Source organism: Actinoplanes sp. NPDC004185, from assembly GCF_053603475.1.
On sequence record NZ_JBSGFR010000015.1, the window covers coordinates 1 to 185,178 of the forward strand.

Annotated in this window: 149 protein-coding genes and 2 pseudogenes; 69 read left to right on the forward strand and 82 right to left on the reverse strand. The window is 72.9% G+C overall.

From position 1 onward, the window contains the following. Nucleotides 1-234, forward strand: a 234-nt coding sequence (locus tag ACWEOZ_RS17150) for a hypothetical protein (RefSeq protein ID WP_451911654.1), incomplete at its 5' end; no start/stop codon positions are given. Beyond that, nucleotides 231-431 (forward strand): DUF6186 family protein, encoded by a 201-nt coding sequence (locus tag ACWEOZ_RS17155; RefSeq protein ID WP_451911655.1) that lies wholly within the window; start codon nt 231-233, stop codon nt 429-431. The genes ACWEOZ_RS17150 and ACWEOZ_RS17155, both read left to right, overlap by 4 nt. A 9-nt stretch (nt 432-440) precedes the next feature. On the opposite strand, the gene ACWEOZ_RS17160 is transcribed toward ACWEOZ_RS17155, so the two are convergent. Beyond that, nucleotides 441-1,559 (reverse strand): glycoside hydrolase family 53 protein, encoded by a 1,119-nt coding sequence (locus tag ACWEOZ_RS17160; protein WP_451911656.1) that lies wholly within the window; start codon nt 1,557-1,559, stop codon nt 441-443. Nucleotides 1,560-1,736: 177 nt separating this feature from the next. On the opposite strand from ACWEOZ_RS17160, the gene ACWEOZ_RS17165 reads away from it, so the two are divergent. After that, nucleotides 1,737-2,438, forward strand: coding sequence for a GH12 family glycosyl hydrolase domain-containing protein (locus ACWEOZ_RS17165; RefSeq protein WP_451911657.1), 702 nt, complete (start codon nt 1,737-1,739; stop codon nt 2,436-2,438). A 4-nt stretch (nt 2,439-2,442) separates the two neighbouring features. Here the strand turns inward: ACWEOZ_RS17165 and ACWEOZ_RS17170 are convergent, their stop codons facing one another. Then, nucleotides 2,443-4,443, reverse strand: a complete 2,001-nt coding sequence (locus tag ACWEOZ_RS17170; RefSeq protein ID WP_451911658.1) for a beta-galactosidase — start codon at nt 4,441-4,443, stop codon at nt 2,443-2,445. A gap of 48 nt (nt 4,444-4,491) precedes the next feature. On the opposite strand from ACWEOZ_RS17170, the gene ACWEOZ_RS17175 reads away from it, so the two are divergent. After that, complete coding sequence (locus ACWEOZ_RS17175; protein ID WP_451911659.1) at nt 4,492-6,657, forward strand: glycosyl hydrolase family 95 catalytic domain-containing protein; 2,166 nt, start codon at nt 4,492-4,494, stop codon at nt 6,655-6,657. Here the strand turns inward: ACWEOZ_RS17175 and ACWEOZ_RS17180 are convergent. Genes ACWEOZ_RS17180 through ACWEOZ_RS17190 form a run of 3 tightly spaced genes read right to left on the reverse strand, consistent with a single transcriptional unit; the run spans nt 6,647 to nt 10,265 of the window. Next, nucleotides 6,647-7,570, reverse strand: coding sequence for a carbohydrate ABC transporter permease (locus ACWEOZ_RS17180; protein ID WP_451911660.1), 924 nt, complete (start codon nt 7,568-7,570; stop codon nt 6,647-6,649). The genes ACWEOZ_RS17175 and ACWEOZ_RS17180 overlap by 11 nt on opposite strands. After that, nucleotides 7,567-8,595, reverse strand: coding sequence for an ABC transporter permease (locus tag ACWEOZ_RS17185; RefSeq protein ID WP_451911661.1), 1,029 nt, complete (start codon nt 8,593-8,595; stop codon nt 7,567-7,569). The genes ACWEOZ_RS17180 and ACWEOZ_RS17185 overlap by 4 nt, the downstream gene beginning before the upstream one ends. Continuing rightward, a complete protein-coding gene (locus ACWEOZ_RS17190; RefSeq protein ID WP_451911662.1) occupies nt 8,592-10,265 on the reverse strand; it encodes an extracellular solute-binding protein in 1,674 nt (557 codons plus the stop codon). Before ACWEOZ_RS17190 ends, ACWEOZ_RS17185 begins: the two co-directional genes overlap by 4 nt. Before the next feature lie 230 nt (nt 10,266-10,495). On the opposite strand from ACWEOZ_RS17190, the gene ACWEOZ_RS17195 reads away from it, so the two are divergent. After that, on the forward strand, nt 10,496-11,671 hold the full coding sequence (locus tag ACWEOZ_RS17195; protein ID WP_451911663.1) for an ROK family transcriptional regulator: 1,176 nt from the start codon (nt 10,496-10,498) through the stop codon (nt 11,669-11,671). Nucleotides 11,672-11,933: 262 nt separating this feature from the next. Further along, nucleotides 11,934-14,789 (forward strand): glycoside hydrolase family 3 C-terminal domain-containing protein, encoded by a 2,856-nt coding sequence (locus ACWEOZ_RS17200; protein WP_451911664.1) that lies wholly within the window; start codon nt 11,934-11,936, stop codon nt 14,787-14,789. On the opposite strand, the gene ACWEOZ_RS17205 is transcribed toward ACWEOZ_RS17200, so the two are convergent. The 5 genes from ACWEOZ_RS17205 to ACWEOZ_RS17225 are packed head-to-tail and all read right to left on the reverse strand — an operon-like array spanning nt 14,773 to nt 21,180. Beyond that, the gene (locus ACWEOZ_RS17205; RefSeq protein WP_451911665.1) at nt 14,773-15,393 is read right to left on the reverse strand and encodes an isochorismatase family protein; all 621 of its coding nucleotides are present in this window, start codon (nt 15,391-15,393) and stop codon (nt 14,773-14,775) included. The genes ACWEOZ_RS17200 and ACWEOZ_RS17205 overlap by 17 nt on opposite strands. Nucleotide 15,394: 1 nt before the next feature. Next, nucleotides 15,395-17,266: a hydantoinase B/oxoprolinase family protein gene (locus ACWEOZ_RS17210; protein WP_451911666.1), complete on the reverse strand. Its 1,872-nt coding sequence runs from the start codon at nt 17,264-17,266 to the stop codon at nt 15,395-15,397. 1 nt (nt 17,267) lies between these two features. After that, a complete protein-coding gene (locus tag ACWEOZ_RS17215) occupies nt 17,268-19,334 on the reverse strand; it encodes a hydantoinase/oxoprolinase family protein (protein WP_451911667.1) in 2,067 nt (688 codons plus the stop codon). Nucleotides 19,335-19,345: 11 nt separating this feature from the next. Then, a complete protein-coding gene (locus ACWEOZ_RS17220; RefSeq protein ID WP_451911668.1) occupies nt 19,346-20,539 on the reverse strand; it encodes a CaiB/BaiF CoA transferase family protein in 1,194 nt (397 codons plus the stop codon). After that, nucleotides 20,536-21,180: a GntR family transcriptional regulator gene (locus ACWEOZ_RS17225; protein WP_360553442.1), complete on the reverse strand. Its 645-nt coding sequence runs from the start codon at nt 21,178-21,180 to the stop codon at nt 20,536-20,538. Before ACWEOZ_RS17225 ends, ACWEOZ_RS17220 begins: the two co-directional genes overlap by 4 nt. Nucleotides 21,181-21,273: 93 nt before the next feature. On the opposite strand from ACWEOZ_RS17225, the gene ACWEOZ_RS17230 reads away from it, so the two are divergent. Beyond that, complete coding sequence (locus ACWEOZ_RS17230) at nt 21,274-22,179, forward strand: hydroxymethylglutaryl-CoA lyase (protein WP_451911669.1); 906 nt, start codon at nt 21,274-21,276, stop codon at nt 22,177-22,179. A gap of 16 nt (nt 22,180-22,195) precedes the next feature. Here ACWEOZ_RS17230 and ACWEOZ_RS17235 read toward each other — a convergent pair whose 3' ends face one another. The 3 genes from ACWEOZ_RS17235 to ACWEOZ_RS17245 form a co-directional block, all read right to left on the reverse strand. Continuing rightward, nucleotides 22,196-22,561 carry a hypothetical protein gene (locus ACWEOZ_RS17235; protein WP_451911670.1) on the reverse strand — a complete coding sequence of 122 codons (366 nt, stop codon included), beginning with the start codon at nt 22,559-22,561 and terminating at the stop codon, nt 22,196-22,198. Nucleotides 22,562-22,619: 58 nt separating this feature from the next. Next, nucleotides 22,620-23,678 (reverse strand): pectinesterase family protein, encoded by a 1,059-nt coding sequence (locus ACWEOZ_RS17240; protein ID WP_451911671.1) that lies wholly within the window; start codon nt 23,676-23,678, stop codon nt 22,620-22,622. 147 nt (nt 23,679-23,825) lie between these two features. Continuing rightward, nucleotides 23,826-24,983 (reverse strand): FG-GAP repeat domain-containing protein, encoded by a 1,158-nt coding sequence (locus ACWEOZ_RS17245; RefSeq protein WP_451911672.1) that lies wholly within the window; start codon nt 24,981-24,983, stop codon nt 23,826-23,828. Nucleotides 24,984-25,167: 184 nt separating this feature from the next. Between ACWEOZ_RS17245 and ACWEOZ_RS17250 the strand changes: the two genes are divergently transcribed. Beyond that, on the forward strand, nt 25,168-26,772 hold the full coding sequence (locus ACWEOZ_RS17250) for an alpha/beta hydrolase (protein ID WP_451911673.1): 1,605 nt from the start codon (nt 25,168-25,170) through the stop codon (nt 26,770-26,772). Nucleotides 26,773-26,821: 49 nt separating this feature from the next. On the opposite strand, the gene ACWEOZ_RS17255 is transcribed toward ACWEOZ_RS17250, so the two are convergent. Next, entirely contained in the window at nt 26,822-27,370 is a 549-nt protein-coding gene (locus tag ACWEOZ_RS17255) for an RICIN domain-containing protein (RefSeq protein ID WP_451911674.1), read from the reverse strand. Nucleotides 27,371-27,597: 227 nt separating this feature from the next. On the opposite strand from ACWEOZ_RS17255, the gene ACWEOZ_RS17260 reads away from it, so the two are divergent. Then, nucleotides 27,598-28,299, forward strand: coding sequence for a TetR/AcrR family transcriptional regulator (locus tag ACWEOZ_RS17260; protein WP_451911675.1), 702 nt, complete (start codon nt 27,598-27,600; stop codon nt 28,297-28,299). 7 nt (nt 28,300-28,306) lie between these two features. On the opposite strand, the gene ACWEOZ_RS17265 is transcribed toward ACWEOZ_RS17260, so the two are convergent. The 3 genes from ACWEOZ_RS17265 to ACWEOZ_RS17275 all read right to left on the reverse strand — a co-directional run bounded on the left by ACWEOZ_RS17265 (nt 28,307) and on the right by ACWEOZ_RS17275 (nt 31,056). Further along, nucleotides 28,307-29,086: a hypothetical protein gene (locus ACWEOZ_RS17265; RefSeq protein ID WP_451911676.1), complete on the reverse strand. Its 780-nt coding sequence runs from the start codon at nt 29,084-29,086 to the stop codon at nt 28,307-28,309. Between the two features lie 35 nt (nt 29,087-29,121). After that, nucleotides 29,122-29,781, reverse strand: coding sequence for a DUF6230 family protein (locus ACWEOZ_RS17270; protein WP_451911677.1), 660 nt, complete (start codon nt 29,779-29,781; stop codon nt 29,122-29,124). A 78-nt stretch (nt 29,782-29,859) separates the two neighbouring features. After that, entirely contained in the window at nt 29,860-31,056 is a 1,197-nt protein-coding gene (locus ACWEOZ_RS17275; RefSeq protein ID WP_451911678.1) for a PucR family transcriptional regulator, read from the reverse strand. A gap of 151 nt (nt 31,057-31,207) precedes the next feature. Here ACWEOZ_RS17275 and ACWEOZ_RS17280 point away from each other — a divergent pair, with 151 nt between their 5' ends. Both ACWEOZ_RS17280 and ACWEOZ_RS17285 read left to right on the forward strand, forming a co-directional pair. Then, the gene (locus ACWEOZ_RS17280; RefSeq protein ID WP_451911793.1) at nt 31,208-32,431 is read left to right on the forward strand and encodes a YncE family protein; all 1,224 of its coding nucleotides are present in this window, start codon (nt 31,208-31,210) and stop codon (nt 32,429-32,431) included. Between the two features lie 4 nt (nt 32,432-32,435). Then, on the forward strand, nt 32,436-33,755 hold the full coding sequence (locus ACWEOZ_RS17285; RefSeq protein WP_451911679.1) for a jacalin-like lectin: 1,320 nt from the start codon (nt 32,436-32,438) through the stop codon (nt 33,753-33,755). Here ACWEOZ_RS17285 and ACWEOZ_RS17290 read toward each other — a convergent pair. After that, complete coding sequence (locus ACWEOZ_RS17290) at nt 33,742-36,537, reverse strand: AfsR/SARP family transcriptional regulator (RefSeq protein WP_451911680.1); 2,796 nt, start codon at nt 36,535-36,537, stop codon at nt 33,742-33,744. The two genes, ACWEOZ_RS17285 and ACWEOZ_RS17290, sit on opposite strands and share 14 nt — an antisense overlap. 173 nt (nt 36,538-36,710) lie before the next feature. Between ACWEOZ_RS17290 and ACWEOZ_RS17295 the strand changes: the two genes are divergently transcribed. Next, a complete protein-coding gene (locus ACWEOZ_RS17295; RefSeq protein WP_451911681.1) occupies nt 36,711-37,100 on the forward strand; it encodes a hypothetical protein in 390 nt (129 codons plus the stop codon). Nucleotides 37,101-37,153: 53 nt separating this feature from the next. On the opposite strand, the gene ACWEOZ_RS17300 is transcribed toward ACWEOZ_RS17295, so the two are convergent. Both ACWEOZ_RS17300 and ACWEOZ_RS17305 read right to left on the reverse strand, forming a co-directional pair. Further along, complete coding sequence (locus ACWEOZ_RS17300) at nt 37,154-38,002, reverse strand: alpha/beta fold hydrolase (protein ID WP_451911682.1); 849 nt, start codon at nt 38,000-38,002, stop codon at nt 37,154-37,156. 42 nt (nt 38,003-38,044) lie between these two features. Further along, the gene (locus ACWEOZ_RS17305; protein WP_451911683.1) at nt 38,045-40,003 is read right to left on the reverse strand and encodes an SGNH/GDSL hydrolase family protein; all 1,959 of its coding nucleotides are present in this window, start codon (nt 40,001-40,003) and stop codon (nt 38,045-38,047) included. A gap of 217 nt (nt 40,004-40,220) precedes the next feature. Between ACWEOZ_RS17305 and ACWEOZ_RS17310 the strand changes: the two genes are divergently transcribed. From ACWEOZ_RS17310 to ACWEOZ_RS17320, 3 genes are all read left to right on the forward strand, one after another. Further along, on the forward strand, nt 40,221-42,119 hold the full coding sequence (locus ACWEOZ_RS17310) for an adenylyl cyclase (RefSeq protein ID WP_451911684.1): 1,899 nt from the start codon (nt 40,221-40,223) through the stop codon (nt 42,117-42,119). A gap of 127 nt (nt 42,120-42,246) precedes the next feature. Further along, nucleotides 42,247-43,209 carry a CPBP family intramembrane glutamic endopeptidase gene (locus ACWEOZ_RS17315; RefSeq protein WP_451911685.1) on the forward strand — a complete coding sequence of 321 codons (963 nt, stop codon included), beginning with the start codon at nt 42,247-42,249 and terminating at the stop codon, nt 43,207-43,209. Then, nucleotides 43,206-43,418, forward strand: a complete 213-nt coding sequence (locus ACWEOZ_RS17320; protein WP_451911686.1) for a hypothetical protein — start codon at nt 43,206-43,208, stop codon at nt 43,416-43,418. The genes ACWEOZ_RS17315 and ACWEOZ_RS17320 overlap by 4 nt, the downstream gene beginning before the upstream one ends. A 38-nt stretch (nt 43,419-43,456) precedes the next feature. Here ACWEOZ_RS17320 and ACWEOZ_RS17325 read toward each other — a convergent pair whose 3' ends face one another. The 3 genes and pseudogenes from ACWEOZ_RS17325 to ACWEOZ_RS17335 all read right to left on the reverse strand — a co-directional run bounded on the left by ACWEOZ_RS17325 (nt 43,457) and on the right by ACWEOZ_RS17335 (nt 45,515). After that, nucleotides 43,457-44,176, reverse strand: coding sequence for a SigB/SigF/SigG family RNA polymerase sigma factor (locus tag ACWEOZ_RS17325; protein ID WP_451911794.1), 720 nt, complete (start codon nt 44,174-44,176; stop codon nt 43,457-43,459). Nucleotides 44,177-44,362: 186 nt separating this feature from the next. Then, nucleotides 44,363-45,036 (reverse strand): annotated as a pseudogene (locus tag ACWEOZ_RS17330) (DUF6766 family protein). Between the two features lie 83 nt (nt 45,037-45,119). Then, entirely contained in the window at nt 45,120-45,515 is a 396-nt protein-coding gene (locus tag ACWEOZ_RS17335) for a hypothetical protein (RefSeq protein WP_451911687.1), read from the reverse strand. Nucleotides 45,516-45,624: 109 nt separating this feature from the next. Between ACWEOZ_RS17335 and ACWEOZ_RS17340 the strand changes: the two genes are divergently transcribed. Then, nucleotides 45,625-46,599: a sigma-70 family RNA polymerase sigma factor gene (locus ACWEOZ_RS17340; protein WP_451911688.1), complete on the forward strand. Its 975-nt coding sequence runs from the start codon at nt 45,625-45,627 to the stop codon at nt 46,597-46,599. 13 nt (nt 46,600-46,612) lie between these two features. After that, nucleotides 46,613-47,188, forward strand: coding sequence for a DUF2087 domain-containing protein (locus ACWEOZ_RS17345; protein WP_451911689.1), 576 nt, complete (start codon nt 46,613-46,615; stop codon nt 47,186-47,188). On the opposite strand, the gene ACWEOZ_RS17350 is transcribed toward ACWEOZ_RS17345, so the two are convergent. Together ACWEOZ_RS17350 and ACWEOZ_RS17355 are read right to left on the reverse strand one after the other, a co-directional pair. Further along, nucleotides 47,185-49,077, reverse strand: coding sequence for an SMI1/KNR4 family protein (locus tag ACWEOZ_RS17350; RefSeq protein ID WP_451911795.1), 1,893 nt, complete (start codon nt 49,075-49,077; stop codon nt 47,185-47,187). The genes ACWEOZ_RS17345 and ACWEOZ_RS17350 overlap by 4 nt on opposite strands. A gap of 70 nt (nt 49,078-49,147) precedes the next feature. Next, the gene (locus ACWEOZ_RS17355) at nt 49,148-49,594 is read right to left on the reverse strand and encodes an SRPBCC family protein (protein WP_451911690.1); all 447 of its coding nucleotides are present in this window, start codon (nt 49,592-49,594) and stop codon (nt 49,148-49,150) included. 73 nt (nt 49,595-49,667) lie between these two features. On the opposite strand from ACWEOZ_RS17355, the gene ACWEOZ_RS17360 reads away from it, so the two are divergent. Then, on the forward strand, nt 49,668-50,273 hold the full coding sequence (locus ACWEOZ_RS17360; RefSeq protein WP_451911691.1) for a TetR/AcrR family transcriptional regulator: 606 nt from the start codon (nt 49,668-49,670) through the stop codon (nt 50,271-50,273). 3 nt (nt 50,274-50,276) lie between these two features. On the opposite strand, the gene ACWEOZ_RS17365 is transcribed toward ACWEOZ_RS17360, so the two are convergent. Continuing rightward, a complete protein-coding gene (locus ACWEOZ_RS17365) occupies nt 50,277-50,642 on the reverse strand; it encodes a hypothetical protein (protein ID WP_451911692.1) in 366 nt (121 codons plus the stop codon). 83 nt (nt 50,643-50,725) lie between these two features. Between ACWEOZ_RS17365 and ACWEOZ_RS17370 the strand changes: the two genes are divergently transcribed. Both ACWEOZ_RS17370 and ACWEOZ_RS17375 read left to right on the forward strand, forming a co-directional pair. Then, nucleotides 50,726-51,457, forward strand: coding sequence for a class I SAM-dependent methyltransferase (locus tag ACWEOZ_RS17370; protein ID WP_451911693.1), 732 nt, complete (start codon nt 50,726-50,728; stop codon nt 51,455-51,457). Between the two features lie 17 nt (nt 51,458-51,474). Then, a complete protein-coding gene (locus ACWEOZ_RS17375) occupies nt 51,475-51,846 on the forward strand; it encodes a nitroreductase/quinone reductase family protein (RefSeq protein ID WP_451911694.1) in 372 nt (123 codons plus the stop codon). On the opposite strand, the gene ACWEOZ_RS17380 is transcribed toward ACWEOZ_RS17375, so the two are convergent. Beyond that, a complete protein-coding gene (locus tag ACWEOZ_RS17380) occupies nt 51,818-53,500 on the reverse strand; it encodes an aminotransferase class V-fold PLP-dependent enzyme (RefSeq protein ID WP_451911695.1) in 1,683 nt (560 codons plus the stop codon). The genes ACWEOZ_RS17375 and ACWEOZ_RS17380 overlap by 29 nt on opposite strands. 125 nt (nt 53,501-53,625) lie before the next feature. Further along, nucleotides 53,626-56,655 (reverse strand): PAS domain S-box protein, encoded by a 3,030-nt coding sequence (locus ACWEOZ_RS17385; RefSeq protein WP_451911696.1) that lies wholly within the window; start codon nt 56,653-56,655, stop codon nt 53,626-53,628. 300 nt (nt 56,656-56,955) lie between these two features. Here ACWEOZ_RS17385 and ACWEOZ_RS17390 point away from each other — a divergent pair, with 300 nt between their 5' ends. Then, nucleotides 56,956-57,414: a hypothetical protein gene (locus ACWEOZ_RS17390; RefSeq protein WP_451911697.1), complete on the forward strand. Its 459-nt coding sequence runs from the start codon at nt 56,956-56,958 to the stop codon at nt 57,412-57,414. A gap of 15 nt (nt 57,415-57,429) precedes the next feature. On the opposite strand, the gene ACWEOZ_RS17395 is transcribed toward ACWEOZ_RS17390, so the two are convergent. The 3 genes from ACWEOZ_RS17395 to ACWEOZ_RS17405 are packed head-to-tail and all read right to left on the reverse strand — an operon-like array spanning nt 57,430 to nt 60,783. Continuing rightward, nucleotides 57,430-58,317: a class I SAM-dependent methyltransferase gene (locus ACWEOZ_RS17395; RefSeq protein ID WP_451911698.1), complete on the reverse strand. Its 888-nt coding sequence runs from the start codon at nt 58,315-58,317 to the stop codon at nt 57,430-57,432. A gap of 40 nt (nt 58,318-58,357) precedes the next feature. Next, on the reverse strand, nt 58,358-59,371 hold the full coding sequence (locus tag ACWEOZ_RS17400; protein ID WP_451911699.1) for an acetamidase/formamidase family protein: 1,014 nt from the start codon (nt 59,369-59,371) through the stop codon (nt 58,358-58,360). Continuing rightward, nucleotides 59,368-60,783, reverse strand: coding sequence for an APC family permease (locus tag ACWEOZ_RS17405; protein ID WP_451911700.1), 1,416 nt, complete (start codon nt 60,781-60,783; stop codon nt 59,368-59,370). Before ACWEOZ_RS17405 ends, ACWEOZ_RS17400 begins: the two co-directional genes overlap by 4 nt. A 230-nt stretch (nt 60,784-61,013) precedes the next feature. Here ACWEOZ_RS17405 and ACWEOZ_RS17410 point away from each other — a divergent pair, with 230 nt between their 5' ends. Next, a complete protein-coding gene (locus ACWEOZ_RS17410; RefSeq protein ID WP_451911701.1) occupies nt 61,014-61,361 on the forward strand; it encodes an STAS domain-containing protein in 348 nt (115 codons plus the stop codon). A 61-nt stretch (nt 61,362-61,422) separates the two neighbouring features. On the opposite strand, the gene ACWEOZ_RS17415 is transcribed toward ACWEOZ_RS17410, so the two are convergent. From ACWEOZ_RS17415 to ACWEOZ_RS17425, 3 genes are all read right to left on the reverse strand, one after another. Further along, on the reverse strand, nt 61,423-61,863 hold the full coding sequence (locus tag ACWEOZ_RS17415) for an ATP-binding protein (protein ID WP_451911702.1): 441 nt from the start codon (nt 61,861-61,863) through the stop codon (nt 61,423-61,425). 72 nt (nt 61,864-61,935) lie between these two features. Then, nucleotides 61,936-63,492 carry a PP2C family protein-serine/threonine phosphatase gene (locus ACWEOZ_RS17420; RefSeq protein WP_451911703.1) on the reverse strand — a complete coding sequence of 519 codons (1,557 nt, stop codon included), beginning with the start codon at nt 63,490-63,492 and terminating at the stop codon, nt 61,936-61,938. A gap of 101 nt (nt 63,493-63,593) precedes the next feature. Then, on the reverse strand, nt 63,594-64,439 hold the full coding sequence (locus ACWEOZ_RS17425; protein WP_451911704.1) for an amidohydrolase family protein: 846 nt from the start codon (nt 64,437-64,439) through the stop codon (nt 63,594-63,596). A gap of 95 nt (nt 64,440-64,534) precedes the next feature. Here ACWEOZ_RS17425 and ACWEOZ_RS17430 point away from each other — a divergent pair, with 95 nt between their 5' ends. Next, nucleotides 64,535-65,092 carry a FadR/GntR family transcriptional regulator gene (locus ACWEOZ_RS17430; RefSeq protein ID WP_451911705.1) on the forward strand — a complete coding sequence of 186 codons (558 nt, stop codon included), beginning with the start codon at nt 64,535-64,537 and terminating at the stop codon, nt 65,090-65,092. On the opposite strand, the gene ACWEOZ_RS17435 is transcribed toward ACWEOZ_RS17430, so the two are convergent. Then, the gene (locus ACWEOZ_RS17435) at nt 65,083-68,079 is read right to left on the reverse strand and encodes a beta-galactosidase (protein WP_451911706.1); all 2,997 of its coding nucleotides are present in this window, start codon (nt 68,077-68,079) and stop codon (nt 65,083-65,085) included. The two genes, ACWEOZ_RS17430 and ACWEOZ_RS17435, sit on opposite strands and share 10 nt — an antisense overlap. A gap of 123 nt (nt 68,080-68,202) precedes the next feature. Here ACWEOZ_RS17435 and ACWEOZ_RS17440 point away from each other — a divergent pair, with 123 nt between their 5' ends. The 4 genes from ACWEOZ_RS17440 to ACWEOZ_RS17455 all read left to right on the forward strand — a co-directional run bounded on the left by ACWEOZ_RS17440 (nt 68,203) and on the right by ACWEOZ_RS17455 (nt 72,455). Further along, nucleotides 68,203-69,024 (forward strand): class I SAM-dependent methyltransferase, encoded by an 822-nt coding sequence (locus ACWEOZ_RS17440; protein ID WP_451911707.1) that lies wholly within the window; start codon nt 68,203-68,205, stop codon nt 69,022-69,024. Between the two features lie 429 nt (nt 69,025-69,453). Continuing rightward, complete coding sequence (locus ACWEOZ_RS17445; protein ID WP_451911708.1) at nt 69,454-70,215, forward strand: AbfB domain-containing protein; 762 nt, start codon at nt 69,454-69,456, stop codon at nt 70,213-70,215. A gap of 43 nt (nt 70,216-70,258) precedes the next feature. Further along, nucleotides 70,259-70,780 carry a hypothetical protein gene (locus tag ACWEOZ_RS17450; RefSeq protein ID WP_451911709.1) on the forward strand — a complete coding sequence of 174 codons (522 nt, stop codon included), beginning with the start codon at nt 70,259-70,261 and terminating at the stop codon, nt 70,778-70,780. 61 nt (nt 70,781-70,841) lie between these two features. Next, nucleotides 70,842-72,455: a diguanylate cyclase gene (locus ACWEOZ_RS17455; RefSeq protein WP_451911710.1), complete on the forward strand. Its 1,614-nt coding sequence runs from the start codon at nt 70,842-70,844 to the stop codon at nt 72,453-72,455. A gap of 27 nt (nt 72,456-72,482) precedes the next feature. Here the strand turns inward: ACWEOZ_RS17455 and ACWEOZ_RS17460 are convergent, their stop codons facing one another. The 5 genes from ACWEOZ_RS17460 to ACWEOZ_RS17480 all read right to left on the reverse strand — a co-directional run bounded on the left by ACWEOZ_RS17460 (nt 72,483) and on the right by ACWEOZ_RS17480 (nt 76,682). After that, on the reverse strand, nt 72,483-73,064 hold the full coding sequence (locus tag ACWEOZ_RS17460) for a dihydrofolate reductase family protein (RefSeq protein ID WP_451911711.1): 582 nt from the start codon (nt 73,062-73,064) through the stop codon (nt 72,483-72,485). Between the two features lie 43 nt (nt 73,065-73,107). Next, on the reverse strand, nt 73,108-73,947 hold the full coding sequence (locus ACWEOZ_RS17465; RefSeq protein WP_451911712.1) for a helix-turn-helix domain-containing protein: 840 nt from the start codon (nt 73,945-73,947) through the stop codon (nt 73,108-73,110). A 51-nt stretch (nt 73,948-73,998) separates the two neighbouring features. Continuing rightward, entirely contained in the window at nt 73,999-75,174 is a 1,176-nt protein-coding gene (locus tag ACWEOZ_RS17470) for a zinc-dependent alcohol dehydrogenase (RefSeq protein ID WP_451911713.1), read from the reverse strand. Next, complete coding sequence (locus ACWEOZ_RS17475; RefSeq protein ID WP_451911714.1) at nt 75,171-75,713, reverse strand: SRPBCC family protein; 543 nt, start codon at nt 75,711-75,713, stop codon at nt 75,171-75,173. The genes ACWEOZ_RS17470 and ACWEOZ_RS17475 overlap by 4 nt, the downstream gene beginning before the upstream one ends. 510 nt (nt 75,714-76,223) lie before the next feature. After that, on the reverse strand, nt 76,224-76,682 hold the full coding sequence (locus tag ACWEOZ_RS17480; RefSeq protein WP_451911715.1) for a hypothetical protein: 459 nt from the start codon (nt 76,680-76,682) through the stop codon (nt 76,224-76,226). On the opposite strand from ACWEOZ_RS17480, the gene ACWEOZ_RS17485 reads away from it, so the two are divergent. The 4 genes from ACWEOZ_RS17485 (at nt 76,675) to ACWEOZ_RS17500 (ending at nt 79,525) form a co-directional block, all read left to right on the forward strand. Next, entirely contained in the window at nt 76,675-76,986 is a 312-nt protein-coding gene (locus ACWEOZ_RS17485) for a hypothetical protein (RefSeq protein ID WP_451911716.1), read from the forward strand. The genes ACWEOZ_RS17480 and ACWEOZ_RS17485 overlap by 8 nt on opposite strands. A gap of 71 nt (nt 76,987-77,057) precedes the next feature. Further along, complete coding sequence (locus tag ACWEOZ_RS17490) at nt 77,058-77,693, forward strand: TetR/AcrR family transcriptional regulator (RefSeq protein WP_451911717.1); 636 nt, start codon at nt 77,058-77,060, stop codon at nt 77,691-77,693. A 126-nt stretch (nt 77,694-77,819) separates the two neighbouring features. After that, nucleotides 77,820-78,602: a phosphatase PAP2 family protein gene (locus tag ACWEOZ_RS17495; protein WP_451911718.1), complete on the forward strand. Its 783-nt coding sequence runs from the start codon at nt 77,820-77,822 to the stop codon at nt 78,600-78,602. After that, the gene (locus ACWEOZ_RS17500; RefSeq protein ID WP_451911719.1) at nt 78,599-79,525 is read left to right on the forward strand and encodes a hypothetical protein; all 927 of its coding nucleotides are present in this window, start codon (nt 78,599-78,601) and stop codon (nt 79,523-79,525) included. The genes ACWEOZ_RS17495 and ACWEOZ_RS17500 overlap by 4 nt, the downstream gene beginning before the upstream one ends. A gap of 212 nt (nt 79,526-79,737) precedes the next feature. Here the strand turns inward: ACWEOZ_RS17500 and ACWEOZ_RS17505 are convergent, their stop codons facing one another. The 5 genes from ACWEOZ_RS17505 to ACWEOZ_RS17525 all read right to left on the reverse strand — a co-directional run bounded on the left by ACWEOZ_RS17505 (nt 79,738) and on the right by ACWEOZ_RS17525 (nt 84,119). Further along, on the reverse strand, nt 79,738-80,220 hold the full coding sequence (locus tag ACWEOZ_RS17505) for an ATP-binding protein (RefSeq protein WP_451911720.1): 483 nt from the start codon (nt 80,218-80,220) through the stop codon (nt 79,738-79,740). Between the two features lie 243 nt (nt 80,221-80,463). Further along, nucleotides 80,464-81,141 (reverse strand): enoyl-CoA hydratase-related protein, encoded by a 678-nt coding sequence (locus ACWEOZ_RS17510; protein ID WP_451911721.1) that lies wholly within the window; start codon nt 81,139-81,141, stop codon nt 80,464-80,466. 1 nt (nt 81,142) lies between these two features. Further along, on the reverse strand, nt 81,143-81,784 hold the full coding sequence (locus ACWEOZ_RS17515) for a TetR family transcriptional regulator (RefSeq protein WP_451911722.1): 642 nt from the start codon (nt 81,782-81,784) through the stop codon (nt 81,143-81,145). 34 nt (nt 81,785-81,818) lie between these two features. Next, entirely contained in the window at nt 81,819-83,057 is a 1,239-nt protein-coding gene (locus ACWEOZ_RS17520) for an MFS transporter (RefSeq protein ID WP_451911723.1), read from the reverse strand. A 114-nt stretch (nt 83,058-83,171) separates the two neighbouring features. Next, the gene (locus tag ACWEOZ_RS17525; RefSeq protein WP_451911724.1) at nt 83,172-84,119 is read right to left on the reverse strand and encodes a LysR family transcriptional regulator; all 948 of its coding nucleotides are present in this window, start codon (nt 84,117-84,119) and stop codon (nt 83,172-83,174) included. A 114-nt stretch (nt 84,120-84,233) separates the two neighbouring features. Between ACWEOZ_RS17525 and ACWEOZ_RS17530 the strand changes: the two genes are divergently transcribed. Genes ACWEOZ_RS17530 through ACWEOZ_RS17550 form a run of 5 tightly spaced genes read left to right on the forward strand, consistent with a single transcriptional unit; the run spans nt 84,234 to nt 89,430 of the window. Continuing rightward, nucleotides 84,234-85,364 carry an FAD-dependent monooxygenase gene (locus tag ACWEOZ_RS17530; protein ID WP_451911725.1) on the forward strand — a complete coding sequence of 377 codons (1,131 nt, stop codon included), beginning with the start codon at nt 84,234-84,236 and terminating at the stop codon, nt 85,362-85,364. Nucleotides 85,365-85,381: 17 nt separating this feature from the next. After that, the gene (locus tag ACWEOZ_RS17535; RefSeq protein ID WP_451911726.1) at nt 85,382-86,320 is read left to right on the forward strand and encodes a VOC family protein; all 939 of its coding nucleotides are present in this window, start codon (nt 85,382-85,384) and stop codon (nt 86,318-86,320) included. Next, nucleotides 86,320-87,321 (forward strand): fumarylacetoacetate hydrolase family protein, encoded by a 1,002-nt coding sequence (locus ACWEOZ_RS17540; protein ID WP_451911727.1) that lies wholly within the window; start codon nt 86,320-86,322, stop codon nt 87,319-87,321. The genes ACWEOZ_RS17535 and ACWEOZ_RS17540 overlap by 1 nt, the downstream gene beginning before the upstream one ends. Nucleotides 87,322-87,331: 10 nt before the next feature. Beyond that, entirely contained in the window at nt 87,332-88,468 is a 1,137-nt protein-coding gene (locus ACWEOZ_RS17545; RefSeq protein WP_451911728.1) for an alpha/beta hydrolase family protein, read from the forward strand. Then, on the forward strand, nt 88,465-89,430 hold the full coding sequence (locus ACWEOZ_RS17550) for a cyclase family protein (RefSeq protein WP_451911729.1): 966 nt from the start codon (nt 88,465-88,467) through the stop codon (nt 89,428-89,430). Before ACWEOZ_RS17545 ends, ACWEOZ_RS17550 begins: the two co-directional genes overlap by 4 nt. 7 nt (nt 89,431-89,437) lie before the next feature. Here the strand turns inward: ACWEOZ_RS17550 and ACWEOZ_RS17555 are convergent, their stop codons facing one another. The 4 genes from ACWEOZ_RS17555 to ACWEOZ_RS17570 form a co-directional block, all read right to left on the reverse strand. After that, on the reverse strand, nt 89,438-90,373 hold the full coding sequence (locus tag ACWEOZ_RS17555; RefSeq protein ID WP_451911730.1) for a DUF2332 domain-containing protein: 936 nt from the start codon (nt 90,371-90,373) through the stop codon (nt 89,438-89,440). A 10-nt stretch (nt 90,374-90,383) separates the two neighbouring features. Then, nucleotides 90,384-90,794, reverse strand: coding sequence for a tRNA (N6-threonylcarbamoyladenosine(37)-N6)-methyltransferase TrmO (gene tsaA, locus ACWEOZ_RS17560; protein ID WP_451911731.1), 411 nt, complete (start codon nt 90,792-90,794; stop codon nt 90,384-90,386). Between the two features lie 60 nt (nt 90,795-90,854). Further along, the gene (locus ACWEOZ_RS17565) at nt 90,855-92,054 is read right to left on the reverse strand and encodes an amidohydrolase family protein (protein ID WP_451911732.1); all 1,200 of its coding nucleotides are present in this window, start codon (nt 92,052-92,054) and stop codon (nt 90,855-90,857) included. A 414-nt stretch (nt 92,055-92,468) separates the two neighbouring features. After that, the gene (locus tag ACWEOZ_RS17570; RefSeq protein WP_451911733.1) at nt 92,469-92,924 is read right to left on the reverse strand and encodes a hypothetical protein; all 456 of its coding nucleotides are present in this window, start codon (nt 92,922-92,924) and stop codon (nt 92,469-92,471) included. On the opposite strand from ACWEOZ_RS17570, the gene ACWEOZ_RS17575 reads away from it, so the two are divergent. Together ACWEOZ_RS17575 and ACWEOZ_RS17580 are read left to right on the forward strand one after the other, a co-directional pair. Further along, entirely contained in the window at nt 92,923-93,138 is a 216-nt protein-coding gene (locus ACWEOZ_RS17575; protein ID WP_451911734.1) for a hypothetical protein, read from the forward strand. The two genes, ACWEOZ_RS17570 and ACWEOZ_RS17575, sit on opposite strands and share 2 nt — an antisense overlap. Continuing rightward, nucleotides 93,135-93,440, forward strand: coding sequence for an immunity protein TriTu family protein (locus ACWEOZ_RS17580; protein WP_451911735.1), 306 nt, complete (start codon nt 93,135-93,137; stop codon nt 93,438-93,440). The genes ACWEOZ_RS17575 and ACWEOZ_RS17580 overlap by 4 nt, the downstream gene beginning before the upstream one ends. 25 nt (nt 93,441-93,465) lie before the next feature. On the opposite strand, the gene ACWEOZ_RS17585 is transcribed toward ACWEOZ_RS17580, so the two are convergent. From ACWEOZ_RS17585 to ACWEOZ_RS17595, 3 genes are all read right to left on the reverse strand, one after another. Then, nucleotides 93,466-93,933, reverse strand: coding sequence for a hypothetical protein (locus ACWEOZ_RS17585; RefSeq protein WP_451911736.1), 468 nt, complete (start codon nt 93,931-93,933; stop codon nt 93,466-93,468). Between the two features lie 80 nt (nt 93,934-94,013). Next, on the reverse strand, nt 94,014-95,486 hold the full coding sequence (locus ACWEOZ_RS17590) for a family 43 glycosylhydrolase (protein ID WP_451911737.1): 1,473 nt from the start codon (nt 95,484-95,486) through the stop codon (nt 94,014-94,016). Nucleotides 95,487-95,555: 69 nt separating this feature from the next. Next, nucleotides 95,556-96,392, reverse strand: coding sequence for an ATP-grasp domain-containing protein (locus ACWEOZ_RS17595; protein ID WP_451911738.1), 837 nt, complete (start codon nt 96,390-96,392; stop codon nt 95,556-95,558). Between the two features lie 154 nt (nt 96,393-96,546). Here ACWEOZ_RS17595 and ACWEOZ_RS17600 point away from each other — a divergent pair, with 154 nt between their 5' ends. Continuing rightward, nucleotides 96,547-97,647 (forward strand): phospholipase D-like domain-containing protein, encoded by a 1,101-nt coding sequence (locus ACWEOZ_RS17600; protein WP_451911739.1) that lies wholly within the window; start codon nt 96,547-96,549, stop codon nt 97,645-97,647. A 13-nt stretch (nt 97,648-97,660) separates the two neighbouring features. On the opposite strand, the gene ACWEOZ_RS17605 is transcribed toward ACWEOZ_RS17600, so the two are convergent. Next, nucleotides 97,661-101,404 carry a SpoIIE family protein phosphatase gene (locus ACWEOZ_RS17605; protein ID WP_451911740.1) on the reverse strand — a complete coding sequence of 1,248 codons (3,744 nt, stop codon included), beginning with the start codon at nt 101,402-101,404 and terminating at the stop codon, nt 97,661-97,663. A 189-nt stretch (nt 101,405-101,593) separates the two neighbouring features. On the opposite strand from ACWEOZ_RS17605, the gene ACWEOZ_RS17610 reads away from it, so the two are divergent. Further along, nucleotides 101,594-102,970: a serine hydrolase domain-containing protein gene (locus ACWEOZ_RS17610; RefSeq protein WP_451911741.1), complete on the forward strand. Its 1,377-nt coding sequence runs from the start codon at nt 101,594-101,596 to the stop codon at nt 102,968-102,970. On the opposite strand, the gene ACWEOZ_RS17615 is transcribed toward ACWEOZ_RS17610, so the two are convergent. Continuing rightward, nucleotides 102,953-103,468 (reverse strand): HAD domain-containing protein, encoded by a 516-nt coding sequence (locus ACWEOZ_RS17615; protein ID WP_451911742.1) that lies wholly within the window; start codon nt 103,466-103,468, stop codon nt 102,953-102,955. The genes ACWEOZ_RS17610 and ACWEOZ_RS17615 overlap by 18 nt on opposite strands. 72 nt (nt 103,469-103,540) lie before the next feature. Here ACWEOZ_RS17615 and ACWEOZ_RS17620 point away from each other — a divergent pair, with 72 nt between their 5' ends. The 3 genes from ACWEOZ_RS17620 (at nt 103,541) to ACWEOZ_RS17630 (ending at nt 106,055) form a co-directional block, all read left to right on the forward strand. Beyond that, nucleotides 103,541-104,284, forward strand: coding sequence for an SDR family NAD(P)-dependent oxidoreductase (locus ACWEOZ_RS17620; RefSeq protein WP_451911743.1), 744 nt, complete (start codon nt 103,541-103,543; stop codon nt 104,282-104,284). Between the two features lie 40 nt (nt 104,285-104,324). Beyond that, nucleotides 104,325-105,023, forward strand: a complete 699-nt coding sequence (locus ACWEOZ_RS17625; RefSeq protein ID WP_451911744.1) for a hypothetical protein — start codon at nt 104,325-104,327, stop codon at nt 105,021-105,023. Nucleotides 105,024-105,113: 90 nt separating this feature from the next. Further along, entirely contained in the window at nt 105,114-106,055 is a 942-nt protein-coding gene (locus ACWEOZ_RS17630; protein ID WP_451911745.1) for a hypothetical protein, read from the forward strand. 2 nt (nt 106,056-106,057) lie between these two features. On the opposite strand, the gene ACWEOZ_RS17635 is transcribed toward ACWEOZ_RS17630, so the two are convergent. Then, on the reverse strand, nt 106,058-111,067 hold the full coding sequence (locus ACWEOZ_RS17635) for a family 43 glycosylhydrolase (protein ID WP_451911746.1): 5,010 nt from the start codon (nt 111,065-111,067) through the stop codon (nt 106,058-106,060). Nucleotides 111,068-111,437: 370 nt separating this feature from the next. Between ACWEOZ_RS17635 and ACWEOZ_RS17640 the strand changes: the two genes are divergently transcribed. The 3 genes from ACWEOZ_RS17640 (at nt 111,438) to ACWEOZ_RS17650 (ending at nt 112,849) form a co-directional block, all read left to right on the forward strand. Next, on the forward strand, nt 111,438-111,782 hold the full coding sequence (locus tag ACWEOZ_RS17640; protein WP_360834125.1) for a histone-like nucleoid-structuring protein Lsr2: 345 nt from the start codon (nt 111,438-111,440) through the stop codon (nt 111,780-111,782). A gap of 184 nt (nt 111,783-111,966) precedes the next feature. Then, nucleotides 111,967-112,644: a hypothetical protein gene (locus ACWEOZ_RS17645; RefSeq protein ID WP_451911797.1), complete on the forward strand. Its 678-nt coding sequence runs from the start codon at nt 111,967-111,969 to the stop codon at nt 112,642-112,644. After that, entirely contained in the window at nt 112,553-112,849 is a 297-nt protein-coding gene (locus tag ACWEOZ_RS17650) for a S41 family peptidase (protein WP_451911796.1), read from the forward strand. The genes ACWEOZ_RS17645 and ACWEOZ_RS17650 overlap by 92 nt, the downstream gene beginning before the upstream one ends. Before the next feature lie 74 nt (nt 112,850-112,923). Here the strand turns inward: ACWEOZ_RS17650 and ACWEOZ_RS17655 are convergent, their stop codons facing one another. Next, a complete protein-coding gene (locus ACWEOZ_RS17655) occupies nt 112,924-113,049 on the reverse strand; it encodes a hypothetical protein (protein ID WP_451911747.1) in 126 nt (41 codons plus the stop codon). A 208-nt stretch (nt 113,050-113,257) separates the two neighbouring features. Here ACWEOZ_RS17655 and ACWEOZ_RS17660 point away from each other — a divergent pair, with 208 nt between their 5' ends. Together ACWEOZ_RS17660 and ACWEOZ_RS17665 are read left to right on the forward strand one after the other, a co-directional pair. After that, the gene (locus tag ACWEOZ_RS17660) at nt 113,258-113,968 is read left to right on the forward strand and encodes a GAF and ANTAR domain-containing protein (RefSeq protein ID WP_451911748.1); all 711 of its coding nucleotides are present in this window, start codon (nt 113,258-113,260) and stop codon (nt 113,966-113,968) included. Nucleotides 113,969-114,015: 47 nt separating this feature from the next. Beyond that, nucleotides 114,016-115,110 (forward strand): DICT sensory domain-containing protein, encoded by a 1,095-nt coding sequence (locus ACWEOZ_RS17665; RefSeq protein WP_451911749.1) that lies wholly within the window; start codon nt 114,016-114,018, stop codon nt 115,108-115,110. A gap of 13 nt (nt 115,111-115,123) precedes the next feature. Here the strand turns inward: ACWEOZ_RS17665 and ACWEOZ_RS17670 are convergent, their stop codons facing one another. The 4 genes from ACWEOZ_RS17670 to ACWEOZ_RS17685 are packed head-to-tail and all read right to left on the reverse strand — an operon-like array spanning nt 115,124 to nt 118,427. Further along, the gene (locus ACWEOZ_RS17670) at nt 115,124-115,876 is read right to left on the reverse strand and encodes a ZIP family metal transporter (protein ID WP_451911750.1); all 753 of its coding nucleotides are present in this window, start codon (nt 115,874-115,876) and stop codon (nt 115,124-115,126) included. 41 nt (nt 115,877-115,917) lie between these two features. Next, nucleotides 115,918-116,094 carry a hypothetical protein gene (locus ACWEOZ_RS17675; RefSeq protein WP_451911751.1) on the reverse strand — a complete coding sequence of 59 codons (177 nt, stop codon included), beginning with the start codon at nt 116,092-116,094 and terminating at the stop codon, nt 115,918-115,920. A 4-nt stretch (nt 116,095-116,098) separates the two neighbouring features. After that, nucleotides 116,099-116,821, reverse strand: coding sequence for a hypothetical protein (locus ACWEOZ_RS17680; RefSeq protein ID WP_451911752.1), 723 nt, complete (start codon nt 116,819-116,821; stop codon nt 116,099-116,101). 52 nt (nt 116,822-116,873) lie between these two features. After that, nucleotides 116,874-118,427 carry a GGDEF domain-containing protein gene (locus ACWEOZ_RS17685; RefSeq protein ID WP_451911753.1) on the reverse strand — a complete coding sequence of 518 codons (1,554 nt, stop codon included), beginning with the start codon at nt 118,425-118,427 and terminating at the stop codon, nt 116,874-116,876. A gap of 170 nt (nt 118,428-118,597) precedes the next feature. Here ACWEOZ_RS17685 and ACWEOZ_RS17690 point away from each other — a divergent pair, with 170 nt between their 5' ends. Further along, the gene (locus ACWEOZ_RS17690; RefSeq protein ID WP_451911754.1) at nt 118,598-119,335 is read left to right on the forward strand and encodes a VOC family protein; all 738 of its coding nucleotides are present in this window, start codon (nt 118,598-118,600) and stop codon (nt 119,333-119,335) included. A gap of 43 nt (nt 119,336-119,378) precedes the next feature. Here ACWEOZ_RS17690 and ACWEOZ_RS17695 read toward each other — a convergent pair whose 3' ends face one another. From ACWEOZ_RS17695 to ACWEOZ_RS17715, 5 genes are all read right to left on the reverse strand, one after another. Beyond that, the gene (locus ACWEOZ_RS17695; RefSeq protein WP_451911755.1) at nt 119,379-119,585 is read right to left on the reverse strand and encodes an MbtH family protein; all 207 of its coding nucleotides are present in this window, start codon (nt 119,583-119,585) and stop codon (nt 119,379-119,381) included. 31 nt (nt 119,586-119,616) lie between these two features. Further along, nucleotides 119,617-120,837: an MFS transporter gene (locus ACWEOZ_RS17700; protein ID WP_451911756.1), complete on the reverse strand. Its 1,221-nt coding sequence runs from the start codon at nt 120,835-120,837 to the stop codon at nt 119,617-119,619. Continuing rightward, nucleotides 120,834-140,945: a non-ribosomal peptide synthase/polyketide synthase gene (locus ACWEOZ_RS17705; RefSeq protein ID WP_451911757.1), complete on the reverse strand. Its 20,112-nt coding sequence runs from the start codon at nt 140,943-140,945 to the stop codon at nt 120,834-120,836. The genes ACWEOZ_RS17700 and ACWEOZ_RS17705 overlap by 4 nt, the downstream gene beginning before the upstream one ends. After that, a complete protein-coding gene (locus tag ACWEOZ_RS17710; protein ID WP_451911758.1) occupies nt 140,942-151,573 on the reverse strand; it encodes an amino acid adenylation domain-containing protein in 10,632 nt (3,543 codons plus the stop codon). The genes ACWEOZ_RS17705 and ACWEOZ_RS17710 overlap by 4 nt, the downstream gene beginning before the upstream one ends. Before the next feature lie 89 nt (nt 151,574-151,662). After that, entirely contained in the window at nt 151,663-153,000 is a 1,338-nt protein-coding gene (locus ACWEOZ_RS17715; protein ID WP_451911759.1) for a serine hydrolase domain-containing protein, read from the reverse strand. A gap of 550 nt (nt 153,001-153,550) precedes the next feature. Between ACWEOZ_RS17715 and ACWEOZ_RS17720 the strand changes: the two genes are divergently transcribed. Continuing rightward, nucleotides 153,551-154,744: a right-handed parallel beta-helix repeat-containing protein gene (locus ACWEOZ_RS17720; protein WP_451911760.1), complete on the forward strand. Its 1,194-nt coding sequence runs from the start codon at nt 153,551-153,553 to the stop codon at nt 154,742-154,744. 125 nt (nt 154,745-154,869) lie between these two features. Here the strand turns inward: ACWEOZ_RS17720 and ACWEOZ_RS17725 are convergent, their stop codons facing one another. Further along, nucleotides 154,870-155,283 (reverse strand): rhodanese-like domain-containing protein, encoded by a 414-nt coding sequence (locus tag ACWEOZ_RS17725; protein ID WP_451911761.1) that lies wholly within the window; start codon nt 155,281-155,283, stop codon nt 154,870-154,872. 141 nt (nt 155,284-155,424) lie between these two features. On the opposite strand from ACWEOZ_RS17725, the gene ACWEOZ_RS17730 reads away from it, so the two are divergent. From ACWEOZ_RS17730 to ACWEOZ_RS17740, 3 genes are read left to right on the forward strand one after another with little or no spacing between them, the layout of a single operon-like run. Then, nucleotides 155,425-155,820, forward strand: coding sequence for an ArsR/SmtB family transcription factor (locus ACWEOZ_RS17730; protein ID WP_451911762.1), 396 nt, complete (start codon nt 155,425-155,427; stop codon nt 155,818-155,820). After that, nucleotides 155,753-156,235 carry an SRPBCC family protein gene (locus ACWEOZ_RS17735; RefSeq protein ID WP_451911763.1) on the forward strand — a complete coding sequence of 161 codons (483 nt, stop codon included), beginning with the start codon at nt 155,753-155,755 and terminating at the stop codon, nt 156,233-156,235. Before ACWEOZ_RS17730 ends, ACWEOZ_RS17735 begins: the two co-directional genes overlap by 68 nt. After that, entirely contained in the window at nt 156,222-156,806 is a 585-nt protein-coding gene (locus tag ACWEOZ_RS17740; RefSeq protein WP_451911764.1) for a TIGR03086 family metal-binding protein, read from the forward strand. Before ACWEOZ_RS17735 ends, ACWEOZ_RS17740 begins: the two co-directional genes overlap by 14 nt. On the opposite strand, the gene ACWEOZ_RS17745 is transcribed toward ACWEOZ_RS17740, so the two are convergent. Together ACWEOZ_RS17745 and ACWEOZ_RS17750 are read right to left on the reverse strand one after the other, a co-directional pair. Then, complete coding sequence (locus ACWEOZ_RS17745; protein WP_451911765.1) at nt 156,803-157,732, reverse strand: diacylglycerol/lipid kinase family protein; 930 nt, start codon at nt 157,730-157,732, stop codon at nt 156,803-156,805. The two genes, ACWEOZ_RS17740 and ACWEOZ_RS17745, sit on opposite strands and share 4 nt — an antisense overlap. A gap of 155 nt (nt 157,733-157,887) precedes the next feature. Continuing rightward, nucleotides 157,888-158,574, reverse strand: a complete 687-nt coding sequence (locus ACWEOZ_RS17750) for an alpha/beta fold hydrolase (protein WP_451911766.1) — start codon at nt 158,572-158,574, stop codon at nt 157,888-157,890. A 62-nt stretch (nt 158,575-158,636) separates the two neighbouring features. On the opposite strand from ACWEOZ_RS17750, the gene ACWEOZ_RS17755 reads away from it, so the two are divergent. Then, nucleotides 158,637-159,287, forward strand: coding sequence for a winged helix-turn-helix transcriptional regulator (locus ACWEOZ_RS17755; protein ID WP_451911767.1), 651 nt, complete (start codon nt 158,637-158,639; stop codon nt 159,285-159,287). A gap of 9 nt (nt 159,288-159,296) precedes the next feature. Here ACWEOZ_RS17755 and ACWEOZ_RS17760 read toward each other — a convergent pair whose 3' ends face one another. Then, the gene (locus tag ACWEOZ_RS17760) at nt 159,297-159,422 is read right to left on the reverse strand and encodes a hypothetical protein (protein ID WP_360553525.1); all 126 of its coding nucleotides are present in this window, start codon (nt 159,420-159,422) and stop codon (nt 159,297-159,299) included. 236 nt (nt 159,423-159,658) lie between these two features. On the opposite strand from ACWEOZ_RS17760, the gene ACWEOZ_RS17765 reads away from it, so the two are divergent. From ACWEOZ_RS17765 to ACWEOZ_RS17775, 3 genes are read left to right on the forward strand one after another with little or no spacing between them, the layout of a single operon-like run. Next, nucleotides 159,659-160,177 (forward strand): SigE family RNA polymerase sigma factor, encoded by a 519-nt coding sequence (locus tag ACWEOZ_RS17765; protein ID WP_360553526.1) that lies wholly within the window; start codon nt 159,659-159,661, stop codon nt 160,175-160,177. Beyond that, the gene (locus ACWEOZ_RS17770) at nt 160,174-160,998 is read left to right on the forward strand and encodes a hypothetical protein (RefSeq protein WP_451911768.1); all 825 of its coding nucleotides are present in this window, start codon (nt 160,174-160,176) and stop codon (nt 160,996-160,998) included. The genes ACWEOZ_RS17765 and ACWEOZ_RS17770 overlap by 4 nt, the downstream gene beginning before the upstream one ends. Further along, nucleotides 160,995-162,071, forward strand: a complete 1,077-nt coding sequence (locus tag ACWEOZ_RS17775; protein ID WP_451911769.1) for an amidoligase family protein — start codon at nt 160,995-160,997, stop codon at nt 162,069-162,071. Before ACWEOZ_RS17770 ends, ACWEOZ_RS17775 begins: the two co-directional genes overlap by 4 nt. Nucleotides 162,072-162,078: 7 nt before the next feature. On the opposite strand, the gene ACWEOZ_RS17780 is transcribed toward ACWEOZ_RS17775, so the two are convergent. Continuing rightward, nucleotides 162,079-163,116, reverse strand: a complete 1,038-nt coding sequence (locus ACWEOZ_RS17780; protein ID WP_451911770.1) for a Gfo/Idh/MocA family protein — start codon at nt 163,114-163,116, stop codon at nt 162,079-162,081. A gap of 46 nt (nt 163,117-163,162) precedes the next feature. Between ACWEOZ_RS17780 and ACWEOZ_RS17785 the strand changes: the two genes are divergently transcribed. Together ACWEOZ_RS17785 and ACWEOZ_RS17790 are read left to right on the forward strand one after the other, a co-directional pair. Next, nucleotides 163,163-163,930 carry an esterase/lipase family protein gene (locus ACWEOZ_RS17785; protein WP_451911771.1) on the forward strand — a complete coding sequence of 256 codons (768 nt, stop codon included), beginning with the start codon at nt 163,163-163,165 and terminating at the stop codon, nt 163,928-163,930. A gap of 122 nt (nt 163,931-164,052) precedes the next feature. After that, nucleotides 164,053-164,274, forward strand: a pseudogene (locus ACWEOZ_RS17790) (IS5/IS1182 family transposase); the annotation flags it as partial. On the opposite strand, the gene ACWEOZ_RS17795 reads toward ACWEOZ_RS17790, so the two are convergent. The 6 genes from ACWEOZ_RS17795 to ACWEOZ_RS17820 all read right to left on the reverse strand — a co-directional run bounded on the left by ACWEOZ_RS17795 (nt 164,233) and on the right by ACWEOZ_RS17820 (nt 169,204). Further along, nucleotides 164,233-164,490, reverse strand: a complete 258-nt coding sequence (locus tag ACWEOZ_RS17795; RefSeq protein WP_451911772.1) for a hypothetical protein — start codon at nt 164,488-164,490, stop codon at nt 164,233-164,235. The pseudogene ACWEOZ_RS17790 and the gene ACWEOZ_RS17795 overlap by 42 nt on opposite strands. A 62-nt stretch (nt 164,491-164,552) precedes the next feature. Continuing rightward, nucleotides 164,553-165,386, reverse strand: coding sequence for an ABC transporter permease (locus ACWEOZ_RS17800; protein ID WP_451911773.1), 834 nt, complete (start codon nt 165,384-165,386; stop codon nt 164,553-164,555). Then, nucleotides 165,383-166,297 carry an ABC transporter ATP-binding protein gene (locus tag ACWEOZ_RS17805; protein WP_451911774.1) on the reverse strand — a complete coding sequence of 305 codons (915 nt, stop codon included), beginning with the start codon at nt 166,295-166,297 and terminating at the stop codon, nt 165,383-165,385. Before ACWEOZ_RS17805 ends, ACWEOZ_RS17800 begins: the two co-directional genes overlap by 4 nt. Further along, nucleotides 166,294-167,424, reverse strand: a complete 1,131-nt coding sequence (locus tag ACWEOZ_RS17810) for a hypothetical protein (RefSeq protein ID WP_451911775.1) — start codon at nt 167,422-167,424, stop codon at nt 166,294-166,296. The genes ACWEOZ_RS17805 and ACWEOZ_RS17810 overlap by 4 nt, the downstream gene beginning before the upstream one ends. After that, on the reverse strand, nt 167,424-168,518 hold the full coding sequence (locus ACWEOZ_RS17815; RefSeq protein ID WP_451911776.1) for a Gfo/Idh/MocA family protein: 1,095 nt from the start codon (nt 168,516-168,518) through the stop codon (nt 167,424-167,426). Before ACWEOZ_RS17815 ends, ACWEOZ_RS17810 begins: the two co-directional genes overlap by 1 nt. Next, nucleotides 168,503-169,204 (reverse strand): ThuA domain-containing protein, encoded by a 702-nt coding sequence (locus ACWEOZ_RS17820; RefSeq protein WP_451911777.1) that lies wholly within the window; start codon nt 169,202-169,204, stop codon nt 168,503-168,505. Before ACWEOZ_RS17820 ends, ACWEOZ_RS17815 begins: the two co-directional genes overlap by 16 nt. A 204-nt stretch (nt 169,205-169,408) precedes the next feature. Here ACWEOZ_RS17820 and ACWEOZ_RS17825 point away from each other — a divergent pair, with 204 nt between their 5' ends. Next, entirely contained in the window at nt 169,409-170,794 is a 1,386-nt protein-coding gene (locus ACWEOZ_RS17825; protein WP_451911778.1) for an AI-2E family transporter, read from the forward strand. Between the two features lie 109 nt (nt 170,795-170,903). Next, nucleotides 170,904-171,587: a DivIVA domain-containing protein gene (locus ACWEOZ_RS17830; RefSeq protein WP_360553538.1), complete on the forward strand. Its 684-nt coding sequence runs from the start codon at nt 170,904-170,906 to the stop codon at nt 171,585-171,587. Between the two features lie 41 nt (nt 171,588-171,628). Here ACWEOZ_RS17830 and ACWEOZ_RS17835 read toward each other — a convergent pair whose 3' ends face one another. Next, entirely contained in the window at nt 171,629-173,023 is a 1,395-nt protein-coding gene (locus ACWEOZ_RS17835; protein WP_451911779.1) for a PepSY-associated TM helix domain-containing protein, read from the reverse strand. Between the two features lie 281 nt (nt 173,024-173,304). Between ACWEOZ_RS17835 and ACWEOZ_RS17840 the strand changes: the two genes are divergently transcribed. The 4 genes from ACWEOZ_RS17840 to ACWEOZ_RS17855 all read left to right on the forward strand — a co-directional run bounded on the left by ACWEOZ_RS17840 (nt 173,305) and on the right by ACWEOZ_RS17855 (nt 177,284). Beyond that, a complete protein-coding gene (locus tag ACWEOZ_RS17840) occupies nt 173,305-174,813 on the forward strand; it encodes an FAD-dependent oxidoreductase (protein WP_451911780.1) in 1,509 nt (502 codons plus the stop codon). 125 nt (nt 174,814-174,938) lie between these two features. Further along, nucleotides 174,939-175,184 carry a PspC domain-containing protein gene (locus ACWEOZ_RS17845; protein ID WP_451911781.1) on the forward strand — a complete coding sequence of 82 codons (246 nt, stop codon included), beginning with the start codon at nt 174,939-174,941 and terminating at the stop codon, nt 175,182-175,184. A gap of 182 nt (nt 175,185-175,366) precedes the next feature. Next, complete coding sequence (locus ACWEOZ_RS17850; RefSeq protein ID WP_451911782.1) at nt 175,367-176,485, forward strand: DedA family protein; 1,119 nt, start codon at nt 175,367-175,369, stop codon at nt 176,483-176,485. 205 nt (nt 176,486-176,690) lie between these two features. Next, on the forward strand, nt 176,691-177,284 hold the full coding sequence (locus ACWEOZ_RS17855; RefSeq protein ID WP_451911783.1) for a hypothetical protein: 594 nt from the start codon (nt 176,691-176,693) through the stop codon (nt 177,282-177,284). Nucleotides 177,285-177,360: 76 nt separating this feature from the next. On the opposite strand, the gene ACWEOZ_RS17860 is transcribed toward ACWEOZ_RS17855, so the two are convergent. The 4 genes from ACWEOZ_RS17860 to ACWEOZ_RS17875 all read right to left on the reverse strand — a co-directional run bounded on the left by ACWEOZ_RS17860 (nt 177,361) and on the right by ACWEOZ_RS17875 (nt 180,818). Continuing rightward, the gene (locus ACWEOZ_RS17860) at nt 177,361-177,540 is read right to left on the reverse strand and encodes a hypothetical protein (RefSeq protein ID WP_451911784.1); all 180 of its coding nucleotides are present in this window, start codon (nt 177,538-177,540) and stop codon (nt 177,361-177,363) included. Between the two features lie 155 nt (nt 177,541-177,695). After that, nucleotides 177,696-178,457, reverse strand: coding sequence for an alpha/beta hydrolase (locus tag ACWEOZ_RS17865; protein WP_451911785.1), 762 nt, complete (start codon nt 178,455-178,457; stop codon nt 177,696-177,698). A gap of 1 nt (nt 178,458) precedes the next feature. Continuing rightward, complete coding sequence (locus ACWEOZ_RS17870) at nt 178,459-179,463, reverse strand: LLM class flavin-dependent oxidoreductase (protein WP_451911786.1); 1,005 nt, start codon at nt 179,461-179,463, stop codon at nt 178,459-178,461. Continuing rightward, entirely contained in the window at nt 179,460-180,818 is a 1,359-nt protein-coding gene (locus tag ACWEOZ_RS17875) for an NtaA/DmoA family FMN-dependent monooxygenase (RefSeq protein ID WP_451911787.1), read from the reverse strand. The genes ACWEOZ_RS17870 and ACWEOZ_RS17875 overlap by 4 nt, the downstream gene beginning before the upstream one ends. A 98-nt stretch (nt 180,819-180,916) precedes the next feature. On the opposite strand from ACWEOZ_RS17875, the gene ACWEOZ_RS17880 reads away from it, so the two are divergent. The 4 genes from ACWEOZ_RS17880 to ACWEOZ_RS17895 are packed head-to-tail and all read left to right on the forward strand — an operon-like array spanning nt 180,917 to nt 184,414. Then, on the forward strand, nt 180,917-181,789 hold the full coding sequence (locus ACWEOZ_RS17880) for a LysR substrate-binding domain-containing protein (protein ID WP_451911788.1): 873 nt from the start codon (nt 180,917-180,919) through the stop codon (nt 181,787-181,789). A gap of 9 nt (nt 181,790-181,798) precedes the next feature. Further along, entirely contained in the window at nt 181,799-182,020 is a 222-nt protein-coding gene (locus tag ACWEOZ_RS17885; protein WP_451911789.1) for a hypothetical protein, read from the forward strand. A gap of 33 nt (nt 182,021-182,053) precedes the next feature. Further along, entirely contained in the window at nt 182,054-182,929 is an 876-nt protein-coding gene (locus ACWEOZ_RS17890; protein ID WP_451911790.1) for a bifunctional helix-turn-helix transcriptional regulator/GNAT family N-acetyltransferase, read from the forward strand. Between the two features lie 21 nt (nt 182,930-182,950). After that, entirely contained in the window at nt 182,951-184,414 is a 1,464-nt protein-coding gene (locus ACWEOZ_RS17895) for a protein adenylyltransferase SelO (RefSeq protein WP_451911791.1), read from the forward strand. A 7-nt stretch (nt 184,415-184,421) separates the two neighbouring features. On the opposite strand, the gene ACWEOZ_RS17900 is transcribed toward ACWEOZ_RS17895, so the two are convergent. Further along, nucleotides 184,422-185,178: hypothetical protein (locus tag ACWEOZ_RS17900; protein ID WP_451911792.1), on the reverse strand; the 757-nt coding region annotated here is incomplete at its 5' end.

Sequence of the window (185,178 nt, forward strand, 5' to 3'; positions counted from 1 at the left end):
GGAGTGCGGCGCCGGCCGCGGCCGGCGCCGCCGCTCGGGGTGCGCTCGGCGGCCGTGTGGCTGGGCCTGCTCGCGCTGGGGGTGGCCTTCGAGCTCGGCCTGTGGCTGGGGCCGGACGACCTCGCGCATCCCACGCTCAGCACGCTCGCCGATCCGGTGCTGGGCACGTATCCCGGCCGGGTGCTCGGCTACGGCCTGTGGGTCGGTTCCGGACTGTGGCTGGTGAACCGGTGACGCCACGCGCCGCCGTCATCGCCGGCTTCGCCGCCGTGCTGGCGGTGGCCGTCGCGGTCGACCTGGCCGCGCGGCGGCAGGATTCCGGCGTACGGCCGTTGTCCGCCGCGCTGACCGCGGTGATGCGGTCACGCAGCGGACGGGTCGTCGTGTTCGGGGCGTGGCTCTGGCTGGGATGGCACTTCCTGGCCCGGTAGCGCGACCGGTCAGCTGATCCACTTCACGGAGCCGTTGAAGACGTTGGTCCAGTTGAAGACGGCCATGTTGTCCCAGCCGTCGCCGGAGGTCGCGATGTTCGCCGGGTTCCAGCCGTTGCCGGGCACCGCCGTCCACGTCGGCTCCCAGTAGAAGACGCCGATCGCCCCGCCGGCCTTGGCCGCGTTCTGCACCGCCGTGAACGCCGCGGCCTGGCCCGTCCAGGTTGCTGGGTAGCCCGAGCAGGCGGTGGTGATGCTGTTGCCCGTGCTGTCGGCGTTGTTGGTCGTGAACGGGGCCGCGGTCTCGGCCAGGATCGCCGGCTTGCCGTACCGGGAGATCACGTCGGCGATGACGCCGGTCATGTTGGCCATCGTGCCGTGCCAGTTGCAGTAGTACGACAGGGCCGTGATGTCCCAGGTGACGCCCTTGGCCCGGATGCCGTCGTAGAACCAGCGGGCGTGCGCGTCGCTGTCCGAGTTGGCGGTGTGGATGATCACCTGGGTCGAGGAGTTGCAGGCCTTGGTCGCGTTGTAGCCCGACTTCAGCAGCAGGCTCAGGTTGGTGAAGTCGTTGTTGACCACCTTGCCGTCGTTCCACAGCATGCCGACGTTGATCTCGTTGCCGATCTGCACGCTGTCCGGGGTGGTGCCCTGCGCCTTGAGACTGGTGCACAGCCCGTACGTGTAGTCGTAGACGTCCTTGGTCAGCGTGCTGATGCCGTGGCTCGACCAGGCTCCCGGCTTGGTCTGCACCCCGGGGTCGGCCCAGGTGTCGGAGTAGTGGAAGTCGACCAGCAGTTTGAACCCCTTGGCCTTGACCGTCCGCGCGTACGCCAGCACCTTGGCGGCGTTGTTGTAGCCGCTGGCCGGGTTGTTCCACACCCGGAGCCGGATGTAGTTGACGCCCGCGCCCTTGAGGATGTCGAGCGGGTCGGCCTGCGCGCCGGCCGCCGTGTAGTACTTCGCGCCCAGGTCGACGGCGCGCTGCAGGGTGGAGACGTCGGCGCCGCGCATCGACAGCGTCGCGGCCTGGGCCTCGGCCGGTGCTCCGAGGGCCGCGGCAGTCAGGGTGACGGCGAGGAAGGCGCCGAGGACGCCGATCCGCTTCCGGACCTCACGGAGAACCATGCCAGACCGCCCGTCGATCGATGCCGTTCAATGCTGGGAGCGCTCACAGTAATCCGGTTACCGACATGTTGTAAACACATTGCCAGTTGCTTGGGAGCGCTCACAGTACCGTCGTCTCATTCAATCGACATGTATCGTTCTACTTAGTTGTGTTTCCATACTAAGGAAGGGTTGACCATGAGACGTACGCTGCGCCTGCTCATCGGCGTGCTCGTCGCCGGGCTGCTGACCGCGGCCGCCGCCCTGGTCGCGACGCCGGCCCAGGCGGCCGTGTGGTCGTCGACGGACCGGTGGGGCACCTGGTCGAGCAACGGCTATACGCTCTACAACAACGTCTGGGGATCCGGCTACGGCCCGCAGACGATCTGGGCCAACTCGGCGTCGAACTGGGGCGTATGGGCCGACCACCCCAACACCGGCGGCATCAAGGCGTACCCGAACGCCACCCGCTATCTCGGCAAACGGGTCAGCGCGCTGGGCACCACCACCAGCAGCTTCAACGTCACCGTGCCGACCAGCGGCGTCGCGTTCACCACGGCGTACGACATCTGGTCCTCGGACAACGCGCACGAGATCATGCTGTGGATGAACAAGTACGGCGCGGTCGGCCCGCTGGGCAGCCTGCAGACCACCACGTCGGTCGGCGGCCACACCTGGGCCGTCTACCGCGGCTCGAACGGGGCGAACCAGGTCTACTCGTTCGTGCGTACCAGTAACACCAGCGCCGGCACCGTGGACATCCGGGCGATCGCCCAATGGATCCGGGCCCGCGGCTGGTTCGGCGACGTGACGATCGGCAACGTGCAGCTGGGCTACGAGATCACCTCGGCCGCCGGCGGCAAGAACTTCGTCACCAACTCGTTCTCGGTCACCGGATAGCGGATCAGGTCCGGCGGATGACCGCGGCCCCACCGGCCGGCAGCCGGATCCCGTCGGTCACCGCCGTGCCGGTCAGCAGATCGACGCCGGTGGCGGGCACCTCGTGCTCGTCGCCGGTGTGATTCAGCAGGAACAGCCACGACCGGTCACCGGCCTGCCGGCGCACCGCCTCCACCCCGGACGGCAGACCGGACTGCTCGGGCCCCGCACCGGCCGACGCGGCCACCGTGGCCAGCAGGTGCCCGTGCGCCTCCGCATCGAGGCGGGTGGACACGTAGTACGCCATGCCGTCCCCGGCCGTGTGCCGCGTGACGGCGGGCCGGCCGTCGAGGACACCACCGGCGTACCGGAGGAGGGCGTGCGCCCCGGCCAGGTGCACAGTCTCGCTCCACAGATCCCCGGTCGCCGCCGGCCACAGGTCACCGGAAGTCGCCGGGGTGAGCGTGACGCGGTCGTCCGGCCCGAGCGGATGGAACTCCTCCACCCGGACGCCGAGCAGCTCCCGCAGCGCCCCCGGGTAACCGCCGGTCCGCACCCGCGCATGCTCGTCGGCGATCCCGGTCAGGTAAGTCACCACGAGGTGCCCGCCCGCCTCGGCCCAGGCCCGCAGCTGCCCAGCCTGGGCGTCGGTCATCAGGTAGTGCCCGGGCAGGACCAGCATCCGGTACGCCGACAGCCCCTCCAGCGCACCGATCACGTCGCAGACGATCCCCCGCCGCCACAGCACCCGGTGCGCCCGCTGCGCCTCCTCGGCGTGGTCCAGCCGGTCGGACGGCAGCCCCGCCCCCTGCAGCGCCCAGGCGGACGGTTCGTCGTACCCGATCGCCACCCGCGCCTCCACCGTCCCCTCGGCCGCCTCGCCGATGCGATCCAGCGCCTCACCCAGCGCGACCGCCTCGCGGTACACCCGGCTGTCCGGGCCCGCGTGCGGCACCAGCGCGGAATGGAACAGCTCGGCCCCGCCGCGCGGCGCCCGCCACTGGAAGAACAGCGCCCCCTTCGATCCCCGGGCCACGGCGGCCAGGCTCTGCCGGGCCATCCGTCCCGGTTCCTTGGTGTGCATCCGGCCGGCGGTGTAGATGAGGTTCGGGGCTGTCTCCATCAGCAACCAGTGCGGTCCGCCCGGGCTGCGCCGGGCCCAGCCGCGGGCGAGGTCGGCCGCGAACGCCGCCTGTTCCTCCGCGGCGATCCCGGGCTCCGACGGGTAATGGTCGATGGCGACCAGGTCCACCTCGCGGGCCCAGCGGGCGTGGTCGACCGGCACCCAGCCGCCGAGCACGAAATTCGTCGTCACCGGCACGCCGGGCGTCGCGGCGCGCAGCACGTCGCGCTGCTCGGTGTACGCGGCCAGCAGCTCGTCGGAGGTGAAGCGGCGAAAGTCCAGCACCTGGGCCGGGTTGGGCAGGTACTGGGTGCGCCGCGGTGGCCGGATCTGCGCCCAGTCGGTGTAGTGCTGGCCCCAGAACGCCGTGGTCCAGGCGGCGTTGAGCTGGTCCAGGCCTTCGTAGCGCCGCCGTAGCCAGGCCCGGAACGCCTCGGCGGTCAGCTCGCAGTGGCAGGTGGTGCCGTACTCGTTGTGCACGTGCCACATCGTCAGCCCGGGGTGGCCACGGTAGTGCTCGCCCAGCGCGGCGGCGAGGCGGCGGGCGGCCGTGCGGTACGCCGGTGCGCTCGCGCAGTACGTGTCGCGGCTGCCGTGGCTGAGCCGCACCCCGTCGGCATCGACCGGCAGCGCCTCGGGGTGGGCCAGGCTGAACCACGGCGGCGGGGACGCGGTGGGCGTGGCCAGCGCCACGCCGACGCCGTGGGCGGCCAGGCGGTCGAGCACCTCGTCGAGCCAGCCGAAATCGTAGCGGCCCGGGGCCGGTTCCATTCTCGACCACGCGAAGACGCCCACGGTCGCGGTGGTCACCCGGGCTCGCCGCATCAGCTCGGCGTCCTCCGCCTGCACCTCGGGCGGCCATTGCTCGGGGTTGTAGTCCCCGCCGTACAGCAACCCCGGCATGCCGCTCCCCGCTTGTTGTTTGTTGGGAATCCCGCCAAACTAGGGCCGGTGCGGGACGCTGTCAATTGGGAGCACGCCCTGGTGACCGGCAACGGGCGGCAGGGCGCGCTCTGCTGGGGCACCCCGGCCGAGATCCGGCTGACCGTCTCGCACGAACGGCTGTTCCTGCCGCTGCGGGCGCCCCTGCCGGCGCCCGACACCGCGACGATCCTGCCGCGCCTGCGGGATCTGCTCGACCAGGGGCAGTACGCGCGAGCCGCCCAGGAGGTGTGCGACCGCGCGGTCGAAGGCGAACCCGCGTACGCGGAGACGGTCTGGATCGATCCGCTGGTCGGCGCCGGGACGCTCACCGTGCGCCCCGGCCGCCCGGCCGCGGCCGTCGAGCGCAGCGTCGATCCGGCCACCGGCATGGTCGTCCTGCGCTTCCGCGACGAGCTCGGCGAGACGCGGGTGGAGGTCTTCGCCTCGCGCCCGGCGGACGCGATCGTGGTGCGGCTGTCGGCGACCGGCGGCTTCTCCGGCCGGCTGGCGCTGGGCCTGATCGACGGCATGCCACCGCGCCCGGTCCGGGCCCGCACCGGCTCCGGGGAGGACGGCATCCTGCTGACGGCCGAGTTCGACGCGAGGTGGCCCGGTGCGCTGACCGGCTACCGGGTGCGCTGCCGGGCCCTGGCGGGCGACGTCGACGGCCCGGTGGTGCGCTCGGACGCCACCCTGGTCATCCGGACGCTGCTGCCCGGCGAGCCCGACCCGGACGTGCCGGGTGACTTCGCCACGCTGCTCGACGCGCACCGCGCCGTGCACGGCGAGCTGATGGGCCGCGTACACCTGGATCTGGGCGGGGATCCGGCCGACCGGGCCGCCCCGGCCGCCGGGCTGCTGACCCGGCCGGTGGGCCCGGCCCTGGTGGAGCGGCTGTTCGAGGCCGGTCGGTACGCCGTGGTCAGCAGCACCGGCGAGCTGCCCCCGACGCTGCAGGGCGTGTGGAGCGGCAGCTGGACGCCACCGTGGTCCAGCGGGTACACGCTGGACGGCAATCTGCCCGCCGCGGTAGCCGCGCTGCTGCCGACCGCCACCCCCGAGCTGCTGCTCCCGGTCTTCGACCTGCTCGACGCCCACCGCGACGACCTGCGCCACAACGCCCGCCGGCTGTACGGCGCCCGCGGCCTGCTGACCCCGGTCCACCTGTCGACCCACGGCCGGCAGAACCATTTCGGCCCGGTGTGGTGCCAGACGTTCTGGACCGCCGGCGCGGCCTGGATGAGCCGGCTCTACGTCGACTACTGGCGGTACACCGGGGACCGGGAGTTCCTGCGGGACCGGGCGCTGCCGTTCCTGCGCGAGGCTGCGGACTTCTACCTCGACTTCGTGCCGCTGCGCGACGGCACGGCCCGGTTCAGCCCGTCGTACTCGCCGGAGAACGCGCCCGCCTCGACCGGCTCGCAGGCCTGCGTCAACGCCACCATGGACGTCGCGGTGGTCCGCGACCTGCTGGGCAACCTGCTGCGGTACGCCGCCGACGACCCGGCCGCACCGGCGTGGCGATCGCTGCTCGCGGCACTGCCCGGCTACCGCGTCGCTGACGGTCTGCTGGCCGAGTGGTGCCACAACGGGCTCGACGATCAGCCCGCGCACCGGCACGCGTCGCACCTGTGGCCGCTCTGGTACGAGCCGGATCCGCTGATCACCGAGGATCCCGTGCTGCGCGCGGCCGCGGTGGCCACCGTGCGGAGCCGGCTGGCCTGGTGGGCGGGCGCGGAGTCCGACGAGATGGGCTACGGGCTGGCCCAGCTGGGGCTGGCGGCGGCCGCGCTGGGAATGGCCGAGGAGGCGTACGGCACGGTCGTCACGATGGCGAGCCGCTACTGGCGGGAGAACCTCGTGCCCACCCACAACCGGGACGCCCTGTTCAACGTGGACCTCGCCGGCGGCCTGCCCGCGGTGATCGCCGCGATGCTCGTCCGCTCGGCGCACGGCCGGCTGGACCTGCTCCCCGCGCTGCCCGGGGCCTGGCCGCGAGGGCGGGTCACCGGGCTCGCCGCCCGCGACGCCGTCCGTGTCCTCGAGCTGAGCTGGGCGCCGGGCCGGGTGGCGGCGGTGCTCCGCGCCCGGCACGAGACCAGGATCGAGGTGGGCGCCCCGGCGGCCGGGGCGGCGTACCGGAAGGTGACGCTGCCGGCCGGCCGGCCGGTGCCGATCGTCCTCAGCCCTTGACCGCCCCGACGATGACCCCCCGGGTGAAGTGCCGCTGCACGAACGGGTAGACCAGGGCGATCGGGGCCACCGTCACGACCACCACGGCCATCTTGATCGCCAGGGTGGGCGGCAGGGTGACGCCCACCGCGCCCGAGGTCTGCGGGGCCTGGCCGGCCAGGATGTAGCTCTGCAGGATCCGCTGGATCGGGAACTTCTCGTTGTCGTCGATGTAGAGCAGCGCGTTGAACCAGATGTTCCAGTAGCCGACCGCGTAGAACAGGCCCACCACCGCGACCACCGCCCGCGACAGCGGCAGCACGATCCGGAGCAGGATGCGGAACTCCCCCGCCCCGTCGATCCGGGCGCTGTCGAGCAGCTCACCCGGGATGTTCTGGAAGAACGCCCGGACCACCACGAGATTGAACACGCTCACCGCGCCCGGCAGGATCAGCGACCACAGGCTGTCCTTGAGACCGAGCCCGGTCACCACGAGATAGCTCGGCACCAGCCCGGGATAGATCAGGAAGGTCAGCAGGAAGTAGAAGAGCAGGCCGCGGTGCAGCACCGAGCCGGGCCGGGACAGGCCGTAGGCGGCCAGCACGGTCAGGACCAGGCTGAACGCCGTGCCGACCACGGTGACCAGGGTGCTGATCAGCAGCGCCTTGCTGATCTGCCCACCGGAGAAGATGATCCGGTACGCCGAGAAGTCGAGCTCGCGCGGCACCACCACCAGGCCACCGGTGGCGTTGATGGTCTCCCGCGACGACAGGCTGGTCACCAGCACCACCCACAGCGGCACCAGCACGGCCAGCACGACGGCCGTCAGCACCACCCCCTTGGCGGTCTGGCCGGCGATCCCGGGGTCCTCCTCCCAGGCCGGCCGCTCGGGATGCCGGCGGCGCGACGCGCGCAGATTCGTGGTCGCGGTCATGATCGCGAGTACACCCCCCGTTCGCCGAGCATGTGGGCGACCTTGTTGGCCGCCAGGATCAGCACCAGCCCGACCATCGCCTTGAACAGACCGGCGGCGGCGCCGAAACCGTAGTCGCCGGTGGCGATCGACTGGTGGTAGACGAACGTGTCGAGCACCTCGGCGGCCTGCCGGCCGACCGCGTCGCGCTGCAGCAGGAACTGCTCGAAGCCGACCGACAGGGCGTCACCCAGCCGCAGGATCAGCAGCAGCACGATCACCGGGCGCAGGCTGGGCAGGGTGATGTGCCACAGCCGGCGCCAGCGGCCGGCGCCGTCCACGGCCGACGCCTCGTACAGGTTGGGGTCGACCGCGGCCAGCGCGGCCAGGAAGACGATCGTGCCCCAGCCCAGGTCCTTCCAGACCGACTCGGCGGTCACCAGCACGATGAAGGTGTCGGGGTTCGACATGATCTCGGGCGGGTTGACGCCCGCGTCGCGCAGCTCCTGCGACAGCACCCCGGCGCCGCCGAGCATCTGCACGAAGAAGGTCACCACCAGCACCCAGCTGAAGAAGTGCGGCAGGTAGACCACGGTCTGCACGAAGCCGCGCAGCCGCCGCGACAGGATGCCGTTGAGCAGGATCGCCAGGGCGATCGGCAGCGGGAAGAAGAAGACCAGCTGGAACGCGGTGATGGACAGCGTGTTCCACAGCGCGTCCCAGAACGCCGGGTCGGCGAACAGGTCCCGGAAGTTGTCCAGCCCGACGAACGGGCTCGAGGTCAGCGCCTGCAGCGCACCGTCACCCAGGTACGGGTTGTAGTCCTGGAACGCCACGATGTTGCCCAGCACGGGCAGGTAGTGGAAGAGCAGCAGGATTACGGCGCCCGGGGCGACCATGGCCAGCAGCGGCCAGTCGCGGCGCAGCCGGGCCCGCAGGGGTGAGCGTCGCGGCCGGGCCGCCGGACGATCGCGCGGTGGCCGGGGTGACCCGGCCGGCTCCGGTGGCAGGGCGGGAGCCGGCCGGCTGGCCTGATCGGCGCTCATTTACCGGCGTCGGCCAGCGCCGTGCCGAGCATCTGCCGGGCCTCGTCCCCGCCGGCCGCGCGCCACTCCTTGACCACCGTGTCGAGGTCGCTCAGCGGGCGCCGGCCCCGGACGATGTCGGTGATCTTGTCCTGGGTGGGCACGTTGGCCGCCTTGAACTTGGCCGGCATCTCGAACTTGAGCCCGTCCCACGGGTCCTTCTCCAGGTACTTGACCGTCTCGTTGGAGTAGGCCAGTACCTCGGGCACGAACCGCGGGGTCTGCGGGTACGGCGGCAGCACCGGGCTGCGGCCGCTGATGAAGAAGTACTGGTTCTGGATCTCCTTGAAGCCCAGCTCGGTCTTCACCGGCCCGGCCGCGTCGCGGGTGTGGTGCTTGCCGGCGACGCCGAACTCCCGCAGGTCGAACTCCTTGGTGCCGAACGGGGCGGAGCACCAGTTGATGATGCGCAGCAGCTCCTCGACCCGGGCCTTGCCGAGGCCCTTCTTGATGAACAGGTACGAGATCGGCTCGTCGTCGCCCCACGCCAGCGGGTCGCCGCCGGTGGCCGAGAAGAGCGGGACCGGCTGGATGTTGAAGCCCGGCGTGATCTTCTGCTGCTCGGCCTGCATCGGCTGCCACATGCCCGGGCCGTCCTGGTGGAACAGGATCTTGCCGCTCTGCAGCAGCTGCTTGGCGTCGGCGCCCTTGCTGGCCACGATGTCGGGGTGCACGTAGCCGGCCTTGTAGAGCCGGGCCATGACCTCGGCGGCCTGCCGGAACTCGGCCGTCTCGTACTTGAACTCGGGCGTGCCGTCGGCCTTGAGCCGCCAGCCCTCCTCGGTGCCCGGGGCTTTGTGGAACATCTGCACCATGGCGAAGATGTCGGAGTACGCCCAGACGCCCTTGCCGGGGTTGGTCACCTCCTTGCCGACGGCGAACAGGTCGTCGATGCTCTTCGGCGCGGTCACCCCGGCCTTGTCCAGCAGATCCTTGCGCTGGAAGAGGGCCCACGGGAACGGGCCGTCGGTCGGGTTCGGCACGGCCATCAGCCGCCCGTTCCAGCACGACTCGCGCCAGGCCCCGGCCGGGAAGGTGGCCAGCATGGGATACGCCTGCACCGCGCTGCCCTGCAGGTACGGCGTGAGGTCCTCGAAGAGCGCGCCGACCGCGTCGCTGAACCGGGCCAGCTTCTCGACCTCCCAGTTGGGCACGCAGAGCAGGTCGGGGACGTCACGGGCGCCCAGGATCGCGCCGAGCTTGTCGGCGTAGGCCAGGCCGTCCTGCGCGCTGAAGTCGACGGTGGCGCCGAGCTCGGCGTTGATCGCGGTCAGGTAGGAGTTGCTCCTGCCCGACGGCGGCGCCGGACCCCACACCGGCACCATCGCCCGGATCGCCGCTCCCCCGGTGCCGGGCTTCTCGGCGATGGCGTCGACCAGCTCGGCCGGGTACTTGGTGTAGCCGTCCGGGACCGGCCGGGTGCCCTTGATGTCGGGCTGGGGCATCCCGGGGAACGCCTTCTGCTCCGGGATCACGGCGGAGAGCTTGTCCAGGTTCTGCGTGGCGCCACCGCGGGTGGCTTTGTCGCCGCAGCCGGCCAGCGCGCCCCCGCTCGCGACGGCGACGGCGCCGAGGCCGAGCAGGCTCAGGAAGCCCCGGCGGTCGGCGGAGGGACCCGTGGGTGGTGTCACGACGTGCTCCTCGATAAACGGTCGACGGGAGCGACGGCCTCCCGCTAGAGTTTGTTTAGCTTGTAGCCAAACAAATTAGCCGACCGTCGATGGACCCACAAGAGCTGCCCGCGCCCGGTGCCGGGGCGGTGCGGCATGATGAACGGGCCGGCCGGGGAAGGCCGGCGGCGAGAGGCAGGACTGACGTGATCAGTACGCACGGCATGACGCGGCCGGCGGACTTGTCCGACGTGAGAACGACGAACCTGGCCGTCGTGCTGCGGTTCGTTCGGACCCATGCGCCCTGTTCGCGGGCGGACATCGCCGCGTCCACGGGCCTCAACAAGGCGACCGTCTCCAGCCTGGTCACCGACCTGCTGGAACGGCGCCTGCTGCGCGAGACGGGCCTGACCGAGAACAGGATCGGCCGGCCGGCGTCGATGCTGACCCTGCAGAGCCGTCCGTACGCGGCCATCGGCATCGAGGTGGCCGCCGACCACCTGGTGGCGATCGCCGTCGATCTCACCGGCGAGCGGTTGCTGACGTGGCGGCGGGCGTACCCGGGGCTGGACGGCACACCCGGGCGGGCCGAGGCCGCCGTCGCGGCGCTGGCCGGCCGGGTGGTGGCGAAGATGGCCGCCCAGGAGCGCCGGGTGCTGGGGCTGACCGTCGCCGCGCCCGGGATGGTCGCGCCGGGCGGCGGGGTCCGGTTCGCGGCGCATCTCGGCCGCGCGGAGCTGGACCTGGGCGCGGCCCTCGAACGCGGCCTGCGCCACCCCGAGTTCGAGGTGGTCGTCGACAGCGCGGCCAACCTGGCGGCGCTGGCGGAGTATCGGGGCGGTGCCGACGCCGACACCCCGAACCTGCTGGCCCTGATCGGCGGCGTCGAGATCGGCGCCGGCATCGTGGCCGACGGCCGCCCGCTGCGGGGCTCGCGCGGTTTCGCCGGGCAGGCCGGTCACCTGCAGGTCGACTGCACCGGCCCGGCGTGCCGGTGCGGGCGGCAAGGGTGCCTGGAGACCGTCGCGGGACTGCCGGCACTGGTCCGCCGCACGCTGCCGGACACCGCGCAGGACGGCCCGATCGTCGACTTCACCCCGGAGCTGGACCGGATCACGGCACTGGCCGCGAACGGCGACGCCCACGTCGTCAAGGCCCTCACCGAGATCGGCACGCTGCTCGGCCGCGGTGTGGCGATGCTGGCCGAGCTGCTGGACCCGCAGGTCGTGGTGCTCGGCGGCAGCTTCGCCTCGCTCGCGCCCTGGCTGCTGCCGGCGGTGGAGACCGAGCTGGCGTCGCGCGCGCCGGGAGAGATCGGCTGCCGGGTCACCGCGTCCACACTGCACCCGGACGGGGCGGCGCTGGGCGGCGCGATGCTCGCCCTGGACCGGCTCGAGGCAGGGAAGCTACCGGCCCCGGCAGCGTGAGCCCCCGCCGGGCATCGACGGATCTCGCCGTACCTCTTGACCGGCGTCGATGCCTGGTGCCAACCTCAGAAGGCTCCGCCGTAACACGGATGTAATCCCTGGCCCCGGCGGAGCCTTTTCCGCATCCTCATCGAAGCGCTTCGACGACCCGGCCGCAGCCACGGCCTGGCCGGCACCGCCTCGATCCCACGCCGAGGAGAACCGCCATGACCGACTGCACCGAGCGGCGCCCAGCCGCACCACACCGCGGCCAGGCTCAGCCATGACCGACCCGGTCCGCGGGACCTTCCGGGACCCCGGTGCAGCACTGTCCGACCGGGTCACCGACCTGCTCAGCCGGCTGACCCGGCCGGAGAAGGTGGCGCTGCTGCACCAGCACCAGGCCCCGGTCCCGCGACTCGGCGTCGGCCCGTTCCGCACCGGCACCGAGGCCCTGCACGGGGTCGCCTGGCTCGGCGAGGCCACCGTCTTCCCGCAGCCGGTCGGGCTGGGCAGCAGCTGGGATCCGGAGCTGGTGCGCCGGGTCGGCGCGGCGGTCGGCGACGAGGTGCGCGGACTGCACCACAAGGACCCGGCGGGCGTCGGCCTCAACGTCTGGGCCCCGGTGGTCAACCCGCTGCGCGACCCGCGCTGGGGCCGCAACGAGGAGGGGTACGCCGAGGACCCGTGGCTCACCGGCGTGCTGGGCGGCGCGTACGCCCGGGGACTGCGGGGCGACGACCCGCGTCACCTGCGGACGGCACCGACGCTCAAGCACTTCCTGGGTTACAACAACGAGACCGAGCGGCACCTCACGTCGAGCGACCTGCCACCGCGGGTGCTGCACGAGTACGAGCTGCCGGCCTTCCGCGAGCCCATCGCCACCGGCGCGGCGGTCGCCGTGATGGCGTCGTACAACCTGGTCAACGGGCGGCCGGCGCATCTGAGCCCGTTGCTGGCCGACGAGCTGCGCACCTGGACCACCGACGACGTGCTGGTCGTGGGTGACGCGTACGCCTGCAGCAACCTGGCCGGTGAGCAGGGCTATCTGAGCGACCACGCGGCCGCGTTCGCCGCCGCCCTGCGCGCCGGGGTCGATTGCTTCACCGAGGACGCCACGGCCACCCGGCAACGGCTGCACGAGGCACTGGAGCGGGGTCTGCTCACCGACTCCGACGTGGACGCGGCCGCCGGGCACATCCTGGCGGTCCGGTTCCGGCTGGGCGAGTTCGACCCGGAGGGGCCCGACCCGTACGCGGCCACGACCGCCGAAGTGGTCAACTGTGTCGAGCACCAGCAGCTGGCCCGGGAGGCCGCCCGGAGCAGTGTCGTGCTGCTCAAGAACAGCGACGCGGTGCTGCCGCTGGCCCCGGACCGGACCGTCGCGGTGCTCGGGCCGCTGGCCGGCACCGTGCTGGCGGACTGGTACAGCGGCACCCTGCCGTACGCGGTGACGGCCCACGCCGGCCTGGCCGAGCGCCTCGGCCGGCAGAACGTGCGCACCGCGGAAGGCGTCGACCAGGTCCGGCTGCGGACCCCGGCCGGGACGGTGCTCGCGGGCGACGGTCCGGACGGCGCCCCGCTGCGGGTCGGTGAGCCGGGCACCGGCTCGACGGCCGGGTTCGACCTGCTCGACTGGGGCGGCGGCACCATCACGCTGCGCGCCGCCGCCAACCGGCGGTACGTGCGCGCCGACGAGAGCGGCGTGCTGGTCAACGACCGGCCCGAGCCGGGCGAGTGGGTGGTGCGGGAGACCTTCGAACCGATCCGGCACCAGGACGCGGTGGTGCTGCGGCACCTGGCGAGCAACCGGTACGTCGCGACCGGCCCCGACGGCGTGCTGCGCGCGGACGCCGCCACCGAGGACACGGCGGCCGCCTTCACGCTGGAGCTGGCCGAGGACGGGGTGGCGGCCGCCGCCGCGCTGGCCCGGGACGCGGACGTGGCGCTGGTGCTGCTGGGCAACCATCCGATGGTGGCCGGGCGCGAGACCGAGGACCGTGCCGACCTCGCGCTGCCCCCGCGACAGGAGGCGTTGCTGCGGGCCGTACGGGCGGCCAACCCACGGACCGTGCTGGTGCTGACGAGCAGTTACCCGTACGCGGTGGGCTGGGCACAGGAGCACCTGCCGGCGCTGGTGTGGTCGGCGCACGGCGGCCAGGAGTTCGGGAACGCGCTGGCCGACGTACTGCTGGGCGGGACGCCGGACGGTGAGCCCGTGGAGCCGACCGGCCGGCTGCCGCAGACCTGGTACCGCGGCGCCGACGAACTGCCGGACCTGCTCGACTACGACATCATCGGCAGCGACGCGACGTACCTCTACTTCCGGGGCCGGCCGCTGTACCCGTTCGGGCACGGGCTGGGCTACACCCGCTTCGAGCACCACGACCTGCGACTGAGCACCGAGCAGGCGGCGCCGGGCGAACAGGTGGAGATCAGCGTCGACGTCGTCAACGTGGGCGACCGGCCCGGCACCGAGGTCGTGCAGTTCTACACCCGGCAACGCCGGTCCCGGGACAAGCAGCCGCTGCGGCAGCTGCGAGGCTTCCGGCGGGTCCGGCTGGCGCCCGGTGAGCGCACCACCGTGACGATGCCGCTGCGGGTGGACGACCTGGCGTTCTACGACGTGGTCGGGGAACGGCCGGTCGTCGAGGCGGCCCGGCACTCGATCCTCGCCGGCCGGTCCTGCACCGACATCACGGCGACCGCGACGCTGACCGTGCACGGCGAGGTCCTGCCCCACCGGCGGGCCGGCGGCGACCCGCTGCGGGCGGCGAACCGCGACGGCGAGTTCGGCACGGCGTTGACCGACGAGGGCCCGCACCGCGGCGACGCGGTGGTGGCCCTGCGCGACGGCGCCTGGCTGGCCTTCGACCGCGTCGACTTCGGCACGGGCGGGCACCGGATCACCGCGGCGACGGCGGCGGCCGGCCCGGGCGCCCGGATCGAGGTGCGGCTCGACGAACCGCTGTCCGGCCCGGTCGCCGCCGTCCTGGACGTGCCCGCCACGGCCGGCCGGCACGACTGGATCGAGGTGGCCGCGCCGCTGGCCGGGGCGACCGGGCGACGCGACCTCTACCTCGTCTTCCCGAGCGCCGGGGCCCGGCTGAGCGGGGTGCGGTTCAGCCCGGTGGGGTGAACGGCCCGGCCGCCAGGTGGGCGCGGACCGCCGCGACGGTGGTGACGTCGGCGTACTTGGCGGCCAGGTCGTGGAGGTTGGCGTCGTGCACCTCCGGGCTGCGGTCACCGCAGGCGTCGGCGGCCACGATCGGACGGAAGCCGTGCTGCATCGCGTCGGTGGCGCTGGCCCGGACACAGCCGGAGGTCGAGACCCCGGCGATCACCGTGGTGTCGACCCCGGCGGCGGTGAGGGTCGCCGCCAGCGAGGTGCCGAAGAAGGCGGACGCGTACTGCTTGGCCACGACGACCTCGCCGGGGCGGGGCTCGAGGCCGGGAACGACATCGCCGAGGTCTCCCGCGCCCTCGGCCAGCACCGCCAGCCCGGGCACTTTGCGGACGAACAGGCCACCGTCGGCCAGCCCGGCGGTGTACCGCACGCGGGTGTGCACCACCAGCAGCCCGGCGTCGCGGGCCGCGGCCAGCAGCGCCGCGCACCCGTCGACCGCGGCCCGGGAGCCCAGGTCGAACGGGCTCCCGGCGGTGAAGTAGGCCCGCATCATGTCGATCACGAGCAGGGCGGGGCGCCGGCCCCAGCCCAGCTCGCCACCGAACGCGGCGCTCACGTCAGGCCCACACGGGACGGGTCGGCGCGGGCAGGCCGGTCTCCTCCTGGCACCGGGCCAGGATCTCGTCCAGGCCGGGGCCCATGTCGAACACCGGCAGCTCGCGCGGGCGCTCGGCGCGCAGCCGGATCCGCAGGGCCTCGGTGGCCGGCCCGTCCGGCGTACCGGTGTCGTCGACGACCACGCCGTAGCGCCGCGCCCCCTCGCTCGTGACCAGGCCGCGGCGGACCTCGAGGGCGACCAGGTCCGCGTCGCGGGCCAGCGGGTCGCCCCAGCCGCCGCCACCCCAGGTGACGAAGTGCAGGACGTCGCCGGGTCCGACCGGCACGTCGTGACACTTGCTGGGCAGGATCTCCCGGGTGCCGCCGGCCCGGTCGATCCACTTGCGGCCGCGGGCGCCCGGCTCGCCGCCGTTGACGCCCCACGGGTACATGAGCCAGCGGTCGTCGTGGATGGCGATGGTCCCGGGCTCCAGGAAGTGGTACGCGACGTCGACGCCGTTGCCGCCGCGGTGCAGCCCCGCGCCGCCGGTGTCGGCGATGGTCTCCCACTTCTCGATCCGCAGCGGGTAGTACGACTCCAGGAACTCGCACGGGATGTTGACGAAGCTGGGCCACAGCGAGTGCCCGTCCGGGCCGTCACCCAGCGGGCGGCCGGGGATCCCGCCGAAGCCGATCGAGTACAGCTGGAACCACTCCCCCTTGCGGTCGCCGCCGGAGTAGTTCCCGGAGTACATGAAGTGCGGCGACGACGAGAAGCCGGCCGCGTTGAGCAGCGCCGGGTTGGTCTGCCCGAGCAGGCCGCCGAACAGGTCGAAGACCCGGCCGATGCCGTGGTTGCGGGCGTTGAGCGCGGCCGGGTGCTTCGGCTTCCAGTACGAGCCGTCCGGGATGGTCACGTCGACCAGCGGGTAGAAGCCGTCGTTCCAGAGGATCTGCGGATCGGCCACGGTGATCATGTAGATGCCGAAGAACATCCGGGCCAGGTTCTCGTTCAGGTAGTAGTTGATCGGGCCCCGGGCCTGCGGCGACGAGCCCGTGAAGTCCAGGTGCACCTTGTCGCCGGTGCGGGTCAGCGACAGCTTCAGCTCGTACGGGCCGTAGCCCACGCCGTCGTCGCAGATGTAGTCGGTGAACGACAGCGTCCGGCCCTCCTCGAAGACGAGGTGCAGCAGGGCTTTCATCGCGTCGTGGTTGCGCTGGAGCAGGGCGTCCAGCGCCGACAGGTACGTGTCCACCCCGAACCGGGCGCACATCTCCTGCACCCGGCGCGCGGCCGTGCGGCAGGCGGCGACCAGCCCGTTGAGGTCGGCCCGGTTCCAGTCCGGCACCCGGACCTGGTTGAGGATGATCCGCAGCGCGTCCTCGTTGACCCGGCCGGCGTCGTACAGCTTGAACGGCGGGATCACCACGCCTTCCTCGTAGATGGTCCGGGCGTCGGTGGGCATGGACGACGGGGTCTTGCCGCCGACATCCGACATGTGCCCGAACATCGAGGCCCAGCCGACCACCCGGCCCGAGACGAAGATCGGCAGCACCACCAGCCAGTCGTTGGCGTGGCTGATCGCGGCGCCGCACGCGTACGGGTCGGAGGTGAGCAGGATGTCGCCCTCGCCGATGTCACCGTCGAAGCCGGCCAGGAAGTCCGGGATGGACAGGCCGAACTGGCCCACCACCATCTTCCCGGCCGGGTCGGCGATCAGCGGGAATTCGTCGTGCTGCTCCCGGATGCCGGGCGAGAGCGCGGTGCGGAACAGCACCTCGTCCATCTCGTACCGGGCGTTGCGCAGCCCGTTCTCGACCAGGTCGAGGGTGACCGGGTCGACCTCGACCCGCGGGACCGCGGTGCTGTTCGGTTCGACGATGCGCGCCATCTCAGGCCTCCGTAACGCTGGGACGGATGAGCAGACTGCCGGCGGCGTCGGCGGTGGCGGTGTGCCCGGGAAGCACGAGGGTGGTGGAGTCCATCTCGACCACGATCGCCGGGCCGGGGACCACGTCGCCGGCCCGCAGTTTGAGCCGGTCGTAGAGCCCGGCGTCGACGTACGCGCCGTCGACGTAGATCCGGGTGTCGCCGCTGCGGGCGGCCGAGACGTCCCCGTCGCCGGGCTCGAGCCGGATCGGGGCCACCCGCGGCCGCGGGCCGGTGACGGTGGCGCGCGCGTTCACCAGCTCGTGCCCGGCGGGCAGGGTGAAGGAGAAGAGCCGCTCGTGCTCGGCGTCGAAGCGCCGGGCCAGCTGCTCGGCACCGTCGGCCGCGGCCAGCAGGTCCGCGTCGAAGGTGACCGCCAGCTCGTTGCCCTGCCCGACGAAGCGCAGATCGGCCGAGTACGTCGTGGTGTGCCCGGCCACCGGGACGCCCTGCTCGGCCAGCCGCTGCGAGGCGGCCGCGGCCAGCTCACCGAAGACGGTCCGCAGCTCGGCGGCGTCCAGCTCGTCGAGCTTGCGCAGCACCGTACGGGCCGATTCGTCGCGCGCGGAGGTGGTGGCGTCGCCGAGCGCGCACAGCACGCCGGGTGACGGCGGCACGATCACCGGCCAGGCCCCGGTGAGCCGGCCCAGGGCGTTGGCGTGCAGCGGCCCGGCCCCGCCGAAGGCGACCAGGGCGAAGTCGCGCGGGTCGAAGCCCTGCTGCACGCTGACCAGGCGCAGGCCGCCGAGCATGTTCTCGTTGACGATGTCGATGATCCCGGCCGCCGCGGCCTCGGCGCTGGCCAGCCCCATCGCGTCGGCGACGGTCTGCACCGCCGCGCGGGCGGCCTGACGGTCCAGGGTGATCTCGCCGCCGGCCAGCGAGGCGGGCAGGTAGCCGAGCACCACGTTGGCGTCGGTCACCGTGGGCTCGGTGCCGCCCTTGCCGTACGCGGCCGGGCCCGGCTCGGCCCCGGCGGACTGCGGACCCACCCGCAGCGCCCTGGTGAGCTGCGGGACGTGGGCGATCGAGCCACCGCCCGCACCGACCGTGCGCACGTCGACGGCGGAGGCCCGTACCGTCAGGTCACCGACCTTGGTCTCGCGGCCGATCCGGGCCGTGCCGCCGCGCACCAGCGCCACGTCGGTCGAGGTGCCGCCCATGTCGAAGGTGATCAGCTCGGTGTGCCCGGACTGCTCGGCCACCCAGACCGCGCCGGTGACCCCGCCCGCCGGGCCGGAGAGCAGCATGGTCACCGGCGCCGAGATGGCCGCGCCGGCCGACGACAGGCCACCGTCGCTGCGCAGGATCGACAGCTCCCCGGGTACGCCCTGCCCGGCCAGCTGCGCGGACAGGTTGGCGACGTACCGGGCGACCTGGGGCTGCACGTAGCCGTTGGCCACGGTGGTCAGGGCGCGCTCGTACTCGCGCATCTCCGGCAGGACCACGCTGGACAGCGAGACCTCGATGCCGGGCAGCTCCTCGGCGGCGAGCTCGGCGATGCGCCGCTCGTGCCGGTCGTCGGCGAAGGCGTTGATGAGCGACACCGCCAGCGCCTCGACCCCGTTGGCCCGCAGGGCCCGCAGTGCCTGCCGGACCGCCTCCTCGTCGAGCTCCTGCACCACGGTGCCGTCGCTGCCGATCCGCTCGGGCGCCTCCACGGTGTTCTCCAGCGCGGCCAGGGGTTCCGGCTTGGGCCAGATGATCCACCCGGCCAGCCCGCCGGGCACGAAGGACCGGGCGATCTGCAGCACCTGCCGGAAGCCCCGGGTCGTCACCAGCCCGACCGTGGCACCCTTGCCCTCCAGGATCGCGTTGGTCGCGACGGTGGTGCCGTGCAGCACGTGCGCGATGTCGCCGCGGGCGACCCCGGCCTCCGCGCACACCTTGTCGATGCCGTGCAGCACCCCGATCGACTGGTCGCTCGGCGTCGAGGCGGTCTTGGCCCGCCAGGTCGACCCGGACTCCTCGTCGACCAGCAGTACGTCGGTGAAGGTTCCGCCCACATCCACGCCGAGTCGATATGACATGCCGCTCTCCCTCAGATGATTCCGGCTGTGCGCAGGCGTACCTGCTCCTCGTCGTCCAGTCCGATCAGTCCGCCGTAGATCTCGTCGTTGTGCTCCCCGAGGGCCGGCCCGGCGGTACGGACGGCACCGGGGGTCGCGGACAGCCGCGGGGTGGCGTTCTGCATGGGCAGTTCGCCGAAGTCGGGGTGCGGCACCCGGACGATGGCCTCCCGGGCCGCGAAGTGCGGGTCGGAGAACATGTCCTTGGCCCGGAAGATCCGGCCGGCCGGTACGCCGTTCGCGTGCAGGATCCCCAGCAGCTGCTCGGCGCCCAGGGTCGAGGTCCAGCGGGCGATGTGGTCGTCGAGCTCGGCCATCGCGGCGCCGCGGGCGGAGTGGGTGGCGTAGCGGGGGTCGCGGGCCAGCTCCGGCTCGCCCATCGCGGTGGCGAGCCGGCCGAAGACCGTGTCCTGGTTGGCGGCGATCAGGATCAGGTCGCCGTCACCGGTCGGGTAGACGTTGCTCGGCGAGACGTTGGGCAGCGTGGCTCCGGTGCGTTCACGCTGGTAGCCGGCGACCGACCATTCCGGCAGCAGCGACTCCATCATGGCCAGCACGGCCTCGTAGATGGCCGAGTCGACCACCTGGCCGCGGCCGGTACGGGTACGGCTGTGCACCGCGACCAGCGTGCCGAGGCAGGCGTAGACCGCGGCCAGGGAGTCGCCCAGCGAGATGCCGGCGCGCACCGGCGGGCCGCCGGGCTCGCCCATCACGTACCGGATGCCGCCCATCGCCTCGCCGATCGAGCCGAAGCCGGCCCGGCCGGCGTAGGGCCCGGTCTGGCCGTAGCCGGTCACCCGGGTGACGATCAGTCCGGGGTTGGTCCGCCACAGGGTCTCCGGGCTCATCCCCCAGCGCTCCAGCGTGCCGGGCCGGAAGTTCTCCACCACGATGTCGGCGGTGTCGATCAGCCGGCGGATCAGCGCCTGGCCCTCGGGCTCGCGCAGGTTGCAGGTGATCGACTTCTTGTTGCGGGCGACGACGGGCCACCACAGCGACTTGCCGTGCGGCTTCTCGCGTCCCCACTCGCGCATCGGATCGCCCTTGGCGGGATCCTCGACCTTGATCACCTCGGCGCCGAAGTCACCGAGCAGCTGCCCGCAGAACGGACCGGCCAGCAACTGACCGAACTCCACGACCCGCAGATCGTCCAGCGGAAGACTCATGAGCGCGGCACCCCGATCATCGTGGCGCGGGCGTTGTAGAGGTGGGCCCGCATGATCGCCTCGGCCCAGTCGCCGTCGCCGGCCCGCGCGGCCGCGACCATCTCGACATGGTGGTGCAGGCTGCGCAGCAGCGCCTCCGGCGTGTAGTCGTGGAAGTTCTGGTGCACGACGGCGGCGTGGGTCACCCCGCGCAGCGCGGCGGCCAGCGGTGCCGTGCCGGCGACCTCGATGAACAGGCCGTGGAAACGCCGGTTGGCCTCGACGATCGGGCCGAGATCCTGCCGCCGGCCGGGCTTTCCGGTGCGCAGCATGGACTCGGCCAGCTCCTGCAGCTCGTCCAGCTGCTCCGGGCCGAGCTTCGGGACGGCCAGGCGGACCGCGTACGGCTCCAGCCGCAACCGCAGCTCGAAGATCTCCCGCAGCTCGGCGGTGGACCAGGTCGCCACCCGGGCCCCGCGGTGGGGCTGCAGTTCGACCAGTCCCTCGGCGGCGAGCCGGGTCAGCGCCTCCCGGATCGGCGTGCGGCTCACCTGGAGCCGGGTGGCCAGCTCCGCCTCGCCGAGCCGGGCTCCGGACGCGATCACCCCGGAGAGGATCTCCTCTCGCAAGGACTGCGCCGCCTGTTCCGCTGCTGGTCGCACCGGGCCTCCCGTTCCGCTCGATTGCATGCAATCCTGGTCACCGGCACAGCGTTTCCGCAAGAGGGTGTCCATGATGAGGGCAGGTTGTATGCAATGAGCGTTTCGATCGTGGAGGTCTCCCCGCGCGACGGGCTGCAGAACGAGACGGTGCCGGTGCCCACCGCCGACAAGGTGGCGCTGATCGACACGCTGGTGGCCGGGGGCCTGCGCCGCATCGAATGCACGAGCTTCGTCAATCCCCGCCGGGTGCCGCAGCTGGCCGACGCCGAGGAGGTCGCCGCACGGCTGCCCCGCGGCACGGTGTCGTGGATCGGGCTGGTGCTCAACGAACGCGGCCTCGACCGGGCCGTCGCCGCCGGCATGGACGAGGTCAACGTGGTGGTGGTCGCCACGGACACGTTCAGCCGGCGCAACCAGGGCGTCGACACGGCGGGGGGCGTCGCCGCCTGGCAGCGGATCGCCGAGCAGGCCCGGACGGCCGGCCTGCGCACGACGATCACGATCGCGGCGGCGTTCGGCTGCCCGTTCTCCGGTGCGGTGTCCGTGGACCGGGTCCGCGGGGTCACCGCGGACTGCCTGGCCGCCGCGCGGCCCGACGAGCTCGCCTTCGCGGACACGATCGGGGTCGGAGTGCCGGCGCAGGTGCGGGCACTGGCCGGGGTGGCGGCGGCCGAGGCCTCCGGTGTGGCGCTGCGATGGCATTTCCACAACACCCGCAACACCGGCTACGCCAACGCGATCACGGCAGCCGACCTGGCCGGCGACCACCCGGTGGCGCTGGACAGCAGCGCCGGGGGCATCGGCGGATGCCCGTTCGCACCGGACGCCACCGGCAACATCGCGACGGAGGACCTGGTGTATCTGCTGGACCGGAGCGGCTACGACACCGGGGTGGACGTCCGGCCGCTGCTGCCGCTGGCGGCCCGGCTGGGTGGGCTGCTCGGCCACGAGGTCCCGGGCCAGCTGGCCCGGGCCGGCGTGTTCCCTCCTGAGGCGTGAGCGCGCCGGGGCGGGCTCACCCGGAGGGCCGGATGAGGTCGAACCGTTCGCGCAGGCGTGCGGGCAGTTCCCCGATCAGCCCGTGGCCCGGCCGGCGCGGCCCGGGCAGCCCCCACAGGAAGTCCGTGACCAGGACCTCGTCGATCCCCCGGTCGCCCCGGTCGAAGTGGGCGTCGAGGAACTCCAGCACACCGCGCCAGTCCAGGCCGGCGTCCTCGCCCTGCCGGTACGCGTCCACGATCTGGTCGGTGAGGCCCGCACCGATGCCGAAGACCACGTGCGGCAGCAGCTCGCCGAGGTCCCGCAGATGCTCGTCGTACCACGGCCGGAACGCCGGGAATCTCGTCACCAGGGCCTCGATGAACTCCTCGACCGCTGTCACAGCTGTCATCTCCCAGGTTTCGGCGCCGGCGTGATCGTCGCAGGCCCGCCGGTGCCGGTCAGCAGTGCGGGGACCAGCCGTCGGTGCCGGCGAGGAACGCCGTGATGGTGAGGCCGGCCGCCTCGGCCCGTGTCAGCTGCGGGCGGTCCGGCGTGACGAGCGCGCCCGGGCCGCGGTTGTGGTACTCGGCGAAGCGGGCGTCGCGCCACGGCCAGGTGCCGAAGTCGCTCCACGGGGTCGCGCCGATGTGCGCGCCCAGCCACGAGTCGCGGATGACGGTCTGGCCGATGGCGTTCGGGTCCTGGCTCGGGTGCCACGGCCGGCCCAGGTAGACGCTGGCCGGCGGGGCGTCGGAGGTGAACGCGCAGGCCGCGAAGAGCAGGCCGTACGGGTTGGCCACGCTGGTGCTCGGCGCGGTCACGTAGCCGTTGTTGGTGGCCGACCCACGGTCCAGCGAGTGGATCCGGCACCGGTCGAAGGCGGCCGTCCCTCGGCCGAAGATGAAGTCCACGTCGCCCTCGACGTAGCAGCGCCGCAGGTAGATCCGGGCGGGCACGTCGGCGGCCGGGCTGTTCAGGTAGAGCGTGTCCTGGTTGCCGAGGAAGCGGACGGTGTCGAACTCGAGGCGGTCGGCCCGGGTCAGCACGGCCACCGCCTGGCGTCCGGTGATCTCCGGGTGGGCGGCCTCGTCGAAGGAGTTCGAGAAGGTCAGGTTGCGGGCGGCGAAGCCGGCTCCGTCCACCGTGACGGAGGCGCTGCCCGAGGTGCCCCAGGTGCCACCCTCGGGGCGCGGCGTGCCGTTGGCCCGGTCGTCGGTGATCACCACCTGCTCCGGGTGCCGGCCGCGGCCGCGCAGCAGGATGTTCGGCCGGTCGGCGGGGATGATCACCTGGCCGTGGTAGGTGCCCGGGGCGACGTCGATGGTGAAGCGGGTCGCGTTGCCCGCCGGCACGGCGTCCACGGCCGCCTGGATCGTGGTGAAGTCACCGCTGCCGTCCGCGGCCACTGTGCTCCGCGGACCCGGGCGGGCCTGGGCAGGGTACGCACCGGCGGTGGAACCGGCGGCGATCGCCGCGCCGGAGGTGGCGGCGAGCCTGATCAGGGTGCGGCGATCCATGGGGACTCCTGGCGGGAGGAGCGCTCTAGGTAAGCGCTTTCCCGCCGACCGTAGAAGCCGCAGCCACGTCCGTCAATGCCTGGGACGGGCGAGAGCCGGACCAGGAGACTCCCGGCCCGGCCCCTGCCCGCTACCGGGTGGGACGGCTCACCACAGGATGCCCGGCTGCGGGATCTCCGCGCCGACGGCGAAGAAGTCGTGCCACTTCACGCCCGTACCGGTGAAGGTGCGGCCGGTGGAGCGGGCGACATAGACGTCGGCCGCCGGGCCCCGGGTGAAGGTCACGATGTCGTCGCGGCCGTCTCCGGTGAAGTCACCCGTACCGGGGATCTCGCTGCCGACGGCGAAGAAGTCGTGCCACTTCACGCCGGTGCCGACGAACGACGAGCCGCGGGAGAGCGCGACGTACACGTCGGCCGCCGCACCGCGGGTGAAGGTCACGATGTCGTCGCGGCCGTCGCGGTTGAAGTCGCCGACCGAGGGCAGCTCGGAGCCCACGGCGAAGAAGTCGTGCCACTTCCAGCCCGTACCGGAGAACGACGAGCCCGTCGACAACGCCACGTACACGTCAGCCGCCGCGCCCCGGGTGAACGTGACGATGTCGTCCTTGCCGTCACCATTGAAGTCGCCGACCGCCGGGATCTCGGAGCCGGCCGCGAAAAAGTCATGCCATTTCACGCCCGTACCCGAGAATGACGAGCCGGTCGACAATGCGACGTACACGTCAGCCGCCGCGCCCCGGGTGAACGTCGCGATGTCGTCCTTGCCGTCGCCGTTGAAGTCGCCGACCGCCGGAGTCTCCGAACCGGCCGCGAAAAAGTCATGCCATTTCACGCCCGTACCCGTGAACGACGAGCCGGTCGACAATGCGACGTACACATCCGCCGCCGCACCCCGGGTGAACGTCGCGATGTCGTCCTTGCCGTCACCGTTGAAATCGCCCACCAACGGCGTCTCGGTGCCCACCGCGAAGAAGTCGTGCCATTTCACACCCGTACCGGAGAAGGACGATCCCGTCGACAACGCCACGTAGACGTCGGCGGCCGGGCCGCGGGTGAAGGTGACGATGTCGTCGCGGCCGTCGCCGTTGAAATCGCCGGCCACGCCGCTGAAGCCGCCGCCGGCGGGCGGCGCCGCGGCCGCCGGAAAGGCCGGGATCTGCGCGGTCATGGTGATGGCGGTGACCGCTGCGAGCGCCAAAAGACGCCGGTTGATGTGCATGGTTCTCCCCGTTCTGACGGAACTGACTGGATGGGTGGTGCTGCCGCAGAAAAAACTAGCTTCAAAAGCGGCCCATGCCGCCATTCAGTCCGCTTCCCGTCCAGCTCGGGCAAAGGCCACGAACTGCCGTTCCGAGGTGTACGATTTCCGCCTTCGGTGTCTCGCGGCCCGGCCGGATCGGGCCTAGGCTCTCGTTCGCCCGGCTCATACGTGTCGATCGCGATCCGATCGCCACGCCCCGCCGGGCACGTCGGACGAGAGGCACGACATGAGAAGACTTCTGACGGCCGCTGTCGTCATCGGCCTGGCCGCCGGTGGCGCGGTGGCGTCGGCGCCCGCGCAGGCGACGCCCGCGCGCGGCGAAACCGGTTACACACCCGCGCCGATCGCGTGGGGCACGTGCGAAAGCCCCGGGCTGCAGCGCCGCGGCGCGCAGTGCGGCATGCTCACGGTGCCGCTGGACTACCGGCGCCCGCGCGGCACCAAGATCAAACTGGCCGTCTCCCGCATCCTGCACAAGTCACCGGCGGCGGACTACCAGGGCATCATGCTGACCAACCCGGGCGGTCCCGGCGGATCCGGGCTGACCCTGTCGGTGCTCGGCGAGTACGTGCCGGACAACGTGGGCAGCGACTACGACTGGATCGGGTTCGACCCGCGCGGTGTCGGCTCCAGCGAGCCGTCCCTGACCTGCGACGGCAACCTGACCACCCAGTACAACCGGCCGTACTACGTGCCGGTCACCCGGTCGCTGGAGAAGCAGTGGCTGGCCCGCTCGAAGCAGTACGCGCAGGCCTGCGCCAAGGCCGGCGGCGAGCTGCTCGACCACGTCAAGACCACGGACACGATCGCCGACATGGAGAGCATCCGTAAGGCGCTGGGCGCGAAGCAGCTCAACTTCTACGGCTTCTCGTACGGCACGTACCTCGGCCAGGTCTACAGCACTCTGCACCCGGAGCGGGTCCGCCGGATGGTCCTCGACGGCAACGTCGACCCGCGCGACGTCTGGTACAAGGCGAACCTGGCGCAGGACGTGGCGTTCGACAAGAACATCAACACGTACTTCGCCTGGGTCGCCAAGTACGACTCGGTCTACCACCTGGGCGCCACCGGCAACGCGGTGAGGAAGAAGTACTACGCGACGCTGCAGCAGCTGCGCAAGGCACCGGCCGGCGGCGTCATCGGCCCGGACGAGTGGACCGACATCTTCACCTCCGCGGCGTACTACATCTTCGACTGGACGACCATCGCCGAGGCGTTCGCGGCGTACGTCAACGACGGCGACTACGCCCCGGCCAAGGCGCTGTACGACGGTGGCTACCCGCAGGGGCCGGGCACCGACAACGGCTACGCGATGTACCTGGCCACCCAGTGCACCGACGTGAAGTGGCCGAAGAACTGGAACAAGTGGCAGCGCGACAACTGGCGGATCTACTCCCAGCACCCGTTCCTGACGTGGAGCAACGCCTGGTTCAACGCGCCCTGCGTGTTCTGGAAGGGTGACGTCGGCACGCCGGTGAACGTCAACGGCAAGAAGGCGCCGCCGATCCTGCTGATCAACGAGACGAACGACGCGGCGACGCCGTACGCGGGAGCACTCGAGGTCCGCAAGCGCTTCCCGCGGTCGGTGCTGATCGAGGGCGTCGGGGGCACCACGCACTCCGGCTCGCTCAACGGCATCGCGTGCACCGACAACGCGATCGCGGCGTACCTGTCCGACGGCACGCTGCCGGCCCGGGTGCGCGGCAACCGTTCCGACAAGCAGTGCGACCCGCTGCCGCAGCCGGACCCGACGGCCGCGGCGGCCAAGAGCGCGTCCGCTTCCGGCGGCGGCTCCAACCGCGTGCTGCCGGACCTGAGCGTCCTGCGCTGACGTGGTGCTGACGAAGGGGGCGCGGGCCGGTGTGGCCCGCGCCCCCTTCTCATGCCCGCTCCGTGCTGCCCAGCAGGCGCGCGTCCCAGCGCCGGGAGCGGGCGGGGCCACAGGTCGACAGCACCGCGGCGGCGTTCTCGGCCCGGCCGCCGCCGGCGACGGTCAAGCACCGGGCGCTGATGGCGCTGCGGATGTAGAAGCCCTTCCCCTTGGCGTCCCACAGGCGCCAGCTGCGGGCCAGGTCGTCGTCGCACCGGTGCTGCACCGCGCGGCCGTCGCCGCCGGCGGCACTCAGGCACCGGCCACTGCGGACGTTCTGCACCTGGAACAGGCCGGTCAGCGACACGAGCCGCATCCGCCACAGGTGCGCGCTCTCCTCGCGGCAGGCGCTCTGCACGACGGCGTCGTTCGCGGCCGGCGCGAGGCACTTCCCGCTGTGCACGTTGAACAGCTGGAAGCCGGTGAGGAACGGGATCGCGGGTGCCGCCTGGGCCGGGCTCGCCGGCGTCAGCGCCACGGCCGCCACGGTCCCGGCGGTCAGCGTCGCGGCAGCCAGCGCACGGGAACCGGCGGACAGAATACGGCGGCGAACAGACATGACGCACCTTTCATATAAGAATTCACCATTCATTCCACAGCCGACACGAAGGTATCCGGCGGACCCGTGCCGATCGGGGATATCCGCCCGAATCGCCCATCGCGTCGCGGCGTCCCACCACCGCCGCGCCGTCGTCTAGGCTGGCCGCAGCGGCGCCGCGACCATTCCGGCCCGCCGGCCGGCAGTCCCGCCCAGACGGCGCAGTCACACGGCGAAGGAAGGTGACGGTGTCCCAGACGGCGCAATCCGACGAGCGCATTCCGGGCTCGCGATCGGCCACCGAGCCGGACCGGCTGCTGCCGCGCGGACGCCACGATCTCACCCGGGAATTCGTCAGCCGCACCCAGCGCGACCGCCTCATCGACGCGATGGCCCGTACGGTGGCCGAGCGCGGCTACGCCAACGCGTCCCTGGGTGAGGTGTGCACCGCGGCCGGGGTCTCCACCCGCGCGTTCTACCAGCACTTCGCGGACAAGGAGGCGTGCTTCCTGGCCACCTTCGAGCGCGGGGTCACCCTGCTGCAGAAATCGGTCGCCGCCGCGTACGCCCGGCCGGCCCGCTGGCCGCAGCGGATGCACAGCGGTCTGGACACGCTGTTGCGGATCCTGGCGGCCGAGCCGGCCTTCGCCTCGCTCGCGGTGGTGGAGGTGCTCGCCGCCGGGCCACGGGCCCGGGCCTGCCGGCGGCAACTGCTGGACGCCTACGCCGTCTTCTTCACCGAGGCGCCGCGCCGGACCGGGTCGCCGCCGGTGCCGGGTGGCGTGATCGACGCGGTGATCGCCGGCGTCTACGGCGTCATCTACGACTTCGTGTCGACCGGGCGGGCGGCGGAGTTGCCGCAGCGCCTGGGCGACCTGACCTACCTGGTGCTCGTGCCGTTCCTGGGCCCGGCGGCCGCGGCTCGGGCGGCCGCCGGGAGCCCGGGATGAGCCGGTCCTACTCGGTCAGGGCCGAGCCGGAGGGGGTCGGCTCCGCGGGGGCCGACTCGGAGGGAGTCGGCTCGGTGGGTGCCGGTCCCGCCGTGACGGTGATCTGCTGGGCCGGGTCCGTGGTGTCGCTGACCGCGTAGCGCGCCCGGAACGTCGCCGTGGTGGCGCCGGTCGGGCAGGTCAGGCCGCCGGTCACCCGGATCGGCAGGGACACGCCCGCGGAGAAGTCGAGCTGCGGGACGCTGGTGCCGGTGCCGGGCACCCACGGGCCGCTGAAGGACGCCGGACCGTCCGGGGCCACGGTCACCACACAGGACGCGAGGCCGGAGATGGTGGTGACCACACCGGCCTGCGGGATGGTCATGGTGCCGACCGAGCCGGCCTCGTCGTACTGCAGCGCGATGGTCCAGTCGCCGTTGGTCGAGTTGGAGACCGTGCGCGCGGTCGTGAACAGCACGTTGGTCGGGCAGGCCCCGCCGTTGTTGGTGAAGGTCGCCGGGGTCAGCGTCGACACGACCGGGCCGTCGGCGCTGGTGTTGGCCGGCTCGGCCGGCACCGCGCCGTTGTTGGCCGACTGGTTGCAGGTGACCGTGGTCGAGCCGACCAGGAACGTCGCGGTGGTGCCGGGCACCAGTGCGGCGGTGTAGCTGTGCCCGGCCGGGCCGACGGTGGTCGAGGCGGCGGCCTGGGCCGGCCCTCCGGGGAAGGCCACCAGCGCGGTCGCGGCGACCACGGCCGTCGCGATCAGCGCCGGGTGGCGGGCGATGCGGGAACGGGTACGAACCATCTCGATCTCCTTCGATCGTGGGATGCGGCGCACGCTCAGAAGCACTCGTCCTTGCCCCACTTCAGGCGCAGGGAGAGCCCGGTGAGGTTGAACTCGCCCGCGGTCGTCGCCCAGGCCACCTGCTTGAGGTTGGTGATGGTCACCTTGTCGGCCTGCTGGCTGAAGAAGCCCTCGCGGCGCTGGGCGATCTCGGCGGGGTCGTTGGTCGGTCCCTTGTCGAGGGTGGCGGCGTCGCGGCCGATCTCCATGTCCTGGAACTTGGCGTCGCCGTCGAGGTTGCTCATGTCGACGACCATGTTCTTGGCCGTCACCGGGTCCTTGCCGGTGCCCGCGTTGATCTTCAAGGTGACCGAGCCGAAATCGCCGAGATCGGTGACGACGGACTGGCACAGGTTGTTCAGGGTCGCCGTCTTCATCGCCGACACCGCCACCGGCTCGGGCCGCTGGGAGCCGGCGCCCGGCTCGGTACGGGCGTCGACCGTGCCGTACTGCACGAAGCCGTTCGCCTCGAGCTTGTCGGCGCTGACCTTGAACTGCTGGCCGGACACCGAGAACGAGGCGGCCAGCGCGCCGTTGGACATCAGCGTGAGCAGGCCACCGACGGTCGCCGCGCTGAGCCCGAAGAGGATGCCGAAGCGGCGCCAGCGGGTGCGGCCGTACCGGACCTGGTGGGCATGACAGTCGCAGGTGTGCATGGGAATCTCCCCCACTTTGATCCAGAAAAGGCAGTTGTTCTGGATGGGAGGCACGCTAACCCCGGCCGCGACGCATCGTCAAGCATCGAAGTCTTTGGGCGCCGGTCCCGCGCCGGCCGGCGACTCGCGCCAGGTCCGCAGCGCCCACCACAGGCCCACGGTCGCCAGCACGGTCAGCCCCTCCCCCGGCTCGCCGGGCACCAGCGGCACCCCGGTGAGCTCGTGCAGCCGGCGCAGCCGGTACCGGACCGTGTTCGGGTGCACGTGCAACGCCGCGGCCGTGTGGTCCAGCCGCTGACCGTGGTCCAGATAGGCCAGCGCGGTCGACACCAGCTCCCGGTGGAAGTCGTCCCCGGCCCGCAGTTCGCCCAGCACGGCCGAGGAGACCAGGCCGGCGAGCACCGGCTGGGCCCTCAGGGCGAGATCGCCGGCGTGCTCGACCAGCAGGTGCGGGCCGGGCCGCCCGGAGCGGGCGGCGATCGGCAGGGCAGCCAGGCAGAGGTCGAACACCGCACGGATGCCCGGCAACGGCCACGCGGGGGCCGCGACCATCAGCACACCCGGGTCGAGGGCGTCCCCCGCCGGCATCCGCGGCGTGAGCACGGCGAGCCGGCCCCGCACCGTACCGGCGACGCCCCCGCCGGCCGCCAGCCGGCGGCCCACCGCCCGCAGCCGGCCCGGATCGGTCACCTCGCCGACCAGGCAGTGGTAGCGGCCGTCGGTGCGCAGCCCGGCCCGGGTCAGCTCGGCCGGTGACGGCCCCGGCTCGTCGCCGAGCAGCAGGGCGCGCAGCACCCGGTCGCCGGCCTCCACGCCGGCGCCGGCCAGCGCCTGCTCGGCGGCGCGGTGGCCGGCGATCACGTGCCGTTCCATGATGCCGAGGTAGCGGTCCAGGTCGAGCAGGACCTCGAGCAGGACCCCGTCGGGGATGGCGGCGTCGCGGGCCCGCTGCACGGCGATCTCCAGAGCCCGGTTGCGCCCTGCCTGCACCGCGCAGAGCAGACCACCGATCGAGATGCCCTGCGCCGCCCGGTCGGCGCCGAGCCGGGCCGCCTCGGCGAAGTCGCTCGCACCGGGATCGCCGGCCCGCTCGAAGGACGCCAGCCCGGCGGAGAACAGCAGGGCGACGTGCCGGCGGGTCTCCGCCGCGGGCAGCCGCGCGACCTCCGGCGCCTCGGCCCGGGCCGCCCGGACCAGGTCGTCCACGATGCGCTCGTCGGCCGCCATGGCCCACAGCACCTTGACGAACACGTCCCCACGCGTGGTCGGTGCCATGGCTGCTCCCGGGCGGTTGTGGCCGCCGCACAACGACGGGTCCGGACGTTGGTCCCCGGCACCTATCGACGGGCGACGATCCGCTGTTTCCTGTTCGTTACCGCAAAGTAACATCACTCCCCGCGTGCAGGAGAGTCCCGTGGCCCGAAAAATGTTCGCGTTAACCGCCCTAGCCGCCACCCTGTTCGCCACCGCACCGCTGCCGGCCGCGGCCGCACCGCCCGCGGGCCTGCAGGAGGTGATGTTCGTCGGCAACAACTGGGCCGGCACGGTCGACGTCATCCGCCCGGGCGGTGGCTACACCAAGCTGGGCGGCCTCAGTGTGATCCCGGATCTGGACACCCGGCTCCTGGACATCTACCTCAACCCGATCAAGCTGGCCTACTTCCTCGGCATCCGCTCCGGTCCCGGCGAGGGTCACGACCAGCTCGTCGACGACATGTACACCACCCCGGACGGCACCGCGCTGGTCGCCTCGCGGCCCAGCCTGGCCGACGTGATCTCGATCGACCTGCGCACCGGGCTGCCCCGGTGGCGGTTCCCGGTCTCCGGCTTCCGCGCCGACCACATGGCGGTCTCCCCGGACGGCACACAGGTCGCGGTCTCGGCGTCCACCTCGAACACGGTGCACGTGCTGGACATCGCGACCGGCCGGCAGCTGGGCTCGTTCGCCACCGGGGACAAGCCGCACGAGAACGTCTACACCGACGGCGGGCGCTACCTGTGGAACATGTCGATCGGTGAGGTCAACACCGACCTCGACGACCCCGGCTGGGACTGGACCAAGGGCAACCGGCGGATCACGGTCGTGGACACCACGACCTTCCGGACGGTACGCACGATCGACATGCGCGCCCGGCTGGACGCCTTCGGCCGCAAGGACCTGTCCAACGCGATCCGGCCCGCCGTGTTCAGCCCGGACGGCGCGAAGCTGTACTTCCAGGTCTCGTACTTCAACGGGCTCGTCGAGTACGACGTCGCCACCGACAAGGTGACCCGGGTGAAGACGCTGCCGAAGAACCCGGCCACCAGCGACGACCGCACCACCTTCGTCAACGACTCCCGGCACCACGGCCTGGCCATGAGCCCGGACGGCAGCAAGCTCTGCGTCGCCGGGACCATGGACGACTACGTGACCGTCGTCGACCGCGGCTCGCTGCAGGAGGCGACCCTGGTCCCGGCGAGCAAGCCGTACTGGGCCACGGTCAGCGGTGACGGCCGGGACTGCGTGATCTCGGAGTCCGGCGCCGACCAGGTCTCGGCGATCAGCTTCGCCACCGGCAAGCGGGTGGCCACCATTGCCGTCGGCGACCATCCGCAGCGGGTCCGAATCGGCCACGTGGCCACCGGCTGGACCAGCCCCGTGGCGCGCTGACCCGGTGCGGCTGCTGCTGAGCTGCCTCGTCGCCGCGGCCGCGGTCGTCGTCCCGGCCGGGCCCGCCCTCGCGGACCCGGCCGCCGCCGGCACCGTCGACGTGCTCATCTACAACATCGCCGGACTGCCGGAGGGCCTGTCCAGCGCCCCGGCACCCCGGGGGCCGAGCACGACCGCGATCGGGCAACGGCTCTCCGGGTACGGCATCGTCAACGTCCAGGAGGACTTCAACCACCACGCGGCCCTGTACGCGGCGGACAGCCACCCGTACCGGACGGCGACCAGCGGCGGGGCCGGCCTCGGCAGTGGGCTGAACACGCTGTCGGCGTACCCGTACGACGATGCCGAGCGGGGCCGGTGGACCTCCTGCCAGCTGGACTCCGGCGACTGCCTCACGCCGAAGGGCTTCACGTTCCTGCGGACCCGGCTGGCGGACGGCGTCTTCGTCGACGTCTACAACCTGCACACCAACGCCGGCACGAACGCGGGCGACCAGCAGTCCCGGGCGGCCAACCTCAGCCAGCTCACGGCGTTCATCGGCACCCACTCCGCGGGCAACGCGGTGCTGGTCATGGGTGACACCAACACGCGCTGGACCCGGGCGGCGGACACGATCCGGGACTTCACCTCGGCCAACGGGCTGACCGACGCCTGGGTGCAGCTCGTCCGCGGCGGCGACGCCCCGGCGGCCGGCAGCCCGGCGCTGGTCTGCGACGAGGCCGTGGTGAGCGACACCTGCGAGGTCGTGGACAAGGTGCTCTACCGCGGCAGCCGGGCCGTGACGTTGCGGGCGACCGCCTACCACAACGAGAGCGCCGCCTTCCGTACCGCTGACGGGGTCCGGCTGTCCGACCACGATCCCGTCTCGGTGCGGCTGGCCTGGACGGCCGACCCGGACTATCAGCTGGGCGACCAGTTCGGCGGGCCGCACGGCGACCACTTCACCGACGTGCCGGCCGTGGCGCCGGACGCCCGCGTCACCGCGATCGGGTTGCGCGCCGGCAACCGCCTCGATCAGCTCGGTCTTACCCTGGCCGACGGCACGACGCTGCGGCACGGCGGCGCGGGCGGCACCGCACGGTCGCTGACGCTGGCCCCCGGCGAGTACGTGGCCTCGGCGACCGTGTGCCGGGGCGTGCGCGACGGCCGTACCCGGATCTTCTGGGCCGGCCTGACCACCAACCTCGGCGCCACCGTCAGCGGTGGCACGGCCACCGCGGACTGTGTGACCTGGACCGCGCCCGCGGGCCGGCAGCTGACCGGCTTCCACGGGCGGGCCGGGGCGGAGATCGACAAGCTGGGACCGGTCTTCACGAAGCGCTGAGGGCACCCGCCGGCACGGGGGCGCGGGTGATCTCGCCGAGCTGCCGCCGGACCACGTCGGCGTCGGGGTGGCCGAGCTCGCCGAGGATCACCGCCGCCCGGCGCCAGGCGGCGCAACCCTCCTGGACCGCTCCGGTCTCCAGCAGGACCGCGCCGATCCGGCGCAGGGTATCGGCCTCCTGGTACCGGTCGCCGCAGGACCGGAACGCCGCCACCGCGTGCCGGAAATAGGTCAGCGCGTCACCGTGATCCGCTCGCACGTGGTGCGCCATGCCGAGGGTGTCCAGGGTGAGCGCCCGGCCGAAGCTGTTGCCGAGCTGCTCGTGGATGGCCAGGGCCTGCCGGCAGTTCTCGATCGCGGCCTCCGGCCGGCCGAGGTGGGCGTGATGCCAGCCGATGGCGTTGAGGACGGTGGCCTGCCCGACAAGGTGGTGCCCGGCCCGGAACAGAGTCAGGGCGTGCTCGTCGTGCACGAGGGCGTCCGCGTGCCTGTCCTGCCGGCCCAGCATCCGGGCCGTCGTCCGGTGTGCCGCGGCCAGGCCGATCGGATCGCCGGCCGCGTGGAACAGCTCGCGGGCGATGGCCAGCTCGGCGGCCGCCCGGTCGTAGGCGTTGAGCCAGATGTGGGCCATGGCCAGCCCCCGGCGCGCGTCCGCCTCGGCGCGCAGGTCACCGAGCCGCACCGCCGCGAGAACAGCGGTCTGCTGGAGCGCCGCCCGGTCGTGCCACCGGCCGCGCCGTTCCAGATAGGTGGTCATGCCCCAGACCAGCGCCAGGACCTGCGGGTCGGCGCCGCACTCGGCCGCCTGCGCGACGCAGGACAGCAGCACCTGGTGCTCGTGCTCGAACCAGACCACCGCGTCGAGCGGGTCGGTCACCGTCCCGGGCGGCCCGGCGGCCGGGCCGGCCCCGGCGTGGCCCAGCTGGTCGCGGGTCGGGTCGAGCGCCCGGTCCGCCGCCAGGGCGGTGCGGGCGTAGTAGCCGAGCATCCGGTCGCGGACCGGCGCCGGATCGCCGCCGGCCTCCACGGCGTACAGGCGGACCAGGTCGTGCATGCGATACCGGCCCGGCTGGTGCTCCTGGACCAGGTGCGCGTCGATCAGCTCGCGCAGCGACGGCATGAGCTCCGCCCGAGCCAGCCCGATCAGGCTGCGCACGGCGGCCAGCGCGATGTCCGGCCCCGGGGCGGCGCCGAGCCGGCCGAACAACTCGGCCGCCTCCGGCCGCACCGCCGCGACCGAGGCGGCGAGCACGGCCCGCAGGTTGCCGCGCAGATCGCCGGTGTCGAGCCCGTCCAGCCGGGCCGAGGACTCCCGCAGGTCGTCGGCCAGCGCGGACAGCGGCAGCTCGGGGGCGAGCGCCGCCCGGCCGGCCACGATCCCGAGCGCCAGCGGCAGTCCGGCGCAGTGGCGGATCAGCTCGGCGGCCGCGTCCGGCTCGGCGGCGAGCCGGGCGGCGCCGAGATGGCCGGCGAGGACCTGCGCCGACTCCGCGTCGTCGATCACCGCGAGCGGTACGGGACGAGCACTGTGCCCCGCCACCAGGTCGGCGAGCCCGGTGCGGCCGGTGATCACGGTCGCGCAGCTCGCCGCGCCGGGCAGCAACGGCTCCACCTGGGCCGACGTACGGGCGTTGTCCAGCACCAGCAGGATCCGGCGCCCGGCCACCAGGCTGCGGTAGAGGACGACCTGGCTGTCCGGGTCCGGGGGCACGGCCACCGCGGTGACGCCGAGCCCGTACAGCAGGCCCCGCACCGCGGACTCCGAGGTCAGCGGGTCACGGCCGGGATCGAAGCCGCGCAGGTTCACATAGAGCTGGCCGTCCGGGAAGTGCTGGGCGTTGTCGTGGGCCCAGCGCAGCGCGAGCCAGGTCTTGCCCACGCCGCCCGGTCCGTGGATCACCGCCACGCGGCCCGCCCGGCCGGTCTCCCCGGGCAGCAGCACGGAGTCCAGACGCGACAGCACGGCGGAACGACCGGTGAAGGCCGCCGGCAGCGACGGCAGCTGCTGAGGCGTCGACCGTTGCCGTACAGCGCCGGTCCGGGGCGCCCCCAGCGACGTGTCGGTGCGCAGGATCCGCCCGTGCAGCCGCTGCAGTGACGGGCCCGGGTCGATGCCGAGCTCGTCGGCGAGCTGCCGGCGCACCCGCTCGTAGTGGGCCAGGGCGTCGGCCCGCCGGTCACTGCGGTACAGGGCCAGGATGAGCTGGCCGGCCAGCCGCTCGTCGAACGGGTCGGCCGCCGCCTGCGCGCTGAGCGGGGCGAGCAGCTCCGCGTGCCCGCCCCCGGCCAGCTGCAGGTCGATGTGGTCCCGCTCGGCGGCCTGCCGCTCCCGGGCCAGCTCCGCGCGCACCTGCGCCGCCCAGGGCGAGTCGAGCGGACCGAGCGGCTGACCGCGCCACAACCGCAGCGCCGCCGCGTACGCCTCCTGGGCGGTCGCCTCCGCACCGCAGCGGGCCGTCGCCACGAGATGCCGGAACCGGTGCACGTCGACCGACAGCGGATCAACCGCGAGCAGGTAACCGGCCGCCTGCCGGATGATCATCGCGTCCCAGGGCTCGAGGGCCTGCCGGAGCTTGCACAGGTAGGCCCGGGTGGTGTCCCTGGCCCGGCGCGGCGGGTCGGCTCCCCACACCCGCTCGATCAGGCTGTCGGCCGGGACGCACCGGCCGGCGTCGACGGCCAGCGCGGCCAGCACATACCTCTGCTTGGTGTGGCCGATGTCGACCGGCCGGCCACCGACGGACACGTCGATCCCGCCGAGCAACCGGAAGTCCGCTGGCACTGTGATCGGCTCCTCCCCCCCGTCCCGCTCAGTCTCCGCCGCCCGCGGCGCGACCGCTGTCGCCCACCGGACCTGCGGTTCAACGGAAATCCAACAGCCGCCCCACGGGTCCGGCCCACCGTGGCAAGCGAGGGCAGGCAGCAGGTGCCGGCCCCCACCCACCAGGAGGACCCATGAAGGGCAACGCGGGAAACAGCACCGCCGCGAGCACGGCATCCACCCTGACCAGCACGGCGGGGCGGTACCGGCTGCAGCTGACGGCGCTGACCTGTAAGCGCAAGCAGGACACCATCGGCCGGGACGAGCCGCAGCTGTTCGTCAACGGCGTCTCCGTCTACGGCCCCGGTGACATCGGCAAGGGCGAGACCGTGGACCTGCGTCCGCGATCCACGGTCTTCACCTCGGTCGCCCACATCGCCCTGGTCGAGGTGGACCCCGGCTCGGACGACCAGTTCGGCGTGGTCACCGCGATCGGCGGCCAGGCCGGCCGGGGCGCGCAGCGCGGCGAGTTCCACCTGCCGAACGCCGACTACGAGATCACCTTCCAGGTGGTGAAGGCCTGATCAGCGGGCCGGCGCGACCACCGGTGCGTCCCGCCCGCGACCGCGGGCGGGGCTCAGCCGGCGACCGCGGCCACCAGGGACACCATGCCGTCGAGCTGGTCCGTGGTCGTCAGATGCCCGGCGCCGGGGACCACCCGCACGTCGAGGCCCATCGAGCGGCGCACCACCGGGACCAGCCGGCGGGGCGGCAGGAACCGGTCATGGGCACCCACCGAGACGACACACGGCCGCTCGGCGCGCCGGGCCAGCAGCTCCGCCGGCAGCGGCGCGGGAGCCAGCGTCGTGCGGCACGACCGGGCCATCAGCGCCATCCACTCCACCTCGGTCCCGGGCGGCTCCGTCCCGGGCGCGACGAACAACCGCAGCATCCGCCGGGTGTGCTCGACGGTGGGACTCAGCAGCCACCTGGTCGAGGCCAGCGCCGGCCGCGGATCCACCGTGAGACGGATGAAGCCGGCCGGTGAGACCAGTGCCCGGGCGGCGATCCGGGAGGAGCCGGCGGCCAGGGCCACGGCAGCGCCCAGGGAGTTGCCGACCACCACGACGTCGTCGGCGTCCATCGCGGCCAGGATCTCGTCGAGCGTGCGGCCGTACCAGGCCAAGCGGTCCCGGGCGGGCCGGCGTGGGTCGCTGAGCCCGGGCTGACCCGGCAGGTCCACCACCGTGGTCGCCCAGCGGCCCGACAATGCCCGCAGCCACGGCAGCGCCACCGCGGCGTTGAAGCCGGTCCCGGGCACCAGCACGATCCGGGTCCGTCCGGTGCCGGCCGAGGTGAGCGCCACCGGGCCGGCGCCGGTGTCCACGGTCGTGGTGCTGAGCGAGAAGCCAGCCCGCGCCAGGGCCCGGGCACACCACTGCCGGACCGCCTCCTGACCACGGGGGTTCTTGTAGACGGTCGGCATCGCGACAGTGTGTCCGACGGCCGGTGGCGCGTCCAGCACCGGTCATTCCCGCTGGTCGGCGAGGCGACGGCGCTGGGCGCCGAAGAAGGCGACCGCCGCGAGCCAGATGCCGGCCAGCGGCAGCAGGCCCATCCAGCCCTGGGTGAGCAGCAGCACCCGGACGCGGCCCTTGGCCCACTGCATCCCCTGGGTCCGGCAGCCGTCGGTGCTGGCGCTGAGCACGTCGCACTGCGGCTCGGCCTGACCCGTCGAGACCGTACGCAGGCCCGCGTCCCGGGTGTCGGCCGTCGCCTTGGTGATCGGGCCCCGGACGGGCAGGGCCGACAGGTCGGGCAGCCAGGTCTGGAACGTGCGCAGCATCGCCGCGTGGCCGCGCTCGTTCGGGTGCAGGCTGCTGTGCGAGAAGTTCTTGGGGTTGAAGCGCTGCTCCGCGACCCCGCCGACGGACCGCAGGCCGATGAAGTTGAGGCCGGGGCGGCCCTCGTTCCGCGGGTCGCACAGCTGGAGGTTGGCCACCCGCAGGGAGGACTCCATGGCCGCCAGGTAGTGGAAGCCGAACTCCGCGGAGGTCTCGGCGATCACCCGGTTGAGGCCGCGGGTCACGAACTCGTGCAGGAAGCGGCGTTCGCGGGGCGCCAGCGCCAGGTCGTCACAGCGGCCGGTGAGGTCGATCGGGTCCGGGTAGCCGACGGTGACGACCGGGGTGTCCGGGAAGACCTTGTCGAGCTGCTGGTAGGTGTCGCGCAGGTTCTGGCGTACCTGCTCGAGCGCGCCGGTCCAGAGCTTGCCCTGGCTGCTGCAGGTGCCGGGGGCCAGGCACATCAGCCCGATGGTGGAGAATCCCGCGTCGTTGCCGCCGACCCCGGCGACCACCATGGCCGGGGTGAACCCGTCGCCGTAGTCGTGCAGGTAGGCGTCGAGCTGGGTGCGCTCCTCGCCGGCCTGCGGCTCCGGCGGCGGCACGCCGGGGCGGGTCGGCGGGGCCACCGCGGACTCGACGTTCCAGGTGCGCGCGCCGGAGCAGGCGAGGAACTCGAACTGGTCGAACGGGCGCTGCTGGCCCGCCATGGCGGCCCAGGCGGTGGGCGAGCGGCGGCACTGGTTGCCGCCGCCGACGTCCGTCCCCTCGTAGTACGTGGACGCACCCTCACCGGACATGTAGGAATCGCCGAACGCGACCAGCAGGGACCGGGCGGTGCGGTCCGGCACCAGGTCCGCCGGTACGTCGGCGGGCAGCGGCGTGACACCCAGCAGCGCGATCACGCTCATGACGAACGCGATGTCGGCCTGCGTGCTGGACACCACCGCGATCACCAGCAGCGCCAGCACGACGACGGCCCCGAGCAGCCACGGCGAACGGGTCAGCGCGTAGAGCAGGACGGTGGAGAGCACGAACAGCGCCGCACCGGCGAGCCCGAGCCACAGCCGCAGCGGCCGCGGCCCGGACAGGCCGCACATCCAGCGGATGACGACCTCGGAGAGCAGGGCCACGCCGAGCGGCAGCAGCACCAGCAGGGCCGCGCCGAGCAGGACGTACTCCAGGATCACCGCGGCCGTGCCGGAACCGCGGCCGAGCAGCACGATGCCCAGCAGGGCGCAGCCGGTCCCGGCGGTGGTCAGGGTGAGCGCGAGGGTGCGCCGGATCCGGTCGGAGCGCAGCTCCTGCCGCAGCCAGGTGATGGCCGAACCGGCCACGAAGTAGGCCAGCAGGACACCGGCGAGGGCGGCCCCGGCGCGCGGCCGGAACTCGTACGAGGCGACCAGGGCGACCGCCACCACCAGCAGGACCGCCCCGGCGCGCCGGGAGATCAGCCACTGCCGGTCGTCGAGGCTGTCCATGTACTGGCCGCGGACCCAGAGCGTCGCCGCGATCACGAACAGCGTGAACCACATCTGGATGGTCAGCGACGACGCCCCCGACCGCGCGAAGAACAACAGCAGGATCAGGGCCACGGCGAACACACAGGTACGCCGTACCGCCGCATAGTCGATTCCCGTCATGCCAAGCAGAGGCGCGAGGGCGTCCCGGAGATACCGGTACGCGCAGTCCGCCCCGATGGCCCGTTCGGCCGCCACCGGTTCCGGAACTCCGGCGAGTTGTCCGGATGCCGACGGGATTGCGGCGTCATCACCGAGAGCGCTCTCTTGACAGTTGGGCTCGTCTATCGCTTGCTGTGATCAGCTTCATTGCGACCCTGTTACGAAAGGACCTTTCCGCATGACGACACGCCCCACCGGCGGTGGCCGTCTCCTCGGGCGCCGGCACCTCGCCGGGGCCCTGGCCCTCGTTCTCGCCGTCACGGCGACCGGCACGCTGACCGGTTCGGCCGCCTCGGCCGCACCGGCACGGCCGGGCAACTCCGCGCCGAATCTGGGGACCAACGTCACCGTTTTCGACCCGGCGACGCCGGTCGAGCAGATCCAGGCCACGCTGGACGCCACCTACGCCCAGCAGGTCGACAACGAGATGGGCACCCAGCGGTACGCCTTCCTCTTCAAGCCCGGCACGTACGGCACGGCGGACAAGCCGCTGCAGATCAAGGTCGGTTACTACACCGAGATCTCCGGCCTGGGCGCGTCCCCGGCCGACGTCGTGATCAACGGCAAGGTGGAGGTGTACAACCGCTGCCTCGAAGGTGGCGGCACCAGCAACTGCCTGGCGCTGGTCAACTTCTGGCGGACGCTGTCCAACCTGTCCATCAACGTCAACGGCAAGGGCCAGGACGGTTGCCGCGCGACGGCGAACTTCTGGGCCGTGTCGCAGGCGGTGTCGCTGCGCCGGCTCAACGTCAGCGGCGGCACCTTCTCGCTGATGGACTACTGCACCGCCGGACCGCAGTACGCCAGCGGCGGCTTCATCGCCGACTCGAACTTCCCCGACGTGGTGAACGGCTCCCAGCAGCAGTGGATCACCCGCAACAGCAAGGTGACGAGCTGGTCCAACGGGGTCTGGAACCAGGTCTTCTCCGGCGTGCAGGGTGCGCCGGCGGAGACGGCGTTCCCGAACCCGCCGTACACGACGCTGGAGAAGACCCCGGTGAGCCGGGAGAAGCCGTACCTGTTCACCGACGCGGACGGTCGCTACAGCGTCCGCGTGCCCGCCGCCCAGCGCAACACCAGCGGCACGTCCTGGTCCGCCGGTCTCACCCCCGGCCGGACCATCGCGCTGCGTGACTTCTTCGTGGCCAAGCCCTCCGACCCGGTCTGGCTGATCAACGCCAACCTGGCCCTGGGCAAGAACCTGCTGCTCACCCCGGGCGTCTACAACGTCGCGCAGAGCATCAAGGTGTGGCGTCCCAACCAGGTGGTGCTCGGCATCGGCCACGCCACCCTGACCGCGGTCAACGGCGCGACGCCGCTGACGGTTGCGGACGTGCCCGGTGTGGTGGTCGCGGGTGTGACCATCGACGCCGGCACCAAGGAGTCGAAGAACCTGCTCAAGGTCGGCAACAAGCACGGCCACGGTTTCAGCTCGGCGAGCAACCCGACCACGCTGTCCGACGTGTACTTCCGCGTCGGCGGCCCGCACATCGGCAAGGTCGACGTCGCGCTCGAGGTCAACAGCGACAACGTGCTCGTCGACCACACCTGGGTGTGGCGCGGTGACCACGGCGTCGAGGGCTTCACCGAGGGCGTCAACGGTGACACCCAGCGCTGGCGTACCAACATCGGCCGCAACGGTGCCGTCATCAACGGCGACAACGTGACGGCCACCGGTCTGTTCGTCGAGCACTTCCAGCAGTACAACACCGTCTGGAACGGCGAGAACGGCACGACCGTGCTCTACCAGAACGAGCTGCCGTACGACCCGCCGACGCAGGCGGACTGGACGCAGCGGGACGGCACGCTGGGCTACGCCGGCTACAAGGTCGGTGCCAAGGTCCGCAACCACAAGCTGTACGGGGCCGGCGTGTACGTCTTCAACCAGAACAACCCGGCGATCCACACCGAGAACGGCTTCGAGGTGCCGAACCGTCCGGGCGTCAAGCTGCACCACATCATGACCGTCAACCTCAGCGCCGGCGTCATCGACCACGTGGTCAACGGCGAGGGCGCTGCGGCGGACACCACCAAGGTCGGCGTGCCGGTCTACGTGACGGACTACCCCGCGTCATAGCTGCTCCGCACCACCTTCAGGGCCGGATCCGCACACGGGTCCGGCCCTGTCTATATCCAGCGGTGGAGGCGGGAATCCGGCTGCGGCCAGATCCGCCGGCACCCCCGCTCCCGCGACACTTTCTGCCATGTCGACCATCGCGCCGCTGAGCCCGTACCACCGTCTCGGACGGACCGCCGCCCACCGCTGGTGGCGTCCCCTCGCCGGCACCGCCCTCGTGCTCGCCGGCACTGTCGTGCTGATCCTGCTGGGCCTCGGGCTGACCTCGGTGGCCGCGGCGCTGGCGGGCCGGCCGGAGAACGCCGACGGCCTGCCGTCGTTCGGCCCGCTGGCCGACCTGGCCTTCGAGTTCCTGCTGATCGCCGCGCTGCTGCCGCCGATCTTCGCGGCCGCCCGATGGGTGCAGCGGCGCCCGGCCGGCACGCTCTCCTCGGTCACCGGGCGGCTGCGGCTGCGCTGGCTGCTCACGTGCCTGCCGGTCGCTGCCGTCGCCGTCGCGGTGCTGCTCGGCGGGGGCATCGCGCTGGCCGCGGCGACCGGCGAGGACGCCGGGCTGGGCGACGACCTGGCCGGCTGGGGACCGTTCCTCGCCGGCAGCCTGGTGCTGGTGGCGGTGGTCCCGCTGCAGGCGGCCGCCGAGGAGTACCTGACCCGGGGCTGGCTGCTGCAGGCGGTCGGCTCGGTCTGCCGAGGGCCGTGGGTGCCGATCGCGGTGCAGGCGGTGGTGTTCGCGGCCCTGCACGGGTGGGGCACTCCGTGGGGCTTCGCCGACCTGATCCTGTTCAGCGTGGTCACCGGGTGGCTGACCGTCCGCACCGGCGGGCTGGAGGCCGCGATCGCCCTGCACGTGATGAACAACCTGATCGCCGGGGTGCTGAGCGCGGCGACCGGCACGCTCTTCTCGGACGAGACCGCGGCGGACATGCCGTGGCAGCTCGCGGTGATCGACGTGCCGGTGCTGCTCGCGTACGCGGCGGTGATCCTCCTGCTGGCGCGCCGCCGGCGCCTGGCCACCGTCCTCGCTCCCCCGGCCACCACCCCGGCGCCGGTGCTGGAGCGCCCGCTGGTCAGCCTCGGTCGTGCGGCATGAGCGAGCAGGAGGGCAGCCGGTGGTGGATCGGCGCCGCGCTGGTGCCGTTCAGCCTGCTCATGGTGCTGCGGGGGCTGCGCTGGGCCGAACTGATCACCGACGGGCCACTGGCCCGGTGGTACACGCAGGCCGGGATCGTCGTGCTGGGGCTCGGCTGTTACGCGGCGGTGCATCTGCTGCTGCGCCGGGCGTACCGCCGCCGGTCGTGAACGGGGAGGCGCGCCCGGCCGGGCGCGCCTCCGCCGCGTCAGATGGTGTCGTCGCCGAGCTTGCCGCGCAGCTTGACCAGCGCCCGGGTGATCAGGCGGGAGACGTGCATCTGCGAGATGCCGACCTGCTCGGCGATCTCGGTCTGGGTGAGGTTGCCGTAGAAGCGCAGCGTCAGGATCCGGCGCTCCCGCTCGTCGAGCGAGGCCAGGGCCGGGCCGAGCGCGAGCCGGGCCTCGGTCAGCGCGTACTCGTTGTCCTCGCCGCCGAGGGTCTCCCCCAGCTCGGTCGTCCCGTCGGTGCCCACCGGGGTCGACAGCGACGTGGCGTTGTACGCCCGCGCGCCCTCGAGACCCTCCAGCACCTCCTCCTCGGTGATCTCCAGGTGCTCGGCGATGTCGGCCACTGTCGGCGACCGGCCCAGCATGTGGGTGAGGTTGTTGTTGGCGGCCGTGATGGCCAGGCGCAGCTCCTGCAGGCGCCGGGGCACCCGGATCGCCCAGGTGCGGTCCCGGAAGTGCCGCTTGATCTCGCCGATGACGGTGGGGATCGCGTATCCGGCGAAGTCGGTGCCCAGGCCGGGATCGAACTTGTCGACAGCCTTGATCAGCCCGACCGTGGCGGTCTGCAGCAGATCGTCCGCGGGCTCACCGCGGCCGGCGTACCGGTTGGCCAGGTGGCGGGCCAGCGGCAGCCAGGCCTCGATGGCCCGTTCACGCAGCGCCGGCCGGGACGGGTGGGCCGCCGGCATCGCCGCCATCGCGCGCAGCAGCTCGTCGGCGTTGCCGGCGGTGCGCGCACTGGTCAGCGGGTTGTCCTCGGTCGCACGCCGAGCGGACTTCGTGATCACGAGATCTCCCTGCAATAGTTGCCGTACCGCAAACGACTTTACCGGCGACGAAGCCTCTCAAACCGGGTCAGGCGGGGAAATACCCGATGGTGGGGCTCAGCCCTCGACCCCGGTGTCGGTGTGCGCGGCGCCCACCGGCTTGGACTGCGGGGAGCCGCGCTGGCGCAGATAGATGGCCAGGATCGCGATCGACGCGACCGCCAGCAGCTCGGACTGCCAGTTCTGCAGGGTGCGGTTCCAGAAGTCCGGCTCCCGCACATACTGCCCCCAGGAGACCGGATCCTGCAGGTCACCGAGCTGTTCCTCGTTGTAGGCGGCCACCCCGGCGATCGACTGGGCCAGCCAGGACCCCAGGAAGATGAGCCCCATCACCAGGCCCAGCGAGTTCGACAGCAGCGTGCGCCGCCAGCCATCCGCCCGGCCCACTTGGGCGAGGCGTCGGTGGCGTACCGGCCGACCTTCTGGTCCCGGTCGGACTCCAGACCCGCCTCGTCCAGGGACTTGGACTCGGGCGAGCCCTTCTGCAGCAGCCAGACAGTGAGGAAGGTGTAGAGGAAGAACTGCAGGTACTCCGACTGCCAGTTCTCCGCCACGTCGGTGGCGAAGCTGGCCGAGGTCAGGTACCGCCCCAGCGACACCTCTCCCAGTCCCTCGCGGAGCTGCATCTGATTGAAGTCGGCGAGCCCGGCGAAGGCCTGCCCGACCAGCACCACGAGGAACAGCAGCCCGAAGACCAGACCGAGGGAGTTCTCCCGGACGAAACGCTTCACCGGTGCAGCACCCCCAGCGTGATGAAGTACGCCAGCCCGACGCCGACCACCACGAGCAGCAGCACGAACAGGAATCGCATCGCTCAGCTCCCCTTCAGCGCACAGTCGTACGGGCGCTCGGGTCGCGGCGTGCAGCCGGCCGCGACGACCCGCCAGCCGCCGGGGAACACCGCCAGGAAAACCGTGTCACCGGCGAACCGGACCTGGGCCCACTGGCCGTACACGTCGGTGCCGGTGACCGCGCCCGGCTCGGACAGCTCCTCCTCGAGGACGGCCTCGGCGCACGGCTTCTCCGCGTCGGCGGTCAGCTCAGCGGCGGTGTCCGGCGCGAGCAACGCGCACGCGGCCGGGCCGTCACGGTCGGCGACCGCGGTCAGCAGCCGAACGGCCACGTCATCGGCGGCGCGGCCACGGTCGTCGACCGAGCCGCAACCGCTCAGGACCAGGCCGGCCAGCCCCAGCAGAGCGGGCCACAGCACGGTCGACGAAGATCGTCTACGGAGCACAGGCGCACGTATGCCCCCTCCGCCGAGTCTCAATCCTGCGCCGGTGGAAAGTCGCCCACGAGCGCACTAACGTCGGTGCCGGATGCTCAGCTCCGACCATGACGATCAATGCGACCTGGACGCGGCCGCGAGGGCCTACGCCGAGGACCGGACCCGGGCCGGCCCGGCGGGGCGCCGAGCGCTGCGCGACGACCTGATCCGCCGGTGCCTGCCGCTGGCCGGCCGGCTGGCCCGCCGGCACCAGGACCGCCCCGAGCCGCTCGACGACCTCGAGCAGGTCGCCCGGCTCGGCCTCATCAAGGCCGTCGACCAGTACGACCCGGCGCGCGGCTCGTTCACGGCGTTCGCGGTGATCACCGTCTGCGGCGAGCTCAAGCGGCATCTCCCGGCCCGCACCCGGGTCCCGGCCACGGCGGGGGCCGCCGAGCCTCCGGGCGCCCGGGCACGCACGCTCGCCGACCTCCTCGGTGGCAGCGACGAGACGATGGACGAGCTCCCGGACCGGCTCGCGGTCACCGAACTGGTCCGGATGCTGCCGCACCGCATCCAGCGGATCATCGCGTGGCGCTTCCACGGCAACCAGAGCCAGGCCCGGATCGCCGAGCAGCTGGGCATCTCCCAGATGCAGGTCTCGCGCCTGCTGCAGCAGGCGCTGACCTGGCTGCGGACGGCCATGCTGAGCGACGTCCCGCCGCCCTGGACGGGCCAGGACGACACCCACGGCCCGGACAGCCTGCGGATCGACATCCGGCACGGCGACACGGCGCTGATGGTCCGGGTACGCGGTGAGATCGACCGGGACACCGCCGACCGGCTGCGGCACCGCCTGCACGCCGCTGTCTCCCTGGCCACACCCGGCCCGCTGGTCGTCGACCTGACCGGAGTTCCACTGGTGGACGCGGCCGGAGCCGCGGTGCTGCGCGACGCGTTCATGGCCGGTGCGTTGTCCGGGGTGGAGGTCACCTTCACCGGTCTGCAGCCGCATGTGGCCACGGTGCTGACGGTGCTGGGCCTGACCCGTACAGGAAATGCGGGTGCGCCCGCCGAGCCGCGGTGACTACGTTGGCGGGATGTCCGTCGAAGCTGCCCGCGCCGCCGAGGTCCTCGCCCAGCTGTCCGTGCCGATCCGGCTGCTCGCCCTGGCCGAGCTGGCCCGCCGCGGCAAGGAGGGCGCCTCCCTCGGGGAGCTGTCCTACGCCCTCGAGCGGCCGCTGCCGGAGGTCGGTGACGCCTGCGCCCGGCTGGTCGGCCTGGGCGTGGCGGTCGGCTCCGGCAACGGCTTCTACCGCGCGAAGCTGGAAGGGCTGCGCGACGCGGCCGACGCCGTGGACCGGTTGCAGCCGATCACCGCGCTGCTGCGGGACTATCCGCAACTGCGCGCGAACTTCTCGCACGGCCGGCTGACCGGGCTGCCGCCGACCCTCAGCGACCGGTACGCGCTGATGGGTGAACTGCTGGCCCGGCACCTGGCGCTGGACGGCCTGTACGCCGAGGACGAGATCAACCGGCGGCTGGCCGAGGTCACCGACGAGGTGGCCGGGACGCGCCGGATGCTGGTCGACACAGGCTGGCTGGAACGGGACCGGGCCGGCACCACGTACGGTCCGGGACGGCCACTGCCCGAGCCGGCCCGCTCCGCTCCCTAATGGACATCCCACTCCAGCACGCCCTGCCGGGTCACCCTGGGCCGGTAGCTGTTGCCGAACGGACGTCCGGACTCCAGTGAATCAGCGGTCTTCTCCAGGAGCTCGGTGACCGAGGCGGGCCAGTCCTCGAAGGAAACTCCGTCCTCGTTGTAGAACTCACCGACCCGGCTGTGACTGCCCGGGCGCTGGTCCACGAACAGGTTGCCACCGTCACCGGAGGACGCGAACGGCACGAATGCCTTGTCCCACCAGGTGCTGTCCTGCTGGCCGAAGACCTCGACCAGCACACCGCAGAGCGTCAGCCACTCGCCGGGAATGTCGCGCACGGGCATCGGGCCGTAGAAGAACGGCAGGGTGAAAGCGGCGCCCTTGTCGTGGATCACGCCGTCATGCCGTCTCAGGGAGGCGACCAGATCGGCCGGGAAGGCGACCGACATCCGGCGCTGGGCGGCGTCGATCCGCTTGGTGTCGGCGGGCGGCTGCAGGGAACGGCGGGTGGCCGGGGCGTGGGCGGCCAGCCAGGTCTCGATGCGCTTCCAGGCGGCGTTGACCCGCTTGGTGGTGGCCCGGTCCGGGGCGGTGGGGGTGACGCGGGCCTGGTTCTGCGGGCAGACGTCACTGACCGGCCGGGTGGGCGGGGCCGGAACCGGTCTCTCCGTATCCAGCTCCGGCTCCGGCTCCCGCTCGGTCGCTTTTGTGCGCGGCGCCGGTTGGATGGTGACCTGTTCCAGGGTGGCCTCGGTGCGGAGGGTCGGCTGGCAGAAGGCCAGGCCACAGACCACGAGGGACATGGAGACGAAGACGCCGGCGAGGAGGAGGACGACACGTTTGCCGCTGGCGGTGGCCGGGGGTGGGAGGGGCTGGGGTGGTGGGGGTGGGTTTTCGGCCTTCGGCCGGCCGGCCGAGGCGTGCAGCAGGGGGTGGAGCCATTGCCTGGCGGCGGTGGGGAAATCTTCGGTGTGGTCGGTGGGCTCGGCGGGGATTCGGCCGGCCGGCGTGACCGGCATCCCGGCCTCGTGATCCGGTACGGGCGGAGTGTCGGCGGTCTCTGGATCTGATGCTTCCGGTCGCGCGGCACTGCCAGCTGCAGTGGCGTCGCCGGCGCTGGGGGCGCCCGTAGCGCCCTCGGCGCTTTCGCCGCTCTGGTCGATCTGGTCGCTCTCGGACCTTTCGGCCTGGGCGGTGCCGGCTTCTTGCTCTAACTCGGATCGTTCCCCAGGCCCAGCTTCCTGCCCCGGCCCGGCTCGTTCGCCGGGCCCGGCTTCCTGCCTGGTCTCGGCTTCCTGGTCTGGCTCGGCTCGTTGCCCGAGCCCGGCATCCTGCTCCGGCCCAGCTTCCCGCCCCGGCCCGGCTCGTTCCCCGGGCCCAGCCTCCCGCCCAGGCCCAGCTTCCTGCCCGGCGTTATCGCTCTGCGCGGTGGCGCCCGAGGGTTCGTCGCCGACCGTGATGACTGCGGCGGTGAGGCCGTGGCCGGCCAGCGCGCCCAGGGCGAGGGTTGTGTGGTTCGCCGCGTCCGGTCCTGTTCCGGTGACCACGACGACCGGGGCGGACACTGCCACGGCGAGGTCCATCAGCGTCCAGCCGGCTCGTCCGGCCGGCACGAGCAGGCCCGGCACGCCCACCACGAGAACCAGGCCGTGGGTGCGGGCCAGCGTGCGTACCAGGGCGACAGCCTCGTCCACGCTCAGCGGGTCGGCCGCGCTGTCACCGGCTTGCAGGAAGGTGGCGAGCTCCCCCAGCAGCAGCTGCCCGGGTGGGGTCGCGGCCCCGAAGACCAGCGCGGCCGCGCGAACCGTTGACGCCGCAGCCAGAGCCGCCGCGGCGGGTTGCCAGTCGACGGACGCTGAGGTGGTGGCCAGGACCCAGGGGCCACCGTCCGGCCACGGCACGGGCAAGGTCGACTCCGGTGTTTCGCGGGATGCGGGACGCCGACATGGTAGCGACGGAGGGTGACATTTCTCAGCCCGTCGCGTGGTAGGCGGCCAGGATCGGTGGTACGCCCTCGGTGAGCATCTTGCGGCGCACGTTGCCGAGGAGCTTGGACATCGCGAAGCCGCCCGGCCCGGTGAAACCGGTGTGCGTCCACGTGAAGCGCGTGCCGCCGGCGGTCGGTTCGAGCAAGTAGGTGACGTCGGTGACGGCCTTGCTGTCCTCGTCGCCCTGCCACGTGTAGCGCAGCGTCCGGGGCGCGTCCACTTCCGTGACCTGGCAATAGACCACGCCGGCCCAGCCCATGGTCGGCTTACCCACGAAACGGAACCTGGTGCCGACCACCGCGGCGTAGCCCTCAGGGCGTCCGCCGCGTCCGGTGGTTGTCCACTGGGCGACGTACTCGGGATCGGTGAGGACGTGCCACACCTCTTCGATCGGATAGCGGTACTCGCGGACGACCGTGTACTGACTCATCGCTTCCTCCCTGATGGAACGGCTCAGGGCCCGACTCTAGCCTACCTACCGGTAGGTAGGCTAGAGTGAGGGCATGTCCACGACACCCGCCCTCAGCCCGTCGCGCCGCTCCGGGCCGGAAACCCGGGCGGCGATCCTCCGGGTGGCGCTGAAGCTCTTCACCGAGCAGGGGTACGACGCGACGTCGATGCGCCAGATCGCCGATGCACTGGGCATCAGGAAGGCGTCGCTCTACTACCACTTCGCCGGCAAGGAGGAGATCGTCCGGTCCTTGTTCGCGCAACGCGGCGACGAGGCGGAGCAGCTGCTCGCGTGGGTGACCGCGCAGCCGCAGACCATTGACCTGGTCAAGGCGGCGGTGCTGCGCTGGGTGGACTCGTTCTCGGCGGACAAGCTGCACGGGCTCCGCTTCCTGTCCGCCAATCCCCTGCTCGTGCGGTCGCTGGCCGCGCAGGGCGACAACCGGATCGGCTCAGCCCTCGCCGCTCTCATCGACACCCTCGCGGCGGTGCTGCCTCACCGCACCGCGGTCGACGCGCTTCAGCTGCGTATGGCCCTGCTGAGCATCAACGCTGCCGTAGAGGCTTCCACGCAGGGCGACTTCACCGATGAGCAGATCCTCGCTGCTGCCCACCGAAGCGCCACCGTTCTGGTCGACGCCCTGGTGGAGCGCAACTGAGGATCAGGGTCCGGTTACCACCCTGCTGTGCCGGTGGAACTGGTCTTGGCCCAGCTCCCGGACCAGGAATTCCCGGTACAGGTACTCGATGAAGGTGTTTTCGAGCAGCTGGGGAGCGCTCGCCGTCAGGACGTCCAAGGTCTCCCTCATATAGCTGAGGACCGAGCACAGCAGGTCGAGGTAGGAGCAGTCGGCCGCGCCCTCTGCATAGTTGGCGCGGACTTCGACCCGACCCTCGGTCAGGGTGAATCGGATCCGGTCGTTCGTGCCCTGGAAGCTCAGCTCAGCGCGACCGTTCAGAGCAAGCTGGTCCAGCATGCTTCGTAGTGACAGGCCGAAGTCGAGGACGGGCTCGCGGGGGCGGCTCATCGTGTTTGAGCACCGCGAACAGTTCGATCATCGGGTGAGCTCCTGTCTGTGTCGGGTGCGACGCCGGCGGGTACCCTCGGCCCGTGTTCTCGCCTCAAGGTCCATCCCTGCGCGAGCTTTGCGTACAAGCCCTCTCCTCCGTCGAGCGGGGATATGACCTGCTGGCGCCGAAGTTCGACCACACGCCGTTCCGGACGCCGGACAGCATTCTCGAGGCGACCGTGGAGGCACTGCAGGACAGCGGGCCGTTCGGGAGGGGTTTGGACGTCTGCTGCGGCACCGGCGCCGGACTGATGACCCTTCAGCGCTTGTGTCAGGGCGGGATCACCGGCGTCGACTTCAGCGCAGGCATGCTCGGGCAGGCGCGGGCCGCTTATCCCGATGCCTCGTTCGTGCGGGCCGATGTTCGCGCCCTGCCCTTCGCCGGTGAGTTCGATCTCGCGGTGACCTTCGGGGCGCTCGGGCATTTCCTGCCCGCGGAACGGCCGGCGCTTTTCGAGGGCGTTCACCGGGCGTTGCGGCCCGGCGGGCTCTTCGCCGTTCCGATGGGTGTGCTGCCGCCGGCGACGTCGGTCTCGCATTGGGCGCTGACCGGCTTCGACCTGGTCATGCGGGTCCGCAATGCCGTGCTGCGGCCTCCGTTCGTCATGTACTACCGCACCACCGCGCTGCCCGCCATGGAGCACGACCTGACGGCGGCCGGCTTCACCGTCGAGTCCAGTCCCCTGCTCAGCCTGGGCAGGTACCGGGACGGCAGTCCGCGGTGCTGGATCCTGCTCGCCCGGAAGCACCCTGTTGACCTGAACCCGGCTTGAGGTCGGAGGATCGCCTCATGACGGTGACGGACCAGGCCCGGCAGGCGCTCGAGCGGCAGCAGACGGTGGAGATCACGACGATCGGGCGGCGCAGCGGGCGCCCCCGCCGCATCGAGACGTGGCGCTACCGGGCGAACGGCCGTTTCTGGCTGACCGGCAGCCCGGGGTCCCGCGACTGGTACGCCAACATGCTCGCGCATCCCGATTTCACGCTGCATCTGCACGGTCTGGACCTTCCGGTACGCGCCCGCGCGGTGACCGATCCGGACGAGCGGGCCAGGGTCCTCGGCGAGATCGTGCCGACCCTGGACTGGGCCGAGAGCTTGGAGAGCTGGCTGGCCGGCAGTCCGCTGGTGGAGATCATCTTTGCTCGTCCAGGCACTCCGTAGGCAGCAGGAACCAGCGCAGCTTCTCGAACGCCGGGGGCAGGTCCAGTCCCACCCCGTCGATCGGCTCCGGCCGCTCGCGCATGATCCGGCGGGCCTCGTCGAGGTAGCCCGCGAGCACCTCCTCCCCCAGCGTCGGCCGCGGCCCGGGCGTCGAGACGTCGCCGTCCGGGCCGAGCCGCAGGTCCGACAGGCGGACCGGCTGCCCGGCCGCTTCGACGTGGCGCCACCGGCCCGTACGCGGGTCGAAGCGGTAGTCGCCCAGCAGCCGGCCGCCGTACCGGGCGATCAGCGCCACCGCCTCGGCCAGATAGTCGGCCACCTCGTCGGAGATGAAGTAGTTGAGGTTGATCCGGGCCCAGCCCGGCTTGATGCCCTCCCACCCGTCGACGATCTCGGCGTGGAACTCGCGGGAGTGCGCCTCGTCGATGCCGAGCAACCGGTGGCCGTACGGGCCCGCGCACGAGCACCCACCGCGGGCCTGGATGCCGAACAGGTCGTTGAGCAGCGCCACCACGAAGTTGTGGTGCAGGTGGCGCTGGCCGGCCCGGATCTGGAACGAGACGATCGACAGCCGCTCGGCCGCCAGGTCGCCGAGCACCTCGATGCGGCTCTCCCCCGCCCAGCGGTCCAGCGTCCGCCGCCACAGGGCGTGTTCGCGGGCGCCGATGGTGTCGGTGCCGACCGCTTCCTTGACCGCGAAGACCAGGCCCGCGCGGACCGATTCCACGATCGCCGGGGTGCCGCCCTCCTCCCGGGCGACCGGGTCGTCCAGGTAGCGGTGGGTGACCGGGTTGACGAAGGCCACCGTCCCACCGCCCGGCACGGTCGGCACGCGGTTGGTCAGCAGCCCGTGGCGCAGGACGAGGACACCGGGGGTCTGCGGGCCGCCGACGAACTTGTGCGGGGAGAGGAACACCGCGTCCAGGTGGTCGGCACGGCCGGGTGCGGACTCGCGCATCCGGATCGGCACGTACGGGCCCGCCGCCGCGTAGTCCCACACCGACAGCGCGTCGTGCTCGTGCAGCAGCCGGGTCACCGCGGTGGTGTCGGTCAGCAGGCCGGTGACGTTCGAGGCGGCGGAGAAGCTGCCGATCCGCAGCGGACGGTCCGCGTACGCGACCAGCTGCCGGCGCAGGTCGTCGAGGTCGACGTGGCCCTCGGGGGTGGCGCCGATGGTGACCACGTCGGCGATCGTCTCGCGCCACGGCAGTTCGTTGGAATGGTGCTCGTAGGGTCCCACGAACACCACCGGCCGCTCGTAGCCCGGGATCACCGCCGTCAGGCCGTACCGGTCGGCGAGGGTTTCCGGCAGGCGCAGGCCGAGGATCGCGACCAGCTTGTTGACCGCTGCCGTGGCCCCCGAACCGCAGAACAGCACCACGTGCTCCGGGCCGGCGCCCACGCTGCGGTGGATGATCCCGCGGGCCTCCTCGCGCAGGGCGCCGGTCTGCAGCCCGGTCGCGGAGGCCTCGGTGTGGGTGTTGGCGTAGCGGGTCAGCACCTGCCGCCGGATGAAGTCCTCGACGAAGTCCAGCGCCTGGCCGGACGCCGTGTAGTCGGCGTAGGTGAGCCGCCGGGGACCGTACGGCCCGTCGAGCACCTCCCCCGCGCCGAGCAGCCCGGTGCGGATCCGGTCCAGCAGTGATTTCTCCACGGCGGCCTCCCCCGGCCGGGCCGGCGTCGGTGGCGGCCCTGATCAACCCCGTTCTACTGCATGGACGCCACCGTGGTCTGCACCCGGGTTCGTACGGTCGTGCCCGACGCCGCACCCCGCGCCGTTCACCCGGGCGGGGCGCCGGCCGCGGCCTGCTGGAGCCGGGCGTGCACGCAGTCGAGCAGGTCACGCCGGGTGAACGGCTTCTCGATGATGAGCACGCCCGGCTGGAGCGTGCCGTTCTCGGTGAGGACCGGCTGGGCGTAGCCGGACATGTAGAGCACCGGCAGGCCGGGCCGGAGCGCCTGCACCCGGGCGGCCACCTCGTTGCCCATCATCTTCGGCATGATCACGTCGGTGAGCAGCAGGTGGATCGGCGCCGGGTGCTGCTGCGCGATCCGCAGGGCGGCGGCACCGCCGTCGGCGACCAGCACCTCGTAGCCGGCCCTGGTCAGGATCCGGCTCGTCGCGACGCGTAGCGCCTCCTCGTCCTCCACCAGCAGGATCGTCGCCTCGGGCGCGGACCGGACGGCCGGTGCGCCGTCCGGCTCCGGTGCCTCGGCGACGGTCATGGCGTCGTCGGAGGCCGGCAGGACGATGGTGACCGTCGTACCGATGCCGGGCTCGGAGTAGAGCCGGACGTGACCGCCGGCCGCCGTGGCGATGCCGTACACCGTGGCCAGGCCCAGCCCGGTGCCCGCGCCCGGCGGCTTGGTGGTGAAGAACGGCTCGAAGGCCCGCTCGGCCACCTCGGCCGGCATCCCGTTGCCGGTGTCGCTGACCCGGAACCGGACGTACCGGCCCGGGGCGAGGTCGGTGCAGTCCGCGACGTCGTCCTCGTCCAGCTCGGTGTTGCCGGTGTCGATGGACAGCGTGCCGCCGCCCGGCATCGCGTCCCGGGCGTTCACCGCCAGGTTGAGCAGGATCTGCTCGAACTGGCTGGGGTCGGCGCAGACCGGCCACAGGTCCCGGTCCAGGTGGGTGATCAGGTGGATGTGCTCGCCGAGGGTACGGCGCAGCATCTGCTCGACGTCGCCGACCACGTGGTTGAGGCTGAGCACCTGGGTCTGGGTGATCTCCCGCCGGCCGAACGCGAGCAGCTGCTTGGTCAGCCGGGTGGCGCGTTCGGTGGCCCGGCTGATCTGGCCCAGGTCGGCGCGGGCGGCGGTCAGCTCGGCCGGCTCCGGTACGGGGTCGGCCAGGGTCTCGGTGAGCAGCTCGGTGTAGCTGGCGATGACCGCGAGGATGTTGTTGAAGTCGTGCGCCACCCCGCCGGCGAGCTGGCCGAGGCTCTCCAGCCGGCGGGTGTGCTGCAGCCGGCGCTCGGCGGCGTCCCGCTCGGCCTGGGCGGCCAGCCGTTCCCGTTCGGCCTGGGCCTGCAGCCGCTCGGTGACGTCACGGATGGCGGCCGAGACGATGACGCCCTGGTCGGTCTCCAGGGCGGACAGGCTGATCTCCGCCGGGAACTCGGTGCCGTCCTTGCGCACCGCGGCCAGCGCCGTCCCGGCACCCATCGGCCGACGCTGCGGGTCGGTGAAGTAGTTGAGGCGGTGCTCCGGATGGACTGCGCGGTTCCGCTCCGGGACCAGGATCTCCACAGGCTGACCGAGCAACTCGTCGCGCCGGTAGCCGAACAGCCGCTCGGTCTGCGCGTTGAGCAGCGCGATCCGGCCGTCGGCGGTGATCCCGACGATCGCGTCGGGAGCGGCCTCCAGCAGCCCGCGGAACATCGCCTCGGCCCGCCGGCGCTCGCTGGTGTCGCGCGCGATGCAGGCCACCCCGGTCGGCTGCCCGCTCGCGTCGGTGATCAGCGACGAGGTGAGCGACACCGTCACCGGTACGCCGTCCTTGGTGAGGTTCTGCACCTCCACCTGGTCGACGCACTCGCCGCGGACCGCCCGGGCCAGCAGTTCCGCCTCCTGGTGCTGCTCCCCGGGCGGGAACAGCAGGGCCGCGTCCCGGCCGACCACCTCGGCGACGGTGTAGCCGTAGAGCCGTTCGGCCCCGGCGTTCCAGCTGGTGATGACGCCCTCGAGGTCCTTGCTCATGATGGCGTCGGCGGATGACTCCACGATCACCGCGAGCCGGTGCCGGTCGTCCAGCACCGCGGCCCGCTCGGCCAGGGCCGCGGCCTGGCTCGCCAGCTCGGCGAACAGCTCGACGTCGTCGTCGGCGAACAGAGTCCGGTAGCGGTGCAGCAACACCAGCGCGCCGCCGGTGCCCGGCAGGGGTGTGGCGTTGACGAACCGGGTGCCGCTGATCCGGGCCAGGTCGGCGGCGGCCGGCGGCGGATCGGTCCAGCCGGCCAGGGCGTCGATGGTCACCGGACCGGTGGACAGGCGGCTCACGTCCTGCGGCCGGTAGCGCCGGGCGTCCAGGTCGAGCTCCGGATCGCTGATCAGCTGCACCGTTTCCCCGGGCCCGGGCAACAGGATGACGAGGGCGTCCGCGCCCAGCACGTGCCGGGCGCTGCGGCAGTAGCGCTGCCAGATCCGGGCCGCGGGTTCGGCCGGCGGGGCCGCCAGCAGGCTGCGCATGAGGCTGTAGGCCGCACCCCACGACCAGATCCGGCGCAGCCAGTGCGGTGGCACGAAGGCCAGCAGATACATCAGCGCCGACACCACCGCGACCGAGCGGGCCAGCACCGTGACCTCCGCCCCGGCGAACAGCAGCACCACCCCGAACAGCATGGTGCCCACGGCGGCACACCAGAGCCGGATCCGGGCCGCGCCGCCCCGGCGCCGGGCGTCCGCCGCCAGCAGCGCCGCCGCGACCGCCTCCACCAGGAAGAACAGCAGCACCGCGGGCCACACCACTCGAGCGGGCAGAGGCGGCTGCGCGACCAGGACCGGCACCGCGGACACGATCCACGCGGCGAGCGCCGCCCATTGGACCCACAGCGGCACCGGGCGCATCCGGCTCACCAGCCGCAACGTGCACAGCGGCTGTCCCAGCAGCACCGCGGTGATCAGCGCGACGGCCGCGCGCGGCGGCTCTCCCATGGTCAGCCGGAGCACGCCCAGGACGAACAGCATGGCCACCGACGCGAAGATCAGCATGACGTCGCGCAGCAGCGGGTCCCGCCGGCGCGCGTAGCTCACTGCCGCCCGAACGAAGATCAGCACGAACACGGCCGTGACCGCGAGAGCCGCCATCAGATCCCCAGTGCCGCTTCCACCTGCTGGTGCATCACCTCATCCTTGATGACGGCGGGCCCGGCCGAGGCCGGATCGCACGATGCATCGGCCGCGGCGGCTCAGCGGTGGCCGTCTCGGTGCCGGCGGCCAGCGCGGTGAGCTCCGGCCACGCGCCGGCGGCGTCCGAACCCACCGGCGCGGCGGCCGCGCGTGACGAGCAGCACTCCCGGCGCCCGGCCGGCCGGCGGGTGCATCCATCCGGGCGCCGGCCGCCGAAGTTCCTGCGACTGGCAATCCGACGAGGAGACGAGGTCCCACGTGTCGGCCACCCCGGAAACCGAGCACCAGCAGCGGCGGACCGCGCCGGACATCACCGCGTATCTGCAGACGGCGGTCTGGGACCTGGCGTACAACGGTGCGCTGCCGCCGGAGGAGGCCCTGCGGCTGCACCACGCCGCCCAGATGCTGCTGTCCGCGAGTGAGCAGCTCGTCCACGCCAGCCTCGGCGCCGGCACGGCACCTCCGGCAGACGCCGACGGGCTGGCGGACGCCCCGGGTATGACCCGGCTGCTGCTCGCCCTGGTCGCCTTCACCCGGCTCGACGCCGTGGAACGCGGCCGGCTGGCTCCGGACCTGGCCCGCTCGGCCCGCTCGACCCTGCGCCGGGAACGGGCCGAGGCGATCCGCCTGACCGGCTGGTCGGTGGCCGACCTGGCCCGGGAGTACGGCATCTCCCCCGGCGCCGTCCGCGCCGCCCTGATGGAGGATCAGGCGTAGGAGCGCGCCGGCCGATCAGGCCGGCTGGAAATGCCAGACCATCAGAGCGGGCGTGTCCCGCCAGGCTGCCGCCGCAGCCGCCGGGACGATACCGAGCAGCGACCACGGCCAGTCGTCCCACGGGCCGGGGTCGATCGTCTCCGGTACGGTCCCGGTCGCCTCGCCGGTCCCGCGGCCGGGCTCCTCACACCGGCGCACCTGCAGGCCCAGCGGCAGGGCGGCCGCGAGGTAGTCCGCGGCCCGGTGCCGGTACGCCGGCAGGAACCCCGGTTCGCCGCCGGCCGACCGCACCCGGGGCACCGAGCCCAGCGCGACCAGCTCCTGGTGCACGTCCGTGATCACCAGGTGACCGCCCGGGCGCAGCACCCGGGCGAACTCGCCGAAGGCCGGCCGCAGGTCCTCGAGGTGGACCAGCGCCAGCGCGCACACGATGACGTCGGCGTGGTCGTCCGGCAGCGGCAGGCTGTGCAGATCGCCCTGCCGGAACTCCGCCGCCGGCACCCGGGCGCGGGCCTGCTCCAGCATGTCGGGTGAGCTGTCCACGCCGATGACGCGGTGACCGCTCCGGGCCAGGTGCTCCGCGTGCCGGCCGGTGCCGCAGGCCGCGTCCAGGGCGACGCCGGCCGGCAGCCCGTCGAGGATCTCGTGCACGAGGGCCTCCTCGGCGGGGAACAGGCCGTTGCCCGGCTCGTCGTAGGTGCGCGACCACACCCGGTATCCGGCTACTGTGTCCAGCCGACGGGCCGTGACGCCCTCGCCGTGCAGCTCGGCGCTGTCCAGCAGCCGGCGGATCTCGGCGATGCGCGCCTCGGCGAACGCCCGGTCGTGGTCGCCGCCGAAGGCGCGCAGCAGGGCGACACCCTCGAGACCGAGCAGGTACGCCAGCGGGTGCTGATAGATCATGGCGGGACGCTAGCCGACCACCGGCCGGGCACCCACCGATTTACCGGGTGGCCAGATACCCCCCGGACGCCGCCCGGAGGCGGGCGTGCACACCGTCGTAGGCCGTCGCCGGACCCAGGTAGCGCTTGTCGACCTTGGCCAGCATCGTGTAGTTCGGGTCGCAGACATTGCCCACCGGGGCCTCGCCGGCCTGGCTGAGCAACTGGTACGCGTCCAGCGGATCCAGTCCCACCAGCCCGGCCGTCCAGGTCACCAGGTCGTGCTGACTGATCCGGTACGCGTCCTCCAACGGTCGCGCCGAGCCGGTGGACATCAGCGCCGTGTCGCTCTCCAGCCGTGGTGTCGGCGTCTCCGTCCCTTTGATCACGTCGACGATCACCGTGGTGTTCATCGCCGACTCCACCCCCGTGCCGCAGACCTCGCCGTGGCCCTGCCGGCAGTGCCCGTCGCCGAGGGCGAACAGCGCGCCGCTCACGTTCACCCCGAAGTACGCCGTCACGCCCGCGCGCAGTTCGGGACTGTCCATGTTGCCGCCGTGCACGTCGGGCACGATCGTCATCCGGCTCTCGAAGGCGGCGGGGGCGACTCCGGCCGTACCGTGCATGGGGTCCAGGGGAAGCTCGACGCTGTAGTCGCCGCGCCGGGCTCGGTAGCGCACCGTGCCCGCGGCGACGTCGACGTCGTAGCGCCAGACCAGCTCCTCCAGCGGCGGGTGCAGCATGGCCGTGGTGTGCGTGGCGGTCAGCGCGCCGAAGTGCGGGAACGTCGTGGACACGGCCCAGTCGCGGGCCGGCACGATCTCCACGAAGTGCACCGCCAGGGTGTCGCCGGGCTCCGCGCCCTCGACGAAGAACGGCCCGGTGACCGGGTTGAGGTAGGGGAACTCGCACACCCGCGACGGCAGGTCGCCGACCTCGCGCACCCGGCCGCCGAAGCAGTCCTCGGTGTAGAGCTCGAGGACCGTGCCCGGCCGCACCCGCCGCACCGGCTCGCGCCCGCCGAAGGTGTAGGCGAGCTCCTCGGGGCGGGGACGGTAGCTGAGCACCTCGGTCATGGATTCTCCCTTTCCGGCGGATCGGCCAGGCCGGCCAGCACCGGGCGCCGGCCGGTGGCGTAGAAGACGGCGAGCACCACCAGCCCGAGGCCGAGCCAGACGAACCCGAGCACCTGGGCCGCCACCTTGGCGTTGATCACCACGTACAGCAGGATCAGGAAGCCGATCACCGGCACCACGAGGTGGCGCAGCCAGTCGCGGCTGCCGTGGCGCACCACATAGTGGATCACCACGGCCACGTGCAGCGCCAGGAAAGCGGTCATCGCACCGAAGTTGACCAGCGTGGACAGCAGCGAGATGCCGTCGTCGCGGGCGGCCATGGCCAGGCCGAGGGCGAGCGACACGGCGGCGACCAGCAGGGTGGCGTTGGCCGGCACCTTGTGGCGTTCGTTGATCCGGGCCAGGAAGGCCGGCATCTGCCGGTCGCGGGCCATCGCGTACAGCAGGCGGCTGGTCGCCGCCTGCGCGACCAGCGAGTTGGCGAAACCCCAGGCGATCGCGGTGGCCAGCGCGGTGAGGCCGGCCAGCCAGCCGCCGCCGGCGGCCCGGGCCGCGTCGTAGAAGGCGGTCCCCTCCGGGTCACCCTCGGCCAGCAGACCGGGCGCATCCGGTACGAGCAGCGACGCCACCCAGGTCTGCACGATGAACAGGGCGCCGGCCAGCACCAGCGCGCCCACCATGGCCCGGCCGATCCGGCGCGCCTCGACCCGGCTCTCCTCGGCGAGCATGGAGATGCCGTCGAAGCCCAGGAACGACAGCACCGCGATCGACACCGCACCGAAGACCACCGACCAGGAGAAGGTGTCGGCGTTGAAGAACGGGCTGAACGAGAAGCCGGCACCCTTGCCCCGCAGCAGCGCCGCCACGCCCACCACCAGGAAGATCACCAGGACGACCAGCTCGGCCACCAGCATCACCCGGTTGACCTTGGCCGTCATCTGGATGCCCAGGTAGTTGACCACCGTGTTGACGACCACGAACACGACCAGCCAGAGCCACACCGGCACGGCCGGGACCAGCGAGTTCATCGCGACCCCGGCGATCAGGTAGAGCAGCCCGGGCACCAGGACGTAGTCGAGCAGGATGACCCAGCCGGCCAGGAAACCGACCGGGGCGGCGATACCCCGGCCGGCGTAGCTGTAGACGGAACCGGCCATCGGGAAGGCGCGCACCATCTGGGCGTACGACAGGGCGGTGAACGTCATCGCCACCATGCCCACCACGTAGGCCAGCGCCACCATGCCGCCGGAGCCGCTGTACACGCTGCCGAAGATGCCGAACGGCGCGATCGGCACCATGAAGATGAGCCCGTAGATCAGCAGGTCGGTGAAGGACAGCGACCGGCTGAGCTCCTGGCGGTATCCGAACTTCTCGAGCCCGGCGGTGGCCGGTCCCTCCGGTGGCTGCGTCACGGCCTGCCTCCTCGACCCGGGGCCTGCTCGCCCTGTCCGGGCCGGAGGCTACCCACATCCACTGGCACCTATGCCTCGGACCGGTCCCATCCAGAAATCGGTACAGCCGGCCGTCCGGGCCGATCGGTGCCCGATTTCCTGGGCCACGTGCACCGGGGAACAAGCGCACCCGGGCGTGACCGGATCGTGCTGTGCACGGCGGGCCGGGATGTCATACCTGCGTGCTAGACATGCTGGTTGTGACTACTCCCACCCATGAGATCAGCGCGCGGACCACGCCCGACGGCGTCCGGCACGTGTGCCTGGCCGGCGACTTCGACATGAGCGTGGCCGCCGAGCTGTCCGATGCCCTGGTGCGCGCGGCCCGGGCCCCGGGCGTCCGGGAGGTCATGGTCGACCTGCGGCGCACCGAGTTCCTGGACTCGCACGGGATCGCCGGGCTGCTGGCCGGCTACGAGGCGGCGCGGCGGGCCGGGCGGCGGTTCGGCGTGGTGAACGCCGAGGGCATGGTGCGGGAGGTCCTGCAGATCACCGGCCTGGCCGAGGTGCTGTGCGTCGACGACCGCCTGGCGGGCTGACCCGGGGCGGGCCGGCTCAGGGCGGGCCGGCTCAGGGCGGGCCGGCTCAGGGCGGGCCGGCTCAGAACTCCGCGTCGGTCACCGGGAAGGACGCCCAGATGTGCTTGGTCGTCGTGGTGGCGTACCAGCAGAGGTCCAGCGCCAGGGTCCGGACGATGTGCAGCCCCCGCCCGCCCACCCCGGCCAGGTGGATGCCGGCCAGCTGGGGCACGCCCGCAACGTCCTGATCCGCGACGTCGACGAGAAACCGGCCGTCGCAGCGCAGCAGGCGCACGACAGCCGGTGGGCGCCCGTGGCGCAGGGCGTTGCTGGCGAGCTCGGTGGCCACCAGCACGACCCGGTCGGCGACCTCGTCGGTGGCGGCCGGATCGACCAGCCGGTACGCGGACAGGGCATCGCGCAGACCGAGGCGCAGGGGCCGCAGTTCGTCGCCGTGCGAAAGTGACCACTGCTCCAGCTCCACGGCCTGCGCGGGCGGCGGCGACGTCCGCAACAGACTCATGGGCTGCCTGATTGCCCCAGGGGATCTTGTGGAAACATCCCTGCCGATCTGCCGGGGTCGATCGCCGGCGGGTCAGGGCAGGACGCGGACGGCCAGCGTGCAGGTGTCGTCGTCCGGGCCGGCCGCCGGCAGCAGGTCCCGCAGGCGTTTGAGGGTCAGCTCGCCCGGCTCGGCCGACACCTCGGCCAGCGTGCGCATCACCTGCTCGAGCAGGTCCCCGCCGTCGGGGTTGCGCCGCTCGACCAGCCCGTCGGTGTAGAACAGCACCAGGTCGTCCGGCCGGAGCTGGACGCTGACCACCGGATACCGGGCGTTGTCGGTCGCGCCGAGCAGCACGCCGCGGGGCAGGGGCAGCTCCCCGGTGTCCGCGGCACGGGCCAGCAGCGGGGCCATGTGCCCGGCCCGGGCCCAGGACAGCACCCGGGTCGCCGGGTCGTAGGTGGCGATCGCGGCCGTTCCGGTGATGCCGAGCTGCCGGCTCAGCCCGTTGAGGTGCCGCAGCAGCACGCCCGGGTCGCAGATGCCGATGGACAGCCAGGCCACCAGGGCGAACCGCAGGTGGGCCATGCCGCTGGCCGCCTCCAGGCCGTGCCCGGCGACGTCACCGATGGCCAGCAGCGTGTGCCCGTCCGGCAGGGCCTGCGCGTGGTACCAGTCACCGCCGACCTGCACGGCCTTCTCCGCCGGCAGGTAGCCGACCGCGGCCTCCAGGCCCGGCAGCGGGACCGGGTCGCGCGGCACCGGCTGGATCAGCTTCTGCAGCTGCCCGGCCAGGCGGTGCTCGGCGATCGCGGTGATCTCCCGGGTGCGCAGCTGGTCGCCGAGCCGTTCGATCTCGGTCCGGGAGTCGACCCGGGCCGTGACGTCCTGCACCACGGCGTAGATCTTCAGCGGGGTCCCGTCCGCGTCCCGAGCGACGTCGGAGAGGATGCGCAGATACTTCACCGTCCCGCCCGGCTGGAAGCGGACCGTCACGTCGGAGGCGGCCCCGCTGTCCAGGGTCTGCCAGGCCGCCTCGGCCTGCCCGGCGTCCGCCGGCACCAGGATCGCCGCCTGCTCCGTGCGCGACAGCGGGCCCAGGGCGGGGTCCCGGTCGAAGATCCGGAACATGCCCGGGGACCACTTGCTGCGCGCGGTGCGCAGGTCGTACTCGGCCCAGCCGAGGTTGCCGAGCAGCTCGGTCCGCTCCAGGCGGCGCTGGTCCTCGTCGAGCCGCTGCCAGCCGACGAGCAGCCCGCCGTGCATCGGATGCACGCCGACGTCGAACAGCGCCTCGGTGACGACGCCGGCCTGCTGCTCCCGATAGCGGAAGCCGGGCAGCTCGGCGGGCTCACCGGTGGCCAGCACCCGCAGATACAGCTGCCACAGCGGGCCGCCGACCATGCTCGGATACAGCTCGCTGAGCAGCTCACCGATGCGGGAGGCGCCGCGCCCGAGGACGTCGCCGTCGTTGCCGCTGACGGCCGCGATCCGGAAGTCGGTGACCGGCCCGGCGCCGTCGGTCACGGGCAGCATCCAGGTGCAGCCGGCCGGGATCACCGCCAGGATGTCCCGCACCACGGCGACCAGGCCGGCCGGCGGACCCGGTGAACCGGTCACCGGGCCGGGGAGGCCGCCGTCAGTCGCCATGTCCAGCAGCCTAACGGTCGGCGCGGGCCGCGGAACCCACCGAACGCGGGACGCCTGACGAGGGACCTGACAGCTCAGGTCCACTGTGCCGGGCGGGCGGGTCAGGCGGCGGGCAGACGGTAGACGCTGGTGGCCGTGCCGGCGAGCACCTGTGCGCGCTGCGCCGGTGAGTGCCCGGCGAGCGCTTCGAGGACCACGTCGACCCACCGGGCGTACGGGGTGGCCAGGGTGGCGACGGGCCAGTCCCCGCCGAACAGGCAGCGCTCCGGGCCGAACTCGGCCAGCGCGTCCCGCAGGTACGGCAGCACGTCACCCGGCCCCCAGCGGGCCAGGTCGGCCTCGGTGGTCAGGCCGGACAGCTTGCAGACCACGTTGGGTAGCCCGGCGAGCCGGCGCAGCTGGTCCCGCCACGGGTCGCGCTCACCGGAGCGGACCGGCGGTTTGCCCAGGTGGTCCAGGACGAAGGTCACCTGGGGCACCAGCGCCACGAGTTCGGTGACCTCGGGCAGCTGGGAGTGCCGGACACACAGGTCCGCGGTGAAGCCGGACCCGGCCAGCGCCCGGACGCCGTCGACGTGATCGGCGCTCGTGGCGAAGCCGGGCGGCTCGTCCTGCAGGTTGCGCCGCACCCCGCGTACCAGAGGCAGCGCGGCCAGCCGGCGCAGGTCCGCCGAGATCTCCCGGCCGCGTTCGAGATCGGCGTGCGCGACCGCGCCGAGCAGCACGGGCCAGCCGGCGGCGACCTCCTCGACCCAGCGGATCTCGTCGCCGGCCTGGCCCGCGGCCCGGCCCGCCTCGACGAAGACCGCCCCGGTGAGCCGGTGGCCGCCGGTGTCGAGCGCCGCCGGCCCGAACGGGCGGTTCAGGGCCGGCTCGTCCGCCAGCCAGGGGTAGCTGAACCGGCGTGGATCCCACAGGTGCAGGTGGGAGTCGATGAGAGCGGTCATCCGAGCTCGCTGTTCTCCGGGTGGCCGCTGGGCCACGTGTGGTTGCGCACCGGCGCCAGGAGACGGCCGGCACCGGCCCGGGCCTTATCCTCCCGGTGGCCCGCGTCGTGGACGTGCGCCGCGGCGACGGCACCTACGTGACCAGTCTGGCGCCCCGGCTGCTGCTGGAGGGCTTCGGCCTGGCTGTCGACCTGCTGCGCGACGACAGCCTGCCGCAGATCATGGAGGTCCGCCGGCTGCTGGAGCCGGCCGCGCCCGGGCTGGCGGCGAGCCGGATCACGCCGGCGCAGCTCGACGAGCTGGCCGGGCTGCTGACCCGGATGCGCGCCGCGAGCGCCGACGCCGAGCTGCTCATCGGCTACGACGCCGCCTTCCACCACGCCATCGCGGCGGCCACCGGCAACGAGTCGCTGATGTCGCTGCTCGACGGGCTCAACGGCCGCACGTTGCGGGCCCGGCTGTGGCGCGGGATGACCGACAGCCACGTCTCGGTGCAGACGATCGCCGAGCACGAGCGCATCTACCAGGCCCTGCGGGCCGGCGACGCGGTGCTGGCCCGGGCGACCGCGCTGGTGCACGTCGACACCTCCGAGTCGTGGCTGCTCTCGCTGCTGCCGGACCGCGCGGACGCCGTCCACGACGCTCAGCGGTAGCCCGGGGCCCGGACCGGCGCCACCGGGACACCGCCGCGGACCGTGCCCAGGTCGGTGAGCCGGACGGCCTCCACCGCGTCCCCGGCGCCGCCGTCGCTGGTCACGGCGAGGGCCAGGGTGTTGTGGCCGCGCGGGTTCAGCAGGCCCTCCGGCAGCACGAAGGTGTGCTGCGGCCCGACGTCGGCGACGTACTGGCCGACGTTCCAGCCGTTGAGGAAGATCAGCGCGCGGTAGTGCCCGCCGGAGCGCGGGACGGCCGGATCGCCGATGGTCAGGCCCAGCGAGGCGTCGTGCCCGCGCGGGACGGCGAGGCGGAACGACGTGCGGTACCAGGACGTGCCGGGCGTCGCCGTGGTGTCCGGCACCGTCCGGGTGCCCCAGGCCCGGTCGGGGAAGCCGGGCAGGTGCCAGCCCGTACGCTCGCCGTAGAGGCCGCCGGCGTTGAGCGGGCCGCGTACCGGGTCGGCCGGCGCCTCCCCGCCCGCGTTGCCCTGGATTCGCCAGGTCGTCGGCAGGCCCGTGGCCGCGGCGATCAGCCCGCGGCCCTCCTTGTGCGCGTCGTTGACGCCGCCGTCCTGGTTGTGGCCGTTGTTGCGGACCATCACCGACAACACGTGCTCACCGTCGGTGCGCTGCGCCTCGGGCACGGTGAACGTCGCGGTGCCGGTGGTCGGCGGGGCGGCCAGCGCGCTGGGCAGCACGTGCCGGCCCAGGTAGGTGCCGTCGAGCCAGGCCTGCACCATCCCGGCGCCGCCACCGCCGTAGGTCAGGGCCACACTCGCGGGCGCGGAGCCGGTGAAACGCCCCCGGTACCAGACGTCGCCGTGGTGGAAGCCGTAGTCGTCGGCGGTGAGCACCGGCTGCCCGGCCGGTGGCCTGGTGGTGCTGTTGGTGGTGGTCCGGTCGGCGACCGTCCACAGCGCGTCGTCGAAGCCGGGGGCCTTCTCCGGTGACTCGCTCGCGTAGTGCCAGGGCCGGGCGGACAGGTCGGGCAGCGTGACGGGCTCCGGCCCGGGCAGGGCGGTGCGGCTGCGCAAACTGCCGGTGCCGGTCGGGCGGACGCGGACACCGGTGCCGTTCCAGGTCGCGGCGCGCACGCCGGCCGGCGCCCAGATCTCGAGGTCGGTCGCGGCGGCGGTGTCGCCGGTCAGGTGCACGGTGCGGCCGCGGACCACAGCGGTACGGGCCAGCGCCGGCCCGCGTACGAGCACCGGCCCGGCCGCGGTGTCGAGCCGCCACATGGTGTCGGCGACGCTGTCCGCGGCGAGCAGGAGCAGCAGGGGCGGGCGGCCACCGCCGGTGACGCGTACCCGGGCCAGGCCGGTGTGGGTGTAGTTGAGCCGCAGGTCGCCGGTGGTGGCGTCGAAGGTGCTCGTGACGGCGGTGTCGCCCGTTACCGTGACGGTCGGCGCGGACGCGTACCGCAGCACGGTCTCGCCGTCCTCGCCGTCGCGGCCGTGCAGGGCCAGCAGCCCGTGGGAACCGTGCGCGGCGTGGGTGGTGATCTCGGAGGTGGAGTAGACCAGGTGCTGGCCCTCGACGTCGTACCCGGCGACGAGGATCTTGGCGTCCTGCCCGTTGAGCCGCAGCTGACCGGACTGCGGCACGGTGTACGAGCCGTCGCCGGTCTCGACGGGGAACTGGAAGGTGTCGTTCGTCGTGCCGTTCGAGGGGTTGTGCACGGCGTGGTAGAAGTGCGTACCCGTGTCGGGGTTGACGTTGTGGTACAGCTTCACCGCCGCCGACGACGGAGAGACCGGCGGCCCGGCGTCCACCTTGGTCAGTGGTGCGACGCTCTGCACGAAGGAGCCGAGCTGTTTCATGGCCAGCGCCTTGGGCCGCAGCTGCCGGGCCTCGCTGATCGCCGCGCCGTAGTCGTAGGAGCTGTAGACGACCGGCGCCGGCAGCCAGCCCCAGCTGGTGCCGCCGAAGGTCATGTAGAAGTTCTGGATGCTCAGCCGGTTGGCGATGGTGGTGCCGTAGAACACCCGCTCGTAGCCGGGCCCCTGCCGCACCGCCGTGCACGGGTACGTCCCGTTGCTGCCCCAGTAGTCGAACCAGCCGCCGCCGAACTCGGCGGTGAAGCCGGGTGTGTCCGGCGAGGCCGAAGCGCCGCCCCGGGCGCCGCCCGGGCCGTGGATGCCCCAGTCCGGCGCGGTGTTGGGGCTGCCCGGGGTGGCATCGGTACGGCAGGTGCCACCCGGATACCCGTCGAAGGCGTACAGGTCGACCGGCCCCTCCACCGTGCCGGCGACGCCCGATCCGGCGGGCACCCAGCGCCCCTCGCGGCCCTTGTCGTTGTGGAAGATCGGCACGGTGATGCCGTCGGCGCGGACTTTGTCCCGCAGGTGGGTCATGTAGGCGCGCTGCGTCGTCGCGGTGTTGGCCAGCTCGTTCTCGATCTGGTACAGGATCACCGTGCCGGTGCCGTCGGTGAGCTGGTGCCGCTTGATGACGGCGTCGACGGCGGTGAGCCACTCGTCGGCCGCGGCGAGATGGTCCGGGGCGTCGGTGCGGGCCTTGCCGGCCTGGGTAGTCAGCCAGCCCGGATAGCCGCCCGCGTCGACTTCCGCGTTGATGTACGGCCCCGGCCGCGCGATGACGTAGAGCCCGGTCTCGGCGGCGATGGTCAGCAGCCGGTCCATGTCCCGGACGCCGGTGAAGTCGTAGACCCCGGGCGCGGGCGAGTGGTAACCCCAGTCGAAGTAGACGGAGACCGCGTTGTAGCCGGTCGCCTTCATCTTCTGCAGCACGTCACGCCACAGGCCCGGGCTCGGCAGCCGGAACGGATGGAACTCCCCCGACCACACGAAGGTGCGCCGCCCGTCGAGGGTCAGCGAGTACCGGTCGTAGCCGATGGTGTGCGCGGCGGCCGCCCGGGCCGGGGCAGCCGGCGCGGCCGAGGCGTGGACCAGGCCGGTGCCGGCGGCGAGCAGGGCGGCGACGGCGAGCGACAGGCGGCGCCGGAAGCGGCGTGGGTTGGTCATCTCATCCCCGGTGAACGTCAGATGTCTGGGGTGTCCCGCCGAAGCTATCGACCAAACCCGATGTCCACAAGCCAGGATGATCCGATGTCTGCCGGCGGGGCGCGCCCGCCCGGAGGGAGAACCATGAGCGAGTCGTACGACCGGTACCGGCGGGACCAGTGGCGGGACAAGGCCGAGGCCTACCGGCGCAGCTTCGCGAGCCTGTGCGCGTACCCCGTCCCGCTGCTGCTCGACGCGGTCCGGGCCGCGGCCGGGGTTCGCCTCGCCGACGTGGGTTGCGGCACGGGTTCGGTGAGCGGGGCCGCGTCGGCCCGCGGCGCGACGGTGACGGCGGTCGACGCCGAGCCCGGCATGGTCCGCGCGACGGCTGCCCGGCTTCCGGGCGTGCGACCGGTGATCGGCGCCCTTCCGGAGCTGCCGCTGCGGACGGCGGGCTTCGACGCGGTGGTGGCGAACTTCGTGGTCAACCATGTCGCCCGGCCCGCGGCGGCCGTCGCCGAGCTGCGCCGGGTGACCCGCCCGGGCGGCCGGATCGGCGTCACGGTGTGGCCGCAGCCCGCGCCGCCGCTGCAGGGCCTGTGGGACGAGGTCATCGCGGCGGCCGGCGTGACCCGTCCGGCCACGCCGGGAGCGGCCCCGGCGGACGACTTCCCCCGGACCCGCGACGGTCTCGCCGGTCTGCTGCGGCGGGCCGGTCTGACCGACGTGGACTGCCGGGCCGTCGTCTGGGAGCACCGCGTCGACCCGGAGCTGTGGTGGTCGGGGGCGGCCGCGGGGCTGGCGAGCATCGGGCACGTGGTCGCCCGGCAGGACGCGGCGACCGTCGCGCGGATGAAGGCCGCCTACGACCGGCTGACCGGCGCACACCTGGACAGCGCGGGCCGGCTGTGCCGGCCCACGTCGGCATTGCTGGCCACCGGAACGGTCCCGGCGCGGGGCCGGTGACCGATCCCCCTTCCCCGGAATCGCCGCGACATTCACCGGAATGGGTGGTCGTCGATATCGGCAGCCGATGGACAACGGCTCGGACCGCCGGTCGGAGGCGGTACGGACGGCGTCCGCGGGCACCATTCCTCGATGTCCGGCGATGTAAGGGTTGCGAAGTTGGCGCAGAGGCCGGAGCATATCCGCGTCGGCCGTCGCGGTTTCCCGTGGTCCGGCCTGATTCTCGGCGAACGGAAACGCATGACCTCTGAGGACGACGCCCGGACCCGGTTGCGGGTCGGCGGGTGGCTACCCCCGTACCAGGCATTTCCGCCCGACCCCGGCCCGCTTACTCCACCGGTTGTTTACCGTTCACATCCATCGGCGAATGTCGCTGCATCTGATGAATTAAGTGCACCGACAAAGGGTGAGCGGCACCGTTCCCTGGCGATGTTCTGCGCCGCGCTGGCGGGCCTGCTGCTGATCGGTGTCGCGCTCACCCAGTTCGGCGGAAAACCCGCGGCGCCCGCGCATCGGGGACTGCCGTTGCCGGCCGCACCGGCCTTCCCGCCACCGGCGGGCCTGCCCGTGCCGGCCGCGGGCAGCCGGTCCAGTGAGCCCGCGCCGGCCCGGTCAGCGTCGCGGCCACCCACCACGAGCGCCACGACCAGGGCCACCACCGCACGGCAGCAACGCCCGCCGGTCGCGGCGACGGCGGCCACCACCCACCGGTCCACATCGCGGCCCACGAGGACCCAGCCAGCGACGGCACCGGTCACGGCGCTGAAGGCCGGGTCCGCGGTCAGCCTCGAGCTCGCCGACGCCCCCGGCTACCGGGTCCGCCACCGCGACTTCCGCGGCCGGACCGACCGGATCGGAACGGACAGCTCCGCTCTGGAACGGGCCGACGCCCGGTTCGTCGTCCGGCCCGGCCTGGCCGACGGTTCCTGCGTGTCCTTCGAGTCGAGCAACTATCCCGGCTCGTACCTGCGGCACCGCGACTTCAGGATCCGGCTGGACCGTGCGGACCGCACCCGGCTGTTCGCCCGGGATGCCACTTTCTGCCCGGAGACCCGCGGCCGCGCCGGCGTCGTCGCGCTGCGTTCGCACAACTACCCGGACCGGTTCCTCACCGAGGACCGTTCGCTGCTCGGCCTGACGCCCGCGACGACCGGCACGGCGACGCAGTTCGTCGTCCGCCCCCCGCTCTGATCACCCGTTCGCACGGCACGGCGAACGGGAGAGGAATGAGGCAATGCCCCCACCCACCGACGGCCCACCGTCGAGCAGTCTGCAGGCCATCGCGATGTGGGCGGAGAAGGTCCACGGCGCCCGGGACATCCGCGAGCTGTGGGTGCCGCTCGACAACGACCTGCGCACGACCATCGCCCAGAGTTTCCTGCTCGGCATGAACCAGCCGCCCGACGACGACCGGGCCGCGGCCCTGGCGGCCCGCGAGTCCGCCGACCCCTGGTTCGCCGACATGCTCCAGGTGTGCGCCCGCCACTGGCGGCGGTTCTACGCGTTCCTCGCCGCCGGCGTGCCCACGGCCAGCCGCTCACAGCCCGTCGGCGCCGACATGGAGCTGACCGTGGTGCCCACGCTGGCCCACTCCGGCGCACCCGACCGCGGCCCGTCGGCCACGAGCCAGGCGTTCATCACCCGGCTGAGCCCGGACCGCGGCTGGCTGATCGCGGCCCTGAGCCACAAGCTGCCCGTGCCGGGCTGGCCGCCGACCGAGTGGACCGTCCCGCACCTGCGCAAGCGCCGGCTCTAGCGGGGGGGGGGGGCCGGCCGGATCGCTCAGGTACGTCCGTCAGCCGCCGAAGGGGTCAGCCATGAGCGCGATGCTTTCCGCGGTGCACGGGCCGGACACCGGCGCGCCGTCGCGGGGCCCGGCCGGGGTGAGCCGGGAGTCTTTGGCCGCGCTGCTGCTCGACCTGGAACTGCGCACCGCCGACGACTTCCGGTCGGTGGCCGGACCGGCCCGTCGCGCCGAGCGGACCGCCCACCGGCACGGCTGGGCCGACCTGGAGAAACGCGCCGAGCTGGTGACCGGCGACGTGCTCGGCCGGCTGGGCCGGGTGGCCGAGCAGGGCCGGATCGCCAAGTCCGTCAACATGTGGGCCGAGGAACACGCCGACCGGTACCTGCTGGCCCGCAGCCACCGCCTGCTGGCCATCTTCCACCGGTGCCTGGGCGACGCCGCGGAAGCGCTGACCCACGCGGCCCCGGGTGCCGAGTACGCCGACGCCGCGCCCCCGCTGATCCGCGCGAGCCACCTGATCACGCTGGCCCTCGTGCTCGACGTGAACGGCCTATACGCACCGGCCCACGAGCAGTTCGCCGCCGCGCTGGAGATCGCCACCGCGCACGACGCGGCCCCCATGGAGATCACCATCCTGAACAACCTGGCGTTCACCGCGTACGAGAACGACGACCTGGCCGAGGCCGATGCGCTGGTGGCCCGGATCCGGGGCATCGCGGCCCGGCACGCCCTCGTGCTCGACGGGCTGTACCTGGACACCATGGCCCGGATCAGCCTGCGGCACGGCCGGCCCGCCGAGGCGCTGGAGGTGCTGCGGCCGGTGCTCGACGACCCGGCCGGCCCGCTGGTGACCGAGGGTGACGCGCTGCCGGAGTGCCTGCTCACGGCGGCCGAGGCGTACCGGTCCGGCGGGCAGCCCGAGCAGGCCCGCGCGGCGCTGGACGAGGCCGCCCGGCTGGCCGGCGAACGCGCGCTGGCCGGCATCGCGGCCCGGGTCCACGAGGCCCGGGCCGAGCTGTTCGCGACGACCGGCGACTTCCCGGCCGCGTACGCGGAGTACCGCCTGTTCCATGCCGCGACCGAACAGCTGCACAGCGCGCAGCGGGAGATGCGGGCGCACGCGGCGCAGGCCGTCTTCGAGACCGCCGAGGCACGCCGGGCCACCGAGCAGTTCCGCCAGCTCGCCCTGCGCGACCCGCTGACCGGCCTGTACAACCGCCGGCACGTCGACGAGCAGCTCGAACGGCTGGTGGAGACGGCCGTGCGCGACGAGACCACGCTGTCGGTGGCCCTGCTCGACCTGGACTTCTTCAAGCGGGTCAACGACACGTTCTCGCACGGGGTCGGCGACCAGGTGCTGCAGCAGGTGGCCGCCCTGCTCGGCACCGCCGTCGCCGAGCCGGCCCTCGCGGCCCGGCTCGGCGGCGAGGAGTTCGTGCTGGTGCTGCCGGGTGCGGATCCGGCCACCGCGGCGGCCTTCTGCGAGCAACTGCGCCGGAAGCTGCGCGGGCATCCGTGGGCGGAGCTCACCGGCAGCCTGCCGGTGACGGCCAGCATCGGGGTGACGACCTACACCGGCGGCACGACCAGCGCGTCGACCCTGCTCTCGCTGGCCGACCGCAACCTGTACGCCGCGAAGCACGCGGGCCGCGACCGGGTCGTGCACGACGCGTCGCGCCGCTGACCCGCCGGCCCCGAGGCGCTCACCCGGTCACCGGCGCACCTGGTAGCGCAGGTGAAGCACCCTGTTGCCCGGAATCACGACGTCCGGATCCGCCAGCAGGTGCTGCGCGTCGACCGACCCGAAGTAGCGCTTGCCGGACCCGAACACCACCGGCACGACGTCCATGCGCACCTCGTCGACCAGGCCCGCGGCGAGCACCTGGCCACCGACGTCGCCGGCGGCGACCTCGACCAGGCGGTCACCGGCCAGCTCCCGGGCTTTGGCCACGGCCGCCTCGACGTCGTCGACGAAGTGGAACGGCGCCTCCGGGTCCCAGCCCTCGGGCTCCGGCCGGTGCGTCACGACGACCACGTGGTCGATCCCGGCCGGGGGCTTGCCGTCCCAGCCGTCCGTCAGGTCGAAGACGTGGCGCCCGGCGATCGTCACCCCGATCTGGTCCCAGTACGACCGGGTGTGGTCGTAAGAGGTCTGCGACACCTTCAGCATGCCGCTGTCGTCCAGCGGGACGTCACCGCTGGTCAACCAGTCGAACAGCGGTCCGGGCTGGTCCTTCTCGTCCGCGATGAAGCCGTCCACCGACACCGAGGCGTACATGACTACTTTGCCCATGCCCACAAATTAGCGTGCCGTGAGCCGGCGCTCTTGTAAGAAATCAATCGGCCGGCAGCGGCCAGCTGTCCAGCACGTGGCCGGGATGTTCGCGCAGGAACCGCCGCCGGACCTCGACGTACCGGGTCGGCGTGAGCCCGGTGAACGCCCGGAACTCGTGGCCGAAGTGGGCCTGGTCGAAGTAGCCGGCGCCACCGGCGAGGTCGCCCCAGTCGATCGGCCCGCCGACGTCGATCGCGAGCATGGTGGCGGCGAAGCGGTAGCTGCGGGCCAGCCGCTTCGGCGTGACGCCGACGACCTCCTTGAACCGGCGCGCCAGATGGGTGCTGCTGACCCCGGCTGCCTCGCTCAGGTCGCCGATCGCCACCGCCCCGCTGGTCGCCGCGATGACGCTGCTCAGCTGGCGGACCAGTCCCAGGCCGGTGGTCTCGCGCAGCCGTCGCATCAGCTCGTCCTCGAGCAGGGACAGCATCTCGTGGGGTCCGGCCGCCGTGGCCAGCCGGTCCCGCAGCGCGGCAACGGCGGGCCGGCCCCAGACCTGCTCCACCGTCACCGGCCGGTCACACAGCTCGGCCACGGGCATCGGCAGGAACGGCGCCGGCCCCCACGGCTTGAAATGCACGCCGACGGACCGGGTCCGGGGTGGGTAGCCGAACTCGTACGCGCGGGTGGGCGTGGTGACCACGCAACCGTCGGCGTACTCGGCCGCCGCGAGGTCGGCGGCGGCCCGGATGCGGAACGGCGCACCGAGGTTGACGATGAGCAACGCCGCCGGACTGGCCGGCAGGGTCAGCCGGGCGTACGGCGGCGTGCCCTCCAGGTAGTAGAGGTCGTCGATCAGCCCGTCCAGCGGCGGTCGCGGCGATCTGGACACGTACTGCATCTGCCCAGCATCGCCGACGCCCGGCCGGTCTCGCGCGCCGGTGTCACCCGGTCAGGACTTGAGGACGATCTTCTCGCAGTTGTCCTGCTTGTTCTTGAAGATGTCGTAGCCGTGTTCGGCTTCGTCGAGCGGCAGGGTGTGGGTGATGATCCGGGTCGGATCGAGCTCGCCGGGTTCGATGCGCTGCAGCAGCGGCTTCATGTACCGCTGGACGTGGCACTGCCCGGTGCGCAGGGTCAGTGACCGGTTCATCCAGGCGCCCGCGGGGAACTTGTCCAGCAGGCCACCGTAGACGCCAATGACCGAGACCACGCCGCCGCTGCGGCACGACAGGATCGCCTGGCGCAGCGCATGCGGTCGTTCGGTCTCCGAGCGCACGGCCTGCTTGACCCGGTCGTACGCGGCGATGTGCGCGCTGCCGTGGGTGGCCTCCATACCGACCGCGTCGATGCACTTGTCCGGCCCTCGACCGCCGGTCAGTTCCAGCAGCGTCGATCGCACGTCGACCTCGTCGAAGTTCACCGGGATGTGACCGGCCTCTTCGGCCATCCGCAGCCGGTAGGGCTCCTTGTCGATGGCGATGACTTTCGCTGCGCCGAGCACGCGGGCGCTGTCCATGGCGAACTGGCCGACCGGGCCGGCGCCCCACACCGCCACCACGTCGCTGGGCTGGATGTCGCACATCTCGGCGCCCATGTATCCGGTGGGCAGGATGTCGGACAGGAACAGCACCTGCTCGTCGGTCAGATCGGATTCGATCTTCAGTGGGCCGACGTCGGCGAACGGCACCCGCGCGTACTGGGCCTGGCCACCGGCGAAACCGCCCGTCAGATGCGAATAGCCGAAGATCCCCGCGGTCGGGTGGCCGAACATCTTCTCCGCTATCCCGGCGTTGGGGTTGCTGTTCTCGCAGCACGAGTACAGCTCGGCGGCACAGGCGGCGCACGCGCCGCAGGCGATCGGGAACGGCACGACGACCCGGTCACCGACCCGGAGCTTGTCCGCGGAGACGCCGGACCCGACCTCGATGACCTCGCCCATGAACTCGTGACCCAGGATGTCACCGTCCTGCATGGTGGGGATGTAGCCGTCGACCAGGTGCAGGTCGGAGCCGCAGATCGCGGTGGAGGTGATCCGGACGATGGCATCGCGCCGGTTCAGGATCTTCGGGTCCGGCACGTCACGGACCTCGACCTTGTTGCGGCCCGCCCAGGTGTTCGCCCTCATGCCTCTGCTCCCTTCTCCAGTTCGGCGTCCGACAAGGGCTGGGCCGGACGTTGCGGGAATTCCTTGCGGGCGCGTTTGCCCCACGGGGCGCCGTCGGAGCGGACCACCTCGCCGGTCTCCAGCACCTGCTTGAGCCGGCGCAGGTCGTCGTCGAGCTGCTGGTGCGGTTCCTCACCGAAGTACTTCGCGACCGCTTTGCCGACCGCGCCGCCCGGGATGTCGTACACCAGCACGACGTGGACCTCGGTGCTCACCCCGTCCGGAGCGGGCACGAACCGGACCGTACCGGCGTTGGGCACGTCGGCGTGGCCGGTCGAGCGCCACGCGATCTTCTCGCCCGGAGCCTGGTCGATGATCTCCGCGTCCCACTCGACGTCCTTGCCGAACGGGGCAGCGGCGGACCAGTGACTCGTCCGCTCACCGGTGGCGCGAACCTCCTCCAGATGCGCCATGAACGTCGGGAGATGCTCCAGGTCGCGCCAGAACTCGTACACCTCTGACGCGGGTTTACGGATGGTGGTCGTGGCCGTCAGTTCCATGGATCCTCCTTTGCCGATTCGGGCCCGGCTACCCGTCCGAAATCGACTCAAACCGCCGATCCACCCATCGGAGGTGGAGCCGCGCATGAAACGCCCGAACCGAGGAATGCCGGTGCGGAGAGCGAGCCCGGCAACCGGCGAGGAGATCTGATGACCCGAAGTGACCAGCGCCCGGAAATCATCGTCGGTCTGGTGGCCACTCCCCCGGACCACCCGGCCCGGGTCGCCGGGCAGCTCAGCACGGAGCTGGCCGACTGGCTCGCCGGGCGGGTGGACGCCGGCGTGCGCTGGACCGTCCGGGAAGGCTGGGGTGAGGTCGCGCCGCGCCGGGACGGCGGCGCGGAGGCGCTGCTCGACGATCTTGCCCGCCGGCGTGCCGACGAGAGCTGGGACATCGCGGTCTGTCTGACCGACCTGCCGCTGCACTCCGACCGGCAGCCGCTGGTGGCGCAGACCTCGGCAGAGCGCCGGGTCGCGGTGGTGTCGCTGCCCGCACTGGGACTGCGCCAGCTACCCGCCGTCCGCGCGGCCGTCCCTGATCTCGTCGGCCGGTTGCTCACCGACGGTTCCGACCGGCGGTTTCCGCGCGCCGGCCAGGAACCGGCCGAGCCGGCGGACCGGGTCGCCGCCGTGCACCGGGTGGTGGGCGACGGCCACGGCGGGGACCTGCGCTACGTCGCCTCGCGGCTGACCGGCCGGGCGCGGCTGCTGGCCGGCATGGTCCACGCCAACCGCCCGGGGCGCGCCCTGCTGGGCCTGTCCAAGCTGCTGGTCGGCGCGTTCGGCACGGCTGCGTTCGCGCTCACCACCGAGACCATCTGGCAGATGGGCGACGCCCTCGGCGAACTCCGGCTCACGGTCGTGATGCTGCTCGGACTGATCGCGCTGGTGGCCTGGCTGATCATCGCGCACGACCTGTGGGGAGAAGCCCGACCGGGAGACCCCGCCCGAACTGGCCCGGATGTTCAATCTGGGCACCGTCCTGACCCTGGCCCTGGCCCTGGCGGTGTCCTACGTCGTGCTGTTCGCCGGAACCCTGCTCGCCGCGGCGCTGCTGATCGACACCTCCGTGCTGGAGCAGACCCTGCAACGGCCGGCCCGTGTCGTGGACTACCTGACACTCGCCTGGATCATCAGCTCCCTGGCCACCGTCGGCGGAGCGATCGGCTCCGGGCTGGAGGACGAGGAGACGGTCCGGGCCGCCGCCTACGGCTACCCCCCCGAACCCGGCGGCCGGCACGACGAGAAAGATCGCTCCGAGCGCCAGGGCTGAGTGATCCACAGCACTAAAGTTTCCGGTTTGGAAAACTTGCTGGTCCGGAAAAAAGACGTAGCGTCAAGGTCATGACGGACGAGCCGGGGCTGCGCGAGCGCAAGAAGCTGGCCACCCGCCGGGCTCTCTGCGACGCCGCGCTCAAGCTCGCCCTCGACGAGGGGGTCGCCACCCTCACCCCCGAGCGGATCGCCGAGGAAGTGCACGTCTCGCCGCGGACGTTCCGCAACTACTTCTCCAGCAAGGAGGAGGCGATCGTCGCCGGGCTGCGGGACCGGGCCCACGAGGTCGCCGACAATCTGCGCCGCCGGCCCGCCGACGAGTCCATCTGGGATTCGCTGCGGGCCGTGCTGCTGCCGTCGGTCGAGACCGGGATGCCCGGGCACGACCTGATGAACCTGCTCGGGCTCATCCGCTGCCACCACGCGCTGCTGGCCGAGCACCTCACCGGCTTCGAGGACCTGAGCCGGCGGATGGCCGAGGTCATCGCCGAGCGCACCGGCACGGACGTGCAGCGTGATGTCTACCCGCGGCTGCTGGCCGACGCCTCGGGCATCGCGCTCAAGACCAGCCTGGGCCTGTGGGCCACCGGCACCACCGGGCGCAGTCTCGCCGACATCTTCGGCGAGGCGCTCGACCTCCTCAGCCGGGGCCTGCCGATCCCCGCGCCGGCCCACTCGGCGGACACTGGGCCGCCGCCCGGCTGAGTCATCCCGTTCCGCACCCCGCCCACCGGCCGCCCCGGCCGGCGGAGGGCACCGCACGCCCCGCCGACGACCGCGCCGACGGTAAGTACCTGCCGATCACCGGCGTGAACCATCGGAGGGACCGGCATGAGCCTGGTCAGGAGAACGCCGGTCGCCGATCCGGCCGCGCGGCCCCGGGCACTGCCGGAGCTGGCCCTGGTGGTGGGGCTGTTCCTCGCGTACAAGCTGGCCCGCCTGCTGATCCAGGGCCGCGACGACGTCGCCGTCGGCAACGCCTGGCGGATCTGGGACCTGGAACGCTTCCTGCGACTGCCCGGCGAGGTGGCCGTGCAGCACGCGGTGGCCGGGCAGCCGGCCCTGCTCGAGGCGGCGAACACCTTCTACGCGTACGTGCACTTCCCGGCGACCGCCGCGTTCCTGCTCTGGATGTTCCTGCGCCGACCGGAGTACTACCGCTGGGCCCGGCGCAGCCTCGCCGGCCTGACCGCCGCCGCGATGGTCGTCCACGTGCTGCTGCCGCTGGCGCCGCCCCGGATGCTCACCGCCACCGGGATGCTCGACACCGGCCGGCTGTTCGGGCCGATGGTCTACGGCGACCCGGCGACCGACACGCTAACCAACCAGTACGCCGCGATGCCGTCGCTGCACGTCGGGTGGGCCCTGGCGGTCGCGGTGACCCTGATCGCGGTGACCCGCGGGCCGTGGCGCTGGGCCTGGCTGGCTCATCCGGCGCTGACGCTGCTGGTCGTCGTGGTGACCGGCAACCACTACTGGATGGACGGGATCGTCGCCGGGGCGCTGTTCGTCGCCGTCCTGCTGGTGTGCCCGTGGCCGGGCCGGCAGACCCACGCCGTCTTCGGGCGCGTGGCCCCCCAGCCGACGGCTGTCGCCGTGGAGCAGCCGGCATGAGCGCGGCCCTGATCGCCACCGTGCTGCTGTCGCTGCTGTCGGCCGTCGCGTACGCGCTCGCGGCGGTGGTGCAGGAGCGCCTCGCCGCGGCGCCGCGCTGGTGGATGATCATCAGCCTGAACGGCGGCGGGGCGCTGCTGCACGTGGGCGCGCTCGCGTACGGGTCGCTCGCGGTGGTGCAGCCGCTGGGTGCGCTGACCCTCGTGGTGGCGTTGCCGGTGGGGGCGGCGGTCGCCGGACGACGGGTGCGCGGCCGCGAGTGGCGCGGCGCACTGGCCACGATGGCCGGCCTGGTGGCGCTGCTGCTCGCCGTCGGGACGGCCGCTCCGACGCAGGCCCTCACCGACGCCCAGGTGCTGGCGCTGGTGCTGCTGGCGGTGACGCTGATCGTGGGGCTGGCCGGGCGGGCGTACCGGGCGGTTCCGGGTCCGGCCCGGCTGCCGGGGCTGCGGCTGGCCACCGCAGGCGGGATCGCTTTCGCCGCGGCGTCGGCGCTGACCCAGACCGCGCTGCTGCGGATCGGCGCCGACGGGCTCGCCGCGCTGGAACAGCCGGCGGTGGTCGGCACGGTCCTGACGCTGGTCGCGCTCTCCGCGGCCGGACTGCTGCTCTCGCAGGCGGCCTACCGGTACGGGCTGGGTGGGCCGCTGGCCGCCCTGACCATCGTCAATCCGGTGGCCGCCGCGGGCATCGGGGTCGCGCTGCTCGGGCTGGGTGCCGGGTTGACGCTGCCGGCGGTGCTCGCGGCTGCTTCGGCCGCTGTCGTGGCGGCCGGCGGCGTGGTGCTGCTGGCGACGCCCGGCCGGGCCACACCGAGACCGGCCTGCCGCAAGGCGCTCCGGCCGGCGCGGCGACGTCCCCGGCACCGTCCGGTGGCGCAGCGCAACCGGCGCCCGGCGTCCCGCACGCCGTCCCTGCGCTGATCAACCGCCCGGCGTCGCGGACCGCCGGGCGTCCCGCACGCCGTCCCTGCGCTGATCAACCGCCGGGCGTCGTGGGCCGCCGGGCGTCGCGGGACCCCGGGACCGCCCACCGCCCCGGACCACCCGGCGTTCCTAACCGCCCGGCGTCGCGATCCGGGCAGTCCGGTCCCACGGCCGACAGATGTGGCCGGTGGCGGCCGGCTCCCGCCCGGTCAGGCGCTGGGTGGTGTGATCATCGGCGCGGTCAGGCACCGGGTCACCGTCACCGTGACGCCTTCCGGGCCGTCGCTGATCAGCAGGGTGTCGGTCAGCAGGCGGGCCAGCAGGATGCCGCGACCGCCAGGGACGTCGGCTGCGGGCGGCCCCGCGGTCACCGGCAGCTCCCCCGCGAAGCCCGAGCCCTGGTCGCTGACGTCCGCGATCAGGGTGTCGGCGTCCAGGGTCAGCCGCAGCGAGCCGTGCCCGCCGCCGTGCCGCACGGCGTTGGTGACCAGCTCGTTCACCGCCGCCACGAAGTCGTCGAGGGCGTCGTCGTGCAGGCCTGCGGCCGCCGCGTGACGGCGCAGATCGTGCCGGAGGTCCGTGATCTCGTCGGTGGTGAAGTCACGCCTGAACACCTCGCCCGCCGAGGTCACCGGCCCCGTGCCCGCGCTTGCCCCGCTGTTCTGGGCGAGCGGGGATTCCGGGGTGGCCATCCAGGAACCATAGCCCTGCCGCGCCGGGCGCCGAGATCGGCAAAAGCATCGTTGCCCTGGGACAACGGTTTGCCGGGGGCCGACCGGCACCCGGAAAGGCCGGCGCCCCGCTCACCCGCCGGTGACCGTATCGACCGCTGCGAGGACGTCGGCCCGCTGCTCGATCAGCGTCCGGAGCGGGCCGGAGTCCCGGGTGACCGCCTACTCGCCGCGCCCGGCGGCGGTGTGGTGGTCGTCCCCAGCTCAGCTCGCGGGGACGGCCGGGGCCGCGGCGAGCAGTGCGGCCGCCACCGTGGCGAACATCGTGGATTTGATGCTGCCCAGGGTGCCGCGGTCCTTGCCGGCGAGCGGGCGCACCGCCTCCGTGGCCGCGGCCACCAGGCCGGCTTCGTCGGCCGCCCGGTCGACCAGCCCGGTCGCGACCGCTGCGGGCGCGTCGAAGCGACGGCCGGTGGTCATCGCGGCGATCGCGGCGGCCGGCGTCACCTTGGCCTGGACCAGGGCGGCCATCCCGGGCGTGAACGGAATGGTGATGTCGACCTCCGGGAAGCAGAAGTAGCCGCGGTCGGCCCGCATGATCCGGAAGTCGTGGGCCATCGCCAGCATCGCCCCGGCGCCGAAGGCGTGCCCGTTGATCGCCGCGATGGTCGGCACCGGCAGGGTGAGCAGCCGGGCCAGCAGGCGCTGCACGTCGGAGAGGTACTGCGGCGCCTGGTCCGCGTTCTCGCCGAGCCAGGCCAGGTCCAGGCCGTTGGAGAAGAACTTGCCCTGGCCGGTGGTGACCAGCGCCGCCGCTTCGGAGCCCTGCACGACCACGTCGAGCAGGTCGTTGACGCCGGTGATCCAGGACGGTGAGAAGCGGTTCTCGTCGTCGCCGAGGTCGAGGACGTGGACGGGGTGGTCCTGGTGCAGGGTCGGCATGTCAGCCCTTCCGGGTCGGTGGTGCGGGCGGCGGGAGGTCGAGCACGGCGCGGACGGCCGCGGCGAGGCGCCGGCGGTGGCCGGCGTCGATGAGCACGGTGCCGTCGACGGACGGGCCGGTCAGGGCACGGCGGAACAGGGCTGTGGGCAGGTCGACCACGCACGTGGTGACGACCTCCACCGCGTACCGGTCGCGGCGGTCCCAGAGCAGCTCGGCCAGCCGGATCAGGATCTGCACCAGCCGGGCGTCGAGCCCGTGCAGGGCGTCGGCGTCGGCGTCCGGCAGGCCCGGGCCGAGCAGCTGCTCGCGCCGGACGGTGAAGAGCATGCGGGCCGCGGCCGGGCGCCGCTCGGCGAAGATCGCCGGCGCGGTCGCGGCGGCGACCACCGCCTCGCGGGCGCCGCCCGGCCGGGCCTCGTCGATGAGTTCGGTCTGCAGCCGCAGGAAGGCATCCGCCGCCCGCAGCCAGGCCCGGGCGAGCAGCGAGTTGAGCGAGCCGAAGGCGTGGTAGATGGTGCCGTTGGGCATGTCCGCCGCGGCGGCCAGGCCGCGCACCGTGACACCGCCGGCGCCCAGCTCGGCGGCGAGGCGTTCGGCGGTGTCGAGCAGGTGGTCCAGGTCGTGGACGCGGCGGCGGGGCACCCGCCAGTTATATCAGAGCAACCGCTCCAATAACTCAGCCGTGGGTGACGTCGAGCGGTTCGGCGTCGCGCGGCACGACGATCAGCGTCACGACGGCCAGGATCCCGGCCAGGGCGGCCAGCACCGCGAGCGCGGGCCGGAGCCCGCCCGCCGCCGCGCCGATGCCGGCGATCAGCAGGGGGCAGAAGAACTCGCCGATGAACAGGGCACCGGTCCACAGCCCGGTGCCCCGGCCGCGCTGCTCGAAGCTCAGCCGGTTGATCGCCCAGGTGAGCAGCGTGGGCAGCAGCAGGCCGGTGCCGGCCCCGGTGAGCACCGCGCCCAGCGTGATCAGGGCGACCGAACCGGTGGCCGCGACGACCAGCAGCCCGGCGGCGGAGACGGCGAAAGCGACCGGCAGCAGCCGCCGCGGGCTCTGCCCGGACAGCCGGGCGAAGGCCAGCGATCCGGCCGCGGTCGCCACGGACATCAGCGCGCTGAGCGCCCCGATGGTGGCGGTGGAAGCGACGCCGGCCTCGTCGAGCACGAAGGACAGTTGCACAATCAGGGCGTAGAAGGTGATCCCGCCGACCAGCGTGACCAGGCACGGCACCAGCAGCTCGCGCCACGGCACGCCGGGCAGCCGCCGGCCTGGGGTGGCCGCGCCCGCCGGCGCGCGCTCGGGCTGCCACAGCAGCCGGGCCATCGGGTACGCGAGCAGCACGGCGACCAGGTACAGCCAGAACGGGGTACGCCAGCCCGCCGTCCCGAGCGCACCGCCGACGCCCAGGAACACCGCAGCGGACACCGACGCCGTCAGGGTCTGCAGGCCGAGGTAGCGGCTGCGGCGTGAGCCGGACCAGTAATCGGCGATCAGGGTGGTGCAGCATGTCATGATCGCCGCTTCGCACAGTCCGACGAGGACCCGGCTGCCGATGATCGCACCCAGCGAATCCAGGTACAGCGGGGCCGTCCCGAAGACCGAGTAGAGGACCATCGCGACGATGAGCAGCCGCTTGCGGTCGACGGCGTCGGCCACGAATCCGGCGAACGGCGCGGCGAGACCGATGAACAGCGCCGGCACGGTCAGTACGACCGGCACGAGCACCTCGGAGCCCGCGACCCCGGCGAAGTGGTCGGTCATCTGCGGCAGCACGGGCGCGATGAGCACGGCACCCAGCACCGACAGGCAGCTGCCCGCGAGCAGCAGGGCGAGCTGGGCCGGACCGGCCCGGCGGGGGCCGGCCTGCGAGGTGCCCGCCCCCGTCGGTGCGGGCAGGATGGTCTCGGACATGCGGATGCCTCTCCCTGTGACGACGACGGCGGATGTGCCGCGGGTCACATCCAGTGCGCTGACTATGGGCGGGCAGCCGTCACCGGGGGAAGAGCGAACCGTGGATGGCGACCATCAGTCCCGTGGATGGTCCGGAGCTCCGGCCGCGAGCAGCCGGCCCGCCTCGGCGAGCACGTCGCGCAGCCAGGCGTGGGCCGGGTCGGCGCGGTACATCGGGTGCCACCAGAACGCCTCGGCCAGCGGCACCACCTCGAACGGGCAGGGCAGGACGCGGACGGCGGCGAGCCCGGCCATGCGCCGGGCCAGGTGCTCCTGCAGCAGCGCGACCCGGTCGGTGCCGGCGACCAGGAACGGCATCGGCAGGAAGCCGTCGACGACGACCGCCACCCGCGGCTCGACGCCGATCATGCGGAGCTGCTGGGCCGCGGGCGCGAACGCGGTCGGCAGGTTGTAGAGCACCACCCAGGGCAGCTCGCCGAGCTGGGCCAGGGTCAGCCCGGCACCGACAGTGTCGTTGTCCCGGGCCACGATGCAGACCCAGCGGTCCTCGTACAGGTCGGTGCACGGGGTGTCGGCCAGGAAGCCGTGCGGCAGGACGATGCCGTCCACCGCGCGCAGGGTGTCGACCGCGTGGTCCACCGCGTACGGGGAGGTCTGCTGCAACCGCAGGCGGACGCCGGGCGCCCGCTCGGCCAGCAGCCGGGTCACGATCGGGCCCAGCACGGCCGCGGCGTAGTCCGAGGTGACCACGGTGAACTCGCGCTCGACGACGGAGGGGTCGAACTCGGCGCTGACGTCGAAGACCCGCCGGACGCCCGCCAGCGCCGGGGCGGTACGGGAGACGAGCTGGGTGGCCAGCGGGGTGAGCTCGTACCGGTTGCCGACCCGGTGCAGCAGGTCGTCGCCGAAGTGCCGGCGCAGGCGGCCCAGGGCGGCACTGACCGCGGGCTGGCTCGAGCCCAGATGCTCGGCCGCCCGGGTCACGTTCCGCTCGCGCAGCAGCACGTCCAGCGTGACCAGCAGGTTCAGGTCCAGATTGACCAGCACACGGTCGACCGCCATCGGGTCACCATAAACGCGGTGGATGGCGGGCATCAACGAATCGGTCTTCCTGATATCTCGGCCGCCCGCGACAGTGGTGTGAGTCACAAGCCGCGAGACCCGGGAGAAACCGCCATGGCCGCAGTCCGCACCGTGCTCGTCGTAGGCGGCGGTGCCGCCGGTACGGCGATCGCCATCCTGCTCGCCGAGGGCGGGGTCTCGGTCGACCTCATCGACGCCAAGCCGGCCCCCGACACCGCCGGCTCCGGCATCACGTTGCAGGGCAACGCCTTGCGGGTGCTGCGCCGGCTCGGTGTCTGGGCGGACGTGTCGGCCCACGGCTACTCGTTCGACACTCTCGGGCTGCGCGCCCCGGACCCGCACGGCTCGCTCGTCGCCGAGCTGGACGACATCCGTACCGGTGGCCCCGACCTGCCCGCCACCACCGGCATGTACCGGCCGGAGCTGGCCCGGATCCTGCTCGGCCGGGCGGCGGCGGTGGGCGCCAAGATCCGGTTCGGGGCCACCTGCACGACGTTCACCCAGGACGCGGACGGCGTCGAGGTGACCTTCGCCGACGGCGGCACCGCCCGCTACGACCTGGTCGTGGGGGCCGACGGGATCCGCTCGCAGACGCGCCGGATGCTCGGCATCGACCTGACGACCACCCCCACGGGTATGGGCATCTGGCGGGCGTTCACCCCGCGGCCGGCGAGCGTGACGCGCACCGACCTCTACTACGGCGGCCCCTGCTACATCGCCGGCTACTGCCCCACCGGACCGGCTTCGCTGTACGCGTACCTGGTCGAGGACGCCCGCGATCGCAGTGAGCTCAGCCCGCCGGAGTCGCTGGCGGTGATGCGGGAGCTGTCGCAGGCCTACCACGGGCCGTGGGACGAGATCCGGGAACAGCTCACCGACCCCGCCACCGTCAACTACACGTGGTTCTCCAGCCACGTGCTGAGCGCGCCGTGGCACCGCGGCCGGGTGGTGCTCATCGGCGACGCCGCCCACGCCTGCCCGCCGACCCTGGCCCAGGGCGCCGCCCAGGCCCTCGAGGACGCCGAGGTCCTCGCGGGGCTGCTGCTGGCCGCCGACGCCCCGACCGACGCGATGTGGCAGGCCTTCACCGACCGGCGGGTACCGCGCGCCACCGCCGTCGTCGACGCCTCGCTGCAGCTGAGCCGGTGGCTGCTGGGCCGGGAGCGCGGCGACGTCCCCGGCCTGATGGCCCGCATCTCCCACCTCGTCAGCGCACCGGCGTGAGCCCGAAGGAGCCTGCCATGGACGAACGACTCATCACCCACCTGCGGCACGTCGACCTGGCCGTGCCCGACTACGACCGCCAGCTCGGCTTCTACACCGGCACGTGGGGCCTGAGCCCGCAGACCACCGACGACGGCATCGCGTTCCTGGCCGCCGAGGGCTCCCCCGAGCAGTACTCGGTGCGGCTGCGCCGGGCGGCCGAGAAGCGCCTCGACCTGATCGCCTTCGGCGCCGCCTCGGACGCCGACGTCGACGCCCTCGCCGAACGGCTGGGCCGGGCCGGGGTGACCCTCGTGCACGAGCCGGACAAGCTGCGCACGCCCGGCGGCGGCTACGGCTTCCGCTTCTTCGATGTGGACGGCCGTACGGTCGAGGTGTCCTGCGACGTCGAGGTCCGCCGGCACCGCCGGGTCGAGGCCGGTGAGTCCATCCCGGTCAAGCTGTCGCACGTGGTGATCAACTCACCCGACCCGGAGGCGACCGTCGCGTTCTACCAGCGGCACCTGGGCTTCGCGCTCTCCGACACCCTGCACTCCCCGCACCTGGGCGAGGTCATGTGGTTCCTGCGCACCAACCGCTACCACCACAGCCTGGCCGTCGCGCGCGGACCGCACACGTCGCTGCACCACGCGTCGTTCGAGCTGCGCGGGATCGACGAGTACATGCGCGGCACCGGCCGGCTGCTGCGCGCCGGGGTGGAGAAGGTCTGGGGCCCGGGCCGGCACATGGCCGGCAACAACACCTTCAGCTACTTCCTCGACCCGCACGGCAACACCGTCGAGTACACCACCGAGCTGGAACAACTCGACGAGGACACCTGGCACCCGCACCTGTACGACTTCTCCGACCCGATGGTCAGCGACCAGTGGGGCACGGCCAACCCGATGAGCGAGTTCGTCGCCCGGCAGTCGTTCAACGACCCCGACCGCGGCGTCTTCGTCGCTCCCCCGGTCTGATGCGGATCGCGACCTTCCGGTACGCCGGTGAGCAGCGCACCGGCGTCGTGGCCGGCGAACGGGTCCACCCGTTCGCCCCGGCGCTGTCCATGCGGGACGTCGTCGGGCAGGGGCTGGAGGCGGCTCTCGCCCTCGGCCACGAAGCGGCCGGCACCTCGGCCGGCATCCCGCTCGACCAGGTACGGCTGCTGGCGCCCCTGACCCCGGCCAGCCTGCGCGACTTCGTCGGCTTCGAGGAACACGTCGAGGGCGTACGGCGCAGCGTGGACGGCGCCGGCGGGGTCCCCGAGGCCTGGTACGACGCCCCGGCCTTCTACTTCACCAACCCGCACACGATCATCGGCCCCGGCGACGACGTGCCGTTCCCGGCCGCCTCGACGGCCCGCGACTTCGAGCTGGAGGTGGCGGTCGTGCTGGGCCGCGGCGGCACGGACCTGACCGTCGAGCAGGCGGCCGGCACCGTCTTCGGCTACACCGTCTTCAACGACTGGTCGGCCCGCGACCTGCAGAGCCGCGAGATGCGGGTCAACCTGGGACCGGCCAAGGGCAAGGACTTCGCCGGCGCCCTGGGCCCGTGGATCGTCACCGCGGACGAGCTGGCACCGTACCGGGACAGCCAGGGCTTCCTCGAACTGTGGTGCACCGCCACGGTCAACGGCGTCCAGGTGGGCCGCGATCTGCTGGCCAACATGGGCTGGACGTTCGAGACGATGATCGCCTACGCCTCCCGTGACAGCCGGGTGGTGGCCGGCGACGTGCTCGGCTCCGGCACCGTGGGCAACGGCGGCTGCCTGGCCGAGCTATGGGGCCGCCGCGGGGACCGGACACCACCACCGCTGCGCGACGGTGACGTGGTGACGCTGACCGTGGACCGCATCGGCAGCCTGGTCAACCGGGTCGCCACCGGGCGCCGGGCCGCCGCGCTGCCGGCCGTACGCCGCCGCGACCCGGCCCGGGCCCGCCTGTCCGGCACGCTTGCCGACCTGTCCCCCGACTTCTGAAGGATCCGCGATGTTCGAATACTTCCCGGGCAACTACGTCTGGAACCTCGGCGTGGTCGCCACGCTGAACAGCGGCGGGCTCATCGACGAGGTGGACCGCGCCTGCCGGCCGATCCGGGACGCCGCCACCCGGGGCTCCGACGTGGGCACCGAGGACTTCATGGCGGCCTGGACCGCTGTCGTGGACGACCTGCAGGCGCAGGCGATCGACGACGAGAAGGCCGGGCACCGGCGCGCGGCCGGGCAGAAGTACCACCGGGCGACCAACTATCTGGTGCAGGCCGAGCGGATGCAGAACGCCCGCTCGCCGCACCGCCGGGCGGTCTATCAGCGCTGTCTCGACCTCATGCAGAAGACCTTCGACCTGCTGGACCCGGCGACCACGCGGGTCGCCGTACCGTTCGAGGGCACCCACCTGCCGGCGTACTTCACCTCGGCCGGCGCCGGCGCGCCCTGCGTGATCATGTGGAACGGGCTGGACTCCACCAAGGAGCACATGTACGTCTCCGGCTTTCCCCGGGAGCTGGCCGCCCGCGGCATCTCCACGCTGATGGTCGACTGCCCGGGCAGCGGCGAGGCCCTGCGCTTCGGTGGCCTGACCGCCCGGGTCGAGAGCGAGGACTGGGCCGCCGCCTGCGTCGACCATCTCCTGGCCGCCGGTGCGGTGGACCCGGCCCGGATCGGGCTGGTCGGCTGGTCACTGGGCGGCTACTTCGCCCCGCGGGCCGCCGCCTTCGAGAAGCGCCTGGCGCTGTGCGTGGCCTGGGGGGCCAACCACAACTGGGGCGCGGTGCAGAAGCGGCGCCTGGACCGCGAGGGTGAGAACCCGGTCCCGCACTACTGGGACCACGTCCTCTGGGTGTGGGGCGAGACCGACGTACGGACGTTCATCAAGAAGGCCGAGGCCGTACACCTCGACGGGGTGGTCGAGCGGATCACCGTGCCGTTCCTGATCGCGCACGGGGAGAACGACCGGCAGATCCCCCTCGCATACGCCCACCGGTCGTACGAGCAGGCCGTCAACAGTCCCCGCCGGGAGCTGCGCGTCTTCACGCCCGCCGAGGGCGGCGCCGAGCACATCGGCCTGGACCACCTGCCGCACGTCAGCGTGTTCATCGCCGACTGGATCGCCGGGGAGTTCGCATGATCGACCGGGCCGATCCGGAGGGGGCCATCGCCGCGGCGGCCAAGCGCTGCTCCAACTGGGGCCGCTGGGGTGCCGACGACGTGCGCGGCACCATGAACTTCCTGACCGACGCCAAGCGGGCCGCGGCGGCGGCGCTGATCCGGCGCGGGCGCTCGTTCTCGCTGTCGCAACGCTTCGAGATGGACGGCCCGCAGAAGGGCTGGCGGCGCCGGACCAACCCGGTGCACACCATGCTGGACACCGGCACCGACGCGGCCGCCGGCATCCAGGGCTTCCCGCACGGGCTCGGCGGCGCCGACGACGTCATCGCCATGCCGCTGCAGTGCTCGACCCAGTGGGACGGGCTCGGGCACATCTTCGACCACGGGGTGGCCTGGAACGGCCGGCCCGCCGGCGAGGTGGTGACCAGCCTGGGCGACGCCGTCACCGGCATCGAGACGGTCGCCGACGTCATCGCCGGGCGCGCGGTACTGCTGGACGTGGGCCGCGCGATCGGCACCGGCGGCGAACTGCCCGACGGCTTCGCCATCACCCGGGAACACCTGACCACGACCATGGCCCTGCAGGGCCCGTCGGCGGCGGTCGGCCGTGGGGACATCGTGCTGGTGCGGACCGGCCGGCTGGCCCGGGCCCGCCGCGAGGGCTGGGGCGACTACGCCGGCGGCCCGTCCCCGGGCCTGTCGTTCACGACCGCGGACTGGCTGCACGGCACGGAGATCGCGGCGGTCGCGACCGACACGTGGGGTTTCGAGGTACGCCCGAACGAGTTCGACGACGCGTTCCAGCCCCTGCACCAGGTGGCGATCCCGCACATCGGCCTGTTCCTGGGCGAGATGTGGGACCTGGACGAGCTGGCGGCGGACTGCGCCACGGACGGCGTCTACGACTGCTGGCTGACCGCCGCACCCCTACCGGTGACCGGCGCGGTGGGCGCCCCGGTCAACCCGGTAGCGGTGAAGTAGGCGCCGGTCAGCCGAACCAGGTCATGGCCTGGCCGTGGGAGCGGGTCCAGGCGAGCGGCTTGCCGTCGAGGGACAGCAGGTTGTGGAGCGCGTCGTCCGGCGGGGCCGGCAGCCCGTCGTGGGCCAGGACGTCCGCGGCCTCGTTGGCCACCCAGTGCCCGGGCAGGGCGGTCACCAGCTCGGCGAACGCCCGCCGGCGCGGCTCCGGCACCTGGTAGAGCACCGAGGTGTGCAGCACCACGAGCGTCGCGCCGGCCGGGGCCCGGGCGACCAGGGCCGGCAGGTCGTCGACCAGGTCGCCGCGGACCAGCAGCGGCGGGTCGGCGGCGGCGACAGCGGCGGCCGCACGCAGCCGGGAGCGGCGGTGCTCGTGCTCCGGCCAGATCAGGGCATCGAGCCAGGCGACGTCCGCCGGATCGGTGACGTCCAGCGGGTTCAGGTCCAGGCCCGCACGCCACACCACCTGCGGGAGCGTGTCCGGCGGGACCAGGCCGGTCGCGGCGCACTCGAGGAGCGGCGTTCCGGCGCCGACGGTGTGGTCGCCGTAGCGGTAGGCGTACCGGTCGGGATAGAGGCACAGCCCGGCCGAAGCACCGACCTCGACCAGCGCCAGCGGCTGCGGCAGGGCCGCCAGGACCGGCAGCAGGACGGCGCACCGGCCGGGCTCGTTGGTCTGGGTGGCGCGGGTCCGCATCCGCGGCTCGATCGCCGCCCAGTTCGCCCGCGCCCAGGCCCGGAACTCGTCCGGCTCCCGCACCGGCCCGCCGAGCGAGCGCACCACCCCGAACAGCAGGTTCGGCTGCTGTTTCTCCGGTGGCAGCGTGCCGATGAGGGCCAGCAGCCCGGCGTCGGCGGCGACCGCGTACGAGAGGCGTTCGTAGGTGGGCGAGATCCCGCGGGCCTCGCGGGCGGCGAACTCGGCGTACCTGTCGGCGATGGTCATGCTGTCATGTCTACCGCTGCTGGACGTCAGTCAGAACAGGCTTGATGTCGAGGACCGGCGTCCCGTCGAGAGCCTCGAGGGCGGCGACCGTGACCATCCCCGCCGTGACCTCGGTAACGGTCACCTCGTGCAGACCGATCGGGTTCGGCCGGTCCTGTGACCGGGTGCTGAACACGCCCGTCTCCGCACGCCCGGGATCGTCGCGGGGGCGCACCCGCAGCGTCGCGCGGTCCGCCCGGTCCAGCCAGGTCAGCACGACGATCCGGTGGCCGGCGCGCAGGTCCGCGGCGGCCGGGGCGGCTTCGGGAGTCAGCACGATCCGTGCTTGCGGCGCACCCTCGTCGGGCTGGCGCGGCGCCTCGCGCGGGTCGGTCAGCGGGGACCGCACCACCCCGATCGGCACGACGACGATGTCCGGCATCCCTGCCCCCGTTCCGCGGCGCGATGCGCGCCGTTGCTGTCAGTGTTTCGTTCGTCCGTCTCAGGAAAGCGCGACGTGGACGCCTCTGGCGAACACCGCGCGGATGCGGTGCAGCGCCGCGAGGTCGGCCAGGGGGTCGCCGTCCACCGCGACGATGTCGGCGTCGAAGCCGGGTGCCAGCCGGCCCTTGGTGGCGGCCAGGCCGCACGCTGCCGCGGCCGTCGAGGTGGCCAGGCGCAGCGCCGCCACGGGCGTCACGCCGATCCGGGCGGTCTGGTGCAGGGCGTACCGGAGCACGTCGTGCGGCTTGGGTGGCCCGATACCCGCATCGGTGCCGACCAGCAGCTGGGCACCGGCCTCGTACAGGGCACGGGTGTTGGCGATGATGCGGGGCATCCGCATCGCCACCGCCGGTGGCGGGGTGACGCCGGGGACCGGGACGACGCCGGCGGTGATGCCCACGGCCACCCGGCTGTCCACGATGCGATCGAGGAGGTCGCCGGGATCGTCGACTCCGTCGGCGCTCCAGAACGAGACGTGTTCCATGCCGTCCACCCCGGCGTCGAGAGCGCCGCGGATCGCCGAGGTGCCGTGGGCGTGCGCGGTGACCGGAAGGCCGAGCCGGTGCGCCTCGTCGACCACGACCCGCAGCAGATCCGGGGTGAACTGGGCGTCCTCCTGGCGGGTGCCCGGGGTCATGGTCCCGCCGCTGGCCATCACTTTGACGACGTCGACGCCGCGGTCCGCGCGCTCGCGCACCGCGGCGCGCAACGCCTCGGGCGCCGGCTCGGTCCCGCCACCGAGAAAATGGCAATGTCCCGCCGGGGTGGTGATCGGTGGCCCGGCCGCGACGATCGCAGGCAGATCGTCGGCGCCGCGCAGAGCCAGCGACAGATAGTCGCGGTCGCCGAGGTCGCGGACTGTGGTGACACCCCCGCGCAGAGCGGCGCGCCCGGCGGTCACCATGGCCGCGAGGGCCGCGCGGTCGTCCCGCTCGGCCAGCGCCGTCACCGGATCGGCGCTGCCGTCGAACGCGAGATGGACATGGACGTCGATCAGGCCCGGCAGCAACGTCACGCCGCCCAGGTCGACAACCTCAGCACCGGGCGGCGGCGGGATCGCCCGTTCGACCGCGACGATGGTGGGGCCCTCCAGGATCACCACCGGATCGCTGAGCGGGGTTTCGGAGATCCCGTCGAACAGCGCGCCGGCTCGGAGCGCCACCAGTCGTGGCCGGTCGCTCACGCGCACGCTCGCCATGAACGGACGATACGCCGGACAGGAAGCGGCCGACGCGGCCGTCAGCCCTGTTTCCTGCTGAGTGCCGAACGGCCCCGGATGCCTGCCCGGCACCGGGCCTCTGAAGGTCTCCAAAAACCTCCTCAGCGTGGGCCCCGACTACGCGATCGTGACCAGCTCTCCCGGCATGGCCGACGTGACCGGCGCCCGTGTCCTGACAGAGATCGGCGACGACCGCACCCGGTTCGCCGACTCCCGCGCGCCCTGCCGAGCAGCACTACCAACGTCGACGCGACCACGGCGACCGGCATCCCGCGGCGCTGCGCGACCTTTCCCATCGGCTCCTCGGCTGCCTGCAGCACTGCCTGGCAACCGTCCAGCGGTACGACCCCGCCAAGGCCTTCGCAGCCCGGCAAGACACCGCCGCCGCGGGAATCACGACCGGCTCTGTTCCTTTTGCCAGGCGCCGCACTCTTCAAAGATCTTGGCCAGCCCGCCATGTTCTGTTCGTCGCTGCAGGTACTCGTCAAGCAGTCGAAACAGCGCTCCGACGGCTACCCGGTTGAGCTCCGCCTCCGCCTCAAGTTGCTCGCGTTGCGGTGGCCCATCCGGGAACGCCTGGTGCAGCACCAGCGCCTCCCAGATCAGGTTGTCGCCGCGCCCGCAGCGGGCCACCAGCCATTCCCGGAAGCCCGCGAGCAGCTGCCAGTCGTTGCCGGCCTCGCAGCCTCGGATGAAGACGGTGAAGGTCGATGTCGGCGACGAAGCCCTCGCTGAAAGAGAAATCTTCGTTGGCGTCGACACCGACCGGGCCGGCGAGGCCACCGGCTGGCCAACCGCATCCGCGTCTTGCCGACTGCTGTCGATCGCGGTCAAGAACGCGCCGCGCATGGGCGAACGCCTCGTCGAGCGGATCATGACCGCGTTGGACGAGCAGCTCGAACGCGCGTTCTTCCTCGCCGCGTTCGCTGCCCTGGCCGACCCCATCAGCCGGACCCACTCCGACCGCGAACGCGCCCAGACAAACGCCACAACGCCGCCTGATCTTCCTCGCGAGACGCCCTACCAGTCACGACCGGTCGCCGCCCTACCATCAGCGGCATGATGGAACTGGACCTCGACGACTTCACCACCGCAGTGGCCACCCGGGGCCTGCAGTGGCAAGCAGCGGGAGTCCAGTGGCAGCTGCACCACGGACCCACCCGCTCCAAATCTTCCGCCTGGGTCGACTGCACCACCGCCCGCCATCTGGCCCGGTTGATCGTTTGGACCAGCGGCGAAGCCGACCTGGAGGTGGGCGACATCTCGACCGGAGCCGTCACCATCACTCACTACCAGATGAGCGACGCCGCTGAGCTGGATGTCTGCCTCGAAGACCTCACCAACCAGATCAACGCCCGGGGTTGACGAAGCCCCTAGGGACACCCGCCGGTCAGGAGCTCTGACTGATCGCGACGGCGATGAGCGCGATCAGGACCAGCGGGATCGCCAGCCCGATGACGGCCATCGGCCGCTGCAGCAGCCGGGGGCCGGGGTTCATCGGCGGCCGGCTCGGCCCGTACGGGTTGGGCTGCGGCGCGGCGAGGTGGGCCACCTGACCCCGCTTGACCAGGTTGATCAGCACCGTGATCGGCGTGATGATCAGCGACGCCCAGCCGTACCAGCCCTGGACCAGGGTGCGGGCGGTCATCGCCCGGAACGTGGCCATCCCGCAGTCGCGGCAGAACGGGCCCGGCTGGCTCAGGAACCGCATCACGATGACGAAGCCCTGGTGACCCCGGAAGGTCACCGGCGCGGCCGGCACACTGCCACACATCCGGCAGGCGACGACCAGGTACTGGCCCTGGCCGGGGACGGCTCCGCCCGGGACGGCGGTGGACTGCTGCTGGGGATAGGACACGACTCTCCTCGGACCTGGAACGACGGCGGGGCCGCGTCAGGTTACTGAGAGTTCGCCGGGTCCGCTGCCCCGGATGCCCGCTACTCGAGGATGAAGGTGGCGTCCGCGCGGTCGGTGGCGGTCGAGACGGCCTGGACGTAGATCAGGTTGTCGTAGTGGCGCAGGTACCGGCCGGGGTAGTTGACCGACTCGAACGACACCGTTCCGCTGCCGGTGAGGCCCGGTCGCCGGGTGAAGCTGGCGTCGGCGCGGAAGGCCGCTGTGCCGTCGTCGCGGCGTACCCAGCCCTCGAAGTTGCTGTGCCGCAGGTAGTAGCCCGGGAAGTTGGTGGACTCCAGGGACACCGTCCCTCCGCCGGCCAGGCCCGGGACCAGGCGGAACTGGGAGTCCGCGAGTGGCTTGACCGCGGCCTCCGTACGCGCCCGGTACTCCCAGTGGCGGACGAAGCGGTCCGGGTAGTTGGCCGACTTCAGGCGTACCGGGGTGGCGCCGTCCGGCACCGGGATGCCGAAGTCGGGCGTGCCGTCGGCGTTCCAGTAGAGCTTCTGCACCCGGGTACGCCGGTTCGGGTCCTTGAGCGGGTCACCGTTGATCGTCGCGTAGTTGCGGTCGTGGTAGACGAGGATGTCGCTCTGGCCGTCCTCCGAGGTGGTGAACGAGTTGTGGCCGGGGCCGTACTGGCCGGTGCCGGCGTTGCTGACGAAGACCGGGTCGGGGGTCTTGGTCCACGAGGACGCGCTGAGCAGGTTGCCGGTGGCCGAGGCGGTCAGCAGCCCCAGGCAGTAGTTGGCGTCGGTCGCGCTGGCCGAGTAGGTCAGGAACACCCGGCCGTTGCGCTGGATCACCGCGGGTCCCTCGTTCACTTCGACCCCGCCCCGGCGTTCCCAGGCCAGCGTCGGCACCGCGATCCGCGTCGGGGTGCCGGTGATGGTCCACGGGTTGCTCATCCGGGCGATGTAGAGGTTCGAGTTGGTGTCGATGCCTGGCTCGGCCTGCGCCCAGACCAGATACCGCACGCCGTTGGTGACGAAGGTCGAGGCGTCCAGGGCGAAGGTCTCCCAGGACGTACGGATCTGGCCCTTCTCGGCCCAGGAGGCGGTGAGCGGGTTGGCGCCGGTGCCTTCCAGCACGTACATCCGGATGGCCCAGACGTCGTTGGTCGCGCCGGCGGCGAAGTAGACGTACCACTTGCCGTCGATGAAGTGGATCTCCGGGGCCCAGATGTGCGCGCCCATGATGCCGCTGGTGTGCCGGCGCCAGATCACCGTCTCCGGGGCGGTGGACAGGCCCTGGATGGTGGTGGCGCGGCGCAGCACGATGCGGTCGTACTCGGGGACCGTCGCGGTGAAGTAGTAGTAGCCGTCGGTGTGCTTGACGATGTGGGCGTCCGCCCGCTGGTTGACCAGCGGATTGGTGTACTGCACCGCGGGTGAGGCAGCCGCGGGCGGGGCGCCCGTCACCGTCGCGGCGAGGAGGCCGAGGATCGCTGCGGCGGCGATCAGGGCGGGGCGCCACCGGCCGTGCCGGGCGGGGAGAGTCGCGGGGACGGTCATGCGGGGGCGCCCTTCGTCGATATGTTTCACCCGAGTTACCCACGAGTGTTAACGGTAACAACGATCGGGTCAAGAGCCGATCGCGGCGACGAGGGTCGCCGCGGCCGTCGAGATCGGACGGTCGCTCACCTGACCGTCGCCCACCTCGATGACCCGCCACACCCCGTCGGCGCGCCGGGCCAGGTCCACCGTCACGAACGGCAGCCCCAGTCCCGCGATGACCGGGGTGACCGCGGCCAGGTCGAGCCCGGCCGGCGGCAGCTCGTCCGGGCTGTCCGGATGGGCGCCGACCAGCCGGCACTCCCCGCGCACCCACCAGGTACGGACCTCCGCCCCGGTGAACTCCTCGAACCGGCGCAGCACGAACCCGCCGGTGAACTCGTCACCGCGCAGCTCCCGCAACCGGCTCGCCACCCGCCAGGCCGCCGCGGCGTCACCGAGCTCCGGGACGTAGACCGCCTCGTCCCAGTAGTGCTTCATCGACTTCGTCCAGTCCCGCAGCACCGCCGGTCCGGCACCGAGCGCGGCGCGGGCCGCGTCGAAGGCGGCACGATCCGCGCCGGTCGTCCACGTCGTGTCCGGGGTGAACCCGGCCAGCGGTCCGGCCCAGCCCGGCAGCTCGTGGGCGCGGCGGTACTGCTCCGGCTCGGTCCGCAGGGTCACACCACGGGCGGCCAGGGCTTCGGCCATCGCCGCGTACCGGTCGGCCCCCAGCATCCAGCCCCGGTAGACGGCCCCGTCGCCGGCGGGCACCCGGGCCACCGCGGCGTCGGCCGCGCCCGCGGCCAGCCCGTCGTGATCGACCAGCGCGACCGTCCACCCGGCCTCGCGGGCAGCCGCGGCCTCGGGCGCGAAATGCTCGTCGGGCCGGCGCGGCCGCAGCACATCAGCGGGAATCAGCATCATCACCGCACCATGGTGACCGGTGCCGTCTCCGGCTCCCCCTTCCGGGTGGAGTACGCCGCCGGGGCAGTCATGTTGGCGACCGACGACGCGCATCGGGGCTCCCCCGGGTCATGGTGAACCAGGAGCCGGGCCACCGGTGGGATGAGGTGCTGTGATGGCTGTGCAACTGGGCGAGGTCACGTTCCACATCGGCCCGCCGGTGCTGGGCGCACCGGACGATCTGCAGGCCGTCATCCTGGACTTCCTGGGCGCCGCCACCACGTCGTTGCGCATCGCGGTGCAGGAGATCGACTCGGAGCCGATCGCCCGGGCGGTCCTCGACGCCAAGGCCCGCGGCGTCCGCGTGCAGATCATCCTCGAGGCGAGCTACCTGCACGAGGACCGCGCCCCGGCGGACCCGTGGGCGGTCGCCGGGGACAACGAGGGCAACCGGGTCATCCACGCCGCGTTCCTGCGGGCCGGGGTCGACGTGATCACCGACCTCAACCCCGCGATCTTCCACCAGAAGTTCGTGGTGCGCGACCACGGCAGGCCCGGCGCGGCGGTGCTGACCGGCTCGGCCAACTTCACCCGTACCGACACCGGCACCAACCTCGACACCGGCGCCGGACGGTCGGGCAACAACCTCAACCATCTCGTCGTGCTCGGCGGCAAGCAGGCGACCGACCAGTACCGCAGCGAGTTCGACCGGATGCGCAGCGGCACGTTCGGCGAGCTGCACGAGCGCCACGAGGCGCGGCCCGAGGAGTTCCGGCTGGGCGGCATCCGGGTCAAGCCGCTGTTCGCGCCGCGGCACGGGCCGGAGATGGAGATCATGAAGCAGATGCTCAAGGCGCGCGACCGCATCGACTTCGCGATGTTCACCTTCGCCCGGTCGTCCGGCATCGACGACGCCATGGTCCGGCTGGTCGGTCCCGGCCTGCCGATCCGGGGCATCCTCGACCGCGGCCAGGGGGCCCAGCGCTGGGCCGCCACCCAGCCGCTCAAAGCGGCCGGGGTGCAGCTGTGGGAGAACAAGCCGGGCACCGGGCTGCGCAAGGTGCACCACAAGCTGATGGTCGTCGACGCCCGCCTGATCATCGTGGGCAGCTTCAACTACACCGGCCCGGCGACCACCCTCAACGACGAGAACATCGTCGTGCTGGGCGATCTGGAGGAGACCGACGCCGGCGCCGAGGCCGCCCAGCGACTGCTCGCCGGCGCGGCGCTGGCCGAGATCGACCGGATCATCGCCGACCTCGGCCGGCCGGTCTGAACCGGGACCGGCGTCAACCGGGTGGCTCGGCCCAGCGGCGTTCGATGGTCACCGTCGTGCCGGTCGCCGTCGAGGTGACCCGCACGTCGCCGTACGCGTTCATCAGCAGTGCCCCGCGGCCGCGGTCGCGGGCCGGCGGCCGTTCCCGCCAGCCGCCGAAGTCCTGCACGACCACCCGGACCAGCCCGTCCGCGACCTGCAGCCGCACCTCGACCTCGGGACGGCTGGGCCGCTGGGCGTGCTCGACGGCGTTGTTGACCGCCTCGGTCGCCGCCACCTGGAGATCGTCGAGCAGGTCCGGATCGATCCGGTCGCCCGACAGCGCCCCGCGCAGGTCCCGGCGCATCGCCGCGGCGGCCGCCGGTACCAGCGGATAGACCCAGGTGGCGTCGACCTCCGGCAGCTCGGCGACGGCGGCCGGCACCACCGGTCCCTGCCGGCGCACGGCGACGACCGCGACGTCGTCCCCCAACGGCTCCGCGAGATCGGCCAGGACCGCGTCGACGACCGTGGCCGCGGAGGCGCCGTTGGTGTACGAGTCCCCGGCCCGGTGCAGCAGGCGCCCCGGGCCCTCGGCGGTGACCAGCCCGTCGGTGAACAGCACCAGCTGGGCCCCGGGCGGCAGCGACTCCTCGTTCTGCTCGTAGGTCGGCACGGCAGCGCCCAGCGGCGGCCCGACCGTGCCGGTCAGCTGCCGGGTGTCCTCGCCCGGGGCGCTGCGCACCGGCGCGGGATGACCCGCGCTGCACCAGGAGAGCTCGCCGGTCGCCGGGATCAGCCGGGCCACGAGCAGAGACGCCGAGAACGGCCCGCCCAGGCGGGACAGCAGCGTCGCCACGCGGGTCAGGACGGGTGCGGGGGCCGGGTCCTCGACCGCGTACGCGCGGACCGCGTTGCGGACCTGCCCGCTGGTGACCGCCGCCCCCAGCCCGTGCCCGGCCACGTCGCCGATGCTGATCACCAGGTCGCCGCCGGGCAGCGCGACGACGTCGTACCAGTCGCCACCAGCCTCGCCGGTGGCCGGCCGGTACTGAGCCTGCAGGTCCCAGCCGTCCGGGCTGGGCAGACTCTCCGGCAGCAGGCTCTGTTGGAGGGTGAGGGTGAGCTGCCGCTCGTGTTCGAGTTGCCAGGTGCTCTGGGCCAGCGAGGCCAGCATGGTGGCCATCGAGTCGAGCAGGGCCCGGGCGTCGTCGGCCGGTGGGCCCGCCGCGCCGACCCGTACGGCGATGCTGCCGAGCCGGTCCCCGTCGGCGCCCCGCAGGATCGCGGTCAAGGAGCGGGTGTCGGCGATGGCGTCCCCGCTGCCCTCCGGCGGCGCGGTGAAGCGCAGCGGGGCGTGGTGCGCGTCGCCGTCCAGGACGGTCACCGCCCATACGCCGTCCAGCAACGCGCGGGCCTGCTCGGTGGCGGCCTGGAACGCCTCCTCCAGCGCCCGGCCTGAGGCGATCACCGCGGCGGTGTCGGCGAGGACCCGCAACTGCCGGGTGTGGGTGCCGCGCAGCCGGGCCAGCCGCAGGGTGCTGCGGACCCGGGCGACCAGCTCCGCGGCGGTGAACGGCTTCACCACATAGTCGTCCGCGCCGACCTGCAGACCCTCGACGCCGGCCTCCTGACCGGCGCGGGCGGACAGCATCACCACCGGCAGCGCCTCGGTGACCGGCTCCCGGCGCAGCGCCCGGACCAGGCCGAAGCCGTCCAGCCGGGGCATCATCACGTCGGTCAGCAGCAGGTCCGGCGGATTGCGGGCGATCGACTCCAGTGCGGCCTGCCCGTCCGCGACCGTGTCGACCTGCCAGCCCTGCGCGCCGAGCAGCCGTACGAGATAGGCACGCATGTCGCTGTTGTCGTCGGCCACCAGGATCCGGGCCGCGGGCTCCTCCTCCGCCGGGCCGGCGGGCGCGGTGGGCGGCGCCTCGGCGCCGGCGTCGTCGTCGAGCCAGCCGGTGACCTCGCGGACCGCCGCCTCGGCGGCGGGGAAAGCGGGCTGGTCCGGCGCGGCCGGGGACTCCGCGACCGGCTCGACCGCTGTCCACGGCAGGGTCACGGTGAAGGTGGTGCCCTCCCCCGGCGTGCTCTCGGCGCGCACGTCGCCGCCCTGCAACCGGCTCAGTTCGCGGACCATCGCCAGGCCGATGCCGGTGCCCTCGTGGCTGCGCGAGCGCACGCCCTGGACCCGGTGGAACCGGTCGAACAACCGGGGCAGCTGGGCGGCGTCGATGCCGATGCCGGTGTCCGTGACCCGCAGCCGGATCCGCTCGTCGTCCGCGGCCAGCGTCACCCGGATCTCGCCGACGAAGGTGAACTTGAGGGCGTTGGAGATCAGGTTGGTGACGATCTTCTCCCAGTTGCCCGGGTCGACGGCGACCGGCCGGGGCAGCGGCGGGCAGTCCACGATCAGGCGCAGCCCGGCGCGTTCCACGGCGGACCGGAAGACCCCGGCGAGCTCGGCGGTGTACGTGGCCAGGTCGAGCGAGCGGGGCGCGTGCCCGGCCCGGCCGGCCTCCAGGCTGGAGAACGTCAGCAGGTCGTTGACCAGGCCCAGCAGCCGGTTGGCGTTGCGCCAGGCGGTGTCCACCCGTTCGCGCTGCCCGGCCGGGAGCGGCTCGTCCCGGTCGGCCAGGGCGTCGGCGAGGGGGCCGAGCATCAGCGTCAGCGGGGTGCGGAACTCGTGGCTGACGTTGGTGAAGAAGCCGGTCTTGACCCGGTCGAGCTCGGCCAGGGCCTCGGCCCGTTCCCGTTCCTGCTGATAGGCCTGGGCGTTGCGGACCGCGACGGCGACCTGCTGGGCGAGCAGCTGCAGGAAGGAGCGGTAGGTCTCGTCCAGGCCGCGGCTGGGGCTGATGCCGGTGAGGACGACACCGACGGGCTGCTCACGGTCGGCCGACGGCAGGGGCTGCGCAACGGCGGCTCGGACCGGGTCACCCCACGGCCCACCGGTCACGGCGAGCCGCTTCACCACGTCGTCGGTCCGGGCGGTGCGGCCCGCGGCGGCGGCCCGCAGGCCCCAGGGATCGTCGCCTTCCGGGTACGCGGAATCGGCCGCCGTCTCCCCCAGGCTCACCGACGCGGGCAGCGCCGCCTGCACCGGACTGTCGTCGGCGTCGGCACCGACGCACGCCGCCAGCCGCAGCATCCCGCCGTCGCGCAGGTAGATAGCGGCGAACGGCACGTCCAGCGGCTGCTCGCCGATCACCGCCGACAGCCGGGCGCAGGTCTCGGCGACGTCCACGGGATCGGTGCCCGCCGGCAGCGACAGGTCCCGCAGCAGGCGCAGCCGCCGCTCCCCGACGATCTGGTCGGTGACCTCGCTGCAGACGGTGAGCACCCCCATGGTGGTGCCGTCGTCGTCGCGGGCCGGGGCGTGCGAGACGCTGAAGTACGCCTCCTCGCGGTAACCGGCCCGGTCCAGCACCAGCTGCAGGGCCGGCACCCAGCTGGCCACGCCGGTGGCCATCGCGTCGAGGATGAGCGGCTCGAGCACGTCCCAGCTGTCGGCCAGGGTGACCCGCACGTCACCGCCGAGCGCGGCGGGGTGCTGGTCGCCGATCAACGCCGAGTACGCGTCGTTGTAGAGCTGGGTGAACCGCGGCCCCCACAGCAGCAGCATGGGATAGCGCGAGGACAGCACGATGCGTACGGCGGCGCGCAGGCTCTGGGGCCACCCGCCGACCGGGCCGAGATCCGTGGCGGCCCAGTCCAGCTCGGCCATCAGCCGTCCGGCGGTGCTCCCGCCGGCGAACAGGTCGTCCGGCGACATCAGTACCGATCACCGGTCATGCGCGAGCCTCACCTCCGGCCGGCGCGGCCGACCCCGTTGACGTTGACCAGTGTCCTTTACCCCGTCGATCGACTTTCGCACACGCCCGGCCGGCCCGCGCCGGTGAGGTGGGCCGCGACGCCCGTATCACCCGCGCGGGGTTCCCGCCGGCGACGCTAGGTTCAGAGGATGAGAACCCTCGGGGAGGCGGCACTGCCGCGCAGCACACCGGCGGCCCAGGGCGTCGACGCGTCCGGGATCGACCGGTTCGTCACCGCGGTGGCCGCGCTGAGCGACGCGGAACTGCACAGCCTGATGGTGCTGCGGCACGGGCACGTGGTCGCGGAGCACTGGTGGGCGCCGTACGAGCCGGGAACGCCGCGGCTGGCGTACTCGGTGAGCAAGAGCTTCACGTCGACCGCGCTGGGCTTCGCGGTCGGCGAGGGCCGGGTCGACCTGGACGCGACCGTGCTGTCGTACTTCCCGGAGCTCGACGCGGAGGTCACCGACGAGCGCTCCCGCGCGATCCGGGTCCGGCACGTGGCCGCGATGGCCAGCGGGCACAACAGCGACGCCTTCGAGCGGGCCCGGACGGCCGGCGACGGCGACATGCTGCGCGGCTTCCTGCTCACCCCGCCGGAGCACGATCCGGGGACGGTGTTCGCGTACAACCAGCCGTGCACCCACGCGCTGTCGGCGATCGTCCAGCGGGTGAGCGGGGAGTCGCTGACGGCGTACCTGCGGCCCCGGCTGTTCGAGCCGCTGGGCATCACGCGGACGGGCTGGACGCGCGACCCGCAGGGACGCGAGATCGGCTTCTCGGGTCTGCACGTGCCGACCGAGGCGATCGCCAAGCTGGGCCAGCTGTACCTGCGCAACGGCGCCTGGGCGGACCGGCAGCTGCTGAGCCCGCAGTGGGTCGAGGAAGCGACCCGCGCGCACATCGCGACCGGCATCCCCGAGACGGACTGGGACCAGGGGTACGGCTTCCAGTTCTGGCGCAGCCGGCACGGCTACCGCGGCGACGGCGCGTACGGCCAGTTCATGCTGGTCCTGCCGGAGGCTGACGCGGTCGTGGCGATCACGTCGCAGAGCCTGGACGCCCCGGGCGTCCTGGAAGCCGTGTGGACGCACCTGCTGCCCGCGCTGACCGCCGACGCGCCGCCCGACCGGGTCTGGACGCCGGGGACCGTACCCCTGCCCGGTCCGGCGGCCGACGGGCCGCAGCCTGACCGCACGCCGCTGACCTTGCGACCGGGAACGGGCAACCAGCTCCCCGGCCTGCACACGGTCCGGCTGGTCACCGGACCCGACGAGATCCGGCTGCTGGAGGGCGACTCCGAACTGGCCGCCGCGCTGGGCGCGCCGGGCGCCTGGACCACCACGGGCCCGCTGGCCACCGCGTCCGCCTGGGCCGGCGGGCAGCTGCACGTCGATGTGGTCTTCGTCGAGACGCCGCACCGCCTGCACCTGCGGCTCGACCCCGGCGCCGGGACGTTCGAGGCCCGCTGGGCGACCTCGCCGCTCGGCGACCCACCGCTGTCCGAGCTACGCGTGCCCCGCTGACCGGCGGTCGGCCGCCTCCAGCCAGCCGCCGAGCGCGACGAAGTCGGCATCCGTCAGGCCGGTGCGCGGATCGACGCGGTGCAGCAGGGCCGGCCCGGGATGGCAGGCCGCCACCCAGCGGCGGTCCCGGTCGGTGACCTCGTCGTCGACCCAGACGAACGGCCGGCCGCCCGCCCACCGGACCAGCCCGGCGGTCTTCCAGTGCCGGCCGCCGACCGGATCGTCCTCTTCGTCGGGCCAGGTGACCACGGGCAGGCCGGGCAGCCCGAGCCGCGGCGCGATCACCTCGTTGGCGTGCTCACCCCACGTCGTGGCCCACACGAGCTCGCCGGGCAACGCGAGCAGCCTGGGCCCGTCCGCGGGGTCCAGGCGGTGCAGCAGCGGGTGAGCCCCGGGCTCGGGTGGGGCCGCCGGGTAGCGGTGGCCCGAGCCGCCGAACGGGATCAGCGGCCCGTCGACATCGAGAAAGACAATCGGACGGTCGGCAGCGGCAGGCATCGCCGGCATTGTAGGAACGCGACGTCTCATTGCCGCCAGACCCGGGCCGGATGCTCGCGCAGGGTGGACGGCATGACGAACGGACTTGACGGCAAGGTGGCGCTGGTGACCGGCGGCGGGCGGGGCATCGGCGCCGCGACGGCGGTACGGCTGGCCCGGGACGGCGCCGATGTCGCGCTGACCTATCTGCGGGACAAACAGCGGGCCGAGGAAGTGGCGCACGAGATCACGATGCTGGGGCGGCGGGCGATCGCCGTACCGGCCGACAGCGCCGACCCCGCGGCCGTGGTGGCCGCCGTCGACCGGGCCGCCGCAGAGCTCGGCCGGCTCGACATCCTGGTCAACAATGCCGGCGCCTTCCTGCTCGGGCCGGTGGAGCAGCTCGGCCCGGCCGAGTTCGACCAGAGCATCGCGGTCAACGTCCGGGCGCCGTTCGTCGCCGCGCAGGCGGCGCTGCGGCACCTGACCGGCGGCGGCCGGATCATCTCCATCGGCAGCAACGTGGCCGAGCGGGCCGTCTTCCCCGGCTTCACCCTGTACGCGCTGAGCAAGACCGCGCTGACCGGCCTGACCAGGGCCCTGGCCCGGGAACTGGGTCCGCGGGCGATCACCGTCAACCTGGTCAACCCGGGCCCGACGGACACGGACCTGAACCCGGCCGACGGCCCGAACGCGGACGCCGTCAACGCCATGACCGCGCTGGGCCACTACGCGGAACCGGCGGACGTGGCCGCGGCGGTGGCATTTCTGGCCGGCCCGGGCGGACGGTACGTCACCGGCGCGACCATCAACGTGGACGGCGGGTTCACCGTCTGAGCGCCTTGACAGCGCGGCACGTCCCGGGAAGGGTCGCGCCGTGCTGAAGGACGTGTGGCTCAACCGGCCCGACCAGTTCTCCCCCGGCGCGGAGCTGTTCCGCAGCGACCGCACCTTCCAGCTGACCGCCTACTCGGCCAGCCACAGCCAGCTGCTGCTGTCATCGCACGACGGCGCCGGAGACGAGGCAGGCGGGACCACGATCGAGGTGCTCTTCAAGCCGGTCGAGGCCGTCCGGATCCAGGAGTGCTATCGCGGGCTGGTCATCGCCTGCGCCACGGCCGCCGAGGCCGCCGCGATCGGCGCCGGCATCTCCGACTACGGCTTCCGGGCCACTGACGCGCGCACCTTCGTGCTGCGCAGCCAGGGCGTCGAGGGCTACGTCGTCTGTCCGGCCGTCGGGTGGCGCGAGGGCGTGCTGCCGCGCATGCAGCAGAGCCTGTTCCATCAGTTCTCGCCGTACGACACCGTCTGGCCGAGGGGGCCGCTGGGCGGGGTGGACGGCGGGCTCGGTGTCGCTTCGCCCGCGGAGGTCGCCCGGGCGGTTGTCGACGGCCTGCCCGACGGGGCCCGGCGCGACAACTACCGGACCGTCTACGTCCTCTGCGCCAAGGGTGACAGCCACGAACGGCTCCCGGTCGGGGTGTTCCTCGACGAGATGGACGGGGCCGAGGCGGCACGCCTGGTGCGGGCAACCGATCCGGGCTGCCGGCTCCTGGCCGTGCCTGTGGTCCTCTGACGCCGGGCGGCGATCCGGACGCACAGCGATGGTGATCAATGGCTACTCATCGTAGCCTCTCGATACCATCCTGTGACCGTGGAGGACGCCATGCACGTTCCCCTGATCGTTGCGCTGCTGCTGGCCGGACCGGTGATCCCGGCCCCGGCGGCTGCGCTCGTCCTGCCGGCACTGGCCGTCGGTGCCACCACTTCCAGCGCCGACACCGTCGGCAGTGGCAACACCTGCGCCGGGTTTCTCGACGAGCGCGCGCACCTCGGGCCGCAGCTCACCGTCCGCCGGGTCTTCACCTCGGCCGCCGCCCTGCCACCGGCCGACGCGCTCAGCTGCCAGCAGACCTACGGTGCGACGCTCTGGTACTCGTTCAAGACGACCTGCACGCCCGTCGCCGTCGCCGCCGGCGGCTGCGACGGGGAGATCCAGGCGATCGCCGCGGCGATGCCGGCCGGCAGCTACCTGACGTACTTCCACGAGCCGGAGGACGACATGACCGGCGTGGAGTTCGTGGCCGCGTTCACCCGGGTGTACCAGCAGAGCAAGGCGGTCAACGCGGCCGTCAACGTGGTGCCGGTGCACATGGCGTACCAGTGGCGGTCGGGCTCGGCGTTCGTGACGAACAACGGCACCGGCGGGGACCGGGAGGTGCGGGACTGGGTCGTGCCGGGCGCCTACGCCGACGCGTACGGGATCGATCTGTACTGGCAGGCCAGCACCCGCGGCAGCGAGCCGGACGACCCGGTCAGCGTCGGCAGCGACCCGCGGATGCTGCGCTGGTACGGCGCGTTCGGCACCCTCGGCCGCCCCCTGACGCTCACCGAATGGGGCATCGACGACGACCAGGGCGTCCGCGCGTCCCGGGGACCGGCGATCCGTGCCTCGCGCACCTGGCTGGCGTCGCACGGCTTCCAGGTCGTCTGTTACTGGCAGCACGACAACTGGTATCTGGGCACCTCGGTCGTGCCCGCCGGTGGTTACGCCGACCCGGACGGCGTCGCCGCGTACCAGGAGCTGGTGGCCGCGGCGACGCCGTGAGGTCAGCGGATCCGCACCTGCAGGGTCCGCACCGGGCTGGTGTTGCCGGCCCGGTCCGTCGCCCGGTACGACACCCGGTGCGCACCCTTGCCCCGCACCTTGACCGGCGCCTGGTAGGTCTGCCAGGCCCCGCGGTCCACCCGGTACGAGATCCGCTCCACGGCGGAGCCGCCGTCCTTGGCGCTCAGGGTGACCGTGACCGGTGACCGGCCGACCCGCACCGCCGCGCTGACCGTCGGCGCCTGGGGGTCGCGCCGCACGGTGAGCGTGCCCGGCACCGACACGTTGCCGAAGTGGTCGGTCGCCCGGTAGGTCACGGTGGTCACGCCGCCCGGCAGCGGCACCGGTCCGGTGTAGGTCTGCCACTTGCCGCCGGCAATCCGGTACTCGCGGGAGGCGATGCCGGACGGGTCGGTGGCGGTGACGACCAGGGCCACCGGGCCGGTGAACCAGCCGTGCCGGCCGGTCGGCTGCCGCGGGTCGGTCAGCCCGGCGACCGCGGGCGCGGTCACGTCCGGCTGCAGCGGCACGGTGACCCGCTGCGCGGTCTCCTCATTGCCGGCCCGGTCGGTGGCCTGGAACGCCAGGCGGTGCACGCCGGTGAGGGTGAACGGCTTCGCGTACGGCTGCCACGGGCCGTCGTCGACGCGGTAGCTGATCGAGGCCACACCCGAGGCCGTGTCCTGGGCGCTGAGCGTGACCGTCGAGGCGTTCCCCGCGGTCCGCACCGCGACGGCGGACATCGGCGGTTCCGGGTCGACCCGGGCGGGCAGTTCGGCGACCGGGCCGAGGATCAGGTTCGCGCCCCGGGCCCGGTGGCGCACGGTGTACGAGCCGGCCGGCAGCGGCACCGGTCCGGTGTACGCGGACCAGGCGCCGTCGCCCAGCGCGTACTCGATCGTGCTGTTGCCCGCGCCGCCGCTGAGGGTGAGGGTCGCGCCGGCGCCGTACCATCCGCCGGTCCCGGGCCGGGAGATGGACGCCTGCGGGGGCACCCCGGTGTACGTGAGCGGGTCGATGCTCTCCAGGGTCGGGATGACCGGGGTGATGGCTCCGGTGGCGTCGAAGTACAGCCGGTCGATGGTGGTCTCGCGGTGGAAGCCGTCGCCGCCGGTGAGCGCGAAGCGGTGGTACGCGATGTACCAGTCGTCGGTGCCGGGCACCTGGATGATCGAGCTGTGCCCGGTGCCGAGGATGCCCTGCGCCGGGTCCTTGGCGAGGATCACGCCGCGGGCGGTGAACGGCCCGTACGGCGAGCTGCCGGTGGCGTAGGCGACCCGGTAGTTCTCGCTGCCGGTGTCGTCGACGGAGTAGCTGAGGTAGTAGGTCCCGTTCCGCTCGTTCATGAACAGGCCCTCGCGGAAGTCGGTGAGCCCGCCGATGGTCTGCCGCTTCGAGACGTCGATCGAGGTCATGTCCGCGTTCAGGGGCACGACCCAGGCCTTGCCGTTGCCCCAGTAGAGGTAGCTCTGCCCGGTGGTGTCGGTGAACACGGCCGGGTCGATCTGCTGGGCGCCGGCGTAGTCGTCGCGGTCGATCAGGGGCGCGCCGGTGTCGGTGAACGGCCCGAGGGGCGAGTCGGCGGTGGCCACCCCGATGTTGCCGGCCGCGCAGTAGTAGAAGTAGTACTTGCCGTTGGCCGACGCGATCGCCGGGGCCCAGGCGTTGGTGTGCGCCCAGGACACGTCGGCCAGGTCGAGGATCGTGCCGTGCTCGGTCCAGGTCGCCAGGTCGGTCGAGGACCACGCCTTGAAAGTGGTGCTCCCCCAGCCCGCGATGCCGTCGGTGGTCGCGTAGATGTAGTAGGTGTCGCCGAAGCGGACGATGTTCGGGTCGGCGTTGAGGCCGGGCAGCACCGGCGAGCGCAGCACCCGGGTGGTGACCGTATAGGTACGGGTCGCGCCGGTGGCGCTGGTGACGGTGATGCGGCGGGCGGTGGACCAGTCGCCGGCTCCCGCACCGGTGACGGTCGAGGTGCTCGCCACGGTGAAGACCGGGTCGAGGTTCCGGCGGTCGGTGCCGGGGCGGACCGGCAGCACGATGGTGCCGGCGTCGCTGTCGATCAGGGCCGGGGCCTTGAGGCTGTCCAGCGTCACCGCGGAGACCGTGGTGGCGTTGCCGCCGAGCCGGGCGACCTCGGCGGCGGTCAGGGCCCGGTTGTAGATGCTGACGTCGCGCATCCGGCCCTTGAAGAACTTGTCCGCGGCGTACACGGAACGGCCCAGGTAGTTGGCCTTGGTGATGCCGTTGCCGATCGAGCCGGGGGTCACGGTGACCGCGGTGTTGCGGGCGACCTGGCGACCGTCGAGGTAGAGCGTCGCGGTGCCGTCGCCGACGGTGTAGGTCAGCGTCCGCCACGACCCGCGGCTCAGAGCGCTGCCGGTCGCCGTGCCCTGTTCGGTGGTCCAGTTGCCGGAGGCGATGGCCGCGCGGTAGTTGTCGCCGGTGCTGAACACGTACCCGTTGCCGGCGCCGCCGCTGTCGGTGTTGCCCATCCCCCAGAGGAAGTAGGGCTTCTGCTGGGCCGGGTCGATCCAGACGTCGGTGGAGACGGTCATGGCCCGCATCCCCGCCATGGCGTTGTCCGGCAGCTTCACGTAGCCGTCGGTGCCGCCGAAGGTCAGGCTGCCGTCGCTCCAGGTCGTGCCGCCGGCGACCGTGGCGTTGTTGCCGTTGCCGGACGAGTCGACGACCGTGTTCCCGCTACTCTGGTCCAGCGCGTAGTGGGCGACCAGCCCGTCGGCGGTGGCGGGCAGCGGATCGGGCGCGCCGGAGAGCCGGTCGAGCTCGGCCTGGGTGATCGGCAGGACCGTGCCGTGGCGCGGGCTCTTCGGCAGGGCGTAACTCGCCGGCACCTTCCAGGCCGGGGCGTCCAGGTCGTCGGTGCCCAGCGGGATGTAGCCGCGGCCGCCGTACTCGTCGACGAAGAGGTAGTAGTCCGAGCCGGACTCGTCGCCGGGGTTGGCCTTGAAGGCGGTCGGGCCCTCCACGGCGGAGGTGCCGGCGGCCTTGCCGATGCAGGAGGCCACGATCCGCCACGCCGGGTTCTTCGGGTCGTACGCCGGGTCCGCCACGTCGTCGACCGCGGTCAGCGAGTCCGCCTGCTCCTGGATGATGTCGCTGCAGCCGGTCACCGCGCCCTCGTCCTTGGTGAAGCGGTGGTACTTGCCGCCGTCCTTGATCACCGTGCTGTCGATCCGGGACGAGCCGCGGTCCTGCCAGATCTTCGGCGTGCTGAACGTGACGAAGTCGCGGGTGGTGGCGTAGAGCATCCGGTTGTAGGCGTCGCCGGTGTGCCCGGGGTCGGTGCCGGCGTACAGCTTGGACGCCCAGAAGACGACGTACTGGCCCAGGCTCTCGTCCCAGAACGCCTCGGGGGCCCAGGTGTTGCCGGCCGTCGGCGGTGAGACCAGCACGTGCCGCTGTTGCCCCCAGTGCACCAGGTCGGTGGACTCCCACACCTCCAGGTAGCGGCTGCCGCGGCGCTGCGAGTCGTCCCAGGAGGTGCCGCTGCCGATGGACAGGTCGGTGGCGATCAGGTAGAACTTGTCGCCCTCGGGCGAGCGGATCAGGAACGGGTCGCGCAGGCCCTTGGTGCCCAGCGTGGAGGTCAGCACCGGCCGGCCGCCGTTGAGCTCGGTCCAGCGCAGGGCGTTGTTGCCCTGGCTGGCGGCGAAGGAGATCTTCTCGCCGGCGATGCTGTTGCCGGTGAAGTAGGCGAAGGCGTAGCCCTTCAGCGGTGCGGGCACCGGCAGGGCGGGCACGGTGGCGGTCAGCGACTTCTCGGCGCTGACCGGGCCGAGACTGACGGTGGCCGTGAGGGCGACCCGCCGGGCCGGGCTGCCGGCCGCGGGCCGGTGCACGACACCGGTGGCGCTGACGGTGGCGGGGTCCGCACTGGACCAGGCGACGGTGGTGCCGTGCAGGCCGGCGACCGGCAGGGTCAGGTTGCCGCGGGCGTCGTCGAGGTTGGTGACGGTCAGCGTGTCCCGGGCCTGCTCGACCTTCTGCGCGGCGCTGAGCGCGGCCTTGACGGTGACCGGGAAGGCGCGGGTGGCGCTGCTGGAGCCGCTGGTGACGGTCGCGGTCAGCGTCACGGTGGTGTCGGCGGCCGGCCTGGTCACCGCACCGGCGGGCGTGATCACCGCCGGGTCCGAGGAAGACCAGGAGACCTTGCTGCCGTACGCGGGCCCGGCGGCCGGCAGGCTCAGGTCACCGGTGACCGCCGAGGTGTCCCCCAGGGTCAGCGCCGCCTGGTCCCCGGCGACACGGGTGGCGTCGGCGATGGCGATCGCGGCGGCCTCGGTGGCGTTCAGCGCCCGGTCGTAGATCCGGAAGTTGCGGATCCGGCCGCGCAGGTGGGCATCCGCGGTGTAGACGGACCGGCCCAGATAGTTGGCCTTGGTCACACCCGAGCCGATGCTGCCGGGGGTGATGGTGACGCCGGAGGTGGTGGCCACCGGTTGCCCGTTGAGGTATTCGGTCGCCACCCCGTCGGCGCCGAGGGTGTAGCCGATGCTCGCCCACACCCCGCGGGGCAGGCCCGAGCCGGCCTTGACCGTCTGCTCGGTGCTCCAGTTCCCGCCGGCGATCGCCGTCCGGTAGGGGTCCCCGGTGGCCATCAGGTAGCCGTTGCCGGCCCCACCGGCGTCGGTGTTGCCCAGCGCCCAGATCATGTACGGCGTGGCCTGCGCGGTGTCGATGTAGACGTCGGCGGCCACGGTGACCGCACCGAGCCCGGCCAGCACGTTGTCCGGCAGCCGCACGTGCCCGTCGGTGCCACCGAGGACGAGACCGCCGCCGTCGGGCGCGAACGACGCGTCACCGCGCAGGACCCCGTCGCGGCCGTGGCCTGAGGTGTCCGGCACCGCGGTGCCGGAGGTCTGGGTGAGGTCGTACCGCAGCACCAGGCCGCCGGTGACATCGGCTGCGGCGGCGGGCACGGCCGGTGCCACGAGGGCGCCGGCCACCAGCAGACAGGCAGCGATACGGGACAGGTGTCGGGTGACCATGACGGCCTCTATCCAGGGTGGGAGCCGGACGATTGCCGAAAGTGTTAACGGTCACAACATGCCTGTCAAGCAACCGACACCAAGCCGAAACACGGCCGGGCTCATTCGCCACTGTCTTTGTCCGTTATGGACCGGCCACAAAGCCGACGACCTCCTCGGCGAGGGCACATATAACCGCCCGCGCGGGACCGGCGGCGAGGCGGCGACCGCGCCACCTTGTGCGACGCCGCGGTAACGGATACGCGACACGGAACAACGCGGATTCGTTTATCGCACTGCGCCGGACGACGGCATGGCGATATCGGCTATGGTATCGCCAATAGAGGCGGTCACCAGGTGCCGCACCAAAGGCTTATCCGGGAGCGACCACATGGCCAAGCAGATCGTCACCCTGCTGACCGACGACATTGACGGCAGCAAAGCGGACCGCACCGTCGAATTCAGCATCGACGGCGTCAGCTACACCATCGACCTTTCCGAGAAGAACGCCGGCAAGCTGCGCAAGGCGCTCGACCCGTACCTGGCCGCCGCCTCCCGGATCGGCCGCAGCAGCACCGCGCGGATCGCCGCGCGCAGCACCGCGCCGGCCCCCAGCCGGGCCAACCGCGACCAGAACCAGGCCATCCGGGAATGGGCCAACAAGAACGGTTACGAGGTCTCCGAACGCGGCCGCATCCCCACCTCGATCGTCGAGGCGTTCCACAGCAAGCGCTGATTCCGCGCCCGCCGGTGACGCCGTCGCGAATGCGACGACGACGCCCCTCGCAACGGCGTCCCGGCACGCACGACAGCCTTTCGGCGACCCCGCCGCGGCAATGCACAAAGCCCGGCCCGGCTTCTCTGCCGAAGGCAGAGCGCGACAGCGCACTGAGCGCCGATTTCTGCCCTACGGTCGGATCATGCCCACCGATCAGGTCCGGACGGTCGCCGAGCTCAGCGAACTGCTGGCCGGCTGGCTGCGCCGGCTCATGCCACCGGGGCCCCGGCTCGACGGGCTCACCGCCGACCTCGCGGCCACCTTCACCGGCCGCCACGAGCCGGTCGACGCGGCCGGCTGCCGGGCCCTGCAGACCTGCGCGAACGTCCACTCCCGGCACCTGGAGCTGCACTTCGACCCCGCGGGGGCCGAGCAGGCCGACGACGAGGCCAACGGCTGGCCGCCGCCGGACCCCGGACCCGTACGACGCAGAGCCGCGGGCGTGACCTCCGTCCGGCGGCTGGACGACGGCACCTGCGTGCTGACCCTGGATGCCCTCGAGCCGTACGCGATCGCCCGGCCGTACCTCGACGCCGCCCTGACCCTCGCCCGCGACTCCACCCGGCTGGTGCTGGACCTGCGCGGCAACGGGGGCGGCGACCCTGGTGGCGGTGGCCGGCCCGCTGCTCGGCGACGACGCCCACCACCTGTCCGACGTGCTCTACCGGGACCGGCGCCGGCAGTGGTGGACCACCGGCTCCCCGTCCGGCAGTGCGCTGACCCAGCCGTTGCTGGTCCTGACCAGCCCGCGGACGTACTCCTCGGCGGAGGCGCTGGCCTACCACCTGCAGGCACGGGGACGCGCGACCGTGGTGGGTGAGCCGACCCGCTGCGCCGCCGACCACGTGACGCCGGTCCGGCTGACTCCGCGGGTGCTGGGCCTCCTGCCCGAGGCCGAGGTCCGCGACGCGGTGACCGGCGGCAACTGGGAGGGCAGCGGCGTGCTGCCGGACATCGCGCACCCGCACGCGACCGCTCTGGAGGCGGCTCTCGCTCAGCCGCCGGTCGCGCCACGCTCGTCGTAGCGCTGCCGGGCGGAGAGCACGTCCGTCAGCTGCGAGCCATCACGGGGGCCACGGGGGTCGTGTACGGCGCCGGCTCACCGCGAGGAGCCGTGCGTGCCGGGCGCCCAGGCCGCCAGGTTCTCGGTGCCGCTGAGCCCGCCCGGCACGTCCCGCTGGTGGCCGGCGTCGTCCCGGATCACCAGGTCGGTGGCGTCCAGCACCGGCGTGCCGCTTCAGCGCGCCCGCGGCGGCGTCGATCACGGTGAGCACGGCCGCTCAGACGGGGGCAAACAGCACGACGTTGCCGACAGCAGTCTGCTCCCGGCCCGCGGCGGCTGTCCGAGAAACGCTTGAACCGGTTCAACTTCGCGGGGCCGTCGAGGAGTAGCGTGTGGCCGTGACCGACCGAGGCCGGCGAGGAGACCACTGATGTCCGAGACGCACCGGCCCACCGCCGCCGAGGCCTTCGCCCGGCTCGGCCGGATCAAGCTCGGCGAGACCGACCTCGACGGGGTGCTCAGGATCGTCGCGGAGCTGGCCCAGGCCACCGTTCCGGGCGCCGGCGCGGTCTCCGTGACCCTGGTGCGCCCCAGCGGCCCGGCCACCGCCGCCTTCACCGCCGAGCTCGCCCGGAGCCTGGACGAGGTGCAGTACCGGCGCGGACACGGCCCGTGCCTGGACGCATCGGCCACCCTGCAGACCCTGGCCACTCCGCACACGGAGAGCGAGAGCCGCTGGCCCGACTGGGCCGCCCGGGCCGTGGCCGCCGGTGTGCGCAGCGCCCTGGCCGTGGGGCTGCCCGTGGAGGAGGGGGTCACGGGGGCGATCAACGTCTACTCCACCGCCCCGGACGCCTTCGACGACGAGGCCGTCCGGCTCGCGCAGACCTTCGCCGCGTACGCCGCCGCGGCCCTGGCCAACGCCCACGTCTACGACGTGCAGGTCACGCTGGCCCAGCAGATGCAGGTGGCGATGGAGAGCCGGGCCGTCATCGAGCAGGCCAAGGGCATCATCATGGGCGAGCGGCGGTGCACCCCGGAGGAGGCGATCCAGATCCTCATCGGCGTGTCGCAGCAGGGCAACCGCAAGGTCCGCGACATCGCGGCGGCCCTGGTCGCCCGGGCCGGCCGGCTTTCCTGACCCGCACCGGTGGCGGGGCCCCGGCCACCGCCGTAGAGTCCGGCCCGATGATCGAGAAACGCCTGACCAAGTCCACGTTGGTGACTGTCTCGCACGCTATCGAGCAGGCGGCCCTGGCCGTCGCCGAGGACGGGCCCATGGTGGTCATCGCGCTGTTCCAGCGGCTGCCGTACTTCGAGCGTGAACGCGAGGTGTACGAACGGATCGCGAAGCTGGCGGCCGTCGCGGTGATCGGCGTCGTCGCCACCCACCCGCCGGAGCTGCCGGCCGGGCCGTACCCGGTGCTGCTGCACGAGTCCGAACCCCTGGCCCGGGAGTGGACGGTCGCGGTGCTGACCCCGCGCTTCGGCGCTGTGCTGGTCGCCCACGACCGTGAGGAGGTCGATCCCGCGGCGGCCACCCTGGAGGCCGGCCGGGTGTTCGACGGCGACTGGCGGTTCCGGCGCGACGACGCGCTGCACGAGGTGCTGCGGCTGCGCCAGGCGCTGGCGGACCGGCTGCCCGAGTCCGCGCGCGCGGCGATCGACGACGTCGTGCAGCGGGTCCGGCACCTGCCGGCGACGCCCGGCGAGGGCCGGGCCGACGCGGCGGTACGGCTGCTGGCCGAGCGCACCGACCGCGACCGCGCCACGATCCAGAAACTGCGCGCCCCCACGGCCGTGGCCACGCCGGGCGGCCGGCACCAGGCAGCGCTGACCGACGAGGCCGGGGTACGCCGCTGGTCGGGGGCCGACGGGGTGACCGCCTCGGGCACCCTGCCGGTGGCGCTGCTCGGCGTCCGCCCGGCCCCGGTGCCGGCGCTGCCCGAGCAGACCGGCCGCCGCACCATGGCGTTGCGCAACGAGGGCCTGATCGCGGTCCTGGCCGCGGTGCTGCGCCCGGCCGACCGGATCACCCGCCTGGACGAGGACAGCTTCCTGCTGGTCATGCCGGCGCTGCCCTACGACGACGCGGTGAAACTCGCCTACCGGGTCGGCACCGAGCTGGCGGCGGCGGGTGAGCGCAACCCGTTCCTGCCGCCGGCGGCCACCGTCGTGGTGGCGGTGACCCGCGACCGGCCGTTGCCGCTGGACGCGATCCGGGACGGCCTGACCTGGGCGGTGGGCGAGGGCATCCCGGTGGCCACCCTGCCCTCGCGCTGACCGCCCGCGCTGCTCAACCGGCGCGGGACAGGGCGAAGGCGGTCAGGAAGCCGAGCAGGGTGATCAGGCCCATGGCCAGGTGGGTCTGCTCGAAGGCCTCGGGGATCATCGTGTCGGCGATCATGGTCAGGATGGCGCCGGCCGCGAGCGCGGTGATGGCGGCCAGGATGCCCGGCGCCACGCCGCCCAGCAGGGTGTAGCCGGCCAGCGCGGCCAGACCGCTGATCACCGCGATCCCGGCCCACAGCCCGAAGACGTACGTGCGGGAGCGGCCGGCCCGGCGCATCCCGGCGGCGCTGGACAGCCCCTCGGGCACGTTGCTGATGAACACCGCCGCCACGGTGGCCACGCTCACCGCGCCGCCGCCGAGCAGGCTGGTGCCGATGACGATCGATTCCGGTACGCCGTCGAGCAGGGCGCCGAGGGCCAGCGCCGTACCGGATCCGCCCTGGTCCTGCTCGGTGGGCTGCTGATCTCCGGAGCGTTTGCGGTGCCGGGCGCCGCGCCGGGCCAGCAAGACGTTCGCCACGGTGTAGAGCAGGGCGCCGGCGATCGCGCCCAGCGCGGTCGGCAGCAGCCCGCCGCCGGCGTAGGCCTCGGCGACCAGCTCGAACGACACGGCCGACAGCAGCACCCCGGCGCCGAAGGCCATGATCGAGGCGATGATCTTCTGCGGGATCCGCGCCAGATAGCCGGCCGCGGCGCCGACCAGCAGCGCCGAACCCGCCAGCAGTCCCCATCCACCCGCTTGCAACCATCCCGGCATCGCCGCACAGTTTCCCGGAGGATCACCTTCAAACGCCGGAGTCAGAACGCGAGCACGACCCCGGCGACCAGACTGCCCGCGAGCACCGCACCGCCGGCGGCCAGCATCGTCGTGGTGAGGCGGCGGTGCAGGACGCCCGAGCCGGTCTGCGGCCGGTTCAGGACCAGCCAGGTGGCGGTGGCCAGAATGAGCAGCCCCGCTATCTCGAGGACAATCATCGGCTCAGTCTGGGCCGGTTCCCGGGACGGTGTCCGGCGTTCCTTCGTGAACGGTCGGTGAATCCCTCGCGAGGGCGCCCTCGACGAGGGCCAGGGCGTGGTCCCGGCCCGGGCAGCGGCGCGGACCGGCACCGAAAGCCGGTCCCCCGGCCAGACCGACCAGCACGACCTCCCCCGCCCGCACCGTCACACCGCCGGCCGTGGTCGCCACCAGGGCCTGGCGCCGGGTCGTCCGGACCGGCGGGTCGTCGTGCAGGACCTCGTCGAGCGGCCGGTGCCGCGCCCGCTCGATCAGCGTGGCGGTCGCGTCGCACGCCTGGGTCAGCACTCCGATCAGGGCCGCGGTCGATTCGTCGTACTCCCCGCCGAGGATCGCCACCAGCCGGTCGACCGCCGCGCCGGCCCGGTTCTCGTCACCGGTGCCCGGCTGGTAGGCCTGGGCCACGTCCCGGACCAGGTCCGTGACCGGCTCGGCGATGCCCAGGGCCCGGGCCAGCACGGTCACCGGATGCCCGCCGCCGCCGGTGCGCAGCGCCGCGGCGGGCACGGCGTCCAGGACAGCGACGGCCAGGGCCCGCCGGCGGTCGTGGGCCGGGCCCGAACTGAACCGGCCGACCGTGGCCCGCAGCCAGGCGATGCCGCACGCACCGGGCGGCACCGGCGGCACCACGAAGCGAGGGTCGTTCAGGACGGCGAGGACGGCCTCGCGGCCGTTGAGCTGCTGCACGGCGACACGGTACGGCCGCAACGGTTCGGTGCCGGCCGAAGCGTGGCGCCGGTCAGCCGGTCGCTCCCGGTACGGCGACGCGCTCCCGTACCGGCGTGGCACCGGTCGAGACCTGGTCGCGGCCCTGCTCCTTGGCGCGGTAGAGCGCCCGGTCGGCCACCTCGAGCAGATGCTGGACCGTGCCGTCCGGTGAGCTGGCCACCCCGATCGAGGCGGTCAGCGCGATGACGGCGTCACCCACGACGACCGGTGTCTCGCGCAGCCGCCGGCGCACCCGCTCGGCCAGCTGCTCGGCCTCCGCCCCGTCGGTGTCGGTCAGCAGCACCACGAACTCCTCGCCGCCGTAGCGGGCCACCACGTCGCTCGCCCGGGCGGTGGTGGTGATGCGGGTGGCCGCCTCCTGCAGGACCGCGTCACCGGCCAGGTGGCCGTGGGTGTCGTTGACCAGCTTGAAATGGTCCAGGTCGACGACCATCAGGCTGACCGGGCGCCCGGCGGGCGCGCCGCGCAGCCGGTCGACGATCGTCATCAGGTGGCGGCGGTTGTAGAGGCCGGTGAGACCGTCGGTGACGGCCAGCCGTTGCTGCTCGGTCACGGCCAGGGCGAGCTGTTCGGCCAGACCGGCCCGATCGGCCGCGAACAGGTACTGGCGCAGCATGACCGTGAGGAACAGGACGGCGACGACGATCAGCGTGAGATCACCGACGGAACCGGCGCTGACCTTGTCGAACGCGACCAGGGCCGAGGTGGCGGTGACCGACATGAGGATCGGCATGAGCGGCATGCCCCGGTCGAAGGACCGGGGCTCGGCGGGCGGCTCCGGGCGCCGTACGGCGACCACAGCGGCCAGGAAGCACAGTGCCGCCGCGATCTCGAAGCCGACGTCGACCCAGCTGCCGCTGTCGTAGTCGCTGAAGGTGGCGATGTAGGTGTAGACGATGTCGCTGACGGCGTTGACGGCCCCGGCCGCGCCGACGAGCCGCACCGTCATCGGCACCGACTTGTGCCCGGCCATCCCGACGATGCCCAGGCAGGCCAGCAGTACCACGTCCAGCAGCGGGTACGCCACGTTGACGGCGTCCGCGAACGCCATCCCTTCGGTGAGCTGCGGTCTGATCAGCATCTGCCAGCCCAGCGCGCCCAGGCTCACGATGATGAGCGTGCTGTCCAGCAGGCCGCGCAGCTGCCGCAGCCGGCTCGCCCCACCGAAGCCGACCAGGACCGCCACCACCATCAGCGTCGAGGAGAGCAGGTAGCCGATGTCGGCCACCGACGGGGCGGGCGGCCCGTCGGGGGTCAGATAGTCGTAGCCGGCCCAGATGCTCTCGCCCGTCAGCTGCGCCCCGAACGCCACGGTGAGCACCTGCCACAGCGTGCGGTGCCGGCCCTTTTCACGGCGGACCGCCATCCCGGCGACCAGCACCCCGACGATCAGCGGCACGAGGTAGAGGATGTCGCCGACGAACATCGCCGCGCGCGGCGAGTCCTGGAACAGGGCGGTCAGCACGGTGTAGAGCACCAGCCAGGCCACGGTCGCGGCGATGATGGCGCGCAGCACCCGGTCGGGCGCACCGCCGTCTCCTGGGCGTACCTGCCCAGAGCTCATCCCGCTCACCGTTTCCCGTGCCACGAACCCGGACCTTCTCCGGCACCTCATCGGTCACGCCGGGGCCGAGCTGAGCGGATGAGCCGTACGCCACCGGTGCCGCCACCCGTTAGCTGGACATGTGCCCCGCGACATTGACGATCGCCGTCGCGTACGGGTAATCAGGAACGATGTCTCGACCGACCCTGACCGACGACCTCGCCCGGTACGTGCTGCCGCCCGTACAGTTCGCCGGCCTGAGCCTGCAGGCGCTGGACCCACCGGTCATCGCCCGATTCTGGGCCACCGTGCTCGGCACGCCGGAGCGCCAGGACGGCCCCGCGGCGTTCCGCATCGACCCCGGGCCGGGCCGGCCCCGCAACGAGATCGTCCGGGTGCGCCGCGCGCGCCGGCTCGCGACCGAGCAGAGCCGGGTGCATTTCGACGTCCGGCTCCCCGGCGGCGACGTCGACCACATCGTCGCGGCGGGCGGCCGGCTGCTGCGCCGGCCGGGCGCCGACCCCTGGTACGTGCTGGCCGACCCGGAGGGCAACGAGTTCTGCGCCTTCCCGGCGGTGGACGACCGGCCCCCGGGCATCTTCGAGCTGGTCGTGAAATGCGGCGACGCCCGGGCCCAGGCGCGCTGGTGGGGTGCGGTGCTGGGCGGGGAGACGGTCGCCGAGGGCGAGGCCGCGGTGGTCCGGGCCGCCCCCGACTTCCCCTGGGACTTCTTCGTCTTCGATCCGGTGCCGGAGGCCCGCGACGGCGCGAACCGGCTGCACTGGCACGTGGTGCTGCGTGACCGCGACCCCGACGACCTGCTGGCGATGGGCGCGGGCGTGGTGCACGCCCCGGACGACGAGAGCGGCCACTGGGTGCTGGCCGATCCGGAGGGCAACGAGTTCTGCGCCGTACCGGAGGGCTCCTGACGCGGCCCGGGCCCGCCGGCGTGGCGGGCCCGGTCACGTGCCGTCAGGCCTTGGCCGAGCCGTCCATCTGCTCACGCAGGCTGCGCGGCCGCATGTCCGTCCAGACCTCGTCGACGTAGCCGGAGCACTCGTCGCGGGTGCCCTCCTTGCCGACCCGCTGCCAGCCCGCCGGCACGTCCAGCCCGGCCGGCCACAGCGAGTACTGCTCCTCGTCGTTGCGCAGCACCTCGTAGCGTTCGTGCTCGTCCATCTCTGTCCCTCTCTCTCTCTCTCGGATCGATCTACCCGGCCACCGGGACCCGGGGCCGGGGAAACTCGCGCAGTACCTTGCTGACGGTGACCGAGACGGTCACCGCCGCGATGCCCGCCGCGCAGACGAGCACCGCCGTGGTGCCGGGCACCACCGCCGTCAGCAGCCCGCCCAGCACCGGCCCGGCCGCGCCGGCCACCCCGGTGAGCAGGGCGAGCACGCCGCTGAGCCGGCCCCGTAGCTCGTCCGGGGTGCTGATCAGCTGCTGCGTCACGATGGTGGTGTTCGCGGTCGGGACCAGCAGGGCCATGCCCGCGAAGATGGCCCCGATCAGGTAGCCGCCGTGCACCAGCGCGGTCACCGGGGTGAGCACGGCCAGGACCCAGAAGACCGAGGCGATGGACACGTACGGGCTGAGCACCCGTTGCAGGTAGGGGGCGGCGAGGGCGCCCACCACCCCACCGGCGCCCAGCATCGCGGCCATGACGCCGATCTCGCCGGGCGGGGTGCCGCGACGCTGGGCGAGCACGATGACCACCAGGTAGAAGGCGCTGAAGAACAGGTTGAGCAGCGCCGCGTACAGGGTGGTGATCCGGATGGTGCGGTGCTGCCAGGCCCAGCGCAGCCCGGCCAGGATCTCCGGGCCCAGGTTCCGCACCGGCGCCGGCGGCGTGTCCCGGGGCGGCACCTTCAGGAAGGCCAGGGCCACGAACGACACCAGGTGGGTCACCGCGTCCACCGCGAACGGCAGGACCCGGGCCGCGGCGAACAGGAACCCCCCGGCGGCGGTGCCGGCGAGCTGCCCCAGCGACGTACGGGCCCCGTTCGACGCGACCGCCGCGGACAGCTGCTCCTCCGGCACCACGGCGGCCAGGGTCGCGTCCTCGGCCGGTTCGAACAGCGCCGTACAGCCGCCCAGGACCGCCGCCACCACCACCATGTGGGGCACCGTCGCCGCGTCCAGCAGCAGCGCGGCCACCAGGCTCCCGACCGCCACCGCCTGCGCCGCCTCACAGGCCAGCAGGACCCGTTTGCGGTTCCACCGGTCCGCCAGGGCCCCGGCGGGCAGCCCGGCGACGAGCTGCGCGGTGGCGATCGTGCCCAGCACCAGCCCGGAGGCGGCGGTCGAGCCGGTCACCGCCAGCACCAGCAGCGGAAAGGCGATCGTGGTGGCGTTGTGGCCGAACTCGGCGCAGGCCTGGCTCAGCCACAACAGCCGGTAGTCGCGGTTGCGGGACAGCGGGACGGTCATCCCCGCCCCTGCCGGCAGTCGTGCGCGATGGCCCGCAGCGCTGTGGCGAAGGCCTCGGCCGCCGCCTCCACCGCGGCGGGGTCGTGCCGGCCGGGCTGGAAGTACCAGGAGAACTCCAGCTCGCCGCCGTGCACCGAACCCACCACCTCCAGGGCCCGCGCAGTGCGGTCGCGGGGGTCGTGGTCCTGCCCGGGGGCCGGGTGCGACGCCTGGTAGAGCGTCGTCCCGGTCTCCTGGGAGCGCGCGTCCCACTGCCCGAGGTAGTTGAAGACCACCTCGGGGTCCTGCTGCTGGCCGCCCAGCAGCTCCCGGGACCGCTCGTCACCGAGGTAGCGCAGGGCGCCGTAGCCGAGCCCGTTACCGGGCACCGCCCGCAACTGCTTGCGGATCGACTTGATCAGCGTGCGCCACTGCGGCTCGGTGCCGGCGCCGACCTCCAGGGCGACCGGGTACATCGTGGTGAACCAGCCGACCGTACGGGACAGGTCGGCACCGTCCAGGATGTCCTCGCGGCCGTGGCCCTCCAGCTGGACGCGTACCCGGTCCTGGCCGCTCCCCCGGGTCAGCGCCCAGGCGAGCGCGGCCAGCAGCACGTCGTTGATCCGCGTCCGGTAGCTGCCCGGGGCCACCCGCAGCAGGGCATCGGTGTCGTCGGCGCTCAGCGCCACGGACACCGTCCGCATCGGCGCGGACGATGTCTGCGCCTCCTCCTGCGGCGGCGGCGCCTCGGCGCCGGCGCCGGCCGCCCAGTAGTCCACCTCACCGGCGAACGCCCCGGCGGCGACGTGCGCGCTCAGGCGCTGCGCCCATTCCTGTACGGAGGTGGTCCGGGCGCCCAGGTCCACGGGCCCACCGCGGGTGAGCTGGCCGTACGCGGTCTCCAGGTCGTCGAGCAGGATCCGCCAGGACACCCCGTCGACGACCAGGTGGTGCACGACCAGCAGCAGGTACGGCCGCCGCCCGTCCCCGCGGTCGAACAGCACGGCCCGCAGCAGCCCGCCCCGGTGCAGATCGAACGAGGCGTGCACGTCCTCGGCGACCTTCTCCAGCGCCGCCTGCTGCTCGTCGTCCCCGGTGGCCGGCAGCCGGTGCCGGCGCAGCACCTCGGCGTCGTCGGCCGGCAGGATCTCCTGACGCCACCCGGCGGGACCCCGGGTGAACGCCGACCGCAGCGCGTCATGCTGGGTGACCAGGGCGGTCAGGGCCGTGCCCAGCGCCGCCTCGTCCACCTCGGCCGGCAGTTCCAGCATCACCGCCTGGTTGAAGTGGTGCGGATTGGCGGTGTGGGTCTCGAAGAACCAGCGCTGGATCGGCGTCAGCGGCACCTCGCCGACGACCGGTGCCCGCCCGGCGTCGCCGGCACCGACCACGGTGACCGCCTCGGCCAGCGCCGCGATGTCCTGGTGCAGGAACAGGTCCTTGGTGGTCAGGTGCAGGCCGGTCTGCCGGGCCCGGGAGACCACCTGGATGCTCAGGATGGAGTCGCCGCCGACGTCGAAGAAGTTGTCGTGCACGCCGACGCGGTCCAGGCCCAGCACGTCACCCCAGATCCCGGCCAGCGCCCGCTCGGTGTCGGTGCGCGGGGCCACGTACCCGGCCCCCGGTTCCGGGGCCGCCGGGTCCGGGACGGGCAGGGCACGCTTGTCGAGCTTGCCGTTGGCGGTCACCGGCAACGCCGGCAGGGCGACGAACACGGCCGGGACCAGGTAGTCGGCCAGGCTCCGGCCGAGGAACTCGCGCAGCTCCACGGTCCCCGGCGCGGACTGCCCGGCCGGCGGCACCACGTACGCGACCAGCCGCTTGCTGCCCGGCCGGTCCTCACGCGCGACCACCACCGCCTGAGCGACCGCGGCGTGCGCGGTGAGGGCGGCCTCCACCTCCCCTGGCTCGATCCGGAAGCCGCGGATCTTGACCTGGTCGTCGGCCCGGCCGAGGAACTCCAGCTCCCCGGCGGTGGTCCAGCGGGCCAGGTCACCGGTGCGGTACATCCGGCTGCCGGCGGCACCGAACGGATCGGCGAGGAACCGCTCGGCGGTCAGGCCGGGCCGGTGCAGATAGCCACGGGCCAGGCCGGACCCGGCGACGTACAGCTCACCGGCGACGCCCACGGGTGCGGGCTGAAGGGCGGCGTCGAGCACGTACACCCGGGTGTTGGGGATCGGCCGCCCGATCGGCGGCACGCGGCCCGGGGTCAGCGGCCCGGTCCAGGAGGTGACCACCGTGGACTCGGTCGGGCCGTACGCGTTGATCATGCGCCGGCCCGGCGCCCAGCGGGCGACCAGCTCGGGTCCGCAGGCGTCGCCGCCGACGATCAGCGTGGTGAGGTCCGGCAGCCCGGCCTCGCCGACGGTGGCCAGCGCGGCCGGCGGAATCAGCGCGTGCGTCACCCGGCGTCCGGCCAGCACCTCCAGCAGCTGCTCGCCGACCAGCGGTCCCGGCGGCGGCACCACCAGGGCGGCGCCCGCGGGCAGGGCCATGCACAGCTCCAGCACCGAGGCGTCGAAGCTGGGCGAGGCGAACTGCAGCACCCGGTCCCCGGGCCGGACCGCGAAGTGCTCGATCTCCGCTGCCGAGAAACTGGCCACCCCGGCGTGGGTGACGCTGACCCCCTTGGGACGGCCGGTGGATCCGGAGGTGTAGATGACGTACGCCGGATGGGCCGGGTCCAGTCGCGCGCGGAGGTCCGCGGCGGTCACCCGGGCCGTGGGCTGACCGGCCAGCGCGGCGCCGACGGCCGGGTCGTCGAGGACGATCAGGACCGGTCCCTCCGGCAGGCTCGCCGCCAGGTCCGCGCGGGTCACCGTGAGCACCGGACGGGCGTCGTCGAGCATGAAGGCGATCCGGTCGCCCGGATAGGCCGGGTCCACCGGGAGGTACGCGGCCCCGGCCCGGCCCGCCGCCAGCTGGGCCACGACGATCTCCGGCGACCGGGGCAGCACCAGCGCGACGATCGATTCCGGTCCGGCGCCCCGCTCGATCAGCAGCCGGGCCAGCCGGTTGACCCGGTCGTCCAGCTCGGCGTAGCTGAGTTCGCCGTCGTCGTGCAGCACGGCCGGGGCGTGCGGGGTCCGCGCCACCTGCGCGGCGAACAGCTGGTCGAGAGTGGCCGGCCGCACCGGGCGGTCGGTGTCGTTGAGCTCGGTCAGCAGGTGCTGACGTTCCGGCCCGCTCAGCATGGGCAGCCGGGACACCGGGCGGTCCGGATCGGCGGCGATCGCCTCGAACAGAGCCGTCAGGTGGCCGGCCATCCGCGCGACGGTGGCGGCGTCGAACAGATCGGTGTTGTAGGTCAGGGCCACGTCGAGACCGGCCGGCGACTCCTCGAACTCCACCGTCAGGTCGTAACCGGCCGCGGTCATCGGCAGCTCGACCGGCTCGGTGCGCAGCCCCGGCAGCGCCGGCGCCTCCCCGGGCAGGTTCTGCAGCACCACCATGACCTGGAACAGCGGCGTCCGGCTGGTGTCACGGGCCGGGCGCAGCTCGTCGACGAGCCGCTCGAACGGCACGTCCTGGTGGGCGAGCGCGCCGAGCACGGTCTGCCGGACCCGGCCGAGCAGATCCGCGAACGAACCGTTGCCGTCGACCAGGGTGCGCAGCACCACCGTGTTGACGAAGAAGCCGACCAGGCTCTCCAGCTCGGCCCGGTCGCGGCCGGAGGTGACCGTGCCGACGGCCACGTCGTCCTGCCCGGACCAGCGACTGAGCAGCAACTGGCAGGCGGCCACCAGGGTGGTGAACAGCGTGCCGCCGTGCTCCCGGCCGAGGCCGGTCAGCCGTTCGGCGAGGGCCGGCGGCACCCGGAACTCGTGGACCGCGCCGTGCTGGGTGTGCACGGGCGGGCGCGGCCGGTCGTACGGCAGCTCCAGGGTGGGGACGCCGGAGAGGGTCTCGCGCCAGTAGCCGAGCTGCTCGTCCAGCACCGGCCCGGTGAGCCGTTCGCGTTGCCAGGCGGCGAAGTCGGCGTACTGCACCGGCAACTCCGGCAGGCGTGCGGGCCGGGCGGTGGCCGTCGCGGCGTACAGCTCGGCCAGCTCGGTCATGAGCACCCCGGTCGACCAGCCGTCGGTGACGATGTGGTGCAGCACGAGCAGCAACACGTGCTCGTCGCCGGCGAGGCGGATCAGGACTGCCCGTAGCAGCGGCCCGGCGGCCAGATCGAACGGGCGGCCGGTGTGCGCCGCGAGGACCTCGCCCAGCCCGGCCGGGTCGCCGAGCTGCTCCTCCTCCAGCGGCACCGGTCCCGGTGGCTGGATCACCTGCTCGGCGACCCCGTCGGCGCCGGCCCGGAAGGTGGTGCGCAGCGACTCGTGCCGGGCCACGAGGGCGTCCAGCGCGCCGCGGAGAGCGTCGGTACGCAGGGTTCCGGTGAGGCGCACCGCGGTCGGGGTCACGTACTCGGTGGAGGTGGGATCGAACTCGTGCAGGAACCACAGCCGCTGCTGGGCGAACGAGAGCGGCAGCGCCCGGTCGCGGGGCTGCGGCGTGATGCCCGAGGTGTCGGGCGTGCCGGCCGGCACGGTGAGCGCGGCGGCGAGCCCGGCGACGGTGGGATGGTCGAAGACCGCCCGTGGTGAGAGCTGTACGCCGAAGGCCTCGCGCAGCCGGGAGGTGAGGCCGATGCTGAGGATGGAGTCGCCGCCCAGGGCGAAGAAGTCGTCCTCGGTGCCGGCTCGGGGCACGCCGAGCAGGTCGGCGAACGCGTCGGCGACGAGTTGTTCGGCGTCCGTGCGCGGTGCCACGTACGCGTACCCGGGTTGGGTGGCATGGTCCGGTGCGGGCAACGCCCTGCGGTCCAGTTTGCCGTTGGCGTTGAGCGGGATCGCCGGCAGCGCCACGAACGCCGTCGGCACCATGTAGTCGGGCAGGCTGCGCGCGGCGAACTCCCGCAGCTCGGCCGGGCCGGGCACCGGCTCGGCGGCGCTGACGAAGTAGCCGACCAGCCGCCGGGCGCCGGGCTGGTCCTCGCGGTCCACGACGGCGATCTGGGCCAGGCCCGGATGGGTCGCCAGCACCGCGTCGATCTCGCCCAGCTCGATCCGGTGGCCCCGGATCTTGACCTGCCGGTCGGCCCGGCCCAGATAGGTCAGCCCGCCGTCAGCGTCCCAGCGGGCCAGGTCGCCGCTGCGGTACATCCGGGTGCCGGGCGGGCCGAACGGGTCGGCCGGGAAGCGCTCGGCGGTCAGCCCGGGCCGGTTGAGGTAGCCGCGGGCCAGGCCGGCGCCGGCCACGTACATCTCACCGGTCACGCCGGGCGGGACCGGGCGCAGGTGCCGGTCCAGGATGTAGACCCGCAGGTCGCTCAGGCCGGCGCCGATGGTGCTGCCGGTCGCCGCCGCAGCTCCGGTTGAGGTCAGCCGGAGGTGGGTGACGTGCACCGTGGTCTCGGTGATGCCGTACATGTTGACCAGCACCGGCGCGTCGTCGCGGTGCCGGGCGTACCAGCCGGCGAGCCGCCACAGATCCAGGGCCTCGCCACCGAAGACGACGTAGCGCAGGCTCAGCCGGTCGCCGACCGCCGGCAGATCCGCGTCGGCCTGGATCAGCGGGTAGAACGCCGACGGCGTCTGGTTGAGCACGGTGACGCGCTCGTCGGCCAGCAGCCGCAGGAAGTCCCGCGGCGAGCGGGAGACCTCGTACGGGACCACGACGAGGCGGCCGCCGTGCAACAGCGGGCCCCAGAGCTCCCACACCGAGAAGTCGAAGGCGATGGAGTGGAACAGCGTCCACACGTCGTGCGGGCCGAAGCCGAACTGCTCACCGGTGGCCGAGAAGAGCCGGACCACGTTGTGGTGCGGGACGACCACGCCCTTGGGCCGGCCGGTGGAACCGGAGGTGTAGATCGTGTATGCCGGGCTGGCCGGGGTGAGCGCGCCCCGGAGCTGCCCGGGCACCGGATCGGTGTCCGGGCCGGCGGCCAGCTCGGCGGCCACCGCGGGGTCGTCGAGCACCAGCACCGGCACCGCGGTGTCCAGGCCCGGGGCCACCTCGGAGGTGGTCAGCAGCAGCACCGGCGCGGCGTCGGAGAGCACCCGCTGGATCCGCTCGCCCGGATAGGCCGGGTCCAGCGGCAGGTACGCCGCCCCCGACTTCACCACCGCCAGCACTGCGACGATCAGGTCCGCCGAGCGGGGCAGGGCCAGCGCCACGAAGCGTTCCGGGGCGGCGCCGGCCGCGATCAGCCGGTGCGCGAGCCGGTTGGCCGCCGCGTTCAGGTCCGCATAGGTCAGGTGAGTCTCCCCTGACGTCACCGCGACGGCGTCCGGGGTACGCGCGACCTGCGCCGCGAACAGCTCGGTGATCGTGTGGCGGGGCGGGCTCACGGCCGTACCGTTGAAGTCCTCGATGACCCGGCGCCGGTCCGCCTCGGACAGCCACGGCACGTCGGCCGGCCGGCGGGCCGGATCGGCGGCGATCTCGGTGACCACGGTGCGCAGCCGCTCGGCCAGGGTCGCCACCGTGCCCGCGTCGAACAGCGCCGGATCGTAGGCGAGCTCGAAGCGCAACCGGTCGTCCACGTACGCGGTCAGGCAGAGGGCGAACGTGGTGGTGTCGACTCCCTCGACCGTGCCGACGCGCAGCCCCGGTCCCTCCCCGGCCGCGTCGATCGGGTAGTTCTCGAAGGCGACCATGCTGGCGAACAATCCGGCCCCGCCGGGCGGCAGGTCGCTGCACGCGCGCAGGTCGGCCAGCGAGGCGAAGTCGAAGCGCCGGGCCTCGCTCTGCTCGATCTGCAGGTCCCGCAGCCAGCCGGCGAGGTCTGCGCCGTCGCTGATCCGCGCGCGGGTGGGCAGGGTGTTGATGAACATGCCGATCATCGACTCCACCCCGGCGAGCTCGGCCGGCCGGCCGGAGACCGTGGTGCCGAACAGCACGTCCCGTTCGCCGCTGTAGTGCGACAGCAGCAGCGCCCAGGCACCCTGCACGACGGTGTTCACCGTCAGCCCGTTCGCGCGGGCGGTGGCGTGCAGCAGCGCCGACTCCTGCGGGCTCAGCTCGAGCCGCAGCGACTGCGAGGACTCGGTGCGGTGGGTGTCGACCGGTGGGCGGTCGTACGGCAGCGGGGTCGGCGCCTCGACACCGGCGAGCACGCCGCGCCAGTAGCGCTGTGATTCGGCGGCGTCCTGCGCGGCGAGCCAGGACAGGTAGTCGCGGAACGGGCGTCGCGGGGCCAGCTGCGGTGCGCGGCCGGAGGTGATGGCGGCGTACTGCTCGCAGACCTCGGCGAACACCGCGGCTGTGCTCCAGCCGTCCAGCATGATGTGGTGCGAGCTCCAGCTGAGCAGCACCTCGTCCGCGTCGAGCCGGACGATGGCCAGCCGCAGCAGCGGTGCCCGGGTCAGGTCCAGTCCGGCGGCGCGGTCCTCGGCCGACAGTCGCTCGAGTTCGGCGTCGCGTTCCTCCGCGGGCCGGGAGCGCAGGTCGAGGTGGACGACGGGCACGGTCACCCGGCGCCGCACCACCTGCACGGGCCGGGACAGCCCTTCCCAGGCCACGGCGCTGCGCAGCACCGGGGTCCGGTCGACGACCCGCTGCCAGGCCTCGGCCAGCGCGGCCGGGTCGCTCACCCCGGCCAGCCGGACCCGTACCTGGTCCACGTAGGCCCCGGAACCGGCGTCGACCAGGCTGTGGAACAGCATGCCGGCCTGCAACGGGGTCAGCGGGTAGATGTCCTCGACGTCGCGGCCGTCGCCGGCCAGCCGGTCGACCGCGGCCTGGTCCAGGGCGGCGAGCGGGAAGTCCGACGGGCTGCGCCCACCCGCGCCGGGCCGGGCACAGTGCGCCACGATGTCGCGCAGCGCCGCCACCATGGCCTCGGCCAGCCGGCGTACGGTCGCCTCGTCGTGCACCTCGTGCGAGTAGGTCCAGTCGAGCTGCAGGCACCCGTCGGTGACCGCGCCGGTGATCTCGATCAGGTAGCCGCGGTTGCTCTCCGGCGCGACGTCCTGCCCGGCGCCGGCGTGCCAGGCCCGGTAGAGCCCGTCCGGGTCGGCGTCCACGTCCCACTGACCGTGGTAGTTGAAGCAGATCTGCGGCATCGGCAGCCCGCGCAGCGCCGCCCCCGGACCGTCGGCCCGGCTCAGGTAGCGCAGCGCGCCGAAGCTGAGACCACGATGGGGCACCGCCCGCAGCTGTTCCTTGACGCCGGTGAGCACCCCGGCCCAGTCACCGGCCGGCACGTTCAGCGAGACCGGGAACTCGGCGGTGAACCAGCCGACCGTACGGGAGGTGTCGACGTCGTCGAACAGTTCCTCGCGGCCGTGGCCCTCGAGAGCGAGCAGCACGCGTTCCCGCCCGGTCCACTCGGCGAGCACCCGGCCCAGCGCGCTGAGCAGCACGTCGTTGGCCTGCGTCCGGTACACCGGGGGCACCTGACGCAGCAGCGCGTCGGTGTCCGCCGGGGACAGCCGGACGGTCACGTTGCGGGCCGTGGCCGTGGTGTTGGCGCCGGTCCGGTCGACCGGCAGCTCGGCCGTGGCCTCGCGGACGGCCCGGGTCCAGTACGGCAGGGCGTCGTCGAGCCCGCCGGCGGCGACGAGCGCGGCGAGCCGCTGCGCCCACCCGGCGTAGCCGGTGCCGACCGGGGCCAGCTCGATCGGCCGGCCGCCGGCTGCCTGCCGGTACGCCGTCTGCAGATCGTCGAGCAGGATCCGCCAGGACACTCCGTCGACGACGAGGTGGTGCACGACGAGCAGCAGCCGCGGCGCCGTTTCCTGGCCCGTCGTCAATATCACCGCACGCAGCATCGGGCCGTTGGCGATGTCGAGGCCGCGCTGGGCGTCGAGGGCGTGGCGGTCCACCGCCGCCGGGATCTCCTCGGCGCTGAGCCCGGACAGGTCGTGGACGTCCAGGGGCACGCCGATGTCCTCGGCCGGCTGCTGGGACCAGCCCTCGGGTCCGTGGTGCAGGCGCATCCGCAGCGCCTCGTGCTGGGTGACCACCGCGTGCAGCGCCACCACGAGAGCAGCCCGGTCGACGTCAGCGGGCAGGTCCATCAGCATCGACATGGCGAAATGGTCGCGGTGGACCGGCTCGTGCTCGAGGAACCAGTGCTGGATCGGCGTCAGCGGCGCCGGCCCGGCGACGACGGGTGCCGCCTCCGGCGCCGTCGCGGTGCCGGCCACCAGCGCCAGCTCGGCGATGTTCTGGTGCAGGAAGATGTCCTTGGAGCTGACCCGCAGCCCGGCCTGCCGGGCCCGGGACACCACCTGGATGCTCAGGATCGAGTCGCCCCCGAGGGTGAAGAAGTTGTCCGTGACACCGACCCGGTCCGCGCCCAGCACCCCGGCCCAGATCTCGGCGAGCTGCCGTTCGATCTCGGAGCGGGGGGCGACGTACTCGCCGTCGTCACCGGCGGGCAGGGCCGGGGCCGGCAGCGCCCGCCGGTCGACCTTGCCGCTCGCGGTGACCGGCAACCGGTCCAGCAGCACGAACACCGACGGGACCAGGTAGTCGGGCAGCGACTGCTTGAGCCAGGAGCGCAGCGCGGTGCTGCCCGGGTCCCGGCCGTCGGCGGTGACCAGGTACGCGACCAGCCGCTGGTGACCAGCCGGGTCCGCGTGGCCGACCACCACCGCCTCCGTGACGCCGGGCCGGGCCAGCAGTGCCGCCTCGACCTCGCCCGGCTCCACCCGGAAGCCGCGGATCTTGACCTGGTCGTCGGCCCGGCCGAGGAACTCCACCGTCCCGTCGGCCGTCCACCGGGCCCGGTCACCGGTGCGGTACATCCGCTCCCCCGCCGGGCCGTACGGGTCGGCCAGGAACTGTCCCGCCGTCCGGCCCGGCCGGTGCAGGTAGCCGCGGGCCACCTGGGCGCCGGCGAGGTACAGCTCACCGGGCACGCCGGCCGGCACCGGGGTCAGCCGCTCATCGAGCACGTACGCACGCATGTTGGGCAGCGGACGGCCCAGGACCGGCCGTACCGAATCGGCGACCGGCGCGGAAAGAGCGTCCACTGTGCACTCGGTGGGGCCGTACATGTTGTAGGCAACGACGTCGGGCGTGTGGTTCAGCTCCTGCCAGAGTCCGTCGCCGAGGGCCTCGCCGCCGAGCAGGAGGATGCCCGGGCGGTGCCGGTCGGTGGTCAGCAGGCCCGCGGCGAGCAGGTGCCGGGCGTACGACGGGGTGACGTCGACCAGGTCGATCCGGTGATCGGCGACGTACCCGGCGAAGGCGTCCGCGTCGAGGCGGACGGCGTCCTCGATGATGTGCACCTCGTGCCCGCCCGCGAGCAGCAGCAGCTCCTCCAGCGAGGCATCGAAGGTGAACGACGCTGCGAGGGCCGCCCGTACCGGCCGGTCCCCGTGCCGCTGCGCGAAGTCGGCGAGGAACCCGGCGCGGTGATGGGCGAGCAGATTGGTCAGTTGCCGGTGCTCCACCGCGACACCCTTGGGCCGGCCGGAGGAGCCTGAGGTGTAGATGATGTACGCGGTGCCGGCCGGAAGCGGCGGCACCGGCACCTCGGCATCACCGTCCACGTCGGACGGGTTCAGGACAGCCAGGCCGGCCGGCAGACCGGCGGTATCCGTTGCGGCCAGGACCAGGACCGGATCAGCATCGTTCAGCACGGCCGCCGTCCGGCCGGCCGGCTGCTCCGGGTCGATCGGCAGGTACGCGGCGCCCGCCCGCAACACGGCGAGCAGGGCCACGACCAGCTCGGCGCTGCGCGGCAGGGCCACCGCCACGATCGTCTCCGGACCGCAGCCTCGGCTCCGGAGCACGTGGGCCAGCCGGTTCGCCCGTGCGTCGAGCTCGCCGTAGGTCAGCGACACGGGCCCGCACACCACGGCGGTCGCCTGCGGAACCCGGGCGGCCTGTGCCGCGACCAGTTCCGGGAAGGTCGCGCCCGGTGCGTCCAGCACCGGACCCCGCTGGTACGCCTCGATCTCCTGCCGTTCGCCGCCGGTGAGCAGCGCCATCTCACCGAGCGGCCGGGCCGGGTCGTCAGCCGACGCCTCCAGCAGCACGATCAGATGACCGGCCATCCGCGCGATCGTCGCCGCGTCGAACAGGTCGGTGTTGTACTCGATGGCGCCGGCCAGCACCCCGTCGCGTTCCTCGAACTCGATGGCCAGGTCGTGGCTCGCCGTGACCACCGGCGGCGGCAGCTCGGCGACGGTCAGCCCGGGCAGCGCGGGCGGGTCGCCGGGCAGGTTCTGCAACACGATCAGCACGTCGAACAGCGGGTTGCGACTGGTGTCACGAACCGGCTGCAGCTCGTCGACGAGCCGTTCGAACGGCACGTCCTGGTGGGCGAAGGCCCCGCGTACGGTCTCCCGCGCCTGGGCCAGCAGCTCGGTGAACGGCTGCCGGGCATCGAGCCGTGAGCGCAGCACGACGGTGTTGACGAAGAAGCCGACGATCCGGTCCAGGCCGGGATGGTCACGCCCGGAGGTGACGGTGCCGAGAGCGATGTCGTCCTGCCCGGACCAGCGGCTGAGCAGGAGCTGGCAGGCGGCGACCAGGGTGGTGAAGAGGGTGCAGTCGTGGGCCCGGCCGAGGCGGTGCAGCCGGTCGGCGAGCTCGGCCGGGACGCTGAAGGCGTGCATCGCGCCCGCCGAGGTGCGGACCGCCGGCCGGGGCCGGTCGGTGGGAAGCTCCAGCGGGGCGACGCCGGCGAGCTGGTCGCGCCAGTAGTCGAGCTGGGTCTCGGCGGTGGGGCGGGCGAGGTGGGCGCGTTGCCAGACGGCGAAGTCGGCGTACTGGAGGGTGAGGGCGGGCAGGGCGGCCGGTTCGCCTCGCAGGGCGGCCGCGTAGAGCTCGGCGAGCTCGTCGGTGAGCACGCCGCCCGACCAGCCGTCGGTGATGATGTGGTGCAGCACCAGGAGGAGGACGTGCTCGTCGGGGGCGGTGCGGACCAGCAGGGTGCGCAGGAGCGGGCCGGTGCGCAGGTCGAACGGGCGGCCCGCTTCGGCGGCGAGCAGCTCGGCCAGTGCGGTCCCGGCCGGGTCGCTGAGGTCACGCAACTCGGGCGTCACCTCGTACGGCTGCCCGATCACCTGCACGCCGCGGCCGTCGACGGTGTCGAAGGTCGTGCGCAGCGACTCGTGCCGGGCCACCAGGGCGGTCAGCGCCGCGCTCAGGGCGTCGGCGTCGAGGGAGCCGGTCAGGCGCAGCGTCAGCGGGGACACGTACTCCGTGCCACCCGGAGCGAACTGGTCCAGGAACCACAGCCGCTGCTGGGCGAACGAGAGGGGCAGCGGGCCGCGCCGATCCACCCGGGAGATGGTCCCGGTGTCCTCGGTGGTCATGCCCGCGTCCAGCGACGCGGCGAGACCGGCCAGGGTCGGTGCGGCGAACACCGCCCGCGGCGACACCCGGACACCGGAGGCCTCCCGCAGCCGCGAGGTGACCCGCATGCTGAGGATCGAGTCACCCCCGAGCTCGAAGAACGAGTCCGTGGCGCCGGCCCGTTCGAGGCCGAGAACCTCGCACCAGATGCGGGCGACGAGCCGCTCGGCCGGGGTACGCGGCGGGACGTGCTCGTGGCGCGTACCGGTGCCGAAGTCGGGCTCGGGCAGTGACCGGCGGTCGAGCTTGCCGCTGGTGGTCATCGGCAGTCTCTCGACGCTGACGAACGCCGCTGGGATCAGGTAGTCGGGCAGGGTGCGGCTCAGGCGGGAGCGAAGTTCGTCGGCCGTCGGGAGCTGCGCCGGTTGCATTTCCCGCCGGGGCCGCGGCGGTGTGCTGGCGTGGGCGGAGGGCGGGGCCGGCGCGGACGGCACGGCCGCGGCGGCAACCACGTAGGCGACCAGGCGCCGGGTGCCGGTGGCGGACTCGTGGGCGACGACCGCGGCCGCGGCGATCGCGGGGTCCGCGAGCAGGGCCGCCTCGATCTCGCCCGGTTCGATCCGGAAGCCGCGGATCTTGATCTGCTCGTCGGCCCGGCCGAGATACTCGAGCAGCCCGGCACCGGTCCAGCGGACCAGGTCGCCGGTCCGGTACATCCGGGCACCGGCCGCACCGAACGGGTCGGCGACGAACCGCTGGGCGGTGAGCCCCGGGCGGTCCAGGTAGCCCCGCGCGACCTGGTCACCGGCGATGTACAGCTCGCCGGTGACGCCCGGCGGCACCGGCCGCAGGCCGCGGTCGAGGACGTACGCACGCTGGTTGCGCCCGGGCCGGCCGATGACGGGCCGGTCCGCCTCGCTGACCCGGCAGGACACCGAGTCCACAGCGCATTCCGTCGGCCCGTAGTAGTTGTAGCCCGTGACCTGGCTCGTGGCGAGGGCCCGCCAGAGGTCGGGCTCGGCCGCTTCGCCGCCGAGCATGACCACCCGCGGGAACGGCCGGGCGTCGTCGAGCAGCCCGGCCGGGACCAGCTGCCGCGCGTACGACGGGGTGACGTCGAGCAGGTCGATGCGATGCTCGGCGATGTAGCCGACCAGCGCGTCCGGGTCGAGCCTGGTGTCGTCGTCGATGACGTGCAGCTGGTGGCCCGCGGCCAGGAACAGCAGTCCTTCCCACGACGTGTCGAAGGAGAACGCCGCCGTCAGCGCCACGGTCAGCGGCCGGCCGGCAGCCTGGCTCTCCGGCTCGATCAGTTCGGCGAGATGGTCGAAGTACAGGGTGGTCAGCTGCCGGTGCTCGACCAGCACACCCTTGGGTTTGCCGGTTGAGCCTGAGGTGTAGATGAGGTAGGCGGAGTTCGCCTGATGCAGCGGACCCGTCCTGTCACTGTCGCTCGGGCAGGTCTCGGGGCAGCGGGCAAGCTTGCGGGCAGTGGCCCGGGTGTCGAGCCTGAGCACGGGCAGATCTGTGGCGAACCGACCGTCCGCGCACAGCACGACGGTGGCGCGGGCGTCCCGGCACAGCAGGTCCACGCGTTCGGCCGGCAGCGTGGGATCCACGGGCAGGTAGACGCCGCCGGCCTTGAGCACCGCGAGGATCGCCACGACACTGTCGGCGCCGCGCGGCAGCGCGACGGCGACCACGCGCTCCGGGCCCACACCGGCCCGGATCAGCAGGTGGGCGAGCCGGTTGGCCCGGGCGTCGAGCTCGGCGAAGGTCAGCCGGGTGGTCCGGAAGACCAGGGCGGTGGCGTCCGGGGTACGGCGGGCCTGCTCGGCGAAGACGGCCGGGAAGGTCGTGTCCGGTACGTCGAGACCGGTGGCGTTCCACTCGGTCAGCACCCGTCGCCGCTCGTCGGCGGTCACCCACTCCAGCGCCGACACCGGTTGCCGCGGGTCGGCGGCGAACGCCCCGAGCAGCAGTCGCATCCGCTCGGCGAGACCCTGCGCAGTCGCGGCGTCGAACAGCCGTGGGTCGTACGCCAGCTCCAGCCGCAGCCCGTCGGCCAGGTACGCACTCAGCGCCAGCGGGAAGTTCGTCGTGTCGGTGGCCCGCACCTCGCGCAGCCGCAGCTCCCCAGCGGCGACCGCAGCCTCGTCGTACGGGTAGTTCTCGAAGACCACGACGCTGTCGAACAGGTTGGTGCCCGCGGGCACCTCGCTCCAGGCGCGCAGTTGCGACAGGGCGGCCCAGTCGAAGCGGCGGGCCTCGCTCTGCGCCTGTTGCAGACCGCGCAGCCATTCTCCCACCGGCACGCCGTCGGGCACGGCCACCCGGGTCGGCACGGTGTTGATGAACATGCCGATCATCGACTCGACATCGGGCAGCTCGGCCGGGCGCCCGGAGACGGTGGTGCCGAAGACGACGTCGTTCTCACCGCTGCACCGCGACAGCAGCAACGCCCAGGCGCCCTGCACGACGGTGTTGACGGTCAGCCCGTACTGCTGCGCGGCCTGCCGCAGCGCGGCGGACTCCGGCTCGGGCAGGCGCAGCCGGACGGTCTCGGCGGACTCGGTGCGGTGCGCCTCGACCGGCTGACGGTCGTAGGGCAGCGGGGTCGGCGCGCTCAGCCCGGCGAGAACCCCGCGCCAGTACTGCTCGGCCCGATCGGTGTCCTGGCCGGCCAGCCAGGCGAGGTAGTCGCGGAACGGGCGGCGGTGCACCGGGCGGGGTGCCCGGTCCCGGACGACGGCCGCGTACTGGTCGGCGACCTCGGTGAAGACCTGCCCGACGCTCCAGCCGTCGAGCAGCACGTGGTGCGAGGTCCACACGACGATGACCTCGTCGTCGGCGGTACGGGCGATGGCGAGCCGCATCAGCGGGGCGGTCGTCAGCTCCAGCCCGGCGGCGCGGTCCTCGGCCAGCAGGCTGTCCAGGGCATCCGCGCGCGCGGCGTCGTCCAGGGCCCGCCAGTCGTGGTGGGTCACGGGCAGGGTGACCTCGCGGTGCACCACCTGCACCGGCTGGTCGACACCTTCCCAGATCACAGCGGTACGCAGGGCCGGCGTACGGTCGACGACGCGCTGCCAGGCGGTGGCCAGGGCGGCGGGATCGGTGACGCCGCCGAGCCGCAGCTGGGTGCGGTCGGCGTACACGCCGGAGTCCTCATCGACCAGGCTGTGGAAGACCATGCCGGCCTGCAGCGGGGTCAGCGGGTAGACGTCCTCGACGGTGCGGCCGTCGCCGGCGACCCGGTCCACGCCGGCCTGGTCCAGGCGGGCCAGCGGGAAGTCGGCGGGCGATCGGCCGCCGGCCCGGGGGTCGGCGCAGTGCGCGACGATCTGGCGCAACGCGTCCAGCATGGCCTCGGCGAGTCGCCGTACGGTGTGCTCGTCGTGGACGTCGGCGCTGTAGAGCCAGCTCAGCCGCAGTTCCCCGTCCTCGACCAGCCCGGCGATGTCCAGCAGGTACGCGGGCGCCTGCCCGGGGTCCAGCTCGGGGCCGACGCCGTCGTGACGGGCCCGGACCAGTCCGGTGGCCTGGGTGGCGTCCCAGCGGCCGTGGTAGTTGAAGCAGACCTCAGGGAGCGCACGTCCGCGTAATGCGGTGGCCGTGAGCGACAGGTAGCGCAGAGCCTCGTAGCTGAGCCCCCGGTGCGGCACCGCGCGCAGCTGTTCCTTGACGGCGAGCAGGGTCCGGCCCCAGTCCGGCGCGGCGGGCAGATCCAGCGTCACCGGGAACTGGGTGGTGAACCAGCCGACGGTGCGCGACAGGTCGACGCCGTCGAGCAGTTCCTCGCGGCCGTGGCCCTCGCAGGCGACTGCGACCCGGTCCCGGCCGGTCCAGTCGGCCAGCACCCGGCCCAGGGCGCTGAGCAGCACGTCGTTGACCTGGGTGCGGTAGACCGGCGGCACCCGGTGCAGCAGCGCGTCGGTGTCGGCGCGGCCGAGCCGGACGGTCACCGCCCGCGTGGAGTGCCCGGTGGGCGCGCCGTCGTGATCCCTGGGCAGGGCTTTCGGCTCGCCGGCGCCCGCCCAGTAGGCCGTCGCGTCGTCGAGGCCGCCGGCACCGACGTGGGCGGCCAGCCGGTGGGCCCACTGGGTGAACGGAGTCGTCACCGGCTGCAGCGCCACCGGCTGCCCTTCGGCCAGCTGCCGGTACGCCGTCTCCAGATCCTCCAGCACGATCCGCCAGGAGACTCCGTCCATCACCAGGTGGTGAGCCACCAGCAGCAGCCGCGGCGGCCGGCCGGCGCTGGAGCGCGCCAGCACGGCGCCGACCATCCGCCCGGTCGCCGGGTCGAGTGCGGCGCGCAGTTGGGCGGCGGCCGCTTCGAGGGCGGCCTCATCGGGCAGATCGCGCACGGCCAGCGCCACGGGGACGACGACAGGGTGCTGAACCGTACCTTCGCCTCCGGTGGTGAAGGTGAGCCGGAGCCCGTCGTGGTGACGCACGACCGCGTGCAGTGCCCGGCCGAGCATCTCCTCGTCCACGTCGGCGGCCAGCTCCAGCAGCATCGACATGGTGAAGTGCCGCAGCGGCCCGTACGTGTCGAAGAACCAGTGCTGGATCGGGGTGAGCGGGGCCGGCCCGGCGATGACCGGTGCCGCCTCGATCGCCTCGGCGGCGCCCGTCACCAGGGCCAGCTCGGCGATGCTCTGGTGCAGGAAGATGTCCCGCGAGGTCAGCCGCAGACCGGCCTGCCGGGCCCGGGACACCACCTGGATGCTCAGGATCGAGTCGCCACCCAGGGTGAAGAAGTTGTCCGTCACCCCGACCCGCTCGGCGCCCAGCACACCGGCCCAGATCTCGGCGAGCTGCCGTTCCGTGGCGGTGCGGGGGGCCACGTGGTCGGCCTGGTCGGTGGCCGGCCCGCTCGGGGCGGGCAGGGCGCGACGGTCGAGCTTGCCGGTGTGCGTGGTGGGCAGCCGGTCCAGCACGACGTAGGCCGTGGGCACCATGTAGTCGGGCAGCTGACGGCGCAGTTCGGTGCGCAGAGCGGTGCTGTCCGGCGCGTCCGGCGGGTTGGCGGGCACCACGTAGGCCACGAGCCGGCGGTGCCCGGCGTCGTCGTCGCGGGCGATGACGACCGCCTCGGCGACACCCGGGACGGCCTGCAGCACGGCTTCGATCTCGCCCGGCTCGATCCGGTAGCCACGCACCTTGACCTGCTCGTCGGCGCGCCCGAGATAGTCCAGCTGCCCGTCGGCGGTCCACCGCACCCGGTCACCGGTGCGGTACATGCGCCCGCCGTCGGCACCGAACGGGTCGGCCAGGAAGCGCTCGGCGGTCAGCCCCGGGCGGTTCAGGTAGCCGCGGGCCACCTGGTCGCCGGCGAGATACAGCTCGCCCGCGACGCCGATCGGCACCGGCCGCAGGGCGGCGTCCAGCACGTACGCCCGTACGTTGCGAAGCGGGCGCCCGATCACCGGACGTGTTCCGGCACCGACCTCGCAGGACAACGCGTCCACGGTGCACTCGGTCGGCCCGTAGAAGTTGTACGCCGTCGTGCCGGGCACCGCACCCAGCTCCCGCCACAGCGACTCGCTCAGCGCCTCGCCGCCCAGCATGAGCACGGCCGGCCGATGCGTGTCGTCGTCGAGCAGGCCGGCGGGCAGCAGCTGCTGCAGGTACGAGGGCGTCAGGTCGAGGAAGTCGATCCGGTGCGCGCGGATGTAGTCCACCAGGGCGCGCGGGTCGAGCCGGGTCTGTTCGTCGATGACGTGCAGCTCGTGCCCGTCCGCCATGAGCAGCGGACCTTCCCAGGACGTGTCGAAGGAGAACGCCGCGGTCAAGGCGGCCCGCAGTCGTCCGCCCGCGGCAGCCGTCAGGCCCTGGCGGTGATGGTGGAACAAGTTGACGAGCTGCCGGTGCTCGACCGTGACGCCCTTGGGCCGGCCGGTCGAGCCGGAGGTGTAGATGACGTAGGCGGCGTGCCGCGGACCCGGCCGGCCGAGCAGCTCGGCGTCAGCGAGACGGCTGTCGGCGCATTCGCCGAGTTCGGCCCGGACGGCGGGGTCGTCCAGCGCCAGTCCGGCCACCCCGGCCGGCAGCAGACTGCTTCCGATCGTCAGGGTCAGCACCGGCGCGGCGTCGTCCAGCACGAAGGCGATCCGGTCCGGCGGCAGGTCCGGGTCCACGGGCAGGTACACGCCGCCCGCCTTCAGCACGGCCAGCAACGCCACGATCATCTCGGCCGTCCGGGGCAGGGCCAGCGCCACCACCCGTTCCGGCCCGGCACCGCGCCGCACGAGCAGCCGGGCGAGCCGGTTCGCCCGCGCGTCCAGCTCCTGGTAGGTCAGCGTGGTGTCCCGGCACACCAGGGCGGTGGCGTCCGGGGTGCGGTTCACCTGAGCCTCGAACAGTTCACCGAAGGTGCCGGCCGGGAAGTCGGCGTCGGTGGCGTTCCACTGCCGCAGCACCTGATCGCGTTCACCGGCGGTGAGCAGCTCCAGCTCGGCCAGGCGCCGCCCGGGCGCGGTGGTGACGGTGTCGAGCAGGCCCAGCAGGTGCCGCGTCATCCGCTCGACAGTCGCGGCGTCGAACAGGTCGGTGTTGTATTCCACGAAACCCGACAGCGCGCCGGAGCGTCGCTCGAACTCCACCGACAGGTCCACAGTGGCTGCTCGCCGCGACAGCTCGATCTCCTCGACGCGCAGGCCGCTCAGCCGCGGGGCAGCGCGGCGTTCGTCGTGCAGCAGCACCATGACGTCGAACAGTGGGTTACGGCTGGGATCGCGAGCCGCGCCCGACGCCTCCACCAGCCGCTCGAACGCCACGTCGTCGTGGGCGAACGCGTCCAGCGCGGTGCCGCGCACCTCGGCCAGCAGGTCAGCGAAGGTCCCCCGCTGGTCGACCCGGGAACGCAGCACCACGGTGTTGACGAAGAAACCGACGAGCCGTTCGAGTTCCGGCCGGTTGCGCCCGGAGACGACCGTGCCGAGCGCGACGTCGTCCTGCCCGGCATAGCGGGAGAACAGCAGGGTGCAGGCCGCGGTCAGGGCGGTGAACAGAGTGGTGTCGTGGGAGCGGGCCAGCTCGGCCAGCCGGTCGGCGACGGCGGCGGGCACGGCGAACCGGTGCACCGCACCGTGCGAGGTCCGCACCGCCGGACGCGGCCGATCGGTGGGCAACTCCAGCGGTTGCAGTCCGGCGAGCCGGTCAGCCCAGTACTCGGCGTGCCTGCGCGCCTCGTCGCCGGTGGCGCGCCGACGCTGCCACACCGCGAAGTCCGCGTACCGCAGGGCGGGCTCGGGCAGGTCGCTGGGAATGCCGTGGTGGGCCGCCTCGTACAGGGCGGTGAGGTCCTCGGTCAGCACGCCCATCGACCAGCCGTCGGTGATGATGTGGTGGGCGGCCAGCAGCAGCACGTGCTCCTGCTCCCCCAGGCGGAACACCGTGACCCGGAACAGCGGGCCCGTCCGCAGGTCGAACGGCACCGAGTACGACTCGTACAGCACCTGTTCCAGGTCGGCTCCGGAGGCCAGGTCGACCAGCGGGACGTAGAGGTCCGGTACCGGGTGCACGACCTGCACCGCCGCGCCGTCGATGTCGTCGAAGGTGGTCCGCAACGACTCGTGCCGGGTGGCCAGCGCGCGTACCGCCGCGGGCAGGGCGGGCAGGTCGAGCGGGCCGCTGAGGCGCATCGCGAACGCGCTGTTGTACTCGGCCTCGCCCGGCTGGAAGCGGTCCAGGAACCAGAGCCGCTGCTGGGAGAACGAGAGCGGCAGCGGCTCGTTCCGCGGAGCCGGCGGGATCGGATCGGCGACCGGGGTGGCGGGCGCCGATCCGGCCAGTCGCTGGCGGAGGAGCTGCTGCAGGTGCGCGGGCAGGGCGGCCGTACGGCTCTGCTGCGGGGACGGCAAGAGGTGCTCCTTCATCGGGGTTCGTCGGTGCCGGCGCCGGACGCGAGGCTCTCGAGCTCGCGGAGGATCCGGTCCTCCACGAGCTCGGCCAGGGCGGCCACGGTGCGGGCGCTGAGGATGTCGCGTGGGCTCAGGGGCAGCCCGAAGGCGGTGCCGGTGCGGGAGGCGACGAGCATGCCGCGGATCGAGTCGCCGCCCAGGTCGAAGAAGCTGTCGTGGACGCCGATCCGGTCGGTGCCGAGCACCTCGGACCAGATCCCGGCGATGACGCCCTCGGCGTCGGTGCGAGGAGCCACGGGTTCGGCGCCGGTCGGGTCGGAGCGGTCCGGGGTGGGCAACGCCGCGCGGTCGAGCTTGCCGTTGGGACTCAACGGAAGCCGGTCCAGGACGACGAAGGCCGACGGCACCATGTGCTGCGGCAGCTCGGCGGTGAGCCGGTCGCGCAGATCGGCCGGTTCCGGCCCGGGGCCGGGCGCGGGTACGACGTACGCGATCAAGCGGTCGTCGCGGACGAGGACCACCGCCTGGGTCACGCCGGGCAGCCGGCGCAGCGCGGCCTCGATCTCGCCCGGCTCGATCCGGAAGCCGCGGAGCTTGACCTGGTCGTCGGTGCGGCCGAGGAAGCCCAGCGTGCCGTCCGGATGCCAGCGGGCCAGGTCGCCGGTGCGGTACATCCGGCTGCCGGGGCCGCCGTGCGGGTCGGCGACGAAACGCTGCGCGGTCAGCCCGGGCCGGTTCAGGTAGCCCCGAGCCAGCTGCACCCCGGCGAGGTACAGCTCACCCGGCACGCCCGGTGGGACGGGTCGCAGGTCGCGGTCGAGGACGTAGGTGCGGGTGTTCCACACCGGCCGCCCGATCGGGACCGCCGCGGCCCCGGACTGCGGTGGACACGGAAAGTAGGTGACGTCGACGGACGCCTCCGTGGGCCCGTACAGGTTGTGCAGGCCGACGGGCAGCAGCGCGTGGAACGCGGCGGCGACATCGGCGGGCAAAGCTTCACCGCTGCAGATCACCCGGCGCAATCCGGTGCAGCCCGCGGCGGTGGGCTCGGCCACAAAGGCCCGCAACATCGAGGGTACGAAGTGGACGGTTGTCACCCGCGCCTCGCGGATGAGGGCGGCCAGGTAGGCGGGGTCCTTGTGCCCCTCCGGCCGGGCCACGACCAGGTGGGCGCCGACGATCAGCGGCCAGAAGAACTCCCAGACCGACACGTCGAAACTCGCCGGCGTCTTCTGCAGGACCACGTCGTCGGGACCGAGGTCGTACTCGTGTTGCATCCACAGCAACCGGTTGACGATCCCCTCGTGCGGCACGGCCACACCCTTGGGTCGCCCGGTTGAGCCGGAGGTGAAGATGACGTAGGCCGGGCCGGCCGGAGTGAGCGGCGCGAGCCGGTCGGCGTCGCCCGGGGTGTGCTCGGGACCGGAGGCGTCGCCGACGTCCTGGCGGCGATCCAGCACCAGCACCGGACGGGCGTCGTCGAGCATCATCGCGATCCGGGCGTCGGGCAGCTCCGGATCGACCGGCAGGTACGCGGCCCCGGACTTGAGCACCGCCACCAGCGCCACGACCAGCTCCAGCGAGCGGGGCAAGGCCACCGCCACGCACCGCTCCGGCCCCGCCCCGGAGGCGATCAGCCGATGCGCGAGCCGGTTGGACCAGCGGTCGAGATCGGCGTACGACAGCGTCACCCCTTCGAAGGTGACCGCCGGTGCCTGCGGGGTCCGCGCCGCCTGGGCCGTGAGCAGGTCCGTCAGGGTGACGGCGGGAACAGGATGAGCGGTGTCGTTCCACCGGGTGAGCACCAGCTCCCGTTCCGTGGCGGTCAGCATCGGCAGCTGCCCGGCCGGCCGATGCGGGTCGTCGGCGACGGCGGCCAGCAACTCCCGCAGGTGATCCAGCAGTCGCCGGGCGGTGTCCTCGTCGAAACACGCCGGGTCGAAGCCGAGCGCCAGCGACAGCCGCGGCCCGGGATAGGCCAGCAGGCTGAGCGGGAAGCTGGTGGTCTCGACGGCGTCCAGATCCCGCAGCCGCAGCCCGTGGACCTGCGCGGCGTCGTCGTCGATCGGGTAGTTCTCGAACACGACGATGCTGTCGAACAGCCCGGTCCCGGCGGGCACGTCGCTCAGCGCTCGGAGCCGGGCCAGCGGAAGGTGCTCGTACTGCCGCGCCTCGATCTGCGCCGCCTGCAACGACTGCAACCACGACAGGGTGTCGGCGTCCGGGTCGACGTCGACCCGGACCGGCAGCGTGTTGATGAACAGCCCGGTGATGGCGTCGGCGCCGCGCAGGCCCGACGGGCGGCCGGACACCGTGGCGCCGAAGCAGACGTCGCGTTGTCCACTGTGGCGGGACAGCAGCATCGCCCAGGCGCCCTGGATCATCGTGTTGAGGGTCAACCGGTTGCTGCGGGCCACCTCGTGCAGCCGCTGCGACTCCTGCTCACCGAGGGTGATGGCGTACCGCTGGGCCGAACGGGCGCCGGCCCCCGGGACCGGTTCCCTGTCGTACGGCAGCGGCGTAGGCGCACTGAAGCCGGACAACACCTGGCTCCAGTGCACCTCCGCCGGATCATCCTGCTGTTCGGCCAACCAGGCGACGTAGTCGCGGAACGGTCGCCGGGCCGGCAGTGCGGGCTCGACGCCCCGCCGGAGCGCGGCGTGACAGGCGAAGACGTCGGACAGCACCTGGAAGATGCTCCAGCCGTCCAGCAGCAGGTGGTGGAAGGTCCAGATCACCCGCACCTCGGTCGCGGAGAGCCGGGCCAGCACCAGCCGCAGCAACGGCGCGCGGGTCAGGTCGAGGCCGTCGGCGCGGTCCTGGTCGAGGAGCGCCCGCAGATGCTCGCGGTGCTCCGCGTCGCCGTACCCGGTCCAGTCGAGGTGGGTGACCGGGACGCGGACGCCGCGGTGCACGATCTGCACCGGCTCGCCGAGCCCGTCCCACGCCACCGCGGTGCGCAGCACCGGGGTCCGGTCCACCACCTGCTGCCAGGCCTGAGCGAGCCGGCCGGGATCCTCGACCCCGTCGAGCACGAAGGTGGTCTGCTGGAAGTAGACGCCGTGCGCGCCCGGCTCCAGGCCGTGGAACGCCATACCGGCCTGCATCGCCGTCAGCGGGTAGATGTCCTCGACGTCCGTGCCGGGCCCGGCCAGGCGGTCCACCGCCGCGTCGTCGAGGCGGGCAAGCGGAAAGTCCGACGGGGTACGGCCGCCGGCGCCCGCTTCGGCGCAGTGGGCGACGATTGTGCGCAGGGCGGCGCACATGCGCTCGGCCAGCGCGGCGACGGTCTGCGGCTCGTGCCGGTTGCGCCCGTACGACCAGGTCAGCTCGAGGCAGCCGGCGGTGACCCGGCCGACGACCTCCAGCGGGTGCGGCCGAGCGGCGGCCGGGTCGTCGTCCAGATCGAGCCCGGCAGCCACGCCCCGGACCAGATTGTCGGTACCGGCCGGGAAGTCCAGCTGGCCGAGATAGTTGAAGCTGATCTGCGGGGCCGGACCGCCGAGCCGCTCGTCATGGGCGAGGTGACGCAGCGCCCCGAAGCCGATGCCCCGCCGGGGAACGGCCCGGAGTTGTTCCTTGACCGCCTTCAGCGCACTGCCCCAGCCGTCCGCGACCGGCACCTCCAGGGCAACGGGATAGACGGTGGTGAACCACCCGACGGTACGGGACAGGTCGACGCCGTCGATGATCTCCTCGCGCCCGTGGCCCTCCAGATCGACGACAACCCGCCGGCGGCCGGTCCACTCGGCCAGCGTGGCGCCGAGCGCGGTCAGCAGCACGTCGTTGACCTGCGTCCGGTACGCCGCCGGCACGTCCTGCAGCAGGGCCGTGGTCTCGGCCTGCTCCAGCCGCACGGTCACCGACCGGGTGTCCGCGACGGTGTCCGGCCCGCTGCGCTCCACCGGCAGGGCCGGGTCACAAGCCAGGACCGCCGCCCAATGCTCCCGCTCACCGGCGAAGCCACCGTTGGCGGTGTAGTCCGCCAGCCGGCCGGCCCACTCCAGCACCGACGTGGTGCGCCCGGCCAGCCGCACCGGCTCCCCGGCCGCCGCCTGCCGGTACGCCAGCCCGAGGTCCTCGGCCAGCACCCGCCACGACACGGCGTCCACGACGAGGTGGTGCACCGCGAGGACCAGCACCGGTACGCCGGCGTCGACCAGCGTGGCCCGCAGCAGCGGCCCGCTACCGAGGTCGACCGGCCCATGAGCCCGGCGGGCCTCGTCCAGCAGCGCCTCCGGCGTCACCGCGGAGGTCAACCGCCGCCTGATCAGGCTCACCTCAACCGGAGGTCCGATCTCCACCCGGTGACCGCCCTCGGAAGCCGGGAACCGCGCCCGCAACGCGTCATGCTGGGCGAGCAAGGCGCTCAGCGCGGTCCGCAGGGCCCGCTCGTCCACGTCAGGCGCCAATTCGAGGGCCAGCCACTGGTCGAAGCGGTCCGCGCTTGCGCCGCGCGTCTCCAGGAGCCAGCGCTGAATCGGCGTGAGCGGGGCGCTGCCGGTGACCGGCCCGGTGTCTCCGGTGGCTGGGCCGGCCGCAGTGACGACCGAAGCCAGCGCCGCGATGTTCGGGTGCCGGAACAGCTCGCGGGACGTCAGCTGCAACCCGGCCGCCCGGGCCCGGGACACCAGCTGGATGCTGAGGATGGAGTCGCCACCGAGTGCGAAGAAGTCGTCCTCGACACCGACGCGCGGTACGCCCAGCACCTCGGCCCAGATGCCCGCGAGGGTCCGCTCGAGGTCGGTACGAGGTGCGACGTACCGGTCCGGGGCGGCGGTGAGGTCCGGGGCGGGGAGAGCGCGGCGGTCGAGTTTGCCGTTCGGGTCGACCGGGAGCGAGTCCAGGAAGACGAAGGCGGCGGGGACCATGTGATCGGGCAGCTCGGCAGCGAGGGCGGCCCGCAGCGGTGCCGGGTCGCGCTGAGCGCCGGCGCCGGGCACCACGTAGGCGACCAGGCGGCGGGTGCCCGGCGGATCCTCGCGGACCACGACGGCCGCGCGATCGACGGCGGGCTGCCGGGTCAGGGCGGCGGCGACCTCGCCGAGCTCGATGCGGAACCCGCGAACCTTTACCTGGTCGTCGGCGCGGCCGAGGAACTCCAGCTGGCCGTTCCGACCCCAGCGCACGATGTCACCGGTGCGATACATACGGGCGCCGATCGGATGTGACCCGCCGGAGGCGTGAGCCGCACGGGGCATGCCGGCGACGCCGAGTACATCGGAGGCAACGGGCGCGGCCGAAACGCCGGATGCGCCGTTCGCGGCGGACGCGTCGGATGCGGCCGAGGCGTCAGGCGCGGCCGAGGCGCCAGGCACGGGCGAGGCGCCAGGCACGGGCGAGGCGCCAGGCACGGGCGACGCACTGGGCGCGTCGTTCGCAGCGAAAGCGCCGGATGCGGCCGAAACGCCAGGCACGGCCGGAGCACCGGGCGCGCCGGATGCGGCCAAGACGCCAGACGCGGCCGAAACGCCAGACGCGGCCGAAGCACCGGGCGCGCCGTTCGCGGAGGACGCGCCGGATGCGGCCGAAGCGCCGGGCACGGCAGAAGCACCGGCCACAGCCGTAGCACCGGATGCGCCGCTGGGTCCTGATGCGCAGGACCCGTCGGACGCGACGAACGGATCGGCGACAAAGCGTTGCGCAGTCAGACCCGGTCGGTGCAGATAACCCCGGGCCAGCCCGTCACCGGCGATGTACAGCTCGCCGGGCACGCCGTCGGGCACCGGCCGCAACGCGCCGTCCAGCACGTACACCCGGGTGTTGGGGATGGGCCGGCCGATCGGTGGCACCGTGCCCGGGACCAGCGCCCCGCTCCAGGTGGCCACGACCGTCGACTCCGTCGGGCCGTACGAGTTGATCATGCGGCGGTCCGGGGCCCAGCGGGTGACGAGGTCCGCGCCGCACGCGTCGCCGCCCACGATGAGGCACCGGAAGTCCGGCAGGCGGGCGTCGTCCGGCACGGTCGCCAGGGCCGCGGGCGGGATCAGCGCGTGGGTGATCCGCGAGTCCGCCAGCACTTGTGCGAGCCGATCGCCGAGCAGTGGACCTTCCGGAGGGACCACCAGGGCCGCCCCGGCCGGTAGGGCCATGCACAGCTCCAGTACCGAGGCGTCGAAGCTGGGCGACGCGAACTGCAGGACGCGGTCGCCCGGGCGTACCTGGTAGTGCTCGATCTCGGCGGCCGAGAAGCTCGCGAGTCCCGCGTGCGGGACCACGACGCCCTTCGGCCGGCCGGTGGAACCTGAGGTGAAGATGACGTAGGCAGGGTGAGCCGCCGACAGCGGACCTGAACGTTCGGCATCGGCGAGGTCGTCGCCCGGCAGCTCAGCGACGGCCGCCACGACGGCCGGGTCGTCCAGCACGAGCGTGGCCTCGCCCGGCACGGGCAGATCCGGGCCGAGCGCGGCCAGTGTCAGCACGAGCACCGGCGCCGCGTCGTCGAGCATCATCGCGATCCGCGAGGCCGGGTAGGCCGGATCGACCGGCAGGAACGCGGCACCGGCCTGCGCCACCGCCAGCTCGGCCACCACGATGTCCACTGAGCGGGGCAGCGCCAGGGCCACGATCCGTTCCGGACCCGCACCGCGCTGAATCAGCAGCCGGGCGAGGCGGTTGACCTGAGCCCGAAGCTGGGCGTAGGTGACCGGACCGTGCCGGTCGAGCAGCGCGGGCAGGTCGGGAGTACGGGCCGCCTGACGAAGGAACAGCTGGGCCAGCGTGGCCGGCTCGATGGCCCGGGCCGTGTCGTTGCGGGTGACCAGCACGTCACGTCGTTCGGCGGCGGAGAGCAGATCGACGGAACCCAGCGGCGCGGCCGGCTCAGAGGTGACCGCGTCGAGGATGCGGACGAGGTGATCAGTGAGCCGTCCGATGCGGTCCACAGTGAACTGCGCGGCGTCGTACTCCACGGCCAGGCCGAGGGTGTCGCCGCGCGGGACGAACTCGAAGACCAGGTCGAACCGGGCGGCCGGACGCGGCAGGTCGTACTCGTCGATCCGTACCCCGCCGGCCTCGCGGGCCTGCAGCAGCTCCTGCTGCAGCACGACGACAGCCCGCACCAGCGGGACGCCGCCCGGCCGGAGTTCCTCGACGAGCCGGTCGAACGGCACGTCATGGGTGAACGCGTCGAGCACCGTCTCCCGCACCTCGGCCACCCGCTCGGCGAAGCTCTGCCCCGGATCCACCGTCCCGCGCAGGACCAGCGTGTTGACGAGGAAGCCGACCAGCCGCTCGAGGTCGGGATGGTCACGCCCGGAGGCGACCGTGCCGAGCACGATGTCACGCTGGTCGCTGTAGCGGGCGAGCAGCACCTGGACCGCCGCCACGAGTGTCATGTAGACGGTCGCGCCGTGCCGCCGGCCCAGCCGGTCCAGGCGACGGACCAGCGCGGCCGGCAACAGTGTCCGGTGCAGGCCGGCCGACTGGGCAGCGCCGGCGGATCCGGACGCGTCGGTGGGCAGGTGCAGCGGCTCGGTTTCGGCCAGCCGCTCACGCCAGTACGCCAGGCGGTCCTCGACCACTGCCCCCGTGAACCGGCCGCGCTCCCAGGCCGAGAAGTCGGGGTACTGCACTGCCGGCACGGGCAGTTGGGCCGGAACGCCGCGGATGCCGGCGTCGTAGAGCTCCGCGAGTTCGTCGGTGAGCACCCGCACCGACGAGCCGTCGGTGACGATGTGGTGCTGGGCGAGCAGGAGCACGTGCTCGTTCGGCCCGCACGCGACCAGAGTGGCCCGGGTCAGCGGTCCGGTGCCCAGGTCGAACGGCCACCGCAGTTCCTCGGCGAGCAGCTCGTCCAGCGCACCGACGCCGAGCTCGACGACTCGCGGGAGCAGCTCGCCGCGTTCGGCGACGACCTGCATCGGCTCCCCGCCGACGACGGTGAAGGTGGTCCGCAGCGACTCGTGCCGCTCCACCAGCGCGGCCAAGGCAGCGCGCAGGACATCCGGATCGAGCGGCCCCCGCAACCGCAGTCCCACGCCTGTGTGGTTCTCGGTCGTCCCGGCGGCCAGCTGCTCGTGCGCCCAGAGCCGACGCTGGTACGTCGACAGCGGCACCGGCCCGGACCGATCCACCCGGGTGATGACCTGCGCCACCTCGGGCGCCCCTGAGCTGACGACGATCGCCGTGTCAGCGACCGTACGGGCCTCGAACGCCGTCCTGGGCGGAAGCCGCACGCCCAGCCTCTCCCGCAGCCGCGACAGCGCCCGCACAGCCAGGATGGAGTCGCCACCCAGCGCGAAGAAGTCGTCGTGCCGTCCCACGTGCGGCAGGCCGAGCACCTCCGCCCAGACAGCGGCGACCGCTCGCTCCGCGTCGGTGCGGGGCGGCTCATGCCCGAGGCTTTCGAACTGTGGCGCGGGCAGCGCCCGATGGTCCAGCTTCCCGTTGCTGCTGACCGGCAGAGCGGCGAGCGTGACGAAGGCGGCGGGCACCATGTGAGCGGGCAACGCCGCTGCCACATGCTCACGCAACTGCGTCTGGTCGACGCCGTCGGGACCGGCAGGCACCACGTACGCCACCAATTGCTTGACGCCCGGCCGGTCCTCGCGGGCGACGACCGCCGCGCGTCCCACGGATCCGTGCCGGCTCAGCACCGCCGCGATCTCTCCCGGCTCGATCCGGAAGCCCCGGATCTTCACCTGATCATCGGCCCGGCCGAGGAATTCCAGCTGCCCGTCCGCCGCCCGGCGGACCAGGTCCCCGGTCCGGTACATCCGCGAGCCGGGGACGCCGAACGGATCGGCCACGAACCGCTGAGCGGTCAGGCCGGGACGGCGCAGGTAACCGCGGGCCAGTCCGGGCCCGGCCACGTACAGTTCGCCGGCCACCCCGGCCGGCACCGGACGCAGCCGGGTGTCCAGGACGTACGTGGCCGTGTTGGGCAGCGGCCGGCCGATCGGCGGGGTGCCACCCGGGCTGAGTGCGTCGGTCCAGGTGGCCACCACGGTGACCTCCGTCGGACCGTACGCGTTGATCATCCGGCGGCCACCGGCCCACCGCTCGACCAGCTCGGCACCGCACGCCTCACCGCCCACCAGCAGCGTGCCCAGGTCCGGCAGCTCAACGCCCGCGGGCACGGTGGCCAGCGCCGCCGGTGGGATCAGCGCGTGCGTCACCCGCTGCCCGGCCAGCACCTCGGCGAGCGGCTCACCCACGGTGGCGCCCGGCGGCGGTACGACCAGAGCCGCCCCGGACGGCAGGGCCAGTCCCAGCTCCAGCACGGACGCGTCGAAACTGGGCGATGAGAACTGCAGCACCCGGTCACCGGCCCCGGCACCGAGCTGCGCCGCCTCGGCCAGGATGAAGTCCACGAACGCGGCCTGGGTGACGACCACACCCTTGGGTACGCCGGTGGATCCTGAGGTGAAGATGACGTAGGCGGGGTGTTCCGGCGTCAGCGGCGCGCGCCGGTCCGCGTCAGTGACCGCTGTGCCGGGCAGGGCGGCCAACTCGGCCCGGACGCCGGGATCGTCGAGCACGATCGGACCCGCGCCGACGGGCTCCGAACTCGCGGAAGATCTGCGGGCGCCAGCAGACGACGCAGGTACGGAAGCCGAGACGTCGCCACGCGTGACCGTGACCACCGGCCGGGCATCATCCAGCATGAATGCGATGCGCTGCGCCGGGTACGCCGGATCGACCGGCAGGAACGCCGCCCCGGCCTTCGCCACGGCCAGCTGCGCCAGCACGATGTCCACCGACCGAGGTAGCAGCAGTGCCACCACCGTCTCCGGCCCGGCCCCGCGGGCGATCAGCAACCGCGCCAACCGGTTCGCCCGCGCGTCGAGGTCGGCATAGCTCAGCACCGATCCGTCCGCGACCACGGCAGGCGTCTCCGGCATCCGGTGAACCTGAGCCTCAACCAGGGCCGCCCAGGTGACCGCGGGGATCTCCCGAACACCGCCGGCCCCGGCGACGACCACCTCCTGCCGTTCCGCCGCCCCGAGCAGGTCCAGATCCGCCACCGCCAGGCCCGGCTGCTCCGCGAACGCTGCCAGCACACGGCTCAGATGACCCGCCATCCGCTGCACGACATCCGCCGCCAGCCGGTCGGTCCGGTACTCCAGTGAGATGCCGACCGCCTCCCCCGGCCCGGGCACGGCCCGCAGCATCAGCGAGGTCGCCGCGGCCGGCCGGGCGTGCGAACCGTCGGTGACCACCACCCGGGCCAGGTCCGGGTCGAGGCCCAGCTGCTCGAACGACCCGGCGGCGTGCCGGGCGGCGTCGAGGCGGGCGTCCCGCACAGCATCGACGAGCCCGCCGAGGTTCACGGCCCGGCCCGGCTCCGGCTGCACCACCACCAGGCCCGGCGTTTCGCCGGAAGCAGCGACGACGGCGATGTCCTCGCCCGGCGCGTAACGGGTCAGGACCAGGTACATCGCGGCCGCGCAGAGCTCCAGCAGAGACGCCCCGGCGGACTGCTCGCCGATCGACCCGGCCGGGACCGCACACCGCACCTGCGCCCAGCCCTCCGGACCGGCGCCGCGACGGTGTCCCGGCAGCCGTGGTGGCACCAGGCCGACACAGCGCTGCTTCCAGTGGTCCAGCTGCTCGGCCGCGGTCTCCAGCGAGCTCCCACCCGTCCTGGGCTGCGGAGTCTGCTCGGCTGAATACACCGGTGCCGCGCGATGTTTCGTCAACGTCGATGAACCTTTCGGGTCACGATGGGCGGAGCCCGGGACACGTGCGCGGCGGTCCCGCGGCGCACGACAATTGCAGCGGGAATCCGCTAGACCAGCGCCTCGATTCGGCGGCCACCGAGGCGCCCACCGACCTGGATACCGTTCACCACCCGCGTACGGTGATCTCGCACAAAGCGTCCGCCCAGCGTCCACCGGCCGGTGGACGCATCCTCGAGATGAAATGTCAAGTCGGCTCTGACGACAATGTTCTCGGCGGGTTCGCCGTCGATGCTCAACCGCAGACCGAAAGGTCCTCCGGCGATTACCCGATACTCCAGGTCACCATTGAGATATGTGCCCGCACATTCCGGCGCCGCGGTGCCGGGAAACAACACCTCGGCGGCCGGCAATGCATCATCCAGCGCGAGGCCGGCCCGGCGCAGTTCCGCGCACAGATCGGCCCACATGGCGTGCCCCGACCCGGCATTGCAGGTCAGCGCGACGATCTGGCCGCCGTCGGCGTCGACCCGCCAGAAACAGCCGGTGCCGTCGGCATTGCCGTCGTGGCCGTACCACTCGTGCGGGGCCACCCCGAACGTGGCCAGGCCGAGCCCCCAGCCCCGGGCCAGCCCGAACGGCACCGCCCCGGGCACGACGCCCCGCATCCGCGCCGCGTAGTCGGCGGGCAGCACCGCGGGCACACCGTCGTCCACGTGCAACCGGCCGAGAGCGACAAGGTCGGCCGCGCTCAGCGCGAGCGCGCCGGCCGCCGCCTCGGCCTCGGGCAGGGACTGCCGGACCGGACGCACCCGCCCGGTACGGCCGTGGACGGAGTGACCGATCGCCACCGTACGGCGCGGACCGGCGGCGCCGATCAGCGTGGGGGTGACGCCCAGCGGCTCGAGCACGATGGACGAGACGGCATCACGCCAGCTCATCCCGGTCACGACAGTGATCAGCCGGCCCAGCAGCACGTAGCCGACGTTGGAGTAGGAGAAGCCCGTCCCCGGCGGCAGCACCATCAGCTCGGGACGGCAGGCGCCGGCCAGATAGCGCGGTACGGACAGCCCGGCCGCGTCCTCGGCGGCCGGCCCGCACGGCAGCCCGGCCGTGTGGCTGAGCAGCTGGCGCACGGTGATCCGAGCCGCCGCACCGGTCAGGTCGGGCACCAGACGGCCGACCGGCTCGTCCAGCTCCAAATCCCCGTCGGCGACCAGGGCGAGCACCGTGGTCGCGGTGACGGCCTTGGTCACCGACCCCACCGGGAACGCCGTGTGCCGGGTGACCCGCCGGCCGGTGCCGTACTCGTCCTCCCCGTATTCCGCGGTGACCGTCGCACCGCCCTGATGAATCGCCACTTGCGCGCCGGGCACCCCGTGGCGCCGGGCGCAGTCGGTCAGAATGTCCGCGGCGACTCGCTGGTCGAGAGCGGATCGTAATGCCACACCGATCATCGGGCCTCATTCCCACGGGCCGGCACAGATCCGGTAATGGGCGCCGAACGCCTTCGCGACAGGCGAGACCGCACGTGTCCGTCCTTTCGTCGACAACAAATTCACTTTCCGCGTGCAACTTGCACGCCCGGTGGCACGCATCGCGCACCACCGGAGCAACGACCGGATGGACTATTCGACCGGCCGGTTAATCGCTTGGCGGCCCTGGTACCCGGCGGCACGGGGCCCAATCCGGAATTCGGCCGCATTCAGTCGGCAAATGTGTCGCCAATCCATCAGGTGACGCACTGATCAACGACACAGCGAATGTGTCGCACACCGGGTCCGGTCGCCTTTGCACCCGGCACGGTATTGACGTTCGTCGGATCACCGGAGGGCCGGCCGCACCGGTCCGGCCATCGTTGACAGTCGATCCATACCTGGCTAGCCTCGCCAGGAAAGCGCTTACCAGAGCCGGGCGTCCCACCGCGTTCCAGGGCAGCACGCGGCGGCGGATCCCGCCCACCGCGCGCGTTCCTTCCCTCACCTCCGGAGGTTCCCCATGCATGCCCGCAGCACCGCCGCCCTCGCGGCCGTGGCCGCCCTCGCCGCCGCCGGCGTCACCCTCGGCCTGTCGGCCCCCGCGACCGCCGCCGCGCCGGCTCCCCTGTTCGTGGCCACCACCGGCAACGACAGCAACGCCGGCGACCAGGCCCACCCGCTGCGCACCATCCAGCGGGCCGTCGACCTGGCCCAGCCCGGCACCGTCATCTCCGTGCGGGGCGGCACCTACGCGCTGACCACCAACATCCAGATCACCCGCAGCGGCACGGCGAGCCTGCCGATCACCCTGACCCGGTACGGCACCGAGCGCGTCGTCATCGACGGCGAGGCCCTGCCCAACACCCCCGCCCCGGTCGGCGGCAGCGTCCCCCGGGCCCAGCGCGGCGCCGTGCACATGCAGGCCTCGTACTGGCGCCTGGTCGGCCTCGAACTGGTCAACGGCCCGTACGGGCTCTACTGCGACGGGTGCAACGGCAACGTCTTCGAACGCCTGTCGACGCACGACAACTACGAGTCCGGCCTGCAGATCCAGGGCGCGTCGAGCGGCAACCTGGTGCTCAACCTGGACAGCTACCTCAACCGGGACCCGCGCAAGAACGGCGAGAGCGCGGACGGCCTGGCGATCAAGGAGGGCAGCGGCACCGGCAACGTGGTCCGCGGCGCCCGGCTGTGGAACAACGTCGACGACGGCTTCGACGCCTGGATGTTCACCTCACCCATCACCGTCGAGGGCAGCATCGCCTACGGCAACGGGATCAACCGGTGGAACTTCCCGGACTTCGCCGGCGACGGCAACGGCTTCAAGATGGGTGGCGGCGACCCCGATCCGGCCGCCGACCACGTGATCCGCACCAGCATGGCGTTCAGCAACGCCGCGCACGGCTTCACCGACAACGGCAACCCGGGGACGCTGGTCTTCGACCACGACACCGCGTACGCGAACCCGAAGACCGGCTTCGACGTGGACTCCAGCACCTCCCGGCTCACCGCCAACCTGTCCGTCCGTAACGGCACCGCGGTGGCCCTGGGCCGCTCGACCGGCAGCGGCAACTCGTGGAACCTGAGCTCGGTCCCGGCGCTGGCCAGCACCGACAGCTCGGTGATCACCGGACCGAGGACAGCCTCCGGGGCGATCGCGACCTCGTCCTTCCTGCGCCCGGCGAACGGCGCCGACCTGGGCGCCAGAATCTGAGACCGGCAGCCCCTCGTTCCACCGCGTCGGGCATCTGCCGGGCGACCGCGGACGAGGCCCGGCATTCCACCGCATCGGGCATCGGTCGGGTCACCTGACCGGCGACCCATGACGATGGCGCCGCTTCAGACACGGACGTCGGCGGGGCCGCCGGTCATCGGCAGACCGGCGGCCTGCCACGCCTCCACCCCGCCGATCAGATCCGTCGCCCGGCGCAGGCCGACCGCCTGCAGACCGGCCGCGGCCAGGCTGGAGCTGTAGCCCTGCCGGCAGACCACGACGACGTGCAGGTCGTACCCGGTCGCCTCGGGGATCCGGTCCGGCGACGCCGGATCCAGCCGCCATTCCAGCACCGTACGGTCGATCACCAGCGCACCGGGCAGCTCGCCCCGCACCCGGCGCTGGCTCTCGGTGCGGGTGTCGATGAGCAGAGCGCCGGCGGCGACCGCCGCCAGAGTCTGCTGCGGGTCGAGCCGGCGCAGCCCGGCCCGGGCCCGCGTCAGCAGGGCGTCCACTCCCCGCGTCTCGATGATCGTCATTCCCGATCATTCCCGCAGCCTTGGACCCGCGCACGTCGGGCAGGACTTTCAACTGATCGGTTGACGGGCGGACCGGCCGCCGTCTACGGTCACTTTCAACCGATGAGTTGAACCAGGGCATGACACAGGAAGCCAGGGGCCGTGACCACAGACACGCTGACCCGGGTGTTCGCCGCCCTCGCCGATCCGACCCGCCGCGACATGGTGGCCCGGCTCGCCGAGGGCGACGCGACCGTGAGCCGGCTCGCCGAGCCGTACCGGATGACGCTGCAGGCCGTCTACAAACACCTGCGGGTGCTCGAGGACGCCGGGCTGGTCAGCCGGCCCCGCGGGCCGCAGCCACGGACGGTACGGCTCGAGGCCGAGGTCTTCGACCTGATGGACGCCTGGATCGAGCGCTACCGGACCCGCGCCGAGCAGCGTCACCGCCGCCTCGACGCCGTGCTGGCGGCGATGAAGGGAGACGAGCATGACCACGATCACGGAGACCTCGATCGAGGCCGACCCGAAGGTGCCGGTGATCCGGCTGAGTCGTGACTTCGAAGCCACACCTGAGCAGCTCTTCCGGGCGCACACTGACCCCGTGCTGTTCGCCCGGTGGGTGGGTCCCGACGCCATGACCACCCGCATCGAGCATTGGGACGCCACCAGCGGAGGCAGCTGGCGCTACGTCTCGGTGCGCGACGGCACGGAGTACGCCTTCCACGGCTGCTTCCATGAAGTTCGCCCGGACCGCATCGTGCAGACCTTCACCTACGACGGCGAGCCGGACGGGGTGTCGCTGGCCACGCTGTGGTTCGAGGATCTGGGCGGTGGCCGCACGCGGCTGCGCACCCAGTCGCTGGTCGACAGCTTCGAGGCCCGCGACGCCTGGCTGCGCAGCGGCATGGAGGCCGGCCTCGATCAGGGTTACGCGAAGCTGGAAAGGATGATCCACGATGGCGCTGTCTGAGATCCCCGCCGAGCGGCACCGGCAGATCGCCGGACTCTTCACCGAGCGGGTCCGCGGCACCCGGTCCTGGGACGCGCCGGCCCCGGTGGCCGGCTGGACCGCCCGTGACGTCGTGCGGCACCTGACCGACTGGTTCCCCGGCTTCCTCGCCGCGGGCGCCGGCATCGACCTGCCCCGCGGCCCGTCGGTGGACGAAGACCCGGTCCGCGCGTGGCAGGTGCACTCCGACGGCGTGCAGGCGGTGCTCGACGACCCGGCGACGGCCCAACGGGAGCTCAGCAACCCGCACATCGGCAACCTGCCGCTGGCCGCCGCGATCGACCAGTTCTACACCTCGGACGTGTTCATGCACACCTGGGACCTGTCCCGGGCCACCGGCCAGGACGACCGGCTGGACCCGGCCTTCTGCGCCGGCCTGCTCGCCGGGATGGAGCAGATGGAGGAGATCCTGCGCTCGTCCGGCCAGTACGGCCCCCGGGTCGAGGTGCCCGCCGACGCGGACATCCAGACCCGGCTGGTGGGCTTCATCGGCCGCGACCCGGCCTGGCGGAGCGGGGTGACCCAGCCCTAGAGGTCACGCGTGTCGGCCGGGGCCATCAGCCGCAACGCGTTGGGGTCCAGGCCGATCCGCAGCGGGGTCCGGCCGGACGGCTCACCGTCGACCTCGACGCGGGCCGGGCGGTCGGTCTCCACCCACAGTTCACCGACCGCCAGGAACGGTTCCTCGTCGAGCGTGCGCCGGTGACCCGTCGCCGCATTGCGGGCCGTCTCCCGCAGCAGTCCCCACCGTCCGCGGCCGCCGACCGGATAGGCCACCAGCAGCCGGTCGTCGGCGTGCGCGTCCGCCGTGATCGGCCGCCCGGCGTGGAAACCGCCGTTGGCCACGTACAGCTGATGCGTCACGAACGTGTGCTCACGCCCACCGGCGCGCACCACGATCCGCAAGGGACGGTGCCGGGCCAGCAACCCCAGAGCCGTGATCGGGTACGCCGTCCGGCCGATCACCCGCTTCAGCAGCCGCGGCGCCGACAGCATCAGGTCGGCGGACAGTCCCACACCGACGTGGTTGGTGAACGCGGTCCCGCCGGCGAGCCCCAGGTCCACGTCGATGACCTTGCCGTCGGTCAGCGTCGCCACCGCCTCGTCGAGAGACAGAGGGACGCCGACCGTGCGGGCGAAGTTGTTGGTGGTGCCCAGCGGCAGCAGACCCATGGCGATGTCGCGGTGGGCGAGCAGCCGCGCGGCCGTGCTGATGGTGCCGTCGCCGCCGCCGGCGACGAGCAGATCCGGGCCGCGATCGATGACAGCGGCGAGCGTCGCCTCCAGCTCCCGGGGACGATCCACCGGGTACGCGTCCAGCAACGTGAACCCGGCCGCCAGCAGCCGGGTACGGGCGGCGTCGTACAACCGCATGCCCTGCCGGGAATGGGCGTTGACGACGAGCGCAGCCCGCCGGTCCCGCTTGACTGCCTCGGTGAGCTCCTGCTTGGTCCGCATCCGAGCAGTTTCCCGTACGGGTCAGAAGTGGTGCACGACCGAGGTCCCCCGCTTCGCCCGGTGGCGGCGAGGTGCGACCGCAGTTTCGGGTGAGGTGGAGGTGACCATCATCAGGCGCAGGTACGCCCCTTCGGAAGCGGCGCTCACGGCCACGCTCAAGCGACAAGCCAGGCAGCCAGCTCCCCCGGCCGGCTGAGCGCCACCAGATGCCCGCCGGGCATGGTCTCCGGTGTGATCCCCAGCCGCTCCCGGGCGACCCGGATCTGGAAGTCGACCGGGAACAGCCGGTCCTCCCGCCCGCTGAGCACCCGGGTCGGCACATCCGGCCACGCCCCGAGCGGCCACGGCTCACCGAACGGCGTGCCCGACTGCCCCGGCTCGGCCGCCATACCCTCCTCCGTGACCTCCGCCGGCACGTCGTGGAAGAACATCACGCGCGGGTCGAAGGGCGCGTCCGGATCACGGCCCTCGCGCACGTCGAGCTCCCGGCGGGCCTGCTCCTGGCCGGTCGCCGCCCACCAGTCGCCGCCGGTCTCGCCGGGGGCCGGGATCATGGCGTTGACCAGGACGATCTCCTCCACCTCGAGCCGGTCGCAGGCGAGCGGAGCGCTGAGGCCACCCATCGACTGGGCCACCAGCACCACACGCCGATGACCTCCCGTGACGGCGGCGGCGACGATGGCGTCCGCGTACTCCCGCAGGCCGGCTTTGTCGTCGGCGGCCGGCAGGTCGACCGCGATCGCCTCGTGGCCGCGACGGCGGAGCTCCGGCACGAGGCGGTGCCAGTACCAGGCGCTGCCGCCGGCTCCGGGGACCAGGACGTACGAACGGGTCGTCGGCATCGGCACTCCGCTTCGTGGTTCTGATTTCGTACCGGTCAGTGCGGTAACGATACTATGAAGCTGTGGCCCGGACCTATGACGATCCCTGCGGAGTTGCCCGCGCGCTCGACCTCGTCGGCGACCGGTGGGCCCTGCTGGTGGTCCGGGAGCTGCTGCTGGGCCCGAAGCGGTTCAGCGAGCTGCGCCGCGGCCTGCCCGGCGCCGGGCAGAGCATGCTCACCCAGCGCCTGACCGAGCTGGAGCGGGCCGGCGTGCTGCGCCGCCGGCACCTGGGTCCACCGGTCAGTGCCCAGGTGTACGAGCTGACCGGACGCGGCCACGACCTCGAACCGGTCCTGCTCGCCCTCGGACGCTGGGGCAGCCGCACACCGCCGACCTCCACCGCGTCACTGAGCGTGGACGCGCTGGCCCTCGCGATGCGGACCACGTTCGACGCGGCTGCGGCCGGCACGTGGGCCGCCCGGTTCGAGCTGCGGCTCGACGGCGACGCTTTGGAGGCGGAGGTCAGCCACAGCAGGTTCACGCTCACCCGAGGTGTGACTCAGGCGCCGGACGCGGTGCTCGAGACCAGCGCGACGGTCCTCCGGGAGCTGATCTTCGGTGCGGGGACCCTGGCCGCCGCTGAGGACGCGGGGCTGATCACCGTACGCGGGGATCGGGAGGCTGCCGACCGCCTGCTGACGCTGTTCCCGCGGCCCCCGATCAAGGGTTGAGCGAGCGGCTCAGGCGCCGCGGATGAGCCGGTAGGACCGGTGCAGGTGCACGGCCCAGACCGCGACGAGCTCGCGGGCGGTGTCGAGGCGGCCCTGCGGCTTGTCGGTGATGCTCCACCGGCTGATGACGACCATGCGCCAAGTCTGGACGCCCCGGGGCGGCACCCCGGGAGCCGCCGGGCAGCAGGACGGTTGCAGGCGATTCCCGCAGATCGGGCCCGAGGGTGCGGCGCACCTCTAGAGTCGGCGGCGCGGTGCACCGCCATCACCGTGCGTGACCAATTCATCGCCGGCGCGGGGAGCCCAGGATCATGGGAAAAAGTTCGGATCATGAGTGCACAACCGACCACCCGGCACCCGTCCTAGAGGGTGTGACCTTCGAGCAGTTCGCGGTGGCCCGGCTTCCCAGTCTGCTGCGGTACGCGGTCGTCCTCACCGGCGACCGTGACCTGGCCCAGGACGTCGTCCAGGAGGTGCTGGCCAGAGCGCAGGTCCGGTGGCGTCGGATCAACGTGGCCGACTCCCCCGAGGCCTACGTCCGCCGCATGGTGCTCAACGAGTATCTGTCGTGGCGGCGCAGCTGGGCGGCGCGCAACGTGCACGCCGTGGGGGAACGGCTGGTCGACATCGACGACGCGAGGGGCGGGGTACGCGACCACGCCCACGACGTCGTCGAGGCCGACGAGCTGTGGAACCGCCTGGCGACGCTCGGGCGCAAGCAACGGGCGGTGCTCGTGCTGCGCTACTACGAGCAGCTCGACGACGATGCCATCGCCGATCTGATCGGCTGCTCACCGGCGACGGTGCGCAGCCACGCTTCGAGGGCGCTCAAGACGCTCCGGCTCTCGTCGGAGCGACAGCACAGGATCCACGCCGAGGAGAAGTCGTGACCGAGCACGGAGACCAGCTCCGCAACGCCTTTGAGACCCATGAACATCTGGCACCCGACGCGGCCGCGGTCTACAGCCGGGTGCAGGAGCTGTCCCGTTCGTACCAGCGCCGCCGCTGGGGTGTGCAGGCCGCCGGTGGCGCCGTGCTGGGCGTCAGCCTGATCGCCGGGGCGATCAGCCTGCCCGGGCTGCTGCCGGGCCAGCACAAGCAGGAGTCCGTCAACGCCGGCGCCGCCACGATGCCGAACATGGCCCCGTCGGCCCCGCCGTCCACCCCGTCGTCCGAGGCCGAGCTGGAGAAGCAGTACGACGCCTTCTTCGCCGCGGGCTACGACTACGACGACGCGGTCCGGCTGGCCATCATCTGGCGGTCCAAGGACGACGTCGGCGCGATCAAGGCCGAGGCCGGACGCCGGTTGCTGGCCGGTGAGAAGCTGCCGATCCCGGCCACGCCGGACGATCCCGCGACGGAAGACCCGATCAGCCCGCGGGAACAGAAGCAGCTGGACGCGTACTTCGCGGCTGGTTACAACTACGACGACGCGGTCAAGCTGGCCAAGCTGTGGAAGCTGGCCGACCCGTTCTCGGCCAAGGTCGAGGGCGGCAAGCGCCTGCTGGCGAAGAAGAAGCTGCCGGTCAAGCCGAGCGCCGTCGCCGAGGCCAAGGAGACGGCCCGGGTCAACAAGTTCTTCGCCGCCGGGTACGACTACGACGACGCGGTCAAGCTGGCCAAGCTGTGGAAGCTCGCCGACCCGTACTCGGCCAAGATCGAAGGCGGCAAGCGGCTGCTGGCCGGCGACTCCCTGCCTTTCAAGCCGTGACCGCCACGCTGCACCGGCGCACGGGGTTCGAGATCGAGCTGATGGCCCCGCCGGGCCACAGCCGGCGGACTCTCGCGCGGGACCTGGCCGACCGCTGCGGCGGCCGGGTCCACCCGGTGTGGCATCACGACAGCGAACCGTCCCTGGTCCCGGGCCTGGGCCGGTTCCTGCACCTGACGCAGGGCTTCGAGGTACGCCGGGCCGACGGCTCACCGCTGTGCACGCTGGTGGACGACGTCACCCTGATGGCGGGCCTCGACCCGCGCACCCCCGCGCCGCCGGGCTGGTTCCGCATCCTCAGCGACGACCCCCGCCTGCTGAGCCTGCTCGCGAAGCACAGCGACCCGGGCGGCACGCTGGGGGCCGCTCTGGACGGGACCGCCCAGCTCTGGGGCAGCAAGGTCCACCGGTACGGCGACGTGTACCGGCTGGACGACGTCTCCGGCGCCACCATCGCCCTGGCCGCGCCGCACGGCGGTGAGCGGGAGCGCCCGTGCGAGATCGTCACGCCACCGCTGAGCGCCGATCACGGCGCCGCGCTGGAAGAGCTGCTCGGCCCGGCCCGTGAGCTGGGCTTCACCGTGCCGAGCGAGGCCGCCGTGCACCTGCACGTGGACGGCGCGCCGTTCCGGGAGCCGCACGCCCTGGCGAACGTCGTCCGGCTGTTCGCCCACTGGCGCGAGCCGCTGCGGCTGCTGTTGCAGACCAACCCGGCCTGCCGCCGGCTGGCCCCACTGCCGGAGCCCTTGGTCGAGGCGGTCGCCGGTCTGCCGTCCTACGACGACCTGCGCAAGGCCGCGGCCGACGGCAAGCTCACCAAGTTCTTCGACGTCAACCTGACCCAGCTGCTCACCGACACCCCGATCCGGGACACGATCGAGATCCGGATCCTGCCCGGCGCTCTGACCGCCGGCGACGTCATGAACCGCGCCGCCCTGGTGGAGCTGCTGCTGGACCGCTGCGTGGACCCGGAGCCGGTGCCCGCTCCCCCGGCCGACCCCGGCGCGGCGGTCGAGGAGCTGCTGCACATCGCGGCGCGCGTGCTGGCCGATCGGGAGGACGGGCCGCACTGACCGCGGATCAGCCGGCGTCCCAGGGCGGCGTGCTGGTCGTGACGGTACGGCCGGTGTCGGCCGCCTCCTCGATCGCCAGTCCGATCAGGTGGTCCTGAGCGCCCTCGGCCAGCGGATACGGCTCCGGCCCGGTCCCGCGCACCCACGCGGCGGTCGCCTCGAGCAGCGCGGCGGTGGCGATCTCGTCATCGTTGAAACGCAGCCCCGCGTACGGGTTGCGGAAGAGCACCTCCTCACCGAGCGTGATGTGCGCGGTGTCCGTGTCGTCCGGGCCGCGCCCCCGGACCAGCGGCGTCCGCACGATGGTGCGCGGCCCGGCGAGGCGGACAACCTCGTCGTCGCGCAGCTCGCCGTGGCTGCCGCGCACCAGCAGGCGCCGGAAGCGCAGCTGGTTGCGGGTCTGGTTGTCGGTGAAGTCGTACAGGCCGAGGCGGCCGGCCCCGAAGTCGAGCGTGGCGATGGTCGTGGTGGCCGGACGCGGCTCGGCGGCACCGGTCCAGCCCGCCCGGTTCAGCGGATCGAGCAGCGGGGCCCGGTGCCGGGTCGCCCGGACGGTGACGGGAGCACAGCCGGCGCCGAGCAGCCCCCGCATCAGCGACACGGCGTGGTAGAGCTGCGTCGACGAGACGTGCACCTGGCTCGGCGACCCGATCAGGCCACGGTCCACGACCGCGGCCCGGGCCGCATGGGTGGGCATGAGCAGATACTGCTCGGCGACCTGCACCAGGCCGGACTCGCCGACGGCGGCCCACAGCTCACGCAGACCCTCGGCGTCAGGGGCGGGCGGTGTCTCGGCGAGCACGGGCACCCCGCGTTGCACGGCGGCGACGATGACGTCCGGATTGACCGCACGGGGCAGGGCGGTCACCAGGAAGTCGGGCCGCGCCCCGGCGAGACAATCGTCCACCGACCCGTACGCCGGGACGGGCAACCGGCGCGGCGTGCGGACCACCGCGCCCACACAGGACAGACCGTCGAGCCGGGCGGCGAGCCGCCAGTACGCCGCGGCCCGGAAACCCGCACCGACGACCGCGAACGACGTCACCGGCCGATCCTAGTACGGTGCCGCGGCCGGCGAGTCATGATGAAGAGTGTCTCCTCGCCGCCGCTTGATGCTCGGTGCCGCCCTCATCGTCCTGCTGGCGGTGCTGGTGACGGTGGGCGTACGCCTGATCAACCGCGAGGATCCGGTCGCCCGCCCGGATCAGGCCAGGCCCGGACCGGTCCTGCTGGTCCCCGGGTACGGCGGCAGCCGGACCGGCCTGTCGCAGCTGGCGGCCCGGCTGCGCGCCGAGGGCCGCACCGCGACGGTCCTCACCCTGCCCGGCGACGGCACCGGCGACCTGCTCGTCCAGGCCGGCACGGTCGACGCCGCCGTGCGCGCCGCCCTGGCCGAAGGGGCGCCCTCGGTCGACGTGGTGGGCTACTCCGCCGGTGGCGTCGCCGTCAAACTGTGGGTGGACCGGCACCGCAGCGCCGGCTCGGCCCGGCGGATCGTCACCCTCGGCTCCCCCCTGCACGGCACCCGGATCGCCGGCGCCGGCTCCGCGCTGGCCCCCGGCTCCTGCCCGGCCGCGTGCCGCCAGCTGGCCCCCGGCAGCACCCTGCTCGACGACATCGACGAGGAGCCGGTGCCCGACGGCCTGCCGTGGCTGTCCCTCTGGACGACCGACGACGAAACCGTGCAACCACCCGACTCGGCCCGCCTGGACGGCGCCACCAACCTGGCGGTGCAGACGCTGTGCCCGCAAGCCCGCATCTCGCACAGCGCGCTACCCACCGACCCGATCATCACCGCCCTGGTGCTGACCGCCCTCGGCACAACCCCCTGGTCAGCGCCGGCAACCTGCCCTACCTAGTTCTTCACGTCGCGGGTCGGTTGATCAGTTCTAGTTGATGTGTCGGGTGTCGGGCGTGGTGAGCTGACGGACGAGGCGTGGGGGGTGATCGCGCCGTTTTTGCCGGAGCCAGGTCGCAGACGATCCCCGAGCGCGCTGACCAGATCGGCCGCCGGGCCGCCAAAGGCAGCCGAGGCAGGCGAGCGCCGGAGTTCGACAAGCAGGTCTAGCGGCAGAGAAACGCCGTGGAACGCTGCTTCAACCGGCTCAAGCACTGGCGTGCGCTGGCCACCCGCTACGCCGAACGCGCCGCCAACTACCGCTCATCCCTGCTCCTCATCGCCGCTCTGATCTGGCTCAGATGATCGCCACAACACGGCCTGGTCGATCGTCCTGGGCGGGTCGTTGGTGGAGTCGATCTCGTCGTGCAGGCGGCGCTGCTCGGCTTTGCTCAGCGAACCGCCGTCGGTCACGCGCAGGGCCCAAGGCCGCGGGCAGGGACCGTCATGCTCGTGGTCGGGGCACAGCGTCTCGACGATGCGGTCGGCCAGCGCCTCCATCTCGCCGGCGGTGGCGATCACCGGGATCGTGATGCGCCACAGCCGGGTCCCGGGCTCTCCGGATCCCTCGCGCGTCGGCGACACTAGTTCTTGACGTCGCGGGTCATGAAGTTCGCCCACGCGGCCCCCAGCAGCACCACCAGGTAGACCAGCTGCAGCGCGGCGCCGCGTTCGATGTCGCGCCAGAGGACCGGTTCGCGGAAGAAGTCGATCCAGGCCAGCCAGTAGCGGGTCGGCAGGTACGGCCGGACGGCCGCAGCCGCGTCCAGGGTGACCAGCACCTGGCTCACCACCAGCACCGCGAGCGCCCCCATCGCCGCGCCCAGCGCCGAGTCGGTGACGGTGGACAGGAACAGGGCGATCGCCGCCACGCCCAGCATGGACACCGTGATGTACGCGACCGTGGCGACCAGCCGCCAGGCCAGCCCGGCCGGGGTGATCGTGACGCCGGACAACGAGGTGACGTCGGCGGGCAGCGTCACCCCGGTGCTGTCCGCCTCGGCGCCGAACAACACCAGCCCGGTGACGTACGAGGTGACCAGCACGGTCGCGATGGCGAAGAGCACGAACACCACCAGCGAGACCAGCTTGGCCACCAGCAGCCGGGTCCGGCCCACCGGACGGATCAGCAGATACCGCAGCGTGCCGGCGGACGCCTCGCCCGCCACCGCGTCCCCGGCCAGCACCGCGACGGAGACCGGCAGCAGCACCGGCAGGACCAGGGCCATCGCGGCGGCCGGATACAACGCGCCGTTGCTGAGCACCGCGGACAGGAAGGCGCCGCCCTGTCCAGGTGGCGGCGGGATCCTGGTGGTCGCCAGGAACACCGCGACGATGAACGGCAGCGCGCACAGCAGCGCGGCGATCACGTACGTGCGCGGGCGGCGGAACAGCTTGGCCAGCTCGACCCGGATCATGCCGTGCCCCCTTCGACGCGGTCCGAGCTCGTGGAGGTCGCCTCCAGCACCACCTGTTCCAGCGAACGCCGCTCGCCGGCCAGCTCCACGACCCGCACCCCGGCGGTGACCAGCTCCGCGTTGAGGTCGTCGGGCGCCTGGTGGCGTACCGTCAGCCGGTCTCCGTCGCGGGCCTCGACCCGGCCGTCGAGCAGCGCGACCACCCGGTCGGCGTCCGGGGTGTGCAGCACCACCCGGCCGGTGGGTGCGCGCAGCGCGGCCAGGTCGTCCTGCAGGACCAGCCGGCCGCTGTCCATGACGCCCACCCGGCTGCAGAACGCCTCGATCTCGGTCAGCAGGTGGCTGGAGAGCAGCACCGTCGTGCCCTCATCGTTGAGCTCGGTCAGCAGGTCGCGGATCTCCCGGATGCCGCGCGGGTCCAGCCCGTTGGTGGGCTCGTCGAGGATCAGCAGCCGGGGCGTGCGCAGCAGCGCCGCGGCCAGGCCCAGCCGCTGCCGCATCCCCAGCGAGTACGCCCGGACGGGCCGCCGGTCGATGCCGGCCAGCCCGACCCGTTCGAGGGCCTGGTCGACCCGCCGCCGCCGGTCGCGGCGCCCGCCGCCCGGCCCGGCCGCGTCGAAGAGGTTGAGGTTGGTGCGCCCGGGCAGGTGCGGATACATGCCCGGGCCCTCGACCAGCGCGCCGACCTGCGGCAGCACCTCCTTCACCCGCCGCGGCACGGGCAGGCCCAGCACCTCGATCTCGCCGCGGGTGGCGAAGACCAGCCCCAGCAGCATCCGGATCAGGGTGGTCTTGCCGGAGCCGTTCGGGCCGAGCAGGCCGTAGCGGTCGCCCTCGCGGACCTCCAGATCGACCCCGCGTACGGCCACCGTGTGCCCGTAGCGTTTGGTCAGGTCCCTGGTGATGATCATGCGGTCCCTCCGGCGAGATCGGCGGCCACCCGTTCCAGCAGCGGCGCGTCCACGAAGCCGGTGACCAGGTACGTTCGCTCCGCCCGCACCGCCAGGACGTTGAGCAGGCCGGCCGTGATCAGCACGGCCTCCCCGCCGGGCACGGTCAGCCGGCGTCCCCACCGGGCCGCGTTGCGGAACACGTCGTCGCCGAGCCGGCCGGGCAGGCCCAGCGCCACGAACCGGGCCAGGCCGACGCCGTAGACCCCGACGACCGGCACGCCGGCGACGCTGTCCTGGCGGGGGAAGCCGGCGAGGGTGTCCGGCGGGGTCAACGAGTCCCAGCGGTCGAGGGCCGCCAGCACGTCGGCCGCGGAGGTGGTGGCCGACCCGATGCCCGGACCGGGAGCCGGCGGGACGAGCACCGCGGCGGCCGGGGCGGTCAGCGAGACCTCCAGGAAGCGGGTGACGAACACCGGCCGCCGGGCGCCCCGGGCGGTGATCTCCGCCTGCAGGGGCAACCCGCTGACCGGGTCGGCCCACACGTCGATGTGCGCGACGGTGGTGCCGGGCGCGACCGGGACGATCCGCAGCCCCGCCGCGACCACGCCGGCGATCCGCCGGCCGGGCAGCCGCTCCAGGCGATCACCCGCGGCCAGGCTCAGCATCCGCCGGACCAGCTCGGGCGGCGTCAGGTCGGCCGCCCGGGGCAGGCGCAGCGGCTGCTCGCCGACGATCCGGGTGAGCCGGCTCTCGCCGTAGTCCCACAGATACTGCTCGCCGGGCAGCTGGTAGAGGCCCTGCTCGGTACCGGGCCCGAGGACGTCCACCCGCCACCGGTCCGGGGCGCCGCGCCAGACGCGCATCTCGGTGGTCCCGCTGACCAGGGCGGTGACCTGTTCCAGGTTGGGCAGCGCGGGCAGGCCCAGGGCGCCCGCGCTCTGCGCGTACCCCTGATAGGTCTGGGCGGCCGAGGCCGCGATCCGGTCGCGCAACGCGGCGGGCGCGACCCCGGTCGCCGGCACCGGCCGGTGGGCCAGCAGCACCGGTACGGCGGTGAGCACCACCACAACCGCAAGCACGACGCTCCACCGGCGCCGGGCCTGCCCGGCCACCACCGTCCGGCCGGCGCCCGTCAGCTGCCTCATCAGCCGAGGTCGAGCACACCGGGGATACGGTCCGGACGCCGGCAGGTCGTCCGGACGGCCACCGAGGCACCGGCACGGGCGCTCACCTGCATCGACTCCATCACGTCCAGCACGTGCAGCGCGACGTCGGCGGCGGCGCGGTGCGGCCGGTCCTCGGTCAGCGCCTCGGCGAGGTCGAGCAGACCCACCCCGCGGCCCCCGTCGGCGTAACCCGCCGCCGGCGCCAGCACACGCCAGGCCTCGCCACCCGCGGTCACCAGGCGTACGTCGCCGGTGAAGTAGTTGGGGTCCGGCACCGACAGGGAGCCGTGGGACCCGTACAGCTCGATGAACGGCAGGTGGGTGCCCCAGATGTCGAAGCTCATCATCAGCGTGGTCAGCGCGCCGTCCTCGTGCTCGAGGATCCCGGTGACGTGGGTGTCGATGTCGACCGGGAAGGCCGTACCGGCGCGCGGGCCGTCGCCGATGGTCCGCTCGTGGCGGGGCCGCGAGGACATGCCGACGACCCGGCGGACCGGACCGAGCAGGTGCACCAGCGTGGTCAGGTAGTAGGGGCCCATGTCGAACAGCGGCCCGCCGCCCTGCTGGTAGTAGAACTCCGGGTCCGGGTGCCATCGCTCATGGCCGGGAACGGTCATGAAAGCGGTCGCGGCGTGCGGGACGCCGATCTCGCCCGCGTCCACGGCCGCCCGGGCGGTCTGCACGCCCGTGCCGAGCACGGTGTCGGGGGCACAGCCGATGCGCACCCCGGCCGCGGTGGCCGCCTGCACCACGGCGAGTCCGTCGGCACCGGTCGCGGCCAGCGGTTTCTCGCCGTAGACGTGCTTGCCGGCGGCGATCGCGGCGAGGGCCACCACGGCGTGCTGGTTGGGTGTCGTCAGATTCAGCACCACGTCGACGTCGGGTGCCGCGTACAGGTCGGGCAGGGCGACCACCCGGGCGCCTGGGTGCTGATCGGCCAGCAGCCGCGCCCGGCCCGGGTCCAGGTCGGCCACCGCGGTGACGGTGACCTGCGACAGCCGGGAGAGGGTGGCGCTGTACTGGCCGCTGATCTTGCCGGCGCCGACGATGCCGGCTCTCAACGACTGGCCCACAGCATCCCTCTCTCCACGATGGTTCGCACGTTCGGATCCTGCAGAACCTCGACGGTGTGCCCCGGCGTCGCCACGAACACCCGGCCGCGCCCCCACTGCCGGGTCCACACCGCCGGGCAGGTCACCGGCCGCTGCCAGGGCGCCCACGGCCGGACCGCGGTGGTGGTGGTCGCCAGCACGTCGATGTAGTCGTCGGTCAGCACCCAGTACTGCTCGGTGTCGAGGTCGAAGTCGGCGATGCCCTCGGTGACGGGGTGCCCCGCGGCGGCCGGCGTCATGGTGATCCGGTGCCGGACGTAGTTGTCGGACTGGTCGCCGGTGCGCTCGCCCGGGGCCTCCCGGGCCGCGTGCGCGGCGAACTGACCGCCGATGAGCTGCAGGTAGTCGGCGCTGGCCCGGTAGGCGTCGGCGATCCCGCCGTGCCAGCCGGCCAGACCGGTGCCGGCCTCCACCGCGGACACCAGGCCGGCGACCTCCTCGCCGGAGATCGTCGCCATGGTCATGCACTGCACCACCAGATCGGTGGCCGCCATCAGCTCGGCGTCGGCGTACGGGGCCGGCGAGTCCGCCACCTCGACGGCGAACCCCCGCTCGCGCAGGTACGGAATGAACAGGTCGGTGGCCTTGACCGGTTCGTGCCCGGCCCATCCACCCCGGACGACCAGTGCGCGCCGCTGAGATGTCATCTGTCCCCTCTCGTGCCACGATCCACAGCCAGCCTAACCACCGCCGGCGGCCCGGCCCGGGGCCGCGGGATGCCCGCCCTGGGCACGGTCATTCCCGGTGCGGGCGAAACCCCTGCGCCGTACGCGTGAATCAGCCCTGATCCGGGCAGTTAGAGGCTGCCCGGCCGGTTCGGCCGGAGTGTTCAGCACCATCTGGAGGATCCGATGACAGGTACGCCCACCGCGGGGAGAGGTACCTGGGCCCAGACCCTGCGGACCCGGGCCCGCGAACGGCTCGCGGCGGCCGCGGCGCGCAACGCTCCCCCGCCGTTCGTGCCGGGTGACCTCCAGGACCCGGCCACGCCGGTGCTGGTCGTGCAGGAGCAGCGCCCGGGCACCGACGACGTCCTGCCCCGCAGCGTCCGTACGGCCGGGGCGTGGGCCCTGCGGTTCATCCTCTTCGTCGCGGCCGCGTACCTCTTCCTGAGGGTCGTCGGGCTGCTGCGGGTGGTCATCATTCCCGTGGTGATCGCGCTGCTGCTGGCCGCGCTGTTCCAGCCGGCCGCCGCCGCCCTGACCCGCCGCGGGATGAAGCGCTCGCTGGCCGCCGGGCTGGTCCTGATCGCCGCGCTGCTGCTGGTCTTCGGCGGGCTCAGCCTGATCGTGCGGACCTTCATCTCCCAGATCGACAGCCTGTCGTCGAAGGTCAGCGACGGCATCGACGAGGTGCAGACCTGGCTGTCGCGCGGTCCGCTGCACCTGACCAACGCCGAGGTCAGCCAGTACGTCGAACGCGTCCAGCAGGCGGTCACCCAGAACCAGGGCGCCCTGACCTCGGGCGCGCTGAGCACCGCCACCACCCTGGGCGAGGTCGTCACCGGCTTCTTCCTGGTGCTGTTCACGCTGTTCTTCTTCCTGCGCGACGGCGGCCAGATCTGGTCCTTCCTGTGCCGGCTGCTGCCCCGCGAGGCCCGCGTGCCGACCGCCCGGGCCGGGCACTACTCCTGGCACACCCTGGTGTCGTACGTGCACGCCACGGTGCTGGTGGCCTTCGTGGACGCGGTGGGCATCGGCATCGGCCTGTTCGTGCTCCGGGTGCCGCTGGCGCTGCCCCTGGCCGCGCTGGTCTTCCTCGGCGCCTTCATCCCGGTGGTCGGCGCGACCGTCACCGGCGTGGTCGCGATCCTGGTCGCCCTGGTCGCCAACGGCCCGGTCACCGCCCTGATCGTGCTGGCCGTGGTCATCGCCGTCCAGCAGCTCGAGGGCCACGTGCTGCAGCCGCTGATCATGGGCCGGGCGGTCGCCCTGCACCCGCTGGCGGTGATCCTGGCCATCGCGACCGGCATCGTCGTCGCCAGCATCGTCGGCGGCCTGGTCGCCGTCCCGCTGCTGGCCGTGCTGAACACCGCCATCCGATACCTGGTCCGCCACCCCAGCGGCGAGCCCACCGCGGACCGCAAGCCGCCGGGCACCGAAGCCACCGACGACGGCGCGGCCGAGGCGGAGGACCGGGCCGAGGACGCCGAGCGCCGGACGGACCCGGCCGAACCCCCGCCGGCTGACACCTCCGTCACTCACGAGGAGCCGGCGCCGGCCGGCCGTACCCCCTGAGTGGCACGCCGTCGCGGCCCGGGGTGATCACACCCACGTCGCGGGCCGTGACATCGTGCGTAGGATCGATGCGCAGAACCTGATCCGAATGATCCCGCCAAGGAGCACGATGCCGTTAACTCCCGCTGACATCCACAACATGGCCTTCAAGAAGCCGCCGATCGGCAAGCGCGGCTACGACGAGGAGGAGGTCGACGCCTTCCTGGACGAGGTCGAGCAGGAGCTGATCCGCCTGCTGGAGGAGAACGGCGCCCTGCACGGTCAGGTCCAGCGCGGCCCGGGTGGTCCCGGCCCGGCGGCCTCGACCATGGTGCTCAGCTCGGAGTTCTCCGACATCACGGCCCAGCTGGAGCGCATGCAGGAGGCCCGGGCCCGGGCCGAGCAGAACGCCCGCAGCCTGCAGGCCCAGCTCGAGCAGGCCCGCAACCAGGCCCCGGCCGCCCCGTCGCACTCCCCGGACGGCGACGACCGCAACGCCCGGGTCCTGCTGATGGCCCAGCGCACGGCCGACGATCACATGCGCGACGCCCGCCAGGAGTCGGAGACGCTGCTGGCCAACGCCCGCAACAAGTCGGAGCAGATCACCAGCGAGGCCCAGCTCAAGGCCGGCACGATCGAGGGTGACGCACGTCGCAATCACAGCGAGGCGATGAACAGCCTGGGCACCAAGCGCGCCGCCCTGCTGGACGAGATCGAGCGGCTGGGTCAGCTCGCGCAGAGCTACCAGGCGGCACTGGACAGTCACATCAGCCAGCAGCTCCAGGAGCTCAACAGCTCCCCGGGAGCGAGCTAGCTCGTTTCGCCGGCCGGTCGCCGATGCGGAGCGTGCTCACGTCATGTGCGTGGTGTCGCCCTTCTCGCCCGGAGGCCGCCGGTGATCGCGTCCACCAGCAGAAAACCAGCCAGGGGAACGCCGAACAGCGGCAGCGCCCAGCCCAGGGCGAACACCGCCGGCACACCGACCGCGACGGCCCAGGCCGGCAGGCCCAGCCACGCACCACGGGCCGGTGGCGCACCCACCACGGCCCGCCGCCCGGCCCGGGTCGGCCGGCGCTGCCACCACATCCGGTAGCCCCACCCGATCACGCAGATCAGTCCCAGGGCCAGGGCCGCCAGCAGCACCTGGTTGAGCACGCCGAACAGCCGGCCCATGTGGGCCTGCACGCCGAGCTTGCTGATCTGGGCGAGCACCGGCCAGTCGGCGAAGTCGCTGCGGGCCACCACCGCCGAGGTCCGCGGATCGACGGCGACCCGGTCCAGCCCGACCGGCCAGGTGGTGTCGATGCCCGCCACCGTCCAGGCGGCGTTCGCCTCCTCCGGCACGGTCAGCTCGACCGGCCCGGTCATCCCGTGCTGCCGCGCCACCCTCCAGACCGTGTCGGCAGCAGCCGGATCGACAGCCTCGGCCGGTCCCGCCGCGCCACCGTGATGCCCGCCGGCCGGTTCGGCGGCGACGGACGTGGCCAGCTCCGGCTGGTGGGCGTCGAAGGTGTCGAGCACCGCGGTGAAGGTGCCACCGGCATACCGGGACCAGGTCAGGCCGGTGGCGGACAAGATCAGCAGGCCCACCGCCAGCCACAGGCCGGTCGCCGCGTGCCAGCTCCGGGTACGCCGCACCCCCTTCGCGGACAGGTCGGGCACGAGCAGCCGGCGACCACGCGACCGCCGCCACCACAGGACGACACCGCCGAGCGCGATCACCCAGAGCCAGCTGGCGGCCAGCTCGGAGTAGAAGCGGCCGGCCGCTCCGAGGTGCAGATTGCGGTGCAGATCGTCGAGCCAGGTGGTGACCGGGGTGGAGCCGTACCAGGTGGTGAGCGTGCCCTGCACGCGGCCGGTCCGCGGGTCGACGTGGACGGTGTGCTGCTTCTCGCCCAGGTCGGGCTGGGAGAACACGACCCGGGTGGTGGTGTCGCCCGTGCCCGGCTGGACCGCCGACAGCGTTCCGGCGGGATGATCGGCGCGGGCGGCCGCGATCTGGTCCGCGAGCGGCAGCGCCGGGCCGTCACCGGCGGACGCGACGGTGAGCTGGTCGCCGTAGAGGGTCGCGTCGAGTTGCGGGGTGATCGTGTAGAGCAGTCCGGTCACCGCCGCCACCAGCAGGAACGGCGCGACCAGGACGCCTGCGTAGAAGTGCAGGCGCAGCAGCAGCGCCCCGAACGCGGACGGGCGCCGTACCGGGGTGTCGCGGGGGCCGGCACCCGGCGCGGCCTTTTCCGTGATCGTCATCAGTGGTCCTCGGAGATCGGCGACAGGGCGGCGGGGATCGTCATCGGCGTTCCTCGGGGTCGGCGGCACAGCCGCGTGACGGGTCACGGGCTGTTCTCGGGGGGCGGGGGCCGCCGAGGCGTTCGGCGTCCGGCAGACAGGTCGGGCCGCGAGGCCGGTCAGTTCCCGCCACGCAGCGGTCATTTCCGGCCCGCGCCGGAAAAGCGGGGCGAAGTGCGGTTGTAAGGTCGTCGGACGGGGCATAGGCCCGCTTTCGCGTTTCTGATGGGGGACCTGACACCGTGATCCGACGTCTTGGCGGCGAGCGCGCCCACCGTGTCGTACGGTCCCGCCCGGAGCTGCCCCGCACCGTGGCCACGCCGGTGACCGCGGTGGTCGTCGGCGGCGGGATCGCCGGCGTGACGGCGGCCCTGCTGCTCGCCGAACGCGGCGTCCGGGTGACCCTGCTGGAGCGGGCCGCCCAGCTCGGTGGCCGGCTGGCCGCCTGGCCGAGCACGCTGCCCGACGGCACCCGGCACATGGTCGAGCACGGCTTCCACGGCTTCTTCCGGCAGTACTACAACTGGCGCAACGTGCTGCGGCGTATCGACCCGTCGCTGTCGTTCCTGCAGCCGGCCGGGCGTTACCCGATCATCTCGCAGGAATGGCCCGAGGAGAGCTTCGCCGGGCTGCCCAGGACCCCGCCGGCCAACCTGCTCGCGCTGCTGGCCCGCTCCCCCAGCATGCGGCTGCGCGAGCTGCGCGGACTCGACGGCAACGCCGCCCTGCCGCTGCTCAGCTACGACCGCGAGGAGACGTACCGGCGCTTCGACGACGTCTCGGCCAAGGACTTCCTCGACGGGCTGGGCATGCCGCCGCGGGCCCGGGCCATGCTCTTCGACGTGTTCGCCCACTCCTTCTTCAACCACCAGGAGGACATGTCGGCGGCCGAGATGCTGATGCAGTTCCACTTCTACTTCCTGCGCAACCCGGAGGGCCTGGACTTCGACGCGCCCACCCAGGACTACGAGACGGCGATCTGGTCGCCGCTGGCCCGCCAGTTCGAGGCGCTGGGCGGGCAGATCCGCACCGGCGCGACCGTCGCAAGCGTCGAGCCGGGCTGGACGGTCACCCTCGACGACGGCGAACGGCTCACCGCGGACCACGTCGTGCTCGCCGCTGACCCCGGCGCCGCCCGTACCATCGCGGCAGCCTCGCCCGGCCTGGCCGGGCCCGCGCCCGAGCTGGCCGCCCAGCTCGCCGCGGTCGAGACCACCGCCCCGTACGCGGTCAGCCGGCTCTGGACCGACCGCGACTGCCGGCCGGAACGGGCGGTCTTCAGCAGCGTCTCCCGGGAGGCGACGCTGGACTCGGTCACGCTGTACCACCGCATCGAACGCGGCGCCGGCCAGTGGGCGCGGCGCATCGGCGGGTCGGTCATCGAGCTGCACGCGTACGCGGCGCCGACCGGCCTGGAAGCGGCCGAGCTGACCAAGCGGATGTGGACGGAACTGGGCGGCCTCTGGCCCGAGACGGTCGACATGACGATCCTGCACGTCGAGGAACGGGTGGGCCAGGACGCCCCCGCGTTCAACGTGGGCAGCGACGCGGACCGCCCGGGTGTGGTCACCGACGCCGACGGGCTGTACCTGGCCGGCGACTGGGTCCGGATGCCGTTCCCGTCGGCGCTGATGGAACGCGCGGCCGCCTCGGCGATCCTGGCCGTCAACGCGATCCTCGAGCGGTACGGCGTGGGCCCGAACCAGGTGTGGTCGGTGTCCCCGCGCGGACTGCTCGCCAAGGGACGCTGATTCCCGCTACCCCGAGAGGTGGGGTCAGGGCCCGGCCAGGGTCGTTCCCCGATGTGCCTGGGGTCGGCCGGATGAGACTGTTCAAGGGTCAAGTTCGACGCCACCGGCAAGGAAAGCGAGACACCATGAACACCGTCCACGACTCCATGGCCCGCCAGGGACTGGTCCGCCCGCGCGAGGGCCGGATGCTCGCCGGCGTGTGTGCGGGACTGGCCCGCCGGTTCGGGCTCGACCCGTGGCTGACCCGGGTGCTGTTCGCCCTGACCCTGTTCGTGATCCCCGGCAGCCAGATCCTGATCTACCCGGTGCTGTGGATCCTGATGCCGTCCGAAGAGCGTTCCTACGCCGCGACGTACCCGCCGGTGGCCTGACCGCCCCGCCCGACGAGCAAGGCCCGGCCGTTCGCGGCCGGGCCTTTCGCGTGCCCCGGGCCGACACTTCGCCCGCCGGGGGTCGGCGCTCGGCGTGTCCTCGGTCACCCTGAGGCGGGATCAGGGGTATCTCGGGGCTAAAACCGATATCCCCGCCGACACCGATCGACAAGGCTGATCGTGTGCTCGCAGACCTGTTCAACGCCGCGACCGTTCTCGTCGACCGGCTGACCACGCTCGATGAGTGGTCGGTCCTGCTCTTCACGTACCTCTCGGCCGCCGTCGAGATGACGTTCCTGCTCGGGCTGCTCGTGCCCGGCGAGTCGGTGGTCATGCTGTCCGCCTCGCTGCACGGCCCGGGCGGCTTCGCCCTGGCGGTCGCGGCGGGCACGGCGGGCGCCCTGACCGGGCAGATCTGCGGGTACGCGATCGGCCGCGTCTTCGGCACCCGGCTGCGCACCACCCGCCTGGGCCGCCGCATCGGCGCCGAACGCTTCGACCGCGCCGAGGACTACCTGCGCGAACGGGGCGCCCCGGCGCTGGTGGCGGTCCGCTTCGTCGCGGTGATCCACGCGGTCGTGCCGATCGTGGCCGGCGTCGCGCGGATGCCGTTCGGCCGCTTCCTGGGCTGGTCGGCGCTGGGCACAGTGCTGTGGGTCGGCACGTTCGCCGGGGTCGGCGCCGCGACGGCGAGCGCCGACTCGACCGGCGGGGTCGGCGTCGTGCTCACCGCCATCGCGGCCACCTGCCTGGGCGTCATCCCCTTCGCGGTGCGGTTGTTCCGCCGCTCGCCGGCTGCCGCGCCGGTCGGCGGACCGGTAGAGGGGGGCGTGCAGGCCCTTCGGGTGGGCGCGGAACAGCGGCCCGGTGCCGAGAAGCACCGCCCGGCCCCCGCGGTCCGTCCGGCCCGAGACGACCGCCGCCTGCTCCGGCCCGCCCACGCCGGGCCCGGTCGGCTGCCGGTGGCCCGCCGCCGCGTTGAAAGCCGCGCCGGTCGTGCCACGAGTCACCACGCCACCGCGGCTCAGCACCTCGCCGACCGCCGCCTTGGCGGTCGGGGTGAGCTGCGCGTACGGCAGCCCCTAGGAAACGACCGGGTCGGCCCGGGGGTTCAGCAGGGCCGTGGAGACCGGGCGCACCTCGAAGCTCATCTCCCGCAACGCGAACAGCTCGTCGGCGGCGACCGCGGGCTGTCGAGCCCCACAGGCTGGGGCCGGCTTCCTCATCGACGGGGACGGTACCGTCGCCGCGGGGGCCTCCGGACGCGGCTGGCCTGGTCCGCCGCGGTGCACTCTCCGTAGAGGCGGACGGTGGACGCCGCCGATGACGTACCGATCATTGCGTCTCCCCCGGGCGGGCATCGCCACAGCCATGACCTCGGCGCGCCGGCGGGTGGTCCCCGGTTCATCCGCGCGGCGTAGCTCCGCCGTCCTGGATGGCCGGTGTGTCGGGGATGTCCGTCACCAATGCCGGAACTGTCTCACCCTCGGCGTACGGTCCGCCGCCATGACCCTCTCGATCATCGCCATCGTCATCAGCGCGGTCGCCATCGGCGTGTCCGTCTGGACCGGGCTCTCTAACAAGCGCAGCGCCGTGGCCGCCGAGCAGGCGCTCGTCGCGGCCGAGAAGGCCGCCGACGCGTCCGCCGCGTCCGCAAGGTCGGCCGCGCAGGTCGCCAAGGCCGAACTCGAGCGTGACCATGAGTCGTACCGCCCCCGCGGCGTCAGGGAATTCGTCCTGGTCCGTAATGAACGCACGGGACGCGACAACGTCTTCTTCGACTTCACACCCGACCGGTCGTACCGGCTCATGGGTGACGGCATGCACGAACACGGCGGGCGCGTGCCCCTGAGCAGCAACCCTGGGCCGATCTTGCAGGCCGGGCATCGGACGCGCCTGTACGTCGGTGAGCTCGAGGGGACGCCGCTGCCGAAGTCGTTGAGCCTGCGGTTCTGGCCGCCGGCGTCAACGGATCCGGGTGAGCCGTGGGAGTGTCCGTGCGACCGCCCGGTCTCTGAGGGCGAGGATCCGCATTGGGTGTGGAACGTGCCGGTTGTTCCGCCGAAGCGGCGGCCGAAGCCGATGGTTGCTGGGGCCTGAAGGGCGAGCCTTTGTCATACGGCGATCGGTCAGGCGGATGAGCGGGGACCCACAACGCGTCCGACGCCGCCGAGGATCAGTCGAAGCGAACCGACGCGATGTTCCGGACCGGGAAATGCCGCCACACCCGGCCCTGCTTACCCCGGACGACTTCCCGCTCGTCGGCCAGCAATTCATCCATGCCTTTGTAGACATCACGGTCGACCTCGATCGCCACACCGTTCTCACTGGTGTCGCCGATGGTCCAGATACTCATCCAAGGCATGAATGCTCCTCGCAACGCTCGTCGACCGTCCACTCATGCTGCATCGCACGCCTGGGCGAACACAACTCGCCGGCTCGGTCGTCCCCGGTCCGGTTTCAGGGCTGGTTGAGCCACGGTGCCGGCGACCGACGTAGTCGGATGAAGGCTCACCAGGCCGAGACCACGACCTCGATGAGCGGCTCGGGCGGCACTCCACCGCGTACCGCTTCCAGGAAGGAGACGATCTCCGCGGCCACCGACCGGTGCTGCAGGTCGTTGAGCACCTCGTGGTGGCCGCCGCGCACGACGGCCAGCCGAGCCAGCGGCAGCGACTTGGCCAGGCGGTTCAACTCCGCGGGACCGGCGAGCGGGTCCGCGTCGCCCGACAGCAGCAGGTGCGGCACGTCAGCCGTGCTGCCGTACGCGGCGTCGAGCAGGGCCGCCGGCGCAGCCTCAGCCAGCGAACCGGGCACCACCGCCGGATCGGCGGTGAGCACACCGCGGTGCACCGGGCAGTGGGTACGGACGTCCAGTTCCTCGTCCCATCCCCCACCCAGCCGCCCGTCGTAGCCCGGCAGCCCGGCCAGCACAACAGCGTCCGGCCACCACACCTGATCGGGACCTGAGCGGGCCACCAGCGCGGCGATCACCGCCGCCCCCGTGTCGGCCCCGGCCAGCACCAGCGGCCGAACGAGTTCGATGTCGTCCAGGGCCTCGGCCAGAGCCGCGGCGAGGTCGGTCACGAGCGCCGGAGACTCCCGGTTCAGGTCGGCGGGCGCCGCAAGCACCCGGACCTGGTAGGCGTCGGCGGCCAGCCGGGCGCCGAACCGCCCGTACCCGGCAGGACTCTCGCCCCGCCCGGGCAGCACGAGCACCGTGCCACGGATCCGGACCCCCTCGGGCGCGGCGAAGTCGCGGTAGCCGGCCATCTCAGTCCACCTTCGGTTTCCAGCCGAGGGCGGGCGCCACCTCGGTCGCGATGAGTTCCAGGGCCCGGATCGCGGCGTCGCGGTCCGGGATGCCCGGGTTGAACTGGGCGATCAGGTCGGTGGCCACCGGCAGCACCCGCTCCGCCCGCAGCCCTGCGATGATCTCGTCGGGGTGGCCGTGGAAGGCGTGGAAGCGCCGCAGCTGGTCCTCGAGGCCGAGCCCGGCCGGGAACGCGCCGCGCCGGACGAAGCCTTCGGTGGCCCGCCGGACGCCGTCGCCGATCTGGGCCAGGGCGGTGCGCTTGTCCCGCGCCGGGAAGATGAAGCGGGACAGGCCGATCCGGGGTCGGTGCGGGCGGTCCCAGGCGGCCAGGAACTCGTCCGCCCAGGGCCGCTGGATCACGTCGGTCGGTTCCTCGTAGCCGTAGGTGGCCCGGTTGAGCAGCAGGTTGGTGCCGGCCGCGGCCGCGTGCCGGGCTCCGGCGGCGCTGAACACGCCCTGCCAGATGCGGTCGGTGAAGTCGCCCGCCGGCGGCTGGATCGAGAAGCCGGACGGGCCGAGGTCCTCGTCGGACAGCGCTCGGCGCAGGGTGGCCAGGCCGGCCGTGGTCAGCTCGCGTCTCTGGTCGAAGTCGGCGCCGAAGGCCGCGTACTCGTCCGGGCCGGCGCCGCTGCCCACGCCGATCTCGGCCCGTCCGCCGCTGAGCGCGTCCACCACCGCCACGTCTTCGGCCAGGCGGATCGGGTTCTCCAGCGGCAGGATGGTGATCGCGGTGGAGAGCCGGATCCGGCGGGTCCGGGCGGCCGCGTGGGCCAGGAACGGCCACGGCGACGACAGTCCCCCGCCGCCGAGCGGGATGTGGTGCTGGGCCACCCAGCCGACGTCGAAGCCGAGCTCGTCGGCGACGACGAACAGTTCCTGGGCGTCGCGGTAGGTGGTGGCCAGGTCGCCGCGGCCCTGCACGTGGGTGAGGAAGCCGAGCCGGAAACGCGGAGTGGTGGTCACGCCCGGCCCCGGACCAGGTCGGGTTCGGCGCGGCGGGCCGCGGTGTGCACGTTCTCCGGGATCGGCAGGCCGAGGTGGCCGCGCAGGGTGGTGGCCTCGTACTCGCGGCGGACCACGCCGCGCTCCCGCAGGATCGGCAGCACCCGGTCGGTGAACAGGGCGAATTCGCTGGGTACGGTCACCGTCACGTTGATGCCGTCGAAGGCCCCGGCCTCGTACCAGCGCTGGATCTCGTTCGCGACGGTCAGCGCGGAGCCGACGAACGGCGAGCGCCGCGCATCCAGCGAGTGCTGCACCGTCTGGCGCAGGGTGAAGCCGTTCTCCCGGGCCAGCCGGGTGATCTGGTCGGCCTGCGTCTTGAAGCTGAGCGCGCCGAGGTGGCCGACCTCGGGGAACGGCGCGTCCAGGTCGTACCGGGTGAAGTCGTGCCAGCCGAACGGGCGGCCCAGTTCCTTGAGCGCGCGGTGGAAGTCCTTGCCGGCCAGGGACTGGCGTTCCTTCTCACGGGCCTGCTCGTCGGTGTCGCCGATGATCAGGCTGATGCCGGGGACGATGAGCACATCTCCGGGATCGCGGCCCTGGGCGGCGGCGCGGGCCCGGATGTCGGCGGCGAACGCCTGGCCCTGCTCGACGGTCTGCGCGTGGGTGAAGATGGCGTCCGCGATGCCGGCGCCGAGGTCGCGGCCCTCGTCGGAGTCGCCGGCCTGGAAGATGACCGGCCGGCCCTGCGGCGAGCGCTGGATGTTCAGCGGCCCGGCCACCGAGAAGTGCTCACCCCGGTGATTCAGGGCGTGCTGCCGGGACCGGTCGAAGAAGACACCGCCCTGCTTGTCGCGGGGGAACGCGTCGTCCTCGTACGAGTCCCACAGTCCCTGGACCACCCGCACGTGTTCCCGGGCCCGGCCGTAGCGGGTGGCGTAGTCGTAGTGCTCGGCGCGCCCGTAGTTGCCGGCCGTGCCGCCGTCGCCGGTGGCCACCACGTTCCAGCCGGCCCGGCCGCCGCTGATCAGGTCGAGCGAGGCGAGCCGCCGGGCCACGTTGAACGGGTCGTTGTACGAGGTGGTCAGCGTGCCGACCAGCCCGATGTGGGAGGTGTGCACGGCGACCGCCGACAGCAGCGTGAGCGGTTCGAGGCGGTTGAGGTAGTGGTGCGGCGAGTCCGGGGTGATGAACTGGCTGTCCACGATGAAGACGTGGTCGAACTTCGCCGCCTCCGCTTGCTGGGCCCGGGCGATGTACCAGCGGATGTCGACGCTGGCGTCGCCGGGGATCTCGGGGCTGAGCCAGGTGTCGTGCTGGCCCGGTCCACCGACCCCCATGAGGACGGCGCCGAGCTTGAGGTTTCTCCGGGGCATGGTGAGGAGTATCGGCAGGCCCGCGCCGCCCCGTCCAACGAAAGAACGTGATGGGAACCCATCACGGCAGCTCATCGTATTCCTAGTAAGCTGATGGGATGAGTAGGTTGCTGGGGATCGGGCCGTTGCGCAGCTTCGTGGCGGTCGCGGACTGCGGCGGCTTCCAGCGGGCCGCGGCCTCCCTGCACCTGACCCAGGGCGCGGTGAGCCAGCACGTGCGCCGCCTGGAGGCGGCCGTGGACCGCACGCTGGTCGAGCGGGACGGCCGTGGCTCGCGCTTCACCGCGGACGGCGAGGTGCTGCTGGCCCGGGCCCGCCGCATCCTCGCCCTGCACGACGAGACGCTGCGCGAGTTCGGCGTGGAGGCCGAGCCCACGCTGGTGATCGGCTCGACCGAGCACGCCGCCGCCCAGCTGCTGCCCGAGCTGGCCGCCTGCTTCCCGGACCACCGGGTCCGGTTCCGGATCGACCGCGGCGCCCAGCTGCGGACCGCCCTGGCCGAGGGCCGGATCGACCTGGCCCTGCTGCTCGGCCCGGCCGACGAGCCGGACGCCCGGGCGGTCGGCGAGCTCGAGCTCACCTGGTACGCCGCCCCGGGCTGGACGCCACCGGCCGCCGGCGAGCCGGTCCCGCTGGTGGCCTTCGACGCGCCGTGCGCCATCCGCAACCGCGCGCTGGAGACGCTGGCCGCACACGGGGTGCCGGCGGAGGTCGGCTGCGAGGCCGCCCACCTGGCCGGGATGCAGGCGGCGGTACGGGCCGGGCTGGGCGTGGGCCTGATGGCCACCCTCGGACAGGGCCTCGACGGGCTGGTGGCCCGCCCCGACCTGCCAGCCCCGGAGCCGGTCGCGCTCGCCGTCTGGCCGCGGCGAGGACTGTCGCCGACGGTCGCCGAGGACGCGGCCGGTGCGCTGGTCGAGCTGCTCGCCCGTACCCGTGGTGAGCTTTTCCGGCCGCACAGCCGGGCGTAACCTGCCCGGATGGGAGAAATTGTGCCGTGGCTGGTGTCCGCCGCCGTTCTCGCGGCCGTCCTCGGCGCCCTCGCGTGGCTCGCGGCCCGCACTCGGCGCCGGGGCGTCGGCCAGGAGCTCATGGGGCCGGTCGACCTCGTCTACCGCCCGCACACCCACCAGATCAACGCCGAGACGAGGCAACACGAGCAACGCATGGTCGCGCGGCCCTCGGCCGGCGATAATCTCTGACCTGAGTCAGAGGTTTCGCGCTAGCATCGCCCGATGGACGCTGCTGCCCTCGCTCAAATCGAGACGGTCCGCGACTTCAACCGCTACTACACCCGCCGCCTGGGCGTGCTGACCGACCGTTATCTCGGCCAGGACCGTCCGCTCAGCGAGGCCCGGCTGCTCTATGAGATCGGCGAGCAGGCCGATGTCCGGGACCTGCGGTCCCGGCTCGGCCTGGACTCCGGCTACCTCAGCCGGCTGCTGCGGTCGCTGCAGGAGCAGGGCCTGGTCCGGACCCGTGCGCACCCGGCGGACCGGCGGGTCCGTGTCGCCGAGCTGACCGAGGCCGGGGTACGCGAACGCGCCGACCTCGACGCGCGCTCGCGGGCGGGGATCAGTGAGCTGCTGGAGCCGCTCTCCGCCACGCAGCGCCGGCAGCTCGTCGACGCCCAGGAGCAGATCCGGCGCCTGCTGCGGCTGGCCGCGGTCACGGTGCGGCCGGTCGACGCCGGCTCCCCCGACGCCCGGCAGTGCCTGCGCGCGTACGCCTCCGAGCTGGCCGTCCGCTTCCCCGAGGGGTACGACGACGCGGCGCTGGTGGACCCGGCCGAGCTGACCGGCGACGGCGGGGCGCTGCTGCTGGCGTACGAGGAGGACCGGCCTGTGGGTTGTGGCGCGTGGCGACGCCTGGGTGACGGGATCGCCGAGATCCGCCACCTGTGGGTCGACGGGCCGGCGCGCGGGCTGGGGCTCGGCCGGCGACTGCTGGACCGGGTGGAGGCCGACGCGTGTGCGCACGGGGCGACGACGCTGCGGCTGGGCACGCACAGCGCACTCATCGAGGCTATCGCCCTGTACCGGGCAGCCGGGTACCGGGAGATCCCGCCCTACGACCGGTCGCCGTACAACCAGCTCGCCTTCGAGAAGTAGCGCCGACGTACGCTCGGAAGCGTGAGCATCGCACCGTCGTCGACCGTCGTCCTGACCAACCGCTTCGCCCGTGAGCTCGCCGGACTGGCGATCCCCTGGCAGGCCGAGGAGACGCCGGAGCCGCGGCTGCTCGTGCTCGACGAGGCGCTCGCGGCCGAGCTGGGCCTCGACCCCGCTCAGCTGCGCAGCCCCGAAGGTGTCCGGCTGCTGACCGGCACCGCCGTCCCCGACGGCGCCACCCCGGTCGCCCAGGCCTACGCCGGGCACCAGTTCGGCGGCTACTCGCCACGGCTGGGCGACGGCCGCGCGTTGCTGCTCGGCGAGCTCGTCGACGCCGACGGCACCGTCCGTGACCTGCACCTCAAGGGCTCCGGGCGCACCCCGTTCGCCCGCGGCGGCGACGGCCTGGCCGCGGTCGGCCCGATGCTCCGCGAGTACGTGGTCAGCCGGGCCATGCACGCCCTGGGCATCCCGACGACCCGCGCCCTGGCCGTGGTGGCCACCGGGCGCACGGTCCACCGCGAGACCCCGCTGCCGGGAGCCGTGCTGGCCCGGGTCGCCGCCAGCCACCTCCGGGTCGGCACGTTCCAGTTCGCCCGGGCCGGCGGCGACGCGGAGCTGCTGCGCCGGCTCGCCGACCACGCGATCGCCCGGCACCACCCGCACGCCGCCGGCACCGAGCAGCCGTGTCTGGCCCTGTTCGAGGCAGTCGTGGCCGCCCAGGCCGCCCTGGTGGCGCAGTGGATGCTCGTCGGCTTCGTGCACGGCGTGATGAACACCGACAACATGACGATCTCCGGCGAGACCATCGACTACGGGCCGTGCGCGTTCATGGAGTCCTTCGACCCGGCCACGGTCTACAGCTCCATCGACCACGGCGGGCGGTACGCGTACGGGAACCAGCCGGCCATTGCCGAATGGAACCTGGCCCGGCTCGCCGAGGCGCTGCTGCCGCTCCTGCACGACGACCAGGAGCAGGCGGTCGCGCTCGCGGTGGAGTCCCTCGGTGGCTTCCGGCCCGCGTACAACGCCGCGTGGTCGGCCGGGATGCGCGCCAAGCTGGGGCTGCCCGACGGCGTTGACGCCACTGTGGTGTCGCCGCTGGTCGACGACCTGCTCGCCCTGCTGCACGCGGACCACGTCGACTTCACGTCGTTCTTCCGTACGCTGGCCGGCGCGGCCCGCGATGACGCCGAGCCGGTCCGTCGCCTCTTCATCGACCTGGCCGCGGTCGACGCCTGGGTGGCGCGCTGGCGGGCCCTGGGCCCGGACGCCGGCGCGATGGCGCGGGTCAACCCCGTCTACATCCCGCGCAACCACCTGGTCGAGGAGGCCCTGGCCGCGGCGACGGACGGCGACCTGGATCCGCTGGAGCGGCTGGTGGCGGCCGTGAGCCAGCCCTACGACGAGCGCCCGGGCCTCGAGCGGTACGCCGCGCCCGCGCCCCAGGACTTCGGCGCCTACCAGACGTTCTGCGGCACCTGAGTCCCCATTAGTTGAGGTGGAAACGGTCGTCGGTGGCCAAGGTGGCCAGCTGCGACGCCGTCAGCGGCAGCTTCCTCAGCGGCGGCTGGACGTTCTCGCCGTTCGTGGCCGTGCGGCTCTGTGCCACGTAGACCACGATGCCGTCCGGGTACCGGTAGGCCGCCCACTGCTCCACCCCGCCGGTTCCGCTCGGCACACGCGACACGCCCACCTTCGCCTTCCCGACCGTGACCACGTCGCAGTCACCTCCGAGCCCCCAGAACTGCCGGGCCAGAGCGCACGGCTCGGTGGGCAGGCCATTGCCCTTGGTGTGCACCTCGGCCAGCAGGTGCCCGGCCCGGCCACCCTTGGCGATCGCCGCCTGGGCCAGATAGCCCCAGGTCGAACCGGTGTTGTCGCCCTCGACCTGGGCCTGGTGGTCCCGCAGGGGGATGCCGTCCTTCGACTCGCCGGTCGGCGCGCTCCAGCCGTCGGGGACAACGGCCAGCAGCTCGTTCAGAAGCTTCTTGCCCTGCTCGTAGCGCTCACCCGAGCGGGCGGTGGCATCCTCCTGCGGCTGACCGTTGCCGTCGAGCGGCCAGGCCGGCTTGGTGTTCTCGCCCCCCGCGGAGGGGGTCGGCATGGCCGACGGCGCCCCGCCACCGGCCCAGGGCGTGCCGTCGCCACCCGAGGTGAGCCGCAGGCCCTGCGGCACGGCCACGGCGGTCACCGCGATCATCGCCGCTGTCGCCCCGGCCCCCCCCCCCCATCGGCAGAGCCAACGT

What these genes read in the sequence shown, in the direction of transcription:
- ACWEOZ_RS17160 (WP_451911656.1), bottom strand. Translation starts at nt 1,559, where the DNA reads ATGGTTCTCCGTGAGGTCCGGAAGCGGATCGGCGTCCTCGGCGCCTTC.
- ACWEOZ_RS17165 (WP_451911657.1), top strand. Translation starts at nt 1,737, where the DNA reads ATGAGACGTACGCTGCGCCTGCTCATCGGCGTGCTCGTCGCCGGGCTG.
- ACWEOZ_RS17170 (WP_451911658.1), bottom strand. Translation starts at nt 4,443, where the DNA reads ATGCCGGGGTTGCTGTACGGCGGGGACTACAACCCCGAGCAATGGCCG.
- ACWEOZ_RS17180 (WP_451911660.1), bottom strand. Translation starts at nt 7,570, where the DNA reads ATGACCGCGACCACGAATCTGCGCGCGTCGCGCCGCCGGCATCCCGAG.
- ACWEOZ_RS17185 (WP_451911661.1), bottom strand. Translation starts at nt 8,595, where the DNA reads ATGAGCGCCGATCAGGCCAGCCGGCCGGCTCCCGCCCTGCCACCGGAG.
- ACWEOZ_RS17200 (WP_451911664.1), top strand. Translation starts at nt 11,934, where the DNA reads ATGACCGACCCGGTCCGCGGGACCTTCCGGGACCCCGGTGCAGCACTG.
- ACWEOZ_RS17210 (WP_451911666.1), bottom strand. Translation starts at nt 17,266, where the DNA reads ATGGCGCGCATCGTCGAACCGAACAGCACCGCGGTCCCGCGGGTCGAG.
- ACWEOZ_RS17215 (WP_451911667.1), bottom strand. Translation starts at nt 19,334, where the DNA reads ATGTCATATCGACTCGGCGTGGATGTGGGCGGAACCTTCACCGACGTA.
- ACWEOZ_RS17220 (WP_451911668.1), bottom strand. Translation starts at nt 20,539, where the DNA reads ATGAGTCTTCCGCTGGACGATCTGCGGGTCGTGGAGTTCGGTCAGTTG.
- ACWEOZ_RS17230 (WP_451911669.1), top strand. Translation starts at nt 21,274, where the DNA reads ATGAGCGTTTCGATCGTGGAGGTCTCCCCGCGCGACGGGCTGCAGAAC.
- ACWEOZ_RS17240 (WP_451911671.1), bottom strand. Translation starts at nt 23,678, where the DNA reads ATGGATCGCCGCACCCTGATCAGGCTCGCCGCCACCTCCGGCGCGGCG.
- ACWEOZ_RS17245 (WP_451911672.1), bottom strand. Translation starts at nt 24,983, where the DNA reads ATGGCGGCATGGGCCGCTTTTGAAGCTAGTTTTTTCTGCGGCAGCACC.
- ACWEOZ_RS17250 (WP_451911673.1), top strand. Translation starts at nt 25,168, where the DNA reads ATGAGAAGACTTCTGACGGCCGCTGTCGTCATCGGCCTGGCCGCCGGT.
- ACWEOZ_RS17255 (WP_451911674.1), bottom strand. Translation starts at nt 27,370, where the DNA reads ATGTCTGTTCGCCGCCGTATTCTGTCCGCCGGTTCCCGTGCGCTGGCT.
- ACWEOZ_RS17265 (WP_451911676.1), bottom strand. Translation starts at nt 29,086, where the DNA reads ATGGTTCGTACCCGTTCCCGCATCGCCCGCCACCCGGCGCTGATCGCG.
- ACWEOZ_RS17270 (WP_451911677.1), bottom strand. Translation starts at nt 29,781, where the DNA reads ATGCACACCTGCGACTGTCATGCCCACCAGGTCCGGTACGGCCGCACC.
- ACWEOZ_RS17275 (WP_451911678.1), bottom strand. Translation starts at nt 31,056, where the DNA reads ATGGCACCGACCACGCGTGGGGACGTGTTCGTCAAGGTGCTGTGGGCC.
- ACWEOZ_RS17280 (WP_451911793.1), top strand. Translation starts at nt 31,208, where the DNA reads ATGTTCGCGTTAACCGCCCTAGCCGCCACCCTGTTCGCCACCGCACCG.
- ACWEOZ_RS17295 (WP_451911681.1), top strand. Translation starts at nt 36,711, where the DNA reads ATGAAGGGCAACGCGGGAAACAGCACCGCCGCGAGCACGGCATCCACC.
- ACWEOZ_RS17300 (WP_451911682.1), bottom strand. Translation starts at nt 38,002, where the DNA reads ATGCCGACCGTCTACAAGAACCCCCGTGGTCAGGAGGCGGTCCGGCAG.
- ACWEOZ_RS17305 (WP_451911683.1), bottom strand. Translation starts at nt 40,003, where the DNA reads ATGACGGGAATCGACTATGCGGCGGTACGGCGTACCTGTGTGTTCGCC.
- ACWEOZ_RS17310 (WP_451911684.1), top strand. Translation starts at nt 40,221, where the DNA reads ATGACGACACGCCCCACCGGCGGTGGCCGTCTCCTCGGGCGCCGGCAC.
- ACWEOZ_RS17315 (WP_451911685.1), top strand. Translation starts at nt 42,247, where the DNA reads ATGTCGACCATCGCGCCGCTGAGCCCGTACCACCGTCTCGGACGGACC.
- ACWEOZ_RS17320 (WP_451911686.1), top strand. Translation starts at nt 43,206, where the DNA reads ATGAGCGAGCAGGAGGGCAGCCGGTGGTGGATCGGCGCCGCGCTGGTG.
- ACWEOZ_RS17325 (WP_451911794.1), bottom strand. Translation starts at nt 44,176, where the DNA reads ATGGCGGCGATGCCGGCGGCCCACCCGTCCCGGCCGGCGCTGCGTGAA.
- ACWEOZ_RS17340 (WP_451911688.1), top strand. Translation starts at nt 45,625, where the DNA reads ATGCTCAGCTCCGACCATGACGATCAATGCGACCTGGACGCGGCCGCG.
- ACWEOZ_RS17345 (WP_451911689.1), top strand. Translation starts at nt 46,613, where the DNA reads ATGTCCGTCGAAGCTGCCCGCGCCGCCGAGGTCCTCGCCCAGCTGTCC.
- ACWEOZ_RS17355 (WP_451911690.1), bottom strand. Translation starts at nt 49,594, where the DNA reads ATGAGTCAGTACACGGTCGTCCGCGAGTACCGCTATCCGATCGAAGAG.
- ACWEOZ_RS17360 (WP_451911691.1), top strand. Translation starts at nt 49,668, where the DNA reads ATGTCCACGACACCCGCCCTCAGCCCGTCGCGCCGCTCCGGGCCGGAA.
- ACWEOZ_RS17365 (WP_451911692.1), bottom strand. Translation starts at nt 50,642, where the DNA reads ATGAGCCGCCCCCGCGAGCCCGTCCTCGACTTCGGCCTGTCACTACGA.
- ACWEOZ_RS17375 (WP_451911694.1), top strand. Translation starts at nt 51,475, where the DNA reads ATGACGGTGACGGACCAGGCCCGGCAGGCGCTCGAGCGGCAGCAGACG.
- ACWEOZ_RS17385 (WP_451911696.1), bottom strand. Translation starts at nt 56,655, where the DNA reads ATGGCGGCTCTCGCGGTCACGGCCGTGTTCGTGCTGATCTTCGTTCGG.
- ACWEOZ_RS17395 (WP_451911698.1), bottom strand. Translation starts at nt 58,317, where the DNA reads ATGATCTATCAGCACCCGCTGGCGTACCTGCTCGGTCTCGAGGGTGTC.
- ACWEOZ_RS17400 (WP_451911699.1), bottom strand. Translation starts at nt 59,371, where the DNA reads ATGACCGAGGTGCTCAGCTACCGTCCCCGCCCCGAGGAGCTCGCCTAC.
- ACWEOZ_RS17410 (WP_451911701.1), top strand. Translation starts at nt 61,014, where the DNA reads ATGCTGGTTGTGACTACTCCCACCCATGAGATCAGCGCGCGGACCACG.
- ACWEOZ_RS17415 (WP_451911702.1), bottom strand. Translation starts at nt 61,863, where the DNA reads ATGAGTCTGTTGCGGACGTCGCCGCCGCCCGCGCAGGCCGTGGAGCTG.
- ACWEOZ_RS17420 (WP_451911703.1), bottom strand. Translation starts at nt 63,492, where the DNA reads ATGGCGACTGACGGCGGCCTCCCCGGCCCGGTGACCGGTTCACCGGGT.
- ACWEOZ_RS17425 (WP_451911704.1), bottom strand. Translation starts at nt 64,439, where the DNA reads ATGACCGCTCTCATCGACTCCCACCTGCACCTGTGGGATCCACGCCGG.
- ACWEOZ_RS17435 (WP_451911706.1), bottom strand. Translation starts at nt 68,079, where the DNA reads ATGACCAACCCACGCCGCTTCCGGCGCCGCCTGTCGCTCGCCGTCGCC.
- ACWEOZ_RS17440 (WP_451911707.1), top strand. Translation starts at nt 68,203, where the DNA reads ATGAGCGAGTCGTACGACCGGTACCGGCGGGACCAGTGGCGGGACAAG.
- ACWEOZ_RS17445 (WP_451911708.1), top strand. Translation starts at nt 69,454, where the DNA reads ATGTTCTGCGCCGCGCTGGCGGGCCTGCTGCTGATCGGTGTCGCGCTC.
- ACWEOZ_RS17450 (WP_451911709.1), top strand. Translation starts at nt 70,259, where the DNA reads ATGCCCCCACCCACCGACGGCCCACCGTCGAGCAGTCTGCAGGCCATC.
- ACWEOZ_RS17455 (WP_451911710.1), top strand. Translation starts at nt 70,842, where the DNA reads ATGAGCGCGATGCTTTCCGCGGTGCACGGGCCGGACACCGGCGCGCCG.
- ACWEOZ_RS17460 (WP_451911711.1), bottom strand. Translation starts at nt 73,064, where the DNA reads ATGGGCAAAGTAGTCATGTACGCCTCGGTGTCGGTGGACGGCTTCATC.
- ACWEOZ_RS17465 (WP_451911712.1), bottom strand. Translation starts at nt 73,947, where the DNA reads ATGCAGTACGTGTCCAGATCGCCGCGACCGCCGCTGGACGGGCTGATC.
- ACWEOZ_RS17470 (WP_451911713.1), bottom strand. Translation starts at nt 75,174, where the DNA reads ATGAGGGCGAACACCTGGGCGGGCCGCAACAAGGTCGAGGTCCGTGAC.
- ACWEOZ_RS17475 (WP_451911714.1), bottom strand. Translation starts at nt 75,713, where the DNA reads ATGGAACTGACGGCCACGACCACCATCCGTAAACCCGCGTCAGAGGTG.
- ACWEOZ_RS17485 (WP_451911716.1), top strand. Translation starts at nt 76,675, where the DNA reads ATGTTCAATCTGGGCACCGTCCTGACCCTGGCCCTGGCCCTGGCGGTG.
- ACWEOZ_RS17490 (WP_451911717.1), top strand. Translation starts at nt 77,058, where the DNA reads ATGACGGACGAGCCGGGGCTGCGCGAGCGCAAGAAGCTGGCCACCCGC.
- ACWEOZ_RS17495 (WP_451911718.1), top strand. Translation starts at nt 77,820, where the DNA reads ATGAGCCTGGTCAGGAGAACGCCGGTCGCCGATCCGGCCGCGCGGCCC.
- ACWEOZ_RS17500 (WP_451911719.1), top strand. Translation starts at nt 78,599, where the DNA reads ATGAGCGCGGCCCTGATCGCCACCGTGCTGCTGTCGCTGCTGTCGGCC.
- ACWEOZ_RS17505 (WP_451911720.1), bottom strand. Translation starts at nt 80,220, where the DNA reads ATGGCCACCCCGGAATCCCCGCTCGCCCAGAACAGCGGGGCAAGCGCG.
- ACWEOZ_RS17510 (WP_451911721.1), bottom strand. Translation starts at nt 81,141, where the DNA reads ATGCCGACCCTGCACCAGGACCACCCCGTCCACGTCCTCGACCTCGGC.
- ACWEOZ_RS17520 (WP_451911723.1), bottom strand. Translation starts at nt 83,057, where the DNA reads ATGTCCGAGACCATCCTGCCCGCACCGACGGGGGCGGGCACCTCGCAG.
- ACWEOZ_RS17525 (WP_451911724.1), bottom strand. Translation starts at nt 84,119, where the DNA reads ATGGCGGTCGACCGTGTGCTGGTCAATCTGGACCTGAACCTGCTGGTC.
- ACWEOZ_RS17530 (WP_451911725.1), top strand. Translation starts at nt 84,234, where the DNA reads ATGGCCGCAGTCCGCACCGTGCTCGTCGTAGGCGGCGGTGCCGCCGGT.
- ACWEOZ_RS17535 (WP_451911726.1), top strand. Translation starts at nt 85,382, where the DNA reads ATGGACGAACGACTCATCACCCACCTGCGGCACGTCGACCTGGCCGTG.
- ACWEOZ_RS17540 (WP_451911727.1), top strand. Translation starts at nt 86,320, where the DNA reads ATGCGGATCGCGACCTTCCGGTACGCCGGTGAGCAGCGCACCGGCGTC.
- ACWEOZ_RS17545 (WP_451911728.1), top strand. Translation starts at nt 87,332, where the DNA reads ATGTTCGAATACTTCCCGGGCAACTACGTCTGGAACCTCGGCGTGGTC.
- ACWEOZ_RS17550 (WP_451911729.1), top strand. Translation starts at nt 88,465, where the DNA reads ATGATCGACCGGGCCGATCCGGAGGGGGCCATCGCCGCGGCGGCCAAG.
- ACWEOZ_RS17555 (WP_451911730.1), bottom strand. Translation starts at nt 90,373, where the DNA reads ATGACCATCGCCGACAGGTACGCCGAGTTCGCCGCCCGCGAGGCCCGC.
- tsaA (WP_451911731.1), bottom strand. Translation starts at nt 90,794, where the DNA reads ATGCCGGACATCGTCGTCGTGCCGATCGGGGTGGTGCGGTCCCCGCTG.
- ACWEOZ_RS17565 (WP_451911732.1), bottom strand. Translation starts at nt 92,054, where the DNA reads ATGGCGAGCGTGCGCGTGAGCGACCGGCCACGACTGGTGGCGCTCCGA.
- ACWEOZ_RS17575 (WP_451911734.1), top strand. Translation starts at nt 92,923, where the DNA reads ATGGGCGAACGCCTCGTCGAGCGGATCATGACCGCGTTGGACGAGCAG.
- ACWEOZ_RS17570 (WP_451911733.1), bottom strand. Translation starts at nt 92,924, where the DNA reads ATGCGCGGCGCGTTCTTGACCGCGATCGACAGCAGTCGGCAAGACGCG.
- ACWEOZ_RS17580 (WP_451911735.1), top strand. Translation starts at nt 93,135, where the DNA reads ATGATGGAACTGGACCTCGACGACTTCACCACCGCAGTGGCCACCCGG.
- ACWEOZ_RS17590 (WP_451911737.1), bottom strand. Translation starts at nt 95,486, where the DNA reads ATGACCGTCCCCGCGACTCTCCCCGCCCGGCACGGCCGGTGGCGCCCC.
- ACWEOZ_RS17595 (WP_451911738.1), bottom strand. Translation starts at nt 96,392, where the DNA reads ATGATGCTGATTCCCGCTGATGTGCTGCGGCCGCGCCGGCCCGACGAG.
- ACWEOZ_RS17600 (WP_451911739.1), top strand. Translation starts at nt 96,547, where the DNA reads ATGGCTGTGCAACTGGGCGAGGTCACGTTCCACATCGGCCCGCCGGTG.
- ACWEOZ_RS17605 (WP_451911740.1), bottom strand. Translation starts at nt 101,404, where the DNA reads ATGTCGCCGGACGACCTGTTCGCCGGCGGGAGCACCGCCGGACGGCTG.
- ACWEOZ_RS17610 (WP_451911741.1), top strand. Translation starts at nt 101,594, where the DNA reads ATGAGAACCCTCGGGGAGGCGGCACTGCCGCGCAGCACACCGGCGGCC.
- ACWEOZ_RS17615 (WP_451911742.1), bottom strand. Translation starts at nt 103,468, where the DNA reads ATGCCTGCCGCTGCCGACCGTCCGATTGTCTTTCTCGATGTCGACGGG.
- ACWEOZ_RS17620 (WP_451911743.1), top strand. Translation starts at nt 103,541, where the DNA reads ATGACGAACGGACTTGACGGCAAGGTGGCGCTGGTGACCGGCGGCGGG.
- ACWEOZ_RS17630 (WP_451911745.1), top strand. Translation starts at nt 105,114, where the DNA reads ATGCACGTTCCCCTGATCGTTGCGCTGCTGCTGGCCGGACCGGTGATC.
- ACWEOZ_RS17635 (WP_451911746.1), bottom strand. Translation starts at nt 111,067, where the DNA reads ATGGTCACCCGACACCTGTCCCGTATCGCTGCCTGTCTGCTGGTGGCC.
- ACWEOZ_RS17640 (WP_360834125.1), top strand. Translation starts at nt 111,438, where the DNA reads ATGGCCAAGCAGATCGTCACCCTGCTGACCGACGACATTGACGGCAGC.
- ACWEOZ_RS17645 (WP_451911797.1), top strand. Translation starts at nt 111,967, where the DNA reads ATGCCCACCGATCAGGTCCGGACGGTCGCCGAGCTCAGCGAACTGCTG.
- ACWEOZ_RS17660 (WP_451911748.1), top strand. Translation starts at nt 113,258, where the DNA reads ATGTCCGAGACGCACCGGCCCACCGCCGCCGAGGCCTTCGCCCGGCTC.
- ACWEOZ_RS17665 (WP_451911749.1), top strand. Translation starts at nt 114,016, where the DNA reads ATGATCGAGAAACGCCTGACCAAGTCCACGTTGGTGACTGTCTCGCAC.
- ACWEOZ_RS17670 (WP_451911750.1), bottom strand. Translation starts at nt 115,876, where the DNA reads ATGCCGGGATGGTTGCAAGCGGGTGGATGGGGACTGCTGGCGGGTTCG.
- ACWEOZ_RS17675 (WP_451911751.1), bottom strand. Translation starts at nt 116,094, where the DNA reads ATGATTGTCCTCGAGATAGCGGGGCTGCTCATTCTGGCCACCGCCACC.
- ACWEOZ_RS17685 (WP_451911753.1), bottom strand. Translation starts at nt 118,427, where the DNA reads ATGAGCTCTGGGCAGGTACGCCCAGGAGACGGCGGTGCGCCCGACCGG.
- ACWEOZ_RS17690 (WP_451911754.1), top strand. Translation starts at nt 118,598, where the DNA reads ATGTCTCGACCGACCCTGACCGACGACCTCGCCCGGTACGTGCTGCCG.
- ACWEOZ_RS17695 (WP_451911755.1), bottom strand. Translation starts at nt 119,585, where the DNA reads ATGGACGAGCACGAACGCTACGAGGTGCTGCGCAACGACGAGGAGCAG.
- ACWEOZ_RS17700 (WP_451911756.1), bottom strand. Translation starts at nt 120,837, where the DNA reads ATGACCGTCCCGCTGTCCCGCAACCGCGACTACCGGCTGTTGTGGCTG.
- ACWEOZ_RS17705 (WP_451911757.1), bottom strand. Translation starts at nt 140,945, where the DNA reads ATGAAGGAGCACCTCTTGCCGTCCCCGCAGCAGAGCCGTACGGCCGCC.
- ACWEOZ_RS17720 (WP_451911760.1), top strand. Translation starts at nt 153,551, where the DNA reads ATGCATGCCCGCAGCACCGCCGCCCTCGCGGCCGTGGCCGCCCTCGCC.
- ACWEOZ_RS17725 (WP_451911761.1), bottom strand. Translation starts at nt 155,283, where the DNA reads ATGACGATCATCGAGACGCGGGGAGTGGACGCCCTGCTGACGCGGGCC.
- ACWEOZ_RS17735 (WP_451911763.1), top strand. Translation starts at nt 155,753, where the DNA reads ATGACCACGATCACGGAGACCTCGATCGAGGCCGACCCGAAGGTGCCG.
- ACWEOZ_RS17740 (WP_451911764.1), top strand. Translation starts at nt 156,222, where the DNA reads ATGGCGCTGTCTGAGATCCCCGCCGAGCGGCACCGGCAGATCGCCGGA.
- ACWEOZ_RS17745 (WP_451911765.1), bottom strand. Translation starts at nt 157,732, where the DNA reads ATGCGGACCAAGCAGGAGCTCACCGAGGCAGTCAAGCGGGACCGGCGG.
- ACWEOZ_RS17750 (WP_451911766.1), bottom strand. Translation starts at nt 158,574, where the DNA reads ATGCCGACGACCCGTTCGTACGTCCTGGTCCCCGGAGCCGGCGGCAGC.
- ACWEOZ_RS17760 (WP_360553525.1), bottom strand. Translation starts at nt 159,422, where the DNA reads ATGGTCGTCATCAGCCGGTGGAGCATCACCGACAAGCCGCAGGGCCGC.
- ACWEOZ_RS17800 (WP_451911773.1), bottom strand. Translation starts at nt 165,386, where the DNA reads ATGATCCGGGTCGAGCTGGCCAAGCTGTTCCGCCGCCCGCGCACGTAC.
- ACWEOZ_RS17805 (WP_451911774.1), bottom strand. Translation starts at nt 166,297, where the DNA reads ATGATCATCACCAGGGACCTGACCAAACGCTACGGGCACACGGTGGCC.
- ACWEOZ_RS17810 (WP_451911775.1), bottom strand. Translation starts at nt 167,424, where the DNA reads ATGAGGCAGCTGACGGGCGCCGGCCGGACGGTGGTGGCCGGGCAGGCC.
- ACWEOZ_RS17820 (WP_451911777.1), bottom strand. Translation starts at nt 169,204, where the DNA reads ATGACATCTCAGCGGCGCGCACTGGTCGTCCGGGGTGGATGGGCCGGG.
- ACWEOZ_RS17825 (WP_451911778.1), top strand. Translation starts at nt 169,409, where the DNA reads ATGACAGGTACGCCCACCGCGGGGAGAGGTACCTGGGCCCAGACCCTG.
- ACWEOZ_RS17830 (WP_360553538.1), top strand. Translation starts at nt 170,904, where the DNA reads ATGCCGTTAACTCCCGCTGACATCCACAACATGGCCTTCAAGAAGCCG.
- ACWEOZ_RS17835 (WP_451911779.1), bottom strand. Translation starts at nt 173,023, where the DNA reads ATGACGATCACGGAAAAGGCCGCGCCGGGTGCCGGCCCCCGCGACACC.
- ACWEOZ_RS17845 (WP_451911781.1), top strand. Translation starts at nt 174,939, where the DNA reads ATGAACACCGTCCACGACTCCATGGCCCGCCAGGGACTGGTCCGCCCG.
- ACWEOZ_RS17855 (WP_451911783.1), top strand. Translation starts at nt 176,691, where the DNA reads ATGACCCTCTCGATCATCGCCATCGTCATCAGCGCGGTCGCCATCGGC.
- ACWEOZ_RS17860 (WP_451911784.1), bottom strand. Translation starts at nt 177,540, where the DNA reads ATGAGTATCTGGACCATCGGCGACACCAGTGAGAACGGTGTGGCGATC.
- ACWEOZ_RS17865 (WP_451911785.1), bottom strand. Translation starts at nt 178,457, where the DNA reads ATGGCCGGCTACCGCGACTTCGCCGCGCCCGAGGGGGTCCGGATCCGT.
- ACWEOZ_RS17875 (WP_451911787.1), bottom strand. Translation starts at nt 180,818, where the DNA reads ATGCCCCGGAGAAACCTCAAGCTCGGCGCCGTCCTCATGGGGGTCGGT.
- ACWEOZ_RS17880 (WP_451911788.1), top strand. Translation starts at nt 180,917, where the DNA reads ATGAGTAGGTTGCTGGGGATCGGGCCGTTGCGCAGCTTCGTGGCGGTC.
- ACWEOZ_RS17885 (WP_451911789.1), top strand. Translation starts at nt 181,799, where the DNA reads ATGGGAGAAATTGTGCCGTGGCTGGTGTCCGCCGCCGTTCTCGCGGCC.
- ACWEOZ_RS17890 (WP_451911790.1), top strand. Translation starts at nt 182,054, where the DNA reads ATGGACGCTGCTGCCCTCGCTCAAATCGAGACGGTCCGCGACTTCAAC.